This is a genomic window from Micromonospora citrea (genome assembly GCF_049629545.1).
Taxonomy (GTDB): Bacteria; Actinomycetota; Actinomycetes; order Mycobacteriales; family Micromonosporaceae; genus Micromonospora; species Micromonospora citrea_A.
In genome coordinates this window covers 324,694-553,684 of sequence record NZ_JBNADX010000001.1, presented here as the reverse complement: position 1 = coordinate 553,684, position 228,991 = coordinate 324,694, and the positions used below count along the sequence as shown (strand labels likewise).

Here is a 228,991-nt window from a genome sequence, read left to right as displayed (position 1 = left end):
GCGGCGCCGGGGCCGGGCACGCCGGAGCCGATCCGGGCCCGGCCGAGGCCGCGCACCACGGCGGCCGGTTCACCGTCGGGCAGTCGGCCGACCTTCTCGATGGTGGCGATCACACCGACGGAGCCGTACTCGCCGTCGATGCGGGGCACGGCGAGGAGCTTCTTGTCGCCGGTGGCGCGGGCCGCGTCGACCGCGGCCTGGGTGGTCGGGTCGAGGGTCACCGGAATGACCATGCCGGGCAGCAGGACGGCGTCGGTCAGCGGAAGTACCGGAAGAGTTGCCATCGAACACCTGCTATCGGGTTGAGTTGAGCGTGACAGGCTCAAGTCACAAAGCGTTCCCCTTGTTCCTCGGTGTGAGCCAGAGCACGTTCGCGGTTCGCCGCAGCGGTACGGGCAGATCGGGAGCGGCGTCACCGTCGGGGCCGTCGGTCCACCGTCAGCCGACATGCCGGCCTGCTCACCGGGCACCCCGGCCCACGGCATTGACCACGCGCGGTTTTCCCACGATTGCGCGACCCGCCAAATGAAAGGGACGCATATTGTTGCGGATTTGCCGTGGGATACGTCAAACTCTTAGCCACACCCCGCCCGACACAGGGAGTAATGGCGATGGCAAGGAAAGTAATCACCGTTCTGACCGACGACCTCGACGGGGGAAAGGCCGATCGGACCGTCGAGTTCAGTCTGGACGGCACGTCGTACACCATCGACCTCTCCGACGAGAACGCGGGGGTGCTCCGCAAGGCACTGGACCCGTACATCAGTGCTGGCCGGCGGATGGGGCGGGGCAACGTGGACGCCGGCCGCCCGGCGCGCCGCCCGGCGCGTGCCGGGGTCTCCGGAATGGACCGTGAGCAGAACCGGGCCATCCGCGAATGGGCCGCGAAGAACGGCTACGAGATTTCCGAGCGCGGGCGCATCCCCGTCAACGTCGTCGAGGCGTGGAAGAACCGCTGACGACCACCGGCGGGGTCACGATCCGCCGCGCCGGGGTCACGCTGGGAAATCAGCGACGACCCCGGCGCTTTTCGCGCTGTTCACAATTTCCACCCGGCCGGACACCGCCGTAGGAGAGTTACTTCCCGTCCCACGGTCGACGACCTGCCGCGTGACGTCACCACCTCCGGTCCGGCACCTCGACCGGCCCACCCGCCGGCAGCGCCCCGCTCGGGCACTGGCCCGGGTCTCCCGGCCGCCCGATGAGCCCACCCCCGCCCGTCGACGTGGTGGACGACCCCAGCCGGTTTCCGGCGCGCTGACGCGCGCCCCGCGGGCGTGCCGGTAGCGGCTCCCCCGGCGCGGACACGGTTGATCGCTGGGCCGGCAGGATCGGGACGCCACCGCGGTCGAGCCGTCGCCGCGACCTTGCCGCCGCTGGTCACCACGACCGGGTTGCCACCGAGCCGGGCCGGCACGCGCGCCGGTACGACGCGGACTCCCGACGGCCTCTCTCGCCGCCGCGGACTAGGCCGCGCGTCCGTCCGCCGGTCCATCGCGGTGCGGTCGGCGCAAGTCCGGCTCCGGCGGCGTCGGATCCGGTGCCAGGCCGGGTCGGACACCGGCCGGGCCGCAGTTGGCCGGCAGGTCGCTGCGATGCCAGGACGGCGGCGGCCCGGTGCCGAGCCGGAGGCCGAGTTGCCGAGCCGGGTGGCAGCGGGTCGGTCCGGGCATACGGCTGCGGGCCGCCCAGGTTGCCCCGGGCGGCCCGCAGCCGTCACGTACGTCGGGTCAGTTGACCTGGATGCGCACCACGTCGAAGGCGGGGGTCTGGTTGGCCCGCTCCATCATCGGCACCCGGTGCGAGCCGTCACCGGCCCAGACCGCGCACTGCGCGGTGCCGTTCTGCGGCAGGCCCGGGACCTGGATGACCACCTCGTCGGCCTCGTTGCCGCCCCGGCCGTCCTCGGTCGCCACGAAGAACGCCGGCACGGCCTCGGGGTTCGACGGAGCGGTGTTGGTGCTCTCCAACATCCGGCAGGCGGTGTGGAAGTGGCCGCGGGTGAGGCCCTGGCCGTTGAGGACCGAGCTCTCCAGGTAGTAGCCGCCCTGCCCGGCCGCGAGGAACCGGTCGCGGACCAGGTTCCGGGTCGACACGCGCAGGGTGAACGCCTGGTTGCGCTGCACCTGGTTCGGGAACTGGGTGATCAGCAGCGACGGGTTGTTGGCCGCCGCACCGACCTCGCCGAAGGCGGTGCTGACACAGCGGTTGCCGTTCTGGAAACCGTCGTGCGGCTGCAGGCGGCTGTTTCCGCAGTCCTTCGCCAGGACGCCGAGCGCGTTGCCGTTGTTGTTCCCGCCGTTGTTGTTCCCGCCGTTGTCGTTGCCGCCGTTCTGGCCGCCGTTGTCGTTACCGCCGTTCTGGCCGCCGTTGTCGTTGCCGCCGTTCTGACCGCCGTTGTTGGCACCGCCGTTCTGACCGCCGTTGCCGGCGACGACGGTGCACTGGGCGAGCTGGTCCAGGCCCTGCGGGCGCTGCGCCACCCGGCCGATCGCGGTGGCGATCCGGTTCAACGTCGCGCGGCGCTTGTCGGCCAACGGGCCGAGGATCGCGTTGTTGACGAAGGCCTGCCCGTTGCGGCTGCCCTCGGCCGCCAACCGCCGGTTCGCCTCGTCGATCTGCGTCTTCAGCAGGGCGAGGTTGCGGTCGACCTCGTTGCGGGCCCGATCGGGGATCTGCGGGAGCCGGCCGGTCACGTCGGGGCAGTTTACGGTGGAGGCGAGGGTGGTGACCGGCGCGTTGCCGGCCTTGACGGACTGGCACTCGGCGACCGACATCTGGCCGTCACCCCAGTGGTTGCGCACCCAGCGACCGTTCTGCCACGTCCGGGTCGTGCTGGCACGGCCGCCGGGCGAGGTGGCGCCGGGACTCGGCTGCACACAGTTCGAGGAGACCGTCCGCGTGTTGGCGCTCTGCCGACGTTCTCCCGCCGACGAGATCTGCGTCACGGCGGCGATCCCGCCGAAGACCGCGAGGGCGCCGACCGCCGCCAGCAGTCGCTTGCTCCGCGCGTTACCGGATGACCGGCGCGCCCGTGGGGACCTGCGCATCGAATTGCTCTCCTTCTCGATCCGGTACCTGACTCGTGATCCCGCCGGGCGACGGAATGCGGGGTGGGGTCACCCCGTCGGGATCACTGCGACGTTCCGGTCGCACGTCGATGGCCGACGATGCCCTTTCCGCACCGTCCGCCGCGTCGGGTGGCGCGGCTGGAAGATCCGTGTCCATTCCCGCTTGAGTACGGAACCCCGTGGGCGATGGTTCAACCGGGAGCGCAGAATTCGTCGACGGAGTTTCGACGACGGCCGTACCGGCACGGAAGGGAACCGAAGGCCATCGACCGCGTACGGTCAGCGACGGCGGCGGTGAGTCAGTCGACGCAGAGGTGCTCGAAGGCGAAGCCGCCCACCATCTCGTCGCGGCGGTCCCGCAGCGCCCGGATCTCCTGTCGCAGGACGGTCCGGTCGACCAGCGTCGGCTCGTCGGTCTCCAGCACGCGCAGCCGCTCCCCGACCGCGACGGTGGCGAGGTCCTCGGCCAGCCGGGCGGCGTCGACCCCGCACCAGAACCGGTGCTCCCGTACGGTCACCCGCTCGACCAGGCACCGGCCGGGGCGCACCTCCACCCAGCTCCAGCCCTCGGCCGACCCGTCGTGGAAGCGGACGTGCAGGCCGCGCACGATCGGGTCGGCCAGGCGCCGGGACACGTACGCCTCGACGGCGTCGGCCCGGGTCAGCGCGCCGAGGTCGTTGACGTGGCCGCTGCGGCCGTCCGGCAGCCGGCCGACGATGTCGCGGAACCCGACCGGCGGGTCGGCCCCGTCGGCGTCCGGCCCGTCGGCCGGCTCGCCACCGGCGTACTCGCGGGCGTCGAGGACGTACGTGACGATCCGCCGGCCGTGCTCGGCGGCGCGCAACGTCGGCGACTCGATCCGCAGCACGGGCAGACCGACCGTGGCGCAGACGGCGTCGCGCATCCGCTCGGCGCGCTGCCCGGGCGAACCGGCCGGCGCGGCCGGGCCGATGGAGACCGCCAGGCGCGGCAGACCGGTGTCGGCCGCGCAGACGACGTGGTCGAACTCCTCCCGGGTCGCCGCGCTCCACTGGTGCCCGGTGATCCCCTCCGGGCGTCGCGGCACCAGTTCCCCGAGACGTCGGCGGCCGTGCACGAGCTGACCGGCCCGGGTGAACGACCCGACGCCGTCGCCCGGCGCCGGCCGCAGCCGGGAACCGTCGTCGGTGGCGGTGGGCGTCATCGTCGGCAGGTCCTCCCGCTCGGTCGGTCGACCGCCGAGTCTAGGACGTCGACCGCTCTCGTCGGATCGCCGGTGCGGTCGGAGCGGTCCCGGGCGCCAGGGTGCGGGGGCCGATCGATTTCTCTAGGCTCACCGCGTGCTGCACTCAGGGGCCCCGACCCAACGGTTCACCAAGCGGAGTCTGGTCACGGTCTCCCACGCCATCGAGGAGGCCGCACTCGCCACCGCCGAGGACGGGCCGCTGGTGGTGATCGCCCTGTTCCAGCGGATGCCGTACTTCACCCGGGAGCTGGCCCGCTACCGGCGGATCGCCGCCGGCGCGGCGGTGACGGTCGTCGGCCTGGTCGGTGAGACCCCGCCGGAGCTGCCCGCGGGGGCGTACGGGGTGGCGCTCGACGACGCCGAGGAACTGGCCCGGGAGTGGAGCGTGGTGGCGCTCACGCCACGCTTCGGCGCCACCCTGGTGGCCCGGGACCGACGGGAGGTGGAGCCCGCCGCCACGCTGGAGGCCGGCCGGCTCTTCGACGGCCGGTGGGGCTTCCGCCGCGACGAGGCGCTGCACGAGGTGGTGCGGCTGCGTGACCGGCTGGCCGACCGGCTCCCGGCGACCGCGCTGGCCACCGTCGACCAGGTGCTCGACCGGGTCCGTCACCTGCCGGCCACACCCGGCGAGAGCCGCGCCGAGGCGGGGCTGCGGCTGATGGCCGCCCGCGCCGAGCGTGCCCGCCGGGCCGCGTCGGCGACCATCGGCGAGCCGTCGGAGGCGGGACTGGTCGACGAGCCGACGTTGCGCCGGTGGACCGGCCTGGCGGGGGTGACCGCCTCCGGCACCCTGCCGGTGGCGTTGGTGGGCGTCCGGGTCGCCGAACCGGCCGGCACGCCGGAACGCTTCGGTCGGCGCAGCACGGCCCGGGAGACGCAGGCGGTCGTCGGCGCGCTCACCGCCCCGCTGCGCCCGGTCGACCGGGCGGTTCGCCTCGCCCCCGACGAGTACCTGCTGATCCTGCCGGCGGTGACCGAGGAGGAGGCGCTCGCGGTCGCCGCCCGGGTGCACACCGAACTGGCCGGGCTGGCCCGCTCGTTCCCGTTCGTCGCGTACGCCGTGCACGCGGCGGTGACGGTGACCGATCGGCGGCCGCTGCCGGTCGCCGACGTCCGGCACGCGGTGCGGTGGGCGGCCCGGGAGGGGGTGCCGGTGGCGGCGGTGGCCCGCGAGCCGGTCACCGCGGGCAACGGCTGACGGATCCGGCCGGCACGGGAGCGCCACCTCCGGTCCCGGCCATCGGCGGACGATCTCGGAGACCGGACCGGCGACGCCCGGCCATCGACGAACCGGCGCGGTCCGCGCCGCAGGAGGGAGTACGGCGTGCGGGTCGTCTCGCTGGTGCCGTCGCTGACCGAGGCGGTCGCGGTGACCGTGCCGGAGGTGCTGGTCGGCGCGACCGACTGGTGCACCCACCCGGCGGGGCTGGACGTGGCCCGGGTGGGCGGCAGCAAGTACCCCGACCTGGACCGGGTGCTCGCCCTGCGGCCGGATCTGGTGCTGCTCAACGTGGAGGAGAACCGCCGCGAGGACGCCGACGCGCTGGCCGCGGCCGGTGTGCCGGTGCGGGTCACGTATCCGCGTACCGTGCCGCAGGCGTTGACCGAACTGGCCGACCTGCTGGCCGCGTTGGGCGTCGCCGGGGAGCCGGGCTGGCTCGCCGCGGCGCGCCGGGCCTGGACGACCCCACCCGCGCCGACCGCCGTACGCCGGGCGGTCGTGCCGGTGTGGCGCCGGCCCTGGGTGGTGCTCGGCGGCGACACCTTCGCCGGGGACGTGCTGCGCCGCCTCGGCGTGGTCAACCTGTACGGCGACGACCCCGAGCGGTACCCACGGCCGGATCTCGCGGCGCTGCGTGCCCGGGAACCGGAGCTGGTGGTGCTCCCCGACGAGCCGTACCGGTTCAGTGCCACCGACGGTCCGGAGGCGTTCGGCGGCACGCCCTGCGCGCTGGTCTCCGGCCGCCACCTGACCTGGTACGGCCCGTCGCTGGCCGAGGCGCCCGGACTGCTGGCCGCGCAGCTCGACACGTCGACCCGGTGACCAAGGACCCGTGGTCGGCGGGCCCTTCGCGCCTGTCCCCGCCGGCACGTCCGAGGTGGACTGCGGGTACGAGGAGAGGAGTGCGTCATGCAGAGCAACCGACTGATCGTGGTGGGGGTCGACGGATCCGAGGGCGGCCGGCGGGCGCTGGACTGGGCGGTCGACGAGGCGACGGCCCGCGGCGGCAGCGTCCAGGCGGTCGTCGCCTGGCGGTGGGACCGGATCGAGTTCGGCCCGGCGAACACGGTCACGCCCGTCGACGAGCGGCAGCGCGCGACCGAGGTCCTCGACGACGAGCTGCGGGGCCTGGCCGTCCGCAAGGGACCGGGCCCCACGGTGGCCGGCGAGGTCGTCGAGGGACCGCCGGCGGACGTGCTCACCGCCGCCGCCCGCACCGCCGACCTGCTGGTGCTGGGCAGCCACGGGCACAACCGACTGCGGCACACCGTGCTCGGCTCGGTCAGCGAGGAGTGCGTACGCAAGGCGTACTGCCCGGTGGTGGTCATCCCGGTGCCGGCGGCGGCGCCGCGGACGACGAACGAGCCGGCGCTGCGCGGCTGAGCCGTCCCGGACGTGGCGGTCGTTCCCCGCGTGGGACGGCCGCCATTCGCTGTCCAGGACCGTCCGCCCCTTCGGCGGGAAGCCGCCGGGTACAGGGAGGGGCCAGTCCGGGGCAGGGAGCGGGCCCCGTCCAGGGGGTGTGGACGGGGCCCGGGGAGGATGGCTCAGGCGACCGGGGTGACCTGCCCCGGCGGCAACTCGACCAGGATCGTGTCGTCCACGTCGTACCCGATCCGGTCGACGACCCGGACGACGCCGCTGACCTGGCCGGCGAGCCGGACGGCGAGGTCGGTGGCGCTGCGCCGGTCCAGCCGGCCGTCCAGGGTGACCTCGCCGCCGCGCACCTGCACGGTGACCAGCCCGTCGCGCACTGCCAGCACCCGGCGCAGCACCTCCTGCACCACGTCCTCACGGATCTCGGCGTCGGTGCGCAGGTGCACGCGGAGCAGGTCGCTGCGGGTGACGATGCCGACCAGCCGGCCGAGGTCGTCGAGGACCGGCAGCCGCTTGACCGCCTCCCGGTCCATCAGCCGGGCCGCGGCCGGCAGGGTGGACCCGGGGAACGTGGTGACGGCCGGCGCCGTCATCAGCTCCTTCGCCACCAGCGCGTCGGCCTTCTCCCGGGCGGTCCGCCGCCGCCGGCTCTCGAAGACCCGTCGCTCGTCGGGATTGCCGGCCCGCTCGACCTTGTGCAGCAGGTCGGCCTCGGACACCACCCCCAGCACCCGGCGGAAGCCGTCCACCACCGGCACGGCGCTGATCCCGCGCCGGATCAGCGTGTCGACGATCTGGCGGTACGGGGTCTCCTCACTGACCGTCGCGACGTCCCGGGTCATCACGTCGCCCACCTGCCACGTCCTCATCACGACCTCCTCGGATGGTCTGCACCACGACGCTACGACCGCGTTGACCAGGCATGTCAGGGGCGGTGGGCCGGGTTGCGCGGGGCCGAAGGTCCCGTCCCGCAGGCCCATTCCGGGGTCCAAGGTCCCGCCCTCGGACGGCCCGGTCGGCCCTGCTAGGCGAGGCGCCGCGGGGGTGAAATGAATGTGCCACCGGAAAGCGCGGTGCGAGGCAGAGAAGGGACGTGGACATCATGACCGCGACGATCGAGCGGAACACCACCGCCAGGACCATCGCTCCGGTGGCCGAGACCGAGACCACCCGCCAGCGCGCCGCCCGGTACGTCTGGGCCGGCACCCGGATCGCCCTCGGCTGGATCTTCCTCTGGGCGTTCCTCGACAAGGCCTTCGGCCTCGGTTACGCCACCGAAGCGAAGAACGCCTGGATCAACGGCGGCAGCCCGACCAAGGGGTTCCTGACCTTCGGCGCGGCCGGCCCGTTCAAGGGCATCTACAACGACATCGCCGGCGCCACCTGGGCCGACTGGCTCTTCATGATCGGTCTCGCGGGCATCGGTGTGGCCCTGGTCCTCGGCATCGGGATGCGGATCGCCGCTGCGGCCGGCGCGCTGCTGCTGGTCCTGATGTGGACCGCCGTCCTGCCCCCCGAGAACAACCCCTTCATGGACGACCACCTGATCTACGCCGCGGTGCTCGCCGGCCTCGCCCTGGTCGGCGCGGAGAACACCGTCGGCCTCGGTCGGGCCTGGGGCAACCTGCCGATCGTCCGGAAGTACGGCTGGCTCAAGTGACCCGACGGATCCCGGAAGGGGCGCCACCACCCGGTGGCGCCCCTTCCGGCGTCTGCGGGACCGCGACGGGCGGCCCCGCAGACGCCGTGTCCCGGGGTGTGGCCGGCATCGGCGGGACGCGATCGGGCAGGATCGACCTCGACCGGACGATCACGGCCGTGGCCGCGTCGCACGCGGGGCCACCGCCACTACGGCAGGAGAGCAACAGATGACCATGCCCCAGGCAGGCAAGCCCGAGGTCGGCCCGATCGAGGGCGCGCCCCCGGCCGAGCTCGTCATCGAGGACATCACCGTGGGCGAGGGCCCCGAGGCCCGGCCGGGTCAGCTGGCCGAGGTCCACTACGTCGGGGTCTCCCACTCCACCGGCCGGGAGTTCGACGCCTCCTGGAACCGGGGCGAGAGCTTCCAGTTCCCGCTCGGCGGCGGTCAGGTCATCGCCGGCTGGGACCAGGGCGTGGTCGGCATGAAGGTCGGCGGTCGCCGCCGGCTGACCATCCCGCCGCACCTGGGCTACGGCGCGCGCGGCGCCGGTGGTGTCATCAAGCCGAACGAGACCCTGGTCTTCGTCGTCGACCTGGTCGGCGTCCGCTGACCGGTCGCGGGGTCGCCGGTCCGGCCGGCGGCCCCGCACACGCCCGCCCCCCACCGGTCCGGCCGTCACCCCGTCCCGCCCCGCCGCCCGTCAACCGGCCCGGCGGCGGTCGGCCCCGCCGGTCAGGCGCAGGCGGCCAACTCGCTGCGCCGGCAGGGCCCGGCCGGCGTCGTCGTCACCACCGGGATCACCCGGTGCACGCCGGTGACGCGCAGCACCCGCGACACCACCGGATCAGGATCGGCCAGCACCAGTTCCCCGCCACGGGCGCGCACCCGCAGCCGCGCGGCGAGCAGCGCCCGGACGCCGGCCGCGGAGAGCAGCCGGACCCCGGAGAGGTCGACCCGCAGCACCGGCCGGGCCGGGGCGGCCCAGAGCGCCGCCCGCAACTCGCCGACCGAGGCGAGGTCGATCTCGCCGGTCACCCGTACCTCGACCGCGTCGTCACCCACGCCGAGCTGCACGTGGAGCCGGTCATCGCGCTGTCCCATACGGACGAACCTAGCCCCGCCCACCGACATTTCCGCCCTGCCACGGGTCGAATCCGGGTACACCCCGGGTGGTCCCCGAGACCGTCGGCGGGTCCTCCCTGAGGAGGAGACGCGCCACGACACGCCGCCCGGGCGGGCGGAACGCGGATCGGCAGGCGAGAATGACCCGATGGTCGTACCGCGCCAGCGCCAGCGCCCGCCCCGCCTGATCCGGCCCGTCCGCGAGCCGGCCACCGTCCCACCGCCGCTGGACGGGGCGTGGGCCGCCACCGACCGCCGGCTCGACCACGCCGAGGTGCTGCCCCTGCCGCCCGGCGCGCACGGTCCCGAGGACGTGCTCGTCGACCCCGACGGCCGGGTCGTCAGCGGCGACGAGGACGGCCGGCTCTGGTGGTGGCCCGCCGACGCGCCCGCCGGCACCACGCCCCAGCTGCTCGCCGAGACCGGGGGCCGGCCCCTCGGCATCGAGCTGGACCCGGTCGACGGCACCCTGGTGGTCTGCGACGCGTACCGGGGGCTGCTCCGGGTCACCCCCGACGGGGCCGTACGGGAGCTGACCGGCACCGCTCCCCCGGTGCACCTGGCCGACAACGCCACGGTGGCCCGCGACGGCACCATCTACTTCACCGACTCCTCCGACCGCTTCCCGCTGTCGCACTGGAAGCACGACCTGCTGGAGCACCGCCCCAACGGGCGGGTGCTGGCCCACGACCGGCACAGCGGACGCACCGAGGTGGTGGCCGAGGGGCTCTACTTCCCCAACGGCGTCGCGCTGACCCCGGACGAGTCGGCGCTGATGCTGGTCGAGACGAGCACCCACCGGCTGGTCCGGGTCTCCCTGCCCGACGGTGCGGTCACCGTGCTGGCCGACCTGCCCGCGTACCCGGACAACCTGACCGCCGTCGGCGACGGCACCTACTGGATCGCGCTGCCCAGCCCCCGGCTGCCCGTGGTCGAGCGGCTGCTGCCGCACCCGCGGCTGCGGCAGCTGGTGGCGCTGCTGCCCGACGCGGTACGACCGCAACCGCAGAAGTACGGACTGGTCGCCCTGGTCGACGGCGACGGGACGGTGCTGCGGACCCTGCACGGCCCGGGCGGGGCGTACTGGATGATCACCGGGGTCCGGCAGCACGGCGACCGGCTCTGGCTGGGCAGCCTGATCGGCGCCGGCATCGCCCGCGTCGACCTGGGCTGACCGCGCCGATCACGTCGACACCCGCGACCCTGACCGGACCGCACGACCGCGACCGGCCCGCCGTCCGGCGGGCCGGTCGTACCGGCCGTTCCTCCCCTGCGGTGTCAGCCGCCGCTGGCCGACGGCCCCGGCGCGGGCGACGAGCCGCCGGCCACCGCGCCCGGGTGCCCGTGGCCCATGACGGGCGCCGGCTTGAGCCCCGGCGGCACGGGCAGCGCGCTGCCCCGGGCGAACTCGTCCCAGCTGACGTTCCAGGCCGTCCAGCCGTTGCCGGGCTCCAACTGCACCTCGGTGCCCTTCACCGTGATCAGGTCACCGACCTGGGTGACGCCCATCAACCAGTCGGCGGCCGAGGACGAGATGTTGGCGCAGCCGTGCGAGACGTTGGTGTTGCCCTGGTCCCCCTCCGACCACGGCGCGGCGTGGATGAACTCGCCGCCCCAGGTGTAGCGCTGGGCGTCCTCGACGTCGACCACGTAGGGGTCGGCCGAGCCCCGGGTGTCGAAGGTCGTCTGCTGGTGCTTCTCCATGATCACCATCTTGCCGCTGGAACTCGGCGTACTCGGCTTGCCGAGGCTCACCGGGATCTTGCGGACCAGCTTGTGGTCCTGGAACACCGACATCTGCTTGGTGGCGTTGTCGATCTCGAGAGCCACCTGACGGCCGATCTTCGAGGTCGCCCTGCGGTCGTCGTCGCCGACGTACTCCTTGCCGATCGGCAGGCCCTCCAGCGCCGCGCGGACGCTGATCCTCGTACCCGGTTTCCAGAAGTCCGGGGCCCGGTAGTAGACCTGGCTGCCGTCCTCCAGCCACGACCAGGTGCCCGGCTGCGGCGGATCGACCTTCACGAACAATCGGCGCTGCACCGCCGCCCTGGCCTCTTTCGGAATCACCGGATCGAATGCGACCGTCACCGGCATCGCCGTGCCGTACGTCTGGTTGCCGGCAAAATACAGCGTGCTGGTGATTTCCTGCTTGTTCGATTTCGGCGCGGTGGTGAACGTCGTCCGTTTCACCGTGCTGCGCCCCGACGAACCGGTAGCGGTCACCTCGGCCGTGTAGGTCCGGCCGTTCTCCAGCGGGGCGCCCGGCACCCAGCTCGAACCGTCCTCCCGGGGCTCCCCCGAGATCTTCCTGCCCTTGTCGTCGGTGAGCGTGACGGCGGTGACCTTCCCCCCGGTCACGCTGGTACCGACCTCCGCGCTGACCGGCACGTCCCTCGTCCGGTCGACCGGGCTGACAGTGACCGCCAGATCCGCCGCCGCCCGTCCGGGCGCCGACCCGTCGGCCGGTCTCCGTTCGGCGGTGCACCCGCCGAGGATCAACGGTGTGGCTGCGATGGTCACCGCGAATAGCGTCAATCGCCGCCTCACGTCCATGTTCGGCCCCCCATTTCCGCTTCCCTTGGCCACATTCTGTACGGCGTTTCTCCCGGCGCGGCGCTCTTTCGCGGGAATTGCTCGCAAACGGGCGGGCATTTGGCCGTACGTGTGCTGGCAGGTCGTCGTAAGGGCGGCACGTCCCGGTTCGGCGTGGCTGGGACGGACCGTACCGGCCGTACCGGTCAGTCCCAGTCCTCGTCGCCGTGGTTGCGGTCCCACCGGCCACCGACGGGCGGGGTGTCCAGCCGGACGGCGGCGTCGACGTTGCCCGCGAAGTCGTTGTCCTCGACCCGGCAGGAGACGCAGCTGCCCCGATCGGTGATCCACAGCCCGTGGGTCTGGGTCCGCTCGTCGTGGCTGTCCCAGACCCGGTTGCCCCGGATCGTCGCCGAGTCGAACGGCGCGTTGATGGTGATCCCGGCCCGGACGGTGGCCGCCGCCGGCAGCTCGTACCGCTGTCCGGGCGGCGGGGTGTCGGCGCTCCAGGCGGTGAACGAGTCGGGGCGGACCGGGGCGAGGCTGAGCTCGGTCGCGTCGTTGGCGGCCACCACCGCCATCCGGTCACCGACCCGGACCACCTTGCCCCGGTGCCCGTCGTGCTGCCAGTTCGCCTGGCGGTCCACGACCAGCTTCTCGGTGTAGCGCACCGAGTCCCCGCCACCGGACTCGGCGCCCGAGCACTGCCGCCCGTTGGCGCGGATCCGGTTGTTGATCAGCATGGCGTCCCGGACCGGCCGGTCGATGCGGATGGCGTCGCCGCTGTTGCCGTAGAAGTCGTTGCTCTCGATGACGATCTCGCGGGCGTGCTCCTGATCCTGCTCCTCCCGGCCCAGACTGCGCTGGTGGTAGCCGTAGCGGCCGTTGCCGCTGATCCGGTTGCCCCGAATGGTGTACGGCCCGGGCGTGTTGCCGATGCTGACCCCGTCGCGGATGTTGCCGTCGATCACGCAGTCGGTGAGGATGCCGCCCCGCCCGGCCGTGCCGGTGGTCCCCTTGGCCGAGACGTGGAAACCGGCTTCCAGGTTGCCGGTCATGGTGCAGGCGGAGACGATCAGCCCGTTGGCGCCCCAGTCCGAGATGCCGAACCGGTTGCCCTGCGCGTGGCAGCCGATGATCCGGATGCCGCGCGGGCGCAGGCCGCCGCTCTGCTGCAACTCCAGGAAGATCCCGTTCGTGGAGTTGCCGACCGCCGAGCAGTTGATCACGTTGAGCCGCTCGACGCTGCCCCACCCGCCGATCCCGACGCCGATGCCCGCGCCACCCATCTCGGTGCCGTTGTCCAGCCGTCCGCAGCCGACGACCAGCACCCCGTCGATCAGCGTGTCCTGGAGGAAGTCGCAGCCCAGCCCGGTCGCGGCGGTGTGGTGGATGTAGAGGTTGCGGAACAGGCCCCGCACGACGTACTGCAACCCGAGCCCCTTGGCCAGGGGGTTGTACTCGGCCGACGACACCCCGGAGCCGTCGATCTCGAAGTCGGCGAAGGTGCAGTACGCCAGGTGGCGTTCGGGATCCGCGCCGTGCAACTGGGTGGTGTAGAAGGCCAGCGGAACCGGGTCGGCACGGTTGCCGGCATTGCTCAGCACGAACCGGGTCGCGCCGGGACCGGCGCCGATCAGGGAGACCCCGCTGCGCCAGACCGTCCCGGCGTCCCGGATCGAGTACACCCCGGGCGGGCAGTAGATCACCCGGGCCCGCCCGTCCGCCGAGTACGCGTCACCGAGCCGGTCGACCAGCGCGGCGAACGCGGGCTGGTCGTTGGTCTTCCCGTCGCCCGTCATCCCGTGTTCGCGCGCGTTGCACATCAGCGGCGCGCCGGCGACCGGGTGCAGCCGCACACCGCCGGGCACGTTCGGGTGCGCCATCGGCCCCTCCCCTCGATGACCGGGCTGGCATTCCCGGTCCGCGCGGGGAGAAACAGGTACGCCCGGAGCCCCGGCACCGAGGGTGGACGGTGCCGGGGCTCCGGGCGGCGGATTCAGACGTTGGCGACCAGCAGCGCCGGCTGCTCGACGCAGTCGGCGACGTGCCGCAGGAAGCCGCCGGCCACACCGCCGTCGCAGACCCGGTGGTCGAAGGTGAGGCTGAGCTGGGTCACCTTGCGCACCGCGAGCTGCCCGTCGACCACCCAGGGCTTGTCCACGATCCGGCCGACCCCGAGCAGCGCCGCCTCCGGGTGGTTGATGATCGGGGTGGAGCCGTCCACCCCGAACACCCCGTAGTTGTTCAGGGTGAAGGTGCCGCCGGTGAGCCGGGCCGGCGGCAGCGTGCCGGCCCGCGCGGCGGCGGTGGTCTCCGCCAGCGCGGCGGCCAACTCCCGGGTGGTGAGCCGCTGGGCGTCGCGCAGCACCGGCACCAGCAGGCCCCGGTCGGTCTGCGCGGCGATGCCCAGGTGCACCCCGGCCGACTGGACGATCCGCTGCCCCTCGGTGTCGACGTGCGCGTTGAGCTGCGGGTACTTCCGCAGTCCGCTGAGGCAGATCCGGGCCAGCAGGGCCAGCACGCTCACCGGGGCGTCCGGGGTGGCCGCGTTGATCGCCGCCCGGGTCTCCAACAGACCGGTGGCGTCCACGTCGACCCAGATGGTCACCTCGGGGATCTCCCGCCGGCTGCGGGAGAGCTTGTCGGCGATCACCTTGCGGATGCCGGTGAGCGGGATGACCACGTCACCCTCGCCGGCCGGGGCGAGGCCGACGTGGGCCTGTCCGGCGTCCGGCACGGCGGCGAGCCGGGCCGCCGGGGCCTCCGTCGCGGCCTCCACGTCGGCGCGACGGATCACTCCGCCGGGCCCCGTGCCGCGCAGCGTCGTCAGGTCCACGCCGCGCTCCTTCGCCAGCCGGCGCACGATCGGCGAGATGACCAGCGGGGCCGGCCCGCCGCCGGGCGCGGCGTCACCGGGGGCCGACGCGGTCGCAGCGCCCGGCGTCGTCCGGCCGGCGCCCTGCGCCGAGCCGACACCCGCGGGGGCGCCGGTCGAGGCGGGCGTGCGGTCGTCAGGTTCGGGGGCGACCGCCAGGCGGGGCCGGCGGCGGCGCCGGCCCGAGCTGCCGTGCCCGGTGCCGTACCCGATCAGCACGTTGCCGGAGCCGGCCCGCTCCTCCTCGCGGTAGGTGGCGTGCCCGGCGGGCTCCCCGTCGTCGGAGCCCGCGCCGTCCAGCGGCGCGACGGTGATCAGCGGCTGGCCGACCGGGCGGACCTCGCCCGCCGCGCCGTGCAGGGCGACGACCCGACCGGCGTACGGGCAGGGCACGTCGACCACGGCCTTGGCGGTCTCCACCTCCACCACGGTCTGGTCCACGGTGACCACGTCACCGACGGCCACCCGCCACTCGACGATCTCGGCCTCGCTCAGCCCCTCGCCCAGGTCCGGCAGGAGGAAGACCTGGGCCCGCTCCACCGTGGTCACGCCGCGCTCCCCTGCGGCAGCCAGCGGGCGTCCGGCTGGTCGTCCCACTGGAGGCGGGCCACCGTGTCGAGCACCCGGTCCACCGACGGCAGGTGGGTGTGCTCCAGCATCGGCGCCGGGTACGGGATGTCCAGCCCGGACACCCGCAGCACCGGGGCGTGCAGGGCGTGGAAGCAGCGCTCCTGCACCCGGACGGCGATCTCGGCGCCGACCCCGGCGAAGCCCTGCGCCTCCTGGATCACCACGCACCGGCCCGTCCTGCGCACCGAGGCGGCGACGGTGCCGTCGTCGAACGGCACGATGGTGCGCACGTCGACGACCTCCAGGTCCCAGCCCTCCTCGCGGGCGGCCTCGGCGGCCTCCATCGCCACCGGCACCGCCGGGCCGTACGCGACCAGGGTGGCGTCGGTGCCCGGCCGGCGTACGACGGCCGTGCCGAACGGCGCGGTACGCGCCGGCAGCTCCGCCTCGGCGCTGGAGAAGTAGAGCTTCTTCGGCTCCATGAACACGACCGGGTCCGGATCCTCGATCGCCTCGCGCAGCAGCGAGTACGCGTCCTCCACGGTGGCCGGGGTGACCACCTTCAGGCCCGGGGTGTGCGCGTAGTACGCCTCGGACGAGTCGCAGTGGTGCTCGACGCCGCCGATGCCACCGGCGTACGGCACCCGGATGACGATGGGCACGCTCAGCGACCCGCGGGTGCGGTTGCGCAGCTTCGCCACGTGCGAGGCGATCTGCTCGAACGCCGGGTACGCGAACGCGTCGAACTGCATCTCCACCACCGGACGCAGCCCGGACATGGCCAGGCCGACGGCGAAGCCGACGATGCCGGCCTCAGCGAGCGGAGTGTCGAAGCAACGCTTGTCGCCGAAGCGGGCCTGGAGCCCGTCGGTGATCCGGAAGACGCCGCCGAGCTGACCGACGTCCTCACCGAAGACGAGCACCCGCTCGTCGTCGAGCATCGCGTCGGCGAGCGCGGCGTTGAGCGCCTTCGCCATGGTCATGGTGGCCATCAGGCGTCCCCCTCCTCGTCCCTGGCGGCGGCCAGCTCGGCGCGGACCTGCTCGCGCTGCTCCACCAGCTGCGGGGTCGGCTCGGCGTACACGTGGTCGAAGAGGCTGAGCGGCTCGACCGTGGGCTGGGCGTTCATCCGCTCGCGCAGGTCGGCGGCGTACGCCTCGGCCTGCTCGGCGATCGCGGCCACGGCGGCGTCGTCGAGCACGCCCCGGGCCCGCAGGTAGGTCTCCAGCCGGGCGACCGGGTCGCGGTCGCGCCACGCCTCGACCTCGTCGGCGTCCCGGTAGCGGGTGGCGTCGTCGGCGTTGGTGTGCGGCTCCATCCGGTAGGTGTGCGCCTCGACCAGGAACGGGCCGTGCCCGGCACGGGCGTGCGCCACCGCGCGGGTGAGCACCGCGAGCACGGCGACGGGGTCGTTGCCGTCGACCTGCTCGCTGGGCACGCCGTAGCCGACGCCCTTGTACGCCAGGCTCGGCGCAGCGGTCTGCCGGGACAGCGGGACGCTGATCGCGTACTTGTTGTTCTGCACGAAGTACACGACCGGCGCCTTGAACACGGCGGCGAAGTTCACGCCCTCGTGGAAGTCGCCCTCGCTGGTGGCCCCGTCGCCGATGAAGGCCAGCGCCACCGTGTCGCGCCCCTGGTAGGACTCGCCGTAGGCCAGGCCGGCGGCGTGCACGCACTGGGTCGCCAGCGGGGTGCACTGCGGCGCGGTGTGCCGCTGCGCCGGGTCGTACCCGCAGTGCCAGTCGCCGCGCAGCAGGGTGAGCACCTCGACCGGGTCGATGCCCCGGGAGGTCAGCGCCATCGACTCGCGGTAGGTGGGGAAGACCCAGTCGTCGTCGCGCAGCGCGAGGACCGCGCCGACCTGACAGGCCTCCTGACCGCGGGAGGACGGGTAGACCGCGAGCCGGCCCTGCTTGGTCAGCGCGGTGGCCTGGACGTCGAAGCGACGCCCGACGACCATCCGGCGGTACATCTCGCGCAGCGCCTCGACGGGCGGCTCGGGACAGTCGGCGCGGGACGGCAGCGGGGTGCCGTCCGGATTCAGCAGCCGGACCGGCTCGGCCTGCGGCAGCAGGCCGGCGGACGGGTCCGGCGCGGCCGGGGTGGCCGGCCGGCGGGTGCGCGGGGATGCCCTGCGGACCGCCTGGGGTGTGGTCGTCACGGCGGGGACCTCCTGGACGTGTGGTGGCCTTATGCTCCTGCCGTTGGATGATTGACTCAAGACGCGCGGTGAACGTGGGATGAATGGCATGAACAGGGGGCTGATGTGAGCCAGGAGACCCCACCGACACCGGGCGGGCCGGGCGGAACGGGACGTTCGGCCGGCCCGCTGGACGAGGTCGACCGACGCATCCTGGACGAACTGGTCCGCGACGGCCGGCTGTCCATCCGTACGCTCGCCGAACGGGTGCACGTCTCGCGCACCAACGCGTACGCCCGGGTGGAACGGCTGCTGCGCGACGGGGTGATCACCGGCTTCGCCGCCCGGGTCGCCCCGGAGCCCGCCGGGCTGGGCACCTCGGCGTACATCGCGCTGACCATCCAGCAGAACACCTGGCGGGAGGTGTCGGCGGAGCTGGCCCGGGTGCGCTACGTGGAGCACGTCGCGCTGCTCAGCGGCGAGCACGACGTGCTCGCCCTGGTCCGCGCGCCGGACAACGCCACCCTGCGGGACGTGGTGCTGGACCGGGTGCAGGGCATCGCCGGGGTGCTGTCGACCCGCAGCTGGCTGGTCTTCGAGGAGTTCACCGGCGCACAGACCCCCTGGGACTAGCTAGCCACCAGCGGTTAGGCCCTGAGCCTGCCCGTGGTGCACATCGCTCACCCACTCCCAGCCTGGCTCGGCCGAGGGGCCGATCCGCGGGTCATCGGGCTCGCGGCCGTCACGCAAGGCGAGCACGTACGCCCGGTCGCGCTCGATCCGCTCGTGCACCTGACCGGCTCCGCCGACCGACCCGTGGCCGGGGACCACGACGTCGACGTCGGCCGCCACGCTCTCCAGCAGCCGCAACGCCGCGAGGTAGTCCTCGATCGGGTCGGCGGCGCCGTCCAGGTCGAGCATCGGGACCAGGACGTCGGAGAGCATGTCGCCGGCGACGAGAACCCCGCGCTCCTCGACGAGCAGCGCCGCGTGGCCCGGCGCATGCGCTTGATGCTCGACGATCCGGACTCCGGGGCCGTCCCAGGGAATCCGCGCCGTCCCGGCGGGCAGGGCGGTGATGAGGCCGTACAGGTCCAGCGGGACCTGCCCGGCGATTTCCGTCTCGGCCAGGTGTTCGGTGATGTGGGCCTTCGCGTCCGGGTCGGACAGCTGTTCCCGGACAGCGGCCGCGCAGCGGGCCGTGCCGTAACGGGGCGCTTCGCCGAGCTGTGCGTGCCAGAGCAGGTGATCCCAATCCGGATGCGTCGAGAAGCCCGCCACGACGGTCCGGCCCGATGCGGACAGGTCGTTCGCGAGGCAGGCCAGTTCGTGGTCCTGCAACCCGGGGTCGATGAGCAACACGCCGGCGCGGCCTTGCACGACGATGGTGTTGCTCTGGAGGAATTCGCTCTCGTGAACCAACACGCCGTCCGCGACCTGCCTCAGCACGAGCTCGCCTCCCGGACGGCGTAGTGGTGCATCGTGACGCCCTGCTTGAACGATCGCTGCTCGAGCAGGTCGAGCTCGATCGGCATGTCCCAGTCATCGAACAGCGGCCGGCCGAAGCCGAGGATCGCCGGGTGGGTGAAGAGCAGCAGTTCGTCGAGAAGCCCCGCCCGGAGCACCTGCGTGGCGAGCGCCGCGCCGCCCACACCGAGGGTGCCGTCGGTCTCAGCCTTGAGGGCGGCCAGTTGCTCGATCGCGTCGTCCCCGCCGATGATCCGGGTGCCGTGATCGGCGCTGTGGCGGGTGCGGGAGACGAGCACCTTGGGCGCGGAGGTCCAGATCTCGCCGTACTCACGCATGAAGTCCGGCAGCGACGCGTCCTCGCGCGCCCGTGGCCAGTACTCCTCCATCGTCTCGTAGATGACCCGGCCCTGGACCATGCCCGCGAGCGTTCGCGCCCGCGCGTTGAACTCCCGGTGCAGCTCCTCGTCGATGCGCAGCCACTCGCCGGCGCCGTCATCCCCGGGAACTTGCTCGATCCGCAGGTCGAGGGACACGTTCATCCAGTACAGGAAGCGGCCCATCATCCCCCTCCTCCCCTAGTGGTTGCGATTTGCAACCACTATATTGGGGGCCAAGTGCCTGTCAAGGAGGAGTCGTGGAACCACGGTCCGGGTGTCCGATCAACGCGGCCGTCGAGGTGCTCGGAGACCGCTGGACGCTGCTCGTGCTCCGCGACGTCATCTTCGGCGACCGCCGCTACTTCCGGGCGCTGCTCACCGGGTCGATCGAGGGCATCGCCTCGAACATCCTCGCCGACCGCCTCGTGCGGCTCGTCGAGGCGGGGATCCTCACCCGCGGCACCGCGGCGCGAGGGCAGCGCGCCCGCTACAGCCTCACCGAGGCCGGCATCCAGACCCTTCCGGTCCTCTACGCGCTCGGCAACTGGGGCCTCGACTGGCGCCCGGGCACCGAGGAGCTCCAGATCCGGCAGCGGATCATGCGTGACGCGGGCCCGGCGTTCATCGAGGAGCTCATGGACGAGCTCCGGGTGCGCCACCTCGACGCCCCGCCGAAGCCCCACGACGGCCCGGGCCCGCTCGAACGCCTGAACGCCGCCTACGCCGCCGAGCAGGAACGCCGCGACTAGGGCGCGTGTCGAAGTCCAGGTGGGGTCCGGCAAGGCGGAGATCGGTCCGAATACCGGTGTCGTATCCGGACCGATCTCCAACGCCGCCGGGCGTCACCTGGGCCCGCCACAGGCCGGCCAGGACTTCGACACACGCCCAAGGGCGCTCAGCGTTCCGACGGTGCCTCCAGCCCCTCCCGGTCGGCCAGCTCCAGCAGGGGCTGCAGGGAGAAGCGCCGCTCGTCCAGCCCGGCGTGCGGGTCGCCGCGCCCGGCGAACCGGGCCGGCATGCCGGCCACGTCGAAGTCCTCCGGGCGGGCGTCGTCCAGCTCCGACCAGTCCAACGGCGCGGACACCAACGCCGCCGGCGTCGGCCGGATCGAGTACGCCGAGGTCATCGTGTGGTCGCGGGCCATCTGGTTGTAGTCGACGAAGACCGGCCGGTCGCGCTGCTCCCGCCACCACGTGGTGGTGACCAGGTCGGGGCGGCGGCGCTGCATCTCCCGGCCGAGCGCCAGCACCGCCCGCCGGCACTCGCCGAAGCTCCAGCGGGGCTCGATGGAGAGGTAGACGTGCAGGCCCCGGCCGCCGGTGGTCTTCGGGTAGCCGACCAGACCCAGCTCGGCGAGGAAGGCCCGCACCTCGTGTGCCACCGGCACCACCTGCTCGAAGCCGACGCCCGGCATCGGATCCAGGTCGATCCGCAGCTGGTCGGGGTGCTCCACGTCGGCGGCGGTGACCGGCCAGGGGTGGAACCGCAGGGTGCCCAGGTTGGCCGCCCAGATCACCACGGCCAGCTCGCTCGGCGCGACCTCGTCGGCGGTGCGGCCGCTGGGGAAGGTGATGTGCGCGGTGCGCACCCAGTCGGGCGCGCCGGCGGGCAGGCGCTTCTGGTAGAAGGCGTCACCCCGGTTGTCCTGCCGGGTGCCGATCTTCGCCCCCTCGAACACCCCACGCGGCCAGCGTTCCAGCATGGTGGGGCGGTCCCGCAGGGCGCGCAGGATGCCGTCGCCGACGGCGAGGAAGTAGCGCACCACGTCCAACTTGGTCAGCCCACGCTGCGGGAAGTAGGGCTTGTCCGGGCTGGAGACCCGGACGACCCGCTCCCCGACCTGGATCTCCTCGGCCGCCGTCGTCGCCACGCCTCACACCGTAACGGCAGGTTCCGACACCGGGGCCCGGCTCACGGGGACTCGGCGGCGACCGGCAGTCGACGCGTCGCGACGGCCGGCGCAGGCGTGCGGGTGGGCCCGCCTCCGCCGGCCCGGACCTGCGCTCCTAGGCTGCCGGCATGGCGACGTACCTCGACGTGCACCCGGAGAACCCGCAGCCGCGGACGATCAGCCGGGCGGTCGACCTGCTGCGCTCCGACGGGTTGATCGCGTACCCGACGGACTCGTGCTTCGCCCTCGGCTGCCGGATGGGCAACCGGGACGGCATCGACCGGATCCGGGACATCCGCCAGCTCGACGGCCGGCACCACTTCACCCTGGTGTGTCGGGACTTCGCGCAGCTCGGCCAGCTCGTCCAGATCAACAACGCCCTGTTCCGGTCGCTGAAGGCGGCCACTCCGGGCAGCTACACGTTCATCCTGCCGGCGACGAAGGAGGTGCCGCGCCGCCTGCTGCACCCGAAGAAGAAGACGGTGGGCGTGCGCATCCCCGACCACCCGGTGGCGCAGGCGCTGCTGACCGAGCTGGGCGAGCCGCTGGTGTCGAGCACCCTGCTGCTGCCCGACGAGGCCGAGCCGATGACGCAGGGCTGGGAGATCAAGGAGCGGCTCGACCACGTGCTCGACGCGGTCATCGACTCCGGCGAGTGCGGCACCCTGCCCACCACCGTGGTCGACTTCTCCCAGGGCGAGGCGGAGATCGTCCGCCGGGGCGCCGGCGACCCGTCCCGCTTCGAGTAGGCCCTCGCGCGCCGGCCGACCGGATGACGTGATCCACTCCGGGCGGCGGGGTCAGACCGGCTCGTCGTCCGACGAGGGCAGCGGCAGCAGCAGGGCGGTGTTGCCGGTGCGCCGGTCGGAGTGCGCGGGTGGCGGCAGGTCGGCGCCCGGTGCCCGGCTGTACAGCCGGCCCGCACCGGGCGGCCCGGCACGGCGGGAGACCTGGCAGGTCACCTGGTGGATCGGCGCGGGCGCGGTACCGAACCGGCCCGGTCCCCAGCGCACCCAGATCGCGATGCGGCCGGCCGCCGCCTCCGCCGCCAGCTTCTCCCAGGTACGACGCCGATCGGTGTGGTCGACCTCGACGACCACGGGCGGCCCGTCCGGCCGGGCGCACGCCACGTCGAGCACCGACTGCTGACGGGACAGCGGTGGCGGTAGGGGCAGCACGCTCGTCGCCCGGCGGTAGACACGCCAGCCCTGGTCACCCGCCCAGGCGACCACGGAGTCGATGATCCGCGCCGTCACCGCGTCCGTGCCCAGGTCGACGAAGGCGAGCCGGGCGAGAGCCTGCCCGAGCGACGCCGCCAGCCGTTCGCCGTCCACAACGCCGTCCATGCGCGCAGGGTAGCGGCTCACCCGCCACGACCGGCGTCCTCCCGATCGACCGGCCCGCCGCCCCGGGCGGCGGGCCGGTCACGATTCGCCGTCAGGACCGGTCGGGAAGCTGACGGTTGTCGGGCGGGGCGAGGCGGTCGGCCGACGGGTCGGGAGCGGTGACCACGTCCGGCACGCCGGTGACCGGCGGCAGGGTGGCGGGGCCGGTGACGGGCAGCGTCAGCGTGCTGCGCCCGAGGTCCACCCGGACGGTGGCGTCCCGGTCGTCGATCTCGGTGAAGCCCGGGTCGCTCTGGGCAAGGACGAGACCGAGGACGTGGCCGGCCGGCAGCACCGCGTCGTACGCGTTGAGCGGCAGGGTGACCGTGTACCAACGGTCCGGGCGCAGCGGGCTGGTGAACCGCAGGGACCGGTGGTGCGCCGCGTCGAGCCAGCCGCGGGTGAGCACGCCGTGGTCGGTGACCGCGGTGATCTCGGCCGTGTCCCGGTAACAGGCGTCGTCGGCCTCGGTGGACTCCCCCCAGCACGACTCGGTGGTCAGCGTCCGGACCCCCTCGGAGTTGCGGTACTGGATCCGTTCCGCAATGCCGTAGTCGACGAGTCGCGCGCTCAGCGCGGTGGTCGGCCGGTCGACCCTGATCCGCAGGCGCACCGACGGCGTCCCGGAGATCCGCAGCGGCGCGGTCAGCGCGCCGGAGAGGAACACCAGCCGCCCGGCGCGGGCGGTCGTCGGTTCGGTGACCACCTGCGGCTCGGTCAGCGACTCGTCGGTGTACGCCCGCACCACTCCCGGACGGGCGCCAGGACCGCCGAGCGTTCCGGTCGTGCCGTCGCCGGCCCCCAGGGACACCGGAACGTTCCGGGTACCCGGCGCCGGCCAGTCGCGCTGCTCGGTCCACACCCCGGGGGCTGTCTCCAGGGTGGCCCGGGGCTCCCGCATGACGCCGTTGGGCAGGCCCTGCAACCAGTAGTCGAACCAGCGGTGCAGGGTGGCCACCCACTCGGCCCGGCGGACGTCGAACGGGTCCTCGTGCCCGGCCTGGTAGAGCCAGAGCATGCGCGGCACCTGCCGGTCGGCGAGCGCGTCCCACCAGCGGGCGAACTGGCCGGTGGTGACGTTCAGGTCGTTGACGCCGTGCGCGACCAGGACGCTGGCCCGGACCTGCCCGACCGAGCGGCGGTAGTCCCGCTCCGCCCAGTACGCGTTGTAGTCGCCGGTGTCCTCCGCGCTCTCCGCGCGCAGCCGGGCGAGCACCGCGGCGCACGCCTCGGCGGGCCTACCGTTGACCACCCGGTGCAGGTAGGCGGGATAGTCCGAGGCCCGCAGCAGGCCCCGGTACCGCTGGTAGTCGTACCAACTGGAGATCGCGGAGATCGGCACGATGGTCGCCAGGCCCCGCACGCCGGTGGCCGCCACGCCGTTGGCGACCGAGCCGTCCCACGACTTGCCGATCATGCCGACCCGGCCGGTGCTCCACGACGCGGTGACCGGCTCGCCGTCCAGCGTGAAGCCGCGGGCCCGGCCGTTCAGCCAGTCCACCACCGCCTTCGCCCCGGCCACCTCGGCCCGGCCGCCGACGTCCTCGCAGCCGGTGGCGCGCGCGGTGCCGCTGAGGTCGACCGCGGCGAAGGCGTACCCGCGGGGGACGAACCAGTTGTCGTAGAAGAGCGGTGCCTTGGCGATCACGCCGTTCGCGTCGTACGTCTTGCGTTCGCTCTCGTTGCCCCGGCCGCAGCAGTGGTAGTACGGCGAGGCGTCCATGATGACCGGCACCCGGACGCCGGCCTGCGCCGCCTCCCGGGGCCGGACCAGGTCGACCATGACCCGGTCCCGCGCGCCGTCGCCGTCGGCGTCGGTCGGCGTCTCGACCTGGACGCTCTCCCGGACGGCGTCGGCGTAGGAGTAGACCGGCACCGTGTGGTCGCCGACGATGTGCGGCGGGTCGGGCGCGGCGTGGGCGGGGGCGGTGGGGGCGGCCGTGACCAGCAGCGCCGTGAGGGTGGCGGCGGCCAGTGCCCGGCTCCGGGCAGGCGTCATCGTGGTCCTTCCGACGGGTACGGCAGGTCAGGCCATTCCACCCCATCGATGCGACCGCTGCCTAGACCCCGTGTCCAACCGGTCACTTTCGGCGACGTCGAAGGGTTGACCATCGACATCCGTCTTCGTAACGTTCGGCGGGACCGTCGACCCTCCCTCCACCGGCGAAGGGACCTCCGTGGCACGACGACGTACCCTCTCCCTGATCCTGGCCACGACGCTGCTCACCGGCGGCACCGTGGCCCTCTCCCCCACCGGCGCCGGCGCCTCCCCGCCGCGTCCCGAGGACGAGTACCGGCCGGTGCGCGGGCCCTCCGCCCCCGCCGAGTACCGCTATCTCCAGAAGACGGTGCGCGGCGAGGCGCTGCCCCGGCACGCCTACGACACGGCGGCGAAGGCCGGGGCCCGGCTGCCCGTGGTCGGCGGCCGCTGGACCTCGGTCGGGCCGACCAACATCGGCGGCCGGATCACCTCGCTCGCGCTGGACCCGCACCGTCCCGACACCGTCTACGCCGCCTCGGCCAGCGGCGGGGTCTGGGTGAGCCGCGACGCCGGCAACCGCTTCGAGCCGGCCTGGCCGGACGGCTGGACCCAGGCGATGGGCGCGGTGGCGACCGGCCCGGACGGCACCCTGTACGCCGGCACCGGCGAGGTCAATCCCGGTGGCGGCAGCATCACCTACGAGGGCACCGGCCTGTACGCCTCCCGCGACGGCGGCCGCACCTGGCGGTCGCTGGGCCTGCACGACTCGGGCGCGATCGGCGCGATCACCGTCGACCCGGCCGACCCGAAGCGGATCTTCGTGGCCGCCGCCGGTTCGCTCTACAACGGCGGCGGCGACCGGGGCGTCTACCGCTCCACCGACGGCGGGACGACCTGGCAGCGCATCCTCACCGGGGCCAACGAGTTCACCGGCGCGACCGAGGTGCTGATCGACCCGCGCGACGCCGACCGGCTCTACGCCGTGCTCTGGGACCACCGCCGCACCCCGGACCTTCGCACCTACGGCGGGGTCGGCTCAGGGATCTACCGCTCCACGGACGGCGGGGCGACCTGGGCGCGCCTGGCCGGTGGGCTGCCGGCGGCCGGGCCGGAGGTGGGCCGGATCGGCCTGGGCCAGTCCGCCTCGGACCCGGACCGGCTCTACGCGATCGTCAACTCCACCGCCGGCCCGTTCGCCGGCTTCTACGGCAGCGACGACGGCGGCGACGCCTGGACCCGGCTGCCGGACACCCGAGAGCTGACCACCTCGCAGTCCACCTTCGGCTGGTGGTTCGGCAAGGTCTGGGTCGACCCGGACGAGCCGCAACACGTGCACGTCGCGGGCGTGCCGCTGCTGACCACCAAGGACGGCGGGCGGACCTGGACGGCGGACAGCAGTTCCATCCACGTCGACCACCACGCGATGATCTGGGATCCGCGCCGTCCGCAGCGGGTCTACCTCGGCAACGACGGTGGGACGTACCGCTCGGACGCCGACGGTGACGGCGGCTGGGTGAAGGCCACCCACGAGCCGTACACCCAGTTCTACAGCGTGGCGATCACGCCGCAGGACGTCAGTCGGATCTCCGGCGGCACCCAGGACAACGGCTCGCTGCGCTCCTGGGGCGGCCCGGCCTTCAACGAGTACCTCGGCGGGGACGGCGAGGAGAACCTGATCAACCCGACCGACAAGGAGAACGTCTACGCCTGCTACCAGTACGGCAACTGCTTCTGGTCGGTCGACGGCGGCGAGACGATGACGTACTTCGGCAACAAGGTCACCGCGGCCCGGCGGAACTGGTTCACCCCGGTGGTCTTCGACCCGCGCGACCCGGCGGTGATGTACTACGGCGCGAACGTGCTCAACCGGTCGACCGACGGCGGCCGGACCTGGACGGCGATCAGCGGCGACCTGACCGGCGGACCGGGCCGCGACCCGATCTACACCAACTACGGCACCATCACCACGGTCGCCCCGGCCGGGGACGGCCGGACCGTCTACGTCGGCACCGACGACGGGCGGGTCTGGGTGACCCGCGACCTGGGCGGCTCGTGGGAGCTGCTGCTCTCCGGGCAGCCGTGGGTGACCCGCGTCGTGGTCGACCCGCGCCGGGCCGACCGGGTGTACGTGACGCTGTCGGCGTACCGGTCGGGCTCCCAGCGGCCGTACGTGCTCGGCTCACTGGACGGGGGCCGGCACTTCCACGACCTCAGCGGCACCCTGCCGAAGGCGCCGGTCAACGATCTGGCCATCGGCAAGGGGCTGACCCTCTACGTCGGCACCGACCAGGGCGTGTTCGTCAGCCCGACCGGCGGCGGGGTCTGGCTGCGCCAGGGCCGGGGCCTGCCGTTGGTCCCGGTCGACGACATCGAGTACGACGGCACCAACCACCGTCTCGTGGCGGGGACCTTCGGCCGGGGCATCTACGCCGTCCAGGTTTCCTGAGTGTCGCGGCTGCCGGGACCGGACGCGGCGAGCCGGCTGCGTCCGGTCCCGGCAGCGCGGGGGTCAGCGCCCTTCCTGCTGCAGCCGCTCTATGAGCATCTGCTTGCCCTGCTCACCGGCCTTGCGGTTGCTCTCCTGGATCTTGCGGAACCAGGTGGCCAGCTCGCTGTCACCGCGGGCGTCGGCGTCCGCGATGTACGTCTCCAGCTGCCAGATGTGCTGCAACGACATCTGCACGGCGTGGATCAGGTCGTAGTTCTTGTCCTTCACCGGGCTGGCCGGTTCCCTGACCATGGTGGCCACGGCACACCTCCCTGGGTCGGTCTCGGTGAGCCCAGCGGTTACCCGTCCCCGGCGGCTTCACGCCCCGCCGGGCCACGGCACCGGCGACGGGCGCGGCGGCGCAGCCCGCACGGTTACCCGGCGCGGCCCCCGGGTACGCATGGGCCCATGGCGGAACTGGCAGCCCTCTGGATCGTCCGGCACGGTGAGAGCACGGCCAACGTGGCGGCCTCCGCGGCCGAGCGGTCCGGCGCGGAGCTGATCGACCTCACCCACCGCGACGCCGACGTGCCGCTGTCGGCCACCGGCGAGGAGCAGGCCCGGGCCACCGCCCGCTGGCTGGCCGGCCTGCCCGAGCAGCAGCGCCCGGACGTGGCGGTGGTGTCGCCGTACCTGCGGGCGGTGCGGACCTCGGAGCTGGCGCTGGCCGGCACCGGCGTCCCGGCCAGCCGGGACGAGCGGCTGCGCGACCGGGAGCTGGGCATCCTCGACGGGCTGACCGGGCACGGGGTCGCCCGCCGGTTCCCCGACGAGGCCGCCCGCCGGCAGCGGCTCGGCAAGTTCTACTACCGGCCCCCGGGCGGCGAGTCGTGGACGGACGTGGCGCTGCGACTACGCGCGCTCCTCGGCGACCTGCGCCGCGACCACGAGGGACGGCGGGTGCTGCTCTTCGGCCACGACGCCCTGGTCTTCCTGCTCCGTTACCTGGTCGAGGGGCTGACCGAGGCGGAGCTGATGGGGCTGACCCGGGAGCACGTGATCGCCAACTGCTCGGTGACCGGCTGGTCGGCCGACGCCGACGGCCGGCTCACCCTCGACACCTTCAACGACATCCGGCACCTGCGCCAGCAGGGCGCCCGCCCCACCGAGGAGGACGAGGTCCATGCCGAGCCGGTCTGAGACGAGGGTGATCACCCCGGCGCTGCTGCGCGACTGGGCGCTGCCGGTCCCGACCGGCGGCAAGGAGCACCGTGGCACGGTGCTGGTCGTCGGCGGCTCCCGGTTCACCCCGGGCGCGGTGCTGCTGGCCGGGGTGGCCGCGCTGCGCGCCGGCGCCGGGGTGCTCCAGCTCGCCGCCGCCGAGTCCACCGCCGCCGCGCTGAGCATCCAGGTGCCGGAGGCGCTGGTGGTCGGCCTGCCGGAGACCCGGGACGGCGTCGTCGCCGGTGACCCCGGCGACCGGCTGGGCGATCTGGTCGGCCGCGCCGACGTCGTCGCGGTCGGCCCGGGTCTGCACGACATCGACGAGACCCGGGCGCTGCTGCACCTGGTCCTCGACGCGGCCGGCCCGCAGACGGCGCTGGTGCTGGACGCGTACGCGCTCGGTGCGCTCAGCCACGAACCGGACCTGCTGGTCGGCGCGGGCCGTCCGGTGGTGCTCACCCCCAACCTGACCGAGGCGCGGCACCTGCTGGGCCGTGAGCCCGGCGAGGACCTGGACGCCGAGGCCCGCGAGCTGGCCCGCCGCTACGACGCCGTCGTGTCGCTGTACGGCCACATCGCCACCGCGGACGGCGAGGGCTGGCGGGAGGAGAGCGGCGACGCCGGCCTCGGCACCTCCGGCAGCGGTGACGTCCGTTCGGGGCTGCTGGCCGGCCTGCTGTCCCGGGGGGCCGCCCCCGCCCAGGCCGCCTGCTGGGCCGCCTGGGCGCACGCGGTGAGCGGTCAGCGGCTGGTCCCCCGGTTCGGAAGGATCGGCTTCCTCGCCCGCGAGCTGCTGGACGAGATCCCGCACACGCTGGCCACCGTATGACGGCCGCCGACCAGCCGAACGGGTGTGTGTAACGCCACACGAGACTCCTACGCTGTTGGTTCGGAAGCGGGCACCCCGCCCCCTTCCCGCCGGCCGCTCCCCACCAGGGGGCGCACCCGGCTGGAAACAGCCCCTGGGAGTCTGTGTGAAGAACCTCCGTCGCAAGACACTGGCTGCCGCGTCCGCAGTGACCCTCGGTGTCGGCCTCGCCGTCACCGGTGGGCTGGCTCCGGCGGCGTCGGCCGCCGGTCCGGACACCACGTTCCTGGTCCTGGCCCCGCAGGGCGCCACGACCAGCAAGGCGGCGGCCCGCGTGGCCGCGGCCAAGGGCACCGTGGTGGCCGCGTACGACCAGATCGGCGTGCTCGTCGTCCGCTCGACCAACCCCGAGTTCGTCACCGACGTGGCGGGCGCGGGCGTCGAGTCGGTCGCGTCCACCGCCGGCCTGGGCACCGCCCTGGAGGAGGGCGAGACCCTGGAGGTCTCCGCGGCCGAGGCGGCGAACACCACCGCCGACCCGACCAAGGAGCCCCTCTTCGGTCAGCAGTGGGACATGCCGATGATCGACGTCCCGCAGGCCCACGCCGTCAACGCCGGCCGTGCCGACGTGGTGGTGGGCGTGCTGGACAGCGGCATCTCCAGCAGCCACCCCGACCTGGCGACCCAGATCGCCAAGGACAAGAGCACGTCCTGCATCGGCGGGGTCACCGACACCACCGAGGCGGCCTGGAACCCGACCACCTCCGACCACGGCACCCACGTGGCCGGCACCATCGCCGCCGCCGTCAACGGCGTCGGCGTGACCGGTGTCGCGCCGGGCGTCAAGGTCGCCGCGGTGAAGGTGGTCAACGACGACGGCTACATCTTCCCGGAGGCCGCGGTCTGCGGGTTCATGTGGGCCGCCGAGCACGGCATGGAGCTGACCAACAACAGCTACTACATCGACCCGTGGGAGCTGAACTGCCGCAACGACGCACGCCAGCGTCCGGTGTGGCAGGCGGTCCAGCGGGCCATCCGCTACTCGCAGAGCAAGGGCGTGCTGCACGTGGCGTCCGCGGGTAACTCGAACTACGACCTCGCGCACAAGATCACCGACGACGGCAGCCCGAACAACGGCACGCCGGAGGAGCGCGAGAACCTCACCAACGCCTGCCTCGACCTGCCGGCCGAGGCTCCGGGTGTGGTCACCGTCTCGGCGGTCGGCCCGACCGGGGCGAAGAGCTACTACTCCTCGTACGGCCAGGGCGTCATCGACGTGACGGCGCCGGGTGGCGACACCCGCTTCCGTACCCAGGGCGTCCGCTCCACCCTCACCGACGGCATCCTGTCGACCACCTTCAACACGGCGACGCGCACCAACGGCTGGGGCTACAAGCAGGGCACCTCGATGTCCGGCCCGCACGCCACCGGCGTCGCGGCGCTGGCGGCGTCGGCGAACCCGGGCATGAGCCCGGGTCAGCTGGCGGCGTTCCTGGAGCGCACCTCGGTGTCGCAGGCCTGCCCGGCCGGCGTCTACAACCCGGTGCCGCTGATCCCGACCGGCCCGAACGCCTACGACGCGACCTGCTCCGGCGGCGCGCGGAACGGCTTCTACGGCGCCGGCATGGTCAACGCGTACAACGCGGTGAAGTAGCAGCAACACGGCACCAGCGGTGGGACCCGGCGGACATCCGCCGGGTCCCTACCGTTTTCGCAGCTCACACCCGGGGTAGGAGATCCGGCGTCAGCCGAACCAAGGAGGTCCGCCGGTGTCCACCGATGCCATCGTCCTGCTCAAAGAGGACCACAAGGAGATGCGCCGCCTGTTCCGCGAGTTCCAGAAGGCCGAGGACGGCCCGGCCGAGGCGCGCGGCCGGCTGGTGCAGCAGATCCTGGAGGCGCTGACGGTGCACACCTACCTCGAGAACGAGGTGATGTACCCGGAGGTCCGCAAGCTGCTGCCGGACCTGGAGGACGACATCCTCGAGTCGTACGAGGAGCACCACGTCGCCGACCTGCTCTGCGCCGAGCTGGCCATCATGGACCCCTCCGACGAGCGCTTCGTCGCCAAGACCACGGTGCTGATCGAGAACGTCGAGCACCACGTCGAGGAGGAGGAGCAGGAGTGGTTCCCCAAGGTGCGCGAGGCGCTCGGTCGTAACCAGCTCCAGGAGATCGGCCAGCGGATGATCGACATGCGCGCGGACGCGCCGCGTACCCCGTCCGACCCGAAGGCGATCAAGAAGGCCGTCGACGCGGTCACCGCCTGAGCCGCCACGACGTGACACGGGGCCCGGCCGTCGGCCGGGCCCCGTCGCGTGTCACCGGGCGACCGGCGCGTCGGCGTCCGGCGCGGGCAGGATCCGGCGCAGCCGCCCCGGGGGTACGGCCCGCTGCCGCCACTCCCTCGGGTAGCCCACCGAGACCTCCTCGAAGCGCACCCCGTCGTGCCAACTGGTGCGGGGGATGTGCAGGTGCCCGTAGACGACCGCGACGGCATCGAAGCGCCGGTGCCAGTCGGCGGTGGCCTCGGTGCCGCACCACTGGGCGAAGATCGGGTAGCGCAGCACCCGGGTCGGATCCCGGACCAGCGGCCAGTGGTTGACCAGCACGGTCGGCAGGGCGGGGTCACGCCCGGCGAGCCGCCGGGCCGTCTCCGCCACCCGCGCCGCGCACCACTGCGCCCGGTCCGGGTACGGGTCGGGGTGCAGCATGAACTCGTCGGTGCAGACGATCCCGGTACGGTACGCCTCGGCCAGGGCCGCCACGCGGTCCAGCCCCTCGGGTCGCCAGCTGTAGTCGTAGAGCAGGAACAGCGGCGCGACGAGCACCGGCCCGCCGGCGCCCCGCCACACCGGGTACTCGTCCTCCGGGGTGAGCACGCCCAGGGCCCGGCACCGCTGCACCAGGTGCTCGTAGCGGGCCAGCCCGCGCAGCGTGACCGGGTCGCCCCGTGGGGTCCACAGCTCGTGGTTGCCGGGCGACCACACGACCTTCTCGAACCGCCCGGCGAGCAGGCCGAGGGCCCACTCGACGTCGGCGGCGGTGTCGGCGACGTCCCCGGCGACGATCAGCCAGTCCCGGGGCGAGGCGGGTCGCAGCGCCTCGACCAGCGCCCGGTTCTCCGGGTACCCGATGTGCAGGTCGCTGATGGCGACCAGGCTGCCGTCGCGCTCCTCCCCCAGCATCAGCCGATGGTACGCAGACCGCGACGCCACGTGGGGAACGCGAACCGCACTCCGCCGAGCCCGGTTCGGCCATCGTGCGGTGCTGCCCGGACCCGAGCCGGTCGGGGGTGAACCGCGCGGCCGCCGCCCGGACCCTGCCCTTCAGCGAGCCGGCGGCCACCTTCTCCTCGCCCTTCGTCATCGCTTCGAAGCCCTGCGCGGCGGCTCGTCCGTCGGCCCGGGTGTCGGCCATGTCGGCACCCGCGAAGAACTTCGTGTCGGTCGGCCCGGGCATCAGCGAGGTGACCGTGACCCCGGTGTCCTTCAGCTCGGCGGCCGGCGGCCCCATCGCGCCGGCCGGCGGCGAGGTGGATCCGGACGCCGCGACGGCGACCCGGTAGGATCGCCGGTGGGCCGTGACTGGCGCGTGGGGATGGAGCACCATCGGGAAGCGGCCCCGTCATGAGGACGCACGCCGAGCGCCTGGGCCTTCCGCACGTAACTGGAGGTCGCATGTCGCTGAACGCCGAATCCACCGCCTTCCGCAGCGCGCTCGAGGTGATCCGCGCCGTCGAGCCCCGGGTGGCCGACGCCATCGGCGCCGAGCTGGCCGACCAGCGCGAGTCGCTCAAGCTCATCGCCAGCGAGAACTACGCCTCTCCGGCCACCCTGCTGGCCATGGGCAACTGGTTCAGCGACAAGTACGCCGAGGGCACCGTCGGCCGCCGGTTCTACGCCGGCTGCCAGAACGTCGACACCGTCGAGGCGCTCGCCGCCGAGCACGCCAAGGAGCTGTTCGGCGCCGCCCACGCGTACGTGCAGCCGCACTCCGGCATCGACGCCAACCTCGTCGCGTTCTGGGCGATCCTGGCCGACCGGGTGGAGTCCCCCGCCCTGAAGAAGGCCCAGGTACGCCAGGTCAACGACCTCACCGAGGCGGACTGGTTCGCGCTGCGCCGGGAGCTGGGCAACCAGCGGATGCTGGGCATGTCGCTGGACGCCGGCGGCCACCTCACCCACGGCTTCCGGCCGAACATCTCCGGCAAGATGTTCGACCAGCGCAGCTACGGCACCGACCCGACCACCGGGCTGATCGACTACGACAAGGTGGCCGAGGCGGCCCGGGAGTTCAAGCCGCTGATCCTGGTGGCCGGCTACTCGGCGTACCCGAGGAAGGTCAACTTCCGGATCATGCGGGAGATCGCCGACTCGGTCGGCGCCACCTTCATGGTCGACATGGCGCACTTCGCCGGCCTGGTCGCCGGCAAGGTCTTCACCGGCGACTTCGACCCGGTGCCGCACGCGCACATCGTCACCACCACCACCCACAAGTCGCTGCGCGGTCCGCGCGGCGGCATGGTGCTCTGCGGGCCCGAGCTGGCCGACCAGGTCGACCGGGGCTGCCCGATGGTGCTCGGCGGCCCGCTGCCGCACGTGATGGCGGCCAAGGCGGTCGCCCTGGCCGAGGCCCGTCGCCCCGACTTCGCCGACTACGCCCAGCGGATCGTCGACAACGCCCAGGCCCTCGCGGAGGGACTGCTGCGCCGGGGCGCGAAGCTGGTCACCGGCGGCACCGACAACCACCTGGTGCTCATCGACGTCTCCGGCTACGGCCTGACCGGCCGGCAGGCCGAGCAGGCGCTGCTGGACTCGGGCATCGTCACCAACCGCAACGCCGTCCCGCAGGACCCGAACGGGGCCTGGTACACGTCCGGCATCCGGATCGGCACCCCGGCGCTGACCAGCCGCGGCCTGGGCACGGCGCAGATGGACGAGACCGCCGAGCTGATCCACACCGTGCTCAGCCAGACGAAGCCGGGCGAGTCGAAGGCGAAGTACGTCCTCGACCCGGCGCTGGCCGACAAGGTCAGCAACCAGGCCAGCCAGCTGCTCGCCGGCTTCCCCCTCTACCCTTCCGTCGACCTGGGCTGAGCCCACCGCACTCCCCCGACGCCCCGCCCGGCCCGGCCGAGCGGGGCGTCGCCCTGCCCGCCCCTGTGTCCCGAGAGGCGCGACCGGCGCCGGGCGGTGAGATCGACTCCATGTCGACGAAGTGGCGGTGTCGAGCGGGCAGGGATGCCGCCACATCGCCGACATGACCAGGCGGTGCCGGCCGGAGCGCCGGTGCCGGCCGGGCCGACCGCCGGCCGGCCGGGGTCGCGGACGGGAGACGGTCAGGTGGGGCGGGTCAGGGCGCGGTGGCGCAGGGCGCGCAGGCGGTGCAGGACGTCGGTGCCGCCCCGGCCGAAGTGGTCGTGCAGGGCGCGGTACTCGGCGTACAGGTCGTCGTAGGCGGCGGCGCGGGCCGGGTCCGGGTGGTACGTCTGCCGGTGCGGGGCGCCCATCGCCGCCGACGCCGACTCCACGTCCGGGTACGCCCCGGCGGCCGTCGCCGCGTGGATCGCCGCGCCGAGCGCCGCCGGGTGCGCCGCGTCCAGCACGTGCAGTGGGCGGCGCAGCACGTCGGCGTAGATGCGCAGCAGCAGCCGGTTGGCGGTGAGGCCACCCGCCGCGGTCAGCTCGTCCACCGCCAACCCTGCTGCGGTGAACGCCTCGACCACGGTGCGGGCCCCGAACGCGGTCGCCTCCAGCAGCGCCCGCCAGATCTCCTCCGGCCGGGTGGCCAGGGTCAGGCCGACCAGCACGCCGCTGAGCTCGTGGTCCATCAGCACCGACCGGTTGCCGCTGTGCCAGTCCAGCGCGAGCAGCCCGTGCCCGCCGACCGGCTGGTCGGCGGCGAGGGAGTCCAGCAGGTCGTGGACGCCGACGCCGAGCGCCGCCGCCCGCGAGACGTACCCGGCGGGCAGCGCCCGGTCGACGTACCAGGCGAAGATGTCGCCGACCCCGCTCTGGCCGGCCTCGTAGCCCCACCGGCCGGCGGTCACCCCGCCGTCGACGACCCCGCAGAGTCCGGGGACCTCGTGGCAGGCGTCCGCATTCATGATCAGGCAGGTGGAGGTGCCCAGCACGGCGAGCATCCGCCCCGGGGCCACCGACCGGGCCGCCGCCGCGGTGACGTGCGCGTCGATCGCGCCGACCGCCACCGGCGTGCCTTCCGGCAGCCCGGTCCAGCCGGCCGCCTCGGCGGTCAGCGTCCCGGCGCGGGCGCCGGCGGGCGCGAGCGGGCCGTCGACCTTCGGCAGCAGCCCGGGCAGGGCGGGGTGCAGCGCGGCGAGGAAGTCGGCGGACGGGTGGCGGCCGTCCTGCACGAGGCCCTTGAAGCCGGCGGCGGAGACGTTGCGGGTCCGGCGGCCGCACAGCCGCCAGACGAGCCAGTCCGCCGCCTCGATCCAGCAGTCGGTGGCGTGGAAGACCTCCGGGTCGGCCTCCAGCAGTTCGAGGGCCTTGGCGAGCTGCCACTCGGCGGAGACCCGGCCGCCGTAGCGGGCCAGCCAGGGCTCGCCGCGCTCCCGCGCCACCGTGTTGATCCGCTCGGCCTGGCGCTGCGCGGCGTGGTGCTTCCACAGCTTGGGCCAGGCGTGCGGTCGGTCGCGCAGGCCGGGCAGCGCGCAGAGCGGGGTGCCGTCGGCGCGGGTGGGCAGCACGGTGCAGGAGGTGGCGTCGACCCCGATGCCGACCACGTCCCGCGGGTCGACCCCGGCGGCGGCCAGCGCGGCGGGCACCGCGACGCGCAGCACGTCGAGGTGGTCGGCCGGGTCCTGCAACGCCCAGTCCGGGGGCAGCGGGACGCCGCCGGGCAGCCGGTCGGTGAGCACACCGTGCCGGTACGCGTGCACGGCGCTGCCGAGTTCCGCGCCGTCGTCGACGGCGACGACCACCGCCCGGCCGGAGAGCGTGCCGAAGTCCACCCCGACGGTGTACCGCCGTGTCACCGCCGCCCCTCCCGTCCCCGCCTCCGGCGCTCGCGGGACGGTGCGGTCACGCTAGCAACCGGCGGGGCTCAGGCGAGCTGCCGCTTGAGGTGGTACCGGTGCACCTCGGTGCTGCCCTGCACGTTGTTGACGTCCTCGGCGGCGGAGACCAGCTCCCAGCCCTCCCGGCCGGCCCGGTTGAGGTGCGCGATGGCGGTGTCGCCGTACGCCGTGATGTCGGTGCGCGACCCGTCGGGGCCGTACCAGACGAACGAGACGTGGAAATTGCGTCCCTGCCCCTGGTAGCGGCGGACCAGCAGGGCGTACTCCCAAGCGACCATGCGGCCATTATGACCGTCCGATGGGGACGGGAGTAGCACGGGGGGTGGCGGATCGGCGACGGTCCGCCATCACCGGGCGGGCGTCGGGGCGCGGTCGCGTTCGTCGGCGACGAGGGCGGCGAGCCGGTCCAGGCCGAGGTCGATCTGCTCGGGGGTGACCGCGCTGACGGACAGGCGCAGCGCGTCGACGGGCGTGCCGTCGTCGTAGAAGTGCGCCATCGGCGTCCAGAGCACCCCGTACCGTTCGGCGGAGCGGCGCAGCAGCGCGTCGTCGACCCGGAACGGCACGCTGAGCACCACGAAGAAGCCGCCGGCCGGGGCGTTCCAGGTCACCGGCGAGGGTGGCGGGAAGCGCCGCGCCAGGCCGGCGAGCAGGTGGCGCATGTTGCGGGAGTACGCCGCCCGCTCGCGGACGTTGGCGGTCACCAGCGAGCAGTCGTGTTCCAGCAGCGCGCCGCCGATCACCGCCTGGGCCAGCGCGGAGGTGTTCACCGTGACCATGCTCTTGATCTTGGCGAGCTGGTCGGCGAGGAGGCCGACGGCGCCGTCCGCACCGGCCACCCGCTGGTCGGCCACGACGTAACCGACCCGGGCGCCGGGGAGCACGGTCTTGGCGAAGGAGCCGAGGTAGACCACCCGGCGTCGGGTGTCCAGCGCCTTCAACGTCGGCAATCGGCCCTGGTCGCCGGCCGGGAAGAGGCCGTACGGGTTGTCCTCGATCAGCAGCAGCTCCTCCTCGGCGGCCAGGTCGAGCAGCCGCCGCCGGTCGTCGAGGCCGATGCTGGCGCCGGAGGGGTTGGCGAAGTCCGGCATCACGTAGCAGGCCCGGGGCCGCAGCCCCTCGTCCCTCGCCCGGCGGGCCTGCTCGCGCAGGTCGGCCAGGTCGACGCCGGCCGGCCCGCCGGCCACCGGGCGCACGGGCAGGTCGACCAGGCGGGCCGCGCCGGTCAGCCCGACGTACGTGGGGGCGACCGCGAGCAGCACGTCGTGCGGCCCGGCGCGCAGCGCCCGCAGCACCAGGAACATCGCCTCCTGGCAGCCGACGGTGACCACCACCGCCTCCGGGTCGACGTGCACGCCCTCGTCCACGGCCAGGTTGCGGGCGACGAGGTGGTGCACGATGCCCTTGGTGCGGCCGTACTGGAACAGGGTGCGCTGCGCCTGCGCCGGGCTCTGGCCCAGGTCCTCGACGAGGTGCCGGCGGAACCGCTCCAGCCACCGCCGGGGCGCGTCGTCGTCGAAGAACTCCTCGTACGGCCGGCCGGCGGCGAGCGACACCGCGTCCGGCCAGTGCTGCGCGACCTCGTTGAGGAAGTTCATCGAGTTCAGGGCGGGGTCGTCGACCGCCGGGTGCAGGTCGGCGACGGTCAGGTCCACCGGTGCGTGCACGGCTCAACCTCCGGTCAGGGTACGCAGCCGCCGGGCCTCGGTCGGGTCGGCGCAGCCGCTGAGGGTCAGGGCGTCGCGCAGCTCGGCGGCGAGCAGGGCCAGCGCGGTCGCGGCCCCGGCCCGGCCGCCGGCGGCGAGGGCCCAGAGCAGGGGTCGGCCGAGGAGCACCCCGGTCGCGCCGAGGGCGAGGGCGCGCAGCACGTCGCCGCCGCTACGCACGCCGCTGTCCAGCAGCACCTCGGCCCGGCCGTCGAGCGCGGCCACCACCTCGGGCAGCACGGTGGCGGTGGCCGGGGCGCCGTCGAGCTGCCGGCCGCCGTGGTTGGAGACGACCACCGCGTCCACGCCGGTCTGCGCCGCCCGCACCGCGTCGCGCGGGTCGAGGATCCCCTTGACCAGCAGCGGCAGCGGCGTGCGGGCGCGCAGCCATTCCAGGTCGGTCCAGCGCAGCGCCGGGGCGAAGACCGCGCCGGTGTGCGCGGCGATCGCGGAGACCCCCGGGGTGCCGGCGTGCGCCAGGTCGTCCCGGCCCCGGGGCAGGTTGGCGGCGGTGACGTGCGGCGGCAGCGCGAAGCCGTTGCGCACGTCGCGCAGCCGCCGGCCCAGCACCGGCACGTCGACGGTCACCATCAGCGCGGCGCAGCCGGCGGCGGTGGCGCGGTCGAGCAGGTCGGCGACGAGCCCGCGGTCGCGCAGCCAGTAGAGCTGGAACCAGAGCGGGCCGCCGGTCGCGGCGGCGACCTCCTCGATCGGGGTGCTGCTCAGCGTGCTGAGCACGTAGGGCACCCCGGCGGCTCCGGCGGCCGCGGCGAGCCCCGGCTCGCCGTCGGGGTGCAGCAGTTTCTGGTACGCCATCGGCGCGACCGCCACCGGCATGGCCTGCTCCCGCCCGAGCAGCGTCGCCCCGGTGCGCGGACTCTCCACGCCGGTGAGCACCCGGGGCAGCACGGCGACCCGGTCCAGTGCGGCCCGGTTGGCCCCGAGGGTGGTCTCGGCGCCGCTGCCACCGTCGACGAAGTCCCAGGTGTCCGGGGGCAGCACGGCCCGGGCCAGCTCGGCGAAGTCGGCGAGGCAGGCCGGCGGCGGGATGTCGGGTGGGTCAGCCATCGGCAGGTCCGCCGGCCGCCGTGGGCCCGGACCGCCCGACGCCGGTGCCGGCGGGGTCGGGCAGGGCGAAGCGCTCGCGCAGGAAGGCCGCCGCCTCGTCCTGTGCCCGCCGACCGGCGTCGAAGACGCCCGGCATGGCGAAGAAGCCGTGGATCATCCCGTCGTACCGGCTGGTCCGCGTCGGCACGCCGGCCTCGCGCAGCCGCTCGGCGTAACGCTCCCCCTCCTCGCGCAGCGGGTCGTACTCGGCGGTGACGACCAGGGCGGGCGGCAGGGCGGAGAGGTCGTCGGCGAGCAGCGGTGAGGCGAGCGGGTCCGTCTCGTCGGCCGGGTCGGGCAGGTAGTGGCCCCGGTACCAGGCGACGGAGTGCCGGTTGAACAGCATCGGGTCCTCGTCCGCCGCCGGCGTGCGGTCGGCCCGCTGGTCGGTGTTCGGGTAGACCAGCAGTTGGCCGGCGAGGCGGGGTCCGGCGGTGCGGGCCAGCAGGGTCACCGCCGCGGCGAGGTTGCCGCCCGCGCTGTCACCCCCGACGACCAGCCGCCCCGGGTCCGCCCCGAACTCGGCGGCGTGCGCGGCGATCCAGGCGGTGGCGGCGTGGCAGTCGTACACGGCAGCCGGAAAGGGGTGCTCGGGGGCGAGCCGGTAGCCGACCGTCACCACCTGGCAGGGCGTCGCGTTGGCCAACCGGCGGCAGATCCCGTCCGCGGTGTCGACGCTGCCGAGCGTCCACCCGCCGCCGAAGAAGTAGAGCAGGGTGGGCAGCGGGCCGTCGCCGGCCGGCCGGTGCACGCGGACCGGGATGTCCCCGCCGGGACCGGGGACGTGCGTGTCGCGTACCTCGTGCACCGGCTCGACGTCGCCGCCGCCTTCGCGGATCGCGGCGAGGTCGGCGGCGCGGGCCTCGGCGAGGGTACGGGTGTACAGCGGCGGGGTGCCGGCCGCCGCCCGCGCGGCCCGGTACGCCACCACCTGGGGGTCGAGGGGCATGTCGGCTCCTATCCGCCGGTCGAGACGAAGAGCTTGTCGATCCCGCGCAGGAAGAGGCTCCCGCTGTAGGTCGGGGTCCGGGTGACGGCCAGGTCGGGGAAGCGGGCGAAGAGCCGGGGCAACGCCACCGTCCCCTCCAGCCGGGACACCGCCGCGCCGAGGCAGAAGTGCAGGCCGACGCCGAAGGCGAGCGAGGGCGGACCGGACCGGCGCGGGTCGAAGCGGTCCGGCTCGGGGAACCGCACCGGGTCGCGGTTGGCGCCCGCGATGATCAGCAGCACGTTCTCCCCGTGGCGCACCGGTACGCCGCCGAGGTCGGTGTCGCGGGGCGCGGCCCGGGCCAGGAAGTGCACCGGGCTCTGCATCCGCAGCACCTCGTCGACGCAGCCGCGGGCCAGCGTGTCGTCGCCGGGCAGCGCCGCGACGGTGTCCGGGTGGGCCAGCAGCAGCGGCAGCCCGTTGCTGAACATGTAGACGGTGGTCACGAAGCTCGCGTTGAACAGCACGATCAGGTTGCTGATCAGCTCGTCCTCGGTCAGGTCGACCTCGCCGGAGTCGAGCGCCTCGACCAGCCCGCTGATCAGGTCCTCGCCCGGCCGGCGGCGGCGGTGGGCGATCAGGTCGCGGTAGAACACCCGCAGTTCCTCGGCGGCCCGGTTGGCCAGGGCGAGGCGTTCGGGGGTCTTGCCGGCCACGTCCATGTACTCGTCGATCCAGTCGACCCGCTGCCGGTACCAGGCCAGGTCCGCCTCGGGCAGGCCGATGAACTCCGCCATCACCAGCGCCGGGACCGGGTAGGCGAAGTCGGCCACGAAGTCCACCTCGGCGCCGTCGGCGCCGGACTCGGCGATCCGCTCCAGCATGGTGTCGACCACCCGGACGATCACCGGCTCCAGCGCGCCCAGCCGGCGCGGCGTGAAGGTCTTCGCGAACACCGCCCGCATCCGGGTGTGCTCCGGCGGGTCGGTGAACATCATCGACGACATGAAGGTGCGCAGGATCTCCTGCTCCTGCCAGCCCGGCGGGGACCCCTTGCGCCACTCGGGGTCGCGCAGCACCGCATCGACCAGGTCGTACCCGACGGCCACGGCGCCGACGGTGCTGTGCTCGGGCCGGGCCGGGATCGCGCTGACCGGCCCGTGCGTGTGCAGGGCCGCGTACCACGGATAGGGGTTCTGCCGGCCCTGTTCGCTGTAGAGGCCGGACAGGATCTCGTTGACGTCCACGGTGGTGCTTCCTCCCCAGGAATGGACGGTGGGGCGGCGGGTCACCCCGCCGCCCCCGGTGTCACAGGCCGAGCAGGCGGAGCGGCACGGCGTCCGCCATGGCCTTGTTCCCGGCGTCGTTCGGGTGGATGTGGTCACCCGAGTCGTACGCCGGCAGCAGCCGGCTCGGCTGGGCCGGATCGCGCAGCACGGCGTCGAAGTCGAGCAGGCCGTCGAACTCGGCGGCGCCCTCGCCCCGCAGCCAGGCGTTGACCGCCTGCCGGGTGGCGTCCTTCTCCGGCGTCCACACGCCCGGGTTGCCGTGCCCCTCGTACGGGGTGAGGGTGGCGGCGAGGCTGCGCAGGCCGCGTGCCTTGACCTGCTGGTTGACCTGCCGCAGCGAGGCGATGATGCTCTCGGCGGAGTCGCCGGACATCCAGATGTCGTTGATGCCGAGGTGGGTCACCACGGTCTTCACACCGGTCTGCGGGAAGACGTCCTCGTTGAGCCGGGCGAGGGCGTTCGGCCCCAGCTCCGGGTAACCGGGGAAGCCGCCCGCGCCGGGCTCGGGGCCCTCGTGGTTGAGCCGGTTGCCGGCCAGGCTCAGGTTGAGCACGCCGGGGGTGCGCACCTCCGGGCGGGCGTCGACCAGCCGGTCGGCGAGCAGGTCCGGCCAGCGCTTGTGGGCGTTGACGGTGCTGCCGTTGCCGTCGCCGATCGAGTCGCCGAGCACCACGACCGCGCCGGGGCTGTGCCGCCGCTGCACGTCGAGCCCGGACAGGAACATCCAGCAGCAGTTGGGCCGGATGGTGAAGCCGGCGCCGTCGGCGGCGGTGGTCAGGTCACTGGCCCCGATGAAGTTGGTGACCTTGGACTGGCCGTGGAAGGTGACCGGGCCGGTGAGCACCGGGAAGTGCAGGGTGACGACCAGTTCCTCCTGCTCGTCGACCGGGAAGTCCAGCGGGTCGCTGAGCAGCTCGGCGCCCTTGTTCATGGTGGCCGAGGTGGACCCGTTGAAGGTCAGCTCACGCAGTGTGGCGGCGTCGATGTCGGAGCGGTCGTCGGGCGTGCCGGTGTTCGGCCGGGCGACGGTGGCGTGACCGACCTTGACGGCCTGCTCGCCGTAGAGGTTGGTCAGCCGTACCCGCAGCCGGTCGCCGCCGACGGTGGTCCGTACGGTCATCCGGATGCTCTGGTCGTTCAGGCCGGTGTTGGTGAGGCCGACGGTGTTGCCGCGGGTGACGGCGGCGGCCCAGGTGCCCGCCCACTCGGCCCGCGCGTGGCGGGCGGTCTCGGCGTCCGATGGGCCGGCACTGGCCACCACCGCCGGGGTGCCCACGACCAGCAGCGCGGCCGTGGAAGCTATGACGTGCCATCGTTTCGGGGTCGACATTGAACCTCCATCTGTGGCAGCCCAGGGCCGGCTCCATGATCACCACGGCCCGGGCGATGGACGGAAACCTAGCCGCCGCTTCTGACAGGCGTCAATCGACCCGATCGACATGATCAAATGTCCACTGTGTGGACTCGATCGCCGTTCGGCTCTGTCCGCCGGCCCGGCCGCGTGCCTAGGCTCGACATCGGCGGCGGTGCGGTCGCCATCTCGCGCACCCCGTCGCGTACCGGGTTCTGACCTGCCCGTACGCCTCTCTCGGCCGGTCGCCGCGCGCGTCCCACACAGGCCGCCGGCGTCGACCGCCACGCATCGACTGGGGGCTGTGCGATGACCGATCGTCCGACGACCTACGTGCACGACGCGCTGGAGCTGTTCGCCGGTTTCGGCGAGCGGGAGGCACTGGTCGGCGACGGTCGCCGGCTCAGCTACGCCGAGGTCGCCGCCGAGGTGCGCGGCCTGGCCGGGGCGCTGGTCACGCACGGCGTACGGCCCGGCGCGGCGGTGCTGGTCATGCTCGGCAACGCCGTGGAGGGTCCGCTGCTCCAGCTCGCGTTGCACCTGCTCGGCTGCCGGACGATGTGGATCGCCCCGGTCACCTCGCGCCGGGAGATCGACGAGTTCGTCCGGCTGGCCCGCCCCGACGTCTTCGTGCACCACGCCCACGCCGCCGACGGTCTCGGCGCCCAGATCGCCGCCTCACTGCCCGGGGTGCCGGTGCTGCGGCTCGGCGTGGAGCTGACCCCGACCGCCGGCGGCACGCTCCCCGAGGCGGTGCCCACGCCGGAGTCGTTCCTGCAGACCAGCGGCACCACCGGCACCCCCAAGCTGGTGCACCACAAGGAGAGCTTCTACCGGCAGGTGCTCGCCCTGGCCGCCGACTTCCGCGCCGCCGGCTTCCCGCTGCTGCGCCACCTGTCGCACTCGCCGATGTGGCTGGCCAGCGGTCAGATCACCACGCTGTTCAACCTGTTCACCGGTGGGGTGCTCTTCCTGCGCCAGCAGTGGGACCCGGAGGCGTTCATCCGCACCGTCGACGCCGAACGGCTCACCTCCACCTTCGTCACCCCGCCGATGCTCTACGAGGTGCTCGACCACCCGGCGCTGCCCGGGGCGGACTTCTCCGCCATGTTCATGTTCAACGTGGGCGCCGGGCCGGCAGCTCCCGCCCGGCTGCGGCAGGCGATCGCCCGTTTCGGCCCGTGCCTGCGCATCGTGTACGGCCTCAGCGAGGCCGTGGTGATCTGTGCGCTGCCCGGCCTCACCGACGACCCGGAGCACCCGGAGCGGCTGCGCTCCTGCGGTCGGCCGTACGGCGACGTGACGGTGCAGATCCGCGACGCCGAGGGCCGGGTGCTGCCGGCCGGTGTCGACGGCGAGGTGTGGGTGCGCACCGACCTCAGCTTCCACGGCTACCACGGCCAGCCGGAGCTGACCGCCGAGACGCTGGTCGACGGCTGGGTACGCACCCGCGACATCGGCCACCTCGACGCCGACGGGTACCTCTACCTGGTGGACCGGTTGCAGGACCGGATCCTCACCCGGCAGCGCAGCTGGCCGATCTACTCCCGCCCGATCGAGGACGTCCTCGCCGCGCACCCCGAGGTGCGCGCCGCCGCCGTGATCGGCGTGCCCGACCCGGTGGCCGGCGAGCTGCCGTACGCGTACGTGGTCCGCTCCCCCAGCGCGTCGGTCACCGACGCCGAGCTGATCGCGCTGGTGACCGCCGAGCTGAGCGACACCTGGGCCCCCGGCGCGGTGGAGTTCGTCGACGCGCTCCCGCTCAACCGCTCGGCGAAGGTGGACAAGCGGGCCCTGCGCGCCCGGTACGCCGCCGGGCACCCGGCCACCGAGGAGGTCGCGGCGACCGGCGGGACGCCGTGACACCGCGCCGGGAACTGTACGTCCTGGTCTGTGCCGATCTGATCTCCAACCTGGGCAGCCGGATCTCGCTGGTCGCGATCCCCTGGCTGGTGCTGGAGACCACCGGCAGCCCGGCCCGGATGGGCGTGGTGGCGGCGGCGGAGGCGCTGCCGTACATGCTCTCCAGCGCGCTGGCCACCCCGTGGGCCGACCGGTTCGGGGTGCGCCGTACCTCGATCGTGGCGGACGCGGCCAGCGCGGCGGCCGTGGCGCTGGTGGCGTTGGCGCCCTGGCTCGGCTTCGGCGCCCTGGTGGCGCTGGTCGCCGTGGCCGGCGGGCTGCGCGGCATCGGCGACCGGGTCAAGCACGTCATGTTCCGTCCGGCCGCGCAGCGGGCCGGGGTGCCGCTGATCCGCCTGACCTCCGCCTACGACGGCCTGGTGCGCGGGGTGTCGCTCTTCGGGGCGGTGCTCGGCGGGCTGCTCATCGACTGGGTCGGGGTGACCCGGGCGATCTGGATCGACGCGGGCACCTTCGCGTTCTGCGCGCTGCTGATCGCCGTCGCGGTCCGCCCGAGCGCCCCGGCGGAGCCGGCGCCGCGGGAGAGCTACCTGCGGGCGCTGCGCGGTGGCTTCGCCTACCTGCGCACCGACCGGCCGCTGCTGGCCATGCTGCTGGTGATCTCGGCGTTGAACCTGTTCGCCAACGCCAGCGTCGCGGTCTACATCCCGCTCTGGGTGGCCGAGGTCTTCGGCGATCCGGCCGGGTTCGGCCTGGTGCTGGGGGTCTTCGCCGGTGGCGCGTTGCTCGGCAACCTGATCTTCACCGTCGCCGGGCCCCGGCTGCCGCGCCGGTTGACCTTCGCGGTGGGCGCGGCGCTCAGCGGCACCCCCCGGCTGCTCGCGCTGGCGCTCAGCGACGACCTGGTCGTGGTGCTCACCGTGACGTTCCTGTCCGGGGTGGGGATCGCGGCGGTCAACCCGCTGCTCGGCGCGGCGCTCTACGAGCGGGTGCCGGAGGCGTTGCAGACCCGGGTGATCGGCATCTCCGGCTCGCTGGCCTTCCTCGGCCTGCCGGTGGGCGCCCTGCTCGGCGGCTGGACGGCGGCCGCGCTCGGGCTGGTGCCGGCGCTGTGGGTGATGGCGGCGGCGTGCCTGGTGCTGACCGTGGTGCCGCTGCTGGCCGGCGGGCTGCGGGCGGGACGTACTCCGGAGCCGGCGATCTCCTCCTCGTAGCCGGTCGGGTCGGCGTCCCGCCGAAGACGCACCGGACCGCGAACCACTCCCCCGCCGCCTCGACGGGCACCGAACGGTCGTCGGTGGCCGGGCCGTTCACCGACGGGCCCCGCCCTCGGCGATCACCCGGGCGACGAGCAGGCCGGTCCGGGCGGGACCGGGCAGCCAGGTGTCGACGGCGTCGGCCTCGGCGCGCAACCGGCCGTCGTCGACCGGCACACCGCCGTCCCAGGGGGCCGGCCAGGTGGTGAAGCGTCGCACCTCGACCAGTCCACCGGCCACCAGACCGGCCAGGGCCTCGGCGAGCGCGGGGACCGCCTGCTCGACGGTGGACGCGGGATTCCCGCCGGCCCGCCAGGCGTCCGCGATCTCCGGCAGCGGCGCGTCCCCGTGGGACTCGTGCAGCACGAAGCACGCCACGTCGCTCAGGCCGGTCCGCTCACTCATCCGTCCATCTTCCCCACCCGGGGCCGATGAGGTCCGCGCGGGGCTCAGTGTCGCCGGCCCAGCGCGGCGCGCACCGCCTCCTCGGGGGTGTCCACGTGCCGTGGGCCGTCGACCGGCGTGCCCGAGGCGTCCGCCACCCGCCAGCCGCCGAGCACCACCACCGGCACCCCGCCGCGTCGCATCGCCAGCGCCACCTCGCTGAGCGTTCCCCAGGAGCCGCCGACGGCGATCACCGCGTCGGCGCTCCACACCAGCACCGCGTTGCGAGCCTGCCCGAGGTTGGTCAGCAGGGTCGCCGACGCCTCGGCGACCGGACCGGCGGCGCCGCCGTCGTCGGGGCGTACCGCGATCACCAGACCGCCGTGGGCCCGGGCCCCGGCGGCGACCGCGGCCATCACCCCGCCGCCGCCTCCGCAGAGGACGGTCGCGCCGCGCGCCGCCAGCAGCTCCCCCACCCGGCGGGCGTGGGTCAGGTCGGCCGGCGTCGCGGACGCCGGCCCGCAGACCGCCACCTGGACCACGGCCTCACCTCCGCCGCCGAGGTTATCGCCGACGCCGACCGGGTGGCGGATCCGCCACGTCCTGCCGCCGGACGTGGCGCTGCTCCCCGGCGTGGCCGGGGAGCAGCGTGGGTCGGGGATCAGAAGACGGAGACGCGGTACTTGCTCAGCGCCTCCTTGACCGGCTGGAAGAAGGTCTGGCCGCCGGTGCGGCAGTTGCCGCTGCCGCCGGAGGTGAGGCCGAGCGCGACGCTGCCGGCGTAGAGCGGGCCGCCGCTGTCGCCCGGCTCGGCGCAGACGTTGGTGGCGATCATGCCGCGCACGGTGCCCTCGGCGTAGCGGACGGTGGCGTTGAGGCCGGTCACCGTGCCGCTGTGGGTGCCGGTGGTGCTGCCGCGCCGGGTCACGGACTGGCCGACGTACGCGTCACCGGCGCTGGTGATGTCCTGGGAGCCGACGGAGCCGTCGATCGCCACCGAGGTGTTCGTGTAGCGGACGATGCCGTAGTCGTTGCCGGGGAAACTGCTGCCGGTCCGGTCGCCGAGCTTGGTGCTCTGCGCCGAGTTGGCGTACCAGGTGGCCACCACGTCGGTGCAGTGCCCGGCGGTGAGGAAGTAGTAGGTGCTGCCGCTGCGCACGTTGAAGCCGAGCGAGCAGCGGTACCCACCGCCGTAGATGGCGTCCCCGCCGGAGATCCGCGTGCTCAGCGTGCCGGTCAGGTCGGTGGTGCGCGCGGCGCCGCCGGAGGCGGCGACGGACGCCCGGATCCGGGCCCGGTCGGCGGCGGCCACCGTGGTGTCCATGCCGACGACGACCTGGTTGGTGACCGGGTCGACGTAGACGGCGGTGCCGGTGACGCCGAGGTCCACCCGGGACTGCGCGCGTTCCAGCGCGGCGGCGCTGCGGCCGACCAGGCGGGCCTGGCCGCCGGCCGCGCGGACGGTGGCGGCGGCGCGGGCGTCGGTGACCGCGACGACGGTACGCCCCGAGGAGTCGACCCAGGAGCCGGCGGTACGGTCGGCGCCGAGGGTGGCCGTGAGGGTGGCGGCGCGCTCGGCGGAGAGCGGTGCTCCGGCGGCGTGCGCCGGTGACACGGCGACGACGCCGGTGGTGAGGGCGACGGTGACGGCGGACATCACACCACGTCGAGTGAGTCTCACGCGTTCCTCCCGGGGAGTGCTGGCCGGCCGGGATGAGGCCGATCGATGAATGCTGATGCTCGCACCGGCGTCCCGCCCGGGTCGAGGTCTCCGACGTCCGTTTGTGCACCCTTGGTCGGACGGGGGCGGGACCGGTAACGTGCCGGCATGCCATCGACGCTGAGCGAAGCGACGGACCCCTTCTGCCTGCGCGCCGGGGAGAGCGCCGAGCTGCTGCGCGGCCACCCGTGGCGGCGGTTCGTGGTGCTGGGCGACAGCGTCGCGGAGGGGATGTGCGAGCCGGTCGACGGGTACAGCGACCTGCAGTGGGCGGACCGGATCGCCGCCGAGCTGCGCGGGGTCGCGCCCGGGCTGGCGTACCTCAACCTGGGCCGGCGCGGGCTGCGGGCGCACGAGGTGCGCGCGGCCCAACTGGACGCCGCGCTGGCCTTCGCCCCCGACCTGGCGCTGGTGGTGTGCGGCGGCAACGACGCGTTCCGCTCGTCGTTCGACGCGGCGGCGGTGGACGCCGAGGTGGCCGCGATCATCACGCCGTTGCGGCAGGCCGGCGCGGACGTGATCACGGTGGGCATGTTCGACGTCTCGCACAGCCCGGCGGTGCCGGCCGCCCGACGGCCCGGACTGAGTGAGCGGATGCGTCTTCTCTCATCGCACACGGCGGCGCTGGCGGCGCGGCTGGGCTGCCTGCACGTGCACCTCACCGACCACCCGGCGGTGACCGACCCGTCGCTGTACAGCAGCGACGGCCGGCACGGCAGCGCCCGCAGCGACGCCATCGCCGCGGCGGAGACGGTACGCCGCCTCGGCGCGCACCTCGCCGGGCGCCACTGACGCCTGGCACGGGCACCTGCCCGCAGACCGGGACTGGCATCATGGCCGCATGCCGAACGAGGTATGGATGTCGATGGTTCCGCTGGGTGGCGTCGTCCTCGGTGGCCTCCTCTCCTTCGGGGTCCAGCACCAGAGCCAGCGCTCGGCGCAGCGCGCCGAGGATCGACGCAGTGGCCTCGCCCTGGCGGAGAGCCGCCGCGCCGAGCGGCTCGCCCAGCTCGAACGGTTCGTCGAGGTGACGGCCGAGGCGGAGCGCTGCGCCTTCAACCGTCCGGCGACCTGGACGGAGACCGAGGACTGGACCGTCCGGACACAGGCCGTGATGAACCGGGTCTGGGTCGCGGAGCGCCTGATCCGGCTGACGTTCCCGCCCGAGGTGCACGACGCGGCGCGGGCCTACTTCCTCGACCTCAACCTTGTCGTCTGGGAAGGGCTGCCGGAGGGGCAGAGCGTCCGGGACCATCTCGAAGCCAACCGGCTGGCCTTTCTCGACGCCGCCAGGACGGCTGTCGGTTGAGTGGCGACCCAGGGCACAGCGAGCAGCGGCGTGTCCCCCGGGGAGAGCGAACCGGTCCTCGCCGGCAGGTGTCCCTGCTGCTGGTGACGGTGTCGAGTCTGCTCTCGGTCGCCCTGGCGGTCGTGGTCAACGTCGCAACCGGCGGGCAGTTGCCCGGGCGGTTCGCGGCGTACGGCTGGCTGGCCTGGCCCACGGTCGCCACCCTGACCCTCGCCGGGGTGGGCCTGGCCCTGTGGCAGCACCGCCTCGGCCAGGTCGACCCGCGTTCCGCGTCATCCGCCGTCCGGGCGGCGGAGACCCCTCTCCCACCGGGTCAACTTCCGGTCGCGCCGCGACTCGTCGGCCGGGAGGCCGAGATCGCCGCCGTCGAGGAGCTGGTCGTCGCGGGGGCTCAGGTCGTCACACTCTCGGCCTCGGCGGGCACGGGAAAGTCCGCCCTGGCCCTGTCCTACGCCCACCGGGTCCGCGGGCGCTTCCCCGACGGCCAGCTCTACCTCACCCTGGGCGGCGCCGGTCCCACTCCGCTGGCACCGCGGGAGGCGCTGATCCGATTGCTCAGGGCGGTCGGGCGCGACGAGGAGGAACGGCGGGGCACTCTCGAGGAGATGTCGTCACGCTTCCGGTCCGTGGTCGCCGACCAGCGGCTTCTCGTCCTGCTCGACGACGCCTCGGACGCGGCGCAGGTGCGAGCGCTGATCCCGGCGGGCGTGGGCTGCTTGACCCTGGTCACCAGTCGCCGGCTGATCGCCGACCTGCCGGGGGCCGCTGTGCTGACCCTCGACGCGCTGTCGACCGGGCAGGCACTGGAACTGCTCACGGTGACCGTCGGAGCGGACCGGGTCGCCGCGGATCCCTCGGGCGCCCGACGGCTGGTCGAGGTCTGTGCGGGGCTGCCGCTCGCGGTGCACATCGTCGCCTCCCGGCTGCGGGCGCGGCCGAGCTGGACCCTGTCCGCCCTTGCGGACCGGCTGCAGGACGAGAGTCGGCGGCTGGACGAGTTGAGACTGGGCGACACGGCGATCAGGTCCACCTTCCGGACGACGTACGACGAGTTGGACGACATCGACCGGCTGGTGTTCCGGCGAGCCGGCTCGCATCCGGGTGCGGTGTTCGGGGTGACGTCGGCGGCGCGTCGGTGCGGCCTCGACGAGCCTGTCGTGCTGAGCGCCCTGGACCGGCTGGTGGACGCCTTCCTGATCGAGGCGCCGACGCCACGCAGCTACCGACTGCACGACCTGCTGCGGTTGTTCGCAGTGGAGATGCTGCAGCGGCAGGAGACTCCCGGCGACCGTGTCGCGTGTCTGCTCCGGCAACTGGACTGGTTACGGGATCGGGCGGGGACGAGCGGCGGCATCGCGGACGAACGCGACACCGTCCTGGCCGTGCTGCGGACCGCGGTCGCCGAAGGACTCACCGACCAGGCGTGGGCGCTGGTCGAGGCGGTGCACCCGCTGCTGACCGCGGCGGACGACCACAGCTACCGGCTGCCGCTGTGGCGGTCGGCGGCGGAGGCCGCCGCGTCGTCGGGCGACGACCGGAGACGGGTACGCGCGTTGCGATGGGTCTCGCACTCCTACGGCCTGGCCGGTGAGGTGGAGCCCGAGCTGGCCACCGCGCGGGAGGCCCTCGCACTCGCCGAGCGGCTCGACGACCCCGGGGAGCTGGCGCAGACCGCTCGCCGGCTGGGTGAGGCGCTGCGGGCGTACGGCCGACCCGACGAGGCGGAGAGCGCGTTGCTTCGGGCGCTGCGCCTGTTCCGGCAGTCGCACGCGGTCGAGGAGGAGGTCGAGGTCCGCTCGGCGCTGGGCACCCTGTACAACACCGTCGGCCGTCCCCGGGACAGCATTCGGGTGCTGCAACCGGCGGTGGCGCTCCTTCCGGCGCCGAGCACGGCCCTGCACGGTTGGGTGCTCCTCGGGCTGGCCGCGGCGCACAAGCTCGGCGGCCACCGGGTGAAGGCGGCGGAGCTGACGAGACAGGCCTTCGACATCGCCGCGCATCTGGACGACGACTTCCTGCGTGGATACTGCTTCCACGAGCGGGGCTGGCTCGCGGCGGAGGACGAGCGCCATCCCGACGCCGAGCAGGACTTTCGGTCCATGCTGGACATCTTCGTCAGGATCCGGCACGGCGCCGGGGTGGGAGCCGCGAACCGTGCGCTCGGCACCGTGGCGGCCGCCCAGGGTCGTCCGGAGGACGCGGCCTCCGCGTTCGCGGCGGCCATCGCGCAGTACGAGCGGCTGGGCAACCGGGAGGCCGCGGACTCCGTACGACGGTCCCTGTCGGGCGGCGGGCGGGCGGGACCGGTCAGTCGGTGAGGAGCATGCCGGTCATCAGGACGCCGCGGGCCAGGTTGAGCACCCCCTCGCAGCCGGGGTAGCCGACCCGGGCCAGGGCTCCGGAGCCGGTGCGGCCGAACAGGTACGGGGCGATGCTGTACGGCACGTCGGCGGTGACCACCTCGCCGGTCTCGATCTGCACGAAGTCCATCGCCACCCGGTCGGCCGGCATGTACGCCTGCAGGATGTTGCCGCCCCGGGCGATCGCCGCGCGTACCCCGTCGGCCCAGGCGGCCGGGCTGAGTTCCGGGCCGATCAGCACGTCGTGGCCGGCGGAGCCGTCGGCCGGCTTGGCGACCAGGTGTGCCTGGTCGGCGAGGGCCCGGTCCAGTTCGGCCCCGGTGAGCGCCACGGTGTGCGGCACGTAGCGGCGGATCAGCGCCTGGTCGTCGGCGGGGAGCTGGTCGAGGTCCTCGTACAGCCAGGCGAAATTGATCTTGTTGCCGAGCAGCCAGGCGGCGGCGCTGACGAACATCGGCAGGGTGCCGGCCGCCAACGCGCCGGCCACCGCCTCCAGGCCGGCGCTCGGGGTGACCCGGTTGGGCACGAAGAGCCGGAACAGCGCGTCGACCGGCGCGCCGTCGACCACCAGCCGCTTCGCGTCGTCCAACCGGGCCGTGGCGACCGGGGCGATGACCAGGTCGATGCCGAATCCGGCGGCCTGCGCGACCAGGGGCGACAGGATGCGGATGAACGTCTCCGGGTCGTCCAGGCCCGGGTAGTCGGCGTCGAAGTCCATCAGCAGGGCCACCCGGGCCCCGTCGGCCAGCCCCAGCTCGTCGCGGATCGCCACGAACCGCTGGTCGAGCAGGGACGGCGCGGGCCGGGCCGGCACCCCGTCGAGCAGGCCCCGCTCCCGGTACAGCGCGGCGAAGCGCTGGATCACGGTGTCGGCGTCGAAGCCCCCGCCGAGGCTGCTGTCGATGTTGTACTCGACGATCTTCGGCTCACCACCGGAGAGCAGCACGTCCGGCCGGTACGCCGCCAGCAGCGCCTCGGACAACGGCTCGTCCTCGTCGAGCAGCCGGGTGTCGCCCTGCGGCACGCCGAGCAGCGCACGCAGCTCCCCCGCCGTACGGGCACGCCGCCGGCAGGCCTCCAGGATGAGCTGGGCGATCCGGTCGCAGACGTCGTTGAGCTCCCGGAACGAGTCGGCCGTCATCACCGTCGGCCGGGCCAGCCGCCACTGCTTGTTGTACGTCGCCCGGCCGTGGAAGATCCGCTCCCACTCCTGCGCGCCGGCGGCGACCATCGCCCGCCGGGTCTGCTCCGGCAGGCTCTGCCACGCCTGCCCGGCCGGCGGCCACGGGTAGTTCACGTCGGTCATGTTCCGTCCTTGGTGACGAGGTGGATGGCGGCGGTAAGGGCGGCCCGGCCGGGCTGCACGGCCCGGTCCAGCCCGGGGGCGAAGGGGAGCACCGCCCCGTCCGGGCGGGTGACCCGCCGGGGCGGGGCGGCCAGCGGCACCCGTTCCACGACGCTGGTGATGATCTCGGCGGCGATGCCGCAGGACCGGTTGGAGTCGTCGACCACCACCAGCCGGCCCGTCCTCGCCACCGACGCGCACAACCCGTCGAGGTCGAACGGGTAGAGCGTGCGCGGGTCGAAGACCTCCACCGACACCTGCCCGGCCAGCTCCTCGGCGACGGCGAGGGCGTCGTGCACCAGGTGCCCGACGGCGACCACCGTGACGTCGTCGCCGGGCCGGCGTACCACGCCCCGGCCGAGCGGCACCGGGGCGAGGGTGGCGAAGTCGACGTCCTCGCGCACGTCGAGCGCGCCGGCCGGGGCGAAGACCACCACCGGGTCGTCGTGCCGGATCGCCGACACCAGCAGCCCGTACGCGTCGGTCGGGGTGGCCGGCACCGCGGTGACGATCCCGACGTGCGCGAAGAGCGAGTACGGGTGGTCGGAGTGCTGCCCCGCCCAGCCGGTCCGGGAGCCGGAGCCGGGCACCAGGTAGGTGACCGGGGCGGCACACTGCCCACCGGTCATCAGTGGGAACTTGTGCGCGTGGTTGACGATCTGCTCGAAGACCAGGAAGAGCAGCGACGGGATCTGGAACTCCACCACCGGCCGCATCCCCGCCAGCGCCGCCCCGGTGGCGAAGCTGGTGAACGCCTGCTCCGACAGCGGGGTGTCGAGCACCCGGTCCGGGCCGAACCGGGTGAACAGTCCGGCGGTGACGTGCGAGGCGGCCACCCGGATGTCCTCGCCGAGCAGGAACACCCGCTCGTCGCGGGCGAGTTCGTCGGCGAGCGCCCGGGTGAGCGCCCTGCGGTACGACAGCCTGGGCATCAGGCACCTCCCGACCGGGCGGTCAGCCCGCTGGCGTACAGGTGGTCGAGTGCCCCGGCCGGGTCCGGTTCGGGGCCGGCCAGGGCGTACGCGACGGCCGCGTCGAGGGTGGCCTCCACCTCGGCGTCGACGGCGGCCCGCTCGGCGTCGGACAGCCGCCCGCCCTGGATCCGCACCGGGTCCCGGGACCGGCCGGCGGCCACCTCCTCGGCCGGGCGGTAGTCGAGGCGTACCACGTGTTCGAAGGTGTGGTGGGCGTCGAAGCGGTAGGTGCGGGCCTCGATCAGCTCCGGCCCGCCGCCGTCGCGCATCCGCCCGACGGCGGCGGCCGCGGCCGCGCGTACCTCCTGCGGGTCCTGGCCGTCGACGACGGCCGCCGGCATGCCGAACGCCTCGGCGCGGCCGGTGATGGTGCCGGCGACCGCGCCGTCGACGGGCATGGTGGTGGCGTAGCCGTTGTTCTCGCAGACGAACAGGACCGGCACCCGCCAGAGCGCGGCCAGGTTGAACGCCTCCAGCAGCATCCCCTCGTTGACCGCGCCGTCGCCGAAGAAGGTCGCCCCGACCACGTCCTCGCCGCGCCGCCGGTGCGCCCACACCGCTCCGGTGAGGATCGCGCCGGCGGCGCCGACGATGGCGTTGGCGCCGAGCACCCCGACCGAGAAGTCGGCGGCGTGCATCGACCCGCCCCGGCCCCGGTTGAGGCCGGTCTCCCGCCCGCACAGCTCGGCCATCATCCGGGCCGGGTCGGCACCCTTCGCGAGCACGTGCCCGTGCCCGCGATGGGTGCCGGTGACCAGGTCCGTCCCGCGCAGCGCGGCGCACACCCCGGCGGCGATCCCCTCCTGACCGAGGTACGGGTGGATGCCGCCGACGATCGTCCCGGCACGGACCAGGTCGATGGCCCGCTCCTCGAAGCGGCGGATCAGCCGTACCGTGCGGTAGAGCCGGACCGGGTCGGCGTCGGTCACGTGTCGCGCCCCTCCTTCACCGCGGCGAGGATGTCGTCCCACAGCTTCGCCCGGGCGGTCAGCGCCAGGTTGACCGTGTCGGCGCACTCCTGCCACTTGACGTCGTCGTCGCCGCAGAGGTCGGCGAGCATCTGCATCGCCATCGGGGTGTGCTGCTCGCCGTCGACCTCGATGTGCCGCTCCAGGTAGTCGACGAACGTGTGCAGCCGGTTGCTGCGCTCGTTGACGGCGACGACCTGGGTGAACATGTCGGGGATCAGGTCCTCCCGGCCGAACGCGAAGGCCGCGGCCTGACAGTGCACCGGGGTCATCTCGATGATCTTCCAGGTGGTGGCGGCGAACTCGGCCGACGGACCGGGCACACCCGCCTCGGTCAGCGCCTCGCCCACCGGCCGACCGGCCCGCAGCAGGTCGACCAGCCGGTCCACGGCGGTGGTGTCCGCCCCGGCCTCCCGCATGCCCCGCACGTAGAGCTCGAAGTGGCTGATGTAGCCCTCGCCGAGCTCGTCGCTCTCCTCCACCATCACGATGTCGTTGATCAGACGGCGGCTGCCGGTCGGGCCGGTCGGGATCCACGGCACGCTCACGCAGGTGAGCTGCCGCTGCAACGACTTCAGCAGGGACATGAAGTCCCAGACCGCGAAGACGTGGTGCTCCATGAAGGTCACCAGCGCCTCGTGGGTGTCCAGGTTGGCGTAGAGCGGGTGCTTGACGACCACGTCGCGGCGGTCGGTCACCGCCTGCTCCAGCCGCTCGATGCCCGGGTGCGTCCTACCCCAGTCGTACCGTGACATGTCAGCCTCCCTGCGGGGCGCGCTCGCGCCAGATGACCGGGCAGTAGTCGGGGTCGGCGTAGTCCGGCCGCCCGTCGTCGGTGCGGCGGACCAGCACGTCGTGGTTGTAGGACGCGTACGTGCCGTCCGACAGCGGGAACTCCCGCCAGGCGTTCGCGCCGTCCTGCAGGTGCAGCGAGACGGCCCGGCGGGGACGAGCGCTGACGTTGGCGCCGCTGCCGTGGTAGATGCGGCAGTGGTGGAAGCTCATGTGTCCCTTGGGGATCACCATCGGGATCTTGCGGATCTCCGCGCCGTTGTACGCCGCGTTCTCGGCCAGCATCTCCTCCAGCTGGTCGCGGTCGCGCTCGGCGAAGTGCCGCACCACGGTGTCGTCCGCGCCGATCTCGGACCAGCGGTGCGAGCCGTCGACCATGGTGATGGTGCCCATCTCCTCGCCGCAGTCGTGGAACGGGATGAACGCGGTGAGCATGTCCTCGGACGACGAGGACGCCCAGTAGTGCTTGTCGAAGTGCCACGGCACGATGTTCGAGGGCTCACCGGAGATCGGCGGCTTGTAGATCAGCGTCGACTGGAAGACGCGGATCTCGTCGGCGCGGGCCAGCCGGGCGGCGACCGCCCCGATCAGCGGCTTGCGCAGGATCGCGCCGATCGCGTCGTGCTCGTAGTGGACGTAGTCGTTGTGCCGCTGCACCGGCCCCTTCGACGGGTCCCAGTAGGCGAGCTTCGGCGGCCGTGCCGGCAGGGTGCGGTCGCGTTCGCCGTCGTAGTAGCGGTCGGTGGCCGCGGTGAGCGCGTCCACCTCCTCGTCGGTGAACAGCTTCTTCGACAGGTACCAGCCGTGTTCGGCGTAGAAGCGCACGTCCTCGTCGGAGGGGAGCAGCGCCTCCTCCTCGGCGGTCAGTGTCGGATGTGTGGTGGTCATGCCCCAACTCCTCGTGCCGTGCCGGCCCCGACGCCGGGGGTCGCCCCCGCCGCGGCCAGCTCCCGTTCCTTGGCTTCGTAGAGCGCCTTGATGTTGCCGCTGCCGAAGGTGCGCGCCCCGCGCCGCTCGATGAGTTCGAGGAAGAGGGTGCGCCGCACGTGCATCGACTCAGTGAAGATCTGCAACAGCTGGCCGCCGTGGTCGCGGTCGACCAGGATGCCCAGCTCGCAGAGGCGGTCCAGCGGCGCGTCGACCGTGCCGACGCGCCGCTCCAGGTCGTCGTAGTAGGTGGCCGGGGTCCCGGCGAAGCGCACCCCGCGCTCGGCCAGCGCGCCGACGGCGGTGACGATGTCGTCGGTGCGCAGCCCGAGGTGCTGCACCCCGGCGCCGTGGTGCTCGGTGAGGAACGCGTCGATCTGCCCGGGCCGCCGGGACGTGTCCGGTTCCAGCAGCACCAGGGTGACCCGCTCGGAGGCGCTCTGCACCACCGTCGAGTTCATCGCCTGCCCGGCGACCTCGATGTGCTCGGTGAAGATCTCCCGGAAGCCGAAGACCCGCTCGTAGTGGCCGACGATGGCGGCGAGCTGCCCGGGCGGCACGCAGACCGCCAGGTGGTCGACGTCGAGCAGCAGCTTCTGCCCGGCGCCGGCCGCCGGGGCCAGCTCCACCGCCCCGGGCAGGAACTCCGCCCGGTCACCGCGCCGCTCGACGAGACGGTGCAGCACGTCGCCGAAGCCACCGACCTCCGCGGTCACCACCTCGGCGTCCACGCCGGTCCAGGTGCGTGGCGCGGTCACCCCGGTCGCACCCCGGGCCACCAGCTGCGCGTACGCCCCGGCAGCGTCGTCGACCTCCAGGGCCACCACGGCGATCCCGTCGCCGTGCCGACGTACGTACTCGGTGGCGGGATGCTCGGCGGTCAGCCCGGTGGTGAGCACCATCCGGATGTCGCCCTGGGTCAGCAGCAGGGAGCGCTGCCCGTCGAGCCCGGTCTCCGGTCCCCCCTGTCCCCGCAGCTGGAAGCCGACGGCGGTGCCGAAGTAGAAGGCGGCCTGCCGGGCGTCCCCCACGTACAGTTCGATGTGATCGATTCCACGTATGTCCATCTGTCCAGCCCTTCCCCATGTCCCCCCGTGACCGCTGCCCGGGCGCGTGCCGCCCGGGGTGGAGCGTCGATCAGCTGTGCGGCCCGGCCGCCCGCGCGCCCGCCCCGGCGATGCGCCGCAGCAGCAGGCTGACGTTCTGGCCGCCGAAGCCGAACGAGTTGGTCAGTGCGAAGTCGGTCCCGCTCGGCCGGGCCCGCCCACGGACGTGGTCCGCCGGGCAGTCCGGGTCCGGGTCGTCGAGGTGGTACGTCGGGGGCAGCAGGCCCGCGCCGAGCGCCAGCGCGCAGGCCGCCGCCTCCACCACCCCGGAGGCGCCGAGCAGGTGCCCGGTGAGCGCCTTGGTGGAGCTGACCGGCACTCCACCGTCGCCGAAAACCTCGGCCAGCGCAGTCGTCTCGGCGACGTCTCCGAGCTTGGTGCCGGTGCCGTGGGCGTTGACGTAGCCGACGTCACCGGCGGTCACTCCCCCGGCGGCCAGCGCCCGCCGCATGCACTCGGCCGCTCCCGCGCCGTCGGGCCGGGGCGCGGTCGGGTGGTACGCGTCGGTCGTCGCCCCGTACCCGATGACCTCGGCGTAGCCGGTGACGCCGCGTGCGGCGGCGTGTTCGGCGCGCTCCAGCACCAGCAGCGCCGCCCCCTCGGCCAGGACGAACCCGTTGCGCCGGCGGTCGAACGGGCGGCTGGCCTCGGTCGGGTCGTCCCAGCCCCGGGCGAGGGCCCGGGCGTTGCCGAAGGTGTCGGCGAAGGTCGGGAACAGCGGCGCCTCGCTGGCCCCGCAGAGCACCACGTCGGCCTCGCCGGCGCGGATCAGCCGGACCGCGTCGGCGACGGACTGTGCGCCGGAGGCGCAGGCCGTGCCGACCGAGGAGCTGTAGCCGCGGATGCCGTGCGCGATGGCGATCCGCGCCGCCGGCATGTTCGGCAGGATCCCGGTCAGCAGGTACGGGCTGACCGCGGCCCGGCCCCGGGCGGTCCGGGCGATCACCTGCGACTCCAGGGTGGACATGCCGCCCACCCCGCCGACGATCACCCCGATGCGCTGCGGGTCGACGTCCCGGCCGACCTCGATGCCGGCGTCGGCGAGCGCGTCGACGGCGGTGAGCAGGGCCAGCACCACGATCCGGTCCAGCACCTTGCTCTCCGGGCCGGCGACGACCGTGCGCGGGTCGATCTCCGGCAGCAGGCCGGCGACCTCCAGCGACTCCCGGGCGGGGTGCCCCTCGGGCGGGCGGGTCAGCCCCGACTTGCCGCTGGTCAACGCGTCGAAGGTGGCCGCCGCTCCCCGCCCGACGGGGCTGAACAGCCCCATCCCGGTGATGACGGCGGTCATGACGGTGACTCGCTCAGGTAGCGCTCGCGCAGCGCCACCTTGCGGACCTTGCCGGTGACGGTGACCGGGATGTCGTCGGCGCGCACCGGCACCACCCGGCGCAGGGTCGCCCCGACGTCCGCGCCGAGCGCGGCGCGCACCGCCGGGGTGCGGTCGGTGTCCGGGTCCGCGCCGGCGGCCAGTTCGAGCAGCACGTCGGTGACCACCGCGTCGCCCTCGCGGACGATGACGACGGTGCAGTCGGTCACGTCGGGGCAGGCGGCGAGGATCCGCTCCTCCGACAGCGCGGTGAAGAACCACCGGCCGTCCCCGGCGTCGACCGAGTCGACCGCCCGGTCCAGGTGGTAGTAGCGGCCGTCGGCGTCGGCGTACACCAGGTCGCCGGTGAGGTACCAGCCGCGCAGCCGGGACCGGTACGTGGTGACCGAGTCGTTCCAGTAGCCACGGAACAGCGACGGCGAGTCGATGCCGAGCCACCCCACCTGTCCCGGGGGCAGCTCGTTGCCGTCCGGGTCGAGCACGGCGACCTTGGTGAACCGGTACGGGCGGCCCACGCAGCGGCCGTACCGGTCGGTGTCGACGGTGTGCGTGACGTGGAACATCGAGTGCCCCATCTCGCTGGAGCCGAGCCCGTCGATGAAGACCGAGCCGGGCACCCGGGTCACCCCGTCGCGGGTCATCACGTCGCGGGAGCCGACCGCGACCAGGCGGCGTACGTGCGGCTCGTGCGAGCAGTCGCCGGTGTTGAACCACAGCCGCACCGAGTCCAGGTCGTACCCGGACAGGTCGAAGCGGGCCAGCTCCGCCCAGGTGACGGAGAAGCCGAACACGCCGTCCGGGCGCCACCGCTGGATGGCGTCGAGCACCCGCTCCCCGCCCTGGTCGGACAGGAGGAACATCTCCGCCCGGTTGCCCAGCGCCTGGTTGACCATCAGCACGGTCGCGGTGTGCGGGGCGGGCAGCGCGTTGAGGATGCGGCTGGTGCCCTGCGCCTGCGGCATGGACAGCAGGTGCCGGGTGGCGGCGAAGAGGCTGGCGTGCGAGTGCAGCACCGCCTTGGGCACCCCGGTCGTACCCGAGGTGTGGGTGATGACGATCGGATCCTCGTCGTGGTGACGGTAGTGGGCGGGGGCGGCTGCCGGGTCGCCGGCGCCCGCCTCGGCGGGCTGGCCGAGCAGCGGCGCGCCCAGCTCGTGGCCGGCGAGCAGCTCGGTGTGCGCGGCGTCGGCGAGCACCCCGGCGGCCCGCAGCCGGCGGATGTACTCGGCGGCGATCTCCGGGCGCAGCTTGCCGTTCATCAGCGCCGGGATCGCGCCGAGACGGGCCAGGGCCAGGAAGCTGAGCACCATGTCGGCGGCGCCGGTGGCCCAGACCGCCACCGGGTCGCGGGGGCGCACCCCCCGCTCGTGCAGCCAGGCGGCCCGGGCGGCTACCCGCTCGTCGAGCTGGCCCAGGGTCAGCGGCCGCTCGGCCGGGTGCCCGTCGACGGCGCTGTCGAAGGTCAACCCCGGCCCCTGCGGGTCCGCCCCGTGCGCCAGTACCCGGGCGAGCACGTTGCCGGCGCCGATCCCGGTGTCGGCGGCGAGCGCCCCGCGCAGTCCCTTCGTCCTCATGGACTCGTTCCTCCCCCCAGCAGCACCGCGACCGCCCCGGTGGGGGTCCCGTCGGGTGCCTGTTCGATCAGGACCAGCAACGCCTCGTCGGCGTCGCCGTCGTGCAGCAGCAGTTCCGCCTCGGCGGTGGCGTCGGCCCTCGCGTCCCCCGTCGGGCTCAGGCACACCACCGGGCCGTCCAGTCCCCAGCGCGCCGCGACGTGCCCGGCGACGCTGTTCGGCACCGACTGGAAGAAGAACAGCGGCCCGATCCGGCCCCCGGCGGCGACCGTGGCCCGGACGTGCTCGGCGCTGGGCCGGTCCCCCGCCGCGCTGGCCAGCACCACCGCGCAGCGCACCTGCGGCGGGGCGGGGCGTTCGCCGTACCGACGGGTGAGGCAGCGTTCGGCGACCGCGGCCACCAGCGGGTGGAACGGCGAGTGCACGAACCCGGGCAGCGGCGGTGGATCACCGTCGCCGGGTTCGGGCCAGCGCGCCTCGGCCAACAGCCGGGCCGTCGCCGACCCCGCGCTCACGGCGCGCCCACCAGCAGGGCGGTGTTCGCGCCGCCGAAGGCCGCGTTGAGGCTGAGCGCGTACGGGTTGCCGACGGGCCGGGGCGCGTCGGTGACGACGTCCAGCGGGCAGGCCTCGTCGGGGCCGAGCCAGCCGGCGTTGACCGGCAGCTTGCCGTGCCGCAGGGCCAGCACGGTGACCACCAGTTCGAGCAGGCCGGAGGCTTCCAGCGCGTGCCCGTGCAGCGACTTGGTGGAGCTGACCGGGACCCGGTCGGCGAGGTCGCCGAGGGCGAGGCGCAGCGCGGCCGCCTCGGAGGCGTCGCTGTACCCGGTGCCGGTGGCGTTGGCGTTGACGTAGCCGAGCGCGTCGGCGGGCAGTCCCGCCCTGCCCAGCGCCGCCCCGACGGCCCGGGCAAGCCCGCGTCCGGCCGGGTCCGGCTGGCACGGGTGGTACGCGTCCCCGGCCCGTCCCCAGCCGTGCAGGGTCGCGACCGGCTCGGCGCCCCGGCGGCGGGCCGCCCCGGCGGACTCCAGCACCAGCGCGGCCACCCCGTCGCCGAGCAGCAGGCCCTTGCGTCCGGCACTGAACGGGCGTACGGCCCCGTCGGCGGCGAGCGCCCGGCCGGCGTCGAAGAGCGCGAACTGGTCCGGCTCGACCAGGTAGCCGGCGGCGACCACGACCCGTTCCCGGTCGCCCCGGCGGATCATGGCGGCGGCGTCGGCCACCGCCGTGCTCGCCGAGACGCAGGCGCTGGTGTACGTCCTGGTCGGGCCGCCGAGCCCGCACCGCCGGGCCAGGTGCGCGACGAGCGCGGGCACCTGCGGCCCGCCGGGCGCCGCGCCGTCGTCCGGCTCGGCGCTGCCACCGGGAGCCCCGGTCGGGCCGCCGGTGACGGCGATCCGGCCGACGGCCGTGGTCGGACCACCGGTCGCCCCGACCGGCCGGTCGTCGCGGAACGCGCCGGGTTGCGACAGTGGACCGCCGTGGGTGGCCAGCAGCAACGCCGACTCCGTCCGCTGGGCGGCGGTCAGGCCGGCGGACCGGCAGGCGGCGTCGATCGCGTCGGCCAGTTCGTCGGGCAGCGTCCCGACGTCGGGCAGGGTCGCCGCGACGGTCACCCGGCGGCCGGTGGTGTCGAATCGGCGTACCGGCCGGAACGCCGGTGCTCCGTGGAGCACACCGGCGAGCTGCGCGTCGGCGCCCCTGCCCAGGGCGCTGACCGCATGCATTCCGGAGATCGGTACGGGCTCCCGCTCACCCATCTGCGGGGCTGGTCAGCGAGGTGCGGAACACCGCCAGGGCGTCGTCGACGGTACGGATGCCGGCGAGCTGGTCGTCGGTGAGGTCCATCCGCCGGTCGTAGCGCTGCTCGACCAGGTGCACGAGCCAGGCGAGTTCCATCGAGCCGACCCGGTGCGGCACCTGGTCGACGGGTTTCGCGGTCAGTTCGGCGAGCATGCTCACCAGGTCAGCTCGCCCCAGGTCGGGCTGACCGGACATCAGCGGTTGTCGCTGGTCGACCCGGCGACCCGGGCGGCGACCATGGTGGTGAACTCGCCGACGGTCATCAGGGCGAGCTTCTCCGACTCGTCGTCGGCGAACTTCACGCCGTAGCGGTCCTCCACCCGGACGGCCAGGTCGGCCAGGGCCAGGGACTCCAGGTCGACGCCGGACGGACCGAGGGTGGTCGTGTCGTCGACCTCCTCGACGTCGTAGTTCATGTCCTCGAGCTGCTCGATGACGAAGGTGCGGACCTCGTCTCGCATGGCTTTAACCTCTTTTCGTGGGCGAGCTACCGGTGTCCGGTCAGGACACCGTGCACGTGTGGGTCGGCCGTACCGCCGGCGGTCGGCCGGAGGTGGCGCGGCGGCTGTTGCGGCGCGCGGGGTCCGCGCTGCTCGGCCGGGTGGAGCGGGAGGTCGTGGTCGGTCACGGGCCGGACGGTCGGCCGTGGGTGAGGGCCGGGGTCGACGTGCTGCCGGTGAGCGTCAGTCACGGCGACGGTGTGGTGGTGGTCGCCGCCCGTCGGGCCGGAGCGGTCGGGGTGGACGTCGAGCGGCGCCGCCGGCTGCCCGCGGTGGCGCTGGCCCGCCGCTGGTACGCGCCACCGGAGGTCACCTGGCTGCACGGACTGCCGGAGGTCGACCGGGCGGACGGCTTCCTGCTGTTGTGGACGGCCAAGGAGGCGGTCGGCAAGGCGCTCGGCCGAGGGCTGCGCGACGGCGGGTCGCGGCGGCTCATGCCGGTGCCCGAGCATCCCCGGTCGCTGCTGCGTCCGGTCCCCGGGCTGGTCGACGTCCGGGTCGGACACCCGGCGTGCCCGGAAGGGCTGGTGCTGGCCGTCGCGGTCGCCGCGCCGGCCGGCGAGGTGACGGTGCTCCTGCGGTAGCCCGGTGGTGCTCGGCTGCTCGCCCAGCGGGCCGGTCACGGCGCGGCCGCCCGCAGCACGGGCACGGCACGCACCAGCTTGCCGGTGGTGGTCCGGGGCAGTTGGTCGAGCAGGTGCAGGGTACGCGGACGCTTGTAGCCGGCGAGCCGTTCGGCGAGCAGCTTCTCCAGCACCTCCTCCGACAGCGGCCCGTCGGGCTGCACGTAGGCGGTGATGCCGTCGTCGTAGACGACCACGGCGGCGGCGACCCCGGGCAGCCCGGTGAGGGTGCTCTCGACCTCGGTGAGGTCCACCTTCAAACCACCGACGGAGACCTGCGAGTCGAGCCGGCCCTTGATGGTGACCAGGCCGGTGGCCGCATCGACGATCCCGGCGTCGCGGGTGTGCAGCCAACCGTCGGCCCACCGGGTGGGGTCGCTGAGCCCCACGTACGGCGAGGCGGGGCAGCTCACCTGTAGCTCGCCGCCGACCTCGCGCACCTCGATGCCGGGGGCCGGCATGATCGAGGGGCGGTGGCGGCCGTACAGGTCGGTGCCGATCACCCCGACCTCGGTCATCCCGTACATGTTGCCCAGCGGGACGCCGAAGCGGTCGGCGAACGCCTGGGCGGTCGCCGCCGGCACCAGTTCCCCACCGGTGGTCATCCGCTTGAGCTGCGGCAGCGGACCGTCGGCGCGGGTGGAGGCGAGCAGTCCGATGTGGAACGGCACACCGAGCACGGTCGCCGGGGTGTCCTGCGCGCGGATGGCGGCGAGGATGGCGTCACCGCCCAGCCGTTCCGGCGGGGCCAGCTCGACGCCGGCGTGCAGACCGTAGAGCAGGCCGCCGACCAGGCCCAGCACGTGCACCATGGACGGCAGCAGGATGATCCGTTCGCCGGGCAGGGCCACCCCGTCGATGCGGGTGTAGCGGTGCACCTCGGCGACCAGGTCCGCGGCGGTACGCCCGATCACCTTGGACGGCCCGGTGGAGCCGGAGCTGAGCTGGATCACCGCGTGCCCGCTGACGGCGGGGTGCGTCGAGTGGGCGGTGACACCCTCGGTGACGTCGACGAAGATGCGCAGCGCGCCGCCGCCGCTGCGGACCGGGGCGACGACCACCTGCGGGGTGAGTCGTTCCAGCGCCCGGTCGACCTCGTGGTCGGTGAGGCGGTGGTCGAGCAGGATCGCCTGCGCGCCGCTGCGCCAGGTGGCCAGCAGGTTCACCACGTACGCCAGCGAGGGCGGCAGCCGCAGCGCGGCGGCCCCACCGGGACGTAGTCCGGCGGCGGCCAGACGGGTCTGCGCATCGGCGACCAATCGGCGCAAGGTGCCCCGGTCGACTTCTTCCGGAAGTCGCAGACAAATGTCGGCCGCAGACCCGGCGAGCAATACGTCGTCGACCCAGGACTGGTCCTGTGCCGTAAGATTTTCCGTCGGACGATCCATGGTCACTGCCGCCCACCGCCCAGCGTCAAATAGGGCGTAATCCGCCCATCAGGTGCATCTTTCGGGGTGCTGTCGGAACCCTACGACAGCCTCGAGAATCATTGCTAGATGCAAATGGCTAGATCAAAAAAGGCGGCTGGCCGGATTGCCGACGCTCGATCGGACAGGCAGGATCGGGCGCGTACGGTGATGGCGCCGCCACTGTGGATGCATCATGCCCACATGCCCGGGCACGTCGGGTACACCCGACCAATACCCGACAGGACGGTCGATCGGCGACCCGGATCCGGGGTCGGTGGCCGAGCATCGCACCGTCCCGGTGCGAACACTCTCCGAAGTAGACGTTGATCACAACCGGGTTCTGCCCCGGTCGAGGTTCTGAGTTGAGCGCCCATGCCGTGCCGCGCAAGGTGTACCTGCACGACGGCGCGCACGTCGACCCGTTCCACAACGAGCCCAGGGACCCGGTCGGCCGGTGGATGGACCACTGGCTGTACGACATCGACAACGGCGTCATGGACGAACCCCAGGCCACCGTGGCCCGACCGGACGGCACCCGGGTGACCGAGGCGACGTGGCCCCCGCCGACGACCACGCCGACGTCGCTGCACCTCGGCCCGGCCGGCAACGGCGGCGCCGGCAGCCTGACCAGCGCCCCGGTCGCCGGCAACCAGCAGTTCACCAGCTCCGGCACCGTGGCGGAGACGACGATGGTGGCGAGCCCCGGCACCGCCCAGAGCTACCGGCTGGCGTACCTCGGCCCGGCGCTGCAATCGGCGCACCGGCTCTCCGGCGCCGCCCGGATCGAGGTGACGTTCACCCCGGCCACCGCCAGCACCCCGCTCACCGCGCTGCTGGTGCACTACACCGGCGGGTCGAGCACCCGGGTGGTGGCGCGCGGGTCTCTCGACGCCAAGAACCGCGACTCGCTCACCACCGCCACGCCCCTGACGCCGGGGCAGCAGCACACCGGCACCATCCTGCTGGAGCCCAAGGACTACGTCTTCCCGGCGGGCAGCCAGATCGGCCTGATCCTCACCGGCAACCTCAACGCGTTCGTCCACCCCGACGAGCAGGCGGGCCAGGTGACGGTGGCGCTCGGGGCCAGCCGCGCGGTCCTGCCGCTGACCGTCGCGCCGGCACCGGCCTGCACGGATCCGGCGTGGCAGCCCACGTCCATCTACAACACCGGCGACGTGGTGTCGCACGGTGGCCACCGCTGGCGGGCCCAGTGGTGGACGCAGAACCAGGAGCCGGGCACCACCGGGCAGTACGGCGTCTGGGTCGACCTCGGCCCCTGCTGAGCACACACCGCCGAAGGGCCCGCGCCGGACGACCGGCGCGGGCCCACCGGAAGCTGCTGCCGGCGGCCTGTCCTGATCACCGGCCGGTCGCCGGCCCGGCTGGCGGCGGGGGCACCTAGTGGGCCCCGCCGAGGTTGAGCACCACCACCCCGGCGACGACCAGGCCGACGCCGATCACCTTCGTGACGCTGAGCGGCTCGCCGAGGAACACCGCGCCGATCGCCACGATCGCCGCCGTGCCCAGCCCGGACCAGACCGCGTAGGCCACGCCGACCGGGATGTCGCGCACCGCCAGGGCGAGCATGCCGAAGGCGAACAGGTACGACCCGGCCAGGCCGAGGGTCGGCCAGAGCCGGGTGAACCCGTCGGTCGCCTTGAGCAGGCTGGTGCCGAGGACCTCGGCGGAGATCGCGAGCAGCAGGAAGACGTACGCCATGCCCGTCATCCTCGACGACGGCGCGCAGCCGGCCGTGAGCCGGCAGGCCGTCCCACCGGTGCCGACCCCTCGGTTCCGGTCGGCGACAGCGACAGCTCCCTAACCCGATGTAACCGTGCGACGCAGCACCGACACCGGGGTTGGCCCGCTTTGCTCTGCACCCACGGACGCACCAGTCACATCGAGTAGCGCGACAACGCGGTCGTGTCGACCGCTTCACTCGACCCGCCGCCTGGTCACGGTGGTGGTGCGTCGATGGGTGCAGAGCAAAGGACGCGCTACGGATGGGCGGGCCCCACCAGGCCGGTGACACACCGTAGCGGCCCTGGTTGACGGCCGACGGTGACCGGTAGTGACAGTCCTGCGTCGCCGGTCGCGACCGGGAAAGGGCCGGGCGGCGACCGGTCAGACCCGGGCCACCTCCGGGGTCTGCGCGTGGATGACGAAGCGCAACGACCGGGCGTCGCTGAAGCACTCCCGCATCGGTCGCACCAGGTCCCGGTGCTCGGGACTGCGTTCCCACGCCTCGAAGTCGGCCAGGGTCTCCCACTCGCTGGTGATCAACCACTGCTCCGGGTCGGCGGCCGAGCGGCACACCTGGTCCACCAGGTGCCCCGGCACGCCCTCGGCGACCAGGTGACGCACCGCCTCGTACGCGCGCAGGAAGTCCGCCGTGCGCTCCTCGGCGACACGTACCAGAAAGACGATCCGGGCCCGTTCCACACTCATTCCGCTGCTCCTCTCGGTGCCGGTGGCGCCCCGCGCAACACCAGCGCGCTGTTGAAACCGTCGAAACCCCGCGCGCAGACCAGCGCGAGCCGACTGCGCGGCTGCCGGGGCGTACGCAGGAAGTCCAGCTCGCAGCCCGGCGCCGGCTCACGGGGGCCGGCGGAGGCGGGCAGCGTGTCGTGCCGGAAGGCGAGCAGCGCCGTCGCCACGTCCAGCGCGGAGCCGCCCTGATGGGCGCGGCCGGTCAGCGGCTTGTGCGTGCTCACCGGCGGCGGCCGGTCACCGAAGACCGCGCGCAGCGCCTCGGCCTCGGCCCGGTCGTAGCGGGGCACCCCGAGGGCATCGGGCAGGACCACGTCCACCTCGTCCGCGCCGACACCGGAGCGGTCCAGGGCCAGCCGCATCGCCCGGGCGTACCGGCCCGGGTCGCCCGCGCCGTCCGGGCCGGTGTGCGCGGCGTCGTGGGTGGCCCCCCAGCCGGTCACCTCGCCGTAGACGCGGGCGCCCCGGGCCAGGGCGTGCCCCAGCTCCTCCACCACGAACACCGCCCCGCCCTCGGCGGGCACGTAGCCACCCGCCGTGCGGTCGAACGGCCGGTACGCGGCCTCCGGGTCGGAGACGTCGCTGAGCAGGCCGGAGCGGAGCTGACAGGCCAGCGCGTACGGGCTCAGCGGGCACTCGGTCGCGCCCGCGAGGACCACCGGCGTGCCCCGACGCACGGTGCGCACCGCGTGGGCGAGACTGTCCAGCCCGCCGGCGGACTCGGCGACCAGCACCGCACACGGCCCCTTGAACTGGTGGTGGATGGAGAGCTGCCCGACGCTGGCCGCATAGAACCAGGCGATCGACTGGTACGCCCCGACGGTGCGGCCGGCGCCTGCCCAGAGCCGTTGCAGCTCCCGCTGCCCGAACAGGTTGCCCCCCGACGAACTGGCCAGGGCGACCGCCCAGCCGTACGGGTCGGGAGCGCGCTCGGGCAGCCCGGCGTCGGCGAGGGCGAGCTTCGTGGCGGCGAAGCCGAGGTGGGTCCAGCGGTCGGTCTGCACGAGCTGCCGGGCGTCGGCGTACGCCGACGGGTCGAAGCCGGACACCTCGCCGGCCACCCGGGTCGGATAACCGGCGGGATCGAACAGGGTGATCGGCCCGGTGCGCCGGGTGCCCTCGACCACCGTGCGCCAGTGCGCGTCGACGCCGACGCCGCTGGGCGCCACCACGCCGATCCCGGTGACCACCGCCCGGACGCTCACGCGGGCACCGCCAGCCGGCGGAAGACCATCGCGGACTGGAACCCGCCGAAGCCGCTGCCCACCGACAGCGCCACGTCCACCGGGGTCTCCCGGGCCACGTTCGGCACGTAGTCCAGGTCGCACTCCGGGTCCCGGGTGGCCCAGTTGGCCGTCGGCGGCACCACCCCGTACTCGATGGCCAGCGCGCAGGCGGCCATCTCGATCGAGCCGATCGCGCCCAGCGAGTGCCCGACCATCGACTTGATCGAGCTGATCGGCACCGCGTACGCCGCCTCGCCGAGCGCCCGCTTGAACGCCGCCGTCTCGTGCCGGTCGTTCTGCCGGGTGCCGGAGCCGTGCGCGCTGATGTACGACACGTCCTGCGGGCACAGCCGCGACTGGCGCAACGCGTCGGTGATGGCCAACCCCATCTCCACCCCGTCCGGACGCAGCCCGGTCATGTGGAAGCCGTTGGCGCGGGTGGCGTAGCCGGACAGTTCACAGTAGACGTGCGCGCCCCGCCGGCGGGCGTGCTCCCACTCCTCCAGCACCAGCACCGCGGCGCCCTCGGCGAGGACGAAGCCGTGCCGGTCGGCGTCGAACGGGCGCGAGGCGTGCGCCGGGTCGTCGTTGTCCGGGCTGGTCGCCTTGATCGCGTCGAACGAGGCGACGGTGACCGGGGAGATCGGCGAGTCCGACGCGCCGGCCAGCACGACGTCGGCCTCGCCGTCGACGATGAGCTGGTGGGCGTAGCCGATGGCGTCGATGCCGGAGGTGCAGCCGGTGGAGATCACCTGGGCGGGCCCGTGCAGGCCGTGCCGCACGGCCACGTCGGCGGCGAGGCTGCTCGGCACGAGCGCCGGGTAGAGGTACGGCCCGCCGAGGGTGTGGTCGACCAGCCACCGCCGACCGGTGTCGCTGACCCGCACGTACTCCTGCTCCAGGGCCATGGTGCCGCCGACGGCGGTGCCGAGCACCACGCCGGTGACCTCCCGCTCGGCGTCGGTGAGTTCCAGGCCGCTGTCGGCCAGTGCCTCGGTGGAGCAGGCCAGCGCGAACTGCACGTACCGGTCGGCGCGCTGCCGCTCGGCCAGCGTGATGCCGGCGGCGTCGGGGTCGAAGTCGCACTCGGCGGCGATCTGGGAGCGGAACGGCGACGGGTCGAAGAAGCTGATCCGCCGGGTGGCCGTACGCCCCTCGGTCACGGTCTTCCAGAAGCGGTCCCGGGTGGCGCCGCCCGGCGCGACCACCCCGACGCCGGTGACGACCGTGCGGCGCCCGGTCACGACGCGCCCCGCTGTTCGACCAGTTCGGTGTCGACGTGGCCGAGTTCCGGGCGCGGGGCCAGCGGCCCGAGGTGGAAGACCACCTCGGCCGCCTCGTCGCCGGTGTTGCGCAGCCGGTGGCGCACGTTGCGCGGCACGAACAGCGCCTCCCCGGCGGCGAGCGGGACCGGCTCGTCGTCCAGGTCGACGGTGATGGCGCCCCGCGCCACGTACAGGAACTCCTCGCTGTAGGGGTGGTAGTGCTCGGCGATCCGCTCCCCGCAGGCGAGCGCCGCCACCCCCATGAAGCCGGAGGTGCTGCCGACGGTGCGCGGGCCGAGCAGGACCCGCAGCTCGCCGCCGCGCCGCCGGTCCGCGGCGACGTCCCGGGCGGCGACCGGCCCGGTGGTGATCTCGGTCATCGGGTTCCTCCCGCGTACGCCTGCTCGATCTTGTCCTTGATGACGGCGAGCTGGATCCTGCTGTTGGTGTTGATCCGCTCGGTCATGCCCGCGTCGTCCACCGGCGCGCCCGGTTTCATCGCGAAGTCCTGCACCCAGGTCATCCGGGTGCCGTCGGGCTCCTCGGTGTAGCTCCAGTGGATCCGCATGTACTCGAACGGCCCGGTCTCCACCCGGTGCGCCCGGACCTGTCGGGTCGCGGGGTCGGCCGTGCGTTCGCTGACCCAGCTCCAGGAGATCCCGTTCTCGTCGGGGTGCATGGTGAGCCGGAAGCGCACCGTGTCGCCGTCGCGGTGCAGGATCTCCACCACGGCGTACTCGGTGAACAGCTCCGTCCAGCCGGCCACGTCGTTGGTGATGTCCCAGACCAGGGGCAGCGGGGCGGCGATGACGATGCTGTTCTCGGTGTGCCCGGCGCTGCTCCCGGTCTGCCCGGCCGCCGGCCGGGCGCCCCGGGCGACCAGGTCGGCCACGGCGGGGATGCTGAGCTGCCCGGCCTGTTCGGGGATCTGCACCCGCCACCGGTCGGCGACCACGGCGGAGAGTTCCAGCAGGGCCAGGGAGTCCATGCCCAGCTCCTCCAGCGAGGCGGCGGGCGCGCGGGCGGCCGCGTCGGCGTCCAGGCCGCAGTGCGCCACCAGGATGTCGGTGATCTCGGTGGTGAGTGGCTGGCCGTGCGTGACGGTCATCGTTCCTCCTCGGTCGCGGTCAGGACGGACGGACGGCCGGCGCCGTGGGTGGCGGCGACCGGACGGGTGGACGGCGCGGGCCCGGGCGGCTCCGGCGCGACGGCGCCGCGCAGCGGCGGCACGGCCGGGCGCAGCGGCGGCGCGACGGACGGTCGCGGCCCGGCCGGCGCGGTCGCCCCGGACACCGGCGGGACGGCGAACGCCCGTGGTGCGCCGGCGCGCTCCGGCGGCGGTACGGCGGCCGACGCCGGCACGTCGACGGACTCCGGGCCCGACCCGGCGGCCGGCCCTGGCACGGCCACGTCGGCGGACCCCGGGCCCAGCACGACCACGTCGGCGGCCGGTCCCGCAACGGTCGCGTCGGCGGGCTCGGGGCGCGGCGCGGGCGGACGGTCGACGCCGAGCAGCCGGTCGACCAGGGCGGTGGTGTGCCGGCCGGCCCGGAAGTCCGGATCCTCGAGGACCCGCTGGACGAAGGGGATGGTGGTGCGCACCCCCGCTCCGGCGACGTCGAACTCGGCCAGCGCGCGGTCCAGCCGGCGCAGCGCCAGGTCCCGGTCGGGCGCCCAGACCGCGACCTTGGCCAGCAGCGAGTCGTAGTGCGGCCCGACCAGGTAGCCGGGGTGGCCGTGGGTGTCGACCCGGGTGAACGGGCCGCCGGGCGGGACGAAGCGCTCCAGCCGGCCCGGGGTCGGCGCGAAGTCGCGGTACGGGTCCTCGACGTTGACCCGGCACTCGACGGCCACCCCGTGCGGGCGCACGTCCTCCTGCCGGATCCGCAGCGGCAGCCCGGCGGCGACGTGCAACTGCTCGTGAACCAGGTCGATCCCGGTGATCATCTCGGTGACCGGGTGCTCGACCTGGATCCGGCAGTTGATCTCCAGGAAGTGGAACCGCTCCTCGGCGTCGACCAGGAACTCGACCGTGCCCACCCCGGCGAAGCCGACCTCCAGCGCGCCGCGCAGCGCGATCCGCGCGATCGCGTCCAGGGTCGCGGCGGACAACGCCGGGGCCGGGGCCTCCTCCACCAGCTTCTGGTGCCGCCGCTGCACCGAACAGTCCCGGGTGCCCAGGTGCACGCCGTTGCCGTGCTGGTCGCAGAGGATCTGCACCTCGACGTGACGGGCCTCGGTCAGGTAACGCTCGACGTACACCCGGTCGTCGCCGAAGGCGGCCTGCGCGGCGGCCCGGGTGCGCGCGTACGCCCGGGACAGTTCGGCCGCGCACCGGACCACGGTCATCCCCCGTCCCCCGCCCCCGGCGGCGGCCTTCACGATCACCGGGTAGCCCACCTCGGCGGCGATCTCGGCGGCGTGGGCGGCGCTCGGCACCGGGCTGACGCTGCCCGGTGGCAGCGGCAACCCGGCCCGGCTCATCAACGCCCGCGCCGAGGACTTGTCGGCCAGGGCGGCCATCACCTGCGGCGGCGGCCCGATGAAGGTCAGCCCGTTGTCGGCGCAGATCTCGGCGAAGTCGGCGTCCTCGGAGAGGAAGCCGTAGCCGGGGTGCACCGCGTCCGCGCCGACCAGCCGGGCGGCCTCGACGATCGCGGCGGCGTTGAGGTAGCTGCGGCGGCTCGACGCCGGCCCGATCAGCACGGCCTGGTCGGCCAGGCGCACGGCCGTCGAGTCGGCGTCCGCGGTGGAGTAGACGACCGCCGTACGGATGCCCAGCTCACGACAGGCGCGCAGCACCCGCACCGCGATCTCGCCCCGGTTGGCGACCAGCACTGTGGAGAACATCCGCACCGCCTCAGGCCGGGTCGAGCGCGACCAGTGGCTGGTCGTACTCCACCGGTCGGCCGTCGTCGACGAGGATCTCGACCACCCGGCCGGCCCGCTCGGCGGTCACCTCGTTCATCAGCTTCATCGCCTCCACGATCCCCACGACCTGACCCGGCCGGACCGCATCGCCGACGCGGACGAAGGGCGCGGCGCCCGGCTCGGGGGCCCGGTAGAACGTGCCGACGATCGGGGAGCGCACCTCGATGCGGCCGGGCGCAGCCGTCGTCGAGGCGGCGGGCGGCGCCACGCCCGGCGCCGGTGTCTCCGGGGCCCGGACCGGCTCCGCCGTGGCGGCGGCCCCGTGCCACTCGACCTCCAGCACGGTGTCCCCGCTGCGCAGCCGCACCCGCCGCAGCGGGCCGGCGACCTCGGCGACGAGTTGCCGGGCGTGCCGGCGCAACCCGGCCAGCACGGCGTCCACGTCCTGGGCCACCGCCGCGCCGTCGGCGTCGCCGGAGACGGTGCCGGCCGGGACGGTGCCGGCGCTCACCGGGCACCCGCCCGTACGCCGGTGCGGGCGGCGCCGAAGCGCCGGAAACGCTGCCGTCGACGGCGCACCAGGGTCGCCCTCGGCACGTCCAGCAGCGGCAGCAGGTGAGCCAGCACCGCCTCGCGCAGCAGCCGCGCGGCCGTCTCCGGATCGTGGTGCGCGCCCGGCGCCGGCTCGGCGACGACGTCGTCGACGACGCCGAGGCGGCACAGGTCCGGCGCGGTCAGCCGCAGCGCCCGGGCCGCCTGCGGGGCGGCGCCCCGGTCGGGCCACAGGATCGCGGCGCACCCCTCCGGGCTGATCACCGAGTAGACGGCGTGCTGGAGCATCAGCACCCGGTCGGCGACCGCCAGGGCCAGCGCGCCGCCGCTGCCCCCCTCGCCGGTGATCACCGCGACGACCGGGGTGGGCAGCACGCTGAGGGAGAGGATGTTCTCCGCGATGGCGGCCGCCTGGCCCTGCTCCTCGGCGTCCACGCCCGGGTCGGCGCCGGGGGTGTCCACCAGGGTCACCACCGGCAGCCCGAGGCGGGCGGCGAGCCGCATCAGCCGCAGCGCCTTGCGGTGCCCGGCCGGGCTGGCCATACCGAAGTTGCGCGCGACCAGCTCGCCGGTGGTGTGCCCCTTCTGGTGGCCGATCACCATGACGTGCCGGCCGTCGAGCCGGGCCAACCCGCCGACCACGGCCGGGCAGTCCCCGCCGAGCCGGTCACCGTGCAGCTGGACGAACCCGTCGAAGGCGGTGTCCAGATAGTCCAACGTGGTCGGTCGGCCGGGATGCCGGGCCAGCCGGACCGTCTCCCAGGCGTCGCGGCCGTCCACCACCGGGGCCGGGCGGGCCGGGCCGTCGGCCGGGCGGGCCGGCGCGGGCGGCGGCTCCTGCCCGGGTACGCCGGGCGGCGCCCCCGGCCGACGCCCGGCGCCGGCGGCGGCCAGCAGCGCCACCAGCCGCCCGCGCAGCGCGTGCCGGGGCACCACCATGTCGACCTGGCCGTGGCGCAGCAGGAACTCGGCGGTCTGGAACCCGTCGGGCAGTTCCCGACCGGTGACCTGCCGGATCACCCGGGGTCCGGCGAAACCCATCCGCGCCCCGCTCTCGGCGAGCACCACGTCGGTGTTGGTGGCGAACGACGCGGCCACGCCGCCGTAGGTGGGGTCGGTGAGCACGCTGACGGTGAGCAGGCCCGCCTCCCGCAGACCGGCGACGGCCTGGCTGACGGTGGCCATCTGCATCAGCGACAGCGCGCCCTCCTGCATCCGCGCCCCGCCGGAGGCGGTGACCAGCACCAGCGGCAGCCGTTCCTCCAGCGCCCGTTCGGCGGCGCGGGTGATCAGCTCGCCGACCGCCGAGCCGAGGCTGCCGCCGAGGAACCGGAAGTCCATCACGGCCAGCGCGCAACGGTGCCGGCCGATGGTGGCGGTGCCGCAGAGCACCGCCTCGGCCAGCCCGGTGCCGGCACGGGCGGCGCTGAGCCGGTGCGGGTACGGCAGCACGTCGACGAAGCCGATCGGGTCCACCTCGGCCGCCCGCTCCGGCAGCGGGGTGAACGACCCCGGGTCGACCAGCTGGGCCACCCGCTCGGGTGCGTCGAGGCGGGCGTGTTCGCCGCACTCGGGACACACGTCGAGGTTGCGGCGCAGCCGCTTGCGGTACAGCAGCGTGGCGCAGCCGCCGCATCGGGACCACAGCTGCCCCTCGCGGGGGGCGGTGGCGGTCACGACCGCCGCCCGACGGCGGTGGCGTCGAACCGGTAGAAGCAGCGGGCCATGGCGTCGCGCGGCTCCCGCCACGTCGGCAGGTACGGCGAGACGTAGGGCCGCAGCCGCTCGCTGACCCGGACGAACTCGGGATGGCCCCGGGCGGCCTCGACCGCTGCCTGCGCCGGCGTGTCCGTCTCCAGCAGGTGCACGTACAGGTCGTGCAACCGGTAGAGCGACCGGTGCCGTACCCCGACCAGCCGGGGCAGCTCGGTCGCGTCGGACTCCGCGAAGATCTCGGCGACGCGCGCCTCGGCGGTCGGGACCACCTTCGCGACGATCAGCGAACGGTCCATGGATGGGCCTCCCCCCACGGCCTCCGGCACGGTGTGGACCGTGCCGGCCGGGCCGGACGACTGGCGACACGATGCGCCGGACCCCGTCACCGGGGCGTCAACGATCACCCACCAAAGGCGGCCACTGGTGACGGTGCGTTGACGCAACCTGTGTATGAACTGTGCGAAGATCCACTCCCCCGTCATCCCCTCTGACCAGTTCAGAGCGGCATTCACGGAACCGGCCGACCAGCTCCTGACGAAGAACGACATTGACCGAGAGTGACCACGATTGATAATCTTCGTCACGGTCAGCCCGGTGGCCGCGGCGCGACGCCGCGCCGCGGCGTAGCAAACCCGACAGTGGGGTCATGGGCAGCCACGCCGGGACACAGAATCGGGACCAGGGTTCCACAGGGGGTGCCGCCGTGGCCGCTGATCCGTCCATGCCGACCACCGGGCCACGCCCCGGCGCACCGATCTCGCTGCACCTGCTCGGCGGCTTCCAGCTGCAGCACGGCGACCTGCCGATCGTGGTGCCCCGCGGCCTGCAACGGGTGATCGCGCTGATCGGCCTGCGCCCCGGCGCCACCCGCAGCCACCTGGCCGGCCTGCTCTGGCCCGACGCGCCGGAGGAACGCGCCCTGTCGTCGCTGCGCACCGCCCTGTGGCGACTCCGCCAGGACCCCTGCTGTCCCCTGGTGACCAGCGGCGACACGGTACGCCTCGACCCGGCGGTCCGGGTCGACGTGGACGCCCTGGTCGGCACCGCCGCCCGGGTCCGCGACGGCGACGACCCGTGCACCGCCGCGGCCCTCGCCGCCGGCCGGCACGACCTGCTGCCCGGCTGGTACGACGACTGGGTGCTCGCCGACCGGGAGCGCCTGCGCCAACTGCGCCTGCACATGCTGGAGGACCTGGCCGACCAGCACCTGGCCGCCGGACGGCACGGCGAGGCCCTCGAAGCCGCCCTGGAGGCGATGGCCGCCGAGCCGCTGCGGGAGACCCCGCACCGCCTGGTGGTGCGCATCCACCTCGCCGAGGGCAACGCCTTCGAGGCCGTGCACGCCTTCTACGTCTACCGCGACCTGCTCCTGCGGGAACTGCGACTGGAGCCGTCCACGGCGATGACCGCCCTGCTGAAGGACACCCTCGCACCCATCCGCGAGGCCACCCGGGAACGCGTCGGTGGCCGTACCCCGACCGCCCGCCTCGCCCCCCGCACCCCCTGACCCACCCCGCCCCGGCCGGCCACCGACGGTCCACGATGCCCGGACCGGTGTGGTCCGACCGCACCCGGCGGCGCGCCGCCGGCCGCCGGGTCGGGGCGTCACCGGCGCGCGAGCAGGCGTGACGGTCAGGTGACACGCGGTGGGCAGGGTGGGGCGCACAGCAGTTGCATGGCGTCCGAACTCCGGCGGAGCGCCATCGGCGAGAGGGGTCCCCATGAGTCGTCTACTGATCGTCAGCAGGATCATCCCCGGCTCGGAGGGGCGGGTGGCGCAGATCTTCGCCGAGTCCGACGCCACCGAGCTGCCCGCCCTGACCGGCGTCCGGCACCGGTCCCTGTACTGCCTGCACGACCTGTGCGTCCACCTGATGGAGACCGAGGACGTGGATCCGGACGCGCTGGCCGAGGCCCGCAACCATCCGCTCTACCTCCAGGTCAACGAGCGCCTCTCCGCGCACACCTCGCCGTACCTGCCGACCTGGCGGTCGCCGCGCGACGCGATCGCCGGCTGCTTCTACCGCTGGGACGCCGCCGACGTGCCGTCGCCGCGGCCGGCCGGATGACCGGGACGGCCGCCATGGCATCCGGAACACCGCACGTCCTGATCATCGGGGCCGGGACCGGCGGGCTCTGCCTCGCCCAGGGCCTGCGCCGCGCCGGCATCAGCGTCGCCGTCTACGAGCGCTACCGCACCCGTGGCGAAGGGCTGCTCGGCTACCGCATCGGCATCGGACCGACCGGCAGCAAGGCGCTGCGCGAGTGCCTGCCGCCGGAACTGTTCGACGTCTACCTCGCCACCTGCGCCCGCTCCCCCCGCTACTTCAACGTCATCACCCAGCGACTGCGCCACACCGCCTCGTTCACCCTCCGACCGGACACCGACCCGGTCGAGACCGAACGGTCGGTGGCCCGGATGACCCTGCGCCAGGTCCTGCTCACCGGCATGGAGGACGTGGTCCACTTCGACAAGACCTTCACCCGGTACGAACAACGCGACGACGGCACCGTCACGGCGCACTTCGCCGACGGCAGCACCGCCACCGGAGACCTGCTGGTCGCCGCCGACGGCACGCACTCCGCGGTCCGCCACCAGTACCTGCCGCACGCGGTCGTGCGCGACGCCGGCACCATCAACATCGCCACCCGCGTCCCGCTGACCGCGCACACCCGCCAACTGTTGCCCGAACGCGTCGAGAAGGGCATCTCACTCATCTTCGGCGCCGGCGGAATCATGGGCGTGCTGCACGTCATGGAGTTCAAGTGGGACCGCGACGGCGAGATAAAACCGGACGTCGCCGAGGCCGACGCCGCGCTGCTGCGCAACTGGCCCGGACGCCGGCACGACAACACCCGCGACAACATCAACTTCATCATCTGGAGCACCGCCCGCCGGTTCCCGCCGGACGTGATGCAGCGCCGTGGCGAGGACCTCGTCCAGGTCGCCCGCAACCTCACCCGACACTGGCACCCGAACCTGCGGGAACTGCTCGCCCGCAGCGACCCGGGCAGCGCCCTGCCGATCCGGGTGGCCACCAGCGAACCGGTCCCGGCGTGGAAGGCCAGCACCGTCACGCTGCTCGGCGACGCCATCCACACCATGACCCCCGGTCGCGGGGTGGGCGCGAACACCGCCCTGCGCGACGCCGCCCTGCTCTGCCGGCAACTCCGCCAGGCAGCCGCCGGCGACAAGACGCTGCTGCAGGCGGTCGCCGACTACGAGGCCGCCATGGTGCCGTACGGCTTCGCCCGGGTCGCCGACTCGCTCAACCGCAGCGGCACCAGCGGCGACGACCGGATGTACAAGCCCGTCGTCGGCCGACTCGCCCTGCTCGGCGCGCGCGGCTACTTCGGTGTCACCAGCCGGGTGCCCCGCCTGGCCCGCAAGTTCGTCAACGACTTCTACACCTACCGGGGCGAAGAGGACTGAGACGCCCGGCCGGGTCGTGACGACGGCACCTCGTCGCGGCCCGGCCGGGTCGGTCACGTCGACCGTCGACCCGTACCGTGGGTCATCCCCCCACCACCGCCCGACACCGCCCGTCCCACCTGCGACGTCGGTGCCGGTCCTCCCTGTCGCCCGACGTGCGCGTGTGCGAAGCTGCGGCGAGTTTTCTTCGCCACTTCCACCGAACGTATACGCAAGAGGGAGGTTCGCCGTGCCGTCGAGTTTCGGGCAATGGCTGATCGTGATCCTGGCCCTGGCGCTGGGCGGGGCGGCCGGCTGGCTGGCCCGTGGCCGGCAGCCGGGTGCTGCCGCGCCGAGCGCACCCATCGTGGAGGGTGACCCGGTCGTCGGCCTCACCGAGGTCGAGAAGGCCGAGGCCGCCACCGCCACCCTCGACACGCCACGGCCCGAGGCCACCGTGGACCACTCCCCCGCGCCCGCCGCGGTCATCGACGAGCCGACCAGTCACGATCCCGCCGTCGCGCCGGCCGCCGCCACCCTGGCCACCGCCGAGCCGGTGAGCACCGAGGTGGCGCCGGCCGACGACAGGTCTGCCGTGGAGGAGCCGGCCGTGCCGGCGGACGACGCCCCGGGCGCCGTGACCGGCGACGACGCGCCGCAGGCCACGCCGACGCGGGACGAGCCGGTCCGGGCGGACGCCGAGCCCACCACGCCGCTCACCGCCGACACGACCTCGGCCGACGTGCCGGACTCCCCGGTGACGGCCGAGGCCGACGCCCCGGCCGTGGACGTCACGCCCACCGTTCCGGCGCCGCGCGCCGCCGCCGACGACGCCAAGCCGGTCGCGGCCGGTGACGTCGCCACCCCGGCGACCACCACCACGCGGCCGGTGGCGAGCACGCCGGAACCGGTCGCCGCCGCCGAGCCGATCGCCGACACCGAGCCGGCCGTCGCTCCCGTCGCCGCCGAGCCGGCCGTCGCCGTACCGGCCGTCGCCCCCGAGCCGGCCGTTGCCGCCGGGACGGCGGCGGTGGACGACGAGGCGGCAGCGGCGGACGACTTCCGCCGGATCCAGGGTGTCGGGCCGAAGATGGCCGCCGCGTTGCAGGCCGCCGGCATCCGCACCTACCGCCAGCTCGCCGAGCTGGACGAGGCCGCGCTGCGGGACACCATCCGCGCCGCCGGACTGCGGGCCGCGGCGAGCCTGGCCACCTGGCCGCAGCAGGCGAAGGTGCTGGCCGGCGCCGGCGCCGAGGCCGACGCGGTGCTGCCCGTCCCGACCGGGGCCGGCGAGCAGGGCTGAGCCACACCGGTGGGCGTGCCGACCCGGCACGCCCACCGGCTCCGTCCCACGGCCGGGGCGGGTGGGCCGGCACAGGGCGTAGAGCACCGGAACGGACACGAGGACACCGGCGTCTCGCTACCGTCGGTGAGGGGCCGGGACGGCGGCCCGCCGCACCGACGATCCCGGTCCCGCAGGAGCAGCCCGTGGCGCAACCCCCGCCGGAGCAGGCCGCCGGAGCGGCCCGCCCGCCGGTGCGCGACCCGGAGTCCCCCCGCCGGGTCACCCTCCAGGAACTCTTCTTCGACCTGGTCTACGTCGTCGCGCTCGCGCTGATCTCCCGGGGCCTGGTCACCGAGGTGAGCTGGCAGCGCGCCGGCCAGTCGCTGATCCTGCTGATGGCGATCTGGTGGACCTGGGCGATCACCACCCTGGTCACCGACATGTACGACCCGCAGCGCCGCGAGATCAAGCTGCTGATCGCGGCGGTCATGTTCGGGGCGCTGCTGATGACCACCGCCATCCCGCAGGCCTTCGCCGACCGGGGTCTGGTCTTCGCCGGCACCTACGTGGCGATCCACCTGGGCCGGGGCCTGTTCCTCATGCCGGCCGTACGCGGGCATCCGCAGTCCCAACGACGGGCGGTCCGGGTCTTCGTCTGGTTCGCCGTCTCGGCGGTCCCGTGGATCGTCGGCGCGCACGTCGGCGGGCATGCCCGGGAGGCGCTCTGGGCCCTGGCACTGGCCATCGACTACGGCGGCTTCCGGCTGGCGTACCCGATACCGGGGCTGGGGGCGGTCCCCGAGGGGCAGCGCAACGTCACCGCCGAGCACCTCTCCGAGCGCTACCAGCAGTTCTTCATCATCGCCCTGGGCGACGCCATCCTGGTCGCCGGCACCATGTTCAGCCTCCAGCACTCGGAGGCGGAGAACCTGGCCGCGTTCACCGTCGCCTTCGTCAGCACGCTGCTGCTCTGGCGGATCTACGTGCACAAGTCCGGCGAACTGCTGCCGCAGGCGATCCAGAGTTCCCGTACCCCGAACAAGTTCCTGCGGACCGCCCCCTACACCCACCTGATGATGGTGGCCGGGGTGGTCACCACCGCCGCCGGCTTCGACCTCGTGCTGCACGAGCCGTCCGGGCGTACCCCGCCTGCCTGGGCCGCGATCATCCTGGGCGGCCCGGCACTGTTCCTGGTGGGCCGCTGCTGCTTCGAGTACGAGGTGTTCAGCCGGGTGTCGCTGTCCCGCCCCGGCGGGCTGCTGGCCCTGCTCACCATCGCGCCGGCGGTGCTCTTCCTGCCGCCGCTGTTCGCCGCTGCCGGGGCGATGGCGGTGCTGGCCGGGGTGGCGGTCGCCGACCACCTGCGCAGTCGGGGCCGCCCGCCGGAGGACCCGTCACCACCGCACTGACCCGGTGGCCCGTACGCCTCCGCCCCGGGGGACCGCCGGCTGTGCCGCCCTGTCCGGAACGGACGCCGTTTATCCGTTCGCCGTCTCTGGGTACACAGGCGTCACCCTCGAACCACCACGACCCGGGAGGCCCCCATGCGCGGAACGTCGATATTCGGAGTGCTCGTCGTCATCTGGCTGCTCATCGGCGCCATCGCCGCCGGCCAGCGCGGCTACTACGGCAACGACGACACCAACTGCGCGGAGGCCGGCACCATCCTGGTGACCATCGTGGCCGGGCCGCTGAACTACATCGGCGCCAACCCCAAGGTCGACTGCAAACTTCCCGAGCCGTCCGAGTAGGCGTCCCCCGCACCCTTCCGGCCCGCGCCCACACCCCCGGGGCGCGGGCCGTTCCGTGTCCGCGAACGACCACGGCCGTCACCACCCCTAGAGCGGCCTAGGAGGCTGGGTCACCGGGTGGCGGCCGGCTTCCGGGGCCGGCCGGCTCCCGCGCACGGCAGGGGCGCCGTATGCACAACAGGGGCGCGGCGCGCACGACAAGGGCGCGCCCACCTCGGACCCTGGTCCGGCGGTGGGCGCGCCCCGGTGACAGCGAGGCCGTCAGCGGAAGCAGTGCGGGATCGGCACCGCGCTGCCCTCGCAGTTGGTCGGGGCGTTGCCGACGATGTCGGTCTCGTCGTCGACGCGGACCCCGGCCCGCGCGGCGAACACCCCGCCCGGCTTCAGCGTGGCGGCGTTCTCGAAGATGCTGCTCTTGAAGATCGTCAACTTGCCCAGGGTGGCGTAGATGCCGCCGCCCTTGGAGAGGTTGCCGACCGCGTGGTTGCGGTTGACGTCGGTGGTGCGTACCAGCACGTTCGACTTCTCCGCGTAGATGCCGCCGCCGTGGCCCCGGGCGGTGTTGCCGGCGACGACGCTGTCGTCGAGCGGAAGCAGGCCCTGGACGGTGGAGATCCCCCCGCCGTTGACCGTCGCGGTGTTGTCCCGGATCTTCATGCCCCGCAGGAAGATCACCGCGTCGCTGTTGGCGATGCCGCCGCCGGTCTGGGCGGTGTTGCCGATGATCGCAGTGTCGGCCACCTTCGTCCGGGCCGAGAAGCTCGCGATGCCACCGCCCTGCGCCGCGTTGTTGTGCACGAACGTGGCGCCGTCGACGTCCGCCGCCCCGCGGTAGTTGCCGAGGCCGCCGCCGTACCCGACGGCGCTGTTGTCGCGGAACTGCGACTTGCGCAGGGTGAGCACGCCACCGTTGAGCAGGCCCCCGCCCTTGCCCGCGGCGCCGGCGGCCCGGTTGCCGATGAAGGTGCTCTCGTCGACGACCAGGTTGCCGTCGTTGAAGACGCCGCCGCCGCCGTTCTCGGCCGAGTGTGAGGTGCTGTGGACGACGGTCACCCGGGTCAGCACGGCGGCCGCGCCGTGCACGACGTGGACGCTGCCACCCTCACCGGTCGACCTGCCGTTGCGCAGGGTGACGTCGCTGAGGAACAGCTCCCCGCCGTCGCGGACGGTGAAGAACCGGAACGCCTCGGCGTTGCCGCCCCGCTCGATGATGGCGCCGGCCCCCCGGATGGTGATCGGCTGGTAGACGATCGGCAGCCCGGTCGCGTCGTCGCGCGGGTCGCGCGGGGGCGCCTCGGCGTCGCCGGGCTGCTCGGCGGCGTCGTTGGCCTCCCGGGCGTCCCGGACACCGCCGTCCCAGTCGTCGTTCTGCAGGAACGCGTGCCCGAGCGTGTACGTGCACTTCGGCGCGAGCTGGAGCACCGCCCCGCCCTCCGCGTTGGCGCGGACCAGCGCCGCGATCAACTTGGTCGCCTCACAGGGCACGAAGATCGGCTTGCGGTCGTCGTGCCGGCCACCGGGCGGCGCGGGCTTGCCGCGCTCGTGGCCCTGCTCGCGACCGGTGTCGGGACGTTCCCACCGGCCGCCGTCGTCCTTGCTGACGACGCTGATCGGGGCGCCCAGGTTGGCGAAGGAGAGACCACGGTCGGCGGCCATCGCGGCGGCGCCGGTCAGCCCCGCCGCTCCCGCCACCAGACTTCCCGCCACCAGGCCGCCCGCCAGAAACCACCCGGGCCGGCGCCCGGGGCGTGCTGCGCGCCGGCCTCCTCGGTACGTGGACATGGCGCTTCCTACCTCTCGTGCGTGCGATACACGGCCGCACCGAATCGGGCGCGGGGTAGTTGAGATCCCCTCAGCTACCGAAGGCCACCATACGACCGCAGATCGGGCAGAGTTCGTGAAAGCGAATAAAGCTGAGGTTCGCGTTGAATGGCTCACAGTGGTTTGAATCCGGCGTACCGTCGGGAGGAACCGCAGGACCGGCCTCAACCGCCGACGTGGATGCCCGGGCGCCGGGACGGATCCGGTTCGGACTTGCGGATGATCTCCCGGACCACCGGCGGCGTGTCGCCCCGGCCGAGGATCAGGTACCGCAGCAGGTGGGCGATCGGGTTCCCCTCCGACCACTCGAAGTGCGCGTGCGGGCGTACCCCGGTGGCGTCGCGCAGGGCGAGCAGGATCGCGGCGATGGCGTTGGGCACCGCCGGGCTGCTCGCCCGCAGCACCCGGTGCCCGCCGACCTCCACCCCCCGTACCCGCAGCACCTGGCTGAACTGCGACGGATCCACCACGTCGATCTCCAGGAACAGCACGTCCGCGGCGCCGGGCACCGGGTTGAGGCCGCGCTGTGCCCGCTCCTTGACCCGGTACTCCTTCAGCGCGCCGCTGTCGCGCTTGTTGGCGATCAGGTGCAGCCGGCCGTCGTGGGCCAACGACTCGCCGACGAACCGCCGGGCGGCCTCGTCGAACTCGATCCGCTCGGCCCGCAGCTCGGTGGTGCGCGACACCCGCGAAACCAGCGAGACGGCGACGATGCCGGCGATGAACATGGCCGAGATGGCGATCCCGTCGGGCTTCTCGATCACGTTCTCCACCAGCGCGTAGAGCAGCACGGCGGTGAACATGCCGAACCCGACGCCGGCGCTCCGGTGCCGGGCACGCACCGCCGCGATGGTCACCGCCATCGCGCCGGAGACCATCATCGCCAGGATCCCGGTGGCGTACGCGCCGGCCTGGGCGTTCACGTCCGCCCGGAAGGCCACCGTGAGCACCACGCTGATCAGCGTGTAGACCAGCACCACCGGACGCACCGCCCGCCCCCACTCCGGGGCCATGCCGTACGACGGCAGATAGCGGGGCACGATGTTGATCAGGCCGGCCATCGCCGACGCGCCGGCGAACCAGAGGATCAGCACGCTGCTGACGTCGTACACCGTGCCGAACGCCTCACCGAGGTGCTCGTGGGCGAGCCAGGCCAACGCCCGCCCGTCGGCGGCGCCGCCGGGGCGGAACTCCTGCGCCGGGATCACCACGGTGGTCACGAACGTGGTGGCGACCAGGTAGACCGACATGATGAGGGCGGCGGTGGTGAGCAGCTTGCGGGTGTTGCGGATCCGCGCCTCCAGCCGCTCCTGCTTGGCCGCGCCCTCCCCCTCGACCAGGGGCATCATGCTGACGCCGGTCTCGAAGCCGGAGAGCCCCAGCACCAGCAGCGGGAAGGCCAGCACCGCCGGGCCGACCAGGTCGCCGACGCCGGTGCCGCCCGCGGTCAGCGCGGCGGTCCAGTTCGCCAGCAGCGACGGGTCGGCGACCACCTCGGCCAGACCCGCCGCCACGATCACCGCGTTCAGCCCGAGGAAGACCGCGACCAGCGGGATCGCCACGCGCACCGCCTCGCTGAAGCCCAGCAGGAACACCCCGCCGAGCACGAGCAGCAGCACCACCGTCACCACCACCGCCGCGACGTCGCCGTGCGGGACGGCGTCCGGCAGGTACGGGTTCTCCAGCAGGTGGACCGTGGCGTCGGCGGCCGACAGGGTGATCGTGACGATCCACGAGGTGGCGACGAAACCGAGCAGCACCAGGACGAAGACCTTGCCCCGCCAGAACGGCAGCAGCCGCTCCAGCATCGCCACCGAACCCTGCCCGTGCGGACTCTCCCGGGCCACCCGCCGGTACATCGGCAGCATGCCGAACAGGGTCAACGCCACGATGAGCAGGGTGGCCAGCGGGGAGAGCGCCCCCGCCGCCAGCGCCGCGATGCCGGGCAGGTACGACAGCGTGGAGAAGTAGTCGACCCCGGTCAGGCACATCACCTGCCACCAGGGGTGACGCTTCTGGGTGCCCTCCTCGGTCTCCGGGCCGACCGGTTGGACCTGGTGGGCGAAGAGCCAGCGACGCAGCGGGCCGGCGGGAGGCGCCGGGCGTACGTGGCTGTCCACGCACTCGGGCACCACGGACGGCCCCGGACGGGTGCGCTCCCCCTGGCCGGGCCGGCGGGCCTCGCGTACCGCGCGGCCGGGGGCGGGCGGCGTCGACGGGCCGCGCCGTCGGTGACCGCGCCGCCCGGCCGTGCCGTCCCGCCCGTCCGCCATGCCCCTCCCACTCTCGCGACCCTGCACCGACCGTAGGGGTCCGTCCGGCTACATCCGGGCGGAACGGGGCAGAGCCCGGGCCGATCCGGGGGTCACTGCCGGTAGGGCGGCGGCTCGCGCAGGACCCGCAGCAACGCCTCGGGGTCGCCGACGGTCACGGTGGCCGCCGGATGCCGCAGCCACGGCCCCGGCGCCAGGGCCCGGACGCCGTCGACGAAGCGGACACAGACCCCCGCCGCGGTGCTGCTGCCGAAGGTGACCCCGCCGTCGGACAGCGACAGGTGCGGCCCGACCGCGCGCCACCAGCGGTACGGCCCGCCGAGTTCCGCGCCGGCGACGTTGGCGCGCGGGGTGCGCAGCCGCCACGGCCCGAAGCGGATCTCCACCGCCTCGTCGTCGACGAGCACCCAGGAGGTCTCCGGCCGGACGCCGAGCAGCGCCAGCGGGACCCGGAAGGCCGGGTCGAACCGGAACGCCGAGCGGTGCGCGGGCATGCCCCGGCGTACCCGGTGCGCGGCGGCCGACACTCACCGCAGGGCGCGGAGCCAGACCTCGGTGTGCGCGGCGAGGTACCCGGTGACCCCCTGCCAGTACGGCCCGTCCTCGGTGAAGATCCGGGCCCAGGGCTGCACGCCGTCGCGCGCCCCGTCGCGCAGCAGCGCGTACATCGCCCCGGCGCGGCGCGCCAGCGTGGCGGCGAGCGCCGGACGGTCCGCCTCGGCCAGGCCGTACCCCTCGACCACCAGGGCGCGCAGCCGCCGGGCCGACTCCTCGACCGGGCGGCCCGGCCGCATCCCCGCCATGCTCTGCCCGGCGTAGGCGAGTTCCCACCGGCGGGTGCCGGGGCCGGCGCCGTCGAAGTCGATGAGCACCCAGCCCCGGGCGGCCCGGACCAGGTTCCACGGCGCGGCGTCGTGGTGGCAGATCAACTCCGCGCCGTCCGGCGCGATGGCGGGCCGCCAGCCCGCCGGCTCCGGGGGCACGAAGCCGGCCGTCGCGTCGTGCAGGTCGCGCAGCATCCGGCCGATCGAGGTCAGCTCCGCCAGGGTGTACGTCCCGGTGTGGTCGCCGCACTCCCCCGGCACGTACTCCAGCACCTGGCGGCCCTGCTCGTCGCGACCGAGCGGCCGGGGCGCGCCGGCGAAGCCGACGTCGCGCAGGTGCGCCAGGAGCGCGTCGACGGCGTCGGTCCACGGACCGGCCGGCCGGCGCACGGTGTCGCCGACCCGGACCACCCCGGTGGTGACGTTGCCGGGCAGCGGCTGCTCGATCATCCCGCCATCCTGCCCGGGACGGACGCGTCCCCGCGCCCCGGTTTCCCGGAGCGCGGGGACCCCCCGTCCCGGCTACTGCAGGAACGCCCCCAGCGGCGAGAGCAGCAGCCGGCCGAGCGCGGCGGCGTTGTCGTCCAACCGCGCGCGCTCGCAGTCGCGGGCGTTCGGGTCGTGCCGGCAGCGCCAGATCTTCTGCGCGTTGCGCCAGGCCACGTCCCGGGTGTACTCCACCAGTTCGCCCTGGTACCAGTCGTCGATGTCGCCGTTGAGCATGTCCAGCAGGAGCTGCCAGCGCTCCAGGTAGCCCCGGCGCAGCGTCGGGATCTTGTCGGCGAAGATGTCGTTGATCTTCAGGTAGTCGCGGTGCTGGTCGCTGCCGTCGACCGGTTCCGACTCCAGGTGGCTGAAGGTGGTCACCAGCGCGAACGGCAGGTCGAAGTTGATGTGGGCGTTCACCCCCGCCGCCGCCGAGGGCAGCGGCCGGGCGTCCGGGCCGCGCATCCGCTTGAACAGGCAGGACCACGCCTTCGGCGTGGTCGGGCTGGACTCCGTCCACATGCGCAACGCGTCGAAGTAGCGCGCGGCGAACTCCACGTCGAGCCGGGAGAGGAAGACCGGGTCGGCGAAGAAGTCGTCGTACAGCCCCTCCAGCACGCTGGAGGTGATGGTCAGGTACAGCTCGTTGAAGTCGGCCAGCGGGCAGCTGCGCTCCAGCGGGGGCAGCCGGACCAGCAGGTCCTGGAGTTTGGTGAGGTGGTCCACCACCGCCGGCACGTCCTCCGGATGGTCGGCGAGCAGGCCGACGATGTCCGCGTGGACCGGGCCCCAGACCGGTTCCGTCATGTCTCCTCCACTGTGGTCAGGGGCATCCCCGTGCCGTCGTCTCCGGTGCAGAGCCTGCCAGCGGGCGACGTCGCCGGGATCAGTAGAACGACGTATTCGCGCCGGACGGGCGTACGTCAGTCGCCCCGGCTGCGCAGGAAGATCGCGCTGGCCTGCACCCGGGTACGGACCTGGAGCTTGTCGAAGATGTGCGAGACGTGCACCCCGATGGTCCGTTCGCTGATGAACAGCCGCTGCCCGATCTCCTTGTTGGTCAACCCCTCGGCGACCGCGGCCAGCACCTCACGCTCCCGGGCGGTGAGCACCGCCAGCTCGTCGCCGGCCGGCTCGCCCCGGGCGGCGGACCGGCCGGCCGGCTGCGCCCGCTCCTCCAACTCCACCCTGGCGCGACCGGCGAGGGTCCTGATCTCGCTGGTCAGCGGCACCGCGCCGAGCCCCTGCGCCATCTCGTACGCCCGGCGCAGCAGCTTCGGGGCGGTGGCGCTGCGACTGCGCCGCGCCAGCAGCGCCTCGGCCTGGCGCAGCCGCGAGTACGCCGCCGGGTACGGGTGGTTGCGCCGGTCCCACTCGGCCGCCGAGCGGGCCCACGCGTCCGGGTCGCCGCGACCGTCGAGCCGGCTCAGCTCCGCCGTGCACAGGGCGAGGAACCCGTCGGCGACGTAGCGGACCGGGCGGGCCGCCGTCACGCTCTTCGTCGTCACCCGGTCGACGGCGTCGCGCAGCCGGCGCAGGGCGGTCTCGTCGACCGGCACGCTACGGCTGGCGTGCGCCTCCGCCTCCGCCCGCAGCCCGTGCCAGGCCAGCGTGGCCAGCAGCACCACGTCGTCGGAGCGGCTCTCGGTCAGACCGCGCTGCACCGCCTGCCGGGCGACGTCGTGCCGCCCCTGCCACATGGCCAGCCCGGCGCGCAGGATCAGCATCGGCAGCACGTGCCGGGGCGCGCCACCGCCGGCGAGCATGGTCGCCACCGCCTCCAGGTCGCGGTCGGAGGCCTCGACGTCGCCGTACCCGACGGAGAGCCGGCAGCGGGCCAGCAGCAGCTCCACCGCGTCCGCGCCGGACGGGCGGTGCCGCAGCGCCGCCGCGACCACCTTCTCCGCCTCGGCCCACTGTCCCACCCGGAACAGCCCGTTGGTGGCGATGGCGAGCAGCCGTGTCTCGTAGGTGCGCCCCAACCCCAGCTCGGCGACCCGCTCGGCGCCCCGCCGGGCCACCACCACCCCCTCCTCGAGGATGTTCAACGGCCCGGTCAGCAGCTCCGCCAGGTGCAGGTACGCGCACGCGACGTCCTCGGGCCGGCCGGCCCGCTCGGCGATCTCCAGCGCCCGCCGCACCACCGCCAACCCGGCGTCCGGGTCCTCCAGGAACGCCTCGCTGAAGCCGAGCGCCGAGCTGGCGAGCACCACCTCGGTGGTGCTGCCCTCGACCTTCGCCGCGAGTTCCAGCGCCTCCCGCGCACGCCGACCGGCGTCGGCGTACCGGCCCAGGTGCAGCAGCAGCTCGGCCAGGTGCGCCGCGGCGGTGGCCCGTTCCCGGGCGGTGCAGTCGGCGGCCGCCAGGACCCGCTGGTACTCCGCCTCGGCGGGGGCGGAACGGCCGGCGGCGGCCAGGTAGCGGGCCCGCCGGATGCGCACCGCGCAGGACGGCTCGGTCCCCTCCGCCCCGGCCAGCTCCGCCAGCAGGGACAACGCCCGGGCGTGCTCGCCGCACTGGTGGGCGGTCTCGGCGGCGTGCTCCAGCAGCGCCGCCCGGTCCACGTCGCCCGGGGCGGGGCCGGCCGGCCCGCTCGCCGGGGTGGACGCCAGCTGCAACGCCACCGACCAGTGCCGGTGCGCCTCGGCGAAGCCGTGCAGCCGCTCGGCCTCGCGGGCGGCGGCCATCGCGGCCGGCAGGGCCCGCCCGGGCTCACCGGCCAGCCGCCAGTGGTACGCCAGCCGGGCCTGGTGCAGCTCGGCCGGGGCCCGGGTGAGCGCCTCCGCGTACCGCCGGTGCAGGGCGGAGCGCTCCGCCGGGAGCAGCTCGTCCTCCAGCACCTCGGCGACGAGCCGGTGGCGCAGCCGGTAGCCGTCGTCGGCGGAGACGATCAGGCGGTGCGCCACGGCGGCGCGGGCCGCCTCGATCAGCTCATGCTCGGGCAGGGCCAGCACCTCGGCCAGCAGCCAGTGCTCGACCGGCTCCACCCCGGCGGCGACCGCGTGCACCACCGCGTGCGCGTGCTGGGGCAACGCGTCGACCCGGGTCAGGAAGATCTCCCGCAGCGTGTCGGAGAGCCCGTCGCGGCCGTCCCGCAGGTCGCGGGCCAGCTCCTCGACGACGAACGGGTTGCCGCCGCTGCGTTGCCAGACCTGCTCGGCGGCGTCCGGGGTCAGCGGGGCGCCGACGATCGCGGCGGCGAGCCGGTCGGTGTCCGCGCGGTCCAGCGGAGCCAGGTCGAGCACCCGCACCGACCGCAGGCGGCGCAGCTCGGTGAGCACCCGACGCAGCGGGTGGGCGCCCTGCAACGACTCGGCCCGCACCGCGGCGAGCACGGAGAGCTGGAGGTCGCCCAGCCCGGCGAGGAGGTAGAGCAGCAGCTGCCGGGTGCTCCGGTCGACCCACTGGAGGTCGTCGAGGACCAGCACCAGGGGGCGACCCTCGGCGATCAGGCTCAGCCCGCGGGAGACCCGTTCGAGCAGCGTCCCGCCGTCCGGCGTCGCCGGCTCCTCGGCGAACATCCCCAGCAGGCCGCGGACCGCCGACGAGGTGCGGGCCTGGGTGGCGCTCAGGTCGGCGTCGAAGCGGCGCAGCGCCTGCAGCACCGGGTGCAGTGGCGAGGCGTCGCCGATGTCCAGGCAGGAACCGGTCAGCACGACGGCTCCCGCGTCGCGCAGCCGCGCCCCGACCTCGTGCAGGAGGCGGGACTTGCCCACCCCGCTCTCGCCGCTGACGAAGACCGCAGCCGTCTGCCCCGGGCCCAGCTGGTCGAGGAGCGCGGAGCGCAGCATGGTCAGTTGGTCGGCACGGCCGACGAGCGGTGCGGTGTCCACATCGCTGGCCATGCTCGCAGCCTAGTCACAGGTCCCCGGACCGTTCTACGGGCTTAATCCCGCTGTGGTACCTCTCGCGTCGACATTGCGACTAAAGGTTGCGGCCGGCCGACATACGTCGTTCTGCAGATCCCCCGTCGGCCCGGTGGTGACAGTCTCCGGAGGTCGTCAGGCACCGCGGCTGGGGGGAAGGGTGGGTGCGATGCCACTGTCCACGATCGTCACCGGGCGGGAGGACGTCACCGTGCCGGCCTGGCCGGTGCCGGAGGAGCGGCGCACGGTCACCGTGCTCTTCGCCGACATCGTCGGCTCCACGGCGCTGACCGAGCGACTGGACCCGGAGGACGTACGGGCCCTGCAACGGGCGTACTTCGACACCGTCGCCGGGGTGCTGCGGCGGTGGCACGGCGTGGTGGAGAAGTACGTCGGCGACGCGGTGATGGCGCTGTTCGGCGCCCGCCGCTCCGACGGGCTCGACGCGTACCGGGCGGTGCGGGCCGGGCTGGAGATCCAGCGGGCGCTGGACCGGCGGCCGATGCCGGGGGGCGTCCGGCTGCGGGTACGGGTCGGGATCGCCACCGGCGAGGCGATGGTCGACCTGGCCGCCGCCCGCGACGGCGGCCACTTCGCCGCCAGCGGCGCGGTGACCACCACCGCCGCCCGGTTGCAGGAGTACGCCACGGCGGGCGGCGTGGTCGTCTGCGCGGCCACCCACCGGGCCACCGCCGGGCTGGTCGACCAGCACGCGCTCGCCCCGGCGGCACTGGCCGGCAAGGCGCTGCCGGTGGACGTCTGGCGGGTCACCGCGGCGACCCGGCCCCGACCGGTCCGCCACGAGGGGCCGCTGGTGGGCCGGCGACGCGAGCTGGCCACCGCCCAGGACCAGCTCGTACGCGCCGCCCGGGAACGCCGACCCCGCTGGGTCTCGCTGGTCGGTCCGGACGGCATCGGGCGCAGCCGACTGCTGCACGAGCTGCGCCGCACGGTGCGGCAGGTGGACGGGACGCCGGTGCGCTGGGGCGTGACGCACTGCCCGCCGTACCCGCAGGGGGCGCTGGCCCCGCTCGCCGACCTGGTCCGCGACCTCGCCGGGGTGGCCGGGACGGACCCGGCCCCGACGGTCCGCCGGCGGCTGGCCGCCCTGGTCGACGGCCTGGTGCCGCCCGGGCGGGCGGCGTCGACCGTCGACGCGCTGGCGGCGCTGCTGGCCCGGCCGGACGAGGCGGTCAGCGCGACCCGGGGCGCGGCCGCCTGCCGGCAGGTGCTGCTGGCGTCGGCCGCCCGGCAGCCGCTGGTGGTCGCCGTCGACGACCTCGACCGCGCCGCCCCCGAGCTGGGGCGGTTCCTGCACACCCTGTTCGCGGCGGCGACCCTGCGGGGCCTGCCGCTGGCGGTGCTGGCCACCCACCGGCCGCACTGGGCCGACCTGCTGCCCGGACCCGCCGACCGGCGCTGCCGGGTGGCGCTGTCGCCGCTCGGCACGGTCGACAGCGGACGGCTGCTGCGGCGGATGCTGACCCGCTCCGGCCGGCCGGCCGCGCTGGCCGCCCGGCTGCTGCCCCTGGTCGCCGGCGTCCCCGGCTACGCCGCCGCCTACGTGGCCGACGCCGGCCGAGCCGGGGACGTCCGGCCGCCCGGCTCGGCGGGCCCGACCGCACGCCCACGGGCCACCTCCGCCACGGCGGAGCCGGCGCTGCCCGAGGCGGTACGACGGGTGGCCGGCGCCCGGCTGGACCGTCTCGACGGCGCGGGCCGGGCGGTGCTGATGGCCGCCGCGACGCTCGGCGGGGAGTTCACCCCGACCGCGGTCGACCGGTTGCTCGGCTGGCCGGGCGGCCGGGCGGCGGTGGTGCTCCACCGGCTGGCCGGTGAGGGACTGCTGCGACGCGCTCCGGGCGGCCGGTACGCGATCGTGGACCCGGCCCTGCGCCGGGCCGCGTACGACCGGCTGCCGCGCGCGGTGCGGGCCGAGTTCTCCCGGCGGGCCCGGGCGGGCGTCGCACCGACCGGCGCCGCCCACGGCGACCGGTCGCCGGCCACCGGGGCGACTCCGGGCTCCCCGGCCGACCCCGACCGTCGGCCCGAGGACCCGGTACGCCGGCCGGCCGCGCCTGCCGCAGCCCCGACGGGCACCCGTCGGCCGGGCGGCACCGCCGGGTACGCGAGTGCCGTCCCGCGCGCCGGTGGCGCACTCCCCTCGGTGTCCACGATGGTCGACCAGGGTGCCGCCGGACCCGACGAACTGTCCGGCTCGGCCGCACGGCCACGCTGGTCGCCCGCGTCCGTGCCGGCCGCCGTCACCCTCGGACCGTCAGCGGGCACCGTCAGCCTCCCGCCGTCACCGGCCGCCCCGGGCGCCGGCGTCATGCCGCCGGCATCCGTCGTCACCGGCGGGTCGGCCGGGTGGACCGGCGTCCGGCCGTGGTCGACCGGGCCCGGGGCGACGGTCCGGGGCGGGATCGGGGATCGGGCGTGGCGCGGTCGGGTGGGCGGGGACGACCACCCGCCGGGCCCGGGCGTCGCGGGCGGCGGTCGGCGGCACCGACAACCCGACGCGGGCGGGGCCCCGGCGCGCAGCCGCCCGGGCGTCCACCGTGCACTGACCGTCGTTCGCACGGACGACCCCACGCCGTCGCTCGTCGTCGGATCGGCGGGGGCCCGCGCGGCGTGACGCGTCGACCCGGCCCCGACGGTCAGCCGGCGGGCAGGGCGGCGAGGAACAGCTCCACCCGTTCCCAGGTCAGCGTCGTGGCGTCGGCGTCGTGGTCCGGCACGTCGGGGTCGGTGAAGAGGTGGCCGGGGCCCGGGTAGCGGAAGATGCGCAGCCGCGCGCCGGCGGCGGTCATCGCCCGTTCCCAGTCGTCGATCTCGGCCTGCGGCTCGTACTCGTCGGGATCGGCCAGGTGCAGCTGCACCGGCAGCCCCGGGCGGACCACCGCCGGGTCGGCCCCGGTGCCGTGCAGGAGCAGCAGCCCGGCGGCGGCGGGCCGTTCGGCCAGCAGCGCGCCGGCCACGCCCGCGCCCATCGAGTAGCCGGCGAGCACCGTTTCCGGCGGCAGCGGGGCGAGCGCCGCCCGGGCGCGCCGCAGCACCTCGTCCTGGCCCACCTTCTCCAGCAGGGCGAAGCCCTCCTCGACGGTGCTGGCGGCGGGCACGCCGTACAGGTCGGGGGTGACCACCCGGTGCCCGGCGGCGCGCAGCCGCTCGGCGTCGGCCAGCACGGCGGGCCGCAGCCCGAAGACGGAGTGCAGAAGCGCGATGTGGGCCATCACCCCATCCTGCCCCGTCCGGCCGGTGGTGTCCGGCCACCACGGCGTGGACGGTTCAGACCAGCGCCTCCAGCCGGGGCACCAGGTCGGCCGGGGCGGGCATCGCGGCCATCTCCCCGGCCACCTCGCGGGCGGCCGAGGCCAGCGTCTCGTCGGTGACCAGCCGGGTCAGCATCGCGGCGGTGATGGCGCCCACCGGCGCGGCGAGCCCCGCGCCCCGGGCCGCCACCAGCTCGGCGTTGTGCCGGCGGTCGCCCGGCCCGACGGTCGCCAGCTGCGGGGCCCCGGCGGCAAGGGCGGCGTAGACGCTGCCGGCGCCGCCGTGGTGGACCAGCGCCGCGCCGGCCGCCAGCGCCGCGCCCAGCGGGATCCACCCGACGGTACGCACGTTGCGCGGCAGGCTCGCCCGGGCCAGCCGGGGCTCGGGGCGCACGAGCACGATGTCGGCGTCGACCCGTTGCGCCGCGGCGACCACCGCCCGCATCGGCCCGGCCGCGCCCGGCCCGGCCACGGTGCTGCGGCTGACCAGGATCCGGGGCCGCCCGCCCGGTTCGCGCAGCCAGTCGGGCAGCTCCCCCGCGCCGCCGTGCGCGGCGTACCGCATCGGCCAGCCCTGCTGGGCGAGCACGCTCGGCGGGGCGACGGCGATCGCGGCGGCCGGTGGCGGCACGGCACTCAGCCCGTGCCGGGCCAACGCCCCGCCGAGCCGCTCGGTGGTCGCCCGGACCAGCTCGCGACCGTCGAACAGGGAGTTCTCCTGACGGACCGCCGGGACGCCGACCCGGGCGGCGGCGAGCGCGCCCGCCACCGCGAGTGGCTCGTGGACGACCAGGTCGGGCCGCCACTGCCGGGCCAGCGCGACCAGCCCGTCGGCCAACTGGTCGTTGACCCGCCCGAAGAGCCGGGCGGCGCCCCGGGTGCCGGCGGTGCCGGCCAGCTCGGCCCGGGCGAGCAGCGGGTGACGCAGCAGCAGGGACAGGGCGATCGGCCCGAAGGCGAAGCGCGGCGCGACGTCGCGCACCGGCAGGCCCGCGTCCGGCCCGGGAAGTCCGTCGGCGGCGCTGGCCACGAGCACGTCGTGGCCGGCGTCGCGCAGCGCCACGGCGAGCGGGACCATCGGCAGGACGTGGCCCGTCATCGGTGCGGAGACCACCAGTACGCGCATCCGCCCGATCGTAGGCCGGGCCGGGCCGGCCGTGGGGGCGGCGCCGGTCAGCCCGGCGGGCCGGTCGGGTCGGCGGCGGGCCGATCGGGTCGGCGGCGGGCCGATCGGGTCGGCGGCGGGCCGATCGGGTCGGCGGCGGGCCGGTCGGGTCGGCGGCGGGCCGGTCGGGTCAGCCGGGCAGGTCGGTGGCGGAGTCCGGGGCGAGCGTGCGGCTGCGACCGCGGAACTCGGCGACCACCTCGTCGCCGCGCCGGACGGTGACGTCGTAGATGCCGCTGCGGCCGTACCGGGTGCGCTCGGTGGCGTACGCGGTGAGCAGGTCACCCTCGCGGACCGGACGCAGGAAGCTGATCTCGCCCCCGGCGGCGACGGTCACCGGGCCGTGGCTGTTGCAGGCCAGCGCGAACGCCGTGTCGGCGAGCAGGAAGACGTAGCCGCCGTGACCGATGGCGTGCCCGTTGAGCATGGCCGCCGTCACCCGCATCCGGGCCACCGCCGCCCCGTCGCCGGCGCGGACCAGCTCGATGCCGAGACTGCGGGACGCGACGTCCGCGTCGAACATGTCGTGCGCGGCGGTCCGCGGCGACGCCGCCGCGCCGTTCTCCGCCACCATCAACCCACCCGCCGCCGCTCGACGGGTTGCCGCTCCGGTCGCCGGCTGCGGTCCTGCACGGCGTTCCTCCTGCCAGTCGTCGTCGACGACCGGGACCCGCGCCGGCCGCCCCGCGTACCGTACGCCGCCGGCACGCGGGTCACCACGGCGGCGGGTCACCGACCGGTGTCACCGACCGGCGCGGCACAATGACGGACCGTCGGACCATGTCGGAAGGGAACGCCGATGACCCGCAGCGCAGTCGAACCGGAACCGGCCGGACGCGAAGCGGACCGGTCGACGCCGGCCGCCCGGCCGGTGGTGCGCCCGGCCAGCCGGCGGGACGACCTGGTCACCGTGGTGCTGGGCGCCTGCCTGATCGCCGGTGCGATGTCCGACGGCTGGGCGCACGCCAACATCGTCGACACCATCGAGGGCTTCTTCACCCCGTGGCACGGCCTGCTGTACGCCGGTTTCACCGGCACCGCCGGCTGGGTGCTCTGGCTGGCGTACCAGCGGCGGGACGTGGCGCCGCGCTGGTGGCGGGACGGCTGGCCGGCCGGCTACCGGGTCGGCGCGGTGGGCATCGCGGTGTTCGGCCTCGGCGGCCTGGGCGACATGGTCTGGCACGAGACCCTCGGTGTGGAGGTCGGCCTGGACGCCGCGTTCAGCCCGAGCCACATGCTCATCGACGCGGGCGCGGTGCTGCTGCTGACCAGCCCGCTGCGTTCCTGGTGGGCCAGTGGCGAGGGCGGCGCGAGGGCGGTGACCGGCATGCTGTCGTTGACGCTGGGGGCGATGGCCCCGACGATCCTGCTCACCCACTCCTCGGCCTTTCTCACCGCCGCGCCGACGCAGGCCATCGGCGCGTACGGCAACCAGGGTCCGGCGATCCTGGGCGTCGACGCCTACCTGGTGACCACCGTGCTGCTGGTGGCGCCGTTCCTGCTGGTCCACCGGCGGCGGGCCACCTTCGGCGCGGGAACCGCCCTGGTCGCCGGGGTCGCCCTGTTCGACCTGGTGATGTTCGAGTTCCCGGCGCCGCAGACCGTCGCCGCGCTCACCGCGCTGCTCGGCGCCCTGCTGGCCGACGTGGCGCTGCTGCGGCTGGACGCGGTCCGGGGCCGGGCCGCCGCGCTGCGCCTGCCGGTCGCCGGTGCGCTCTACGCCGGACTGGTCTGGGCGGGCCACCTGCTGGGGCTGGCCCTCACCGACGGCCTGCGCTGGACCCCGGAGGTGGCCGGTGGCCTGGTCACCCTCACCGCGATCGTCGGCGCCGTACTGGGCGGCCTGGCGGCCCGGCCCTCGCCCGCCGACCGGACCGCCTGAGCACCTCAGGCCCGCCCCGGCCTCCGCCCGGCCGTGATCCCCCACAGCCGCCCGACCGAGCTAGTTGATCGAGAAGTTCGCGTCAGGATCCGGCGGCCGTGACGCCTCCGCAAACTTCTTTGTCACCGCCGAAGAGCGCGGGGCGCGGGGCGCGGGGTGGGTGGTGGGCGGGGATAGGGTGGGTGGGGCCGCCGTCGCGGCGGTGGCGGGGAGGACCGCGTCGGGTACGCCGACGGTCCCTGCCCGTGGCCCGCGAACTGGTGGGGAGGTCGGGTGTCGGAGCCGCGCCGCGTCGACCCCGACGTCGACCTGCGGGTGCCCGCCGACCGCGCTGAACTCGGCGCGCACCCGGCTGCGGTGCTCGGCGCCATCGCCGCGGGCGGGGTGCTCGGCGCGCTGGCCCGGGCCGGCCTCCAGGCGGCCCTGCCGCACTCCCCCACCGGGTTCCCCTGGGCGACCTTCGCGGTCAACGTGACCGGCTGCCTGCTGATCGGGGCGCTGATGGCGGTGCTCGACCGGCGTCGGCTCGCCCCGCTGACCCGCCCGTTCCTCGGCGTCGGCGTGCTGGGCGGGTTCACCACCTTCTCCGCCTACGTGGTCGACGTCCACACGGCGTTCTCCGCCGGGGCCCCGGTGACCGCGCTGGCGTACCTGGCGGCGACCCTGGTGGCCGGGTTGCTCGCCGTCGTCGCCGGGGACGCGCTGGCCGCGCGGATGCTGACCTACGCCGGAGGTGGGCGGTGACGGTGCTGCTCGTCGCCCTCGGGGCCGCGCTCGGCGCACCGCTGCGCTACCTCGTCGACCGGGCCGTGCAGGCCCGGCACGGCTCGACCTTCCCCCGGGGCACGCTGACCGTCAACGTCGTCGGGTCGCTGCTGCTGGGCGCGGTCGTCGCGATCCCGGCCGGGCCGGCCGTCACCACGCTGCTCGGCACCGGCTTCTGCGGCGCGTTCACCACCTGGTCCACCTTCGGCTACGAGACGGTGCGGCTGGCCCGGGCCGGCGACCGGCGTCGCGCCCTGGCCAACGCCCTGCTCAGCGTGGTCGGCGGGCTCGGCGCCGCCGCGCTCGGGTACGCGGTGGCCCGGTCGGCGGCCGGCTGACCGTCCGCCCCTGCAGGCCCGGCCCGGCCGGTCGGACGGTCGGACGGACCAGCGTGCGGGCCACCGAGCCGGAGCAGGCGTATGGTGGGCGCACGCGGTCGTCGTCAGGGACACCCGCACACCCGACCGATCCGGGGACTGACCGACCCGCCACGGCCGCCCGGACATGGTTCCGGCCGACGAGGCGGCCGACCGGCACGACACGGGGATCGAGGTGGCGCGATGGAGTGGTTGCTCGCACCGGCGACCCCGGCGGCGGCGAGCGCGCTGCGCACCGAGCTGACCGGGTTCCTGCGCCGGCACGCCCAGGAACGCGAGGAGGTCGAGGACGCCGGCCTGGTCGTCTCCGAACTGGTCGGCAACGCGGTCGAGCACGCCGGCGGTCCGGTCTGGGTGGGTCTGGACTGGTCCGCCGCGCAGCCCTCGCTGGTGGTGCACGACCTCGGGCCCTCCTTCGACCTCGCCGGACTGCCGCCGCCGGAGGTCGGCAGCATCCGGGGCCGTGGCCTGTGGCTGGTCCGCCAGCTCGCCGCGGACCTGGACGTGGTGGCGAAACGGGGCACCGGCAAGCGGGTGCGCACCGTGCTCCCGGTCACCCGCCGGGTCGAGCCGACCTACGACCCGCCCCGCCGCGAGGTCAACCCGCTGCCCACCCTCGACGAGGCGGGCCCGGGCGGCTTCGGCAAGGAGCCGTTCCTGCGCGCCCTCGTCGTCGAGCTGGCCCGGACCGCGGAGAACCGGCAGGGCCCGGCCGCGGCCGAGGAGATGGTGGCCCAGGTGGGCGCGACCGTCGGCGGGCAGATGGAGGACGAGTACCGCCGGGCCCGGGAGCTGGCCGGCCGGCTCACCACCGAGCAGCTCGCCGAGTCGTACCTGCGGCTCAAGTCCGCGATCGACGGCGGCTTCTACGTCATCTCGGTCGACACCGACCGGATCGTGCTGGGCAACCGGCGGTGCCCGTTCGGTGACACGGTGCGCCGTGCGCCCGCGCTGTGCCGGATGACCTCCAGCGTGTTCGGCGGCATCGCCGCGCGCAATCACGGGGAGGCCGTGGTGCTGCTCGACGAGCGGATCGCCGTCGGTGACCCGGAGTGCCGGGTCACCGTGCTGCTCGGTGAGGCCGCCCGGAACAACCCGGGCGGCCACCACTACCGACAGGATTCCTGAGCTTCGCCGGTCAGCCGCGCAGCCCCACCACCGGGCCGAGGACGAAGACCGACGGCGGCCGGACGTCCTCCCGGGCGGCCAGCTCGCCCACCTCGTCCAGCCGGGACGCCCAGGCCCGCTGCTGCGGGTGTCCGGCGTCGCGTACCACCAGCACGGGGGTGTCCGGGGCGCGACCGTGCTCCATCAGCACCGCCGCGATCTTGGAGATGGTGTCGACCGCCATCAACAGCACCAGGGTGCCCCGGGCACGGCCCAGCGACACCCAGTCCACCAGCGAGTCGGGGTGCCCCGGTGGCAGGTGCCCGGAGACGACGGTGAGGTCGTGGGCGACGCCCCGGTGGGTGACCGGCACCCCCGCCAGGGCGGGCGCGGCGAGCGCGCTGCTGACCCCGGGCACCAGCACGGTCTCGATCCCGGCCGCCGCACACGCCTGGACCTCCTCGTGGCCCCGGCCGAAGACGTACGGGTCGCCGCCCTTGAGCCGGACCACCCGCCGGCCGGCGCGGGCGTGCGTGACCAGGGCGTCGTTGATCGCGTCCTGCGCCATCGACGGCCCGCGCGGCACCTTCGCGGCGTCGACGACCAGCACGTCGGGGCGGAGCCCGGCGAGCAGCCCCTGCGGGGCGAGCCGGTCGGCCACCACCACGTCCGCGCTGTCCAGCAGTGCCCTGCCGCGTACGGTGATCAGGTCGTCGGCGCCGGGCCCGCCGCCGACCACGGCGACCTGCCCGGGGCGCAGGCCCGGCCCGTGGTGGTGGTGACCGTGGTGGTGGCCGCCGCCGTCGTGGTGGTGGTGGCCGCCGACCGGGTCGTCGGGGTGGTCGTGCGGGGTCTGCGGCCGGCCCACCTTGTCGGCGAAGCCCGGCATCAGCACCCGGTACGCGCAGGTGTCGCAGTTCATCCGGATGTCCCCGCCCAGCGCCTCGGCGTGGCGTTCCAGGACCAGGTCGGCCAGCGCGTCGCAGTCGCCGATCAGGTCGGCGACCCGCACGTCGAGGTCGGGGTGCGCGGCGGCGAAGGCCCTCGACTGCGCGACGATCCGGTCCGGCAGCACCCCGGCGAAGAGGAAGTACGGGGCGACGACGACGCGCCGGGCGCCGAGGCGGCGCAGCCGCTGGAGCACCGCAGGCACGGACGGCTCGGCCAGGGAGATGAAGCCCGGCTCGACACCGGCGTACCCACGCCCCTCCCAGAGCAGCCGGGCCACCTTGGCCACCTCGGCGTTGGCGTCCGGGTCGGTGGAGCCACGCCCGATCAGCGCGACCCAGGTGCCGCCCCGGTCCGCGCCGGCCAGGGCGGCGTCGATCCGCTCCTCCAGCGCGGTGTGCAGCAACGGGTGCGGGCCGAGCGGTCGGCCGTACCGGTAGGTCAGGCCCGGGTGGCGCTCCTGCTCGCGGGCCATCGCGGCGGGGATGTCGCCCTTGCCGTGCCCGGCGGCGGTGAGCACCAGCGGCAGCGCGACCAGGCTGCGGTGTCCCCGGTCGACGAGCGCGGTCACCGCGTCGGTGAGCGGTGGGCGGGACAGCTCGATGAAGCCGCCCTCGACGTCGCCGACCCGGTCGGCGGCCCGGCGGCGGACCCGGTCGACGAGCGCGGCGAACTGGTCGACCCCGGCCGCGCTGCGCGTGCCGTGCCCGACGATGACCAGCGCGGTCATGGCGTCTCCTCCTGGTAGAGCAGGGCGTTGAGGGCGGCGGCGGCGACCGCCGAGCCGCCCTTCTCGCCGACGTTGGACACGGCGGGCAGGCCGCCGGCCCGCAGCGCCGCCTTGGACTCGGCGGCGCCGACGAAGCCGACCGGCAGTCCCACCACGAGGGCGGGCACCGCGTCCAGGGTGATCAGTTCCTCCAGCGCGGTCGGCGCGCAGCCGACCACCCAGACCGCGCCCGGGCCCACCCGGTCCAGGGCGATGCGGACGGCGGCGGCCGAGCGGGTCAGCCCGGTGGCGGCGGCCCGCTCTGCGGTGGCCGGCTCGGCGACCGGGCAGACGATGTCCCGTCCGGCGCGGGTGATGCCGGCGGCGACCATCCACACGTCGGTGACGATCGGCGCTCCGGCGCGCAGCGCGGCCAGGCCGCCGGCCAGCGCCGCCTCGTCGCAGACCAGCTCGGTGACGTACGCCAGGTCGGCGCTGGCGTGCACCACCCGTTCGGTGACCGCCCGGGTCAGCGGCGGCAGGTGGGTCAGGTCGACCCGGGAGCGCAGGATCCGGTACGACTCCGCCTCGATCGGGTGCACGACGCGGGTCACGAGCCGGCCTCCGCGCCCGCGTCGACGCCACGGCCGTAGCGCCGGTCGTGCCCGCGCAGCTTCCACAGCGCCACCGCGCCACCCCAGGCCAACGCGAAGAGCGCCACCACCACGTAGCCGAGCTGCTCGAAGTGGTCGCCGAGCGCGGCGTAACCGGACAGCACGGTCACGCCGAGGTGCTCGGCCAGCAGGCCGGACAGGTAGACGCTGGCGACCAGGGCGCCGACGACGACGGTCATGCCGGTGGTGGCGAGGTTGTACCAGAGCCGTCGCGCCGGCTGCCGGTACGCCCACGAGTAGGCGCGGGCCATCAGCAGGCTGTCCGCGGTGTCCATGGCCGACATCCCGGCGGCGAAGAGCAGCGGCAGGGTGAGCAGGGCCAGCACCGGCAGGCCGCCGGCCGCGGCGGTGCTCGCCGACAACGACAGCAGGGTGACCTCGCTGGCCGTCTCCAGGCCGAGTCCGAAGAGGAAGCCGACCGGGGCCATGTGCCAGGAGGAGCGCACCAACGACCGGGCGCGGGAGCCGAGGATCCGGTGCACCAGACCCCGGTTGAGCAGCATCAGGTCCAGCTCGGACTCGTCGAGCGCGCCGGCCCGCAACCGACGCCACAGCTTCACCAGCCCGGCCAGCACGGCCGCGTTGAGCCCGGCGACCAGCAGCAGGAAGGCGGTGGCGGTGGCCGCCGCCACCACCGCGCCGACCTCGCGGACACCGGCCAGACCCCGCTCGGTCATGCTCGCCGAGGCGAGCCCGATCACCAGGGCGAGCAGCAGCACCACCGCGCTGTGCCCGAGGGCGAAGAAGAACCCGACACCGACCGCGCGCCGGCCGCGCAGCAGCATCAGCCGGGTGGTGTCGTCGATGGCGGCGATGTGGTCGGCGTCGAAGGCGTGCCGCACGCCGAGCGCGTACGCCAGCGCGCCGGCCCCGGCCAGCCCGCCGGCCGCCGCCGGCTGGTCGTTCCAGTACAGGTAGAGGGTCCAGCCCGCGACGTGCAGGGCGGCGACGGCGAGCACCACGCCGCCGAGGCGGACCCGCTCGGCACGGCTCCACCGGCCCACCGGTGGGGCGGCGGTCGGGATCGGGGTCATCGCTCTCCTCGGGGTTCGGCGGTGGCGCGGATGGCGTCCACCGGGCAGATCTCCAGGCACTCCAGGCAGCCGGTGCACCGGTCGGCGCGGACGGTCAGCCCGAGCGGGACGGGACGGATAGCGTGCGTCGGGCAGGTGAGCAGGCAGGCGCCGCAGCCCTGGCAGGCCTCGATGCGCACGGGCGCGGGCAGGTCCGGCGCGACGACGGCGGTCGGCGGCGTCGACGCGGCCGGCGCGGTCACCGTTGCCACCGGTAGCCGCGCGGGGTGACCATCCGGCCGGCGAGCACCCGGGTCTGCGAGCTGCCGACCACCACCACGCTGTACATGTCGACCACGGCGGGGTCGAGCGTGGAGACGGTGGCCAGGTGGACCTGTTCGCCGGCGCGGCTGGCGTTGCGCACCACGCCGACCGGGGTCTGCGGCGGGCGGTGCGCGGCGAAGGTCTTCAGCACCGCCCCGAGCTGCCAGTCCCGGGCCCGGCTGCGCGGGTTGTACAGCAGCGCGACCAGGTCCGCCTCGGCGGCGGCGGCCACCCGCCGCTCGATGACCTCCCACGGGGTGTGCAGGTCGGACAGGCTCAGGTACACGTGGTCGTGGCCGATCGGCGCGCCGAGCAGGGCGGCGGCGGCGAGGCCGGCGGTCACCCCGGGCACCCCGACCACGTCGACGCGCGCGTCGGCGTACTCCAGGGCGGGGCTGGCCATCGCGTACACCCCGGCGTCGCCGGAGCCGACCAGCGCCACCGCCTGCCCGGCGGTGGCCTCGGCGACGGCGGCGCGGGCCCGTTCCTCCTCCGCGCCGAGACCGCTGACGAGCTCCCGGGTGCCCGGACGCAGCAGGTCGCGGACCTGGTCGACGTACTGGTCGAGGCCGACGACCACGGCGGCCCGGCGCAGCTCGGCGACCGCGCGCGGGGTGCGCAGGTCGGGCGCGCCCGGGCCGAGACCGACGACCGCCAGCCGGCCGCGCGGGGCGTGCCGGGCGACCGCGACGGTCGCCATCGCCGAGGCGGTCTTCGGCACCAGCAGGGTGCCGCCGCCGGCCAGCGCCGCGGCCTCGGCGACGCTGGGGGTGCCGACCACGGCGCGGACCACCTCGCTGGGGTGCGGCACGTCGACCGCCGCCAGCTCCGCCGCCGGTCGGGTCTCCAGGGGTACGCCGAGCGCGCGGGCGGTCGCCAGGATGCCCTCCTCGTCGGCCTTGAGGTCCACGCTGGCCAGGCAGCGCAGGCTGGCCGGGGCGAGGCCGGCGTCGGCCAGCACCCGGTGCAGCAGGTCGGACACCTCGGCGGCGGGGACGCCCCGACTGGAGCCGATCCCGGCGACCAGCGAGGGTGGTCGCAGCACGGCGGTCCGGTCGTCCAGCGGCACGATCCGGTCGGTGACCAGCAACCGCCAGCCGCCGGTGGTCCCGCCGTCCCGGTCGGTGGTGGCGGTCTGGACCAGGACGTTCGGTGGCAGGGCGGGCAGCGGCCAGGTGGCGTCGGCGAGCAGCCGGACCGGTTCGCCGTCGAGGATCGCCCGGGACACCGCCGCGACCGCCCCCTCGACCGGCCAGCCCAGGGTGTCCAGCCCGGGCAGGCCGACGGCGTCGGTGGCGGTGGTGACCACCGGGCGGGCGTCGAGCAGCGCGGCCACCTCGCCGGCGAGGGTGTTGGCGCCGCCCGCGTGCCCGCCGAGCAGGGCGACGGCGTGCCGTGCCGCCTCGTCCACGACCACCACCGCCGGGTCGGTGCGCTTGTCGTCGAGCAGCGGCGCGAGGATCCGCACGACCGCCCCGGTGGCCAGGAACGCCACCACCGCGCTGCACTCCGTCCACGCGGTGCGCAGCGCGTCGGCCACGCCGGCGGACTCGACGAGCCGGGCGTGCGGCCAGGCGTCGGCGAGGATCCGGGCGTGCCGGCGGCCGGCGGCGGTGGCCGCCACGAGTCCGACGGTCACCGGGCCGGTCGGCGCGGTGGCCGTCACGGATCCGACGGTCACCGGGCCGCTCGCGGCGGTGTCGACAGGGTGGTCCACGGGCGCTCCTGGTCCGAGTGGGTGGCGGTCCGGCCGGGTCACGGGCGCTCCCCGGTGAGCACGACCACCGGGTTGGTGGCGGCGAGCCGCAGGGATCCGCCGGGCAGGTCGGCCAGGCGGGCGGCGGAGAGTTGGCTGCCGTCGACGGCGTAGCCGGCGTCGCGCAGCAGGTGGACGGCGGGCGCGACCCGGTCCAGCGCGGCGAGGGTGAGCACCACCCGCCCGGGGCGGCGGGCGGCCACCGCGGCGAGCACGTCGGTGCCGCCTCCGCCGACGAAGACGGCGTCGGGGTCGGGCAGGTCGCGCAGGGCCGCCGGGGCGTGGCCGGTCACCACCCGTACCTGCACCCCGTGCCGGGCGGCGTTCGCCGCGACCGGCGCGTCCGGGTCCCGCTCCACGGCGATGACGGCCGCGCCGAGCAGGGCGCACTCGATGCCGACGGAGCCGCTGCCCGCGCCGACGTCCCAGACGAGCCGGCCGAGGCGGGGACGCAGCCGGGCCACCGCGAGGGCGCGTACCTCCGCCTTGGTGATCATGGAGTCGCGATGGTGGTACGCGGACTCGGGCAGCGCCCAGCCGCCGGGCGGTGCGGCGGCCGGCTGGTTGTCCGTCCGCATCGGCCCGACACCGGGCGGGGCGGACGGGGCGGGGGCGGGTGTCGGGGCGAGGCTGAGCAGCACGTGCGGGTCGGCCCAGGCCCGGGTGGCGGCCTGCTCCGGGGTGGTCCAGGTGACCCGTTCGGCGTCGGTGCCGAGGTGTTCGGCGACCACGAGGCGGCGGGGCCAGCCGGCCAGCCCGGCCCCGATCTCGGCGGCCCCGGCGCCGGGAGCGGTGAGCACCGCGACGGCGGGCAGCGCCCGGCAGGCGTTGAGGGCGGGCCCCGGGTCACGGCCGTGCGCGGTGAGCACGGCCGCGCCGTCCCAGTCGAGCCCGGCGCGGGCGAACGCGGCGGCGACGCTGGAGACCGCCGGCAGCACCCGCACCGGCAGCCCGGCGGCCCGCAACCGGCGGACGATGCCGAAGAGCCCGGGGTCGCCGCTGGCCAGCACGACCGCCGGCGCTCCGGCCGCGACGGCGGCGGCGAGCCGGGCCAGCGCGGGGGCGAGCGGCCCGAGCACGACGGTGGGGCAGCCCGGCGGCGCCGGCAGGGCGGCCAGGTGGCGGGCCGCTCCGACGACGAGGCGCGCCCGGGCCAGCGCGTCGTGCGCGTCGGGGTGCGGCGGCCGGCCGGCGGCGTCGATCCCGACCACGGTGACCGCCGGGCTCACCGCCCCGGTCTGCCGGCGGTCCGCCTGCGCGCTCGCGGAGGCGTCCGGGAGGCCGGCGGGTGCGGCGACGGCGCGGCGGTCGGCGGCCGGGCCCGTGCCGTCGCCGGAGCCGGTCGGGGCGGTCACCCGGACCACCGCCCCGAGGAGGCGACCACCTGGGATCCGGTGAAGTCCACCATGGCCACGTCGACGGCGACGCCGTGCCCGGCGAAGCGGCGCAGCACCTGACGTACCCGGCGGCAGAGCAGGTCACCGGCGGGGCCGAGCAGGCCGGCGGCCTCCCACAGCTCGTACGCGTGCCGCCCGGTGTTGGCCGCCGCGACCGCCGCCACCAGGTCGGCGTCACCGCCGGCCTCGGCGGTGACCGCGCCGAGCAGCGACAGGTCCACCTTCGAGCGGGTGTAGTGGGTCATCAGGATCCCGGCGGCGAGTTTGGCGAGCTTGCCGGCCATGCCGACGAAGACCACACCGGTCATCGCGTCACCGACGGCGGCGGTGACCGCCGCGCCGGTGAAGTCGCCGACCTCGACGAAGCAGACCTCGGGCAGCTCCGGCAGGAGTTCCCGGGCGGCCCGCTCGGTACGCCCACCGGTGCACAGCACCACCGTCCGCTCACCCTGCGCGGCCATCACGTGCACCGCCTGCACCACGCTGGCCCGCCAGGAGGCGGTGGAGAAGGGCCGGACGATCCCGGTGGTGCCGAGGATGGAGATGCCACCGAGGATGCCGAGCCGCCGGTTGGTGGTCTTGCGGGCCATCACCTCCCCGCCCGGCACGCTGATCACCACCCGGACGCCCACCTCGGTCAGGTCCACCACTTCGGCGACCGCCTCGCCGATCATGCGGCGCGGGGTGTCGTTGATCGCCGGACCGCCGACGGCCAGGCCGAGCCCCGGCCTGGTGACCGTGCCGACGCCGGGCCCTGCGTCGAGCTGGAGACCGGGACGGTCGTGCCAGCCGACGGTGGCGGTGAGGTGCGCGCCGTGGGTGACGTCCGGGTCGTCCCCGGCGTCCTTGACCACCACCGCCTCGGCGTGCGCGTCGGGCAGCGGACTGAAGTCGCAGCGGTGCACGGTGAAGCGCACCCGCCGGCCGGCCGGCAGCCCGATCTCCACCTCCCGCTGCGGGGCGCCGGTGAGCAGCGCGGTCACCGCCGCCTTCGCCGCCGCCGTCGCGCAGGCGCCGGTGGTCCAGCCGGTGCGCAGCGCGGTCGGCCGGACCTTCGCGGTACGCGGCAGGTCCGGCTCGCGCAGCGGCGGCTCGGCGTACGTCATCGCGGCAGCCCGCCCGCCCCGGGTGACGCCGGACGGTCGGCGGCGCCCACCGGCGGGGCCACCGCCCGGGAGCGGCGCAGCTCGGCGCGGGCGGCCGGCTCGGCCCGGCGAAAGGTGTGGAAGTGCCCGGGGTGGTAGAGGTGCGAACGGGTGCCGGTGGCGGCGAGGGCCGGACCGACCAGGAAGAGGGTGTGCTTCCAGAGCTTGTGCTCCTTGACCGTGGCCTCCAGCTCGCCGAGGGTGCAGCGGACCACCAGCTCGTCCGGCCAGGTCGCCTGGTACGCCACCACCACCGGGGTGTGCGCGGGGTAGCCGCCGGCGAGCAGCTCGGCCTGGGCCTGCCCGGAGCGGGCCGCGGAGAGGAAGAGCGCCATGGTCGTGCCGTGCCGGGCGAACTCGCGGACCCGCTCCCCCGGCGGCATCGGCGTCTTGCCGCCCTCGAGCCGGGTGAGGATGACCGACTGGGCCACCTCGGGGATGGTCAGCTCCCGGCCGACGATCGCGGCGACGGCGGTGAACGAGGAGACCCCCGGCACGATCTCCACGGCCAGGTCGAGGGCGCGGCAGAGGTCGAGCTGCTCCTGCACCGCGCCCCACAGCGCCGGGTCGCCGGAGTGGATCCGGGCCACGGTCAGCCCCTCGGCGGCGGCCCGCCGGTACAGCGGCAGCACCCCCTCGATGGGCAGTTGGGAGGAGTCGACGATCTCGGCGTCGGGGCGGGCGTGGGCGAGGACGTCCGCGTGCACCAGGCTGGCCGCCCAGATCACCACGTCGGCCTCGGCGATCACCCGCGCGGCGCGCAGGGTGAGCAGGTCGGCGGCGCCGGGGCCGGCCCCGACGAACCACACCTTCGCGTTGGTCACAGCTTTCCTCCCCGCCGGTCCCGGCGGGCCGGGACCAGCAGCGTCGACAGGTAGGGCAGGTCGTCGTCGGCCCGGTCGACCGGACCGATCCGCTCGTCGGGCAGGCCCAGGCCCCGGCCCAGCACCGCGTCGGGGAGCCGGCCGTGCCGGCGCAGCGCGTCGACCAGCTCGGCGTGGCGTCGCCAGCCCTTGTAGACCACGACGGTGCCGGGGCCGGCGAGGGCGTCGTCGACGAGCGCGAGCCCGGCGGTGGCCGGCAGCAGGGTGAGCGGCTCCCGGCCCTCGCAGAGCGGCACGCCGCTGCGGGCGGCGAGGTCCTGCATGGCGGTGATCCCGGGGACGGTGCGCACCTCGACCGCCGGGCGCAGGGCGCGCACGCTCTGCGCCAGGTAGCCGAAGGTGGAGTAGACGTTCGGGTCGCCGATGGTGGCGAAGGCGATCGTGCGGGCCCCCTCGTCGAGGGCGGCGACCACGGCCGCCGCCGCCGCGTCCCACGCGGCCTCCCGGCGGGTGGTCACCCCGCCCCGGTCGTCGAGGGCGAACGGCAGCCGGCGCAGCCGGTCGGCCGGGACGTGCGCCCGCACCGTGGCCTCGGCACGGCCCCGGGGCGCGTCCGCGTCCGAGGCGAGCCGGTCCAGCACCGGTACGACCACCAGGTCGGCCTCGCGCAGCACCCGTACCGCCCGGAGGGTGAGCAGGTCCGCGTCACCCGGCCCGACGCCGACCCCGGTCAACGTGCCGGCCCCGGCACCGCCCCGGCCGGGACCCGGCGCACCCTCGTCCCGGCCGCCGTAGGACGCGCTCGGGCCCCGGCTGTCGGCGGGCCGGTCCCCCGTCGGGTGGTCGGCGTGGGCGGTCACCGGCTCGCCGCCTCGACCAGGCGGCGGGCGGCCGACGGGCGGCCGGCCCAGTGGGTGTGCAGGTAGGAGGCGTGCACCCGGCCGGCGACGAAGCCGTGCGGGCTGTCGTCCCAGCGCCACGCCGGCCGGTCGCCGTACCCGGGGTCGGTGGTGGTGCGGTGGAACTCGTGTCCGCGTACCGGCTCGCCGGCGGGGTGGACCGGGGAGTCGGTGGCGGCGACGGCGTCGCGGTAGCCCAGGGTGAGCCGGCCGGTCATCCGGGCGGTGTGCGGCAGCCGCCCGCACATCGGCACGCCGTCGAGGGCCTGGCCGAGGTAGAGCAGCCCGGCGCACTCGGCGACGAGCGGCCCGTCGAAGTCGGCGAGGTCGGCGCGCAGCGCGGTGTTGGCCGCGAGGGCCTCGGCGTGCACCTCGGGGAAGCCGCCGCCGATGACCACGGCCCGGGTGCCGGCCGGCAGGGCGGGGTCGCGCAGCGGGTCGAAGGTGACCACGGTGGCCCCGGCCGCGGCGAGCAGTTCGGGTGTCTCGGCGTACGAGAAGGTGAAGGCCGGCCCACCGGCGACCGCGACCACCGGACGGCCGGCGCCGGCCGGGCCGCCGACGGCGACGCCCGGGTCCCAGGCGTCGACGGTCAGCGGTGGGGCCGAGCGGGCCAGGTCGAGCACGTCGTCGAGGTCGACGGTGGACTCGACCAGGCCGGCCAGCGCCTCGACGACGGCCAGGGACTGCGGGGCCCGCTCGGCGACCGGCACCAGCCCGAGGTGGCGGGCGGGCGCGGCGACCTCGACGGCGCGGGTGACCGCCCCGAGCACCGGTACGCCCACCTCGGCGAGGGCGTCGCGCAGCAGCGCCTCGTGCCGGGGGGAGCCGACCCGGTTGAGGATCACGCCACCGACGCGCACGTCGGGGTCGAAGGCGCGCATGCCGAGCACCAGGGCGGCGGCGGAGCGGCCCTGCGCGGTGGTGTCGAGGACCAGCACGACCGGCGCGTCGATCAGCCGGGCGACGTGGGCGGTGGAGGCGTACGCGGCCCGGCCGACCGCGCCGTCGTGCAGGCCCATCACGCCCTCGACGACGGCGATGTCGGCGGGGGTGGGGACGCGGGCGCCGTGCCGCAGCAGCGGCGCGATCCGCTCCTCGCCGACCAGCCACGGGTCGAGGTTGCGGCCGGGCCGGCCGGCGGCGAGCGCGTGGTAGCCGGGGTCGATGTAGTCGGGGCCGACCTTGTGCGGGCTGACGGTCAGGCCCCGGCGGCGCAGCGCGGCGAGCAGCCCGGTGGCCACCGTGGTCTTGCCGTGTCCGCTGGCCGGGGCGGCGACCACCAGCCGGGGCAGCGCCCACTCGTCGGTCACCACTCGATGCCCTTCTGGCCCTTCTGGCCGGCGTCCATCGGGTGCTTCACCTTGGTCAGCTCGGCGACCAGGTCGGCCGCCTCGACCAGGCGCGGGTCGGCGTCCCGGCCGGTGATCACCACGTGCTGGAAGCCGGGCCGCTCGGCGAGGGTCCGCACCACCTCGTCGACGTCCACCCAGCCCCACGTCATCGGATAGGTGAACTCGTCGAGCACGTACAGGCCGTAGCGTTGCGCGGCGAGGTCCCGCTGGATCTGCCGCCAGCCCTCCAGGGCGTCGGCGGCGTGGTCGGCCTCGCCGCCGCGCTGGATCCACGACCAGCCCTCGCCCATCTTGTGCCAGGCGACCGGCGCGCCCTGGCCGGTGCGCTCGTGCACCTCGCCGAGGGCCCGGAACGCGGCCTCCTCGCCCACCCGCCAGCGGGCGCTCTTGACGAACTGGAACACCCCGATCGGCAGCCCGGCGGTCCAGGCCCGCAGCGCCAGCCCGAACGCGGCGGTCGACTTGCCCTTCATGGTTCCGGTGTGGACGACGACCAGCGGGCGGTTGCGCCGCTGCCGGGTCGTCAACCCGTCGGCCGGTACGTGGGACGGCTTGCCCTGCGGCATCAGGCGACACTCCTCGTGATCGTGGCGGACGGCGGACGGCTCCGGGCCGCCCGCGACGGGGACACCGGCAGCGCCCGGGGACGCGACGGCGCGGCGGGGTGGGTGGCGAGGTTGGCGAGCGGGTCGGCGGCCACCGCGTCGAGCGGGTGGTGGTCCGCGTCGAGCTGGGTGGCGAGGCGGCGGGCCAGGCCGAGGCGGACCGGCCCGGACTCGCAGTCGACGACGACGCAGGGCGCGCCGGTGGCGGCCAGCACGGCCGCCGCGCGGGCGGCCCGGTCCAGCGGGCGTGCCCCGGCGGTGGCCCGGCCGTCGGTGACCACCAGCACCAGGGGGCGGCGGCGCGGGTCGCGCAGCCGCTCCACCCGCAGCAGCTCGGCGGCGGCGAGCAGCCCTTCGGCGAGCGGGGTGCGCCCGCCGGTGGGCAGCTCGGCCAGTCGTGCCGAGGCGGCCAGCACGGAGGAGGTGGCCGGCAGCAGGACCTGCGCGCCGGTGGCCCGGAACGCGACCACCGCGACCTTGTCGCGGCGCTGGTAGGCGTCGGTGAGCAGGGCGAGCACCGCGCCCTTGACGGCGGCCATCCGCTGCCGGGCCCCCATCGACCCGCTGGCGTCGACCACGAAGAGCACCAGGTTGCCCTCGCGTCCCTCCCGGACCGCCTCGCGCAGGTCGTCGGGGCGCAGCACGAGCGGCCCGTCGAGCCGGCCCCGGCCGGCCTGGCGCGGGGCGGCGGCTCGCAGCGTCGCCGGCAGGTGCAGCGCGCCGGCGCGGCCGGCGGGCACCCGCGCCCCGGTGGTCCGGCCCCGCCCGGTCCGCGCCCGCGACCGCCGCCCGGGCACGCCGTCGCCGACCCCGGGCGCGGTGAACAGCCGCGCCTTCAACCCTTGCTCGGGTACGGCGACCGGCTGGGCCCGGCGCGCGTCCGCCCCGGCGCTCGGCCCGCCGTCGTCACCGGCGCGGTGCCCGGCGGCGTCGGCGCGCTCCGGTCCACCGGCCCGGTCGTCGCGCGGGTCGCCGTCACCGCCCGGCCCGCCGTCACCGCCCGGCCCGCCGTCACCGCCCGGCCCGCCGTCGCCGCCCGGCCCGCCGTCACCGCCCGGCCCGCCGTCGCCGCCCGGCCCGCCGTCGCCGCCCGGCCCGCCGGGACCGCATGGGCCACCGGGCCCACCCGGGCCGCCCGGACCGCCGGGTGCCGGACCGCCGCCCGGGCCGTCGTCGTCCGGGTCGTCGGGGTGTTCCTCGCGGGCCCGCTCCAGCGCCTCGTCGAGCCGCTTGTCGTCCAGGCCGGGGGTGTCGAACGGGTCCCGGCGACGCCGGTGCGGCAGGGCCAGCCGGGCGGCCACCCGGACGTCCTCGGCCGTCACCCGCTCCCGGCCCTGCCAGGCGGCGTGCGCGACGGCGGTACGGGCGGTCACGATGTCGGCGCGCATGCCGTCGACGTCGAACGCGGCACACACCTCGGCGATCTGCCGCAGCGCCGTGTCGGGCAGCAGCACGTGCGCCAGCCGCGCCCGGGCGGCGGCCACCCGGCGGGCGACCTGCGCGTCGGCGTCGGCCCAGCCGGCGGCGAAGCCGGCCGGGTCCGCGTCGGCGGCGAGCCGCCGGCGGACCACCTCGACCCGTACGGCGGGGTCGCGGCTGGCGGCCACCTCGACGGTGAGCCCGAACCGGTCGAGCAGCTGCGGGCGCAGCTCCCCCTCCTCCGGGTTCATCGTGCCGACCAGCAGGAACCGGGCGGCGTGGCTGACCGAGACGCCTTCCCGCTCGACGTGGCAGCGGCCCATCGCGGCGGCGTCGAGCAGCAGGTCGACCAGGTGGTCGTGGAGCAGGTTGACCTCGTCGACGTAGAGCACGCCGCGATGGGCGGCGGCGAGCAGTCCCGGCTCGAAGGCGCGTACCCCCTCGGCGAGGGCCTTCTCCAGGTCGAGCGAGCCGACCACCCGGTCCTCGGCGGCGCCGACCGGCAGCTCGACCAGGCGGGCCGGTCGGCGCTCGGCCGGCGACCCGGCCGGGTGCGGCCCGTCGGGGCAGCCGGGGTCCGCAGCGGCCGGGTCGCAGCCGAAGCGGCAGCCGGCCACCCGGTCCACCGGGGGCAGCAGCGCCGCGAGGGCCCGTACGGCGGTGGACTTGGCGGTGCCCTTCTCGCCCCGGACGAGCACCCCGCCGATGGCCGGGCTGACCGCGTTGAGCAGCAGGGCCAGGCGCATGTCGTCCATGCCGAGCACCGCCGAGAACGGGTATGCGCTCACTGTGCCTCCTCCAGGTCGCCCTCGCTGGTCAGGTACGTCTCGCGGAGCCGGTCGAGCGTCGCCGGCTCGGGCCTGGCCCACAGCCCCCGGTCGGCGGCCTCCAGCAGGCGTTCGGTGATGCCGCGCAGCGCCCACGGGTTGGACCGCTCCAGGAAGGCGCGGGTCTCGGCGTCGAAGACGTACGCGTCGGCCAGGTGCTCGTACATCCAGTCGTCGACCACCCCGGCGGTGGCGTCGTAGCCGAACAGGTAGTCCACGGTGGCGGCCAGCTCGAACGCGCCCTTGTAGCCGTGCCGGCGCATCGCGGCGATCCACCTCGGATTGACCACCCGGGCCCGGAACACCCGCCGGGTCTCCTCGCCGAGCGTGCGGGTACGCACGTCGTGCGGCACCGCCGAGTCCCCGACGTACGCGGCCGGGGCGGCGCCGGTGAGGTGGCGGACCATCGCCACCATCCCGCCGTGGTACTGGAAGTAGTCGTCGGAGTCGACGATGTCGTGCTCGCGGGTGTCCTGGTTCTTCACCGCGACGGCGATCCGGGCGAAGGAGCGTTCCATGTCGGCGCGGGCCTCCCGCCCGTCCAGCCCCCGGCCGTACGCGTAGCCGCCCCAGACCGCGTACACCTCGGCCAGGTCGGCGTCGGTGCGCCAGTTGCGGGCGTCGATCAGCGGCAGCAGTCCGGCCCCGTACGCCCCGGGCTTGGAGCCGAAGATCCGGGCGGTGGCCCGGCGCTCGTCGCCGTGCCCGGCCACGTCGGCGGCGACGTGCGCCCGGACGTAGTTCTCCTCGGCCGGCTCGTCGAGGGCGGCGACCTGCCGCACCGCGTCGTCGATGAGGGTGACCACGTGCGGGAAGGCGTCGCGGAAGAAGCCGGAGATGCGGACGGTGACGTCGACGCGGGGGCGACCCAGCTCGACCAGGGGCACCACCTCGACGCCGGTGACCCGGCGGGAGCGCTCGTCCCAGACCGGCCGGCAGCCGAGCAGGGCGAGGATCTCGGCGATGTCGTCGCCCTGGGTCCGCATCGCGCTGGTGCCCCAGACGGTCAGCCCCACCGAGCGCGGGTACGCCCCGGTGTCGGCGAGGTGCCGGGCGAGCAGCGAGTCGGCCAGCGCCACCCCGACGTCCCAGGCGTTGCGGCTGGGGATCGCCTTCGGGTCGACGGAGTAGAAGTTCCGGCCGGTCGGCAGCACGTTGACCAGACCCCGGGTCGGGGAGCCGGACGGGCCGGGCGGCACGAACCGGCCGTCCAGCGCGCCGAGCACCCGGTCGATCTCGTCGGTGGTGCGCGCCAGCCGGGGCACCACCTCGCGGGCGGCGAAGCGCAGCACCTCGGCGGCGTCGGGGACGGGCCGGCCGACGACCTCCTCGACCACGGCGTCGACCTTGCCGGCGTCCCAGTCGAGGGTCTCCATGCCGACGACGAGGCGGCGGGCCAGCCCTTCGATCAGGTCGATCGCGTCGGCGGCGGTGGCCGAGGGGCCGTCCACGGCGTCGGTCAGCGTCTGCGGCACGGTCACCCGCTGCCCCGGCGCGGCGAGCAGCGTCTGCTCGTCGAGGCCGTGGCCGGCGGCGATCGCCTGGCGCAGGCCGGGCAGGGCGCGGGTGCCGCCCCAGACCTGCGGGGCGCGCAGCACCGCGAGCACGAGGTTGACCCGGGCCTCGCCGGTGGGCGCCTCGGCCAGCACGTGCAGACCGTCGCGGATCTGCACGTCCTTGACCTCGCAGAGGTAGCCGTCGAGGTGCAGCACGAAGTCGTCGAAGTCGTCGGCCGCCGGCATGTCCTGCTGGTGCAGGTCGTGGTGCAGTTCGGCGGCGCGGACGAGCTGCCAGATCTGCTGCCGCACGGTGGGCACCTTGGCCGGGTCGAGGGCCTGCACGGTGGCGTACTCGTCCAGCAGCTGTTCGAGTTTCGCCAGGTCCCCGTACGTCTCGGCGCGGGCCATCGGCGGCACGAGGTGGTCCACGACGACGGCGTGGGCGCGACGCTTGGCCTGGGTGCCCTCGCCGGGGTCGTTGACGATGAACGGGTAGACCAGCGGCAGGTCGCCCAGGACGGCGTCGGGGGCGCAGTCGGCGGCGAGCCCGAGGCCCTTGCCGGGCAGCCACTCCAGGGTGCCGTGCTTGCCGAGGTGCACCACCGCGTCCGCGCCGAAGCCGCCGTCGGCCACCGGCGCGGCCAGCCACCGGTACGCGGCCAGGTAGTGGTGACTCGGCGGCAGGTCCGGGTCGTGGTAGATGGCGATCGGGTTCTCCCCGAAGCCCCGTGGCGGCTGGATCAGCAGGGTGACGTTGCCGAAGCGCAGCCCGGCCAGCACCACGTCGCCGCCGTCGGTGTACAGCTCGCCGGGCGGTTCGCCCCAGTGCTGGCGCATCCGCTCGCGCAGCCCGGCGGGCACCTGCGCGAACCAGCGCCGGTAGGTCTCCTGCGGCACCCGGGCCTCGGCGGCGGCGAGCTGCTCGGGGGTGAGCCACTCGACGTCGTGCCCGCCGGCGGCGATCAGCGCGTGGATCAGCGCGTCGCCGTCGGTGGGCGCCGGCGCGTCACCGAGGTGGTAGCCGGCGGCGGCGAGGGCGGCGAGCAGCCGCACCGCCGAGGCGGGGGTGTCCAGGCCGACGGCGTTGCCGACCCGGGAGTGCTTCGTCGGGTAGGAGCTGAGCACGACGGCGAGGCGTTTCTCGGCGTTCGGCACGTGGCGCAGCCGGGCCTGGCGTACGGCGATGCCGGCCACCCGGGCGGCCCGTTCGGCGTCGGCGGCGTAGACCGACAGCCCGTCGGCGTCGATCCGCTTGAACGAGAACGGCACGGTGACGATCCGGCCGTCGAACTCGGGGATGGCCACCTGCATGGCGGCGTCCAACGGGGAGAGTCCGGCGTCGCTGTCGGCCCACTGCTCGCGGGTGCTGGTCAGGCAGAGCGCCTGCACGATCGGCACGTCGAGGGCGGCGAGCGCCCCGACGTCCCAGGCGTCGTCGTCGCCCCCGCCGGAGGCGTCGGCGGCGACCGCCCCACCGGCGGCGAGCACGGTCACCACCAGGGCGTCGCAGCGGGCGAAGAGCTCCAGCGGCCCGTCGCCGGGGGCGAGTCCGCGCAGCGAGCCGCAGAAGATCGGCAGCGGGTCGGCGCCGGCCGCGTCGACCGCGTCGGCGAGCGCGTCGACGAAGCCGGTGTTGCCGGCCAGGGCGTGCGCCCGGTAGAAGACGATGCCGACGGTGGGCCGGCCCGGGTGGGCCGGCCGGTCGCCGTGGATCCCGTACGCCGGGGTGGGCGCGGGCGGGGCGAAGCCCTCGCCGGTGAGCAGGACCGTGTCGGAGAGGAACCGGGCCAGCTGGGCCAGGTTGTCCGGGCCCCCTTCGACCAGGTAGGACAGCGCCTCGGCGGCCACTCCGGCGGGCACCGTGGAGGCCGCCATCAGCGCGGCGTCGGGCACCGCCTCGCCGCCGAGCACCACGGTGGGCACGCCGGAGGCGAGCACCGCGGCGAGCCCGTCGGGCCACGCCTGCCGGCCGCCGAGCAGCCGTACGACGGCCAGGTCGACCCCGTCGAGCAGGGCCGGCACGGCGTCGACGTCGACCCGGGCGGGGTTGGCCAGCCGGTAGTCGGCGGCGCCGGCGCGGGCGGCGAGCAGGTCGGTGTCGGCGGTGGAGAGCAGCAGGATGCGCACGGACGGCTCCGGAGAGTGACACCCGGACCGGCGCGGGGGCGGTCGGGCGGGGCGGGGGGCGGGCGCGGTTCAGCGGGTACGACGAGCGGCCGACCGCTTCACCGGCGGTCAGCCGGTGGGCGCGGACGGCGCGGTGCGGGACTCAGCGGTGAACGGCGGAACGGTCGGCGCGTGGGCCGGGAGCGGCCCCGGCACGGCCGGGCAGGGGCGCGGCGGCGCGCCCGGCACGGGTACGACGGGTGTCGTCGACGGTGGAGACGCTGCGCGTCATCGGGTCCTCCTCGGGTGTCCACGCCCTGGGGTCACTCCCGACGGCCGAAGTATCCTGGCTCCCGGATCGACGCTCTCCCCCGGCCTTCCAACCGCAGACGCACGGCCGTGACTCACGAGGGGGGATCGCTCCCCGGTGACAGTGGCGGGACCGCGCCGGAATCGCACCGGCTTCCTTCACTGCCGTCAGGCCGCGAATGCTGCCACACCCGTCGCCGCCGGGTCAACGCCGCCCCACCACCGGTCGACGTCGACGGCGGTCGATCGCTTCGGTGCCCGCTCCGCAGTGGACACCGGCGCGCGATCGATGCGTCCGCATCCCGCGCCCGGGCCACCCCGACGCCGCGCGGCCCGTCGTCGGGGCCGGCCGGCGGGGCCGGGCGACCGACCCGGCGCGACGGCGTATCGGCCGGTCAGCGACGTCCACGGGGCAGCGGGGCGTCGGCGGTGCGCCTACCATCGGCCGGGATCGACCACCATGGTCGAGCGGAGGAGGGCCGGGCCATCAGCGGCACGACGTTCCAGCACCTGACCGGGCGGGTCTGGCTGCTGCCCGGAGACCCGGACCCGCTCGCCGTCCAGGCCGGCGTGGCGCTGATCACCGACGAGCGGGGCGGCGTGCTGGTCGACGCCGGCCAGAGCCCGGCCCACGCCCGGGAGATCCGCGCCGCGCTGGCCGCGACGGGGCTGCCCGCGCCGCGCTGGCTGGTCTACACCCACCACCACTGGGACCACGTCTGGGGCGCCTGCGCCTGGCCGGGTGTGGAGATCGTCGGCCACGTCGCCGGGGAGTCGCTGCTGCGCGCCGAGGCGGCCCGGCCGTGGAGCCACCGCTACCTGCGCGAGCAGGTCCGCGCCGAGCCCCGGCTCGGGCCCAGCTTCCGGGCCCGGGCCCTGGCCATGGAGACCTTCGACGGCTTCGCGGTGCTGCCGCCGACCCGCACCTTCACCGACGAGCTGGAACTGCCCACCGGCGTACGACTGCGGCACGTCGGGGGCCGGCACGCCCCGGACTCCACGGCGGTGCTGGTGCCGGACTCCGGGGTGATGCTGCTCGGCGACTGCTGGTACCCGCCGCCGGCGCACCTGCGCGGGCCGGACGACGGCCCCGACCTGGCGCTGGTCCGAGGGCTGCTCGACGACGCCTACGGCTGGTACGTCTCCAGCCACTCGGAGCCGATGACCCTGGCCGAGGCGCGCGCCGCGCTGGCCTGAGCCGGGTCAGCGCATCCGCCGCTCCGGGTGGGCCCGGTTCCAGGCGCGCATCCGCTCCGGGTAGCCGGTCCGTGCCGCCTCGTAGAGCGGCACCGCGTGCCGGTGGGCCAGCTTCGCCGCCGTCCGCGGCGAGCCGGTCCGGCGACGGATCCACTCGCCGTCGTGGGCGATCGCCACCACCGTGGTGTCGGTGGCGGTGGTCTCCGGTTCGAGGTAGAACTCCACGCCGTGCCGGCTGGTCACGAACGCCTCCAGCGCCGCGAGGTCCTCCCGGGTGGCCTCCCGGTCGAGCCTGGTCGGGGTCCCCTCGGCGGCCCGGGACCGTCGGCTGAACCAGCCCATCTCCCGCTCCTTCCCTCTCGGCCTGCCCTCCAGTGGAGCACCCGAACCTGGCAGGAGGCTGCGAGGCCGCTGACGACGACCTGACCGGGGTCAGCCGAGCGCGGTCATCTCCTCGTCGCTCAGGCGCAGCGCCCCGGCGGCGATGTTCTGCGCCAGGTGCTCCGGGTCGCCGGTGCCGGGAATGGCCAGCACGTGCGGCCCCCGGTGCAGGGTCCAGGCGAGGCGCACCTGGTGCGGGGTGACCCCGTGCGCGCGGGCGACGGCGTGCACGGCGGCGGCGTGCACGGCCACCGCGCCGGACTCCCGCCGTGTGCCGGCCAGCGCGAAGAACGGCACGTACGCCACCCCTCGTGCCCCGCACTCGCGCAGCAGCGGGTCCTGCTCGCCCCGGTTGTCGACGGCGTAGGCGTTCTGCACGCAGACCACCGGGGCGATCGACTGGGCCTCGTCCAGGTGGTCGAGCCGCACGTTGGACAGGCCCAGGTGCCGGATCAGCCCGGCCTCGCGCAGGTCGGCGAGGGCGCCGAAGGCCTCGGCGACGGAGTCCCGTCCCGGCCGCCGGACGATGCGCAGGTTCACCACGTCCAGGTGGTCGCGGCCGAGTCGGCGCAGGTTCTCCTCCACCTGGGCGCGCAGCCCCGCCGGCGAGGTGTCCTCGTGCAGGCCGTGCGCCGGGTCGTACCCGAAGCCGACCTTGGTGGTGATCACCAGGTGCTCCGGGTACGGCGCGAGGGCGGCGCGGATCAGCTCGGTGGCGTACCGGGCGGGGCCGTCGCCGACGTTGAGGGTGCCGCCGGGCGAGACGTAGAACGCCGCCGTGTCGATGTGGTTCACACCCAGCTCGACGGCGCGGCGCAGCACGCCGATCGCGCGCGTCGGGTCGGGGTCGGGGGTGGTCCGCATGGAGCCGAAGCCCATCCGGTGCACGGTCTTCTCGCCCAGGGTCCAGCTGCCCGCGGCAGCCGCGGTGATCTCGTCGACTGGCATCCGGCGACCCTAGCCAGCCCCGGTGGGGCCGCGCAGTCGGCCGCGCGCCCGATACCGGCGACGGCCGCCCACTGTTAGGTTCTATGTGCTGGATCGGTGCGCCGGCGGGCGGGTCGCCGGCACCAGGGCCAGCGTCGGGATCAGCAGCAGCGGCACCACCAGCAGCGCGCGCAGCGTCCCGACCCGGTCGCCGAGCAGGCCGAGCAGCGGCGGGCCGGCCAGGAACGCCGTGTAGCCGATCGCCGCGACCACGCTGACCCGGTGCGGCGCACGGTCCTCGTCGTCGGCGGCGGCGCTCATCCCGACCGGGAAGCCGAGCGAGGCGCCGAGCCCCCAGAGCGCCACCCCGACGATCGCCACCGGCCCGTTGCCGGCGAGCACCGCCAGGCCCGCGCCGGCGGCGGCCAGCAGGATCGTGCCGAGCAGCACGGGCACCCGCCCCCACCGGTCGATGGCGACGGTGCCCGCGGTGCGGCCCAGGGTCATGCCGGCGACGAAGACGGCGAAGACGGCCGCGCCGGCCGCCTCGCTGACGCCGTACCCGTCGATGAAGGCGACGGCGACCCAGTCGTTGGCGGTGCCCTCGGTGAACGCCATGACCATGACCAGCGCGCCGACGAGCAGGGTGCGCGGCTCCCGCCACGCGGCGAGCAGCCCGCCGCGCCGGGCCTTCGCGCCGGCCTGGCCGGGTTCGGGGCGCTGCGCGGGCAGGAACGCCCGTGCGCCGAGCAGGGTGCCGCCGAGCACCACCGCGGCCAGCAGGCCCAGGTGCGCGGCGATCGGCACGCCGAGCCGCGCGGCGCCCGCGCCGAGCCCGGCGCCGGCGACCGAGCCGAGGCTCCAGGCGGCGTGGAACCGGGGCATGATCGTGCGTCGGAGCCGCCGCTCCACCGCCGCGCCCTCGACGTTCATCGCCACGTCGCAGGTGCCCGAGCCGTAGCCGAGCGCGAAGAGGCCGACCGCCACCCCGGGCAGCGAGCCGGCGACCCCGGCGGCCAGCCCGACCACGACCAGGCCGAGGGAGACCAGCACCGTGGCGAACACCACCGCCCGGGCTGCGCCGAGGCGTTGGGCGACCAGCCCGGCGGTCGGCAGCGCGAGCATCGCGCCGACCGACATGGCGACCAGCAGCAGGCCGAGCCGCCCCGGGCTGAGGTCGAGGGACTCGCGGACGGCGGGGACCCGGGCGAACCAGGACGCGACGGCGAGACCGTTGAGGGCGAAGACCACCGCCACGCCGGTACGGGCGGCGAGCACCGCCGGGGGTACGGCGGGCGCGGGCGGTGCGGTGACCGGGTCGGCTGACCTCACGGGGTTCCTCTCGTCGGTGTCGTGCCCGACGATCGCACACCTGGAAGCGCTACCAGCACAAGCCGCCCCGCCCCTTACCCGCTCGCCGCCCGGCAGGGCATGATCGGAGGCGGGAGAGCGCTCCCATCACCGTCTCCGACGAGGTGGAGGACCACATGCCGTCGCCGCACCGCCCGGCCACCCTCGACGACGTGGCCCGGCTGGCGGACGTGTCCCGCTCGACCGCGTCCCGGGTGGTCGCGGGCACCGGGTTCGCCTCGCCGGCCGCCCGGGAACGGGTCCGCGCCTCCGTCGACCACCTCGGGTACGTGCCGAACCCGGCGGCCCGGGCGCTGGTCCGCGGCGCCGGCGTACGGCTGGTCGTGGCGGTCTCCGGCGCCACCCGGGACGTCCTGGACGACCCGTACGTCGACCGGGTCGTCGGCGCCGCCGCGGCGGCCTGCGCGCCGTACCCGGCCGGCGTGGTGCTGCACTGGCTGCCGCTGCACGACCCGGCCGCCCTGCGGCGCGTCGCGGAGGACCGGGGCGTGGCCGCAGTGGTGCTGGTGAACACCACCGAGCCGCTGCTCGACGCGGTCCCGGCCCGGCTGCGGGGCCGGGTCGCCTCGATCGGCATCGGCTCCGCGACGGTGCCCAGCTTCGACGTGGACAACGCGGGCGGGGCCAGCCAGATCGTCCACCACCTGTACGCCTCCGGCCGCCGCCGGATCGCGATGGTGACCGGCCCCCGGTGGCTGTCCTGCGCCGGCCGCTCCGTCGGGGCGTACCGGCGGATCATGCGGGCGGCCGGGTTGCCGGTCCGCCTGGTCACCGGTGACTTCACCGCCGGCCGGGGGCGGGCGGCCGCCGGTGAGCTGCTGGCCCGGTGGCCCGACACCGACGCCGTCTTCGCGGTCAGCGACCTGACCGCGCTGGGCGTGATCGCCGGGCTCCGGGAGTCCGGCGTGCGGGTGCCCGGCGACGTCGCGGTCGCCGGCTTCGACGACATCCCGCACGCCGCGCTGAGCACGCCCGGCCTGACCACGGCGAGCCACCCGGTCGGCCCGATCGCCGCCGCCGCGGCCACCGCGGTGCTGGACGGCCGGCCCGTCCCGCCGGTCACCTCGTTCCCGTCGACGCTCGTCCGCCGCACCAGCGCCTGATGAGGCTCGATCGCGCCGGCCCGCTGTGTCGGTAACCCCCGAATCCGCCGGCGGCGCCGGGTCAGAGCGCGGGCAGCCCGAGCGCCTCGTCCACCCGGGCCAGCACCGCCGCGTCGTCGTCGGTGCGTACCCCGCGCAGCAGGTCGATGGCGGTGGCCCGGACCTGGCCGACGATCACGGCCAGCGGCAGGGTCTGACCGGGGGTGAAGAGCCGACCGACGGCCCGTACCGCCGCCAGGGCGGCGGCGTCGGCGCGCTCGGCGTGCCGGTCGGCGTCGGCGTCCGCGCCGTCGAGGTCGGCGGCGAGCGCCGCGCCGGCCTCGCGGACCGCCTCGGCGAGGACGCGCAGCGCCGCCACCAGCTCGGCCGGCACCGCACCGGGCAACCGGTTGAAGGTCACCCCGGCCCGGGCGAGGACCCGCACGTTGCGCACCGCGTAGTCGATCTGGCCGACGGAGGCGTCCACGGTGCGCAGCCGGCCGATGTGCCGGCGACGGCGGACGTGCAGCCGCAGCGCCTCCCCGGCGGCGAGGACGGCGGTGCGCAACCGCTCCACCCCCGTGTCGAGCCGGCGGGCCCGGTCCAGGGCGGCCAGGGCCGCCGCCTCGTCCCGGTCGGCGAGTGCGGCGGCGACCTCCTCCAGCACCTCGGCCATCCCGTCGAAGGTGCGCCGGAACTCGGCCACCAGCGGGGCGAGCGGCCGCCGGACGTCGACGAGCTGGCTGGCCACCAGCGCCACCGCGCCGCCGATCAGCGCGTCGACGAAGCGGAACGGCACGAGCGACTCGGTCGGCGGGGAGACCACCACCAGGTACAGCGCCGACACGGCGGCCTGGACCACGGAGACGCTACTCGCGCCGATCGCCACGGCCAGGGCGATGGTCAGCAGGATGACCGTGAAGACGGTCCAGGTGGTGCGGGGCCCGAGCGCCTGCACCACCAGGTCCGCGACGAGCACGCCGGCGGCCACCCCGAGCACCACCTCGACGGCGCGGCGCATCCGCTGCCCGCGCGCCTGACCGAGGACGATCAGCGCGGCGGCCGGGGCGAAGAACGGCTGCGGGTGCCCGACCAGCCGGGTGGCGAGCATCCAGGCCACGGTCGCCGCCAGGGTCGCCTCGACGACCGGCAGCCAGCCCTGCCGCAGCCGTACGGCGGCCTCCCGCGTCCAGCCCCACCGGAGCATCGCCGCCTCCTCCCACCGGGTCGGGCCCACCGTAGCCCGGCCGGCGGGTCAGGCCCGCCAGACCCCGGCGGCCTGCTCGGCGTACGCCCGGAAGTCGCGCGGCGGGCGGCCGAGGATCCGCTCGACGCCGTCGGCCGGGCGGGCGTTGCGGCCGTCGAGGAGTTCGGTGAACAGGTACGTCAGCAGCGCCACCACGTCGGCCGGGACGCCCGCGGCGGCGAGGTCGGCCCGGTACGCCTCGATGTCGACGGGCAGCAGGCGTACCGGCCGGCCGGCGGCCGCGGCGATCTCGGCGACCGCCTCGGCGAAGGTCAACGGCCGGGGGCCGGTCAGCTCGTACGTCGCGCCGGCGTGCGCGTCGCTGGTGAGGGCGGCCACGGCGGCGTCGGCGATGTCGTCGACGTCGACGAACGGCTCCGGCACCTCACCGACCGGCAACGCCACCACCCCGGCGCGCACCGGCTCCACCAGGTACCCCTCGCTGAAGTTCTGCGCGAACCAACTGGCCCGCAGCACGGTGGTGGGGATGCCGCTCGCGGCGACGGCCCGCTCGGCCCGGACCGCCTCCGGCTCGCCGCGCCCGGAGAGCAGCACCAGCCGCCGCACGCCCTCTCCCGCCGCGAGCCGGGCGAACGCGCCGACCGTCTCCACCGCCCCGGGGGCGGCCAGGTCCGGCTGGTACGCCAGGTAGACCGCACCGACGCCGCGCAGCACCGGCGGCCAGGTGTCCGGGTCGGTCCAGTCGAAGGGCGGCGTGCCGGCCCGGGAGCCGACCCGGTGCGGTACGCCGCGCGCGGCCAGGCGCGTCGCGACCCGCCGTCCGGTCTTGCCGGTGCCGCCGAGGACGAGTGTCGTCAGGTGTGCTGTCATGCGGCCAGTCAACCCGCCGGCGATGAGACGCTGAATGGCTCAGGCCCGCAGAGACATTCGCGAGCGTCTACCATCTCCCGGGTGGATCTGCTGACCGGTCTCCTCGACGGCCCCCGGGCCCGGGGCGCGTTCCTGCTCCGGTCGCTGCTGGACCCGCCGTTCGCGCTGCGTATCGAGGACCGCGCGCCGCTGACCGTGGTGGCCCTGGTACGCGGGACCGCCTGGGTGGTGCCGGACGGCAGCACGGCGCAGCTGCTGCACCCCGGGGACGTCGCGGTGCTGCGCGGTCCCGACGCGTACACCATCGCCGACGATCCGGCCACGCCGCCGCAGGTGGTCGTCCAGCCCGGGCAGCGCTGCACCGACCTGCGCGGCGAGTCGCTGGCCACGGCGTGGGGGCTGGGGGTACGTACCTGGGGCACCGGCACGCCGGGCGACACCGTGCTGCTGACCGGCACGTACCAGCTCCCGGGTGAGATCAACCGGCGGCTGCTCGGCGCGCTGCCGCCACTGCTGGTGGTCCGCGCGCAGCAGTGGCACAGCCCGCTGGTCGGCCTGCTCGCCGAGGAGGTGACCCGCGACGCTCCCGGCCAGGAGGCGGTCCTGGACCGGCTGCTCGACCTGCTGCTGATCGCGGTGCTGCGCAGCTGGTTCGACCGGCCCGGCGGGGGTCCGTCCTGGTACGCGGCCAACGCCGACCCGGTGGTCGGGCCGGCGTTGCGGCTGTTGCGCGCCGAGCCCGCCCGGGCATGGACGGTGGCCTCCCTCGCCGCCGAGGTGGGCGTCTCCCGGGCCGCGCTGGCCCGCCGCTTCACCGAACTGGTCGGTGAGCCACCGATGACCTTCCTGACCGACTGGCGGTTGAGCCTCGCCGCCGACCTGCTGCGGGAGCCGGACGCCACCCTCGCCGCGGTGGCCCGCCAGGTCGGCTACGGCAGCCCGTTCGCGTTGAGCACCGCCTTCCGCCGGGTACGCGGCGTCAGCCCCCGCGAGCACCGCACCCGCATCCCCTAACCCTCCCCACACCCCGGCACCCACCCACCCCCTGGCTCTGCCCCTCCCGACCGCCCGGCTCCCCGAGCACGCCCGCTCCCGAGCCGCCCCCGCGCTGCAATTTCAGAGAAAGAGTGGCTATCCGAGCCGGAATAGCCACTCTTTCTCTGAAAGAGGCCGCACGCGACGGCGGCGGTGGCGCTCGTGCGGGGGGTGGCGGGAGGGGTTGGGTCAGGTGCCGGTGAAGGCGCGGAGCAGGGTGCGCACGGCCGCTCGCAGGTCGGCGCGGCTCTGCGGGGTGCCGGGTGGTGGGGCGCTGAGCGCGCCGGCGCCGACCAGGCGGTCGAAGAGCAGCCCGTCGACGAAGGCGACGAACTGGTCGCCCTGCCGGCGCGGGTCCGCCGCCCCGGCGCCGGCCAGCAGCGCCCGGGCCTGCTCGCGCAGGGCGGTGCCGTGCTCCAGGACGGACCGCAGCTCGGGGCGGTGGACGGCTTCCAGCAGGCAGGCGTACCGGGCGAGGGTGCGGTCGCGGTCGGTGGTGAGCCAGCGGTCGAGCACCTCGGCGGCGCCGGCGGCGAGCCGGTCGAGGTCGGCGGCGGTCAGCCGGGGCGGCGGGCCCGGTGGCGGCGGGCCGGTGGGCAGCGCCCGCGCGGTCAGGTCGGCCCGGTCCAGCTCGGCCAGGCGCCGTACCACCGCCTCGATGAGCGCCTGACGGGTGCGCAGGTACGCCGAGGTGGTGCCGAGCGGCACGCCGGCCCGGGCGTCCACCCCCCGGTGCGTGAGCGCCCGCATCCCGCCCTCGGCGAGCAGGGTGATCGCCGCGTCGGCCAGCGCCGCGACGCGACGGCTGAGAGGGCTGCCGCTGGTGCCGCCACCGGCCGCGTCCCGAGCGTTCATGCTGCACTCCCTCCCGCTGTTTCTACAGCTGTAGTATGACCTTCTACAGCTGTAGAAGGGTGGTCGGGATGGACGGACACGCGGTGGTTGTCGGCGCTGGCATCGGCGGCCTGGCCGCCGCACTCGCCCTGCACCGGTCGGGCTGGCGGGTCACCGTGCTGGAACGCGCGCCCGAGCTGGGCGAGGTGGGCGCCGGGCTGACCCTGATGGAGAACGCGCTGCGCGGGCTGGACGCGCTCGGCGTCGGGCCGGCGGTCCGCGCGCACGGCCGCGTCGACGGCTCGGGCGGGCTGCGTACCCGCACCGGACGCTGGCTGTCCCGGGTCGAGGCCGCCCGGATGACCGGGCAGCTCGGCACCACCATGGTCGGCATCCACCGCGCCGACCTGCACGGCATCCTGCGCGACGCCGTGCCGTCGGCCGCGCTGCACACCGACGCCGAGGTGCGGGACGTGACGACCGGCCCGCACGGCGCCCGGGTGCGCCACCGCCGGCAGGGGGAGCCGGTCACGCTCACCGCCGACCTGGTCGTCGGCGCGGACGGCCTGCGCTCGACGGTACGGTCCCAGCTCTGGCCGGACGCCCCTGCGCCGGTGTACGCCGGGGCGACGGCCTGGCGGGCGGCGATCGCGTGGGCCGACCCGCTGCCGACCGCGGTGAGCTGGGGCTCGGGTGCGGAGTTCGGCATGGTGCCGCTCGGCCGGGACCGCGTCTACTGGTACGGCGCGGTCACCGCCCCGCCCGGCGGGCGGGCCCCGGACGAGCTGGCCGCCGCGCGGGAGCGCTTCGGCGACTGGCACGACCCGATCCCCGCGCTGCTCGCCGCCACCGCGCCGGAGCAGGTGCTGCGCCACGACCTGTACCACCTGGCCACCCCGCTGCCGTCCTACGTGCACGGCCGGGTGGCGCTGCTCGGCGACGCGGCGCACGCGATGACCCCGTACCTCGGGCAGGGGGCCGCCCAGGCGATCGAGGACGCGGTGACCCTCGGCGCGGCCTGCGCCGGCGGGCCGGCCCACCTGGACGCCGCCCTCGCCCGGTACGACCGGCAACGCCGCCCGCGCACCCAGGCGCTCGCCCGCGCCTCGGCCCGCGTCGGCCGGTACGGGCAGCAGCTGCGCCACCCGGTCGCGGTCGCGCTCCGCGACACCCTGGTCCGGCTGACCCCGTCGGCGATGGCGCTGCGCCAGGCCGCCCGGTACGCCGACTGGCACCCGCCGCGCCGCTGACCGCGACAGGTCCACCCGTCCGCGAAAACGCGCCCGGGGCCTACGGGAGAATTGTACGCCGACCCAACCCCTCAGATTATCGACCACGCGCGCTTTTCCGGCTCCACCGAAAGGGAGATCACGCCGGTAAGATCGGCGACAGCGATGTGACCGATCATTGACTGCGCGCGGTGACGCCGATCACACACACTGCTGGCATGAATACGGGACTCACACGCGGCAGGGCATTCCGCGTCGCGGTGTGTCTCGCGCTGGCGGCCACCCTCGCCGGTTGCATGCAACTGCACGTCGGGCTCACCGTCAACGCCGACGACACGGTCGACGGCCAACTCCTCCTGATCGCCGAGAAAAAGTGGCTGACCAGCAGGGACAGGATAGTGTGGCCGACCACCAGGAACAGGACCGTCCAGGTCGGCTTCGCCGAGCTACGGAAGAACATGCCCTCCCTGCCGCCCGGCGAGGAGAGCGTCTACGAGAACGCGACCCACTACGGTTCTCTGATCAATTATCGGCGCACCCCGCTGGCGGATTTCCGCAGCGACAGCCTGAATCTGGTGCGCGACGGCGATCTCCTCCGGTTCCACCTCTCGCTCGATCCGCGGAAATACGGCGGAAAGGTGGCCGAGGAGGATCCGCGCAACCAGGCCCTGTTCCTCCAGTCGGCGTCGTTCGAGATTTCCGTGACCTTTCCCGGTCGGGTGATCGATTCCAACGGCGCGGTGACCGGTCGGTCGGTCACCTGGAAGGTCGGGCCGAGCCGCGACAAGCCGACCGAACTGCGGGCCGTCGCCGAGGCGCCGCTCCCGGCCACACCGGCCGCCACCGGGCCGGGCGGCACGGCCCGCGACGCCGACGACGACTCCGTCGGGTGGCTCGTGGTCGGCATCGGCGCGGTCGTGCTGCTGCTGGCCGGCGCGGGCGTCGTCGTGCTGCTGCGGCGCCGCCGGGGCGGTGCCGTCCCGACCCCGTCGGCCCCGACGGACACTGCCGCCGCCTCGGCGGCGGAGCACCCGGTCTGACCGGCTCCGGTCCGACCACCCACCACCGTCACCCGGACGTCCGCCCGCCGGCCGTCGCACCTCCCCACCACCCCACCCGCTCCACCGCACCGTCCGAAGGGAGATCGCCGTGAACGATCTCTTCACCTGGGCCGCTCTCGGCAGCCTCACCGGCGCCAGCGCCGCCACCCTGCTGACCGCCAACGTCGTCGGCGGGCTGATCGGCCCCAACGGAGACAAGGCCCGCAAGTGGATCGCGCTGGGCGTCGCCCTCGCGCTCTCCTACGCCACCGCGGCGTTCGCCACCGACGCCGGCGCCGAGAAGTGGATCATCGCGTTCTTCAACGGGCTGGTCATCTTCTCCGCCGCCCTCGGCGCCAACCAGCTGCCGCCGGGCAACCGACAGGCGACGCAGGCGTCGCCCACCCAGCTCGCGCAGGGCCGCGAGCCCCGATTCATCCGCTCGTGGGTCTGAGAGAGGTGAGTCCCATGATCTTCGGATTCGTCAGCGCCGCCGTCCACGTCGTCCTCGGCGCCCTGCTCGGCGGCCTCGCCGGCGGGGTCCTCGGCAGTGTGATCGGCGGAGTCGTCGGGCTCCTCGTCGGCGCCCCGTTCGGCTGGGCGGTCGCCTCGGCCGGGGTGTACGGCCCGGACGCCCGCGGCGTCGCGCTCTTCGTCGTCGACCACACCTGGAGCCTGCCGAACACCGCCGCCGGCGCGCTCTTCCTCGCGGCGCACCTGGTCTTCGGCCACCGGCTGGACCGGACCGTCTCGCAGCACAGCTGCCGGGTCAACGTCGTCGAGGGCGTCTCCCCGCGGTACGCCACCACGATCGGCACGGTCTGCGCCGGCTCCAGCCCCGGCATCCAGCGCCACGAGGACGTGCACATCCTCCAGGGCCGGCTGCTCGGCCCGCTCTACCTGCCGCTGGTGGCGCTGAACTACGTCCTGTTCACCATCGCCCCGGTCTGGCTGCTCTGGCACGACCACACCAACGCGCCGATCAACCGCTTCACCCGGTACTTCGAGATCGGCGTCTACCCGCACGTCTGGAACGAGGCCATCGCGTACCGGATCCAGGGGACGCCGCCGCGATGACCGACGACGGGCGTGGACCGATCGAGGCGGCCACCGCCGACCTGGCGGCGTGGCTGGCCGGGGCGGCCGGCGTGGCCGTCCCGGTCGGCCCGCCCACCGACGGCGGAGCCGCCGACGGGCTGACCGTGTGGCCGCTGGAGCTGCGGCCCGCCCGGCAGACCCACGGCACCGGCGGCCGCCAGGCGTACCGGTTCCACGTCCGGCACCTGCTCGCGGCGGCCGGGCCGGCGGCACTGCCCCGGCTGGACCGGGTGCTCGCCGCCGCCGTCACCGCAGGCGAGCCGGAGGTGGTGCTGGAGGCCGGCGACCCGGGGCTGTGGCGCGCGTTCGGGGTGCCGCCCCGGCCGGCGCTGCTGATCGACGTGCCGGCGCAGGTGGCCCGGCCGACGCCCGTCGCCCCGCCGGTGCTGCGTCCGCTGCGGCTGCGGCAGGTGGCGATGCGCCACCTGGACGGCCGGCTGGTCGGCCCGCAGGAACAGCCGCTGGCCGCCATGCGGGTCGAACTGGCCGGCACTCCGCACGCGACGCACACCGACGCCGCCGGCCGGTTCCGGCTCGACGGCGTGCCGCACGACCCGGAGCAGCCCGGCCGGCCGGTCCGTCTGCGCCTGGTCGGGCGCGGTCACACCCTCACCGCCGAGGTGGACCCGGCCGACACCGACCTCGTCATCGTCTGCGCACCGCCGGCCCGCTGACCCGAGCAGCACCAGGAGGAACGATGCCCCACTACTTCTCGCCCGGCATCTACGTCGAGGAGGTGCCGGGCGGCGCCCACCCGATCGGGCCGATCGGCACCAGCACCGCCGCGTTCGTCGGGGTCGCACCGGACCGCGCCGCGCACGTGGACCGGGCGATGCCGGTCAACAGCTGGTCGGAGTTCCTGCGGCTCTACGCCTCCGGCGAGCGTCCGGAGAGCACGCCGCTGGCCCGCGCGGTCTTCGGCTTCCTGGACAACGGCGGCACCCGCTGCTGGGTGGTCAACGTCGGCGAGGGCGGCCAGCTCACCGGCTCCGGCCAGCGGCGTACCGGCCTGCAACTGCTGGAGGCGGTCGACGAGGTCGCCATCCTCGCCGCGCCCGGCTTCCACGACCCGCTCTCGCACGAGGCGCTGCTCTCCACCGCCGAGCGGCTGCGCACCATGGTCGCCATCTGCGATCCGCCACCCGGCGTCGACGACGTCTCCGCGCTGACCCGGGTCGCCACCGCCCGCGACGGCAAACCCGCCGGCAGCGCCGGCAAGCCGGACGACGACCAGACGCCGCAGGCGTACCGGCCCCGGCAGTCGGACTTCGGCGCGTTCTACTTCCCCTGGCTGCGGGTACGCGACCCGATCAGCGGCGAGCTGGTGGCCACCCCGCCGAGCGGGCACATGGCCGGCATCTGGGCCCGCACCGACGCCCTGCGCGGGGTGCACAAGGCCCCCGCCAACGAGCCGGTACGCGGCGCGGTCGACCTGGACTACCTCGTCACCCGCCCCGAGCACGACGTGCTCAACCCGAAGGGCGTCAACGTGATCCGCTACTTCGCCGGCGAGGGCATCCGGGTGTGGGGCGCCCGTACGCTCGCCGCCGAGGCCAGCGAGTGGCGGTACCTCAACGTCCGGCGGCTCTCCATCTCCATCGAGCAGGCGATCGCCAACGGCACCCGGTGGATGGTGTTCGAGCCGAACGACTTCTCGCTGTGGCGCTCGATCCGCCGGGACATCGGCGCGTTCCTCACCCGGGTGTGGCGCGACGGCGCGCTGCTGGGCCGTACGCCGGAGGAGGCGTTCTTCGTCAAGTGCGACGAGGAGACCAACCCCGCCGACGTCCGCGACGCCGGGATGGTGGTGGCGCACATCGGCATCGCGGTGGTCAAGCCCGCCGAGTTCGTGGTGTTCAAGCTGAGCCAGTGGGCCGGCGGCGCCGAGACCGAGACGATCGGAGGCTGAGATGACCACCCCTGCCACACCGCAGCCGGGCGCACCGGTCGACCCGTACCGGGCCTACAACTTCAAGCTGCTCGTCAACGGCGTCACCAACGGCCACTTCACCGAGGTCAGCGGGCTGGAGGTGACGATCGGCCGGCGGGCCTACCGGGAGGCCGGCAACGACCGGATCCGGGCGATCCCCGGCCAGGTGGACTACGCCCCGGTGACCCTGCACTTCGGCCTGACCTCGTCGCGCGAGCTGTGGGACTGGGTGCAGACCGCCGCCCGGGGCGCGGTGAGCCGGCGCAACGTCTCGGTGGTGCTGCTGGACGCCGCCGGCACCACCGAGGTGCTGCGCTGGAACATGATCAACGCGTGGCCGATGCGGTGGCGCGGCGCCCACCTGCACACCCTCTCGCAGGAGATCGCCATCGAGGCGTTGACCCTGGCGTACGAGGGTCTGGAGCTGGAGGCGGGCAGTGCCGCCGCGCCCCGCACCGCGTAGCTGGCTCGCCCGCCGGCTGCGGGACGCCGCCGACGCGGCCGAGCGCTGGGCCGCCGGGTCCGGTCCGGACGTCGACCCGCCGGTCGACGTCCCGCCGCGCCGCCCCGGCCAGCCTCCGGAGCACTGGCTGCGGCTGGTCGCGGAGCACGCCCCGGGCCTGCTGCGCGACCTCGACCTGCCGCCCGACGCCGCCGGCCGGTCCGCCGGTCCGGCTCCCTCCGGGGTACGCGGACAGCCCACCGCCACGGGTTACGCGCCCGAGCCGCACCCGACCGCCGGTCGGACGACCCCCGCCGCCCACCGGCCCGGTACCGGCCTCGCCGCTACGGCCGCACCACGACGGCACGGCCACCGCCCCGACCGGTCCGGTACGCCCGGCGACGCCCCTGTCGCCGCCCCGCGCGCCGGCCTCGACCCGGCCGGCAGGTCCACGGTGGAGGGTGGTCGGGCACTCCGGCGGTTCGTCGCGTCCGGCCGCACCACCGCCTCCGGCGACGGCGAGGACCGAGGAGACCTGGCATCCGAGGTCTGGCCCGGCCCACCGGCCGGGTCGTGGCCGCCCGGGTCCGCGTCGTCGACCGGATCGGGTGGCGTCGGCCAGGCGCCGGCAGGGATCCCCGCCCGCCTCCGCCCGGCGGTGCCCCCACCGGGCTGGCTGCCGCCCGTCGCCGCCAGCGCGCCCGGCCGCCCGGCTCGGCCCGGCACCGGACGGGACGCCGGGGCGGCGTCGCGTGCGCTCCCGCTGCTGCGCGCCCGCCCCGGCCCGGTGGACACCGTCGCGCCCGGGCTGCCGGGTGGACCGCACGACGCGACGCCGGCACACCCGCTCGGGTCCCGGCCCGAAGGTCCGGACACTGTCCCTTCCGGAGGACGCCGGGGCAGCCAAGCACCGCACGGCTCGGCGGGTGGGGCCGACGGCTCCGCCGCCCCGCTCCCCGGCGACGTCTCCCTCGGCGGTGTCCGGTTCGCCGAACGGCCCGCCCCGGGCCATCCCGACGGCGCCGGGACCGGGCACCCCGGGTTCTCCCCCGCCGCCCCTTTCGGAACCGGGTACGTCCCGTCCCCGGCCCTCGGACACGCCCCGGGCCGGGCCACCGATGCCGAGCGGTTCCCACCGCCGACGGGTCCCGGGCGGCCCCCGTTCCCGGGCAGCGACCCCGGGCGGGCGGCCAGGAACGGACGGGAGTCGCAAAGGGACGACCCCACCAGCGGCGAAGCGCTCCTCCCCCGCGCCACCGGCCCCGACGGCGTCCCGCCCGTCCCCGACGGCCTCCACGTCGGCGCGGCCCGCACCGCCTGGCGGCCGGAGGGCGATCCGCTCCCGGCCGGCACGGTGCCGCCCGCCGGCCGGTCCGGCCCGGCTCGCCCACCCCACGGAAGCCAGCACGCCGACGACGCCCCGGACGGATGGCGGGCGCACCCCGGGGACCCGTGGCCGGCGCTGCCGGACGAGCCGCCCGGGCCGGGGCGGGGCGCGGTGGTCGTATCCCCGGCGGGGACGACCACGACGGCCCGGTGGTGTGGCGACGACCCGTGGCCGGCGCTGCCGGACGACCGGGACCGGCGGCCGGCGGCGGACGTCGACGCGCGCGGCGCGCGGTGGCGTCGGCTCGACCGGGAACAGCGGGGCGCCTGATGGAGCGGGTGGCCTTCCTGGAGGACTCCTCGGGGCTGCGGGTCGACTGCCTGCTGAACCCGGAGACCGTCCAGGTGACCCGGCTGGCCGGGGTACGCCCGCGTGGCGTCGCCGACGCCCAACTCACCGGCGCCGGCCTGGCCGACGATCCGCTGGTCTTCACCGGCGGCGGCCGCACCGAACTGGTGCTGGACCTGCTCTTCGACACCGACCTGGTGGAAGGGCCGACCCGCCCGGAGGACGTCCGCGCCCTCACCCGTCCGCTGTGGATGCTCGCGGAGAACTCGGCCACCGAGCACGGCTGGCTGCGCCCGCCGCTGGTCCGGCTGGTCTGGGGCAAGACCTGGAACGTGCCCGGGGTGATCGTGGCGATCGCGGAACGCTTCGACGCGTTCGGCCTCACCGGCTCGCCCCGCCGGTCCTGGCTGCGGCTGAAGCTGGTCCGGGTGGCGGAGTCCGCCGACGAGGCGCGGGAGGGCTTCGCCGACGAACTGGCCGCGGCGAGCACCCCCACCGCGGCGCCCGGCTCGGCGGTGGTCGCCACCGGGGACGGCTCGGCGACGCCGGGCCACTCCGGGGTCCGCTTCGACCTGCTCGCCCACGACGCGCTCGGCTCGCCGCTGCGCTGGCGGCTGCTCGCCGAGCACAACCGGATCACCGACCCGCTCGCCGTGCCGGCCGGCACCGCGCTGGCCGTGCCGCCGCTCGCCGCCGCGCCCCCGGCCGACGGCCCGACGCCGGGAGGTGGTCAGCCGTGAGCCCGTGGCCGACGGTGCTGCTCGACGGCGTGCCGCTGGACGCCGCCGCCCGCCGGCTGCGCGAGGTGCGGGTCGCCGCCCGGCTGGACCAGCCCACCCAGTGCGAGGTCACGTACGCCGCGCATGCCGGCCCGGACGCCCTCGACCTCGGCGGCGGCGCGGTGGTGCCCACCGGGGCGGCGCTGGCGGTCCGGCTCGACGACCGTCCGCTCTTCACCGGCGAGGTCACCTGCGTCGAGGTCGAGTACGCCCCGGACGGCGCCGCCCTGCTGCGGCTGCGCGGGTACGACCGGCTGCACCGGCTGCGCAAGCGGCAGCAGTTACGGGTGTTCGAGTCGGTGACCGCCGCCGACCTGGCCCGCGACCTCTGCGCCGAGGTCGGCCTCGACGTCGACGCCGAGACCGACGGGCCACGCCTGGACCGGCTGCTGCAGCACCGGCACAGCGACCTCGACCTGCTGCTGGAGGTCGCCGGCCGGGCCGGGCTGCGCCTGGCCGCCGCGCCCGACCTGCTGCGCCTGGTCACCCTGGACGGGCACGGCGAGCCGGTGCCGCTGACCCTCGGCCGCGGCCTGCACTCGGTGCGGGTCGCGGCCAACCTGGACCGGGCCGCCGGCGGCAGCGCGGCGCTGGGCTGGCACCCGCAGCGGGCCGAGCCGATCAGCCAGCGCGTCGACACCGCCCGCACCGGCCGGCGCGTCCCCCTGGACCCGGACCCGGCCGACGTCGGCGCGGACGGGGTGCGCACCGCCGTCGACCAGCCCGGCCGCAGCGACGACGAACTGGCCGCCCTGGCCCAGGCCGGCCTGGACGCCCGGGTGGCCGCGCTGGTCACCGCCGAGGGGGTCGCCGAGGGTGACCCGGCGCTGCTGCCCGGCCGCCGGATCGCCCTGGCCGGGGTCGCCGAGGACCTGGCCGGGGTGTACGTGCTGACCGAGGTGGTGCACACCGTCGACGGCGACGGCCACCTGACCCGCTTCACCACCGCTCCGCCGCCCGCCCCGGCCCCCGCGTCGACACCCGGCGCGGTGGTGACCCTCGGCGCCGTCACCGACGTCGACGACCCCGACCGGCTCGGCCGGGTCCGCCTCACCCTGCCCGGGTACGGGGACCTGGACGCCGGCTGGCTCGCCGTGCTCTGCCCCGGCGCGGGACGGGACAAGGGGATCGTCGCGCTGCCCGACCCGGGCGACACGGTGCTGGTGGCGCTGCCCGGTGGCGAGCCGGCCTCCGGCATCGTGCTCGGCTCGCTCTTCGGCGCCGTCGAGCCGTACGACGCCGGGATCACCGAGGGGCGGTCCCGGCGCTGGTCGGTACGGACCGCCGGCGGACAGAGCATCGTGGTCGACGACGCGGCGCGCTCCCTGCGACTGGCCACCGAGGCCGGCAGCTTCCTGGAGCTGACCCCGGAGCTGACCACCCTGCACGCCGCCACCGACCTGGTGCTCTCCGCCCCCGGGCGGGCGATGGTCGTACGGGCACGCAGCGTCGACTTCCTGCACGCCGACGCCGCTGAGGACCCGGACACCGCCCGGGACCGGGCCGGCGCGCTCGCCCGCGACGCCTCGGGAGGTGGCTGATGCGCTGGCTGCATCTGCAATCCGTGATCACCTGCGACCACGACGGACGGGTGACCAACCGGGCCTCGCAGCACTGGGTGACCGTCACCGGCGTGCCGGTGCTGGTCGACGACGACCCGGAGGGGCGCAGCATCGTGGCCTGCCCCAACTACGGGCCGACGGTCAAACCGTGCGCGAAGACCCTGCCGGTACGGGTCGGCTACAGCGACTGGCTGCGCGTCGACGGGCGCCGGATCGTGCTGTCGCACCTGGACGGGCTCACCGACGGCACCCCGCCGGGCCTGGTCCACCACACCGTCCGCGATGCGCGGCAGACCCTGGTGGAGGCGGACCGATGAGGGCGTTCCGGTTCGTCGGGGCCGGCTTCGACGCCGGCCGCACCGGTGGCCTGGCGTTGACCGCGGCCGGCGGGCTCGCCATGACCGAGGGCGACGAGACGGTACGCCAGGCGTTGTACCTGCTGCTGTCCACCACGCCCGGCGAGCGGCTGATGCGTCCGGGGTACGGGTCCCGGCTGCACCGGCTGGTCTTCGCGCCGAACGACGACACCACCGCCGGGCTGGCCATCCACTACGTCCGGCAGGCGATCCGGCGGTGGGAGCCCCGGGTCGAGGTGCTCGACGTCGACGCCGGGCCGGACCCGGACGAGGAGTGGCGGCTGGTGATCCGGCTGGACTACCGGGTGCGGGCCAGCCTCTCCCCCGGCCAGCTCGTCCTCTCCGTCGACCTGCACCCCGACACCGCCGACGATCCGCCGGCCGGCCCGCCCGGCACCGCGCCCGCCGAGAGGGAGCCGTCATGACGCTGCCCGTGCCGCACCTGGACGATCGCACCTTCCTCGACCTTGTCACCGAGGCCAGGGAGCGGATCCGACAGTCCTGCCCGGCCTGGACCGACCTCTCCGCGCACGATCCGGGCATCGCCCTGGTCGAGGCGTTCGCGCACCTGACCGAGGTGATGATCTACCGGCTGAACCAGCTGCCGGAGAAGGCGTACGTGCAGTTCCTCAACCTGCTCGGGGTGAGCCGGCACGCGCCCAGCGCGGCCTGGGCGGACGTGCGGTTCAGCCGGACCGGCGCCGACGGCGGCGCGGTGCGGATCCCGGCCGGCACCCGGGTGGCCGCGGCCCGGGGCGCCGACCCGAGACCGGTCGTCTTCGTCACCACCGAGCCGGCGGTGCTGCCCGCCGGGCAGGCCGAGGTGATCGTCCGGATGCACCACTGCGAGCCGGTGGAGGCGGAGCTGCTCGGCACCGGCACCGGGCAGCCGGGGCAGGTGCTGCGGGCGGCGCGGGCGCCGCTGGCCCGTACCGCCGAGCCGTTGGACCTGCTGCTCGGGGTGGAGGTGCCGACCGGGTCGGTGGAGCTCGGCGCGGCGGCCCGCGAGCACGACGGGCGCAGCTACGAGATCTGGCGGCCGGTGGACAGCTTCGCCGGGGTCGGCGCCCAGGCCAAGGTCTACCTGGTGGACCGCTGCTCCGGGGTGGTCACCTTCGCTCCCGCGCTGGACCTGCGCCCGGCGGCCGACGCCCCCGGGCCGGTCGGCGGGGACCTGGTCACCGTGGCGGCGGTGCCGCCGGCCGGGGCGCAGGTCCGGCTCTGGTACCGGGCCGGTGGCGGACGTGCCGGCAACGTCGCCGCCGGCACGCTGACCGGCCTGCGCGACCCGCTGCCCGGGTTACGCGTGACGAACCCGGAGCCGGCCGGCGGTGGGCGGGACGTGGAGACGCTGGACTCGGCGCTGGTCCGGGGCCCGTACGAGTTCTTCGCCCAGCAGCGGGCGGTGACCGCGCGGGACTTCGAGATCCTGGCCGTCTCCGCCGGCCCGGTGGCGCGGGCGCGGGCCTTCACCCGGGCCGCCGTCTACAGCTTCGCCCGGCCCGGGGAGGTCGAGGTGGTGCTGGTGCCGTACGTGCCGGAGCAGGCCCGCCCGGGTGGACGGCTGCCGGTGTCGGTGCTGCGCGCGCACGAGGTCGAGGAGGCCCGTCGCCGGGTCGAGGCGGACCTGGACCGTCGGCGGGCCCTCGGCACCACCTGCCGGGCCGGCTGGGCGCGCTACAAGGCGGTCTCCGTGCGGGCCCGGGTCGTGGTGCGCCGGGAGGAGGACGTCGAGGCGGTGCGCCGGCGCATCCACGACCGGCTGCACCAGACGCTGAGCCCGCTGCCGACGTCGGTCAACCCGGCCGGCTGGGCGTTCGGCGAGCCGCTGCGCGCCTCGAACGTGTACCGGCTGCTGGAGCACGCCGAGCCGGGCGTGCGCTACGTCGAGTCGGTCCGGTTCGTGGTGGACGAGGCGCCCGACGCGGCGGTCCGCGCGCTGGCCGTCGACCAGTACCAGGCGCGGACCTGGTACGCCGGGCGGGGCGAGGTGCTGTTCCGCTCCACCGACGCCGGGGCGGGCTGGGAGCCGGCCGGCCGGTTCCCGGGCGAGACCGTGGTCCGGGTGGCCCCGGCCCCCGCCCCGGTACGCCCCGGCGTCGTGCCCCGCCCCGGCTCGGTGGCGTGCGTGACGCTGGCCGACGGCGGCGGCTCCCGGGTGCACCTGAGCACCGACCTCGGCGAGACCTGGTCGCTGCTGACCGACCTCGGCTCCCGGATCGGCGACGTCGCCTGGATCGACCGGGACGGCGCCGGGGCGCTGCTGCTCGCCACCGACACCGGCCTGTACGAGGTGTCCCTGCTGCCCGGCTCGGTGCCGTTGCAGATCCTGGTCGACCCCGCCGACGCCGACCGCGGGTTCTACGCCGTCCGGTCGTTCGTCTCCGAGCGGGGCGCGCCGGGCGTGGCGGTCGCCGCGCAGGCCGGATTCGGGGTGTACCTCTCCACCGCCGCCGGCCGCCCCGGCACCTTCGCCCACGTCGGCCTGGCCAACGTGGACAACCGGGTGCTCGCCGTGCAGTACGACGGGCCGGCCACCCTGCTCTGGGCCGGCGCTGGCGAACCGGACCCGAAGAAGCCCGGGCAGGGCTGCCACCGCACCCGGCTGTTCGAGTCCGACGTGCAGTGGCAGCAGGTGCAGGCCGGCTGGATCGGCGGCACCTGCCGGGACGTCGCCTTCGTCGGCGCCCTGGCGGTGGCCGCCACGCAGTCCGGTGGGGTGCTCCGGCTGGACACCCTCGCCCCGCAGCCGCAGTGGCAGCCGGTGATGGTCAACTGCGGACTGCCGCTGCGGGACCGGTCCCGCTTCGTGCCGGTGGACGCGATCGCCGCCACCGTCGGCCCGCAACGGCTGATCCTGGCCGGCGGCGAGCGCGGGGTGTACCGCAGCGGCGACGCCGTCGACTGGACGGCCGGCGCCAACCAGGCCACCGCCGACGTGGTGACCGTTCCCGACACCTGGCTGCTCTGCTCCGGCGAGCACGACATCGAGGTGGTGCGGCAGGATGCGCCGAGCGGCGATTGAGCGGCTGCTGCCCGCGGCGTACCAGCGGGCCGCCGTCGACGGCAGCGTGCTGGCCGCGCTGCTGGAGGTGATGGAGGCGCTGCACGCCCCCGACGAGGCGGTGCTCGCCGACGTCGACGCGCTCTTCGCCGCGTACCGGACGCCCGACGGGTTGGTGGCGTACCTGACCCGGTGGGTGGCGATGGACCACGTGCTCGCCCCGCCCCGCCCGGACGCGCCGCTGCCGCTGCCGGTGGGGCGGCTGCGGGACCTGGTGGCGCACGGCGCGCACCTGGCCCGCTGGCGCGGCACCCCGTACGGGATGCGCACCGCGCTGGAGTTGGCCACCGGCGTGACCGGGTTCGTGCTGGACGAGCCGGCCGACCGGCCGTTCCACCTGGTCGTCCGGGTGCCGCCGGCCGCCGCCGGCCTGCTCGCCGCGGTCACCCGGATCGTCGAGGCGGAGAAGCCGGCCGCGGTGACCGTCGAGGTGCTGCCGCTCGGCGACGTACCCGCCGACCCACCCTCGGGCGGGCCGTCCGCCCCGCCGGCCGTGCCCGACGAGCCGGCCGTACCCACCGCGCCGGCCGTGCCCACCGGGCCGGCTGTCGGCCGGGCCGCCGTCCCCCGTCACGTACCGCCCGCACCGTCCGCAGAGGAGCCGTCATGACCACCGAATGGGCCGTCGTCGCCGCCGCCGAGCAGTTCAACCTCGACGCCGGCAACCGCGGCGAACTGACCTTCACCGTCACCAACCCGGGCGCCGCCCCGGACACCGTGGTCTTCGACATCGCCCCGGGCGAGGGCAGCCAGCGGTCCTGGTTCACCGTCGCCGAGCCGCAGCGGGTGGTGCCCGGGCAGGGGTCGGTCTCCTTCCTGGTCCGCCTCGCCGTGCCGCCGGGCACCGCGCCCCGCCGGTACGACATGACCGGCTTCGCGTACTCGGCCAACACCGCGCCGGAGGAGAGTTCCCGCCCCAGCAACCGGGTGACGTACGAGGTCCGGGCCGTCGCCCCGCCCCGGCGGGCGCCCTGGCCGTGGATCGCCGCGGCGGTGGCGCTGGTGGTGCTGGTCGGCGCGGTGGTCGGCTGGTTGGTGACCCGCCCGGAGGACGTCCCTGCGCCGCCGCCCGGCGAGCCGCGGGTGATCACGCTGGAGGCGGAGAGCCTGGTGCCGACGGCGACCGTGCAGTCGCCCACCGGCACCGCGGTACGGGTGGTGACGCAGGCGAACTGCTGCGGCGTGACCTGGTCGGAGAACCAGCAGCTCTTCTTCCTGGGGCTGGCCCAGGGCGATCAGGTGACGATGACCGTCGACCTGCCGGTCTCGGCTGCCTGGCGGTTCTCCGCCGCGCGCACCACCTCGTTCGACTACGCCAACACCATCTGGCAGATCGACGGGGCGCAGGTCGGTGGGACGTTCCTCGGCTTCAGCCGCACCGTGGTCGCCGGTGACCTGGCCGACGTCGGCACCATCCGGCTCGACGAGGGCCGGCACACCCTCACCCTGATCGCGGTGGGCAAGACGCAGGGCTTCGACCGCTACTTCGCCGGCGTCGACCGGATCCGGTTCACCGAGGTCCGTGCGGCGGCGGCCCCGCGATGAGCCGCCGCCGGGTGCTGCTCCTGGCGGGGCTGGCCGTCCTGCTGGTGGCGCTCTTCGCGGTGGCGGCCGGCACCGGGCGCGGCGACCGGGGTGACCCGGCCGACACCGGGGCGGTGCGGTGGCTGGGCCGGCTGGCCGGTGGTGGCGCGGTGGTGGACCCGGCGACGGTACGGGCCGAGTGCGACCGGGAGGGTGACACGCTGCGCGTCGTCGGCGGCTGCGTGCTGCGGGTGGCCGACCCGGGCGGGCTGCGGACGCTGGTGCTGCGCGGCCCCGGCCGCTTCACCGTCACCGCCCCCGCCCCCGGCGACGCCGACCTCACCGTGCGCGACGAGGTGGAACCGGGCGACGACGGGCAGGCGGAGGCCAGGATCGCCGTCGACGACGCGACGGAGATCGCCGTGAACTGCCCGGGAGGTGCGGCGTGCGTGGTCACCATCGCCACCTCCTGACCCGCCCGGCCGGGCCGGACGCGGCCGGACGCCCCACGGCGGCTCTCGCGCCGACGACCGGCCCACGCCGAGACGGCAGGCCGGTGCCGACCCGCGGACCGAGGGCGGGTGGTCCCGGCGCCGCGTCCGCCCGGCCCGCCGGCCGCCGGTCACCCTCGTCGGGGTACGCCGCGCCGCCCCGCCCGTCCGAGGAGGAGATCCGTCATGGGTGAGCTGCGCAAACCGTTCCTGTTGCTGGCGTTGCTGGCGATCGCGCTGGTGGTCGGGGTGGAGCTGGGCGCGTCGCTGCTCACCGGCGGCGGGGACGCCGGCGGGGCGCTGCGGACCAGTGCCGGCGACCTGGGCGTGGACGTCGGTGAGGTGGGCCGGGTCAGCGAGCCGTCCGGGCGGGGCACCGGCCACCTGGCGCTGATCGACGTGGTGGCCCTCTGGACGACCGGGCTGTTCTGCCTGAGCCTGGTGCTGCCGGACCGGATCCAGGGCCGGATACAGGGCGTCGCGACGCTGGTCTTCGCGATCCTGCTGATCCTGGCCGCGCTGGTGCTGCTGGTGACGGCCTTCGTGGAGCTGACCGTGATGGTCTCGCTCTTCCTGGCCCCGCCCTTCGGGACGCTGGCCTACCTGGCGCTGTGGGGGTTCTTCCCGGTCGGGGAGGCCAGCCTGCTGCTGGGCCTGGTGCTGCTGCTCAAGCTGGTCTGGGCGGGGCTGCTGCTCGCCGCCCAGCCGCGTTTCCTGCAGAACAAGGGCCTGGTCCTGCTGGCGCTGACCACTCTGCTCTGCACCGTGCTGCTGGAGTTCCTGCACCGGCTGGCGCCGGTCGTGGTGACGAGCATCCTCGACGACGTGGGTGCGGTGGTCTTCGCCGTGGTCGCCCTGGTGTGGGCCGTGGTCCTCCTGGTCGGCTCGATCCCCGCGATCGTCAAGGCCGTCCGTGTCACCGCCGCCCTTCCCACCCGCTGACCACCCACCCCACCCCGCCCGCCCGCTCCCGCGGTCCCGGCCCCGATGCCGGCGCTGACGCCGACGCAGGAACCTGGAAGTAGTGGTCTCGGAGCGCGACCGATGCCACTACTTCCACGATCGAGCATGATCTTGGTTGGCCCGCAGGCGGGCAGGGGCGCAGGCGGGCGGGGCGCGGCCGAAGGCCGGGCGGGGCGAGGCGGGCTGAGGCGGCGGGGCGGGGGCGGGGCGGGGGTGAAGCGAGCGGGGACGAGGCGAGGCGACGGCAGCGCTCGCGGTCACGGGACGTGGGTGAGGTAGCTGTCGATCGTGGCGGCGAGGATGTCGGGGCCGGGGCGGGACCAGAGGCCGGCGTGGAAGACCTCCACCTCGACGGGACCGGTGTAGCCGGCCGCGTCGACCGCCTCGCGCAGCCGGCGCAGCTCGACGGTGCCCTCCCCGGGCAGGCCCCGGCCGAGCAGCACCCCCTCGGGCAGCGGGGTGACCCAGTCCGCCACCTGGAAGGCGGCGATCCGGGCCCCGGCCCGGGCGATCTGGTCGTAGACGGTGTCGTCCCACCAGACGTGGTACGTGTCGACCACCACCCCGACCACCTCCGGGTCGAAACGCTCGGCGATGTCGAGGGCCTGGCCGAGGGTGGCCACGACGCAGCGGTCGGCGCAGAACATCGGGTGCAGTGGCTCGATGGCCAGCCGTACGCCGGCCGCGGCGGCCGCCGGGGCGAGGTCGGCGATGGCGTCGGCGACCGCCCGCCGTGCGCCGTCGACGTCCCGGCTGCCCGGCGCCAGCCCGCCGGAGACCAGCACGAGTTCGGTGGTGCCGAGTGTGGCGGCCTCCTCGATGGCCCGGCGGTTCTCGTCGCGCCACCCGGGGGTGGTGAAGAAGCCGCCGCGACACAGCGAGGTGACGGTCAGTCCGGCGGCGCGGACCAGCCGGGCGGCGCGGTCGAGGCCGTACTCGGCGACCGGCTCCCGCCACAGCCCGATGCCGGGCACGCCGGCCGCGACACAGCCGGCGACGACCTCGTCCAGCGGCCAGCGCTTGGCGGTGGCCTGGTTGAACGAGAAGCGTTCCAGCCCGGCGGCCGGCACCAGCCGGGTGGTCGGGGCGGGGGCGCTCACTGCGCCACCCCCGCCACGGTGAAGTACGCCCGGGCCCGGGCGGCGGCCAGGTCGGCGTCCGGCAGCAGGCCGGCGGCGTCGGCGAGGACCAGCAGCCGGGCCAGGTGCGCCGGCGAGCGGCCCGCCTGCTGCCCGGCGAGCATGGTGAAGTGGTCCTGGTGGCCGGCCAGCCAGGCGAGGAAGACGATGCCGGTCTTGTAGTGCCAGGTGGGCGTGGCGAACAGGTGCCGGGCCAGCGGCAGGGTCGGGGCGAACACCTCGTCGTAGGTGACGAGGTCGCCGGCGTCCAGGGCGGCGAGCGCGGTGGCGGCGGCCGGGGCGATGGCGGCGAAGACGCCGAGCAGCGCGTCGGAGTGCCCCTGCGCGTCCCCGCGGATCAGTTCCGGGTAGTGGAAGTCGTCGCCGGTGTAGAGGCGTACCCCCTCGGGCAGCCGCCGCCGCAGGTCCACCTCGCGCTCGGCGTCGAGCAGGGACACCTTGATCCCGTCGACCCGCCGCTGGTGGTCCTTGATCAGGTGCAGCACCGTCTCGGTGGCCTCGTCCAGGTCGGTCGAGCCCCAGTAGCCGGCCAGGGCCGGGTCGAACATGTCACCGAGCCAGTGCAGGACGACGGGCTGGTCGGCGGCGGTGAGCAGCCGGTCGTACACCCGCAGGTAGTCGTCGGCGTCGGTGGCGGTGGCGGCGAGTTGCCGGCTGCACATCAGCACCGGCCGGGCCCCGGCGGCGGTCACCGCGGCGAGCTGTTCGGTGTACGCGTCCGCGATCAGGGTCAGCGAGGTCGGGCCGGGTGGGAGCTGGTCGGTGGCGACCCCGGCGACGATGCGCCCGCCGACGGCGCGGGCCTCGGCGGCGCTGCGCCGGATCAGCTCCCGGCAGGCGGCGTGGTCCAGGCCCATGCCGCGCTGGGCGGTGTCCATCGCCTCGGCGACGCCGAGCCCGTACGACCAGAGATGGTGCCGGAAGGCCAGGGTGCGGTCCCAGTCGACGGCGGCCGGGGCGCCCGGCACGTTCTCCGCCCCGGGGTCGGCGACGACGTGCGCCGCCGCGTACGCCGTCCGGCTGGTCGACGGCCCGGCGGGGCGCGGGAAGCCCCGCCCTCCGCGCAGCCGGTACGCCTCGCCGCCGGGCAGGTGGACGGTGGCGCTCACCGGGTCAGCTCCGGCACCTCGACGCGGCGCCCCTCGCGGGCCGAGCGCAGCCCCAGCTCGGCGAGCTGCACGCCGCGCGCCCCGGCGAGGAAGTCCCAGCCGAAGGGAGCACCGGCGACGACGTGTCGCAGGAACGCCTCCCACTGCACCTTGAAGCCGTTGTCGAACTCCTCGTTGTCGGGCACCTCGGTCCACTGGGCCCGGAAGTCCTCGGTGGCGGGCAGGTCCGGGTTCCAGACCGGCTTGGGGGTGACGGCGCGGTGCTGCACCCGGCAGCGGCGCAGCCCGGCGACGGCGCTGCCCTCGGTGCCGTCGACGTGGAACTCGACCAGTTCGTCGCGGTGCACCCGGGTGCACCAGGACGAGTTGAGCGCGGCGACGATCCCGCCGTCGAGTTCGAAGATGCCGTACGCGGCGTCGTCGGCGGTGGCCGGGTAACTGCGGCCGGCCTCGTCGACCCGCTCGGGCACGTGGGTGGCGGCGAGGCAGGTGACCGCCTGCACCGGGGCGAAGAGCTCCTCCAGCACGTACTGCCAGTGCGGGAACATGTCCATGACGATGCCGCCGCCGTCCTCGAGCCGGTAGTTCCAGGAGGGACGCTGGGCGGGCTGCCAGTCGCCCTCGAAGACCCAGTAGCCGAACTCGCCGCGTACGGAGAGAATCCGGCCGAAGAAGCCGCCGTCGATGAGCCGCTTGAGCTTGCGCAGGCCGGGGAGGAAGAGCTTGTCCTGCACGACGCCGGTGCGGATGCCGGCCGCGTCGGCGGCCCGCACCAGTTCCATCGCGGCGTCGCTGGACTCGGCGAGGGGCTTCTCGGTGTAGATGTGCTTGCCGGCGTCGATCGCCTGCCGGATGGCCTTCTCCCGCTGCTGGGTGACCTGCGCGTCGAAGTAGATCTCCGCGTCGTCGCGGGCGAGCGCGGCGGCGAGGTCGGTGGTCCAGTCGGTGAGCCCGTGCCGCTCGGCCACCGCGCGCAGCCGGCCCTCGTCGCGGCCGACGAGGATCGGCTCCGGCCAGATCCGGGTGCCGTCGGGCAGTGCCAGGCCGCCCTGTTCACGGATGGCCAGCAGCGACCGGACCAGGTGCTGGCGGTATCCCATCCGACCGGTGACGCCGTTGACGATGATGCCGATCGACCTTCGGGACATGGTCGTCCTTCCCTGAATGACAACGCAGGTAAGCGCTTTCCTGGCAGCGTAGGCGGCAACGACCGGAGCGGGCAAGGGCTTTCCCGATGATCTTGCGGTAGCCTGTCCGCGACCGCATGGCACGCGGACCGGGCAGGCACTGGGGGGTGACTCGTTGGCGACGCTGGCCGACGTGGCCCGCCGTGCGGGCGTCTCCCCCGCCACCGCGTCCCGGGTGATCAACGGCAGCAGCAAACCCGTCGCCGACGAACTGCGCGAGCGGGTGCTGCGCGCCGTCGCCGAGCTGCGGTACGTCCCCAACGCGCACGCCCAACTGCTGGCCCGGCCGCAGCGCAGCGTCGTCGGCGTGGTGGTGCACGACGTCTCCGACCCGTACTTCGCCGAGGTGACCCGGGGCCTGCAACGGGTGGCCACCGACCGCGGCCGCCTGGTCATCATCTGCAACAGCTACCGCGACCCCGAACGCGAGCTGGAGTACGTCGAGATGCTCCGCGGCCAGCAGGTCGCCGCGATCGTGCTGGCCGGCTCGGGTTACCACGACCCCGACTTCACCGCCCGGCTCACCGAGAAGCTGGCCGCGTACGAGGCCACCGGCGGCCGGGTGGCGGTGATCGGCCGCCACGAACACCCGGGCGACGCGGTGATGCCCGCCAACGACGTCGGTGGCCGGCTGCTCGGCGAGGAACTGCTCCGCCTGGGCCACCGGAAGATCGGCGTGATCGCCGGTCCCCGGGTGCTCACCACGATCACCGACCGGTTGCGCGGGCTGCGGGCCGCCCTGGCCGGCGGCGGCGTCACCCTCGACGACGACCACGTCCGGTACGCCGACTTCGACCGGGACGGCGGCGCCCGCGCCGCGGCCGAGCTGCTCGACACCGTCGAAGGGCTGACCGCGCTGGTCGCCCTCAACGACTCGATGGCCGTGGGCGCCCTGGCCCTGCTGCGCCAGCGCGGCGTCCGGGTGCCCGAGCAGGTGTCGGTGGCCGGCTTCGACGACATGCCCGTCGCCGCCGACGTCACCCCGACGCTGACCACCGTCCGGCTGCCCCTGGTCGAGCTGGGCGCCCGGGCGATGACGCTCGCCCTGGACCCGGCCGCCGACCGGTCCCGGGTCGAGGTCCTCCCCGCCGAGTTGGTCCGCCGGGAGAGCCTGGGCCCCGCCCCGCGCTGAGCCTCAGATCAGCGCCGCCAGCCGGGGGATCTGCCGCGGGTCGGACAGCGCCGACCCGACCGCCACCACCTTGACGCCCGCCGCGAGGAAGTCCCCCGCGTTGTCCGCGTCGATCCCGCCGGTGGCCACGAAGCGCAGCTCCGGCAGCGGCCCGGCCACCGCTGTGAACCACTGCGGCCCGAGGCTCACCGCCGGGAACGCCTTGAGCCAGACCAGCCCGTGGTCGAGGGCCCGCTGCGCCTCGGTCGGGGTGGCGACCCCCGGCAGGTGCGGGATGCCGTAGGTGACCGCCGCGTCGGCGACCGCCAGGTCGAGCCCGGGCGCGACGGTGAAGGCCGCCCCGGCGCTGGCGGCCTGGCGTACCTGGGCCGGAGTGCGGACCGTCCCGGCCCCGACCAGCTTGCCCCGCTCCCGCCCGGCCTGCACCGCGGCCCGCAGGGCCAGCACCGCGTCGGCGGTGCGGATCGGCACCTCCACCACGTCGATGCCCAGCTCCCACGCCTGCTCGGCGAGGCGGACGGTCTCCGCCGGCGGCAGGTCGCGCAGGATCACCATCACCCGCGCGTCGGCGAAGATCGGCGTGAAGTCGTGCGACGTCATCCGTCGTTCCTTCCCTGGTCGGTGGTGGTCGGGACGAGCCCCACCGCCACGGGGTCCAGCGCGGCCCACGCGGCGTCCGGCAGGGCGAGCAGGCGGTCGATCAGGTCCCGATCGGGCGGCGGCGCGGTGTCGCCGGCCACGGTGAGGGTGGGCGCGGCGCAGAGGTGGCCGAGCCGCAGGCAGTCGCGCGGGGCGAGGCCGCGCAGCAGCCCGGAGAGGAAACCGGCGGCGAAGGCGTCGCCCGCGCCGACCGGTTCGCGTACCGGCACCGGCAGCGCCGGCACGAAGACGGCCGCGCCGGCGCGGGGCAGCGCGGTCGCGCCGACCGCCGCGTCCTTGACCACCACCAGCTCCGGGCCGGGCAGCAGGGCCCGCACCGCGACCGGATCCGGGGTGTCCCAGAGCGTCCGCGCCTCGTCGAGGCCGACCAGGACCACGTCGGCGTGGTCGGCGAACCGGCGCAGCACCGGCGCGGCGGTGGGAGCGGGCCAGAGCCGGGCCCGGTGGTTGACGTCGAAGCTGACCCGGGTGCCGGGCAGCGGTCGCTCGACCAGCGCCCGCTGCATCAGCGCCGCGCAGGACGGCGAGAGCGCGGCGGTCACCCCGGACAGGTGCAGCAGCCGGAGGCCGGCCAGCCGGCGGTCGTCCAGCGCCTGCGGCCCGAGCCGGGACGCGGCGGAGCCGGCCCGGTAGTAGTGCACGGCCGTGCCCCCGGGGGCCGGGTCCTTGAGGTAGACGCCGGTGGGCGCGGCCGGGTCGACCTCGACCAGCGCGGTGTCCACCCCGGCGGCGGAAACCTGGCGCACCACCCGACGCCCGAACGGGTCGTCGCCGACCCGGCTCACCCAGCTCACCCGGTGGCCGAGCGCGGCCAGCCCCACCGCCACGTTGGACTCGGCGCCGCCGACGGAGACCCCGAGCCGGACGGCCCGCTCCAGCGGCGTCGCCGGGTCGGGGCTGAGCACCACCATCGTCTCGCCGACGGTGGCCACCTCCGGGCCGGCGGCGTCGACCGGCCCCGACGACGCCCCGTGGCCGTCGTCGGCCGGCCCGACGCCGCCCGGCCCGGAGCCTGCGGGAAGCTCGCCGGTCACGGCGCCACCTCGGGGCACGACCGCGCGGCCCGCAGACCCGGCCTACTGCTCGCGCTCACGCGGCGGCCCCGCCGTCGAGCAGGGCGGCGATCCGCGGCCGGTCGAGCGTCCCGTCGGCGACCAGCACCGCGTGCCGGCCGTGCCGGTCACCGCCGGCCGGCACCACCGCCGGCCGGTCGAAGGCGAAGGCCACGCAGACCCCCGGGTACATCGCGGTCCGCACGAACCACCGGTCGCCGGGGCCGAGGCCCGTGAAGACCAGGGTGTACGCCCCGCCGCCCGGCCCGGCGCCGGTCAACGCGATCCACGCCTCGGCGCTGCCGTTGACCGACTCCTCCCCGTCCGCGGAGGCGCTGAAGGCCCGCGGCTCGCCCTCGGCGACGGCCCGCCAGAAGAAGCCGCCGTAGCCGGCCCCGCCGGGGCGGCCGTTGGTGGCGGGGCTGCCCAGGTGCACGTCGTGCCCGGCGGGGGCGGTGAGGGTGTAGTCGACGTCGAGGCGCCACACGTCCGCCGCCACCGGCGCCGCGCCGAGCCGACGACGTTCGGTGAGCAGCACCACGCCGTCGCGGTCGCGCCACTGCAGTTCGTGCTCCAGCCGGTCCGGCCCCCGGTCGACCCAGCCGGTGTGGGCGATCTCGCCGTGGTCGTCCCGCCAGGTGTAGCCGGTGTCCCGGACGTACGTCCGGCCGCCCCAGAGGTTGGTGCCGTCGACGTCCTGCACGGCCAGGGACGCCCCGAGGTGCCAGACGTGGTCGGCCGGCAGGGTGTCGGTGACCGGCGTGCCGGCGAGCGTACGGACCGGGTGCAGGTACGGCCGGGGGCCGTGTCTGCGGTCCAGGTCGGGGTGAAGCACGTAGCGGGCCACCTCGACGTCGCCCACCCGCAACCGGGGCTCGTCGCTCACGACGCCTCCGTCCGGGCGACCGGCCGGCGGGCGGCTACGGCGTGCAGGGCGGCCAGGGCGTACCCGGCGAGGATCGGCGCGGCCACCGGGGTGACCAGCACGCCGAGCAGCCCGGCGACGGCGCACACCCCGCTCGTGGCGGCCCAGGTGCCCGGCTGCCGGGCGGCGGCGCGCGCCGCCGCCCGGGCCGCGTCCCGCCAGCCCCGCCCGCCGGCCCGCCCGACCTCGACCACGACCATCCCGGCGTACCCGGCCAGGGCGGCGGTGACCACGACGGTGAGGGCCAGCGCGGGCGGACCCCCGGGGACCCGCCCGGCGGCGAGCGCGGCCAGGTCGGCGCCGAGCGCGGCGGCGGCCGCCAGCGCGACGACGCTGACCGCCAGGCCGGCCGGCAGCGCCCGGCCGAACCGGGACAGCGTGGTGCGCAGGGCCGGCCAACCGCCCAGCGTCACCCGGTCGTGCACCGCGGCGCTGGCGACGGCCACCGCCGGGGCCAGGGTGAGCAGCGGCAGCGCGGCCAGCACCACGGCGAAGCCGAGCAGCGCCAGGTCGGTGGCGTCGCGCAGGGTGTCCCGCCAGTCGCGGCGGGGCCGCTCGTCGCTCATCCCTTGAGCCCGCTGGTGTTGATGCCCTCCACCAGCATCCGCTGGAAGGCGAGGAAGAACAGGAAGACCGGCAGCAGCGACAGCACCGACATGGCGAACATCGGCCCGACCGCGCTCTGGCTGGTGGAGTCGATGAACAGGGTCAGCGCCACCGGCACCGTGTAGTCCTCCAGGTTGGACAGGAAGACCAACTGCCGGAAGAAGTCGTTCCAGGTCCAGATGAACGAGAAGATGGCGGTGGTGACCAGCGCCGGACGGCTCAACGGCAGGATCACGTGCCGGAAGATGCCGAACGGGCTGGCCCCGTCGATCTTGGCGGCCTCGTCCAGCTCGCGCGGGATGCCCCGCATGAACTGCACCATGAGGAAGACGAAGAACGCCTCGGTGGCCAGGAACTGCGGGATCAGCAGCGGCAGGTACGGCCACTCCGCGCCGACCAGCCCCAGGCTACGGAAGAGGATGTACTGCGGGACGATCAGCACGTGCCCGGGCAGCAGCAGGGTGCCGATCATGACGGCGAACCACATCCCGCGCAGCCGGAACCGCAGCCGGGCGAAGGCGTACGCGGCCAGCAGGCAGGAGACCGCGTTGCCGACCACGGTGAGCAGGCTGACCATCGCGCTGTTGAGGAAGAACTTGCCGAAGCTGAAGTCGAAGTTGTTCCACCCGTCGGTGTAGTTGCCCGGGGTGAACGCCTCCGGCAGCAGGCCGATGTTGTTGACGATCTCCTCCTGGGACTTCACCGACGTCCCGAGCATCCACAACAGCGGGTAGAGCACGACCGCGACGATCGCGATCAGGACGACCAGGCGCAGCGCCTGCCGTCCGCTCGGCTTGCGGGCGCCCACCCGGGCCCCCGTCGAGGTCACCGCCACCATCACCGCTCCCCGTCGGAGTAGTGCACCCAGAACCGCCCGGTGCTGAAGAAGATCGTGGTGATCAGCCCGATCGCGATCAGGAAGACCCAGGCCATCGCCGAGGCGTAGCCCATCTCCAGGTCGGTGAAGCCGGAGATGTACAGCTTCAGCGTGTACATCAGGGTCGAGTCGACCGGGCCGCCGGTGCCGTTGCTGAGCACGAAGGCCGCGGTGAAGCCCTGGAACCCGTTGATCGTCTCGAGCACCAGGTTGAAGAAGATCACCGGCGAGAGCATCGGCAGCGTGACGTGCCAGAACTGGCGGAACCGGTTCGCCCCGTCCACCGACGCGGCCTCGTACAGTTCGGACGGGACCTGCTTGAGCCCGGCCAGGAAGATCACCATGGGGGCGCCGAACTGCCAGATCGCCAGCAGCATCAGGGTCTCCAGGGCCCAGTCCGGGTCGTTGACCCAGGGCAGCCCCTCGATGCCGAAGATCGCCAGGAACGAGTTGAACGCGCCGTCGCGGTTGAACATGTTGACCCAGACGATGGCCAGCGCGACGCTGCCGCCGAGCAGCGACGGCAGGTAGAACAGGCTGCGGAACAGCCCCACCCCGCGCCAGGCCTTGTTGAGCAGCAGCGCGACGCCGAGCGCGGCGGCGAGCTTCAGCGGCACGGCCACCAGCGCGAAGGTGAGGGTGACCTGGACGGCGTGCCAGTACGACGGGTCCTGGGTGAACATCCGCTCGTAGTTGGCCAGCCCCACCCACTGCACCTCGGACAGCGGGGTGAGGATGTCGTAGTCGGTGAAGCTCAGGTAGAGCGAGAGCAGCATGGGGATCGCCGTGACGCCCATCAGTCCGATGAGCCAGGGCGAGAGGAAGACGTAACCCGCCAGACCTTCGCCGTGCCGGTCCCGGCCGGCCCCACGCCGGGTGGCGTGGGGCCGGGGGGAACCGGTGCGGGTGGTCCGGCCGGGGGCCGTGGTGAGGGCCACGGGGCCGGCTCCTTTCCGTCGACCGCTAGGTCAGACGATCGCGGACTTGCAGGCCGCGACGTACTGCGCCGCCGCCTCGGCCGGGGTGATCCGGCCGTACTGGACGTTCTCGGCGGCCTTGACCAGTTCCGACTTGACCTTGCTGTGGCCCTTGATCGGCACCTGCGCAGCCGGGCCGAACTTCTGCGCCAGCTCGGTCTCGACCTGGATGGACTGCTTCATCGCCGGGTCGGTCGCCGTCTCGCTGACCTTGGCGCGCAGGTCGAGGTTGGAGGGCAGACCGCGGTCGGTGCCGAGCAGCGCGACCGCCTCCGGGTCGTTGGCCAGGAAGTTGATCACGTCGACCGCGACGTCCCGGTTCTTGCTGCCCTTGAACACCGACCAGTACATCGCGGCCCGGGCCCACTGCCCGCTCGGGTCACCCGGGTACGCCACGACGCCCAGTTCGTCCTTGGTGTTCTTCTTCAGGTCGGGCATCTGGTTGACCCAGACCCAGGACGTGGCGGCCTTGCCGGTGACCACGAGCTGCTTGGTGACGTCGCTGGCGTTGCCCTCGTGGATCACGTCCGGGGTCGGGGTGGCGCCCCGCTCGCGGGCCCCCTTCCACAGCTCGAACCACTTGGTCACGTCCGCCTCGTCGAAGCCGAGGTCCTTGCCCTTGTACAGGTCCTTGCCCTGCTGGCGCAGCCACACCCAGAACGCCTTGTAGTCGGCGCTCGGGTCCTGGGTGCCGGGGACCTTGGTCTTCTTCGCCACCTGCTCGGCCCAGGCGATGTGCTCCTCCCAGCTCATGCCGGTGGTCGGCTCGGGCAGCCCGTTCTTGGTCAGCAGGGTCTTGTTGTAGACCAGGCCCTGGGTGTTCTCCCCGGAGGCCACCCCGGCGAGCTTGCCGTCGACGACGCCGTACTCCAGCAGGCTCTTGGGGAACTTCGACACGTCGAGCTTGCCGGAGTCCTTGTAGCTGTTGAGGTCCAGCACCGTGCTGCGCTCGGCGTACTCGGACAGGTAGTTGTCGTCGATCTGGAAGATGTCCGGCGGGTTGCCGCCGGCGGTCAGCGTGGCCAGCTTGTCGAAGTAGCCCTGGTTGGCCTGCCAGGTCTTCTCGAAGGTGACGTTCGGGTTCTTCTTGGTGTAGAGGGCCAGCGCGTCCTCGGTGAGCTTGGCCCGGTTCTCGCCGCCCCACCAGAAGATGGAGAGCTTGACCTTGCCGTCACCGGCGTCGGTGTCGTCGCCGCCGCAGGCCGCGGCGCCGAACATCAACGGCGCGGCCACCACGGCGGCGACCAGGCCACGCAGGAATCGACGGCGGGGTGCGAGGGTACGGTGGGTGGGTTCGGCCGGCGTGCCGGCGGTGGGGGACGTTGCGGGGTGCATCTGCGCTCACTCCTCGGCGTTAGGAGGCGACGACGCCACCGGTGGTCCTGGCCGGGCCGCCCGGGTCCGCAAGGCGATGCGGGCCCGGGCCTTCCGGAGTGCCTCCGGGGCGGGTTCGACCGGAGTCCGCTACGGGTCCGGTCGAGTCGCGGATGACCAGTTCGGTCTGGAGCATTACCTGTGCGGTGGTGCGACGGTCGCCGACGGCCGCTGTCCGACCCCCGCCACGCGGGCGGGGCTCGGAGTCGTGTTGCAGCAGCATGTCGACGGCCGTCCGGCCGGCGGCCGCGGTCGGTGTGGCCACCGTCGTCAACTTGGGGCGGGTGAGCCGGCTCAGCGCGATGTCGTCGACCCCGACGACGCTGACGTCCTGCGGGACCCGCAGGCCGAGCTGGTCCAGCCCTTCGATCAGCCCGATCGCCATCAGGTCGTTGTAGGCGAGCACGGCGGTGACGCCGCTGCGGCGTACCTGCTCGGCCTGCGCGCCGCCACCGGTCTCGGTGGGCGGGTTGGGGCCGAGCAGGGTCAGCTCGGCGCCGCCGGCGCGGGCGGCGGCCCCGGCCGCCCGTCGGATCTCGCGGTTGGTCCAGGACCCGCGTGGGCCGCCGAGCAGGGCGATGCGCCGGTGACCGAGGCCGAGCAGGTGCTCGATCGCGGACCGGGCGCCCTGGCCGACGTCCATCATCACGCAGGGCAGCCCGGCGACCTGGCGGTTTATCACCACCACCGGGACCTCTCTGCTGACCTGCTCGATGAGACTGTTGCTCATCCGGGGGCTGCACAGCAGCACCCCGTCCACCTGCTTGGCCAGGGCGTGGACCAGTTCCTCCTCGGCGGCCGGGTCCTCGTTGGTGTCGGCCACGAAGACGTGGTAGTCGCGGTGCCGGGCCTGCCCCTCGGCCGCCTTGATCAGCGGCGGGAAGAAGGGGTTGGCGATGTCGGCGATGATCAGGCCGATGTTGTGCGTACGCCCGGTGATCAGCGCCCGGGCGGCGCGGTTCGGCCGGTAGCCCAGTTCCTCGGCGCTGGCCAGCACCCGTACCCGGGTCTCGGGGTTGACCAGGTGCGGCGCCGAGAAGGTGCGGGACACCGTGGAGATGTGCACGCCGGAGGCCCGCGCGACGTCGCGGATGGTGGCTGGCACGGGCGGCCCCCCTCGTCAGGTGTTGTGGCTGCGGTCACATGGGTGCCGCCAATTAATGCAAACGGTTGCTCCAGTGTCAACGGCCGATTGTTACGGCTCGGTTGCGACCGCGCTCCCATGGGGGCATCAACACCCCATTAATGCGGACGAATGCCACGGGATTGGCATCCATCGTTGACGCCGTCTTCGTCGACGTGGTTTCTTCGCTGCAAACCTTTGCAGCACGAGCGGGAGGTCCACCGCATGTCACCACCACCCGGGCGGCGGCGTCGCCACGCCCTCGTCGGCACCGGGGCCCGGGCCGAGATGTTCGTCCGCGCCCTGGTCACCGAGCACGCCGAGCACGCGGAGCTGGTCGCCTTCGCCGACGTGAACTCCGCCCGGATGGACGCCCACAACCGGTGGCTGGTCGAGCTGGGCCACCCGGCCGTGCCGACGTACCGGGCCGGGGACTTCGTCGCCATGCTCGAGAAGGAACGCGTCGACGTGGTCCTGGTGACCACCGTCGACGCCACCCACGACGAGTACATCGTCGCCGCGCTGCGCGCCGGCTGCGACGTGATCACCGAGAAGCCGATGACCGTCGACGCCCCGCGCTGCCGGCGCATCCTGGACGCGGTCGCCGAGACCGGACGGCAGGTCACCGTCGCCTTCAACTACCGCTACAACCCGCTGCACGAGCAGCTGCGCCGGTTGCTCGCCGACGGGGCGGTCGGCGAGATCGGGTCGGTGCACTTCGAGTGGCTGCTCGACGTCCGGCACGGCGCCGACTACTTCCGCCGCTGGCACCGGGACAAGGCGTCCTCCGGCGGACTGATGGTGCACAAGGCCAGCCACCACTTCGACCTGGTCAACTGGTGGCTCGACGCCGAACCGGTCGAGGTGTACGCCGCCGGCCGGCTCTTCTTCTACGGCGACGAGGGCCGCCGGCACGGGTACGCCCGCGACTACGACCGGGCGCACGAGGCCCCCGCCGCGGCCGACGACCCGTTCGCGCTGCGACTGGCCGAGCACCCCCGGCTGCGCGAGCTCTACCTCGACGCGGAGGCCGAGGACGGCTACCAGCGGGACCGCAACGTGTTCGCCCCCGGCGTCACCATCGAGGACGACATGGCGGTGCTGGCCCGCTACAGCAGCGGCGCGACGATGACCTACCACCTCACCGCGTACGCCCCCTGGGAGGGCTACCGGGTGATGGTCAACGGCAGCCGGGGCCGGCTGGAGCTGGAGGTCGTCGAGAGCGACTTCGTCAGCCCGGCGGCGGCCGGCGCGCTCAAGGGCGCGGCCCTGCACGGCGACGAGGCCGCCGCCGAGTCCGGTGGGGCCACCCTCACCCTGCGCCCGTTCTGGGAGCCGCCCACCGTCATCCCGGTCGAGGGTCACACCCGGCAGGGCCACGGCGGGGCGGACGCCCGGATGACCCGGGTGCTCTTCGGCGGCGCGGCCGACCCGCTGCACCGGGCCGCCACCGCCCGCGACGGCGCGCTCGCCCTGCTCACCGGCCTGGCGGCCAACCGATGCATGGAGACCGGCGACCCGGTCCGGGTCGCCGACCTGCTCCCCCTGCCCTGACCCTGCGAGGAGTCCCCGTGCCAACCCCTGACCTGCTCCTCCCCGCGGACCCGGGCGTCCGCGGGCTCGCCCGGGAGCTGTACGCCCTGGCCGCGCCGCAGCCGATCATCTCGCCGCACGGGCACGTGGACCCGGCGATCCTCGCCGAGGACCGCCCGTTCCCCGATCCGGCCCGGCTGCTCATCGTGCCCGACCACTACCTCACCCGGATGCTGCTCAGCCAGGGGGTGCCCCCGGCGCGGCTCGGGGTGCCGACGGTGGACGGCAGCCCGGTGGAGACCGACGGGCGGACCATCTGGCGGCTCTTCGCCGCGCACTGGCACCTGTTCCGCGGCACCCCGTCCCGGCTCTGGCTGGAACGGACCTTCGCCGACGTGTTCGGGGTGACCACTCCTCTCTCCCCCGCCACCGCCGACGCCGTCTACGACGAGCTGGCCGCCCGGCTCGCCGAGCCGGAGTTCCGGCCCCGGGCGCTGTTCGAGCGGTTCGGCATCGAGGTGCTGGCCACCACCGAGTCGCCGCTGGACGACCTCGGCCAGCACGCCAAGCTCGCCGCCGACGGCTGGGGCGGGCCCGGTGGCCGGGTGGTCACCACCTTCCGGCCCGACAACGTGGTCGACATGGAGTTCGACGGCTGGCGGGCCAACGTCGAGCGGCTCGGTGAGATCGCCGGCGAGGACACCGGCACGTACGCCGGCTACCTGGCCGCGCTGCGGGCCCGACGGGCGGCCTTCATCGCCGCCGGCGCCACCTCCTCCGACCACGGCCACCCCACGGCCCGCACCCTGGCGCTCTCCCCCGCCGAGGCCACCGCGCTGTACGACAAGGGCCTGCGCGGCGAGGCCGACGCGGCGGACGCCGAGGCGTTCCGGGCGCACATGCTGGTGGAGTTCGCCCGGATGTCGCTGGACGACGGCCTGGTCCTGCAACTGCACCCGGGGGCGGCGCGCAACCACAACCGCTGGCTGTACGCCACCCACGGCCGGGACGTCGGCGGCGACGTCCCGCAGGCCACCGAGTACGTCGACGCCCTCGCCCCGCTGCTCGACGCCCACGGCAACGACCCCCGACTGCGGGTGGTCGTCTACACCCTGGACGAGTACACGTTCAGCCGGGAGCTGGCCCCGCTCGCCGGCGGGTACGCCGCGCTCTACCTCGGCGCGCCCTGGTGGTTCCTGGACTCTCCCGAGGTGCTGCGGCGCTTCCGGGAGGCGGTCACCGAGTCGGCCGGCTTCTACAACACCGCCGGGTTCGTCGACGACACCCGCGCGTTCTGCTCCATCCCGGTACGCCACGACGTGGCCCGCCGCATCGACGCCGGTTTCCTCGCCCGGCTGGTCGCCGAGCACCGGCTGGCCGAGGACGAGGCCGCCGAGACCATCGTCGACCTGGCGTACCGGCTGCCGAAGAAGGTCTTCAAGTTCGGGGAGTTGTCATGAGTGTCAGGATCACCGGCGTCGACGTGCACGACGTGCGCTTCCCCACCGCGGCGGCCGGCGACGGCTCCGACGCGATCAACCGGGGCGACTACTCGGCCACCTACGTCGAGCTGCGCACCGATGCCGGCCCGACCGGCGCCGGGTTCACCTTCACCAACGGCCGGGGCAACGAGATCACCTGCGCCGCGGTGCGCGCCCTGGCCCACCACGTGCGGGGGCGCACCGTCGCCGAGATCGAGGCCGATCCGGTGACGTTCTGGCGCTCGCTCGTCGCCGACGTGCAGCTGCGCTGGCTGGGCCCGGAGAAGGGCGTCATCCACATGGCCACCGGCGCGCTGGTCAACGCGGTCTGGGACCTGCGCGCCAAGCTCGCCGGCAAGCCGATGTGGCGTTACCTGGCCGAGCTGCCCACCGACGAGCTGGTCGCCAACGTCGACTTCCACCACATCACCGACGCGCTGACCCCGGACGAGGCCGCCGCCATCCTCGACAAGGGTCGCGACGGGCTGGCCGACCGGCTCGCCGAGCTGGAGCGCGACGGGCTGCCGTCGTACACCACCTCGGTCGGCTGGCTGGGCTACCCGGACGACAAGGTCCGGGCGCTGACCCGCGAGGCGTACGCCCAGGGGTGGCGGGCGATGAAGATGAAGGTCGGCGGGCCGCCGGAGGACGACCTGCGGCGGGCCCGGATCATCCGGGCCGAGATCGGCCCGGACGCGCTGCTGATGATGGACGCCAACCAGGTCTGGGACGTGGACGAGGCGATCACCAACATGACGGCGCTGGCCGAGGTGGACCCGTACTGGATCGAGGAGCCGACGCACGCCGACGACGTGCTCGGCCACGCCCGCATCGCCCGCGCGGTGACCGAGCTGACCGGCGGGCGGTGCCGGGTCGCCACCGGCGAGGTCGCCGCCAACCGGGTGATCTTCAAGCAGCTGCTGCAGGCCGAGGCGATCGGCGTGATGCAGGTCGACGCCTGCCGGGTCGGCGGGGTCAACGAGGTCCTCGCCGAGCTGCTGATGGCGGCGAAGTTCGGGGTGCCGGTCTGCCCGCACGCCGGCGGGGTCGGCCTCTGCGAGTACGTGCAGCACCTGACCGCGTTCGACTTCCTGCGGGTCGGCACCAGCCTGGACGGGCGGATGGTGGAGTACGTCGACCACCTGCACGAGCACTTCGTCGACCCGGTGCGCACCCGCGGCGGCCGGTACGTGCTGCCCACCGCCCCCGGCTACAGCACCAGCATGAAGCCGGAGTCGATCGCCGAGTTCCGCTTCCCGGACGGCCCGGCGTGGCGGTGAGCGTGGGCACGGAGCGGCTCGGCCTGGCCACCCTGCGCCGGGTGCCCGCCGAGAGCCGGCCGCTGCTGCGTCCGGGCACGGTGCCGGCCGGTGTCGTGCACCTGGGGCTGGGCGCGTTCCACCGCGCCCACCAGGCGGTCTACACCGAGGCGGCGATCGGCGCGGCCGGCGGGGACTGGGGCATCGTCGGGGTCGCGCCGCGCAGCACCGCGCTGGTCGAGGCCCTGACGGCGCAGGACGCCCTGTTCAGCGTCACCACGCTCTCCGCCGAGGGCGCGGCCACCCGGGTGGTCGGGGCCCTGGCCGGGGTACGCCACGCCGCCGGCGACCCGGGGGCGATCGTGCGCCTGCTCGCCGACCCGGCGATCCGGGTGGTGACGCTGACCGTGACGGAGAAGGCGTACCAGCTCGACCCGGTCAGTGGCGTGCTGCGGGCCGACCCGGAGCTGACAGTCGACCTGACCAGCGACCGGCCACCGGTGACGGTGCCCGGCCTGCTGGTGCGCGGGCTGCTCGCCCGGGCCGCCGCCGACGCCGGGCCGATCGCGCTGGTGAGCTGCGACAACCTGCCGGCCAACGGCCATCGGCTGCGCGGGCTGGTGCGGCAGTCGCTGGCCCTGGCCGGCACGCCGGACGCGACGCTGGAGCGGATCGCCGCGCAGGTGAGCTTCCCCTCGACGATGGTGGACCGGATCGTCCCGGCCAGCACCGGGGAGACCCTGGCCACCGCCCAGGCGGCGCTCGGGGTGAGCGACCTGGCGGCGGTGGCGGCCGAGCCGTACACCCAGTGGGTGGTCGAGGACGTCTTCCCCGGCGGCCGGCCGGCCTGGGAGCGGGCCGGCGCGGTGCTCACCGACGACGCCGGCCCGTGGGAGCGGCTCAAGCTGCGCGGTCTCAACGGGGTGCACTCGGCGGTGGCCTACCTGGGCGCGCTGGCCGGTTGCGAGACGATCGCGGACGCGCTGGCGCTGCCCGGCCTGACCGGGGTGCTGCGCCGTTTCGTCGCCGAGGACGTGGCCGCCAGCTTCACCCCGCCGGACGGGGTCCGGGTGACCGACTACGGCGAGCAGGTGCTGGCCCGCTTCGCCAACCCGGCGATCCGGCACCGGACCCTGCAGGTGGCGATGGACGGCTCGCAGAAGCTGCCGCAGCGGGTGCTGCACACCGTCGCGGACCTGCGCGCCCAGGGCCGGCCGGCGCACTGGGGGGCCCTGGTGGTGGCGGCCTGGCTGCGTTTCGTGGGCGGGCAGGCCGACAATGGCCGGCAACTGCCGCTGGACGACCCGCTCGCCGACCGGATCCGGGCCGCGCTGGCCGCCGCCCCGGACACTCCGGCCGGCACGGTCGACGCGCTCTTCGCCCTCCGGGAGGTGTTCCCGGCCGCGCTGGCCGAGGATGACGAGGTGCGCGACGAGGTGACCGGCTGGCTGACCGCCCTGCGTGGACACGGCGTGGCGGCGGCCCTGGCGGGTGCGGCGTGAGCGCGAGGAGTGAGCCGGGCCCGCGAGCCCCGCAGTCGCGAAACCGAGGTCACACCGTGAGCGCGAGGAGTGAGCCGGGCCTGCGAGCCCGGCAGCCGCGAACCGAGGTTGCGCCGTGAGCGCGGTGCCGCCCGCCGCCGCCGGGGGGCTGGCCGCGTACGGCGCGCCGGCCGGTCGGGCCGGCAGGCACCGGGCCCCGGCGGCACCGGCGCGGGTGGCGGTCGTCGGGGCGAACGGGCACGGCCGCTGGCACCGCCGGGTCCTCGCCCCGCTGCACGAGGCCGGCCGGGTACGGCTGGTGGCGCTGGTCGACGTACGCCCGATCGAGGAGGAGCCGGCCGCGCCGGTGCCGCCGGACGTCACGGTGCACACCGATCACCGGGAGATGCTCGCCGCCGCCCGGCCCGACGTGGTGATCGTCTGCACCCCGCCCCACACCCACCTGCCGATCGCCCTGGACGTCCTCGCGGCCGGCGCGGACCTGCTGCTGGAGAAGCCGCCGGTGCTCTCCACCGCCGAGCACCGGACGCTGGCCCGGGCGCTGGCCGACACCGGCCGGGTCTGTCAGGTGGGCTTCCAGGCGCTCGGCTCGGCCGCCCTGGCCGAGTTGACCGGCGCGGTGCGGCAGGGTCGACTCGGCACGGTCACCGGCATCGCCACCGTCGCGGCCTGGCAGCGCTCGGACGGCTACTACGCCCGCTCCCCCTGGGCGGGGCGGCGCACGCTGGACGGACGGCCGGTGCTGGACGGTGCGCTGGCCAATCCGCTGGCGCACGCCGTGATGCAGTGCCTGGCGGTGGCGGAGGCGGTGGCCGGCGCGCCCGTGCGCCCGGCGGCCGTCGAGTTGGAGCGGTACCGGGTCCGCCCGATCGAGGTGGACGACACGGCGACCCTGCGGGTGGTCCCGCGCGGCGGGCCGCCGATCGTGGCCGCGGTGACCCTGGCGGGCGAGGACTTCGTCGCCGGTGAGGTGATCGTGACCGGCACGGCGGGCCGGGCGGTGCTGGAGTACCCGACCGACCGGCTGCTGCTGCCCGGCGACGACGCGCCCCGGGAGGTGCCCGGGCGCCGTGGCCTGCTGGAGAACCTGGTGGCGCACCGGGCCGACCCGGTCGGTGTGCCGCTGATCGCGCCGCTGGCGCGTACCGCGCCGTTCACCGCGGTGTTGGAGGTGGTCCAGGCGGCGCCCGAGCCGACCCTGCTCGGCGGCGAGCTGGTGACCGTCGCCGGGGAGGGGCCGCAGCGGGTGGTGACGGTACGCGGGGTGAACGCCGCCCTGCGCCGGGCCGCCGAGCAGGGGGCGCTGTTGTCGGAACTGGCGGTGCCGTGGGCGGTGCCGCCGGTACGCAGGGAACTCCCGGACGAGGAGGACGGCTGACCCGAGGGCCCGGGGCAGGGTGCCACGGAAAACGCACTGCAAATGCCGGACGCTCCGACCGCCGGCAAATAGGGCGCAACAGCCGCAATCTCGACCGTGATCGGCCGAGTGAATGTCGCTTGTCATGATTCAATGCAAAATAGCTGCATATTGATTTTATTGACTGTCTTGTGCGGCTTTCCTTACCGTCAGTCGTATCGGCATCTCGTACTCGTCACGGGATCCGCCGCACCGACAGGACACTTCGGAGAGCTCACATGCGTCCACCACTTCTCGGGGCGACCCTGCTCGCCCTCTCCCTGCTCCTCACGCCGGGCGCGGCGGTCGCCGCGCCCGGCGCCACCACGTCCGCCGACGCCGCCGATGTCCCCCGGGCCGTCGAGGCGCTGGCCCGCCAGACACTGCCGGCCGGCGACGGCTGGGCCGCCGACGGGGTCGGCACCACCGGCGGCGCGGCGGCCGGGGCCGACCAGGTGCACCGGGTCCGCACCCGCGCCGAACTGGTCCGCGCCCTGGGCGGCGACAACGCCACCAACCGGGCCAACGCCACCCCGAAGGTGATCGTCGTCGACGGGGTCGTCGACGGCTTCGAGGCCGACGACGGCGCCCTGCGCAGCTGCGTCGACCTGGCCGACCCCGCGTACTCGCTGGAGGCCTACCTGGCCGCCTACGACCCGGCGGTGTGGGGCCGGGTGAAGCCGGCCGGCACGCTGGAGGACGCGCGGGTGCGCTCGGTGCGGAACCAGACCGCGCAGACGCAGATCAACGTCGGCCCGAACACCACCATCGTCGGGCTGCGCGGCGCGACGCTGACCGGGCTGACCCTGATGATCGACGGGGCCAGCAACGTCATCGTGCGGAACCTGACCTTCGACGACGCCCGGGACTGCTTCCCGGCCTGGTCCCCCACCGACGGCGACGCCGGCAACTGGAACTCCCAGTACGACCAGATCTCGGTGCGCCGCAGCGAGCACGTGTGGATCGACCACAACACCTTCACCGACGGCGACAACCCGGACAGCGCCCAGCCGACGTACTTCGGCCGGCCGTACCAGGTGCACGACGGGTCGCTGGACGTCACCCACACCGCCAGCCTGGTCACCGCCTCCTGGAACCGGTTCACCGGGCGGGACAAGCTGATGCTGATCGGCTCGTCCAACACGGTGGGCCCGGACGTCGGCCGGCTGAAGGTGACGCTGCACCACAACCTCTTCGACCGGGTGCTGCAGCGGCTGCCCCGGGTCCGCTTCGGCCAGGTCGACGTCTACAACAACTGGTACCGGCTCGCCGGCGCCGACTTCGAGTACGCCATCGGCGTCGGGGTGCAGTCCGCGGTGCACGCCGAGAACAACTACTTCTCCCTGGGCGCCGGCATCACCGCCGACGACCTGCTGTACGACTGGGGCGGCACCGCGATCACCACCCGCGGCAACTGGGTCCGCGCCGACGGTGACCGGCCGCGCCCGGTCGACCTGGTCGCCGCGTACAACGCCGGCCACGACCCGGACCTGGGCGGCGACGCCGGCTGGACGCCGACCCTGCGTGCCGGTCGGGTGCTGCCCGCGCCGGTGGTCCCGTTCGCGGTGGGGGCGCTCGCCGGGGCGGACCGGCTGCCGCTGTAGGCCCACGGGGCGGGCCGCGTCGTCCCACGTGGCCCGCCCCACAGGACGTGGGCCGGCGCGTCCGAGACCATGGGTTCTTCGTCAACGTCGGCGCCCCGGAGAGCGCGGGCGACGTCGCGCCGATCCCCTACCCGCACACCGGCCCCGCTGCCCGGGTGGACCCCGTCCACCCGGGCAGCCACGCACCCGCCGATCCGCGCCCACCCGGACGCGCCTACCCCCCGGGGACGGGGACGTGGGCCACGGCACCCGGGCAGGCCACTGCCGGGTCGGCGTTCGAAGCCACCCCGCAGCGGGGACAATGGGGGCCGCGGGGCGACCAGACCCGGGCGACGAGGGGCGGGAGGTGGCCGCGTGGGGACGGACCGATCGGCGTACGACGCCGCGGCGCAGGTCTTCCCGGGCGACGACCCGACCAGCGTGGCGCACCGGGGCACCGACTGGGCGGCCACCCCGCTCGGCCCCGTGCCGTCCTGGCCGGCCGAGCTGCGGGCGGCCGTGCGTACGGTGCTCCCCTCCAGCATCCCGATGCTGCTGTGGTGGGGGCCCGAGCTGGTGCAGATCTTCAACGACGCGTACACGCCGATCATGGGCGACAAGTACCCGGCCGGCATCGGGCAGCCCGCCGCCGAGTGCTGGCCGGACGTGTGGGACGCGATGGGGCCGCTGGCCGAGGGCGTCCTCGCCGGCCGGGGCGCCGCGCACGGCGAGAACACCATGCTCTTCATGTACCGGCACGGGTACTGGGAGGAGACGTACTGGACGTTCTCCTACAGCCCGATCTGCGACGACCGGGGCGGGGTGGCGGGGATCTTCGTGGCCACCACCGACGTGACCCGGCGGGTGGTCGGCGACCGGCGGCTGGCCCTCCTGCGCGACCTGGGCGAACTCTCCATCGCCGAGGCGGACACCGCCCGGGACGCCGTCCGCGCCGCCGCCGCGGTGCTCGCCTGCGGCCACGCCGACCTGCCACTGGGCCGGGTCTACCTGCGCGACCGCTTCGACGGGCCCGACGCCGACGCGGCGCAGCAGGACACCCTGACCCTGGCCGCCTCCTTCGGCCCGGCCCCGCCCGGCCGGCTGGCCACCGCCGAACAGCTCCCCGAGGTGGCGCAGGTGCTGCGCACCGGACGCCCGGCCCGGATCACCGGCCTCGGCGAGCTGCTGCCCGAGTCCCGCCGGCCCGACCTGTACCCCGGCACGGCCCCGGTGGTCGAGGCGGTGGCGCTGCCGCTGCTGGCCACCGGACGCAGCCGGCCGGTCGGGGTGCTGGTGCTCGGGGTCAGCCCGTTCCTCGCCCTCGACGAGCCGTACCGGCACTTCATGGACCTGATCGCCAGCCGGGTGTCGACCGCGTTGACCGACGTGCTGGCGTACGAGGCGCAGCGCCGCCGGGCCTCGGCCCTGGCCGAGCTGGACCGGGCCAAGACCGAGTTCTTCACCGACGTCAGCCACGAGCTGCGCACCCCGCTGACCCTGATCGCCGCGCCCGTGCAGGAGAGCCTGGCCGACGAGCGGGAGCCCCTGCCACCGACGCAGCGCGAGCGGCTGGAACTGGTGCACCGCAACGTCGGGCGGCTGCGCAAGCTGGTCAACGACATGCTCGACATCGCCCGCGTCGAGAGCGGGCGGGCCGGCCCACGGCGGGTGCCCACCGACCTCGCCGCGCTCACCACCGGCATCGCCGAGCAGTTCGACCACGCCATGCGCCACGCCGGGCTGACCTACACCCTCGACGTCGCGCCGCTGCCGCGCACCGCGTACGTCGACCGCGACATGTGGGAGAAGGTGGTGGTCAACCTCCTCTCCAACGCGCTCAAGTACACCCCGGCGGGCCGGGTCGAGGTGCGCCTGCGCGGCGACGACACCCACGCCACCCTCACCGTCGGCGACACCGGCGTCGGCGTGCCCGCCGCGGAACTGCCGCTGGTGTTCCGGCGCTTCCACCGGGTGCACGGCGCCGGGCACACCGAGGGCACCGGGATCGGACTGGCCCTGGTCCGCGAACTGGTGCACCTGCACGGCGGCGACATCGACGTCGACTCCGTCGAGGGTGCGGGCTCCACGTTCACCGTCCGGCTGCCGTACGGGTCGGCGGCAGCGGCGGCGCAGCCGCCGGACAGCGGCGGGTCCGCGTACCCCCGGGAGGCCCTGACCTGGACCGCCGCGACGGGTGCCGGGCGCGCGGCGCCGGCCACGGGGCCCACGCCGGCCCGCCCCGCCGCGGCCCTGTCGGTGCTGGTGGTGGAGGACAACGCCGAGCTGCGCGCGTTCCTGGCCGGGCTGCTCGCGCCGCACTACCGGGTGACGACCGCGGTGGACGGCCGCGACGCGCTGGAGCAGGCCCGCGCGAGGCCACCGGACCTGGTGCTCACCGACCTGATGATGCCCCGGCTGGACGGCGTCGGGCTGCTGCGTGAGCTGCGCGCCGACCGGCGCACCGCCACCCTGCCGGTGATCGTGCTCTCCGCCCGCGCCGGCGAGGGGGCGGCCGTCGAGGGGCTGCGCGCCGGCGCCGACGACTACCTGGCCAAGCCGTTCTCCTCGGAGGAGCTGCTGGCCCGGGTCCGCGCCCACCTGGAGCTGTCCCGACTGCGCAACCACGAGGCGACCTGGCGGGCCGCGCTGATCGACTCGTTGCAGGACGCGTTCGTGGTCGTCGCGCCGGACAGCACGATCGTCGAGGCCAACGAGGCGTTCGGCCGGCTGGTCGGGATCGCCCGGCTGGAGCTGCCGCTGCGTCCGCCGTTCGCCTGGTGGCCGGAGGACCGGCTGGAGCCGGAGCAGCGGGCCCGGATCACCGGGGCGCTGGCCGCGGCGGCGCGCGACGGCCGGGGCCGGGTGACGCTGCCGGCGTGGCACGCCGACGGCCGTCGGATCTGGGTGGAGGCCGTCTACAACTGCGTCCGCGAGCCGCGCACCGCACGCCTGCTCTACGTGGCCACCCTGCGCGACGTGACGACCGAGGTGGGGGCGGCGGTCCGCAACGCCACACTGGCCACGCTGGCCTCCCGGCTGGCCGGGGCCACCGACATCGGCGAGGTGCTCGACGCGGGCCTGCGGGAACTCTGCGGCCTGCTCCACGGCGCGCGCGGAATCGCGGTGGCGCTCGACGGCGCCGGCGCGCCGGTGGTGGTCGGCGCGGGCGTCGAGTTCACCGAACCGGCCCGGCGGATCCTCGCCGAGCTGCGACCGGACGGCGAGCCCCAGGTGACCCGCGACGACGCGGGCCGGGTGACCGGGATCGGCGCCCGGATCGAGCCGGGCGGCGCCGAGGGCGGCATCTGGGTCGAGCTGGACCCGCCGCGCCCGCTCCCGGCGCTGGACCTGCCGCTGGTACGGCAGCTCGGCGGCGCGCTGGCCCAGGCGCTGGTCCGGGCCCGCGCCTACCAGACGCAGCGCACGGTGGCCCTGGCCATGCAGCGGGCGCTGCTCGGCCCGGTCGACCTGCCGGCCGGGTTCGCCGTGCGCTACGAGCCGGCGGTGCGCCCCCTGGAGGTCGGCGGCGACTGGTACGACGCGGTCCCGCTCCCCGGCGACCTGGTCGGCGTGGTGGTCGGGGACTGCGTGGGTCGGGGGCTGTCCGCGGCCGCCGTGATGGGGCAGCTGCGCAACGCCTGCCGGGCGCTGCTGTTGCAGGCCAAGAGCCCGGCGGAGGTGCTCGCCGCGCTGGACGACTTCGCCCGGCTCGTCCCCGGCGGGGGCAACACCACCGTCTTCTGCGCCATCGTCGACCGGGCGCTCGGGGTGCTGCGGTACTCGTCGGCCGGGCACCCGCCCGCGGTCCTCACCCACCCGGACGCCACCTCCGAGCTGCTGGACCGGGCCGGTTCGGTGCCGCTGGCGAGCGTGGCGGTCAGCGGGCGTCCCGAGGCCGAGGTACGGCTGCGCCCCGGCTCCACCCTGCTGCTCTACACCGACGGCCTGGTGGAACGGCGGCGGGAGCTGATCGACGCGGGCATCGCCCGGGCGGTCGCCATCCTCACCGACGGCCGCCAACTGCCCGAGAGCGAGCTGGCCGACCGGCTGGTGCGCGACCTGCTGCCCGACGTCCGCGACGACGACGTCGCGGTGCTCGTCTACCGGCACCGGAAGCCGGCGGTCTTCCACGCCGCCCTCGCCGCCGACCCGGCGCAGCTGCACCCCACCCGGGAGGCGCTGCGGGCCTGGCTGGTCGGGCTCGGGGTGGGCGAGTCGGACGTCGAGGCGGCGCTGATCGCCGCCGGTGAGGCGTGCGCCAATGCCATCGAGCACGGCTACCGGTTCGCCCCCGACGCCACGGTGACGGTCCGGGGGCACCTGCGCGCCGACCGGCTGGAGATCGAGGTCGCCGACACCGGCGGATGGCGGGAGGCCAGCTCGGAAGGGACGGAGCGGGGCCGGGGGCGGTTGATCATGGCGAGGTTGATGGACGAGGCCGAGATCGACGGCACCCCGCAGGGGACGGTCGTACGGCTGGTCAAACGGCTGTCGGGCACCGCGTGACGGGTTCTCCGAACTGCGCCTTATGCCCGGTGTCGGCGGGTTAGCCTCGGCGCGACCGGTACGTGAGTTCCACTCGCCTGCGGGCGAGGGCCGGGCGGGGGTGTGACGGATGCGCGGTCCGCTGTGGCGCGGGTGGCTCTGGACCCCGCGGATCTGGTTGCAGATGGCGTTCCGGAGATCCGCCACCTGGGTGCAGGGCCGGACCCAGGAGGAGCAGCGGATGCAGGCCGCCCGGCCGGCGGCACCCGCCCGGCAGTGGCCCGTCAGGTGGCTGTGGTCGATCCTCGCCACCATCGCGGTGGTGCTCACGATCTGGTGGCTCGCCATGATCGTCCTGCCGCTGGTGGAGGCGACGGGCCTCGCGAGCCCGCCGGCGGGGCTGCTGGGCGGGCGCTGCGGCGAGTCGGCCGACTGGTGCGGCCCGGTGGTGAACCTCTTCGACAGGCTCGCCTGGATCGCGGTGGCTTTCGTCGTCTTCTACCTGTTCACCCAGCACCACGTGCGCCGCTGGTACGACAAGATGGCCCGGCGCACCCCGGAGAAGCTCGTCACCACGTCCCATGACGAACTCGCCGGCATCGTCGGCCGGGACGAGATGTGCGAGGTGCTGATCGAACGCATCCGCGACCCTCACGTCCGTTGCCCGATCGTGCTCATCGGCGGGGTGGGAGCCGGCAAGAGCGCCGTCCTCGTGAAGCTGACCCACGAGCTGTCGACCCGGGGCGTGGTGCCTATCCCACTGCGCCTGCACGACGTGTCCGATCCCGACAAGCTCGACTTCGAGGGGCTGGCCAAACAGCGCTTTCAGGAGGTGATCGACGCCCGCCTCTACAGCGACGCGCAGGCCGGCCGGCTCTGGCGCCAACTGCGGTGGAGCAACCAGATCGCGGTGCTCGCCGACGGGCTCGAGGAGTTGGGCGGCGACAACAAGCAGGGGCAGCGGGACAGTGTGCTCCGCGAGGCCTTCACGAAGGCCGCCCGGGACGGTCTGCCGCTGGTCGTGGCCGCCCGTCCGTACGAGCCGCTGCGGAGCATGCCCGCGGTGGTCCTGGGACTGGAGCCACTGAGCGAGGGGACGGCGCTGGCCTACGGCCTGACCGACGAGGCCCGGCGCGCGCGGTCCTCGTACACCACCGTCGGCAGCCTGATCGTCGCCGCCGACGTCACCGAATCGCCGCTCTACCTCAAGGTCATCCGGGACCTCAACAAGATCAACGGGCTGCCCCAGCAACTGCACGTCAACCCCGAGCCCGGCGCGATCACCCGACCGCCCGACCGCGCCACCGTCCGCTGGAACCTCCTCGAGGCGTGGCGTACCGCGCTGGTCGACGGCTACCTCTGCGAGGACTTCGTCCGGACCGCGGAGGATCGGGCGCACGCGCTGGTCGTCGCCGGCGCATTCGCCTGCGTCGGCTTTCTGCACGACAAGCCGACCGTGTCGTACGACGACCTGACCGATCGCGGCCGATGGACGGACCCGCGCAACACGCACCACTGCATCCTGAGGAAGCTGCGCGGGGATCTCGGCGGCAAGCTCGATCCCACGAGCCGTGACGACCTGGCCGCTGCAGCCACCGAGGCGAGTGAGCTGGGAGTGGTGCAACTGGCCCCCGACGGTCTCCGGTTCCATCACGCGGTCATCCAGGCGTACCTGGGCGTGGAGTTCCTCGCCGACCCCGGGGTGTGGAAGGAGCTGATGCCGAAGCTGATCCGCCCGGAGCCGAGTCACGAGTTCCTGATCGCGTTGACCCTGCTCTCCCGCCGCCTCGCCCTCACCGCGAAACCTCAGAGCCTGGCGGCGCACGTCCGCGCCGTCCTCGCCCGACCACCCCGCCCCTCGCCGATCGTCCGGCTGGTGTCCGCGCTGCAGGAACATGCCCGCGGCGGGGGCAACCCCTGCTGGCGTCTGGAGATGTACGAGACGGCACTCGAGATCGACGTGAGTGCTCTCTCGCCCGCCCACGACCACCTCGTGGCGGACATCGAAGCGCACTGGGACGACTTCCAGGAGCAGGAAGCCCCGGACCGTCCGCTGGACGAGGCGAAGCTGGCCCTGGTCCGGGTATGGGGAAACGTCGCGCGGCTGGTCGCCTACGAACGGGGCACCCTGTCGTCGCCGGTGCCCGGCCCCTTCCGGCCGCCACCGTACGACAGCCTCTTCCGGGTGGCCAGCCGGGAGGGGTCCTACCGGGTCCGACTCGCGGCCGCGCGCGAAATCGGGCTCGGTGGCCGGGCGGCGGCGCTCTCCCTGACCAGCCTCGGTGGCCTGGGCCCGCGTCTCCTCACGGCCGATGTCGACGAGCAGGCCCGCCACGAGCAGCAGCTGCGCGGATGGATCGCGCCGCTGCTGCACCTCTCGGCGGTCCGCGACGTCGACGGGGCCGAGAGCGCCGTCGAGGCCACCCGGGCGGCTCTGCGTGCCTGGACGGCCGCCCTCGCCGCGCGAGCCGCGGGAGACGACCGCGGTCTTGGCCTCACCTCGGAGATCGCGCTGGCGCAGGGATTCCGCCTGGCGGCGAACGTCCGACAACTGCCGATCGGCCGGAGCGACAGCGACCGCAGCTTCCTCGTCGAGATGACGGAGGATGCGCTGCGCCACTCCCGCTTCTGGTACAGCCACCTGGCGCTGATCCAGGCCCTGACCCTGCTGTCCCTGCCGATGGACCCCGGCGACCCCTTGCCGTCGCGCGGGCACGGCGCCAACCCCGTCGGCCTCGTCCAGCGCTGGCTGCACATCGCGGGCAGCGGGGTGACGGGCCGCGAACGCTGCGTCGCCCACCCGTTCCTGCTGGAGGTGGGCCGACTCTGCGTCAACGCGCTGATCACTAGGCGGCCCGAGCGGTACTGCTGGATCGACGAGGGAGAGACCGCCAGCCGGGTGGGCTCCTGCAGCACCTCGGTGGACGTCCGCCGGATCCAGCGGTTGTGGGTCCCGGATTCGATGGGGTGGAGCGTCCTGGACCGGCGGGCGGAGCGGCTGCTCGCCGACGTCATGCTGCTGATGAACCTCGCCGACCGGGGCAAGGATCTGACGCAGCAGGAGGAACGGCTGAGCCGGGCCGACCGGTGCGACCTCCCACCCTGCCTCACCCACGACCGCTCCGCGATGGAGCCCGACCGTAGCCTGCACTCGGCCGAACTGTGCGTGCCCGGTGGCACCTGCCTGGACGACTGCCCCTTCCGACTCTGCCCCCTGCCGGCGAAGGGTGAGCCACTGCGGTACAAGATGGATCAGAACTTCTGCGGTCGCCAGGCCGACCTGGCATCGTTCCACCTGCGGTTGACGCGGGCGCCGTGGCAGGGCGTGGCCCGCCCCGGCCTCCGGGAGTTCTGGCGCCAGCTGTCGGAACGGGAGCTGCCGAAGTGGCGGCGCTGGTGACGGTCGCCCATCCGACGGCCGCAACCATCGGCCAGTGAAGATCGGCTATAAGTAGGTGATGGAGTTCCCGCCGTACCTCGCGACCATGCCGATGCACGCGATCACCGAGATCCACGGTGAGCGCGGCCTGCTGGAGCGGTTCCGGCTGGAGATCCGGGCCTTCGACCCGGCGGCGCGCGACCGGCTCACCGAGGCCCTCGACCTCGCCGCCGCGCTGCACCGCGACGACCGGCGGGTACGTGAGCCGTACCTGAACCACCTGCTGCGGGTGGCGATCCGGATGATGCACCACTACCAGGTGCGCGACGTCGACGTCATCGTCGCCGGCCTGCTGCACGACGCGGTGGAGGACCACCCCGACGAGCTGGCCGGTCCGGGCGCGGCCGACCCGACGACGGCGGCGCTGGCCGCGCTCGCCGACCGGTTCGGCCCGCGCGTCGCCCGCCTGGTCGGCGCGGTCACCAATCCGGAGTACGACCCCGACCGCGACCGGCACGTCCAGTACCGGGAGCACGTGGCGGCCAGCCTGGACCGGGAGCCGTGGGCCCGGGTCATCAAGATCTCCGACTTCACCGACAACGGGGTGGGCGTGGTCTACACCATCGGCCCGAAGGTGGCCCGGTCGGCGGCGAAGTACCGCCCGCTGGTGCCGGTGTTCCGGGACCTGATCTCCCGGCCGGACACGCCGCTGTCCGCACCGGTGAAGCGGCACATCTTCGCCCAGCTCGACCTGGCCGAGGAGCGGTTCAGCGCGATCCTCGACACGCCGAACTAGTTGCGGCGCAGCGCCCGGGTGGTGCCGGCGGCGATGGTGGTGACCAGGACGAGCCCGCAGGCGATCAACCCGTACGCCACCCACACCGTCTCCCCCGCCGGTTCGAACGCCGACTCCTGGCGCAGGTCCACCAGCGGCAGCAGCAGGTCGACCGTGTAGACGGGCGCACGGAACCGCACCGGGCTCGCCGGGTTCAGCGGGATCGGCGGCACGGCCGTGAAGACGGCGGTGCCGACGGCCACCAGCGCCACCAGCCAGAGTGCGGCCAGCGTGGGCCGGTAGCCGTAGCCGACGGTGGCGTCCTGCACCAACCCCCACACGCGCAGTCCCCGGGACTGCCCGGCACGGCGGTGCCGCTGCCCCCGCAGCAGCACCGTTCGCGCGTCGTCCTCCTCGCCGCGCCGCCGGTACGTCGCGGCCAACTGCTCGTACGCCTGCGGCGCGTAGCCGCCCGCGTCCCGGCCGACCCAGTCGAGCCGCCGGCGGACGTCGGCCGGCGAGTCGATCGCCTCGTAGACCAGGCCGTTGAGCCGGACCACCGCCGGCCAGCTCCCTGGGTCGTCGCGCAGCACGCCGAGGCGGGCGTGCCGCAGGTCCAGCTGTCCCTCGACCGGCCCGTCGGTGGCCAGGACCAGTTCGTCGGTCTGGAGCTGGCGGCAGTTCAGCGCGCCGCGCAGGCGGGCGTGCTCGAAGCAGACCTGCCGGCCGACCCGGGCGAAGGCGACGGTGATCCGCCCGTCGGCGGTGAAGCCGTCGCAGCAGCTGAGGGTGCCACCGGCCACGAGGCCCACGGCGGCCAGCGCCCGCCCGTCGGGCTCGGTGAGGGTCGCCCCGTGCAGCCGGACCGAGCCGCGGATGTCGGCGTGGTTCAGGCGCACCTCCCCGGTGCAGCGCAGTCCGTCGCCGCGGATGTCGTGACCGACCGTGAGGAGCCGGGCGTCGAGCGCCGGCGTGCCGGACAGCTGCGCCCGGTCCAGCACGAGCGCGCCGTCGATGCGGGCGGCGGCCAGCCGTACGCCGTCGACGCAGCGGGCGTCGGACAGGCGCAGGTTGCCCTCCACGACGGCCTTGTCGGCCCAGATCCCGGCCAGCCGCGAGCCGGCCAGGTCGATCTCGCGGGTCCGCGCGCCGACGAACTCGAAGCGGTCGGTGAAGTCGCAGCGGCTCAGCCGCACCGGGTAGGGGATCTCCGCGTAGGACAGATCCAGCGTGCCGGTGACCTCGGCGCCGACCAGAGTCAGGGCGGCGAGCTGCCCCGACTCGGCGGGCACCGCGCCGAGCAGCAGGGCCCGGATGACGGCCGCCCGCACCGTACGATCCTCGGCGTCGGTGAGGTCGACCAATGCCCGGCGCGGGAACGCCGTCCAGAGTGCCATCTCCGGGGCGGTCAGCTTCAGCTCCACCCCGCCATGGTGGCCGTCGGCAGCAAGCCCGGGACGCGGTGGCGTCAGCTGGTGACGGTAGCCCGGCGGCGCAGCTCGGCAGCCGCTCAGACGCGGTGCACGACGACGCGCGCCGGTTGACGGCCATGCCGAACAGGCGATCCGGGACGCTTGCGAGCCCTCCGTCGTCGCACCCCGGCCGGGAGGCGGGCTCGGCCCTCGACCCGGCGTCGCCCAGCGACGACCAGACGCGATCATGACCGCTTACCTACGGATGGCACGATGTCCGGCATGGACTGGATGCCGTTGCTGAGCACGGGAGCAGGCGCCCTCATCGCACTCTCCGGCAGCCTCCTGGTCGACCTGCGCCGGGAGCGGGACACCCGCTCCCGCGACCGCGACCTGGACCGCTGGCGCACCTGCGTGGACTTCGCCCTCGCCCTGGACGCGGCGCACACCGCGCTGCGCTCCGTCCCCGCCGGCGACCGGCAGGCGGCCGGCGTGGCGATGACCGAGGCCGGGGCGTACCAGGCGCGCGAGCGGCTGCTGATGTCCGGCACACCGCACCTGGTGGTGGCCGGCGAGGCCGCCTTCCACCGGCTGGTGGCGATGCGCAAGCTGATCGGCGCGGGCTCCGACCTGCGGTCACCCGCCGGGCACGAGTCGTACCACGAGTTCGCCGAGACGCTGTGGACGTTCCGGATGGCGGTCCGCAAGCACTTCGGGCACCGGGCGATCCAGCCCGGGGCGCTGGAGCGCAGGGACTGGTCGGAGCGGCACGAGTGCGCGTACTGCGCGGCGACGACCGACTGATCCGTCCCGTGCTCAGAGGTAGGCGAAGCGGACTGGCTCCCGCAGCACCGCCGCGGCGGAGTCGACGTCGGCGAGCCGGGCGGCGAGGGTCGCGGCCGCCAGACGAGGTGGGAGTGCGGCGCTGAACTTCAGCCCGGCGAGCGCCTTCTCTGTGACGTCCGGCAGGCAGATCCGCTGATCGGCGTCGGCTGTCGCGACCCGCCACATCTCGCGGTCCAGGTCGTGACGCAGCCGGATGCTGGCGTCGTCGTACCGCTGCGTCGGGTCGACCAGTTCGCTCAGCGTGGCGATCAGGGTGGCGTTGGTCCGGTAACCGGCCCACGTCCACCAGCGCACCTCGCCTTCCCGGTCGCGCACCACGACGGTGCCGCCCGGATGCACGGTGGTCGTGGCCTCGTCCCGTAGCACGGCCAGCCGGGTGGTGGCACGGGCCGTGAGTGCGACCTCGGGCTCGGCACCGAGCAGCACGGCACGCATGGCGCGGACCATCCGGTACGACAGCCCCTGCGGCGACGCACCGGTCATCCACAGCGCCTTACCGCCGCCGTCCGCCGGTTCGACGAAGCACCGGCGGCGCTTCCAGTCGGTGTACGTGACCCGCCAGCTCCGTCCGCCCAGCAGGAGCAGTCGGGGACCGTCGACCTTGGCGGTGAGCAGGGCGGGATCGGTGCGGCCGATCTCGGTCCGCCCCGACAGCACGGTGAACTGCGGCGGTGCGGTGAAGACCGCGAGCATGTCCATGAAGTGCCGGCGTCCGAACCGCCGCTCGGCCTCAGGGCCGATGAACAACATGCCGGCGTCCGAGTCGAGGTATCCGTGCTCGACCAGGTGCCGGACGACGACCTCGCCACTGCGGTCGAAGGGCGACAGCCCGTTCCACTCCTCGGTCCACAACCGGTCGCCGACGCGGTGTCGCTGCAACGACAGGGCGAGCACCTGCTGCGCCACGATGTGTCGAGGCTCGGGCGGAGCCGTGACGGCCTCCACCCACCCCTGCTGCCACAGGTGCAGCAGGGCCGCCGCGTGGAGCAGACCGTCTCCGCCCAGTGCGAGGAAGAGACAGTTGCGGGTGGTGCCGGGCCGCCGGCCGGTCCGGCCGATGCGCTGCAGGAATGCGGCTACGCTGCGGGGCGCGTCGACCTGGATGACCCGGTCCAGGTCGCCGACGTCGATACCGAGTTCGAGGGTGCTCGTCGCCACGATGACGCAGTCACGTTCCTGGGCGAACGCCTCCTCGGATCTACGTCGTTCCTCCGCCGACAGTGAGGCGTGCGACAGGTACGTGGTGACGCCCAGGGCGCGCAGCTTCTGCCCGAGCTCCTCCACCAGCGCTCGCGAGTCGCAGAAGACCAGCCGCTTCTCGCCCCGGTGCAGGGCCGCGATGACCTTGGCCGCGTTGTGGACGGACCCGACGTAGTCCAGTTCCACCGCGCCGGCCGGTGGAGATGCCGTGGTCGCGACGGCGGGCGCCACCACCCGTGCGGGCCGGGCGGCGTGACCCGAGCCCTGCAGCCACCGCAGCAGCTCGTCCGGATTCCCGACGGTCGCGGAGAGCCCCACCCGCTGAATCGGCCGGCCCGCCACCCGGCTGAGCCGTTCCAGCACGGCCAGCAGGTGCCAGCCACGGTCGTCGCCGGCGAAGGCATGCACCTCGTCCACCACGACGGCCCGGACGTGACCGAGAAACTCCTGCTCGTCGACGGCGGTGCTGACCAGCATCGACTCCAGGGACTCCGGCGTCGTCAACAGCACGTCGGGGCGGTCGCGGAGGATGGCCCGACGCCGGCCCATGGTCACGTCGCCGTGCCACAGGGCCGCCCGCCGGCCCAGCCAGCCCGTGTACGACTCCAGGCGCGGCAGCAGGTTGTTGAGCAGCGCCTTCAACGGGCAGATGTAGAGCACCGACGTCCCCGACCAGTTCTGCCCCGCCATCCGGGACAGCAGCGGAAACATCGCCGCCTCCGTCTTACCGCCGGCGGTCGGTGCGAGCAGCAGGGCGTCGTCGCCGTCCAGCAACGGTTGAACGGCGGCCTCCTGGAGGGGCCGCAGGCCGGGCCACTGCAGTGAGTTGACGACATGGTGCAGCACCACCGGGTGCAGCAGGTCGGCGCCGTTCGTCATCAGCCGGCCGTCAGGTCGAGGTTGATGTCGTCGGCCCTGCTCGCGTTGCGCTCGACGTCGGTCATCTCGGTGGCGGACAGCGTGAACGCGTAGTGCGTACGGGGGTCGAAGTCGGCGAACTGGTCGACCCGGTCGAGCACCTCCCCCACCAGCTTCTTGAGGAAGAGCCGGGGGGCCACCCCGACCCTGCCGCCCAGCCCTCCGGCGACCGCCCGGGCCAGTTGGCCCAGGTAGGCGTCGTCGACCAGGGACCGCACCCGCACGGGCGCGGCCGAGCCGTCGGCGTAGAGGTCACGGACCCGGGCGCCGAGTTCGACCAGGGAGTCGACGGTGAAGCCCGCGAGCCGGATCTGCACCGCCCGCGGATTGTCGAAGCGGGCGTCGGTGGTGAAGTCGACGGCGAGCCGCTGGGCCAAAGGAGCCAGCCGTTGCACACCCTGCGGCCCGTCGTAGAACGCCGGAGTGCCGGTGATCACGAGGTAGAGGCCGGGGAAACGTCCGGCGTGCACCTCGTCGATGAGCTGGCGCAGCGCGTTGAGCGCCTTGTCGCGGGCGTCCGAGCGGACCCGCTGCAATGTCTCCACCTCGTCGAGCACCAGCAGCAGCCCCGGGTGTCCGCTGTCCCGGAGCACGGCGAGCAGCCCTTGCAGGAAGCTCAGCGCGGCGAAGTGGTCCAGGTCGCCGCGTACCCCGGCGACGCGTCGGGCGGAAGCCGCGACGTGCGGCTGCCCACCGAGCCAAGCGAGCACCGCATCGGCGGTGGCCTGGTCACCGGCGAGGGACGCAGACCGGTAACCCCGCAGCGCGGCCGCGAAGGCCGGCGCGCTGCGGCTGACCACGGCGAGCCGCTGGTCGAGCAGCACCCGGACGGCGCGGTCGAGCGCGTCGGCGTCGTCGGCGGCAACCTCCCCGGCGGCGAGGACGTCCTCCTCGAGCGCGTAGAACCAGCCGTCGACCACCGGTCGCAGGGCGCTCGGCGGGAAGGTCGCGGTGGTCAGCCGCTCGGTGAGGCGCCGGTAGACGGTCTCCAGCCTGTGCAGCGGTGTCTCGTTCTCGGAGACCTGCACCTCGGCCGTGGCGAAGTTGGCGCGCTTCGCCCGTTCGGCAATCCACCGGGTGAAAAAGGTCTTGCCGGATCCGTACTCACCACGGACGGCCTTGAAGACCGAGCCGCCGGCGGCGACCGTGTCCAGGTCCTCCCCCACGGCGGCGACGAACCGGTCCAGCCCGACGGCGAGAAGGTCCAGCCCGGCGGAGGGGACGGCGCCCCGGCGCAGGGCGTCGATCACCTCCCGCCGCCGCGCGGGGCTGACCGCGGTCACGAGACACCGTCCGACAGTCCGAACTGCGTCCGCAGCAGCGGTACGTCCAGCCGGACGGTGCGCCCGTCGTCGATCAGCGACAGCACAGGGTAATTGTCGACGTTGAAGATCCGCTGCAGGGTGATGACGAAGCCGCCGGCTCGGGCGGGCAACTCCCCGGCTCGCTGCGCCAGCACCGTAGCGGAGAGCACGCCCTTCGCCTCCAGCAGCGCCCGCATCGCCGCTTCGATCTTCTTCTGGTCGACCTTGCGTGGAGTCAGGCCGTGCTGTGCCTGGAAGAGCTCGGTGGCCAGGAGCGCGGCGACCAGATCGCCGTCGCCGGTCGCCGGCTCTGCCGCGGGCGCGGGCATCTGCTCCGGTACGTCGAACAGGGCATCTCCCGTGACGACCGGTGGCTTGCGGCGGGGCTTGGGCGTGGACGGGGACGTCTTGGCAGGCGCGACGGCCGGCGCGGCCGGCGTAGGCACCCCGGCCTCCCACCACTCGGGCCGCTGCTCCTCCACCGGCACCCAACCGGTAGGAACGTCGGTGACGTTGGGCAGCAGGTAGGCCAGCAGCGGGACGGTCACCTCCCCCAGCGAAGCGCCTCCGTGGTACCCGGCCCTGGTCGGGCGGTACCGCCTCAGCGGGTCCCAGAGTGCGATGATCCGCTTGCCCTCGGCCACCACGCGGGGACCACTCAGCTCCACCTCGCCGGGGCCGGCGGGGCCAGGGCCGGTGCGGTGCCGCGCCGACGCGGCGTCCGGTGCCTTGACCTGCTCACCACCGCGTTCGAGCACGTGACCGTGGTCGCTGGTGATGATCACGGCTCGACCGGAGGAGCCGGCGAGGTCCAACAGGCTTCGCAGGAAGCCGAGGTCTTTGATCTGCCAGCCGGCCTCGTCTCCCTCACGGCCGTGGGACAACGACTCGTCCACCGTGTTGATCACCACCGCGACCAGCTGCGCCGGGTCGGCCATCGCCGTGCGCAGCCCCTCGGAGAACGCCTCTCCCGCCCCACCACGCGCCGGACCCTTGTGGAAGATCCTGGCCCCCTGGCCCCACCGACCCTCGTCGAACATCCGCTTCTCGTTCGCCTGGTCGCCGCCGCGCAGCGCCCCGGCGAAGAGGGAGGTCCGCGACACGGCGGTGAGGGTCGGCAGGGCGGCGACGACACCTCGACGCCGTCCGGTCCCCCGCCCGCCCAGCGGGTCGTACTCGATCCACTGCTGCGAGAGCTCGTCAGCCAGCTCGACGGCGACCGCCGCGCTCATCCCGTCGAGGACCACCAGCAACACCGACCGTTGGGCACGGATCAGCGGGTCGACCACCGCGGGAAGCACATTCTCGATGGTCAGCAGACCACCGTCGTTCCCCGGCCCCGCCGTCGCCCAGGCCGCGAGCCGCTCCGCGAAGGCGCCGTCCAGTTTCCGACGCCGCTGCTGCCCGCGTTCGTGGATCTCACGAAACGCCTGCTGCAGCCCGGGGTGGACGTCGTCGCCGGCCCACACGTGGTGCAGCGCCAGGTCGACCCAACCCCACTCGGCGATCTGCCGCTGGACGCCGTCGGCGACGCTGGCAGGCGGGGAGACCTCGACGCCGAGCCACCGCACCAGCCGCTGCGCCATCCGGATCCGGTGGATCCGGCCCGCCTCCGACTCGGCCAGCAGGTGCCCGGACAGGCTGTCGACCGCCGCGTCCAGCGCCGGGTCCGCCACCCCGGCCAGCAGGGCGCGGGCGGCGTCATCGACACGCCGGGTGAATCCGGTACGCAGAACGGCACTGTGCCCGGCGCTGCCTACCGCGCCGAACTGCAGGAGCAGTTCCTCCGCCCGGTGCAGGACGGCCTGACCCTGCCGGTGGGCAGACGACTCACGGGCGGTCACCATTCCTGCTACCACCTGGACGGCGGCGTCGGCGAAGCCGCGTACGGCGGCGTCGTCATCGAGGTGACCGAAGTACTGGTCGATGCGACCCTGCACGCGGACCGCGTCGGGCGTGCTCGTTGTCCAGACCGCATCGCACACCAGACCCAGCGGCAACGCGTCGGCCCCGTGCCCGGCGGTGACGAGCGCGATGAGCGCCCGCGCCGGTCGGCCGAACTGCTCCACGAGCCACCGTCGCAGGCCGTCCTGCTCCACCGGCCGAAGCAGGCCGAAAGCTTCCACCGCGCCGGGTTCGGCGCTCCACCGCAGCAGCGCTGACACGTCGAGGTCGTCGGCGCTCTCGCCTCGGCGCTCCAGACCCAGCCGGACGGCGGCGAGGTGCCGCAGCGCGACGTCGCGGGTGAGCACCCGGGTGCTGAGCTTCGGCCAGCCCGCCGGCGGCATTGCGTCGAGCAAGGCCTCACCGGCCCACGACTCGCGTTCCAGAGCGCTGTCCGGCACCTGGGCACCGAAGGCGTCGACGACCAGGTCCCACGGCTCGACGGTGATGACCTGCTGCCGGAAGATCCGGCTACGGACTCCCTGTCCCAGTCGGGATTCCGGGATGTCGGTGAGCAGCACGAGCACTTCGTCGTCGCGGTCGACGACGAGGTGCTCCCACACGGCGAGCGGGGAGACGCACGGCACCACCCGGGCCTTGCGCGCGTCGGGCAGCAGGACCATCGGGTCATGCGGCCAGGTCGGTTCGGCACGGAACACCATCACCGGATACGGGTCACCGTTGCGGTGGCGGTCGAGCTGCTGCGTCACCTTCTGCCGCAGCGCCACCGGGTTGATCCGCAGCGCCTGCGAGGGCGCGACTGCCTGAGTCACGACACGATTCTCCAGGTCACCTCGATCGTCGCGCCCTCGTGGTCAGCCGCAATCTGTCGCACCTTTTCGAGAACACCTTCCACCGCTCCCGTTGGTACCTTTTCGCTTCCGCCACGGTCCGCCGGCGGCGGGGGAAGCGGCGGCAAAGGCGGACGCGGCGGGGTGATCTGCGTGGCATCACGAAGCAACTTCGTGGCGTCGGCCTGTGCCTTCCGGAGGGCCGGGGCCAGCGGCGCGGTCAGCTCGTCCGCCTGGGCCACCCCGCGCAGTTCACCGAGGATGGCCTCGGCCTGGCCCCGGTGCGGCGCGGAGAGGCCCGCGATGATCTCGAAGGTGTCCCAGGGGGCGGCGGCCAGCGCAGCGGAAACCTGCGCGGCGCTGCTGAGGCTCCTGCCGGTGCGGTCGGCGGGGCCGGCAAGCTCCGCCCGTGCGAGCCGCTCCACTGCGTCCTTGGCCGAACCCGCGGCTACCAGTGCTTCGAGCAGATCCGCCGCAGCACGGGCGGTGGCGAGACGTCCGGTGTCCCGGGCCAGGCCCAGCCAGGATTCGCGCTCTTCGAGCCGCCTGACCAACGTGTGGGCGGCGTCCCGGTGCCGGCTGGCCGCGTTCGTCAGGTCCCGCCTGAACATCGCCACCAACCGACCGCGGCGCAGCGCGAGCGAGTGGAATCCGAAGATCGCGGCGGCCCGCGTCCGGGCCGCCTCCCAGGCCTTCTCGTCGGGCAGGCTCTCCTCGCGGAGGGTCAGTTCGTTGGTGATCTTTCCGAGATCGGGGCTGACCGGGCTGCCGTGCAGGAAGAAGCCACGGTCGGTCTGCTCGGCGAAGGTCGCCACGACCAGCTGCGCCACGACCGGGTCGAGACCTCGGGCCTTCGGCTCGTCCATCCAGCGGAGCAGGTCGGCCACCCGCAGCTCACCGCTGATGCCCTCGGTGGCTGCCTTGTGCTGGAAGTGCTGCGCCCACTCGCCGTCGAGGAGGAATGCGGCCTCGTGCATCGTGCCGAGCTTCAGCGGATTGACGATACGGCGCATGGTCTGCCGATGTGCCCGTTCCACCTCGACGCGCCCCTCGGGAGACTCCACCGCCTCACGGACGTGCTCGAGCACGACCTTGACGTCCTGCAGCCGTACCGGTTCACCCTTGCGGTCGGGGTCGAAGTCGGGGTGGGCGGGGAACTGCTCGCTGAGCATCTGGTCGCCGAGGCTGCGCAGTGCGTCGTTGAAGGTCGCCCCCATCGGCAGCTTGGGTCCCAGCGTGCGGGTGAGCGACTGGAGGTGGTCGTCGAACCCGAGTTGCACGTCGCCCGGCTGTTTCTGCGCCAGCCCGTACGCCTGCCGCAGCACCGCCTGGATCTTTTGCGTGAGTGCGCTGCGCTGGTTGGTCAGCGCGGCTTGCGCCCGCCGCCGGTCGTCCGGGTTGAGGTGCCCGGCGTGGCTGTCGAATCGCTGCCCTTCCAGCAGCTTGTCGATGATGGCCAGCTTGCCGAGCTCGTTGCGCCGCTCGACGGTCAACGCGGCCGGGATCCAGCACAGCGTCCGCGCGTTGGTCCGGGTCAGCAGTTCCTGGACGCGCTGCCGGTCGTCGGCGGGTCCGTGGCTGCCGTCGTCGAACGGGTAGTCGATAATCAACCGCCACCCGTCGGGGTCGTTCGGGGGAAACGCCTCGTCGCGGATGTCGTTGGGGTCGCGGACATTGCCGTAGACCAGCTCGATGACCCGCCGGCTGCCCCGCCAGGTCAGCCCCGCCTCGGCGAAGAACGAATCGGTCCACGGCACACCGAGCTGCTGCCAGAGCAGGCGTTGGACGAGGTGCTTCCGGGTGCCCTCGTTGTCGTACTGCTTGGCGGTGGCCAGGACGCTGTCCACGTCCACACCCACCAGCTCGACCGCCACCACGGGGTCGTCGCCCTCACCGATGCGGATCTCGGTGAACCGCGCGGCCCAGTCCCGCAGCTTGCGGGACACCTGGTCTACCTCCCGGCCGGGGATCGGGCTGGTGATGCTGCCGTGGTTGAGGGCGGAGAGGCTACGGGCGGTGAGGTTGCGCAGTGCGGGCACGTTGGGCGCCAGTGCACCGAGGAGCAGGGTCTTGAGCAGACGGTCGTCGCCGGTGAACGCACGGACCCGCCCGGCGACCTCCGCGGGCATCGTCCCGCCCCGGCGGACGGCGTCCAGGTCGTCCTCGGTGAGGCCGTACTGGTCGAGCAGGTAGGGGCGCAGCTTCAGGTCGTACAGCTTCTGGGCCATCTCGAACTCGGCCTTGAGCTTCTCGGTGAACGGCTGGTCGCCGCCGCTGCTGATGACGTCGTACAGGTCGCCGAGCGGGACGAGCTGGCCCAGCCGGAGCGTCTCACGGCGGTCGACAAGCAGCTGGCGCATCAACTTCAGCGCGGTACGGGACCGCTGGAGAGCGCTGGAGACGTGCACGAGAGTGGAGAGGAACGCCGGGCTGAACGGGTACGTCGACCGGAAGGCGTCGATGTCGGCGCCCCGCCCGGAGTCGGTGCCGAGCAGGGTGTCGAAGACCTCCCGGCGTACCTTGGTGGTGGCGTCGAAGGCCTTGCGGATCGCCTCGGCGGCCGTGGCGTCTCGGGGTTTGAGCAGCCGGCGGCGCGCGATCTCCGGAAGGTTCCGGTCCTCCAGGCTGATGACGTCGAACCGGCCGCTGGCCAGGTTGAGGGTGTCCTGGTAGCTCAGCTCGTTCGCCCCGACGACCTCCTCGCCGACGAGTTCCCGCAGGTCACGCTGGCGAGCGATGAAGCTGATCACCGGGATGGGCCGGCGGGTGTCGCCGCCCTCGACGAAGTTGGTGATCTTCTGGATCTCGCGGGAGACGAACTGCTGGTCACCGATGGAGTTGGCCAGCCAGAGGATCAGCTCGTCGAGGAAGAGGATCAGACCGTCGTAGCCGAGCTCCTTCGCGTGCCGGCTGATCTCGGTGAGGCCCGGGTCGAGCGAGATGAAGGCCTCGGCGTCCTCCCGGGCGTTGCTGAAGAAGCCGACGTTCCAGCTGGTCAGCAGGTCGTTGACCAGCTTACGGCGCAACTGGTCGCCGTAGCCCTCGCCGAACGCCTGATCGAGCCGCTCCGGCGTCCAGAACGCCTCGGTGTCGCCCCACTCGTCCTCGACGTCCCCGCCCGGCAGGCCGGCGATGAACTGCTCGTCGCCGATCTTCTCCCGTAGCGACGCGGCCTGGGTCAGCAGTGCGTCGGTGCGGTGCACCGCCGGGATGGGTGCCTCGGGGTGCAGCTGGCGCACCCGGTCGACGTATCCGCCGAGCACCCGCTGCTCCAGGGAGCGGGCGTCCAGCAGGTGGTACGGGATGAGCAGGAATCTCCGGCCGTCCAGCCACACGCTGTGCTTGGCGACAAGGGGTGCCAGTTCGTCCCTGCCACGGGCCGCCTGCTCACCGCGCAGCAGCGCGTGCAGTACCGCCATGAAGTGCGACTTGCCGGAACCGAAGGAGCCGTGCAGGTACGCGGCCTTGGAGGCGTGCCCCTCGACCGCGGAGCGGATCAGCCCGAGCGCCTCGTCGAAGTTCGCCAGCAACCGGTCCGTGACGACATAGTCGCGCAGGGTGGCGTCGGCGTCGGCGACGCTGTCGGCGAGCTTGAGCACGAAGTCGCTGGTGCTCGTGCGCTCCGGGATGTCGATGACGTCCCGGAGCAGCGGCGCGGGGATGGGCGAAGACATGCCGCTTACCGTACCGATCAGCGGTCGGCACCGACGTCCGCCGGGGGGCGCGTCACGGCCGACCGTGCGGGCCGCCACGGCCGCCGGGTCATCGCCGGGCGGCGGGAATTTGCCGACCGACCGCACGCCGGAACTGGTCGACCGTGCCGCCACGGACGTCGAGGCTGGTACGCGCGGCCCGGTAGAACCCGTCCCGCGTATGGTCGGCCCGGCTGACCAGCGCGGCGAGTTCGTCCGGTGGGTCCGGCAAGGCCCGCGCCGCCAACTCCAGCTCCCGGACCGCGTCACGCCATGTTGAGGCCGCGCGCACCGTGGCCTCGTCGCCGAGCAGCAGAACCGATTCCCAGGCCAGGCTGTGCCGCTCGGCGGCTTCTGCGAGCCGTGCCAGCCCTTCCTCCGGGCGCAACGCAGGCGTCCGGGCACCCGGCCGGTGCGCGCTGAGCATCCCCATCGCCAGCAGGTGAATCTCCTTCACCGCACGGGTGAAGTCCGCGTACGCGTCCAACCGCCGCTCGTCCCAGCGGACCGTCTGGTTGCGTCGCCACCGGCCCCGCTCGGTCACCGTCGTGACGATCATGGTGCCGGCCGTGCCGATCAGTGCCGGCAGCTGCGCCACCAGGTTTTCGGTCACGTTCAACACCGGCTCCTCACCACGATCGTCGGCAGATGCCGTGCCAACGGCACCTGGGACGATAGCGACGCCGGTCACCTGCAATGCCGTCCCAGGTAGTCACTGATCCGACACGACCCGGTCTGTCTCGGGTGTTTGCTCCACCGTCTGCGGCGTGGCAGGCTCCGCCCATGCCGTCACCAGCCGCCCGGGTGTCTCGTCCCCGCAGGTCGGCGACGACTGCGAGCGGGCTTCTGAATACATCGCTGCCACGGCCGGTACGACAATGCGGGTGATGCGCCGCAGGCGTCGCGTCGACCAGCGAGAATGCCGGGCGGTCATCGAATCGGTGACAACTCTCTGCGGCATGGCGAACTTCGCCTGGAGACTGGAACGGGGGGCCACCGTGCAGGGATTCGTGGCGCTGTCGGAGCAGTTGGAGGCCGCACGTCGGGAAGGACGGGCCTTTGCCCTCCCCGACACCGCACGATCCTGGTTCGATTTGCGCTACGCCGACCCCGATGCGGCCTACGCCCTGGCGATCGTCCTGCTGTGGGCTTTCGGAGCCAGCCGCGGTGACGACCCGCGATCCGAGCCGGACGATTACGTGAGCATCGCCGTGTGGCATCTGCAGATGCTGCTACCACCGTCCACGCACGCGGTCCTGCCCGACATCGCCGACGCCTACCTGCGCCATCGGGCGTCGCTTCGCGCGCAGGTCGGGCTGTGATGGTGACCGGCGCGGCCGCTATGCGCCGCGCCGGTTGAGCGCTCGTTCGAGATGCATCAGCAGGAGGAACGGCCGGGCGCGCCGGGCCGCCTTGCGCCAGGTGATGGCCCGTAGGCCGTACTTGAGAACGACGGTGGAGGGGATGGTCGCGCCGAGCAGGTCCCAGACGACCTCCTGCGCCGCCTGGCCCGCCACATTCGGACGCGCGAACTCGGCCACCGTCTCGCGATATCGTCGGGCCAGTTCCCGAGCCGCAGCCTCGGGAGTGAGCACCGGATCGTAACCACGCGACACGGCGAGCAGCGACTCGTCCAACAGCGCCCGGAAGTCGGCGTTGTAGCGGCGTGACTCGACGATCTGCGCGACCGTCAGTTGGTCCAGGGAGCCGAGCCGAAGCTGCGCGAGGACGTCGCGCACCACCGCTGCGTCGAAACGTTCCCCCCGTGGCCGCACCGCGCTGCTGGCCAGTTGGGTACGCACCGCCGGGTTGGAGAGCAGGCCGTCCTGCTCCAGCTCCGAGGAGAGCACCAGTGACGCCATGTGGTTCCGTAGGCTGACGATCTCGGCCGCCCCCTGCCGCAGCGTCACTCGACCGGCCTCGACACTGCGGTACGCCTCCTCTCGGATCCCCCTCATCACCTCGTCCATCCGGGTCAGGCTCTCCCGCAGCTGGCCCTGAACGATGACGAGATCAGCTCTCCGTCCGCGTCCGGCGCCGCGTCCTACGCGAACCCGGCCGGCGTCGTCGAGCTCGTACTCGTGCCCCCAGAGCTTGAGCAGGCCGGCCTCGTGCAGTTCGTCGACCCGCCGGTTGATCTCCGTGGCCCGCTGGCGGTGCGACGCGGCGATCTCGAAGGACGCCCTGAGCACGATCTGGTCGGAGAAGAAGACGACCGACTGGAGGACCTTGTCGAGGGTGTGGGCATCGATCAGCCCGCTGTCCAGCAAGGTGAGAGAGCGTGTCATGTCACCCCGGAAGGTAGGTGAGGTAGTCGACCTCGTACAGGTGGGCGCTCCACGAGTGGTAGCAGAGCCGACTGCCGGTGAGACCGAGATCGAGGGCGGCGTTGGAGGCGAGCTGGCCGAAGCTGAGCAGTTCCGGGACCAGGCCGACCCACACGTCGACGCTACGCGCGGTCAGGAAGAGGACGAGATCGTCATCGACGATGCGAAGGGCGCCGCCGACCGGAGACACCGGGAAGCGACCGCCGAGATCCTCGTCGGGCCGCCAGACGGAGAAGACCGCCGATCGGCTGTGCTCATCCTGACGGAGCACCTCCACCGCCCGTGCGAACTGGTCGACTGGTGAGTTGTCCCCGCCGTCCCAGCGCCGCAGCCGCTGGTAGAGCAGAGACGTCTCTCTCTGGTCACCGAAGATCCGGTCCCGGTAGTCCTTGATCAGCTCGGGATACTGGTACCCCTCGGGTGGCGTGAGATCCGCCGGGTTGCGCACCCAGACGGTCAGTCCCGGAATGTCGAACGAGACTCCGTGCCGGCTCGCCACCCTGGTCTGCAATTGCCCGGCGAACAGTGCGATGACGTCGTGCCAGCCGGACGCGACCGTGGACACCTCGATCTCCACGCTCAGCCTCCCATCGCCGCTGTACCGGCCCGTCGTTGCAGGTACTTGTTGGACTGGTAGAAGGACTCCACGCTGCCCTTCTCCCACCACCCGTCGAGTTCGGGCAGAACGATCAGATCTCGCCGGTGAAAGGGCACCACGGCGGAGTCGAGCTCACCGCCCAGCGCTCCGGCGGAATTGATCCCTTCGCGCCTCAGCTGCACCAGTTCAGCGCCGGCGAACCAGGTGCCGAGACGCACGAGCGTGCGGCGTACCGCGACGTCTTGGAGATGCTGGGCGGGGTCGGTCTGGTGGCGATAGTCGAGCCCCGACCGGACGTCGGACGGTTGCCGGTCGAAGACGTCACGCGCGGTGGTGACCAGATGCCGGAGCAGCTTCGGGTCGTCGCTGAGCCGCCGGTGATAGGCATCCTCGTACAGGCAGAGCGCCGCCTCCCAGGGGTGGGTGGCGGGACCGACCCGCCAGACGAGCCGCCAGTTGCCCGGCCCGAACTCCGCGTCCCAGCCCGACAGTCGGTGCTGTCGCCGACTGCCCAGGTGGCCCGGTCGGGTGATGTCGGGCCAGGGCTCCCCGGAATCCCAGGAAACTGACGCCACCGCCTCACCCACGCCGACCGGCTCCATTCGCCGCAAGCTTGCCGAAGCTCGGCATACCGACGTCGAGCAGCGCTGCGACGTCGATGAGACGGGGATCGGTGACGTCGGGGGTGCGCGAGACGACACACACATCCGTCGCCAGGAGGGGTACGTCGTGGTCGAGCCCGTTGGCACGCAACGTGTCACCTGAGGTGACCAGAAGAACACCCGCGCCGGCCGGGTCAGACCTGATCACACCCTCCGTCGAGCCGTGCAGTGTCACGACCCGGACATCCCGCAGCTGGGAGGTGCTCCGGGTCCACGCCTCGGTGATCGCCGGATACTCGGTGTAGATGGTGCTGACCTCCCGACCGCTGACCGTGCAGTACGTCACGAACGACGTCCGGACCTCCGGCAGAGCCCACATGAACAGCGGCCGGCCGTGGCGGAGCGACCATTCCACGCCGACGTCGTACCCGCAGATGCCGATGTCGGCAAAACCCGACGCCACCAACTGCGGTACGTCGAACCCACGGCACAGAACGAGCGAATCTCCGGCGGCCGAATGCCACAGGGCTCGGGAATGCTGCCGTGCGAGACCGGGAAACAGGTCGGCGAGGAGGCCCGCTACCGGCGCGTGCAGCCGGCTCGACGGACCTGGCGCGGCGATTCTCACGGTGCCGTCCGGTCTCCGGGCGCCTTCCCGAATCTCCGCAACTTCTCGTCGATCTGTTCGACGGGGACGACGGCGTCGACGAGGGCTCGTAACGCGAACTCGGTCGGCTCCTCCGAGAAGATCACCACCTTTCCCAGGCCGTGCGCATAGCCCACCTCGATGCAGACGCTGACGCCGGCGTATCCATTACTGGCTATGACATAGATCGCGTCGGACCGCTCCACCTTGGCGAGGAAATCGTGGGTCAGCCGGATCTTGTCCGATTCGCCGACCACCCGCTGTTCCTCGTTGTAGTCGAAGCGAGGCGTGTGGACGGTCAGGCCCGTGGCACGCAGCGCCTTCTCCGCACGCTGAGCCACGTCGTAGAACTTCGAGCTGCTGCACACCGTCACCGCACCGATCATGCGCCCTCCACCATCTTTATCAGGGTCACTCACTCCACCGGCACCAGATGCCGTGGGCGTTCCAGATACCGCACACCCAGGCGCTCGAGCAGGATCCGCTCCCAGATCATCGAGGGCGCCTCGGACTCGCGAGGGGTGGGCAGACCACGGCGGTCGGCGAGTACCGGATAGTCGAGGTGGAAGGGCCGCACCGCCAGCCGAAGCGGGAGCGCGGTGTTGACTGCCTGCAACTCGCCGAACAGTTGCTCCAGTTGCTCGGTCGTCCAGTCGTTGGCACCCACGGCGGGAAAGACGTCGAACCCGAGCTCCATGGCGGTTTCGAGCCCGCGCCGGATCGCCGGCCAGGACGTGGTGCCCGGCGGGGCGTGCAGGGTCGTGTGCACCTTCACCCGCCGCAACGACCCGCGCTCGTCCGGGGTCAGCGTCAGTCGGCTCTGCTCCAGCGCGTACGGCAGTGTCGACAGATTCGACTCCACCTTGAGAACCGCGACATCAAGAAGATCACGCCGGAGCATCTGGCGGTAAATGCCGAGCACGAGTGCCGGTGCCAGGAAGGGCTCGCCGCCGCTGATCCGCAGCAGGCTCAGCCTTCGCCCGGCGTTGCCCGCCGCCTGCCGCAGCTTGACGAACTCGTCCACCACGTCCGCAGCCGCAGCGAGGAAGGCATCCTGACCGGAGAGGTGACGAAAGTCGACGTAGCAGTAGGCACACCGGAAATTGCAGGCGGCTACGTGGGTGATGGCAGCCAGATTGTGCTCGCTCCAGTGGCCGCCGATCTCGGCTGCCACCGTGACCGGGCTGTCCGACAGATTGGCCACGTGCCGGAGGCCGGCGAACTCGGGTAGTGAAGTCGGAAGCCGCATCCGCTCGCGTTTGACCGGCGTGAAGAGCCGGAACTGCCGATTCTGCACTCCGCCGAGTGCGGTCCGCGTCAGGTCGGTGAACGCGAAGGCGTCAGCTCCGACGTTCACGATTCGGTACGACCTGGCCAACAGCGGTGGGTCGGCCGCGACAGGCGCCGCTTCCGCCATGCCGACCTCCGCGGAACTCGAACTCGGCGACGTACGACGCCCAGGCTGGTCGATGAAGGAATGCTCTCCCGAACGCCCGACGAGGGTCAAGTCACCGGCGTCGTGCGGTGTGGCCATGTCCGCCTTCCTCGTCGAACAGCGGTGCGAGCTGCCTGAGCAGGGCCGCTGTGCTCACGTTGCGCGGCAGATCGAGTTTGAGATCGATGTCCGGTCCTTTGACGGTCAGCAGGACGGACTGACGCTCGTCGCGGAGTCGCCAGTTCCTGATCGCGGTGGCCAGCGCACCCAAGTGCGGTTGCAACGTCGCCAGGGTGGCGAGATTCGCCAGCACGCCGACGCCTTCGATGGCGAGCGTGACGGTGGAGACATCCCGAACACCCTCGTACGGCAGTGCGAGTTCGTCGATCACGTCCGGTGGAAGCAGCAGCTTGACACTGGTCATTTCTCGCCTCTCGTCAACGATGCGATCCGGTCCTGAACAGCCCGGTCCAACGGACGCAGGGTCGTCGAGGCGACTGCGCCGCAGAAATACCCCTGCACGTGGTGGATGCCGAGGTCGTAGATCTGCCGCAGGCTCACCGGCGCCTCGTCGTCGTAGCCCTCGACGATGACCTCGCGCGGTTGAGGAGCGTGCCCCTGGTCGCTGGCGTACCGGGCCACCCGCGCCACCAGCGCCAGCTCCTCCACTGCCAAGGGGTGGTGCAGCACGGCCCGGTCGACCTTGATCTGAGTGAGCCGTAGCTCCGCCATGCGGGCCAGCGACGCGTGCCCCACGCCGAAGTCGTCCACCGCGAAGTTGATGCGCAACTCCCGGGAGAGCTCGGTGAGCCGGCGATGGAAGTACACCAGGGGTTCCTGCGGCCATCGCTCGCCCGGCCCCGGCGTGATCGGGTCCTGCTCGGAGATCTCGAGCGTCAGTGTCCGCGGATTGACCTCCGCCTCGACGAGCGCCTTGTGCACCTGATGCAGGTACGAGTCGCTGAGCAGCGAACGGACCGCGACGTTGACCGACAGCGGCTTGATGCCCTGCCATTCGGCGGCGGCGTCGGCCTCGGCGTACGAGTGGATCGCCTTGGACACGAGCAACGCGTCACGTTCGATGATGAAGCGGTCGCCCCAGTCGTACGCCATGCGCAGCGCCGCCAGCGGCGCGCGGAGTTCCCGGTCGTTGCGGCGGGCCAGGGCCTCGAAGCTCTGGATGCTCACCCCGGAGGCACGTAGGTCCAGTTGCACCACGGGCTGGAACACCATGATCATCGACTCGACGAGCTTCTGGTAGAGGCTGTACGCGTACTCGTACAGCGTCGTCGGCAAACGCCCGAAGGCGGTGCGCAGCGCGGTGAGCACCGCCATCTCCGCCTGCACCGGATCTGTGAACGGATCGGAGTCCCAGACCGCGCGCAGCATCACCGCCAACGGCTCCCCCATGTCGAGCTGGGCCAAGCCCGGGTCGACCATCGCGAGGGCGAGCGTCCGCTCGTCGGCGTAGGAGAGGGGGACGCAGAGCATCCGGCGTCGGGCACCGTGGGAGACCACGTGCCCGGGCATGGAGGTGCGGTGCTGCAGCGCCTCCACTGCTGCGGCTTCGAGCATCGGCCGCAGCGTCTCCTTGTCGAACCGGATCGTCGCGTTCAGCACGGCGAACTCGGTGCCGGTGAACTCGACGACCGCCACGGAGTCCGCGTCGAGGGCGTAGCGGATGAGTTCGACCCGATCGGCGTGGCCACCCTGCTCGACGTGGTGCGGTCGCCGGTTCTCCATCCGGAACATCCGGCCGAGCAGTTGCGTGATCGAGTTGCTCTGGTCCTCCAGCGGATTCTTACAGGGGCGGGTGGTGCCGGGGTTCGCCGGCGCGTTGAGCGCCTGTCGCTCGTGGCGGGACAGCGGCGGTTGTGTCAGCACGGTGCTGGGCCCGTACGTGCGCACCCACTGCACCGGCGGCGGATCGATGCCCTGGTCGGCCACGAAGGCGGCCATCTGCGCGAAGGACACCCGGCGGGCCTCGTCGGCCGCCTCCCCCCGCAGCGCCCGCAGCACATGGTGGGTCAGCATCCCGTGCCCGTGCTCGGTGCTCTCCCGCGCCACCTGGCCCCTGGGACAGGCCAGTAGGGCGCTGTGCCGGTCGACCTGGGTGCGATACGTCTGCATCGCCGCGGCGTGCCGCCGGTCGGCGTCGGCGTAGATGCCCGCCTGACAGCAGTCGAGCACCAGGAACGAGGTACCCGCGAACGCCTCGAAGACGTCGCGCTGGAGGAACGACATCCGCAGCCCGTTGTCGGGCTCACGAGGCAGGCGCTCAGGGTCGAGATCGGCGGTGACCAGGTAGGCGTCGAGTTGGTCGTTCCACTCCGGTACGAGCGTGTGACCGGCGAAATAGACCAGCAGCACGTCCGAGGGTCCGGACGTGAGGACGACCTCCCGCAGAAATGCCTTGATGTCCCGCGAAGTGGCCTCGGCACCGGGGAACACCGTGACGTTGCCGTCGTCGAAGGTGCCGTAGTCCTCGTCGAGGAGCACCGCCCGGAGGGCCTGCGCATCACTTTCCGCGTAACGCAGGTCCGGTAGTTGCCGGTCGTAGCCGCACTGGTTGACTCCGATAAGGACGGCCTGTCGCTTGCTCGGCGCCATCGCACCCCCGGAGGCGATCGGTCGGGTCGTCACCACACGAATCCACGTCAACGCTCTAAGTGACAATAGTGGCTGACCGGCAACCGTCGACCTGAGCAACGAGTCAGATATCCGTCACGCTGCGGGTTCGGGCGCTCGCCCCCACGCCCTACCGCGAGACACCGTTGCGGTACACCACCTTGAAACCGAGGTTCTGAGCCAGCGGCGCCCAGCGCGCCGACTTCATCAACTGCTCGACGCTGTTGACCCTGCCACCGTTGACGAGCCGGTTGAGGATGACCGTCTCGATCGCGGCGGACTCGATCCAGTCGATGTCCTTGGTGAACCCGCAGATCATCGACGCCTTGGTCTCCCTGAGGAACTCCGCCAGGGTGGCCTCGGGAGCCCGCAGCACCGAACAGCTGCCGAAATACAGCCGCTTGCCCTCACACCGGCCGGACGCCCAGCTCGCGATCTCGGCCAGCCCGACCTTGTTCGACTCGGACAGCTTGAGCTGGGTCGGTGCGCCGTGCAGTGCGAAGAAGCCGACCTCATAACTGGCGTACTTCCTCGACAGCCATCGCTCGAGGAAGTACCGCAACTCCTGCGGCGTGGCGGTGTCCCGATGGATGAAGCGGATCGCTCCGAGCCGTTCGAGCAGCTCCAGTGTCGGTAGCACAGATCCTCGCTCAGCGAGATCGTCGTGCCACTCACCCTCCACACAGAACACACCACCCGGCTTGGCCACGTCGCCGCCCCTCCCCCTGTCGAAGCACCGACCCTAACGAGGCAGATCGACACACGGCCATCCCTCCACAGGTCAACTTCAGGACACCCCAGGAGCCGCCTCCGCCACCAAGCCGTCGACCGTCCACATCAGCTGGTCATCGGCGCAGAGCAGCAGCACGTCGCTGCCGGCGCAGATATCCCGCCAGGCCGGATCGCCGCAGCGGGACACCAGCAGCACCGTCGTCACCGGAATCTGGCGTACGGCCAAGCGGTGCCGGTATTCCAGCACCTGGCCGAGGCCGAGCCGCAGCTGCTCCACCTCGTTGCCGTCGACCACGCTCTTCACCTCGGCGACGAACTGCCGTCCGACTGCGTCCCGCCAGGCCAGGTCGACGTCGATGCCCGCGAGCCCTGCCCCGACCGACATCCCCGACCGGGCCAGGTGGTCGATCAGCAGCAGGCAGAGCCGGTCGTGCTCGTCCACGCCGGCGCGGTACCGGTCCGCGTCGAACGAACGCTGCGTTGGCAGGTCTTCAGCGACTCTGGAGCCGACATACGGCCGGTCGAAGCCGACGTCACCGTCGACCTCTCCCGCGAATTCGTCGCCGAAGAGGAACTCTGACGCCAGCCATGCCCGTCCCACGACCTCCGGCCGGTAACGGCCCTCGAAGGAGTAGGGGCCGGCGGCCACCCAGCAGCTCAGCAACCGTAGACCGGCGATGACCGGTGGCTGCCGCAACAGCCAGAGAGCGGTGTCCAGGTCCGGGCAGCGGAGGAGGAACTTCTCCTCGGCGAGCGTCTTCGTGCCGTCCTCCAGCACCTCGACGCCACGCCGCTCCCACTCCTCGAGATCGACCGCGCCGGCATCCATGGCGAGGCCAATGGGTGCCGCGTGCACCCGCAACCACACCGCCTCACCTGACTCGTACAGACCGAGGATCTCCAGCACGCCGACCGTCAGCCGCAGCACCGAAGGAGCGGCGTCGTCCAGGTGGGAGAGGATCCAGTACCTGCCCGCGGTGTCGGCCGCCTTGGGCACCACCGTCCGCGCCACCCAGCCAGCCAGCGCCCATGCCCGACGTCCTGACTCGTCCAGTCCGCTCGCCCAGTCCTCCTCGAAGCCGACCGGCGGCGGGTCCAGCGGCGCGGGAGCATGGTCGGCGAAGACCCAGGCGGCCAGGTCGGCGGGTGCGACGAGCTGCCAGAGCCGGGAGCGGCGCGACGCCAGCATCTCCGTCACCTCGTCCACGTCGGCCAGGGTCCACCAGCTCGTGCCGGGCTGCGCCTCCGTCAGATCGGACAACACGACCACCTCCACGACTCGTCGCAATCAGCGCGCACGGCGGTGACGCCGCACGTAGGTGAAGCCCTCAGGAAGGTCCCGGTCCACCAGTTCCGAGGCACGAACGGCATCCCGGTGGGCGTCGATCTGTTCAGCAGACGCCTGCGCCCCGGGCGGGAGGCGCCGCACGAAGCCCGTTACCCAGTGACCTCGACGGTGCGGGTGCCATTCGCGGGTGATGTCTCGCTGGGGCGTCACGGACTGAATCTGCGGGACGTACCGCAGCAGCAGGGTGTGGACATGGCCGGGTCTGGGCGGATACCAGGGGCGACCGTCGTGGTCGACACTGCCTTCTACTCGGTGCAGACGGCTGGCCCGGAGGAGCTGTTCCACGGCTGGACGTATCCGATCGGCGCGATGCGGCGGCAGACCGAGTTCCAGGCAGTTCCGCACCAAGGCGTCCTCGGCGAGGATGGCTTCGCCGTCCACGCTGAGGTAGCCCAGCTTGCGCAACGTCCGCATCACCCAGCTCGCATCGGAGAGGTCCGGAACATCCCGGTCCTGCTCAGCGCCCGGGGCGGTCTCGCGGGTGACGACCTGACGGTCGTATCGGTGCCGGAACTCCAGATCGTCTACCCGCTCGGGCTGCGGCAACAGAGCAGTACGGGCCGTGATGTGGGCGCTGCCGCACGGCCACCTGAAGGTGACCACTGTTCCTGGCAGGAGACCCTTCGGCCACTGGATGCCGCCGATCTCCCACTGCCCACCGCGCCGACGCAAGACCACTTCTTGTACGGCAGCGGTCGGGGCCGGCCCTCGCTCCCGATGTTCGATCCGAAGCCGTAGTCGTCGGTCCTCCGTCAGTGAAGGCCCACCATCGGGAAGCACGCACCAACCACCCTGCAGATGCATCCGGTACAGGGCCGTCTGCCACACCAGATCTTGGTTTCTCGACTGGTCCGGCAGCCACCAGGCGTGGTCATCTTCCTCCGTCGGCGCCGTCAGTCGGGGGCCGACCGCTCGGCCGAAGTTCTGAGAGATCCGGTCAGCTTCGGCTTGCACTGCCGAGCGCGGTGCGGAGCCTCGACCGGCCTGCGACGCGAGGTCGGCAAGGCTCGCGGCAGCCGCCGCTCCGCGGTGACGCTCCAGGCAGGAGTCGGTGGAGACCAAGATTCGCTTCCGATGCCTGATCACCTCCGCCAGCAGGAGCCGCGTGTGCCCCGCGACCGGGAACCCGAGCGCCTCGGGCACGAGCCCCGCACGCAGGACGTGGCGAACTACCTTGGCAGCCCTGTCGTCCCGACAGACGACCTGGACATATGACGTGCCGGTGACAAGATCGAGCGCCGTACGGCAGATGGCCTGGACGCCGCAATCCTGCACATCGACCGCCCGGTCGGTGCCGGTTCGGAGTTCGCCTTCCTCGGTCAGCCAGGCGTACCCGAAGATTCCGGTGCTCTGGTCGAAGTCGACGGCCGCTACTGCGACAAGGTGAGCGGAGTCCCGGGGGACCTGCCGCCGTACCGCTTCGCAGACAAACGCTTCGGACCGATCGTCGGTGTCGCTGTGGGAGGCGTCCACCGTGTCGACGACGCGCGCCCCGTCGGTCGGCACCTGCTCGGGCAGCTCGGCCTCATGGGTGCTCTGCGGTGGCGGAGTCGGTCGGGGTTCCTCGGCAGAACGTTCCTGGGACTCGGGCTCCCGGGGCGCGCCTGTGGCATTCTCGGACAGGTCCACTGGCTGAAGGCGTGAGCGCACAACTCGGGCGACAGACGACGCGCAGCCGGCATGGCCTTCCTCGGGGAACCGATTCGGGCAACTCTGCCGATGCTCTTCGATCGCCCGGTCGACGCACCGTGCCAGAGCAGGGTCGGCCTGCCGCACGGCCATCGTCGCCTCGGCTGCGGCCTCGGCGCGCGCCTTCGGCACTGTGCGGGCCCGGTGGAGCTGGCTCGCTCGAGCCAGCAGATCCGCCACCATGAGCTGGGCTTCCAGGCAGCGGGCGCTGCCCCGGGCATACGCCTCGCCGGCTCGGCGCAAGCGCGGCACCACGCCCTTGCCCCGTCCGGCGGACAGGTCGGCCTCCAGTGACCGGCGGGCGCGCGCAAGTTCCGTCACGATCTCCTCGGTGCATGCCGCCCATTGCTCCGCGACCGCTGGGTGCGCCATCGACTGGTCACATTCCCACCGGTTGACCTCCGCCACGGCTTCGCGCGTGAAGTCGGCCCGGTCCAGCGCTCTGAGGCGCTTCACCTCGGCAGGCAGCTCGGAAGGTTGCTTGTCGTGCGTCTGCAGCCACGCCCACACATCGGACGTCGGAGGTTCGAGCGCACCCACCCGCACACCTCGACGACGCAGCGCCTTCGTGAACGCCTTGTCGAAGGCGTGCGGCGCGACCTGCCGGATGACCCGCGCCTCCACCGGTTCCTCGACTGGACCACCTGGTGCCGGTTGACTCCGGGCATGACAGGCGGCTCGGAACGTGGCGACCGCTTCTTCGCCGCGGAGCGCGAGCTCCTCCCGGGTCGCGATCAGCTCCCCGGCGGCACCGCCGCTCTGCGGGGCGATCCGGGCCTCCACGTCGACAAGCAGCTCCGCGTACCTGATCGCGGCAATGGACGGAGGCTCACCGGCACGTCGGCGGTGAAGCTTTCGCTCGGGTGGGGACAGCTGCTTGCCCTCGGCAACGGACCGGTGCATGGCGGCGAGCCAGACCATGTCTCGGGGCAGCGGGCTGGCGGCGCTCCACTGCGCCTCCGGAGGTGTCCGAGCGGGTTCCCGAGGCGCCGGCGTCCGAGTCGTGCTCGCCTGCGGGCCTGCCCGCCGTCCGTAACAGCCGCCGCAGAGCAACTGCGACCAGTCGCCCGAGATCGTCACGACGGAGCTGGACATGTTGGTGCGCCCGCAGGTCACACAGCGGAACGTCAGCGGCTTGTTGAGGGTGTACCGCTGCAGCTTGCCCAGCGTGGCGTGCACTTTCCTGATCTGGTACCCGGAGGGGGGTCGTGATGCCATCCTGCCTTCCTCGGCAACGAGACTTCTCACGTACGGGTGTCCCTGGCCCGCGCTCCCAAGCAGAACGGGTCAGAGACCCAGAAACCGGTAGTTCAGTTGTCAGGCTGACCGCAGTGGAGGGTGTGCGTGGGCCTCACTCCGCCGCCTCCAGCAGCTCACTCCTTCTCGTCGTCCCCGCGCCGACGGAGCGTTCGCTCGGCGATCCGGCTGGAGAGCTTGCCCGTCGCCCACTTGGCCCGGCCGAGGGTCTCGTTGCCGAGGCGCATGGCGACGCCCACGCTGTCTGCTCCTGTCTCGAGCGCCTTGTCCCTCACCTCCTTGGCCGCGTCCGCCCATCGTCTCGCCTCCGATGACTGGCGAGCGCCTTCGATCCCGAGCCGCCCGTGGAAGTCGACGACGGCGATCGAGACATGGTTGCTCGACTGCACCACGGCCGGGGAGTCCATCGGATTCAGCAGCACCTTCGTGTTGGCCCTGCCGGCAGCCGCATCCATGCGGGCCATCAGGCGCTCGGTGCATCGTGTGATGAGTTCCAGCCGGTTCTGCCGGGCAGCCTTCAGCCCGAGACGGTGCCCGTCCAACTCCCCGGGTGACTCGTCCAGCACCCGGTCGAGTTCGAGCACGGCGATCGCGTCCTGCAGTTGGAAGCAGCGCGCCAGGACAGCGAGCCACTCCTGTGTCTTCGCCTCTGCTTCCCTGGCCGCCTTGGCGAGATCACCGATCGCGGACTTGCGCTCCAGCTTCTCCGCGAGCGCGTCGAGTTGGCGCAACGCGTACGCCTGGGTTTCCGCGATCGTCGTCGGCGCGCCCTGCACCTTCGACCACGTGACCTCGTCGACCCGGCCCCGCTGCTCCCGGATGGTCATGGCCTCCTCGATGACGAAGCCGACGCCGATCATGCGGGCCAGCACCGCGTCCTTCTGGGCCCGCAGCACATCGTCGACCTTCTCGTCGATCGTGGCGAGATAGTCGGTGATCTCCTTCATGCTCTGTTGCATGGCAAGCTGCGCCATGATCCCCGCAGCGCCGGCCAGAACCGCCGGGTTGCCCGCGATCGCCGCCGGCCCCTTCGAGATCTGGAGCCATGACTGGATCGAGCCCGGCTGCCCCACCATCGCATGGCTGACGCCGGGCGTCTTGCTCGGCATCAGGCCAAATTTCTGGACAGCCTCCGCGGACTCCTTGGTCAGCTGCACCCACCGACCTGAGTGGGCGGCGATCTCGGAACCCACCTGCGCGGCGGTAGACCCGGCTTTGAGGACGGAGCCGAGCCGTGGCAGCCCGAGGTCCTTCGACGGCAGTCCCTCGGAGACGAGGAAGCGTTCGACAGCCGCCGGATCCCCGATGACCGCCAGCCCGTCGCCGTCACTGATCAGCTGAATCTCGTTACCCATTGTCGGCTCCTGACGTGCGGGCGGGGTGGGCGGCGACGCCTCTGCTCTGTTCACTGCTTCGCTCTACGGCCACGGGTGGCCTTCGGCGGGCGCCACGAGGTCAGTGCCTCGTCGGTGAGGTGCAGCCGGTTGGCGGTCTCGGCGAGGAAGCCGTCGTAGATCTCCGCCGGCGACGAACCCCACTCGGGGTCGAACTCGCCGTGCCACTGGCGTACCCAGGGAAGGATCTCGCGCAGCCCCGCGACCAGCGGCAACAGCCGGTCGGCGGCCCAGCCGTCCTCCTGCTCGCGGGCGACGATCAGGGTGGCGAGGGCCTGGGCCTGCTCGCGGTGGTCCCAGCCGGCCCAGCCGACCAGCAGCGACGGGTCACCGTCGCGGCTGGCACCCGGGTACGACACGAACCGCTCCTTGGGTACGTCGAGCTTGCCCCGGTGCTTCCAGTAGCTGCCCTTGAGGAAGTCCGCCGACGTGTACTTCGGCGGCACCGGGATCTGCTTGCGGAACTCCCGCTTCGCCGCCTCGTCGGGCAGCGCGTCCTCCTGCCGTTGCAGGTCCCACACCTGCTCCCAGTCGGCCCGCTTACTCAGGCCGGAGTCCTTGTAGCGCAGCGCGGCCAGGTGCGGCACGTGCTCGTCCGCGACGAGGTCGGCGATCACCTTGCCGAGATCCTGACCAGGCGCGTAGATCTGGGCGACGGCGAGCACCTCGTCGTCGCGGCGCAGTTCGTCGGCGAGCTGGGCGGTGGTCAGCGGGCGCGGCTGCTCCAGTCCGTCGACGTGGTGGTACCACAGCTCCCGCGCCTCACACCGGTCCAGCAGCCAGTCCCGCAGCGCCTTGCGCTGCATGGCGTCCCAGCCCTCGGTGGCCCAGCGCCGCTTGCACTCGGGCCGCTCGATCAGCCCGATGTTGCGGTTGGACTCGATGAGAGCGATCCGCCGCTGGACGACCGCCTTGTACTCGTCCGACCAGTGCGCCGGCAGCTCGGTGATCGGCGTCGAGCCGTGCCGGGCGAACCACTGCGTCTCCAGGCCCTCGTCGCGCATCTTGCGGGCGAGCACGATCTCGAAGGCCCGCTCCCCCAGCGCCAGCATCGGCGGCCGGACGCTCTCCGGCGCGGTCAGGTCGTCATCGAGGAGGCCGTAGAGCGAGTAGACCTGCCAGTCCAACTCCTCCTGCAGGCAGATCATCATCCCCCGGACGACGTGCCACTCGTAGGCGGCGGCACTCAGCCGGTCACGGGTGGGCACCCCGGAGGCCGCGACCGCCGCCGGGGTCACCGTGGCAAGCCGCTGCGCCGCGCCGTCGATCTGCCGGCTCAGTTCGAGGGGGTACGACGACGGCAGCGGAAACTCCTGCAGCTTGGTACCGGTGAACTCGTAGAACCGTTCCCAATCGTCGCTTGTGAAACCGCCACCCTCGCCACGGATGCCCTTGTCGTGACTGACCTGCTTGAGCCAGAAGCAGGCGATCGAACTGTTGAGCACCCCGAGCAACCGCAGGTGATCGTCCTCCGATGCTCCCCCTGGAAGTTTGATGACGGGCGAGGCTCGGTTGAAGATGTTGCCGCCGCGGTCCATGACGAAGTGATTGTGTGTCGCAACGAAGGCAAAGGCTATAGAGAGGGGGGTGGCGTAGGCGCTAGCAGTGTGCTGCATGTAATCCCACCAACGGAGGCCGGCATCAGCCATATTGCCTTGGAAGGTTCGGCGCTCCTCCAGCAACCGTTTCCAAGGCCAAAGCTCGGACGCAAGGCCATCCCCAGCCAGCCCTCGGTGGTGCGGATACCAGATCTGCTCCTCAGCCCTTGAATTCCAATCTCGCCTGCTGTCGCCCGTCATCAGCGGACGCAGGGCGGCAGGGTCGGCGATCGTCCTAAGCTTGCGATTTGCTGGACGCATGAACGCCTCATCTGCCCCTACCCGGACAGCCCGTCCGATGGGCGCTTCAATCTGCCTGGTCAGTACCTTGCCAGTAGCACGTTGGATCGCCTCCGTCAGGACAGCGGCTCCGCCGCCTCCCAGACTCCACGGGTGACGTTCGAGGCGGGGGCGGTCAAGGTCATCAACGCTTACCCAATCGCTCTCCGATCCCGGCCGGTTTACCTGATCAACAATCGCCCGCCATACGTAGCCCAGCCTTGGATCCGCCGGGACGCTTGGCTCACCTCGGATACCCATGACGGCCCGCACCGCCGCAGATCGATTTCGCTTACGATGGCGACCCACCAGGATGACCGTGGGCGTCCCGTGGCCTGGGATGTACGCACCTGAGGTGTCAAGCACGTGCGTCAGGTCAACTTCGTGCGCGAAAAGGGTCTCAATGAGCTTCTTACCGAACTCCCGCTTTGCGAATGAGTTGGCGGTGATCTGGCCGACGTAGCCGGCCCCTCGGCCGTCCTCGTTGGCCGGCTTTGCCAGTTGGAAGAACCGCTGCGCGAACGGCACCGAAAGTGCGTAGGTGCCGGCGCAGGTACTGTAAATCTCGCGGTAAAGCTCGTTTAGGGCCTTGTCCTTCACCGTGATGTAGGGCGGGTTGCCGACGATGACGTGGTACTGGCCGTCCCCTAGAATGCTGCGGTGTTCGTGCACATCCTCAGTGCTGTATTGGAGATCGGACACCTCGTCGTGGAACAGCAGGAGTTGGCGATCCTTGATCAACGAATCACCGACAGCGAGATGCATGGGAAGGACGTATTCAGCTGAATCGACCAACGTCTTGACGCCGCACGCGCGGAGGGCGGCGGCCAGGAGGCGGAAGCGCGCGATCGATACGGCGAAGGGGTTGATGTCGACGCCGTGTACGGCGTCGAGGGCGAGGCGTACCCGCTCGTGGGGGTCGCGGTTGGGGGCGTGCTGCTCCCACTCCTTCAGCAGGCGATGGAACGCGCCGAGGACGAAGTGGCCCGAGCCGCAGGTCGGGTCGATCATCTTGACCACGTCGTGGCCGAACTCTTCGATCGCCGGGGTCAGCGTGAGGTCGAGGATGAACTCTTCGACGAACTCCGGTGTCTGGAGCAGGGCGTAGGTCTTGCGGGCCGCCTCGGAGAGGTCCTGGTAGAGGTCGCCGAGGAAACGGGTGTCCCAATCCGGGTCGGTGAAGTCGTGGACCAGGCCGCCGGCCTCGCCACGCCGCCGCCAGAAGGCGATCAGGTTTTTGGCCTCGTCGTGTGACAGCGGGATCTGGTAGAGCGGGTTGTGCCGCTTGTCGAACAGCGACCTGCCGGCCTGGGTGCTGGCGATGGCGTCGAAGCCCTGGTGCAGCCAGTCACGCAGCGTCTTGTCAGGCTGGTCGCGGAAGAACTGCGCCTCGGCCTCCTCGGCGAGCACCAGGCGGTCCCCCGGGCCGGCCAGGTAGGGGTCGGGCAGCAGCCCGTTGTCCTCGCAGAAGCGCACGAAGACGGTGCCGAGCACCCAGGCGACGGCTACCTGCGTTACGCGCTCATCGCGCCAGGCCGCCCAGGTGGCGGCGGTACGCCCGACCTTGAAGGCGTGGTCGTACTCGCCACGCAGCTTGAGGCGCACCTCCTCGACCGATTCGGCCTGCTCCCGCAGGTCCTTTTCCAGGTTCTTGACCTGCTTCTGCAGGTCGGGCAAGAGCAGCTTCCGGTCGATCACGCGACGACTCTAGCCGTCCCGTGGACGGGACGGGGGTACCCGTAAGTACCGATCCCGCGACCAGTCCGCTACCTACGGCTCCCGCATCCAGAGCTTCGGATCGGTGACAAAGACGCCCTTGCCCTGCTGTCGTCGGATGACGCGCAGCGCCTCAAGGCGAACGTAGGCCAGTTGCACGGTCCCATAGCTGACGCCGTAGTCCGTGCGTGTCTGAGCAACCGACGGCAGTCGGTCGCCGGGCTTGAGCTTCCCCGATCTCACGTCGTTGATCACGTCGTCGGCGATGCGGAGATATTCGGCTGATTCGGGCATGACACTCCTCGCGTGGCAACCCGAATTCGACCACACCTGAGATCGGTTGAACAATGCCTTTGACTTCCCTGTGTTCCCTAGTTAAGTTGCTCCTGAGCCGCTTCTCGCGTGGCAACGAGTACGGCTCATCCCCCTGGTCGGGGCGGGTGCGCGTGCCCGTCCCGACCCACCGGACCGCTCCGCTGTCGTACCGCTGATCTCAGGCTGCGGCGGTGGGGCCGGCGGGTCGCGCGCGGCCGGCGTGCGTGCGACCCGCCTTCCAGGCGGCGCACGGCACATCGACGCTCAGGAGAGGACCGACGTGGCCCAGGTGTATCGATCCGGCCGGCTCTACGGGACCGGCCGCCCGGCCCGGATCACCCCGCACGAGGTGCGCACCCGCACGTTCGCGCCGCGCCGGCGCGGCGTCGACTCCGACGAGGTACGCCAGTTCCAGGCCCAGGTCGCCGACGAGCTGGCCGACCTGCACCGGCAGGTACGCCCAGCTCGCCCAGGAGAACGACCGGCTCAAGCGGGCGCTGCGTGACTGGCAGACGCGGCGCGCCCACGATTGCCGCCTGCCGAACGCGGGGCACTGGTGAACGAACGTCCCTCCCCCGGCGACCTGCTGATCGTCGACGGCGCGGCGTCGGTGCAGTTCGCCGGGGACCGGGCGCTGCGGCTCCGCGTGGTGTCGGTCGGCGCGGACGAGCCGTACCCGGGCTGGCTCTGGCTGACCGGGTACGTGCTGGACCAGCGGGACCGGGCGGTCGCCAAGCGCGAGATCTACGTCCAGCTCGCCGGCCTCCGGGTCACCTCCGCCGCCGGTCCGGCTGCCCTGGCACGGTGGCGACACCGATGGCGCGTCGGTCCCGACTCATCAGCCGGTGCGCCTCGGTGAGCGTCGGCACGACCGTGTCGTAGAGGTAGGGGACGGTGGTGAGCCCCGCCCAGCGGTGCCTGCCCCAGGCCGACGGGTGGGTGAAGTCGGCGACGAGCGTGTCGACGCCGGCGATCCGCACCTGTTCCAGTCGCGGGCCGAGCTGCCGACGGTGGGTCATCAGCGTGGCCAGCGCCGAGTGGACTGCGGCGCCCTGGACGATGCACAGGGTCGGCTCGAGGAGCTTGATGGTCGCCGCCATGTGCGGGGAACAGTTGCGGCTCATCGTCGCGTTGCCCCGCGACCTCGTCGTGCCCGGGTCGGTCGCGGAGCAGAGCCGCATGTTCGCCATCGCGAAGGCGTCGAAAAGGTGCACGGCCTTCCGCAGGCCGTGCACCGGCAGGTGCTCACCCTCTCGATCGGCGCCGGGCCTGCGTCCGACAGCGGTCCGAAGAGCGCTCGTGACACCCTGCATGTGCGGGTTCCGGCCGGTGAACGGCAGACCGGCGGAGTGCATCACCTCCGCGTGGCGCTCCTCGAGCGTCACACCCTCCCGCGACCGTCCGGTCTCCATCGCGATGACCAGGATGCGCATCGGTCGGCCGTCGACCAGCAGGTCGTAGTGGTGCCCCACATGCGAGAGCTGCCCGGCGGCGAACGCCGCCCGAGCACCCGATGCGGTACGGCGGCTCGGCAGCACGCTCTGCCGACAACTGCCGAGCTTGCGACAGATGCACTGGCCCGACGGCGCGAGGACGTTCTGCGCCATGTACTGGCGCAACCTCTGGATGCGCCGGGTGGTGGCGACCGTGTCGCTGGCGAAGGTCATGCTCCGACCAGCGCCTTCCGGAGGAGAGCGGTCTCCTGGGCGCTCGGTGGCCCCGCCGCGCCAGGATGCCACTCGACGATCAGCCGCTGTCCCGTCGGCAGCCGGTAACCGCGTACCGCCCGGCCGGGCACCGCCGACCCGTAGCGGGACCCGCCGGCACCCAACCTGTCGGTGAGCGGCAGCCCGAGTGCCTGCGCCAGGTCGTGCCAGGGACGGCCGAACGCGAACACCTCCTCGACGGGTAGCTCCGCGATCGGCTGCCACACGAATTCGTCGATGATCTCGGGCAGTGGCCGCAGCGGGGCCGTGATGGATTTCGAGTGCCACGGATAGCACTCGAAGATCAGCAGGTCGCGGTGGTCCGCGTCAGCGTCCTGCAGCCAGTTGCGGGTGAACCGCAGCCGAGCCCGGTAATAGCGGTTGGAACGCATCACGTCGGTCCACGGTGTCCGGTCGTAAGGGCAGGTCGTCGCCCATCTGCTGTACGACCCGAACTGCTTGATCTCCTCGGCGAAGATGCCGTCGCGCGCCTGGAACTGTGGACGGAACTCGCCGGGATTGAGTCCGAGCACCACCATGCGTGGCGTGTGGACCAGGCCGAGAAGGTCACCGTGGTACGGCTCGGGAAAGCCGTCCCGAGTCACCTGACCGGGGCCGACGCCCTGGTAGGAGTCGAACCATGCCCCCAGCGGCGGGGGCAGCGGGTCGGCACCATCCAGCCATGCCGCGACGTGGTCGTCCCAGAAGGCCGCGACACGCTGCCGCTCACTGGTCGTCATGACGCCAGAATCTAGCCTCGGGACCGTGGCGAGGTCAGCCCGCGAGACGGACGATTCTCGCGTGAGCACCGATCTGCACGAGCTGGCGAAGTTGTTGCGGGCCCGCGACGACCTGGACGCCAGGATCGCGAGGCTGACCGGGCGCTCGGCCCGGCAGGGCGACATCGGCGAGTTCGTCGCCGCGCGGGTCTTCGACATCGCACTCGCCGCCACCGCCAACCAGGCCGGCCACGACGGGACCTTCCGATCCGGTCCGCATGCCGGCCGGACCGTCAACGTGAAGACCTACGGAGACGCCTACGCCGGCATCGACATCAGCCCACATCCCTGCGAGTTCTATTTGGTCCTGAGCGGGCCACGACGACTCCCCGGCGCCGTCATCCATCACCAGTGGCGGATCTCCGCGGTGTATCTCTTCGATTCCCGCCGCCTGCTCGACACCCTGCACGCCCGAGGCGTCAAGATCGGCATCGCCACGAGTATCCGTCAGGCCGACCTCGACGCGGCACGGATCTTCCCCGACACCAATCCGACACCACCACTACGCCTGACGCCCGAGCAACAGGCGCTGCTGTCCCTGTTCGGCACGAGTTGAACGGCGGGCGGCGCGGGAGTGCCGGGCGGGGCCGGGACAGTGGCCGTGATCGGAGACGTCAACCCCAGAAGATGCCGGTGGGATCCCGGGCGATCTCGTCGAGCAGATCGCCGACGTCGACGGTGGGAGGGACAAGGTCGTAGCGGCGGAATCGGAGATTACGGTCCCGGTAGTAGAGCGTCCAGGTGCCGCTGGCCTTCGTGTACCTCAATCGCGCGACCGGCAGGTTCGTCCAGTCCGGGCCGACTTGCGGGCTCCACGGTGGTCGGCGCTCGACGACCGTGAGGTGCCGGGGAGCTTCCTCACACTCCACCCGCACCTGGTCACGCACCCGCTCCGGCACGCGCTGGTCGCACCAGCTCCGTACCTGCGCCACGTCCTGCTCGGGAAGTCCGGTCACCGCCATGCGCTCCAGTCTCGCCGACACACCGCACCGGATCAGACGCGCGTCCCCGCCCGGCGCGTCGCGAGGATGGCCAGGGTTTCCCGGCGGACGTCGTCACCCTCGTGGACCAGGCGGCGGTGGGCGAAGCGGACCACCAGGATCCCGATGCTCGCCAGCAGGGCGTCCCTACGCAGGTCGATCTCCCGCTGGCGTGGGTCGCCGTGCGTGGTGGCGCCGTCGAGTTCGACGTTGACCCGCTCCCGCTCGGCGAACATGTCGAGGTACATGGTGCGCCGCCCGACGCACACCCGCACCTGGCGGCGGAACGTCGGCATTCCCGGGCCGGTGAAGACGTGCTCGTGGCCCCAGATCTCCAGCGGACTGCGGCAGCCCTCGGCGAGCCTCGTCAGCAGCGTCCGGAAGGTCGCTCGGTCGTTGAGCTTCGGCGCGCCTTCCAGAGCCGACCTCAACCGCTCAGGTGTGGTCAGCCGATCGTTGACCGCCCGAATGACCGGTGCCCGCCGCTCGGCCGGCGGCAGCAGCGGCCACGAATCGACGACGGCCTGCTCGAGGCGGGTGACGGCCAGTCCCTGCCGGACCACCACCTGCGGTGGCTCGAGGACGAGCCCTTGACGTCGATGCACCGTCACTCCGGGTCGGCTGCGCAGACCGGCGCCGGCCGGGGCGCTCAGGTGCAACAGGTCACCGGCACGCTGCCTGCGCAGCCCCCACACCACGAGTGCGCTGAGGTGGCTGAGCGCGCCGCGCCCGTCGGCCCAGGCGAGAGCAGCGCGGCGACCCAGGGCAGGGTCGAGTCTGCTGAGGGCGGGAGCGCCAGAGCCGACCCCCTGTCGACCGCCGAGCAGGTGCGCCGCCACGAACACCTCGGGCAGCACCCGCACCAGGCCGCCGCTACCGCACGCCCGCTCGAGCGTCCACTCCGGCACCACCTGCCGGGCCACCGCACGGGTCACCAGCCCGCCGCCACGCTCCACCAGCTCCTGGAGAACCCCGTTCACGCCTCCGACCGTGTCGCCCCACCCACTCCTCCCGCAACCGCCACCGCACCCATCTGTGGACACCGCGGCTTCTGTGGACAACCCTCGCCCCACCCACGCGATGTGCTGATCGGATCGTTGGCTGGCAGCTCGGCGACGCGGAGCGCGGCGTGTCGAGCGGCTCTGACGACAAGGATCAAGATGCAGCGGGGGTGCTACGCGGAGGTGGGTCAAGCATGCACCGTGCTGCGGTGGGCGTTCACCACCCAGGCGTCCGGCAGCCCGATCCACTCGTTGTCACCGACGCGCACCACCGTCCCGTCCAGCTTCGGCAGCAGCCCCGGGTCCTCCATCGGGCAGAGCAGCCACACGCCACCCTGCCCGCCGCGCGCCGCGTCGACCAGCTCGTCGAGCAGGGACATCGCCCGGTAGCGGCCCAGCACCGCCGCGTCGTGCAGCAGCACCGGCCCGGCGTCGGCCGACAGCTCGGTGCGCAACTCCGGGGCGGCGAGCTGCCAGGCCCGCTCGACGTACTCGCCCAGCTTGATCGCGGGGCGGGTGTTCGGCTCGGCGTTGTCCGCGCCGAGCACCGTCTCCCAGGTCGGCTTCGGGTGGGCGTCGACCAGGGCGTGCAGGTGGTGCAGGAAGCGGGCGGCCACGTTGACCGGCCGGGCGTCGAAGCGCCGGACCAGTTCGTCGCGGGCCAGGGCGTAGCGGTTGAGGCGTACCGTCAGGGCCCGGAAGCCGCCGGCGGACCGGGCGCCGGTCAGCCGCTCCTCGGCCCGCATCGCCTCGGCCAGCTCGGGCGACTCGGCCGCCCAGTGGCTCGGCACGTTCGTCGCCGACGGACGCCGCTGGATGATCGACATGGAGGACGAGCCGGCGCGGGGCGGTGGCGGGACGTACCGGTCGCGTTCCCAACGCAGGTCGAAGCCGGCCTCGGTGAGCAGCCGGTCCAGCTTCGGATGCGGCGGCAGTGGTGCCAGTTCGGGGAACCGGGCGGTCACCCGCTGCTGGACGTGGTCCGGGGTCAGGCCCCGCCGCCCCTCCGCCGTGGTCGCCGGCGGCACCACACCCGCCTGGGCCAGGCGCAGCGCGCGGACCGGATCGAGGTCGCGCGGGTACAGCTCCAGCCGGGCGGTCGCGGCGGCCCGCTCGGAGGCCACCGCCGCGAGCAGCACCCGCCGCCGCTCGTCGATCGCGTCGGCCGCGCCGCCGGGCGCGTTCACCGCCGCGAGGGTACGCAGCACCGTCGCCGCGCTGGGCAGCACCTCGCTGGCGGCGAGCTTGTCGGCGGCCTTGCCGAGCGCGTCGGCGTAGTCCAGCAGCGCAGGGGCGGCCGGGGTGTCCGGCGCGTCGTCGTCGCCGGCCTCCAACGCCACCAGCAGGCGGTCGCCCCTCGGGTCGGGTCTGCCGTCGACGTCGGGCCGGCTGTGCCGGCGCAGCAGCAGCCGCGGCTCGTCCGCGAGCGCGTCGGTCTCCACGGCGGCCCGCACCGCGGCCAGCGCCACCGCCCGGCGCAGCTCGTCGCCCGTGCGCACCGAACCTCGGCTGCCCAGCAGCGCCGCCGCCAGCTCACCGACGCCCATCACCCGGCCGCCGTCGCGCAACAGCTCGATGATCTGGGTACGCACACTGCCCAGCACCGGGATGTCCTGCCAGCGTCTGCGCTGCTTGCCGAGGATCTGCGCCACCCGGCCCGGCGTCACCCCGACGGTGGCGGCGACCTGCGGCTGCTGCGGCCACGGCGGCAGCGCCGGCAGGGCCCCCGTGTCGTCGGGGAGGCGCAGGAGCAGCCGGGTCGCCTCCACCTCGGCGGCGTTGCGGCCGTTCTTCGCCGGCACGAGCAGCGTGGCGATCGCGTCGAGCCCGACGTTTACCAGATCGGGGCCGCCGTCCCCGGCGGTGGTCTCGGCGGCCGCCTCGGCTGCGGCGGCCTTGCGGGCGGCGGGCGAGGTGGGGATGGTCTCCCGCTCACCCAGCCGGGTGCGCCACTCCTTGACCCGGCGCTGCAACTCCTGCCGGGTCTTCGCGCCGAGGCCGGGCAGGTGGGCCAACTTGTTGGCGACGGCGAGCAACTCGCCGACGGTGCTGGCGTCGAGCCGGTGCGCGGCAGACACCGCGCGGGGGGTCAGCCCGGCCGCCTCCAGGGCGGTCGCCCGGGTGGCCTTGCCGGCCGCCTCCTCGCGGGCCGCGTCGGCGACCTCGACGTCCGGCTCGTCGGCCTCGGCGTCCGGGTGGTCGGTGCCCACCGGGGTGCTGGCGTCGGAGCGGCGGAACACCTGCTGCCAGGCGTCGCGCAGGTCCTTCAGGGAGGCGAACCGGCGGCGGTGGTCACGGTGCAGGGCCTGGTGGAAGAAGTCCACCAGCTCGTCACGGATCGCCGGGTCGAACGCCTCCACGGCCAGCACCGGCGGGCCCTCGGTCAGCTGCGGCTCGGTGCCCCCGTCACCCCAGACGGGCAGCTCACCCGAGGCCATCTCGTGCAGGGTGACCGCGAGGGCGTACCACTCGGCGTGCTTGTCGTAGACCTGCCGGCTGGCGGTGCCGAGGAACGGGTCGAGATAGCGGGGCGTGCCGGCGGTGAGTTCCTTGACCGAGACCCCGGCCAGGGAGAAGTCGAACAGCACCAGCTGCCGGGTGCGGTTGGGGCGGACCCGGACGGCGATGTTGTCCGGCTTGATGTCCCGGTGGTAGACACCCTCGCCCTCCAGGTAGTCGAGCGCGCCGAAGAGGTAGTCGCTGTACGTCTCCAGCTCGTCGACCGTCAGCCGGCCGTCGTCGCGCAGCTTGCGGGCCAGGGTCAGCTCGCCGGCGTGCTCCAGGACGATGACCGTACGGTTGGTGATCTGCAGCGGCTCCGGGCGGGCCAGCCGGATCACCCGGGAGTCGGTCAGCGGGCGGAGCACCCGTGCCTCGTGGGCGAGCCGGGCGCCCTTCTCGTCGGAGAGGCCGACCTTGAGCACCTCGTCCTTGCCGGTGCGCTCGTTGTGGGCAAGGAACGCGCGGCAGGTCGAGCCGGTGCCGAGCCGCTTGCGCACAGTCCACTCGGCGACCTGGTCGCCGGCGCGGGCCTCCAGCGGGTCGACCGGTTCCGGTTCCGGCTCCTCCGGGTGCACCGAGGCCGGCGGCGGCGCCGTCAGCTCGTTCTCGACCTCTTCCAGCATCTCGACGAACTCGCTGACCGTGGTGAGCCGCTGCGTCGGCACCGGCGCCGTGGCTTCCTTGATCAGTGCGTCGGCGAACTCGGAGATGCCGTCCGCCACCGACGAAGCCCGCAGGCCGTTGTCGCGGGCGATCCGGGCCAGCAACTCCTGCCGCTTCCCCGCCGGCGGCTGGCCGGTGAGGACCAGGTACGCCAACGCGCCCAGCCCGAAGACGTCCATCGCCACCGGGTCCGGCCGGGGTGCGGTCAGCTCCGGCGCGAGGTACGCCTCGGCGGACAACTCGATGTGCGAGGCCGCGTGGGAGGAGAGAGTGACCGGGTCACCGCTGCTCCCGCCGGCCGAGTCGGCGGCACGGGTGGCGGCCTGCCAGTCGCTGATCTGCAACTGCGGGACCAGCCACGCCTCCTCGTCGGTGCCGCCGCGCCGCTTCGGCCCCGGGCTGACCAGAACACTGCGCGCCGAGAGCGCGCGGTGGTGCAGGCGGCGGCGGTGCGCGTACGCGACCGCCTCGGCCAGCTGGCGGATCATGGCCAGCCGGCTCAGGGCGTCGAGGCGGTTACCGTACTGGGCCATGTAGTGGTCGAGGCGGATCGCACGGGGGTCGTGGCGGAAGATGAGCGCCGGACCGGCCTCGTGCGACTCCATCGAGTCGACCCGCACGATGCCCGGGTGGTTGATGCCGTGCAACGCGCGCATCTCGCGCTTGGCGGCCCGCTCGATGCTCGCCCGCTCGTCCTGCACGGCATTGCGCTCGACCAGGTAGATCCGGATCCGGCGGTGCTCCCGCTCCAGGTCCCGGTGCCGGGCGTGGTGGTCCTGCCACGTCGGGCCGAGGTCGAAGGGGCGGGTCTCCAGCTCCCACGAACCGACCTGGTAGTGCTTGCGGCTGCGGGCGATACCGACCGCGTCGAGCAGATCGGGCAGCGCCGACGACAGTTCCTTGGTGACCCGGTGCCGCTCGTCCTGGGGCGGACGGTGCAGCAGCGAGGTGATGGTGGGAAGCGTGCCCGCCTGATGCCCCGGGGCCGGCTCGGGCCCGTAGAGGCCGTGCAGGTGGTGGTCGGACAGCCCGACGTGCAGGCCCGGCTTGGACAGGAACACCGCCGCCTGCACGAACGGGATCCTGACCGGCGGCCCCTTACGCTGGCTCGCGGCGACCTGGAGCAGGGCCTTCAGCTTCTTGGCCTTAAGGTCCGCCAGGTGCAACGGGTTGTCGAAGGTGCGCGTGCCGCTCGGGCTGGACTGGATCCAGTTCGAGCCGCTCGAGACCAGCCGCCCGGTCAGACTCTTGACCTCGATCAGGTACAGCCCGCCCGGGGCCGCCACCAGCAGGTCGACCTCGTACGGGTGGCCGGTCTGGGCGGTGAAGGTGAAGTTCGACCAGGCCCGGTAGGGCTCGGTGTCCGGCAGCAACGCCTGGACGTGCGCCAGCGCCTCCCGCTCGTGCGTGAACTGCGACGGCGTGATCGTCGTCCACCGGCCCTCCTGCATGCCGACGATCCTAGGCCCCGCCTGCGCGCCGATGCCGACCCCGCCGGTTGCGGACAGTCAGGGCGGTTCCCGCTGGTGACGGCGGGCCGGAGCTGCTGGTCGCGGCGGTACCGGTACGACGGCCTACCGCGTGCTCTCCACCGTGTAGTGGATGGTCTGCGCGACGATCCACCCGTCCTCGATGATGTAGGAGTCGGCGCCGTCACGGACCCGCGCGCCGTCGGCCTCGGCGGTCCACTCCAGGAACGCGACGCGGTCCTCGAGCAGACGGGTCAGGTAGGTGAACCGGGCGCCGGGCAGTTCCTCGCCCAGCCAGCGCGCCAGCAGCGTCACCCCTTCGTGCCCCCGGAACACACCCCGACGGTCCAGGACGACGCAGGACGGCGAGACGTTGCGGGCGATGTCCTCCGCGAAGCGCCCCTCGGCGGACAGCCGCAGGTGCTCGTCGAAGACCTCGGCGGCCGAGCGCGCGCGCAGGTCCACCGCCATGTCCGCTCCTCTCGCCATCGGCGCACTCCAGGCCATCCGACCTCTACGAACAATAGTTGCCGGACGCCCGGGGAACGGGCACTACCAGGTGAGCAGGACGGTGAGCACCCTCAGCTCAGGGCTGCCTGCTCCGGCCGGCTCTGCCGCGCCCGCAGGTACCGCCCCAGCCCTTGCCCGTCCTCGCTGGCCAGGAACGCCCCGTGCGCGTTGAGCAGCGTCTCGTCGGCGTGCGTCAGGCAGCCCCACACCGTGTCGCCCCACGAGTCGGCGAGCTTCACCTCGGCCGGCTCGGCGCAGGGCTCGCCGCGCGGACCACCGATCTGGCACCGGGCGGGTGCGCCACCCCGGCGGCTGACGGCCTCGGCGGCCTCCCTGATCAGCGAGAACCGCGCCTCGCTGCCGGTCCGCTCGACCCGGGCCTGCTCCGGCACCGCCCGGCGCTGACCGAAGAGCACCACGTTGCCGTCCGGGTCGACGACGCGGCACTCACCGCCCGGGGCGTGCTCGGGATAGCCGACCCGCTCCACCTGACATCCGGCCTCGGTCAACTGCGCGACGGTCGCCTCGAGGTCGTCGACGTACAGGTAGACCAGCAGGGGCAACTCGACCGTGACCAAACGCGGCGTGACCGCGGCCAGCAGCAGGGTCAGCTCACCGCACTGCAGGTACGACCACCGCGAGTCGCCGTCGCCGCCGGTGCGGACCTCGGTGTAGCCGAAGTGCTCGTAGAAGCGTCGCGCCGGGTCGGCGTCCGCGACGTACAGCACCGGCACCTGCGCCTGCACTCGACTCTGCACCGCGCCACTCTATCCATGGACGATCGACGAATCACGTGTTCGGGATCAGGTTTTCTCGTCGATCCCGCCGGCGGCTGGCGAGAATCGCCAAGACCTCGCGGCGTACCGCCTCGGGTTCGTGCACCAGGCGGCGGTGGGCGAAGCGCACGACGAGCACACCGACGGTGGCCAGCAGCGCGTCGCGACGCAGGTCGACCTCCCGCTGCCGGGGATCGCCGTGGGTCGTCGCGCCGTCGAGTTCGAAGTCGACGCGTTCCCGCTCGGCGTAGACGTCGAGGTACATGACGCGACGGCCGACGACGACGCGAGCCTGGCGCCGGAACACCGGCATCCCCGGGCCGGTGAAGACGTGGTCGTGGCCCCACACCTCCAGCGGGCTGCGGCAACCGGCGTCGAGCCGGGCGAGCAGGGCACGCAGCTGCGCGCGGTCGGCCAGCCGGGGGGCGGTGGCGAGCGCGGCCCGGATCCGTTCGGGTGTGGTCAGCCGGTCGTTGACCGCCCTGATCACCGGCGCGGCGCGGTCGACGGGCGGGAGCAGCGGCCAGGCGTCGACCAGCGCCCGCTCCAGCCGTACCACCGGCACTCCGCCCCGGACCACCACGTCGGGCGGGCCCATCGTGAGCCCGTGCCGGTGGTGCACGGCCAGCAGCGGGCGGGGACGCAGCCCTGACCCGCGCGGCGTGTCGAGGTGCGTCGGCTCGTCAGCCAACTGCCGGCGCAGACCCCAGACGTCCAGCGCGGTGACACTGCTCAGCGCCACCCGCCCGTCGGCGTGGGCCAGGGCGACCCGCCGCCTCGTGTGGAGGTCGAGGTGTCGGAAGACGGGTTCGCGGGTGTCCGTCCCGGCCCGGCGGGTCTTGGGATGGCGGGGTTCGTCCGGCGGCCCGTCGCCGATCGCCGGTTCGTGGAGCGGGCTCCGCGGCGCGGGCGGGACGAGCGGCGTGCTGCTCAGCAGGGCGGCGTCGACGTAGACGCCGGGCAGGGCCGGGCGGAGGGCGCCGGTGAGGCAGCTGTGCCGCAGGACCCAGCCGGGTACGACCTGGGTGGCCGTCCGACGGGTCACCACCCCGCCGCCCCGCTCGACAAGGGATCGCAGCGCCGGATGCACACCCGCGAGGATGGACCACGACACGCCATCGTCCGCTCTCGACGCCGCCGCCTTGTGGACACCCACCCCGCCTGTGCACAACCCCCGCATCCGCCCCGACTCTGCTATGGCCGCTCATGATCGGGTAGCAATTCGGGACACGTTCACCGGCGTGTCGTGTTCGAAATTGCTACCCGATCATGAGGGCGGGGCGGGGCGGTCAGCGGGGGGCGAGGCGCTGCCGCAGGTACGCCTGCTCGGCGGGGTTGGCGGTACGGCTCAGGGCGGCGAGGTAGGCCGCACCCGCCTCGTCGGTACGGCCGAGGCGGCGCAGCAGGTCGGCGCGGACGGCGTGGAAGACGTGGTAGTGCGTCAACGGCAGGGCGTCGACGAGGGCGAGCGCCACGGCGGGACCGTGCACCTCGGCCACGGCGACGGCCCGGTTCAGCGCCACGACCGGGCCGGGGGCGAGCGCGTGCAGGTGGTCGTACAGTGCCAGGACCTGGCCCCAGTCGGTGTCGGCGGCCGTCGCGGCGTCGCTGTGCACCGCGTTGATCGCGGCCTGGATCTGGTACGGGCCGGGACGCCCGCGCCGCAGGCAGCGGCGCACGAGCGCCTGGCCCTCGGCGATCAGGGCACGGTCCCATCGGGTGCGGTCCTGCGCGGCCAACGGCACGAACCCGTCGGGGACGACCCGGGCGGGGCGGCGGGCCTCGGTGAGCAGCATCAACGCGAGCAGGCCCGACGCCTCCGGCTCGTCGGGCATCAGCTCGACCAGCAGCCGGCCGAGACGCAGGGCCTCGGCACACAGGTCCGCGCGGACCGGGTGCGGCCCGCCAGTGGCGGTGTGTCCCTCGTTGAAGACGAGGTAGACGACGGCGAGCACGGCGCGTACCCGGTCGGGCAGGTCGGCGTCGTACGGCACCCGGTACGGGATACCGGCGTGGCGGATCTTGGCCTTGGCGCGGACCAGCCGCTGCGCCATGGTCGGCTCGGGGACGAGGAAGGCGCGGGCTATCTCGGCGGTGCTGAGCCCGCCGAGCAGGCGCAGGGTGAGCGCGACCCGGGCGGCCGGGGCGAGGGCCGGGTGGCAGCAGGTGAAGATCAGGCGGAGCCGGTCGTCGCGCACGGGTCCCTCCTCGGCGGGTGGTTGCGGGGCGTGCAGCAGGGCGGCCTCGGCGTGCCGGTCGGCCCGGGACGCTTCCCGGCGCAGCCGGTCGATGGCCCGGTTGCGGGCGGTGGTGATGATCCAGCCGGCCGGGGCCGGGGGTGGCCCGTCGGCCGGCCAGCGCCGGACGGCCTCGGTGAACGCGTCCTGGACGGCCTCCTCGGCGAGGTCGATGTCGCCGAGGAGGCGGACCAGGACGGCTACCGCGCGGCCGTACTCCGCGCGGAACACCCGCTCGACGGGGTCGGTCACCCGTCGCCCTGGAAGGGGCGGACCTCGATGGGCAGGGTGGTGGCGCGGGCGTAGCGGCGACCCCAGTGCAGGGCGGCGTCCAGGTCGGGGGCCCGCAGGATGGTGAAGCCGCCCAGGTGCTCCTTGCCCTCGACGAACGGTCCGTCGGTGACGAGCACCTGGTCGCCCTCGGCGCGCAGCACGGTGGCGGTCTCCGGGCCGTGCAGGCCCTGCCCGAAGACCCAGCAGCCGGCGGCCTCCAGTTCGTCGCGGATCGCGCCCAGCTCGCGCATCACCCCGGCCAGGAACTCCGGGTCGGGCGTGCCGCCCTCGGGCTGGTAGATGCTCAACAGGTACTGCTTCACGTCACGCCTCCTGGTGGATGTGGGTCAGCTTCCACCTTCCACACGAACGGCGGCCCGGCGGATCGACACTCCGGCGCCGGGAACGTCCGGACGGACGACGGACGACGGACAACGGACGACGGACGGCGGCGCAGGTGTGCCCGGCGGTGGCGCGGGTAACCGCCCGCCGTGCGGGTCGTGGTGGTGGGTGCGGGGTTCTCCGGACTCGCGGCCGCGTCCGCGCTGGTCGGGGCCGGCGCGCAGGTGGTGGTGCTGGAGGCCCGGGACCGGGTGGGCGGCCGGGTGCTCACCCGCCGGCTGGCCGACGGCACCGCGCTGGACCTGGGGGCGCAGTGGATCGGCCCGACCCAGGACCGGATGGCGGCGCTGGTGGCCGAGCACGGTCTGGTCACCTTCCCGTCGGCGTCCGTCGGCGCGGCCACGGTGCTCTGGGACGGCCGGCGACGGGACGCGGCGCCGGAGTCGGCGCACCGGCTGGTCGCCCTGCTGGACGCCGATGCCGCCGAGGTGGATCCGGCGGAGCCGTGGCGGGCCGCGCGGGCGGCCGAGTGGGACCGTACGACGCTCGGTGGCTGGCTGGCCGACGTGGCGCCGGACCCGGTGTCGGCCCGGTACGTCGGACGCCTGCTCGCCGGTGGCCTGCTCGCCGCCGACCCGGCGGAGGTGTCGCTGTTGCAGCTGCTGTTCTACCTGCGCAGCGGGGGCGGCAGCGGGCTGCTGCTGGCGATGGCGGGCGGGGCACAGCAGGACCGGATCGTCGGCGGTCCGGCGGCGCTGGCGGAGCGGATGGCCGGCGCGCTGCCGGCGGGAAGCGTCGTCACGGGCACGCCGGTGCGCGCGATCGGTCAGGACGGTGGCGGTGTGGTCGCGTACACCGACGGGAGTGCGCACCGCGCGGACGCGGCGGTGGTCGCGGTGGCCCCGGCGCTGGCCGGCCGGATCGGGTACGACCCGCCGCTGCCCGCGCTGCGCGACGGGCTGACCCAGCGGATGCCGATGGGTTCGGCGTTGAAGGCGCACGCGGTCTACCCGGAGCCGTTCTGGCGGGCCGACGGCCGCTCCGGGGTGGCGACCGCCGCCGAGGGGCCGGTGACGGAGACGGTGGACAACGGCGTGCCGGGCTCGTCGCGCGGGGTGCTGACCGCGTTCGCGTACGGCGGTGCGGCCCGCGAGCTGCGGCGGATGTCCCCGCAGCGGCGGCGGGAGGCGCTGCTGGACGCGCTGGTGGCGCTCGTCGGCCCGGCCGCCGCGCGACCGGACGACCTCGTCGAGTACGACTGGTCGGCCGACGAGTGGACCCGGGGCTGCTTCTGCGGCGCGTTGACCCCCGGCTCGTGGACCGGGTACGGCCCGGAGTTGCGTCGCCCGACCGGCCGGGTGTTCTGGGCAGGTACCGAGACGGCGACGCGGTGGGCCGGCTACCTGGAGGGCGCGGTGCTGGCCGGTGAGCGGTCGGCGGCCGAGGTGCTGGCCGCACACGGCTGGCCCACATAGACAATCTTGATTACGCCTATTGAAAACTATCTACGTCTCGTGCCCTAATACTGACAGTTCCTTTCGCCACTCCCCGCCGCCCGCGCGGCAACCCCCAGGGAGGAAAGATGAACCGTCTGCGCGCGAGCGCGGCGGCCCTGCTGGCGACCGTCATGGTGCTCGCCGGCGCCGCCGCCCTCCGCCCCACCTCCGCCGACGCCGCCCCGGCCGGGCTGCCCGGCCTGGACGTCTCCAGCTACCAGGGCAACGTCAACTGGTCGGCCGCCTGGAGCAACGGCGCCCGCTTCGCGTACGTCAAGGCGACCGAGGGCACCGGCTACACCAATCCGTACTTCGCCCAGCAGTACAACGGCTCCTACACCGTCGGGATGATCCGGGGCGCGTACCACCTCGCCCTGCCCGACCGGTCCAGTGGCGCCACTCAGGCCAACTGGTTCGTCGACCACGGCGGCGGCTGGTCCCGGGACGGCCGGACGCTGCCCGGCGCGCTCGACATCGAGTACAACCCGTACGGCGCGACCTGCTACGGGCTGAGCCAGAGCGGCATGCGCAGCTGGATCACCTCCTTCGTGAACCAGTACCGCGCCCGCACCGGCCGCTGGGCGACGATCTACACGACCACGGACTGGTGGAGCACCTGCACCGGCAACTACAGCGGGTTCGCCGCCACCAACCCGCTCTGGATCGCCCGGTACGCCGGCGCCGTCGGCACGCTGCCGGCGGGCTGGCCGACGTACTCCTTCTGGCAGTGGTCGTCCTCGGGCGTCCTGCCCGGTGACCAGAACGTCTGGAACGGCTCGCTCGACCGGCTCAAGGTGCTCGCCTGCGACGGACCCTGCTGACCTCGGACAATGAGGAGGACGAGAATGTCCGCACCCGTCTCCCGCCGCACCGCGCTGCGCGGCGCGGTCCTGCTCGGCGCCGCCGCCGGCGTCTCGGCCCTGGGCCAGCTCGGTGGCGACCGGGGCGTGCGCGCCGCCGCCACCCGCGTCGACCAGCCGACCATCGCCAACTGCGCCACCTGGGGCGCCCGGCCGCCGGCCTCCCGGGTCAGCGTGGTGCAGAACCGCCCCAACAAGATCATCGTGCATCACACGGCGTTCCCGAACTCGACCGACTACAGCCTGGCCCACGCGTACGCGAACTCCCGCGACATCCAGGACCTGCACATGGACACCAACGGCTGGCTCGACTCCGGGCAGCACTTCACCAACAGCCGCGGCGGCCACCTCACCGAGGGCCGGCACGGCAGCCTGTACGCGCTGCTGCACGGGCAGACCATGGTGCAGGGGGCGCACTGCGTGGGGCAGAACAGCCAGGCGATCGGCATCGAGAACGAGGGCATCTACCTGGACGCGCAGCCGCCACAGGCGCTCTGGGACAGCCTGGTCCGGTTCTGCGCCTTCACCTGCCAGCAATACGCCATCCCGGCCAGCGAGATCTACGGCCACAAGGACTTCAACGCCACCCAGTGCCCGGGGCTGCTGCACGGCCGGCTCCCCGAACTGCGCGCCGCCGTCGCCGCGCGCCTCGGCTAAGTCGTTGCTTATATAAGTCGGTCTTGATAGAAAGAGCTGTGCACGCCTTCGACGTCCTCGGCGACCCGGTACGCCGCCGCATCCTGGAGCTGCTGGCCGAGGGTGAGCGGAGCGCCGGTGGAGTCTGCGCGGTGATCCAGGAGGAGTTCGGCATCTCTCAACCGGCCGTCTCGCAGCACCTGCGGGTGCTGCGGGACAACGGCTTCACCACGGTGCGCCCGCAGGGCACCCGCCGCCTCTACGCCGTGGACCCGCGACCGCTGCGGGAGGTCGACGAGTGGCTGGCCGGCTTCCGTGGGTTCTGGGGCCCGAAGCTCGACGCCCTGGGCACCGAACTGGCCCGCGGCCGGCGCGAACGGCGTGTGCGTCCACCGACGAGCACACCCGAGGAGCACCCATGACCGACGTCACCCACCAGATCAACGCCGTACGACGCAGCATCGGCAACCGGACGCTGGAGGCCGGCGAGGCCCGCGTGCTGACCATCAGCCAGACGTACGACGCGCCGCTGGACGACGTCTGGGACGCCTGCACCAGCGCCGAACGGATCCCCCGCTGGTTCCTGCCCATCTCCGGCGAGCTGCGGTTGCACGGCCGCTACCAGTTCGAGGGCAACGCCGGCGGCGTGATCCAGCGCTGCGACCCGCCCAAGAGCTTCTCGGCCACCTGGGAGTACGGCGACGAGGTGAGCTGGATCGAGGTGCGGCTGACCCCCGAGGGCGGCGGACGCACCCGGTTCGAGCTGGAGCACGTCGCGCACGTCGACGACGAGCGCTGGCTGCAGTTCGGCCCGGGCGCGGTGGGCATCGGCTGGGACTCCGGCCTGCTCGGCCTCGCCTCCCACCTGGCCGCCGACGGCAGCGGGATCACCCCCGACCAGGCCGCCGCCTGGATGGCCTCCGAGGAGGGGCGGCAGTTCTTCACGCTCTCCGGCGAGCGCTGGTGCGAGGCCGACATCGCCGGCGGCACCGACCCGGAGGCCGCGCGGGCGGCCGCCGCCCGCACCATCGCCGCCTACACCGGCGCGCCGGCCTGATCGTCACGCGACGGCGCCGGGCCGTGCCCCCACGGGGCCCGATCGGGGGTACGCCGGGCCGCGCGAAGGGCGTGGCCCGGCGTCGCCCCTGCCGTCCGCTCCGGCGCGGGCGCGCGAAATCGGAGCGCGGACTGTCGGTGGGCTGGCGGATCCTCGCCACCGGGCACCCGCAGCGCGCCAAGGCGCTCGGCCGTCAGGTGCGCGGCTTCGACGAGACCGTCTGGCAGGCCCGCCGCTACGACATCGTGGTCGCCGGCAGCGTCGCCAAGTTCGGCCAGCACGACGACCTGCGGGCGTACCTGCTGGGCAGCGGCGACCGGGTGCTGGTCGAGGCGAGCCCGGTCGACCGGGTGTGGGGCGTCGGCCTGGCCGCCGACGACCCGCGCGCCGAGGACCCGACCCGCTGGCGCGGGCTCAACCTGCTCGGGTTCGCGCTGATGCGGGCGCGGGAGACGCTGCGGGCGGCGTGACGCGAGCGGGGTGGTGCACCGGGCGGTAACGTGCGGCGACATGACCGGCGTACCGTTCTCGTACTGCTCCTTCTGCGGCGCCGCCTATCCGGCGGACGTCACCTGGCCCCGGGTCTGCGCGGCCTGCGGGGAGACGGTCTGGCGCAACCCGCTGCCGGTCGCGGTGGCGCTGCTGCCGGTGCGCACCGATGTCGGGCTCGGCCTGGTGGTGGTCCGCCGCGACATCGAGCCGGCGCGCGGGCTGCTCGCCCTGCCCGGCGGCTTCATCGAGTACGGCGAGGAGTGGTCGCAGGCGCTGGTGCGGGAGTTGTGGGAGGAGACCGGCCTGGTCGACGACGCCGGTCGGGCGCGGCTGTTCGCCGTGCACGGCGCCCCGGCCGGCGGCACCATCATGATCTTCGGTGAACTGCCGGAACGGCCGGCGGCGAGCCTGCCCCCGTCGGCCCCCACCGAGGAGGCCACCGAGTGGCTGGTCCTCACCGAGCCGGTCGAGCTGGCCTTCTCCACCCACACCCGCGCGATGGCCGACTTCTTCGCCCGCCACCGCTGACCCGCCGGGCAGCGCGGCGCTCGGGCATGATGTCGGCGGTACGGCACGCCGAGCCGTACCGCCGACGTCATGGTCTCCGGGCCGCGCCTCACGGGCGCAGCCGGCGCGGGGTGCCCGGCGCGGCGGGTGTGCTCCGCCGCGCCGGGCACCGGGTCAGCTCGCCGAGCAGGTCGGCGTGGCGGACGGGCCGACGCCGGTGCCCTGGAAGCCGAAGGTGGTGCTGGTGCCGGCGGCGACGCTGCCGTTGTAGCTGACGTTGCGGAACGTCACCGCGCCGCTGGTGCCGCTGGGCTGCGCGCTCCAGGTGTTCGTGATCGCCGCGCCGGCGGGCAGGGTGAGCCCGACGGTCCAGCCGTTGAGCGACGACGACCCCGCGGTGACCGTCACGTTCGCCACGAAACCGCCGTTCCAGGAGTCGAGCCGGACGCTGGCGACGCAGGCGGCGTTGCCCGGCGGCGGGGTGGTCGGCGGGGTCGTGGTGGGCGGCGTGGTGGTGGGCGGCGTGGTGGTGGGCGGCGTCGTGGTCGGCGGGGTGGTCGTCCCGCCGCTGTTGAGCGCGGTCAGCACGGCGTTGTAGGCGGCCTTCTTGTTGCCACCGCCGTCGAAGAGCAGCGGGCTCTCCCCGGAGCGCCACGAGTCGGAGTCGCGGATGCCCCAGACGGTGATGCCCTTGCACCGCGCGACCGCGAGGCAGTCGTTGACGACGTTGCGGTACGCGTCGGACGGCGCGTTGCGGATGTCCAGCTCGGTGATGTGCACGTCGACGCCGAGGGCGGCGAAGCTGGACAGCGTGGTGCGGTAGTTGCTCGGGTAGTTCGACCCGCCGGTGAAGTGCGACTGCAGGCCGACGCAGTCGATCGGGACCCCGCGGCTCTTGAAGTCCTGCACCATCCGGTAGACGGCCTGGGTCTTGGCGTCGTTCCAGTTGTCGATGTTGTAGTCGTTGTAGCAGAGCTGTGCGTTCGGATCCGCCGCGTCCGCGGCCCGGAACGCCGCCTCGATCCAGTCGTTGCCGGTGCGCTGCAGGTTCGAGTCGCGACGTGCGCCGGTGCCGCCGTCCGCGAACGCCTCGTTCACCACGTCCCACCAGGCGACCTGGCCACGGAAATGGGTGGCGACCTGGGTCACGTGGTTCAGCATCGCGCTGCGCAACGCGCTGCCGGACATGTTCTGCATCCAGCCGGGCTGCTGCGAGTGCCATGCCAGCGTGTGCCCGCGGACCTTCATGCCCTGGCCACGGGCGTGCGAGACGATCCGGTCGGCGTTGCCGTACGTGAACACGCCCTGCTGCGGTTCGGTCGCGTCGATCTTCATCTCGTTCTCGGCCGTGACCTGGTTGAACTCGCGGTTCAGGAGGGTCGTGTACGCCGAGTCGCTCAGCTTGTTCGCCGCGACGGCGGTGCCGAAGTACCGGCCGGTCTGGGCCGCGGAGGCGCCCAGGGTCGTGGCGGCGCTGGCGTTGGGGGCCAGGGCGACCGTCGTGCCGACGGCGGCGACCCCGGCGACGGCGGCGATGAGGGCGGCGCGCAGCCGGGCCCGGGTCGTCGGACGCCCGCTGGAGCGGGCGGGGACATGGTTCATGGCAGATCGCCTTTCGACAGGTGTGGTGGGGGGACCGTCGCCTCGACCGCGCCCGACGCGGTGGCCGTCGCCGACGCGCCCGCCCGGAGGCCACGTCGGGAACCGCTGTGCTGCGGTGCCACCGCGAGGGTCGAAGCGTTCCCGCCGCCACGGTATCGAAATGCTTTCGATAGTTCAACGAAAGTCGATGGACTCCCCTCCTCCGACCGGCCACCGCGCGACCCCGGCGGGACCTCCGCGCCCGTCGGGGACGGCAGCGCCGGCAGGATCGACCGCCCAGTGTCGAAACTTTCGAGGCTCGGTCGGGCGAGGATCAGGCGTCGGCCGGGTGGGCGCCGCCGAATCCTGTGGCGTGCGCGACGTAGCCGCTGGCCTGGAGCTGGAACAGCTCCCGGTAGAGGCCGTCGACAGCCATCAACTCGTCGTGGGTGCCGCGCTGCACGAGCCGGCCGTGCTCCATCACGAAGATCTGGTCGGCGTGCCGGACGTTGGCCAGCCGGTGGGTGATCAGCACGACCGCGCGCTCCGGCCGGCGGCGCAGGTGCGCGAAGAGCGCGTGCTCGGCGCGGGCGTCGAGGGCGGCGGACGGCTCGTCGCAGATCAGCAGCCGGGCGTCGCGGTAGAGGCTGCGGGCGGCGACGAGACGCTGCCACTGCCCGCCGGAGAGGTCCTGACCGTTCTTGAACTCCCGGTCCAGCAGGGTGTCGTACCCGAACGGCAGGTCGGCGATCATGTCGTGCGCGGCGGCGGCCCGCGCGGCCTCCTCCACGCTCGGGCCGCCCTGGCCGGGTTGGCGGTCGTACCGGCCGATGCGGATGTTCTGCCCGGCGGTGAAGGGGAACTTCCACCAGTCCTGGGTCATCACGGCCACCTGGGCGGCGGTCTGCTCCGGGTCCAGTTCGGCGGTGTCCACCCCGTCCCAGCGGATCGTCCCGCCGGTGGGCCGGTAGAGGCCGGCGATCAGCTTGGCCAGGGTGGTCTTGCCGGAGCCGTTCTCACCGACCAGGGCGACCACCTCGCCGCGCCGCAGGGTGAGGCTGACCTCGTCCACGGCCGGAGCGTCGGTGTTCGGGTAGCGCAGGGTGACCCGGTCCAGCTCGATGGTGTCGAACCCGCTCGTGGGCCGGTCCGCGCCGGTGGCGACCCGCTCACGCGCCCGGTCCAGGAAGTCGCGGTAGTCCTGGTAGTAGAGCGCGTCCTCGTAGAGGTTGTTGGTGGCGAAGACGGCGACACCGAGGCTGGAGCGCGCGGACTGCAGGGCGAGCAGGGCGGTCGCCGCGGCGGCCAGGGCCACCACCCCGGTGAGCAGCAGGCCGCCGAGGAGCGCGTACACGGCGAAGGCGGCGACGCCGCCGACGGACATGCCGAGCGCGCGGGTGGTGCTCTGCGCGCGGGCCAGCCGCAGCAGGGCGCGCGTCTCGACGGTCATCATCCGGCGGTACTGGGCGAGCAGGAAGCCGCGCATCTGGTAGGCCCGGACCTCGGCCGCGGTGTGCCGGTTGGCCATCAGGTGGGCCAGCATCCACATCCGGCGGCGGCGGGTGATCCGGGCCAGCATGTGCAGGTACTGCCGGCGGGCCATCTTCACGGCGGTGACCGCCTCGGGCACCGCCGCGAGCAGCAGGCAGGGTAGCAGCACCGGCTGGATCACGGTCACCGCCACGGCGGTGGCGAGCACGCCGACCACCCCGGTGAGCAGGTTGACGGTGTGGTCGACGATGGACGCCGCCTCGGCCATCCCCCGGTCCCGGACCCGGTCCATCTCCTCGGCGAATCCGGCGTCGTCGAAGGCGGCCAGCTCGACCGCCGTGGTGGCCTCGAAGAGTCGCAGCTCCACCGCGTAGTTGATCTGCGGGATGAGCCGGGCCTGCGCCCACCCGGCGGCGACGGTGAGGGCGCCCTTGGCGGTCACCGCCGAGGCGGCCAGGGCCAGCGACGGCAGCGCGGCGCGGACCCGGTCCGGGGTGGGCCCGGCGGCGAACAACTCCCGCAGCACCCCGGTGGTGGCCAGCAGCCCGAGCGTGGTCATCACCCCGGCGGCCAGGTTGAGGCCGATCGCCGCGCAGGTGTCCCGACGGCTGGTCGACCAGGCCAGCGTGACCGCCTCGCGGACCAGGTACGGCAGGCGCCGGGCGACCGCCCGGAAGCTGGTGTGGGCGAACCGGGTGGCATGGTGCATCCAGTGGCCGTCCTCCAGCTCCGGCAGGTCGAGCCCGTCCTCGTCACCGGACGGGGAATCCGTGCCGGCCGCGGGGCGGGAGCCGGTCACCGTCGCCATGGGGTCCTCCCGGGGTCGAGGAGCGGGGCAGGGGCGAGCCTACTGTCGGCGATCGTCCGATGTCAGTGCGTGACCGGCGTGTCGTACACGTGTCGCAACGGCGTGTCGGCGACCACCCTGCGGGACGGGTCCGACGCGTCGCGTCGCGCGGGTCCCCCACGGGTGGCAGGCTGGACGGCGAGCCGGCGGCCGGCGCGAGGCCCGCCGCCGGGCGAACGTCGTGAAGGAGAAGATCGACCCGATGGCAGCGAGTGTGACCACCACCGACGAATGGCAGGCGCTGCGCAAGCACGCCGAGACGATGCGCGGCACCCACCTGCGGGAACTGTTCGCCGCGGACCGGCGCCGGGGTGAGCGGCTCACCGGCGAGGTCGCCGACCTGCACGTCGACTACAGCAAGAACCTGGTCACGGACGAGACGCTGACGCTGCTCACCGCGCTGGCCGAGCGGGTCCGGCTGACCGACCGGATCGCCGCGATGTTCGCCGGTGAGCACATCAACTCCACCGAGGACCGAGCGGTGCTGCACACCGCGCTGCGGCTGCCCCGCGACGCCTCGCTCACCGTGGACGGCCAGGACGTGGTCGCCGACGTGCACCGGGTGCTGGACCGGATGGCCGCCTTCGCCGAGCGGGTCCGCTCCGGGCAGTGGCGCGGGCACACCGGCGAGCGGATCACCACCGTGGTCAACATCGGCATCGGCGGCTCCGACCTCGGGCCGGTGATGGCGTACGAGGCGCTGAAGGCGTACCGGGACGGCGGGATCAGCTGCCGGTTCGTCTCCAACATCGACCCGACCGACATCCACGACAAGACCCACGACCTGGACCCGGCGACCACCCTGTTCGTGGTCGTCTCGAAGACCTTCTCCACCCAGGAGACCCTCGCCAACGCGAACCAGGCGAAGACCTGGCTGCTCTCCGGGCTCGACGCCGACGACGACGCGGCGATCGCGCGGCACTTCGTGGCGGTCAGCACCAACGCCCGACGGGTCGCCGACTTCGGCATCGACCCGGAGAACATGTTCGGCTTCTGGGACTGGGTGGGCGGCCGGTACTCGCTGCCGTCGGCGGTGGGGTTGTCGGTGATGCTGGCGATCGGCCCGGACCGGTTCCGTGAGCTGCTGGCCGGGTACCACGCCGTGGACGAGCACTTCCGGACCACGCCGGTGGAGCGCAACGTGCCGGCCCTGATGGGCCTGCTCAACGTCTGGTACACGAACTTCCTCGACGCGCAGACCCACGCCGTGCTGCCCTACTCGCAGTACCTGCACCGGTTCCCGGCGTACCTGCAGCAGTTGACGATGGAGAGCAACGGCAAGTCGGTGACGCTGGACGGCACCGCCGTCGACCACGCCACCGGGGAGATCTTCTGGGGCGAGCCGGGCACCAACGGCCAGCACGCCTTCTACCAGCTCATCCACCAGGGCACCGTGCTGATCCCGGCGGACTTCATCGCGTTCAGCCGGCCCAACCACGACCTGGGCGACATGCACGACCTGTTCATGTCGAACTTCTTCGCGCAGACCGCGGCGCTGGCGTTCGGCCGGACGAAGGAGCAGGTCGAGGCGGAGGGCACCGCGCCGGAGGTGGTGGCGCACCGGGTGATGCCGGGTAACCACCCCACCACCTCGATCATCGCGCCGAAGCTCACCCCGTCAACGCTGGGCCAGTTGATCGCCCTCTACGAGCACATCGTGTTCACCTCCGGCGCGATCTGGGACATCAACCCGTTCGACCAGTGGGGTGTCGAGCTGGGCAAGGTGATGGCCAACCAGCTCGCGCCGAAGCTGACCGGTGACGCGCCGGACCTGTCCGACGTGGACTCCTCCACGGCGGCGCTGATCCGTCGCTACCGCGCGGAGCGCGGCCGGGCCTGAGGCGTACGCGGGGACGGCGGTCGGGTCACCACGACCCGGCCGCCGTTCTTTCGGTACGAAAACTGGTCCAACCAGTTGACGGGTTGATGTGTCTGCCGTCACACTGCTGCCGTGACCTTCGTCCCCGTCCCCCGCAGCTCCGTCTCCGACCACGTCTTCGCGCAGCTGCGCGACGCCATCGTCAGCGGGCGCTACCGCCCCGACGACCCGCTGCCCGGCGAGCGGGAGCTGGCCGCCGCGTTCGCCGTCAACCGGCACGCCGTCCGGGAGGCGCTGCGCCGGCTCCAGCAGCTCGGCCTGCTGCGGGTCAGCCAGGGCGGCGCGACCCGGGTGCTCGACTGGCGGGCGCACGCCGGTCTTGACCTGGCGCTCTCGCTCGCCCAGTCCGGCGACGTGCTCCCGGTGGACAACCTGGTACGGGACATGATGGAGATGCGGGCCTGCATCGGCGTCGACGCCGCCCGGCTCTGCGCCGAGCGCGCCACCGCCGAGGTACGGCAGACCGTCGTCCGGGCCGTGGCGGAGTTCACCGCGCTCGTGCCCGACCTGCACCGGATGGGCGAGGCCAACATCGCGCTCTGGCGGCACGTCGTCGACGGCTCCGGCAACACCGCGTACCTGCTGGCCTTCAACAGCCTGGTGGCCGGGGCGGTCGCGGTCGGCGAGGTGCCGCCAGAGCGACGCGCCGCCGAGCTGCTGGACGTCACCGGGCACCGCCGCCTCGGCGCGGCGATCGCCGAGGGGCGGGGAGCCGACGCCGCCGCCGAGGCGCACACCTTGCTCACCGCCGACCTCACCACCCCCACCACCGGACCAGAGAGGCAATGCCGAGCATGATCCCCGCCGTGCTCTACGCCGTACCGGCGTTCCTGCTGCTCATCGTCGTCGAGGCGCTGTCGTACCGGTTCGCCCCGGACGACGACGAACGCGGCTACGAGCTACGTGACACCACGACCAGCCTGTCCATGGGCGCCGGCAGCCAGGTGATCGGATTCCCGTGGAAGCTGCTCACCGTCGGGCTCTACGCGGCGGCCTGGACCGTCGCGCCGGTGCAGCTCTCCCCCACCAGCGTCTGGACCTGGGTGCTGCTCTTCTTCGCCGACGACCTGGCCTACTACTGGTTCCACCGGGTCCACCACGAGGTGCGCTTCTTCTGGGCCGGCCACGTGGTGCACCACTCCAGCCAGTTCTTCAACCTCTCCACCGCGCTGCGGCAGAGCTGGACGCCGATGACCTCGCTGCCGTTCTGGCTCGGCCTGGCGCTGCTCGGCATCCCGCCGTGGATGATCTTCCTGCAGCAGTCGATCAGCCTGCTCTACCAGTTCTTCCTGCACACCGAACGGATCGACCGGCTCCCCCGGCCGATCGAGTTCATCTTCAACACCCCGTCGCACCACCGGGTCCACCACGGCGCCAACGCCGAGTACCTGGACCGCAACTACGGCGGCATCCTGATCATCTGGGACCGGCTCTTCGGCAGCTTCGAGCCGGAACGCGCCGCCGTTCGGTACGGGTTGACCAAGAACATCACCACGTACAACCCGCTGCGGGTGGCCACCCACGAGTACGCCGCGATCCTGGCCGACCTGCGCTCGGCCACCTGCTGGCGGCACCGGCTGGGCTACCTGTTCGGCCGGCCCGGCTGGCAGCCGGCCTCGCCCTCGCCGCAGCCGGCGGTCAGCCGATGAGGCGGCTCTGGCCCGGGCTGTTCGGGCTGGTCGTGGCCGTCGAGCTGACCGGCGTCGCGCTCGACGTGCCGGCGTTGCAGTGGGCGGCGAAGCCGCTGCTCGCGCCGCTGCTGCTGATCCTGTTGCTGGGCGTACGCCGCAGGTGGGACCTGGTCGCGACCGGGCTGGTGTTCGCGACGGCCGGCGACGTGGCGCTGCTGCTGCCCGGCACCACCGCGTTCCTGGTCGGGATGGGCTGCTTCCTCGGCACCCAACTGAGCTTCCTCACCGCGTTCCTGCGTCGCCGGCGGGCGCCGCTGGCGGTCTTCGCCGGCTACCTGGCGCTCTGGGCGGCGGCCAACGCCCTGCTCTGGGGGCGACTGGGCGATCTGCGGCTGCCGGTGCTCGGCTACAGCCTGGCGCTGTGCCTGATGGCCGCCGCCGCGGCCGGGGTGTCCCGGCGGGCGGCGGTCGGCGGGGCGCTCTTCCTCGTCTCCGACCTGCTGATCGGGGTCGGCGCGGCCGGGGCCGAACTGCCCGGGCGAGGGCTGCTGGTGATGATCACGTACGTCGCCGCGCTCTACCTCATCACCACGGCCTGGGCCCGCCGCGACGAGCCCGAGCGCCGTGCCACGTCAACGACCAGAACCCTGGCCGGAGCGGAGCCCGCGATCGACGCCTGATCGGCCGCACGGTTTGCGGCGTGTCGCGGTGTCCTCGCAGGCGGGCACCACGAAACACCGCAAAACGTGAGACCGGAGGGGCAA

Annotated in this window: 200 protein-coding genes, 3 pseudogenes and 2 riboswitches (1 of these 205 cut by a window edge); of the genes and pseudogenes, 81 read left to right on the top strand and 122 right to left on the bottom strand. The window is 73.9% G+C overall.

Going from position 1 to position 228,991, the window contains the following annotated elements; all coding sequences use genetic code 11:
- Positions 1-284: the start of an endopeptidase La gene (gene lon / locus ACPFP2_RS02390; RefSeq protein WP_424085566.1), read on the bottom strand. 2,053 nt of this gene lie to the left of the window's left edge; only the first 284 of its 2,337 coding nucleotides appear in the window; its start codon is at positions 282-284; the stop codon falls past the left edge of the window.
- 327 nt (positions 285-611) lie between these two features.
- Between lon and ACPFP2_RS02385 the strand changes: the two genes are divergently transcribed.
- Positions 612-959, top strand: coding sequence for a histone-like nucleoid-structuring protein Lsr2 (locus ACPFP2_RS02385; protein WP_424085564.1), 348 nt, complete (start codon positions 612-614; stop codon positions 957-959).
- 771 nt (positions 960-1,730) lie between these two features.
- Here the strand turns inward: ACPFP2_RS02385 and ACPFP2_RS02380 are convergent.
- Both ACPFP2_RS02380 and ACPFP2_RS02375 read right to left on the bottom strand, forming a co-directional pair.
- On the bottom strand, positions 1,731-3,050 hold the full coding sequence (locus tag ACPFP2_RS02380; protein WP_424085562.1) for a hypothetical protein: 1,320 nt from the start codon (positions 3,048-3,050) through the stop codon (positions 1,731-1,733).
- A gap of 320 nt (positions 3,051-3,370) precedes the next feature.
- Positions 3,371-4,255, bottom strand: a complete 885-nt coding sequence (locus tag ACPFP2_RS02375; protein WP_424085560.1) for a hypothetical protein — start codon at positions 4,253-4,255, stop codon at positions 3,371-3,373.
- Positions 4,256-4,391: 136 nt separating this feature from the next.
- Here ACPFP2_RS02375 and ACPFP2_RS02370 point away from each other — a divergent pair, with 136 nt between their 5' ends.
- The 3 genes from ACPFP2_RS02370 (at position 4,392) to ACPFP2_RS02360 (ending at position 6,902) form a co-directional block, all read left to right on the top strand.
- Positions 4,392-5,495, top strand: a complete 1,104-nt coding sequence (locus tag ACPFP2_RS02370; RefSeq protein WP_424085558.1) for a DICT sensory domain-containing protein — start codon at positions 4,392-4,394, stop codon at positions 5,493-5,495.
- A gap of 126 nt (positions 5,496-5,621) precedes the next feature.
- Complete coding sequence (locus tag ACPFP2_RS02365; RefSeq protein WP_424085557.1) at positions 5,622-6,341, top strand: helical backbone metal receptor; 720 nt, start codon at positions 5,622-5,624, stop codon at positions 6,339-6,341.
- Positions 6,342-6,428: 87 nt separating this feature from the next.
- Positions 6,429-6,902 (top strand): universal stress protein, encoded by a 474-nt coding sequence (locus ACPFP2_RS02360; RefSeq protein ID WP_424085555.1) that lies wholly within the window; start codon positions 6,429-6,431, stop codon positions 6,900-6,902.
- Between the two features lie 164 nt (positions 6,903-7,066).
- On the opposite strand, the gene ACPFP2_RS02355 is transcribed toward ACPFP2_RS02360, so the two are convergent.
- Positions 7,067-7,765 (bottom strand): CBS domain-containing protein, encoded by a 699-nt coding sequence (locus ACPFP2_RS02355; protein ID WP_424085553.1) that lies wholly within the window; start codon positions 7,763-7,765, stop codon positions 7,067-7,069.
- Positions 7,766-7,989: 224 nt separating this feature from the next.
- Here ACPFP2_RS02355 and ACPFP2_RS02350 point away from each other — a divergent pair, with 224 nt between their 5' ends.
- Both ACPFP2_RS02350 and ACPFP2_RS02345 read left to right on the top strand, forming a co-directional pair.
- The gene (locus ACPFP2_RS02350) at positions 7,990-8,556 is read left to right on the top strand and encodes a hypothetical protein (RefSeq protein WP_424085551.1); all 567 of its coding nucleotides are present in this window, start codon (positions 7,990-7,992) and stop codon (positions 8,554-8,556) included.
- Positions 8,557-8,770: 214 nt separating this feature from the next.
- A complete protein-coding gene (locus ACPFP2_RS02345; protein WP_091293694.1) occupies positions 8,771-9,148 on the top strand; it encodes an FKBP-type peptidyl-prolyl cis-trans isomerase in 378 nt (125 codons plus the stop codon).
- Between the two features lie 122 nt (positions 9,149-9,270).
- Here the strand turns inward: ACPFP2_RS02345 and ACPFP2_RS02340 are convergent, their stop codons facing one another.
- On the bottom strand, positions 9,271-9,639 hold the full coding sequence (locus tag ACPFP2_RS02340; protein ID WP_424085549.1) for an STAS domain-containing protein: 369 nt from the start codon (positions 9,637-9,639) through the stop codon (positions 9,271-9,273).
- A gap of 169 nt (positions 9,640-9,808) precedes the next feature.
- Between ACPFP2_RS02340 and ACPFP2_RS02335 the strand changes: the two genes are divergently transcribed.
- A complete protein-coding gene (locus ACPFP2_RS02335) occupies positions 9,809-10,834 on the top strand; it encodes an SMP-30/gluconolactonase/LRE family protein (RefSeq protein WP_424085547.1) in 1,026 nt (341 codons plus the stop codon).
- A gap of 104 nt (positions 10,835-10,938) precedes the next feature.
- On the opposite strand, the gene ACPFP2_RS02330 is transcribed toward ACPFP2_RS02335, so the two are convergent.
- The 5 genes from ACPFP2_RS02330 to pdhA form a co-directional block, all read right to left on the bottom strand.
- Positions 10,939-12,213, bottom strand: coding sequence for an Ig-like domain-containing protein (locus ACPFP2_RS02330; protein ID WP_424085545.1), 1,275 nt, complete (start codon positions 12,211-12,213; stop codon positions 10,939-10,941).
- Between the two features lie 185 nt (positions 12,214-12,398).
- Positions 12,399-14,078, bottom strand: a complete 1,680-nt coding sequence (locus ACPFP2_RS02325) for a right-handed parallel beta-helix repeat-containing protein (RefSeq protein ID WP_424085543.1) — start codon at positions 14,076-14,078, stop codon at positions 12,399-12,401.
- A gap of 113 nt (positions 14,079-14,191) precedes the next feature.
- On the bottom strand, positions 14,192-15,619 hold the full coding sequence (locus tag ACPFP2_RS02320) for a dihydrolipoamide acetyltransferase family protein (protein WP_424085541.1): 1,428 nt from the start codon (positions 15,617-15,619) through the stop codon (positions 14,192-14,194).
- A complete protein-coding gene (locus ACPFP2_RS02315; RefSeq protein ID WP_424085539.1) occupies positions 15,616-16,632 on the bottom strand; it encodes an alpha-ketoacid dehydrogenase subunit beta in 1,017 nt (338 codons plus the stop codon). The genes ACPFP2_RS02320 and ACPFP2_RS02315 overlap by 4 nt, the downstream gene beginning before the upstream one ends.
- On the bottom strand, positions 16,632-17,837 hold the full coding sequence (gene pdhA / locus ACPFP2_RS02310; protein WP_424085699.1) for a pyruvate dehydrogenase (acetyl-transferring) E1 component subunit alpha: 1,206 nt from the start codon (positions 17,835-17,837) through the stop codon (positions 16,632-16,634). Before pdhA ends, ACPFP2_RS02315 begins: the two co-directional genes overlap by 1 nt.
- A 72-nt stretch (positions 17,838-17,909) precedes the next feature.
- On the opposite strand from pdhA, the gene ACPFP2_RS02305 reads away from it, so the two are divergent.
- Complete coding sequence (locus ACPFP2_RS02305; protein WP_424085538.1) at positions 17,910-18,416, top strand: Lrp/AsnC family transcriptional regulator; 507 nt, start codon at positions 17,910-17,912, stop codon at positions 18,414-18,416.
- On the opposite strand, the gene ACPFP2_RS02300 is transcribed toward ACPFP2_RS02305, so the two are convergent.
- Entirely contained in the window at positions 18,417-19,232 is an 816-nt protein-coding gene (locus ACPFP2_RS02300) for an MBL fold metallo-hydrolase (protein ID WP_424085536.1), read from the bottom strand.
- Complete coding sequence (locus ACPFP2_RS02295) at positions 19,226-19,813, bottom strand: dihydrofolate reductase family protein (protein WP_424085534.1); 588 nt, start codon at positions 19,811-19,813, stop codon at positions 19,226-19,228. The genes ACPFP2_RS02300 and ACPFP2_RS02295 overlap by 7 nt, the downstream gene beginning before the upstream one ends.
- Before the next feature lie 74 nt (positions 19,814-19,887).
- Here ACPFP2_RS02295 and ACPFP2_RS02290 point away from each other — a divergent pair, with 74 nt between their 5' ends.
- Entirely contained in the window at positions 19,888-20,379 is a 492-nt protein-coding gene (locus tag ACPFP2_RS02290; RefSeq protein ID WP_424085532.1) for a winged helix-turn-helix transcriptional regulator, read from the top strand.
- A 146-nt stretch (positions 20,380-20,525) separates the two neighbouring features.
- On the opposite strand, the gene ACPFP2_RS02285 is transcribed toward ACPFP2_RS02290, so the two are convergent.
- Positions 20,526-21,500 carry a DNA polymerase domain-containing protein gene (locus tag ACPFP2_RS02285; RefSeq protein ID WP_424085530.1) on the bottom strand — a complete coding sequence of 325 codons (975 nt, stop codon included), beginning with the start codon at positions 21,498-21,500 and terminating at the stop codon, positions 20,526-20,528.
- A 149-nt stretch (positions 21,501-21,649) separates the two neighbouring features.
- Between ACPFP2_RS02285 and ACPFP2_RS02280 the strand changes: the two genes are divergently transcribed.
- Complete coding sequence (locus tag ACPFP2_RS02280; protein ID WP_424085528.1) at positions 21,650-22,270, top strand: L-threonylcarbamoyladenylate synthase; 621 nt, start codon at positions 21,650-21,652, stop codon at positions 22,268-22,270.
- Between the two features lie 51 nt (positions 22,271-22,321).
- Here the strand turns inward: ACPFP2_RS02280 and ACPFP2_RS02275 are convergent, their stop codons facing one another.
- Positions 22,322-22,867 carry a hypothetical protein gene (locus ACPFP2_RS02275; protein ID WP_424085526.1) on the bottom strand — a complete coding sequence of 182 codons (546 nt, stop codon included), beginning with the start codon at positions 22,865-22,867 and terminating at the stop codon, positions 22,322-22,324.
- 91 nt (positions 22,868-22,958) lie between these two features.
- Positions 22,959-24,905 carry a Xaa-Pro dipeptidyl-peptidase gene (locus ACPFP2_RS02270; RefSeq protein ID WP_424085524.1) on the bottom strand — a complete coding sequence of 649 codons (1,947 nt, stop codon included), beginning with the start codon at positions 24,903-24,905 and terminating at the stop codon, positions 22,959-22,961.
- A 178-nt stretch (positions 24,906-25,083) separates the two neighbouring features.
- Here ACPFP2_RS02270 and ACPFP2_RS02265 point away from each other — a divergent pair, with 178 nt between their 5' ends.
- Complete coding sequence (locus ACPFP2_RS02265) at positions 25,084-27,333, top strand: VPS10 domain-containing protein (protein WP_424085522.1); 2,250 nt, start codon at positions 25,084-25,086, stop codon at positions 27,331-27,333.
- Positions 27,334-27,396: 63 nt separating this feature from the next.
- Here ACPFP2_RS02265 and ACPFP2_RS02260 read toward each other — a convergent pair whose 3' ends face one another.
- Positions 27,397-27,627, bottom strand: a complete 231-nt coding sequence (locus ACPFP2_RS02260; protein ID WP_363878012.1) for a hypothetical protein — start codon at positions 27,625-27,627, stop codon at positions 27,397-27,399.
- Between the two features lie 156 nt (positions 27,628-27,783).
- Here ACPFP2_RS02260 and ACPFP2_RS02255 point away from each other — a divergent pair, with 156 nt between their 5' ends.
- The 4 genes from ACPFP2_RS02255 to ACPFP2_RS02240 all read left to right on the top strand — a co-directional run bounded on the left by ACPFP2_RS02255 (position 27,784) and on the right by ACPFP2_RS02240 (position 31,617).
- Entirely contained in the window at positions 27,784-28,515 is a 732-nt protein-coding gene (locus tag ACPFP2_RS02255; protein ID WP_424085517.1) for a histidine phosphatase family protein, read from the top strand.
- Positions 28,499-29,368, top strand: coding sequence for an NAD(P)H-hydrate dehydratase (locus ACPFP2_RS02250; RefSeq protein ID WP_424085515.1), 870 nt, complete (start codon positions 28,499-28,501; stop codon positions 29,366-29,368). Before ACPFP2_RS02255 ends, ACPFP2_RS02250 begins: the two co-directional genes overlap by 17 nt.
- A 145-nt stretch (positions 29,369-29,513) precedes the next feature.
- Positions 29,514-31,001 carry a S8 family peptidase gene (locus tag ACPFP2_RS02245; RefSeq protein WP_424085513.1) on the top strand — a complete coding sequence of 496 codons (1,488 nt, stop codon included), beginning with the start codon at positions 29,514-29,516 and terminating at the stop codon, positions 30,999-31,001.
- 115 nt (positions 31,002-31,116) lie between these two features.
- Positions 31,117-31,617 carry a hemerythrin domain-containing protein gene (locus tag ACPFP2_RS02240; RefSeq protein WP_424085511.1) on the top strand — a complete coding sequence of 167 codons (501 nt, stop codon included), beginning with the start codon at positions 31,117-31,119 and terminating at the stop codon, positions 31,615-31,617.
- Between the two features lie 51 nt (positions 31,618-31,668).
- Here ACPFP2_RS02240 and ACPFP2_RS02235 read toward each other — a convergent pair whose 3' ends face one another.
- Positions 31,669-32,535 (bottom strand): metallophosphoesterase family protein, encoded by an 867-nt coding sequence (locus ACPFP2_RS02235; protein ID WP_424085509.1) that lies wholly within the window; start codon positions 32,533-32,535, stop codon positions 31,669-31,671.
- Positions 32,536-32,642: 107 nt separating this feature from the next.
- On the opposite strand from ACPFP2_RS02235, the gene ACPFP2_RS02230 reads away from it, so the two are divergent.
- On the top strand, positions 32,643-32,915 hold the full coding sequence (locus ACPFP2_RS02230) for a hypothetical protein (protein ID WP_424085507.1): 273 nt from the start codon (positions 32,643-32,645) through the stop codon (positions 32,913-32,915).
- A gap of 5 nt (positions 32,916-32,920) precedes the next feature.
- A riboswitch (ZMP/ZTP riboswitch) is annotated at positions 32,921-33,010 on the top strand.
- Between the two features lie 17 nt (positions 33,011-33,027).
- A complete protein-coding gene (locus ACPFP2_RS02225) occupies positions 33,028-34,446 on the top strand; it encodes a glycine hydroxymethyltransferase (protein WP_424085506.1) in 1,419 nt (472 codons plus the stop codon).
- Between the two features lie 242 nt (positions 34,447-34,688).
- Here ACPFP2_RS02225 and araB read toward each other — a convergent pair whose 3' ends face one another.
- The 7 genes from araB to ACPFP2_RS02190 all read right to left on the bottom strand — a co-directional run bounded on the left by araB (position 34,689) and on the right by ACPFP2_RS02190 (position 42,722).
- Complete coding sequence (gene araB, locus ACPFP2_RS02220) at positions 34,689-36,347, bottom strand: ribulokinase (protein ID WP_424085505.1); 1,659 nt, start codon at positions 36,345-36,347, stop codon at positions 34,689-34,691.
- 68 nt (positions 36,348-36,415) lie between these two features.
- On the bottom strand, positions 36,416-36,667 hold the full coding sequence (locus ACPFP2_RS02215; protein WP_424085503.1) for a hypothetical protein: 252 nt from the start codon (positions 36,665-36,667) through the stop codon (positions 36,416-36,418).
- A gap of 69 nt (positions 36,668-36,736) precedes the next feature.
- Complete coding sequence (locus ACPFP2_RS02210; RefSeq protein ID WP_424085501.1) at positions 36,737-38,056, bottom strand: PLP-dependent aminotransferase family protein; 1,320 nt, start codon at positions 38,054-38,056, stop codon at positions 36,737-36,739.
- Between the two features lie 3 nt (positions 38,057-38,059).
- The gene (locus ACPFP2_RS02205; protein ID WP_424085499.1) at positions 38,060-39,163 is read right to left on the bottom strand and encodes an alpha-hydroxy acid oxidase; all 1,104 of its coding nucleotides are present in this window, start codon (positions 39,161-39,163) and stop codon (positions 38,060-38,062) included.
- Positions 39,156-40,151, bottom strand: coding sequence for an alpha/beta hydrolase (locus ACPFP2_RS02200; protein ID WP_424085497.1), 996 nt, complete (start codon positions 40,149-40,151; stop codon positions 39,156-39,158). The genes ACPFP2_RS02205 and ACPFP2_RS02200 overlap by 8 nt, the downstream gene beginning before the upstream one ends.
- 8 nt (positions 40,152-40,159) lie before the next feature.
- Positions 40,160-41,377 carry a cytochrome P450 gene (locus ACPFP2_RS02195; protein ID WP_424085495.1) on the bottom strand — a complete coding sequence of 406 codons (1,218 nt, stop codon included), beginning with the start codon at positions 41,375-41,377 and terminating at the stop codon, positions 40,160-40,162.
- Between the two features lie 61 nt (positions 41,378-41,438).
- The gene (locus ACPFP2_RS02190) at positions 41,439-42,722 is read right to left on the bottom strand and encodes an SGNH/GDSL hydrolase family protein (RefSeq protein WP_424085697.1); all 1,284 of its coding nucleotides are present in this window, start codon (positions 42,720-42,722) and stop codon (positions 41,439-41,441) included.
- A 357-nt stretch (positions 42,723-43,079) separates the two neighbouring features.
- On the opposite strand from ACPFP2_RS02190, the gene ACPFP2_RS02185 reads away from it, so the two are divergent.
- Together ACPFP2_RS02185 and ACPFP2_RS02180 are read left to right on the top strand one after the other, a co-directional pair.
- A complete protein-coding gene (locus ACPFP2_RS02185) occupies positions 43,080-44,633 on the top strand; it encodes a class I adenylate-forming enzyme family protein (RefSeq protein ID WP_424085493.1) in 1,554 nt (517 codons plus the stop codon).
- Positions 44,630-45,847, top strand: a complete 1,218-nt coding sequence (locus ACPFP2_RS02180) for an MFS transporter (RefSeq protein ID WP_424085491.1) — start codon at positions 44,630-44,632, stop codon at positions 45,845-45,847. Before ACPFP2_RS02185 ends, ACPFP2_RS02180 begins: the two co-directional genes overlap by 4 nt.
- 96 nt (positions 45,848-45,943) lie before the next feature.
- Here ACPFP2_RS02180 and ACPFP2_RS02175 read toward each other — a convergent pair whose 3' ends face one another.
- The 3 genes from ACPFP2_RS02175 to ACPFP2_RS02165 form a co-directional block, all read right to left on the bottom strand.
- Positions 45,944-46,294: a hypothetical protein gene (locus ACPFP2_RS02175; RefSeq protein WP_424085489.1), complete on the bottom strand. Its 351-nt coding sequence runs from the start codon at positions 46,292-46,294 to the stop codon at positions 45,944-45,946.
- Between the two features lie 44 nt (positions 46,295-46,338).
- Entirely contained in the window at positions 46,339-46,815 is a 477-nt protein-coding gene (locus ACPFP2_RS02170; RefSeq protein WP_424085487.1) for a dethiobiotin synthetase, read from the bottom strand.
- Positions 46,816-46,934: 119 nt separating this feature from the next.
- Positions 46,935-47,930, bottom strand: a complete 996-nt coding sequence (locus ACPFP2_RS02165; protein ID WP_424085485.1) for a S1 family peptidase — start codon at positions 47,928-47,930, stop codon at positions 46,935-46,937.
- Between the two features lie 171 nt (positions 47,931-48,101).
- Between ACPFP2_RS02165 and ACPFP2_RS02160 the strand changes: the two genes are divergently transcribed.
- From ACPFP2_RS02160 to ACPFP2_RS02150, 3 genes are all read left to right on the top strand, one after another.
- Positions 48,102-48,785 carry an SGNH/GDSL hydrolase family protein gene (locus tag ACPFP2_RS02160; protein WP_424085483.1) on the top strand — a complete coding sequence of 228 codons (684 nt, stop codon included), beginning with the start codon at positions 48,102-48,104 and terminating at the stop codon, positions 48,783-48,785.
- Positions 48,786-48,834: 49 nt separating this feature from the next.
- Positions 48,835-49,302 carry a hypothetical protein gene (locus ACPFP2_RS02155; RefSeq protein WP_424085481.1) on the top strand — a complete coding sequence of 156 codons (468 nt, stop codon included), beginning with the start codon at positions 48,835-48,837 and terminating at the stop codon, positions 49,300-49,302.
- A 68-nt stretch (positions 49,303-49,370) separates the two neighbouring features.
- Entirely contained in the window at positions 49,371-51,620 is a 2,250-nt protein-coding gene (locus ACPFP2_RS02150) for an ATP-binding protein (RefSeq protein ID WP_424085479.1), read from the top strand.
- On the opposite strand, the gene ACPFP2_RS02145 is transcribed toward ACPFP2_RS02150, so the two are convergent.
- The 12 genes from ACPFP2_RS02145 to ACPFP2_RS02090 form a co-directional block, all read right to left on the bottom strand.
- Positions 51,610-52,968 carry a hypothetical protein gene (locus tag ACPFP2_RS02145; protein ID WP_424085477.1) on the bottom strand — a complete coding sequence of 453 codons (1,359 nt, stop codon included), beginning with the start codon at positions 52,966-52,968 and terminating at the stop codon, positions 51,610-51,612. The two genes, ACPFP2_RS02150 and ACPFP2_RS02145, sit on opposite strands and share 11 nt — an antisense overlap.
- Positions 52,965-53,939, bottom strand: a complete 975-nt coding sequence (locus tag ACPFP2_RS02140) for an alpha-ketoacid dehydrogenase subunit beta (protein ID WP_424085475.1) — start codon at positions 53,937-53,939, stop codon at positions 52,965-52,967. The genes ACPFP2_RS02145 and ACPFP2_RS02140 overlap by 4 nt, the downstream gene beginning before the upstream one ends.
- Positions 53,939-54,910 (bottom strand): thiamine pyrophosphate-dependent dehydrogenase E1 component subunit alpha, encoded by a 972-nt coding sequence (locus tag ACPFP2_RS02135; RefSeq protein WP_424085473.1) that lies wholly within the window; start codon positions 54,908-54,910, stop codon positions 53,939-53,941. Before ACPFP2_RS02135 ends, ACPFP2_RS02140 begins: the two co-directional genes overlap by 1 nt.
- The gene (locus tag ACPFP2_RS02130; RefSeq protein WP_424085472.1) at positions 54,907-55,704 is read right to left on the bottom strand and encodes a DUF3050 domain-containing protein; all 798 of its coding nucleotides are present in this window, start codon (positions 55,702-55,704) and stop codon (positions 54,907-54,909) included. Before ACPFP2_RS02130 ends, ACPFP2_RS02135 begins: the two co-directional genes overlap by 4 nt.
- Position 55,705: 1 nt before the next feature.
- Positions 55,706-56,629 carry a phytanoyl-CoA dioxygenase family protein gene (locus tag ACPFP2_RS02125; protein WP_424085470.1) on the bottom strand — a complete coding sequence of 308 codons (924 nt, stop codon included), beginning with the start codon at positions 56,627-56,629 and terminating at the stop codon, positions 55,706-55,708.
- Positions 56,626-57,735, bottom strand: coding sequence for a 4-hydroxyphenylpyruvate dioxygenase (hppD, locus tag ACPFP2_RS02120; protein WP_424085468.1), 1,110 nt, complete (start codon positions 57,733-57,735; stop codon positions 56,626-56,628). Before hppD ends, ACPFP2_RS02125 begins: the two co-directional genes overlap by 4 nt.
- Positions 57,736-57,805: 70 nt before the next feature.
- The gene (locus ACPFP2_RS02115) at positions 57,806-59,065 is read right to left on the bottom strand and encodes a beta-ketoacyl-[acyl-carrier-protein] synthase family protein (protein ID WP_424085466.1); all 1,260 of its coding nucleotides are present in this window, start codon (positions 59,063-59,065) and stop codon (positions 57,806-57,808) included.
- Positions 59,062-60,678: a class I adenylate-forming enzyme family protein gene (locus ACPFP2_RS02110; RefSeq protein WP_424085464.1), complete on the bottom strand. Its 1,617-nt coding sequence runs from the start codon at positions 60,676-60,678 to the stop codon at positions 59,062-59,064. Before ACPFP2_RS02110 ends, ACPFP2_RS02115 begins: the two co-directional genes overlap by 4 nt.
- Positions 60,675-61,193, bottom strand: a complete 519-nt coding sequence (locus ACPFP2_RS02105; RefSeq protein WP_424085462.1) for a beta-ketoacyl synthase chain length factor — start codon at positions 61,191-61,193, stop codon at positions 60,675-60,677. The genes ACPFP2_RS02110 and ACPFP2_RS02105 overlap by 4 nt, the downstream gene beginning before the upstream one ends.
- Positions 61,190-62,437, bottom strand: coding sequence for a beta-ketoacyl-[acyl-carrier-protein] synthase family protein (locus ACPFP2_RS02100; RefSeq protein ID WP_424085460.1), 1,248 nt, complete (start codon positions 62,435-62,437; stop codon positions 61,190-61,192). The genes ACPFP2_RS02105 and ACPFP2_RS02100 overlap by 4 nt, the downstream gene beginning before the upstream one ends.
- Positions 62,430-62,675 carry a hypothetical protein gene (locus ACPFP2_RS02095; RefSeq protein ID WP_088974802.1) on the bottom strand — a complete coding sequence of 82 codons (246 nt, stop codon included), beginning with the start codon at positions 62,673-62,675 and terminating at the stop codon, positions 62,430-62,432. Before ACPFP2_RS02095 ends, ACPFP2_RS02100 begins: the two co-directional genes overlap by 8 nt.
- Positions 62,675-62,941 carry an acyl carrier protein gene (locus tag ACPFP2_RS02090; RefSeq protein ID WP_424085457.1) on the bottom strand — a complete coding sequence of 89 codons (267 nt, stop codon included), beginning with the start codon at positions 62,939-62,941 and terminating at the stop codon, positions 62,675-62,677. Before ACPFP2_RS02090 ends, ACPFP2_RS02095 begins: the two co-directional genes overlap by 1 nt.
- Positions 62,942-62,958: 17 nt before the next feature.
- Here ACPFP2_RS02090 and ACPFP2_RS02085 point away from each other — a divergent pair, with 17 nt between their 5' ends.
- Positions 62,959-63,564 carry a 4'-phosphopantetheinyl transferase family protein gene (locus ACPFP2_RS02085; RefSeq protein ID WP_424085455.1) on the top strand — a complete coding sequence of 202 codons (606 nt, stop codon included), beginning with the start codon at positions 62,959-62,961 and terminating at the stop codon, positions 63,562-63,564.
- Positions 63,565-63,599: 35 nt separating this feature from the next.
- Here ACPFP2_RS02085 and ACPFP2_RS02080 read toward each other — a convergent pair whose 3' ends face one another.
- On the bottom strand, positions 63,600-64,991 hold the full coding sequence (locus ACPFP2_RS02080; protein ID WP_424085453.1) for a class I adenylate-forming enzyme family protein: 1,392 nt from the start codon (positions 64,989-64,991) through the stop codon (positions 63,600-63,602).
- A gap of 383 nt (positions 64,992-65,374) precedes the next feature.
- Between ACPFP2_RS02080 and ACPFP2_RS02075 the strand changes: the two genes are divergently transcribed.
- On the top strand, positions 65,375-66,295 hold the full coding sequence (locus ACPFP2_RS02075; RefSeq protein ID WP_424085451.1) for a CocE/NonD family hydrolase C-terminal non-catalytic domain-containing protein: 921 nt from the start codon (positions 65,375-65,377) through the stop codon (positions 66,293-66,295).
- Between the two features lie 115 nt (positions 66,296-66,410).
- On the opposite strand, the gene ACPFP2_RS02070 is transcribed toward ACPFP2_RS02075, so the two are convergent.
- From ACPFP2_RS02070 to ACPFP2_RS02025, 10 genes and pseudogenes are all read right to left on the bottom strand, one after another.
- The gene (locus tag ACPFP2_RS02070; protein ID WP_424085449.1) at positions 66,411-66,731 is read right to left on the bottom strand and encodes a DMT family transporter; all 321 of its coding nucleotides are present in this window, start codon (positions 66,729-66,731) and stop codon (positions 66,411-66,413) included.
- Between the two features lie 405 nt (positions 66,732-67,136).
- Positions 67,137-67,460: an antibiotic biosynthesis monooxygenase family protein gene (locus tag ACPFP2_RS02065; RefSeq protein WP_424085447.1), complete on the bottom strand. Its 324-nt coding sequence runs from the start codon at positions 67,458-67,460 to the stop codon at positions 67,137-67,139.
- A complete protein-coding gene (locus tag ACPFP2_RS02060) occupies positions 67,457-68,707 on the bottom strand; it encodes a beta-ketoacyl synthase N-terminal-like domain-containing protein (protein WP_424085445.1) in 1,251 nt (416 codons plus the stop codon). Before ACPFP2_RS02060 ends, ACPFP2_RS02065 begins: the two co-directional genes overlap by 4 nt.
- The gene (locus tag ACPFP2_RS02055) at positions 68,704-69,972 is read right to left on the bottom strand and encodes a beta-ketoacyl-[acyl-carrier-protein] synthase family protein (RefSeq protein WP_424085443.1); all 1,269 of its coding nucleotides are present in this window, start codon (positions 69,970-69,972) and stop codon (positions 68,704-68,706) included. The genes ACPFP2_RS02060 and ACPFP2_RS02055 overlap by 4 nt, the downstream gene beginning before the upstream one ends.
- Positions 69,969-70,373: a cupin domain-containing protein gene (locus ACPFP2_RS02050; protein ID WP_424085441.1), complete on the bottom strand. Its 405-nt coding sequence runs from the start codon at positions 70,371-70,373 to the stop codon at positions 69,969-69,971. The genes ACPFP2_RS02055 and ACPFP2_RS02050 overlap by 4 nt, the downstream gene beginning before the upstream one ends.
- A complete protein-coding gene (locus ACPFP2_RS02045; RefSeq protein WP_424085440.1) occupies positions 70,370-71,101 on the bottom strand; it encodes an SRPBCC family protein in 732 nt (243 codons plus the stop codon). The genes ACPFP2_RS02050 and ACPFP2_RS02045 overlap by 4 nt, the downstream gene beginning before the upstream one ends.
- 374 nt (positions 71,102-71,475) lie before the next feature.
- Positions 71,476-72,843: pseudogene (locus ACPFP2_RS02040) on the bottom strand (acetyl-CoA carboxylase biotin carboxylase subunit); the annotation flags it as partial.
- 10 nt (positions 72,844-72,853) lie between these two features.
- Entirely contained in the window at positions 72,854-73,318 is a 465-nt protein-coding gene (accB, locus tag ACPFP2_RS02035; RefSeq protein ID WP_424085695.1) for an acetyl-CoA carboxylase biotin carboxyl carrier protein, read from the bottom strand.
- Between the two features lie 53 nt (positions 73,319-73,371).
- A complete protein-coding gene (locus tag ACPFP2_RS02030; RefSeq protein ID WP_424085438.1) occupies positions 73,372-75,093 on the bottom strand; it encodes an acetyl-CoA carboxylase carboxyltransferase subunit alpha in 1,722 nt (573 codons plus the stop codon).
- Positions 75,090-75,428, bottom strand: coding sequence for a TcmI family type II polyketide cyclase (locus ACPFP2_RS02025; RefSeq protein ID WP_424085436.1), 339 nt, complete (start codon positions 75,426-75,428; stop codon positions 75,090-75,092). The genes ACPFP2_RS02030 and ACPFP2_RS02025 overlap by 4 nt, the downstream gene beginning before the upstream one ends.
- A 407-nt stretch (positions 75,429-75,835) precedes the next feature.
- Between ACPFP2_RS02025 and ACPFP2_RS02020 the strand changes: the two genes are divergently transcribed.
- From ACPFP2_RS02020 to ACPFP2_RS01995, 6 genes are all read left to right on the top strand, one after another.
- Entirely contained in the window at positions 75,836-76,639 is an 804-nt protein-coding gene (locus ACPFP2_RS02020; protein ID WP_424085434.1) for an AfsR/SARP family transcriptional regulator, read from the top strand.
- A gap of 214 nt (positions 76,640-76,853) precedes the next feature.
- The gene (locus tag ACPFP2_RS02015; RefSeq protein WP_088974816.1) at positions 76,854-77,201 is read left to right on the top strand and encodes a TcmI family type II polyketide cyclase; all 348 of its coding nucleotides are present in this window, start codon (positions 76,854-76,856) and stop codon (positions 77,199-77,201) included.
- A gap of 14 nt (positions 77,202-77,215) precedes the next feature.
- Positions 77,216-78,565 (top strand): FAD-dependent oxidoreductase, encoded by a 1,350-nt coding sequence (locus ACPFP2_RS02010; RefSeq protein WP_424085432.1) that lies wholly within the window; start codon positions 77,216-77,218, stop codon positions 78,563-78,565.
- Positions 78,566-78,794: 229 nt separating this feature from the next.
- Positions 78,795-79,847 carry a hypothetical protein gene (locus ACPFP2_RS02005; protein WP_424085430.1) on the top strand — a complete coding sequence of 351 codons (1,053 nt, stop codon included), beginning with the start codon at positions 78,795-78,797 and terminating at the stop codon, positions 79,845-79,847.
- 185 nt (positions 79,848-80,032) lie between these two features.
- A complete protein-coding gene (locus ACPFP2_RS02000) occupies positions 80,033-81,238 on the top strand; it encodes a low temperature requirement protein A (protein ID WP_424085428.1) in 1,206 nt (401 codons plus the stop codon).
- A gap of 135 nt (positions 81,239-81,373) precedes the next feature.
- Positions 81,374-81,580: a hypothetical protein gene (locus tag ACPFP2_RS01995; RefSeq protein WP_091293397.1), complete on the top strand. Its 207-nt coding sequence runs from the start codon at positions 81,374-81,376 to the stop codon at positions 81,578-81,580.
- A gap of 261 nt (positions 81,581-81,841) precedes the next feature.
- On the opposite strand, the gene ACPFP2_RS01990 is transcribed toward ACPFP2_RS01995, so the two are convergent.
- From ACPFP2_RS01990 to ACPFP2_RS01965, 6 genes are all read right to left on the bottom strand, one after another.
- Positions 81,842-83,362, bottom strand: a complete 1,521-nt coding sequence (locus tag ACPFP2_RS01990) for a hypothetical protein (protein ID WP_424085426.1) — start codon at positions 83,360-83,362, stop codon at positions 81,842-81,844.
- Between the two features lie 203 nt (positions 83,363-83,565).
- Complete coding sequence (locus tag ACPFP2_RS01985; RefSeq protein WP_424085424.1) at positions 83,566-85,674, bottom strand: amino acid transporter; 2,109 nt, start codon at positions 85,672-85,674, stop codon at positions 83,566-83,568.
- Positions 85,675-85,766: 92 nt separating this feature from the next.
- Positions 85,767-86,201 carry a hypothetical protein gene (locus tag ACPFP2_RS01980; RefSeq protein ID WP_424085422.1) on the bottom strand — a complete coding sequence of 145 codons (435 nt, stop codon included), beginning with the start codon at positions 86,199-86,201 and terminating at the stop codon, positions 85,767-85,769.
- Positions 86,202-86,948 (bottom strand): phosphotransferase, encoded by a 747-nt coding sequence (locus tag ACPFP2_RS01975; protein WP_424085420.1) that lies wholly within the window; start codon positions 86,946-86,948, stop codon positions 86,202-86,204. It abuts the gene before it with no gap.
- Between the two features lie 72 nt (positions 86,949-87,020).
- Positions 87,021-87,791 carry a DUF5995 family protein gene (locus ACPFP2_RS01970; protein WP_424085418.1) on the bottom strand — a complete coding sequence of 257 codons (771 nt, stop codon included), beginning with the start codon at positions 87,789-87,791 and terminating at the stop codon, positions 87,021-87,023.
- A 116-nt stretch (positions 87,792-87,907) separates the two neighbouring features.
- Positions 87,908-90,829 carry a helix-turn-helix transcriptional regulator gene (locus ACPFP2_RS01965; RefSeq protein WP_424085416.1) on the bottom strand — a complete coding sequence of 974 codons (2,922 nt, stop codon included), beginning with the start codon at positions 90,827-90,829 and terminating at the stop codon, positions 87,908-87,910.
- A gap of 190 nt (positions 90,830-91,019) precedes the next feature.
- Between ACPFP2_RS01965 and ACPFP2_RS01960 the strand changes: the two genes are divergently transcribed.
- A complete protein-coding gene (locus tag ACPFP2_RS01960; protein WP_424085414.1) occupies positions 91,020-93,488 on the top strand; it encodes an adenylate/guanylate cyclase domain-containing protein in 2,469 nt (822 codons plus the stop codon).
- 22 nt (positions 93,489-93,510) lie between these two features.
- Here ACPFP2_RS01960 and ACPFP2_RS01955 read toward each other — a convergent pair whose 3' ends face one another.
- The 3 genes from ACPFP2_RS01955 to paaI all read right to left on the bottom strand — a co-directional run bounded on the left by ACPFP2_RS01955 (position 93,511) and on the right by paaI (position 95,864).
- Positions 93,511-94,086 (bottom strand): dienelactone hydrolase family protein, encoded by a 576-nt coding sequence (locus ACPFP2_RS01955; protein WP_424085413.1) that lies wholly within the window; start codon positions 94,084-94,086, stop codon positions 93,511-93,513.
- Positions 94,087-94,141: 55 nt separating this feature from the next.
- Positions 94,142-95,251, bottom strand: coding sequence for a nucleotide disphospho-sugar-binding domain-containing protein (locus tag ACPFP2_RS01950; protein WP_424085412.1), 1,110 nt, complete (start codon positions 95,249-95,251; stop codon positions 94,142-94,144).
- Positions 95,252-95,420: 169 nt separating this feature from the next.
- Complete coding sequence (gene paaI, locus ACPFP2_RS01945) at positions 95,421-95,864, bottom strand: hydroxyphenylacetyl-CoA thioesterase PaaI (RefSeq protein WP_424085411.1); 444 nt, start codon at positions 95,862-95,864, stop codon at positions 95,421-95,423.
- Positions 95,865-96,089: 225 nt separating this feature from the next.
- Here paaI and ACPFP2_RS01940 point away from each other — a divergent pair, with 225 nt between their 5' ends.
- The 4 genes from ACPFP2_RS01940 (at position 96,090) to ACPFP2_RS01925 (ending at position 99,442) form a co-directional block, all read left to right on the top strand.
- A complete protein-coding gene (locus ACPFP2_RS01940; protein WP_424085409.1) occupies positions 96,090-97,172 on the top strand; it encodes a hypothetical protein in 1,083 nt (360 codons plus the stop codon).
- A 273-nt stretch (positions 97,173-97,445) separates the two neighbouring features.
- The gene (locus ACPFP2_RS01935) at positions 97,446-97,916 is read left to right on the top strand and encodes a FluC/FEX family fluoride channel (RefSeq protein ID WP_424085407.1); all 471 of its coding nucleotides are present in this window, start codon (positions 97,446-97,448) and stop codon (positions 97,914-97,916) included.
- Positions 97,913-98,275 carry a fluoride efflux transporter CrcB gene (crcB, locus tag ACPFP2_RS01930; RefSeq protein WP_424085405.1) on the top strand — a complete coding sequence of 121 codons (363 nt, stop codon included), beginning with the start codon at positions 97,913-97,915 and terminating at the stop codon, positions 98,273-98,275. Before ACPFP2_RS01935 ends, crcB begins: the two co-directional genes overlap by 4 nt.
- A gap of 222 nt (positions 98,276-98,497) precedes the next feature.
- Positions 98,498-99,442, top strand: coding sequence for an ATP-binding protein (locus ACPFP2_RS01925; protein WP_424085403.1), 945 nt, complete (start codon positions 98,498-98,500; stop codon positions 99,440-99,442).
- Between the two features lie 10 nt (positions 99,443-99,452).
- On the opposite strand, the gene cobA is transcribed toward ACPFP2_RS01925, so the two are convergent.
- The 14 genes and pseudogenes from cobA to ACPFP2_RS01855 all read right to left on the bottom strand — a co-directional run bounded on the left by cobA (position 99,453) and on the right by ACPFP2_RS01855 (position 117,213).
- Entirely contained in the window at positions 99,453-101,099 is a 1,647-nt protein-coding gene (gene cobA, locus ACPFP2_RS01920; protein WP_424085402.1) for a uroporphyrinogen-III C-methyltransferase, read from the bottom strand.
- Entirely contained in the window at positions 101,096-101,692 is a 597-nt protein-coding gene (locus ACPFP2_RS01915) for a precorrin-8X methylmutase (RefSeq protein ID WP_424085400.1), read from the bottom strand. The genes cobA and ACPFP2_RS01915 overlap by 4 nt, the downstream gene beginning before the upstream one ends.
- Positions 101,689-102,786, bottom strand: coding sequence for a HoxN/HupN/NixA family nickel/cobalt transporter (locus tag ACPFP2_RS01910; RefSeq protein WP_424085398.1), 1,098 nt, complete (start codon positions 102,784-102,786; stop codon positions 101,689-101,691). The genes ACPFP2_RS01915 and ACPFP2_RS01910 overlap by 4 nt, the downstream gene beginning before the upstream one ends.
- Entirely contained in the window at positions 102,783-102,977 is a 195-nt protein-coding gene (locus ACPFP2_RS01905; protein ID WP_424085693.1) for a DUF362 domain-containing protein, read from the bottom strand. The genes ACPFP2_RS01910 and ACPFP2_RS01905 overlap by 4 nt, the downstream gene beginning before the upstream one ends.
- A gap of 47 nt (positions 102,978-103,024) precedes the next feature.
- Complete coding sequence (gene cobJ, locus ACPFP2_RS01900) at positions 103,025-104,755, bottom strand: precorrin-3B C(17)-methyltransferase (RefSeq protein ID WP_424085691.1); 1,731 nt, start codon at positions 104,753-104,755, stop codon at positions 103,025-103,027.
- Between the two features lie 89 nt (positions 104,756-104,844).
- Entirely contained in the window at positions 104,845-106,209 is a 1,365-nt protein-coding gene (gene cbiE / locus ACPFP2_RS01895; RefSeq protein ID WP_424085396.1) for a precorrin-6y C5,15-methyltransferase (decarboxylating) subunit CbiE, read from the bottom strand.
- Positions 106,197-107,348, bottom strand: a complete 1,152-nt coding sequence (locus tag ACPFP2_RS01890) for a cobalt-precorrin-5B (C(1))-methyltransferase (RefSeq protein WP_424085394.1) — start codon at positions 107,346-107,348, stop codon at positions 106,197-106,199. Before ACPFP2_RS01890 ends, cbiE begins: the two co-directional genes overlap by 13 nt.
- Positions 107,345-108,211, bottom strand: a complete 867-nt coding sequence (gene cobM, locus ACPFP2_RS01885; RefSeq protein WP_424085392.1) for a precorrin-4 C(11)-methyltransferase — start codon at positions 108,209-108,211, stop codon at positions 107,345-107,347. Before cobM ends, ACPFP2_RS01890 begins: the two co-directional genes overlap by 4 nt.
- A complete protein-coding gene (cobI, locus tag ACPFP2_RS01880; protein ID WP_424085689.1) occupies positions 108,208-108,945 on the bottom strand; it encodes a precorrin-2 C(20)-methyltransferase in 738 nt (245 codons plus the stop codon). The genes cobM and cobI overlap by 4 nt, the downstream gene beginning before the upstream one ends.
- 122 nt (positions 108,946-109,067) lie before the next feature.
- A complete protein-coding gene (locus tag ACPFP2_RS01875; RefSeq protein ID WP_424085390.1) occupies positions 109,068-110,426 on the bottom strand; it encodes a cobyrinate a,c-diamide synthase in 1,359 nt (452 codons plus the stop codon).
- A complete protein-coding gene (gene cobO / locus ACPFP2_RS01870; protein WP_424085388.1) occupies positions 110,420-111,031 on the bottom strand; it encodes a cob(I)yrinic acid a,c-diamide adenosyltransferase in 612 nt (203 codons plus the stop codon). Before cobO ends, ACPFP2_RS01875 begins: the two co-directional genes overlap by 7 nt.
- A 131-nt stretch (positions 111,032-111,162) precedes the next feature.
- Positions 111,163-113,244, bottom strand: a pseudogene (locus ACPFP2_RS01865) (VWA domain-containing protein); the annotation flags it as partial.
- A gap of 29 nt (positions 113,245-113,273) precedes the next feature.
- Positions 113,274-116,942: a cobaltochelatase subunit CobN gene (gene cobN / locus ACPFP2_RS01860; protein WP_424085386.1), complete on the bottom strand. Its 3,669-nt coding sequence runs from the start codon at positions 116,940-116,942 to the stop codon at positions 113,274-113,276.
- Positions 116,943-117,084: 142 nt separating this feature from the next.
- Positions 117,085-117,213, bottom strand: a complete 129-nt coding sequence (locus tag ACPFP2_RS01855; RefSeq protein WP_363877753.1) for a hypothetical protein — start codon at positions 117,211-117,213, stop codon at positions 117,085-117,087.
- Between the two features lie 47 nt (positions 117,214-117,260).
- Positions 117,261-117,390, bottom strand: a riboswitch (cobalamin riboswitch).
- Between the two features lie 269 nt (positions 117,391-117,659).
- On the opposite strand from ACPFP2_RS01855, the gene ACPFP2_RS01850 reads away from it, so the two are divergent.
- Positions 117,660-118,427 carry an MBL fold metallo-hydrolase gene (locus ACPFP2_RS01850; RefSeq protein WP_424085384.1) on the top strand — a complete coding sequence of 256 codons (768 nt, stop codon included), beginning with the start codon at positions 117,660-117,662 and terminating at the stop codon, positions 118,425-118,427.
- A 6-nt stretch (positions 118,428-118,433) separates the two neighbouring features.
- Here the strand turns inward: ACPFP2_RS01850 and ACPFP2_RS01845 are convergent, their stop codons facing one another.
- From ACPFP2_RS01845 to ACPFP2_RS01835, 3 genes are all read right to left on the bottom strand, one after another.
- The gene (locus tag ACPFP2_RS01845) at positions 118,434-118,769 is read right to left on the bottom strand and encodes a hypothetical protein (protein ID WP_424085382.1); all 336 of its coding nucleotides are present in this window, start codon (positions 118,767-118,769) and stop codon (positions 118,434-118,436) included.
- Positions 118,770-118,859: 90 nt separating this feature from the next.
- Positions 118,860-119,756 carry an aldo/keto reductase gene (locus ACPFP2_RS01840; RefSeq protein ID WP_424085380.1) on the bottom strand — a complete coding sequence of 299 codons (897 nt, stop codon included), beginning with the start codon at positions 119,754-119,756 and terminating at the stop codon, positions 118,860-118,862.
- 81 nt (positions 119,757-119,837) lie between these two features.
- Entirely contained in the window at positions 119,838-121,067 is a 1,230-nt protein-coding gene (locus tag ACPFP2_RS01835) for an MFS transporter (protein WP_424085379.1), read from the bottom strand.
- 155 nt (positions 121,068-121,222) lie between these two features.
- Between ACPFP2_RS01835 and ACPFP2_RS01830 the strand changes: the two genes are divergently transcribed.
- Entirely contained in the window at positions 121,223-122,209 is a 987-nt protein-coding gene (locus ACPFP2_RS01830; protein ID WP_424085376.1) for a LacI family DNA-binding transcriptional regulator, read from the top strand.
- Between the two features lie 61 nt (positions 122,210-122,270).
- On the opposite strand, the gene ACPFP2_RS01825 is transcribed toward ACPFP2_RS01830, so the two are convergent.
- On the bottom strand, positions 122,271-123,395 hold the full coding sequence (locus tag ACPFP2_RS01825) for an FUSC family protein (RefSeq protein WP_424085374.1): 1,125 nt from the start codon (positions 123,393-123,395) through the stop codon (positions 122,271-122,273).
- 48 nt (positions 123,396-123,443) lie between these two features.
- Positions 123,444-124,265: an NmrA family transcriptional regulator gene (locus ACPFP2_RS01820; protein ID WP_424085373.1), complete on the bottom strand. Its 822-nt coding sequence runs from the start codon at positions 124,263-124,265 to the stop codon at positions 123,444-123,446.
- An 81-nt stretch (positions 124,266-124,346) separates the two neighbouring features.
- On the opposite strand from ACPFP2_RS01820, the gene ACPFP2_RS01815 reads away from it, so the two are divergent.
- Positions 124,347-125,279 carry an AraC family transcriptional regulator gene (locus ACPFP2_RS01815; RefSeq protein ID WP_424085371.1) on the top strand — a complete coding sequence of 311 codons (933 nt, stop codon included), beginning with the start codon at positions 124,347-124,349 and terminating at the stop codon, positions 125,277-125,279.
- Between the two features lie 210 nt (positions 125,280-125,489).
- On the opposite strand, the gene ACPFP2_RS01810 is transcribed toward ACPFP2_RS01815, so the two are convergent.
- Positions 125,490-126,155 (bottom strand): TetR/AcrR family transcriptional regulator, encoded by a 666-nt coding sequence (locus ACPFP2_RS01810; RefSeq protein WP_424085369.1) that lies wholly within the window; start codon positions 126,153-126,155, stop codon positions 125,490-125,492.
- A gap of 68 nt (positions 126,156-126,223) precedes the next feature.
- Here ACPFP2_RS01810 and ACPFP2_RS01805 point away from each other — a divergent pair, with 68 nt between their 5' ends.
- The 17 genes from ACPFP2_RS01805 (at position 126,224) to ACPFP2_RS01725 (ending at position 142,266) form a co-directional block, all read left to right on the top strand.
- Positions 126,224-127,384: an FAD-dependent oxidoreductase gene (locus tag ACPFP2_RS01805; RefSeq protein WP_424085366.1), complete on the top strand. Its 1,161-nt coding sequence runs from the start codon at positions 126,224-126,226 to the stop codon at positions 127,382-127,384.
- A 170-nt stretch (positions 127,385-127,554) separates the two neighbouring features.
- The gene (locus ACPFP2_RS01800) at positions 127,555-128,403 is read left to right on the top strand and encodes an LppM family (lipo)protein (protein ID WP_424085364.1); all 849 of its coding nucleotides are present in this window, start codon (positions 127,555-127,557) and stop codon (positions 128,401-128,403) included.
- A 109-nt stretch (positions 128,404-128,512) separates the two neighbouring features.
- Positions 128,513-128,857 carry a hypothetical protein gene (locus ACPFP2_RS01795; protein WP_424085362.1) on the top strand — a complete coding sequence of 115 codons (345 nt, stop codon included), beginning with the start codon at positions 128,513-128,515 and terminating at the stop codon, positions 128,855-128,857.
- A gap of 14 nt (positions 128,858-128,871) precedes the next feature.
- Positions 128,872-129,480, top strand: coding sequence for a glycine zipper family protein (locus tag ACPFP2_RS01790; protein WP_424085360.1), 609 nt, complete (start codon positions 128,872-128,874; stop codon positions 129,478-129,480).
- Positions 129,477-130,175 (top strand): carboxypeptidase regulatory-like domain-containing protein, encoded by a 699-nt coding sequence (locus tag ACPFP2_RS01785; RefSeq protein ID WP_424085358.1) that lies wholly within the window; start codon positions 129,477-129,479, stop codon positions 130,173-130,175. Before ACPFP2_RS01790 ends, ACPFP2_RS01785 begins: the two co-directional genes overlap by 4 nt.
- Before the next feature lie 23 nt (positions 130,176-130,198).
- Positions 130,199-131,410 carry a phage tail sheath family protein gene (locus ACPFP2_RS01780; RefSeq protein WP_424085356.1) on the top strand — a complete coding sequence of 404 codons (1,212 nt, stop codon included), beginning with the start codon at positions 130,199-130,201 and terminating at the stop codon, positions 131,408-131,410.
- A 1-nt stretch (position 131,411) separates the two neighbouring features.
- Entirely contained in the window at positions 131,412-131,894 is a 483-nt protein-coding gene (locus ACPFP2_RS01775; RefSeq protein ID WP_424085354.1) for a phage tail protein, read from the top strand.
- Entirely contained in the window at positions 131,869-133,530 is a 1,662-nt protein-coding gene (locus ACPFP2_RS01770; RefSeq protein ID WP_424085352.1) for a hypothetical protein, read from the top strand. Before ACPFP2_RS01775 ends, ACPFP2_RS01770 begins: the two co-directional genes overlap by 26 nt.
- Entirely contained in the window at positions 133,530-134,288 is a 759-nt protein-coding gene (locus ACPFP2_RS01765) for a hypothetical protein (RefSeq protein ID WP_424085350.1), read from the top strand. Before ACPFP2_RS01770 ends, ACPFP2_RS01765 begins: the two co-directional genes overlap by 1 nt.
- Positions 134,285-135,868, top strand: a complete 1,584-nt coding sequence (locus tag ACPFP2_RS01760) for a phage baseplate assembly protein V (protein WP_424085348.1) — start codon at positions 134,285-134,287, stop codon at positions 135,866-135,868. Before ACPFP2_RS01765 ends, ACPFP2_RS01760 begins: the two co-directional genes overlap by 4 nt.
- Positions 135,868-136,206 carry a hypothetical protein gene (locus ACPFP2_RS01755; protein ID WP_424085347.1) on the top strand — a complete coding sequence of 113 codons (339 nt, stop codon included), beginning with the start codon at positions 135,868-135,870 and terminating at the stop codon, positions 136,204-136,206. The genes ACPFP2_RS01760 and ACPFP2_RS01755 overlap by 1 nt, the downstream gene beginning before the upstream one ends.
- Positions 136,203-136,670, top strand: coding sequence for a GPW/gp25 family protein (locus tag ACPFP2_RS01750; RefSeq protein ID WP_424085345.1), 468 nt, complete (start codon positions 136,203-136,205; stop codon positions 136,668-136,670). Before ACPFP2_RS01755 ends, ACPFP2_RS01750 begins: the two co-directional genes overlap by 4 nt.
- The gene (locus tag ACPFP2_RS01745) at positions 136,667-139,270 is read left to right on the top strand and encodes a putative baseplate assembly protein (protein WP_424085343.1); all 2,604 of its coding nucleotides are present in this window, start codon (positions 136,667-136,669) and stop codon (positions 139,268-139,270) included. The genes ACPFP2_RS01750 and ACPFP2_RS01745 overlap by 4 nt, the downstream gene beginning before the upstream one ends.
- The gene (locus ACPFP2_RS01740; RefSeq protein WP_424085341.1) at positions 139,251-139,919 is read left to right on the top strand and encodes a phage tail protein; all 669 of its coding nucleotides are present in this window, start codon (positions 139,251-139,253) and stop codon (positions 139,917-139,919) included. The genes ACPFP2_RS01745 and ACPFP2_RS01740 overlap by 20 nt, the downstream gene beginning before the upstream one ends.
- Entirely contained in the window at positions 139,916-140,854 is a 939-nt protein-coding gene (locus ACPFP2_RS01735; protein ID WP_424085339.1) for a hypothetical protein, read from the top strand. The genes ACPFP2_RS01740 and ACPFP2_RS01735 overlap by 4 nt, the downstream gene beginning before the upstream one ends.
- Positions 140,851-141,306 (top strand): hypothetical protein, encoded by a 456-nt coding sequence (locus ACPFP2_RS01730; protein ID WP_424085338.1) that lies wholly within the window; start codon positions 140,851-140,853, stop codon positions 141,304-141,306. The genes ACPFP2_RS01735 and ACPFP2_RS01730 overlap by 4 nt, the downstream gene beginning before the upstream one ends.
- 204 nt (positions 141,307-141,510) lie before the next feature.
- On the top strand, positions 141,511-142,266 hold the full coding sequence (locus tag ACPFP2_RS01725; protein WP_424085336.1) for a hypothetical protein: 756 nt from the start codon (positions 141,511-141,513) through the stop codon (positions 142,264-142,266).
- A gap of 278 nt (positions 142,267-142,544) precedes the next feature.
- Here the strand turns inward: ACPFP2_RS01725 and ACPFP2_RS01720 are convergent, their stop codons facing one another.
- From ACPFP2_RS01720 to ACPFP2_RS01710, 3 genes are read right to left on the bottom strand one after another with little or no spacing between them, the layout of a single operon-like run.
- Positions 142,545-143,387 carry a sugar phosphate isomerase/epimerase family protein gene (locus ACPFP2_RS01720; protein ID WP_424085334.1) on the bottom strand — a complete coding sequence of 281 codons (843 nt, stop codon included), beginning with the start codon at positions 143,385-143,387 and terminating at the stop codon, positions 142,545-142,547.
- Positions 143,384-144,535 (bottom strand): dihydrodipicolinate synthase family protein, encoded by a 1,152-nt coding sequence (locus tag ACPFP2_RS01715; protein WP_424085332.1) that lies wholly within the window; start codon positions 144,533-144,535, stop codon positions 143,384-143,386. The genes ACPFP2_RS01720 and ACPFP2_RS01715 overlap by 4 nt, the downstream gene beginning before the upstream one ends.
- Positions 144,532-145,683, bottom strand: a complete 1,152-nt coding sequence (locus tag ACPFP2_RS01710; protein ID WP_424085330.1) for a Gfo/Idh/MocA family protein — start codon at positions 145,681-145,683, stop codon at positions 144,532-144,534. Before ACPFP2_RS01710 ends, ACPFP2_RS01715 begins: the two co-directional genes overlap by 4 nt.
- Positions 145,684-145,837: 154 nt before the next feature.
- Here ACPFP2_RS01710 and ACPFP2_RS01705 point away from each other — a divergent pair, with 154 nt between their 5' ends.
- Complete coding sequence (locus tag ACPFP2_RS01705) at positions 145,838-146,854, top strand: LacI family DNA-binding transcriptional regulator (RefSeq protein WP_424085328.1); 1,017 nt, start codon at positions 145,838-145,840, stop codon at positions 146,852-146,854.
- Positions 146,855-146,857: 3 nt separating this feature from the next.
- On the opposite strand, the gene ACPFP2_RS01700 is transcribed toward ACPFP2_RS01705, so the two are convergent.
- The 8 genes from ACPFP2_RS01700 to ACPFP2_RS01665 are packed head-to-tail and all read right to left on the bottom strand — an operon-like array spanning position 146,858 to position 154,430.
- A complete protein-coding gene (locus ACPFP2_RS01700; RefSeq protein WP_424085326.1) occupies positions 146,858-147,454 on the bottom strand; it encodes a bifunctional 4-hydroxy-2-oxoglutarate aldolase/2-dehydro-3-deoxy-phosphogluconate aldolase in 597 nt (198 codons plus the stop codon).
- Positions 147,451-148,548, bottom strand: a complete 1,098-nt coding sequence (locus ACPFP2_RS01695; protein ID WP_424085325.1) for a sugar kinase — start codon at positions 148,546-148,548, stop codon at positions 147,451-147,453. The genes ACPFP2_RS01700 and ACPFP2_RS01695 overlap by 4 nt, the downstream gene beginning before the upstream one ends.
- A gap of 55 nt (positions 148,549-148,603) precedes the next feature.
- Positions 148,604-149,452, bottom strand: a complete 849-nt coding sequence (locus ACPFP2_RS01690; protein ID WP_424085323.1) for a PmoA family protein — start codon at positions 149,450-149,452, stop codon at positions 148,604-148,606.
- Complete coding sequence (locus ACPFP2_RS01685; RefSeq protein ID WP_424085322.1) at positions 149,449-150,057, bottom strand: hypothetical protein; 609 nt, start codon at positions 150,055-150,057, stop codon at positions 149,449-149,451. Before ACPFP2_RS01685 ends, ACPFP2_RS01690 begins: the two co-directional genes overlap by 4 nt.
- Positions 150,054-150,935, bottom strand: a complete 882-nt coding sequence (locus tag ACPFP2_RS01680) for a carbohydrate ABC transporter permease (RefSeq protein WP_424085320.1) — start codon at positions 150,933-150,935, stop codon at positions 150,054-150,056. The genes ACPFP2_RS01685 and ACPFP2_RS01680 overlap by 4 nt, the downstream gene beginning before the upstream one ends.
- Entirely contained in the window at positions 150,935-151,912 is a 978-nt protein-coding gene (locus tag ACPFP2_RS01675; protein WP_424085318.1) for a carbohydrate ABC transporter permease, read from the bottom strand. Before ACPFP2_RS01675 ends, ACPFP2_RS01680 begins: the two co-directional genes overlap by 1 nt.
- Before the next feature lie 30 nt (positions 151,913-151,942).
- Positions 151,943-153,286, bottom strand: a complete 1,344-nt coding sequence (locus ACPFP2_RS01670; protein ID WP_424085316.1) for an ABC transporter substrate-binding protein — start codon at positions 153,284-153,286, stop codon at positions 151,943-151,945.
- 19 nt (positions 153,287-153,305) lie between these two features.
- Positions 153,306-154,430 carry a LacI family DNA-binding transcriptional regulator gene (locus ACPFP2_RS01665; protein ID WP_424085313.1) on the bottom strand — a complete coding sequence of 375 codons (1,125 nt, stop codon included), beginning with the start codon at positions 154,428-154,430 and terminating at the stop codon, positions 153,306-153,308.
- 243 nt (positions 154,431-154,673) lie between these two features.
- Here ACPFP2_RS01665 and ACPFP2_RS01660 point away from each other — a divergent pair, with 243 nt between their 5' ends.
- The 9 genes from ACPFP2_RS01660 to ACPFP2_RS01620 all read left to right on the top strand — a co-directional run bounded on the left by ACPFP2_RS01660 (position 154,674) and on the right by ACPFP2_RS01620 (position 171,862).
- Complete coding sequence (locus ACPFP2_RS01660) at positions 154,674-156,002, top strand: Gfo/Idh/MocA family protein (protein WP_424085311.1); 1,329 nt, start codon at positions 154,674-154,676, stop codon at positions 156,000-156,002.
- Between the two features lie 17 nt (positions 156,003-156,019).
- Positions 156,020-157,441 carry a glucuronate isomerase gene (uxaC, locus tag ACPFP2_RS01655; protein WP_424085309.1) on the top strand — a complete coding sequence of 474 codons (1,422 nt, stop codon included), beginning with the start codon at positions 156,020-156,022 and terminating at the stop codon, positions 157,439-157,441.
- Positions 157,438-158,742 (top strand): enolase C-terminal domain-like protein, encoded by a 1,305-nt coding sequence (locus ACPFP2_RS01650; protein ID WP_424085307.1) that lies wholly within the window; start codon positions 157,438-157,440, stop codon positions 158,740-158,742. Before uxaC ends, ACPFP2_RS01650 begins: the two co-directional genes overlap by 4 nt.
- A complete protein-coding gene (locus ACPFP2_RS01645; RefSeq protein WP_424085305.1) occupies positions 158,733-160,223 on the top strand; it encodes a mannitol dehydrogenase family protein in 1,491 nt (496 codons plus the stop codon). The genes ACPFP2_RS01650 and ACPFP2_RS01645 overlap by 10 nt, the downstream gene beginning before the upstream one ends.
- A 214-nt stretch (positions 160,224-160,437) precedes the next feature.
- On the top strand, positions 160,438-161,601 hold the full coding sequence (locus ACPFP2_RS01640) for a Gfo/Idh/MocA family protein (RefSeq protein WP_424085687.1): 1,164 nt from the start codon (positions 160,438-160,440) through the stop codon (positions 161,599-161,601).
- A 257-nt stretch (positions 161,602-161,858) separates the two neighbouring features.
- Positions 161,859-163,223 (top strand): pectate lyase family protein, encoded by a 1,365-nt coding sequence (locus ACPFP2_RS01635; RefSeq protein WP_424085303.1) that lies wholly within the window; start codon positions 161,859-161,861, stop codon positions 163,221-163,223.
- Positions 163,224-163,577: 354 nt separating this feature from the next.
- Complete coding sequence (locus ACPFP2_RS01630; RefSeq protein ID WP_424085302.1) at positions 163,578-167,708, top strand: SpoIIE family protein phosphatase; 4,131 nt, start codon at positions 163,578-163,580, stop codon at positions 167,706-167,708.
- Positions 167,709-167,817: 109 nt separating this feature from the next.
- Positions 167,818-171,087, top strand: coding sequence for a hypothetical protein (locus tag ACPFP2_RS01625; protein ID WP_424085300.1), 3,270 nt, complete (start codon positions 167,818-167,820; stop codon positions 171,085-171,087).
- Positions 171,088-171,145: 58 nt separating this feature from the next.
- On the top strand, positions 171,146-171,862 hold the full coding sequence (locus ACPFP2_RS01620) for an HD domain-containing protein (protein ID WP_424085298.1): 717 nt from the start codon (positions 171,146-171,148) through the stop codon (positions 171,860-171,862).
- Here the strand turns inward: ACPFP2_RS01620 and ACPFP2_RS01615 are convergent.
- Positions 171,859-173,265, bottom strand: a complete 1,407-nt coding sequence (locus ACPFP2_RS01615; RefSeq protein ID WP_424085296.1) for a hypothetical protein — start codon at positions 173,263-173,265, stop codon at positions 171,859-171,861. The genes ACPFP2_RS01620 and ACPFP2_RS01615 overlap by 4 nt on opposite strands.
- 270 nt (positions 173,266-173,535) lie before the next feature.
- Between ACPFP2_RS01615 and ACPFP2_RS01610 the strand changes: the two genes are divergently transcribed.
- Positions 173,536-174,057: a hypothetical protein gene (locus tag ACPFP2_RS01610; protein ID WP_424085294.1), complete on the top strand. Its 522-nt coding sequence runs from the start codon at positions 173,536-173,538 to the stop codon at positions 174,055-174,057.
- 12 nt (positions 174,058-174,069) lie between these two features.
- Here the strand turns inward: ACPFP2_RS01610 and ACPFP2_RS01605 are convergent, their stop codons facing one another.
- The 5 genes from ACPFP2_RS01605 to ACPFP2_RS01585 form a co-directional block, all read right to left on the bottom strand.
- The gene (locus tag ACPFP2_RS01605) at positions 174,070-176,178 is read right to left on the bottom strand and encodes a DEAD/DEAH box helicase (protein ID WP_424085292.1); all 2,109 of its coding nucleotides are present in this window, start codon (positions 176,176-176,178) and stop codon (positions 174,070-174,072) included.
- Positions 176,178-177,500 (bottom strand): BREX system ATP-binding protein BrxD, encoded by a 1,323-nt coding sequence (gene brxD / locus ACPFP2_RS01600; protein WP_424085289.1) that lies wholly within the window; start codon positions 177,498-177,500, stop codon positions 176,178-176,180. Before brxD ends, ACPFP2_RS01605 begins: the two co-directional genes overlap by 1 nt.
- Positions 177,497-180,238, bottom strand: coding sequence for a BREX-2 system phosphatase PglZ (pglZ, locus tag ACPFP2_RS01595; protein ID WP_424085287.1), 2,742 nt, complete (start codon positions 180,236-180,238; stop codon positions 177,497-177,499). Before pglZ ends, brxD begins: the two co-directional genes overlap by 4 nt.
- A complete protein-coding gene (gene pglY, locus ACPFP2_RS01590; RefSeq protein ID WP_424085286.1) occupies positions 180,235-183,930 on the bottom strand; it encodes a BREX-2 system ATPase PglY in 3,696 nt (1,231 codons plus the stop codon). The genes pglZ and pglY overlap by 4 nt, the downstream gene beginning before the upstream one ends.
- Positions 183,931-184,018: 88 nt before the next feature.
- Positions 184,019-184,561, bottom strand: coding sequence for a hypothetical protein (locus tag ACPFP2_RS01585; RefSeq protein WP_424085685.1), 543 nt, complete (start codon positions 184,559-184,561; stop codon positions 184,019-184,021).
- A 154-nt stretch (positions 184,562-184,715) separates the two neighbouring features.
- Here ACPFP2_RS01585 and ACPFP2_RS01580 point away from each other — a divergent pair, with 154 nt between their 5' ends.
- Positions 184,716-185,270 carry a hypothetical protein gene (locus ACPFP2_RS01580; protein ID WP_424085284.1) on the top strand — a complete coding sequence of 185 codons (555 nt, stop codon included), beginning with the start codon at positions 184,716-184,718 and terminating at the stop codon, positions 185,268-185,270.
- An 18-nt stretch (positions 185,271-185,288) separates the two neighbouring features.
- Here the strand turns inward: ACPFP2_RS01580 and ACPFP2_RS01575 are convergent, their stop codons facing one another.
- From ACPFP2_RS01575 to ACPFP2_RS01510, 14 genes are all read right to left on the bottom strand, one after another.
- Complete coding sequence (locus ACPFP2_RS01575; protein ID WP_424085282.1) at positions 185,289-186,236, bottom strand: hypothetical protein; 948 nt, start codon at positions 186,234-186,236, stop codon at positions 185,289-185,291.
- 1 nt (position 186,237) lies between these two features.
- A complete protein-coding gene (locus ACPFP2_RS01570) occupies positions 186,238-186,852 on the bottom strand; it encodes a thymidylate synthase (RefSeq protein WP_424085280.1) in 615 nt (204 codons plus the stop codon).
- A gap of 2 nt (positions 186,853-186,854) precedes the next feature.
- Positions 186,855-187,460, bottom strand: a complete 606-nt coding sequence (locus ACPFP2_RS01565) for a hypothetical protein (protein WP_424085278.1) — start codon at positions 187,458-187,460, stop codon at positions 186,855-186,857.
- Positions 187,453-188,103: a hypothetical protein gene (locus tag ACPFP2_RS01560; RefSeq protein WP_424085276.1), complete on the bottom strand. Its 651-nt coding sequence runs from the start codon at positions 188,101-188,103 to the stop codon at positions 187,453-187,455. The genes ACPFP2_RS01565 and ACPFP2_RS01560 overlap by 8 nt, the downstream gene beginning before the upstream one ends.
- On the bottom strand, positions 188,100-188,507 hold the full coding sequence (locus tag ACPFP2_RS01555) for a hypothetical protein (protein ID WP_424085274.1): 408 nt from the start codon (positions 188,505-188,507) through the stop codon (positions 188,100-188,102). Before ACPFP2_RS01555 ends, ACPFP2_RS01560 begins: the two co-directional genes overlap by 4 nt.
- Positions 188,508-188,536: 29 nt before the next feature.
- Positions 188,537-189,655 (bottom strand): hypothetical protein, encoded by a 1,119-nt coding sequence (locus ACPFP2_RS01550; protein ID WP_424085272.1) that lies wholly within the window; start codon positions 189,653-189,655, stop codon positions 188,537-188,539.
- Positions 189,630-189,980 carry a hypothetical protein gene (locus ACPFP2_RS01545; RefSeq protein ID WP_424085270.1) on the bottom strand — a complete coding sequence of 117 codons (351 nt, stop codon included), beginning with the start codon at positions 189,978-189,980 and terminating at the stop codon, positions 189,630-189,632. Before ACPFP2_RS01545 ends, ACPFP2_RS01550 begins: the two co-directional genes overlap by 26 nt.
- Positions 189,977-192,199 (bottom strand): EAL domain-containing protein, encoded by a 2,223-nt coding sequence (locus ACPFP2_RS01540; protein ID WP_424085268.1) that lies wholly within the window; start codon positions 192,197-192,199, stop codon positions 189,977-189,979. Before ACPFP2_RS01540 ends, ACPFP2_RS01545 begins: the two co-directional genes overlap by 4 nt.
- Before the next feature lie 115 nt (positions 192,200-192,314).
- Positions 192,315-192,893, bottom strand: coding sequence for a DUF6642 family protein (locus tag ACPFP2_RS01535; RefSeq protein WP_424085266.1), 579 nt, complete (start codon positions 192,891-192,893; stop codon positions 192,315-192,317).
- A gap of 78 nt (positions 192,894-192,971) precedes the next feature.
- Positions 192,972-194,177: a hypothetical protein gene (locus ACPFP2_RS01530; protein ID WP_424085264.1), complete on the bottom strand. Its 1,206-nt coding sequence runs from the start codon at positions 194,175-194,177 to the stop codon at positions 192,972-192,974.
- 27 nt (positions 194,178-194,204) lie between these two features.
- The gene (locus tag ACPFP2_RS01525) at positions 194,205-197,171 is read right to left on the bottom strand and encodes a hypothetical protein (protein ID WP_424085262.1); all 2,967 of its coding nucleotides are present in this window, start codon (positions 197,169-197,171) and stop codon (positions 194,205-194,207) included.
- 155 nt (positions 197,172-197,326) lie between these two features.
- Complete coding sequence (locus ACPFP2_RS01520) at positions 197,327-198,565, bottom strand: hypothetical protein (RefSeq protein ID WP_424085260.1); 1,239 nt, start codon at positions 198,563-198,565, stop codon at positions 197,327-197,329.
- A gap of 50 nt (positions 198,566-198,615) precedes the next feature.
- The gene (gene pglX, locus ACPFP2_RS01515; protein WP_424085258.1) at positions 198,616-202,179 is read right to left on the bottom strand and encodes a BREX-2 system adenine-specific DNA-methyltransferase PglX; all 3,564 of its coding nucleotides are present in this window, start codon (positions 202,177-202,179) and stop codon (positions 198,616-198,618) included.
- A gap of 72 nt (positions 202,180-202,251) precedes the next feature.
- Positions 202,252-202,491 carry a winged helix-turn-helix domain-containing protein gene (locus tag ACPFP2_RS01510; protein ID WP_424085256.1) on the bottom strand — a complete coding sequence of 80 codons (240 nt, stop codon included), beginning with the start codon at positions 202,489-202,491 and terminating at the stop codon, positions 202,252-202,254.
- Positions 202,492-202,792: 301 nt separating this feature from the next.
- Between ACPFP2_RS01510 and ACPFP2_RS01505 the strand changes: the two genes are divergently transcribed.
- Both ACPFP2_RS01505 and ACPFP2_RS01500 read left to right on the top strand, forming a co-directional pair.
- Entirely contained in the window at positions 202,793-203,017 is a 225-nt protein-coding gene (locus ACPFP2_RS01505; RefSeq protein WP_424085254.1) for a DivIVA domain-containing protein, read from the top strand.
- Between the two features lie 51 nt (positions 203,018-203,068).
- Positions 203,069-203,371: a hypothetical protein gene (locus ACPFP2_RS01500; RefSeq protein WP_424085252.1), complete on the top strand. Its 303-nt coding sequence runs from the start codon at positions 203,069-203,071 to the stop codon at positions 203,369-203,371.
- Here the strand turns inward: ACPFP2_RS01500 and ACPFP2_RS01495 are convergent.
- Both ACPFP2_RS01495 and brig1 read right to left on the bottom strand, forming a co-directional pair.
- The gene (locus tag ACPFP2_RS01495) at positions 203,283-204,179 is read right to left on the bottom strand and encodes a hypothetical protein (protein WP_424085250.1); all 897 of its coding nucleotides are present in this window, start codon (positions 204,177-204,179) and stop codon (positions 203,283-203,285) included. The two genes, ACPFP2_RS01500 and ACPFP2_RS01495, sit on opposite strands and share 89 nt — an antisense overlap.
- Positions 204,176-204,958, bottom strand: a complete 783-nt coding sequence (brig1, locus tag ACPFP2_RS01490; RefSeq protein ID WP_424085248.1) for an anti-phage DNA glycosylase Brig1 — start codon at positions 204,956-204,958, stop codon at positions 204,176-204,178. The genes ACPFP2_RS01495 and brig1 overlap by 4 nt, the downstream gene beginning before the upstream one ends.
- A gap of 61 nt (positions 204,959-205,019) precedes the next feature.
- Here brig1 and ACPFP2_RS01485 point away from each other — a divergent pair, with 61 nt between their 5' ends.
- Positions 205,020-205,553 (top strand): DUF6998 domain-containing protein, encoded by a 534-nt coding sequence (locus ACPFP2_RS01485; RefSeq protein WP_424085246.1) that lies wholly within the window; start codon positions 205,020-205,022, stop codon positions 205,551-205,553.
- Positions 205,554-205,611: 58 nt separating this feature from the next.
- Here ACPFP2_RS01485 and ACPFP2_RS01480 read toward each other — a convergent pair whose 3' ends face one another.
- The 8 genes from ACPFP2_RS01480 to ACPFP2_RS01445 all read right to left on the bottom strand — a co-directional run bounded on the left by ACPFP2_RS01480 (position 205,612) and on the right by ACPFP2_RS01445 (position 215,731).
- On the bottom strand, positions 205,612-205,959 hold the full coding sequence (locus ACPFP2_RS01480; protein ID WP_424085244.1) for a DUF3024 domain-containing protein: 348 nt from the start codon (positions 205,957-205,959) through the stop codon (positions 205,612-205,614).
- A 32-nt stretch (positions 205,960-205,991) separates the two neighbouring features.
- The gene (locus ACPFP2_RS01475) at positions 205,992-206,957 is read right to left on the bottom strand and encodes a DUF559 domain-containing protein (protein ID WP_424085242.1); all 966 of its coding nucleotides are present in this window, start codon (positions 206,955-206,957) and stop codon (positions 205,992-205,994) included.
- 209 nt (positions 206,958-207,166) lie between these two features.
- A complete protein-coding gene (gene pglW, locus ACPFP2_RS01470; RefSeq protein ID WP_424085241.1) occupies positions 207,167-211,594 on the bottom strand; it encodes a BREX system serine/threonine kinase PglW in 4,428 nt (1,475 codons plus the stop codon).
- A 123-nt stretch (positions 211,595-211,717) separates the two neighbouring features.
- On the bottom strand, positions 211,718-212,101 hold the full coding sequence (locus ACPFP2_RS01465) for a nuclear transport factor 2 family protein (RefSeq protein ID WP_424085239.1): 384 nt from the start codon (positions 212,099-212,101) through the stop codon (positions 211,718-211,720).
- A 92-nt stretch (positions 212,102-212,193) separates the two neighbouring features.
- Positions 212,194-212,880: a VOC family protein gene (locus ACPFP2_RS01460; protein ID WP_424085237.1), complete on the bottom strand. Its 687-nt coding sequence runs from the start codon at positions 212,878-212,880 to the stop codon at positions 212,194-212,196.
- A gap of 31 nt (positions 212,881-212,911) precedes the next feature.
- A complete protein-coding gene (locus tag ACPFP2_RS01455; RefSeq protein WP_424085236.1) occupies positions 212,912-214,012 on the bottom strand; it encodes an endonuclease domain-containing protein in 1,101 nt (366 codons plus the stop codon).
- Between the two features lie 175 nt (positions 214,013-214,187).
- Positions 214,188-215,387 (bottom strand): RNA polymerase sigma factor, encoded by a 1,200-nt coding sequence (locus ACPFP2_RS01450; protein WP_424085234.1) that lies wholly within the window; start codon positions 215,385-215,387, stop codon positions 214,188-214,190.
- Positions 215,384-215,731 (bottom strand): YciI family protein, encoded by a 348-nt coding sequence (locus ACPFP2_RS01445; protein ID WP_424085233.1) that lies wholly within the window; start codon positions 215,729-215,731, stop codon positions 215,384-215,386. The genes ACPFP2_RS01450 and ACPFP2_RS01445 overlap by 4 nt, the downstream gene beginning before the upstream one ends.
- A 168-nt stretch (positions 215,732-215,899) precedes the next feature.
- On the opposite strand from ACPFP2_RS01445, the gene ACPFP2_RS01440 reads away from it, so the two are divergent.
- The 7 genes and pseudogenes from ACPFP2_RS01440 to ACPFP2_RS01410 all read left to right on the top strand — a co-directional run bounded on the left by ACPFP2_RS01440 (position 215,900) and on the right by ACPFP2_RS01410 (position 220,819).
- The gene (locus ACPFP2_RS01440; RefSeq protein WP_424085231.1) at positions 215,900-217,225 is read left to right on the top strand and encodes a flavin monoamine oxidase family protein; all 1,326 of its coding nucleotides are present in this window, start codon (positions 215,900-215,902) and stop codon (positions 217,223-217,225) included.
- 107 nt (positions 217,226-217,332) lie between these two features.
- Positions 217,333-218,067 (top strand): lysozyme, encoded by a 735-nt coding sequence (locus ACPFP2_RS01435; protein ID WP_424085229.1) that lies wholly within the window; start codon positions 217,333-217,335, stop codon positions 218,065-218,067.
- A 24-nt stretch (positions 218,068-218,091) separates the two neighbouring features.
- Positions 218,092-218,763: a peptidoglycan recognition protein family protein gene (locus tag ACPFP2_RS01430; RefSeq protein WP_424085227.1), complete on the top strand. Its 672-nt coding sequence runs from the start codon at positions 218,092-218,094 to the stop codon at positions 218,761-218,763.
- 38 nt (positions 218,764-218,801) lie between these two features.
- Positions 218,802-219,164, top strand: a complete 363-nt coding sequence (locus tag ACPFP2_RS01425; protein ID WP_424085683.1) for an ArsR/SmtB family transcription factor — start codon at positions 218,802-218,804, stop codon at positions 219,162-219,164.
- Entirely contained in the window at positions 219,161-219,799 is a 639-nt protein-coding gene (locus ACPFP2_RS01420) for an SRPBCC family protein (protein ID WP_424085225.1), read from the top strand. Before ACPFP2_RS01425 ends, ACPFP2_RS01420 begins: the two co-directional genes overlap by 4 nt.
- Positions 219,800-219,945: 146 nt before the next feature.
- A pseudogene (locus ACPFP2_RS01415) lies at positions 219,946-220,269 on the top strand (NADAR family protein); the annotation flags it as partial.
- A 40-nt stretch (positions 220,270-220,309) separates the two neighbouring features.
- Positions 220,310-220,819, top strand: coding sequence for an NUDIX domain-containing protein (locus ACPFP2_RS01410; protein WP_424085223.1), 510 nt, complete (start codon positions 220,310-220,312; stop codon positions 220,817-220,819).
- Positions 220,820-220,972: 153 nt separating this feature from the next.
- Here ACPFP2_RS01410 and ACPFP2_RS01405 read toward each other — a convergent pair whose 3' ends face one another.
- Together ACPFP2_RS01405 and ACPFP2_RS01400 are read right to left on the bottom strand one after the other, a co-directional pair.
- Positions 220,973-222,400, bottom strand: a complete 1,428-nt coding sequence (locus ACPFP2_RS01405; protein WP_424085221.1) for an endo-1,4-beta-xylanase — start codon at positions 222,398-222,400, stop codon at positions 220,973-220,975.
- 313 nt (positions 222,401-222,713) lie between these two features.
- Positions 222,714-224,678 (bottom strand): ABC transporter ATP-binding protein, encoded by a 1,965-nt coding sequence (locus ACPFP2_RS01400; RefSeq protein ID WP_424085219.1) that lies wholly within the window; start codon positions 224,676-224,678, stop codon positions 222,714-222,716.
- A 241-nt stretch (positions 224,679-224,919) separates the two neighbouring features.
- Here ACPFP2_RS01400 and pgi point away from each other — a divergent pair, with 241 nt between their 5' ends.
- From pgi to ACPFP2_RS01380, 4 genes are all read left to right on the top strand, one after another.
- Positions 224,920-226,557, top strand: coding sequence for a glucose-6-phosphate isomerase (gene pgi / locus ACPFP2_RS01395; RefSeq protein ID WP_424085217.1), 1,638 nt, complete (start codon positions 224,920-224,922; stop codon positions 226,555-226,557).
- A gap of 111 nt (positions 226,558-226,668) precedes the next feature.
- Positions 226,669-227,394 (top strand): FadR/GntR family transcriptional regulator, encoded by a 726-nt coding sequence (locus tag ACPFP2_RS01390; protein WP_424085215.1) that lies wholly within the window; start codon positions 226,669-226,671, stop codon positions 227,392-227,394.
- On the top strand, positions 227,382-228,245 hold the full coding sequence (locus tag ACPFP2_RS01385) for a sterol desaturase family protein (RefSeq protein WP_424085213.1): 864 nt from the start codon (positions 227,382-227,384) through the stop codon (positions 228,243-228,245). Before ACPFP2_RS01390 ends, ACPFP2_RS01385 begins: the two co-directional genes overlap by 13 nt.
- Positions 228,242-228,907 carry a lysoplasmalogenase family protein gene (locus ACPFP2_RS01380; RefSeq protein WP_424085211.1) on the top strand — a complete coding sequence of 222 codons (666 nt, stop codon included), beginning with the start codon at positions 228,242-228,244 and terminating at the stop codon, positions 228,905-228,907. The genes ACPFP2_RS01385 and ACPFP2_RS01380 overlap by 4 nt, the downstream gene beginning before the upstream one ends.
- The last annotated feature ends 84 nt before the right edge of the window (positions 228,908-228,991 follow it).

Coding starts and splice junctions, on each gene's coding strand:
- ACPFP2_RS02385 (WP_424085564.1), top strand. CDS start 612: ATGGCAAGGAAAGTAATCACCGTTCTGACCGACGACCTCGACGGGGGA.
- ACPFP2_RS02380 (WP_424085562.1), bottom strand. CDS start 3,050: ATGCGCAGGTCCCCACGGGCGCGCCGGTCATCCGGTAACGCGCGGAGC.
- ACPFP2_RS02375 (WP_424085560.1), bottom strand. CDS start 4,255: ATGACGCCCACCGCCACCGACGACGGTTCCCGGCTGCGGCCGGCGCCG.
- ACPFP2_RS02360 (WP_424085555.1), top strand. CDS start 6,429: ATGCAGAGCAACCGACTGATCGTGGTGGGGGTCGACGGATCCGAGGGC.
- ACPFP2_RS02355 (WP_424085553.1), bottom strand. CDS start 7,765: ATGAGGACGTGGCAGGTGGGCGACGTGATGACCCGGGACGTCGCGACG.
- ACPFP2_RS02345 (WP_091293694.1), top strand. CDS start 8,771: ATGCCCCAGGCAGGCAAGCCCGAGGTCGGCCCGATCGAGGGCGCGCCC.
- ACPFP2_RS02340 (WP_424085549.1), bottom strand. CDS start 9,639: ATGGGACAGCGCGATGACCGGCTCCACGTGCAGCTCGGCGTGGGTGAC.
- ACPFP2_RS02335 (WP_424085547.1), top strand. CDS start 9,809: ATGGTCGTACCGCGCCAGCGCCAGCGCCCGCCCCGCCTGATCCGGCCC.
- ACPFP2_RS02330 (WP_424085545.1), bottom strand. CDS start 12,213: ATGGACGTGAGGCGGCGATTGACGCTATTCGCGGTGACCATCGCAGCC.
- ACPFP2_RS02325 (WP_424085543.1), bottom strand. CDS start 14,078: ATGGCGCACCCGAACGTGCCCGGCGGTGTGCGGCTGCACCCGGTCGCC.
- ACPFP2_RS02315 (WP_424085539.1), bottom strand. CDS start 16,632: ATGGCCACCATGACCATGGCGAAGGCGCTCAACGCCGCGCTCGCCGAC.
- ACPFP2_RS02295 (WP_424085534.1), bottom strand. CDS start 19,813: ATGGGCCGCTTCCTGTACTGGATGAACGTGTCCCTCGACCTGCGGATC.
- ACPFP2_RS02280 (WP_424085528.1), top strand. CDS start 21,650: ATGGCGACGTACCTCGACGTGCACCCGGAGAACCCGCAGCCGCGGACG.
- ACPFP2_RS02275 (WP_424085526.1), bottom strand. CDS start 22,867: ATGGACGGCGTTGTGGACGGCGAACGGCTGGCGGCGTCGCTCGGGCAG.
- ACPFP2_RS02270 (WP_424085524.1), bottom strand. CDS start 24,905: ATGACGCCTGCCCGGAGCCGGGCACTGGCCGCCGCCACCCTCACGGCG.
- ACPFP2_RS02260 (WP_363878012.1), bottom strand. CDS start 27,627: ATGGTCAGGGAACCGGCCAGCCCGGTGAAGGACAAGAACTACGACCTG.
- ACPFP2_RS02255 (WP_424085517.1), top strand. CDS start 27,784: ATGGCGGAACTGGCAGCCCTCTGGATCGTCCGGCACGGTGAGAGCACG.
- ACPFP2_RS02250 (WP_424085515.1), top strand. CDS start 28,499: ATGCCGAGCCGGTCTGAGACGAGGGTGATCACCCCGGCGCTGCTGCGC.
- ACPFP2_RS02235 (WP_424085509.1), bottom strand. CDS start 32,535: ATGCTGGGGGAGGAGCGCGACGGCAGCCTGGTCGCCATCAGCGACCTG.
- ACPFP2_RS02225 (WP_424085506.1), top strand. CDS start 33,028: ATGTCGCTGAACGCCGAATCCACCGCCTTCCGCAGCGCGCTCGAGGTG.
- ACPFP2_RS02215 (WP_424085503.1), bottom strand. CDS start 36,667: ATGGTCGCTTGGGAGTACGCCCTGCTGGTCCGCCGCTACCAGGGGCAG.
- ACPFP2_RS02205 (WP_424085499.1), bottom strand. CDS start 39,163: ATGGCTGACCCACCCGACATCCCGCCGCCGGCCTGCCTCGCCGACTTC.
- ACPFP2_RS02200 (WP_424085497.1), bottom strand. CDS start 40,151: ATGCCCCTCGACCCCCAGGTGGTGGCGTACCGGGCCGCGCGGGCGGCG.
- ACPFP2_RS02185 (WP_424085493.1), top strand. CDS start 43,080: ATGACCGATCGTCCGACGACCTACGTGCACGACGCGCTGGAGCTGTTC.
- ACPFP2_RS02175 (WP_424085489.1), bottom strand. CDS start 46,294: ATGAGTGAGCGGACCGGCCTGAGCGACGTGGCGTGCTTCGTGCTGCAC.
- ACPFP2_RS02165 (WP_424085485.1), bottom strand. CDS start 47,930: ATGTCCGCCGTCACCGTCGCCCTCACCACCGGCGTCGTCGCCGTGTCA.
- ACPFP2_RS02160 (WP_424085483.1), top strand. CDS start 48,102: ATGCCATCGACGCTGAGCGAAGCGACGGACCCCTTCTGCCTGCGCGCC.
- ACPFP2_RS02155 (WP_424085481.1), top strand. CDS start 48,835: ATGCCGAACGAGGTATGGATGTCGATGGTTCCGCTGGGTGGCGTCGTC.
- ACPFP2_RS02145 (WP_424085477.1), bottom strand. CDS start 52,968: ATGACCGACGTGAACTACCCGTGGCCGCCGGCCGGGCAGGCGTGGCAG.
- ACPFP2_RS02140 (WP_424085475.1), bottom strand. CDS start 53,939: ATGCCCAGGCTGTCGTACCGCAGGGCGCTCACCCGGGCGCTCGCCGAC.
- ACPFP2_RS02130 (WP_424085472.1), bottom strand. CDS start 55,704: ATGTCACGGTACGACTGGGGTAGGACGCACCCGGGCATCGAGCGGCTG.
- ACPFP2_RS02125 (WP_424085470.1), bottom strand. CDS start 56,629: ATGACCACCACACATCCGACACTGACCGCCGAGGAGGAGGCGCTGCTC.
- hppD (WP_424085468.1), bottom strand. CDS start 57,735: ATGGACATACGTGGAATCGATCACATCGAACTGTACGTGGGGGACGCC.
- ACPFP2_RS02115 (WP_424085466.1), bottom strand. CDS start 59,065: ATGACCGCCGTCATCACCGGGATGGGGCTGTTCAGCCCCGTCGGGCGG.
- ACPFP2_RS02110 (WP_424085464.1), bottom strand. CDS start 60,678: ATGAGGACGAAGGGACTGCGCGGGGCGCTCGCCGCCGACACCGGGATC.
- ACPFP2_RS02100 (WP_424085460.1), bottom strand. CDS start 62,437: ATGGGTGAGCGGGAGCCCGTACCGATCTCCGGAATGCATGCGGTCAGC.
- ACPFP2_RS02095 (WP_088974802.1), bottom strand. CDS start 62,675: ATGTCCGGTCAGCCCGACCTGGGGCGAGCTGACCTGGTGAGCATGCTC.
- ACPFP2_RS02090 (WP_424085457.1), bottom strand. CDS start 62,941: ATGCGAGACGAGGTCCGCACCTTCGTCATCGAGCAGCTCGAGGACATG.
- ACPFP2_RS02080 (WP_424085453.1), bottom strand. CDS start 64,991: ATGGATCGTCCGACGGAAAATCTTACGGCACAGGACCAGTCCTGGGTC.
- ACPFP2_RS02070 (WP_424085449.1), bottom strand. CDS start 66,731: ATGGCGTACGTCTTCCTGCTGCTCGCGATCTCCGCCGAGGTCCTCGGC.
- ACPFP2_RS02065 (WP_424085447.1), bottom strand. CDS start 67,460: ATGAGTGTGGAACGGGCCCGGATCGTCTTTCTGGTACGTGTCGCCGAG.
- ACPFP2_RS02050 (WP_424085441.1), bottom strand. CDS start 70,373: ATGACCGAGATCACCACCGGGCCGGTCGCCGCCCGGGACGTCGCCGCG.
- ACPFP2_RS02045 (WP_424085440.1), bottom strand. CDS start 71,101: ATGACCGTCACGCACGGCCAGCCACTCACCACCGAGATCACCGACATC.
- ACPFP2_RS02025 (WP_424085436.1), bottom strand. CDS start 75,428: ATGGACCGTTCGCTGATCGTCGCGAAGGTGGTCCCGACCGCCGAGGCG.
- ACPFP2_RS02015 (WP_088974816.1), top strand. CDS start 76,854: ATGAGTCGTCTACTGATCGTCAGCAGGATCATCCCCGGCTCGGAGGGG.
- ACPFP2_RS02010 (WP_424085432.1), top strand. CDS start 77,216: ATGGCATCCGGAACACCGCACGTCCTGATCATCGGGGCCGGGACCGGC.
- ACPFP2_RS01995 (WP_091293397.1), top strand. CDS start 81,374: ATGCGCGGAACGTCGATATTCGGAGTGCTCGTCGTCATCTGGCTGCTC.
- ACPFP2_RS01990 (WP_424085426.1), bottom strand. CDS start 83,362: ATGTCCACGTACCGAGGAGGCCGGCGCGCAGCACGCCCCGGGCGCCGG.
- ACPFP2_RS01985 (WP_424085424.1), bottom strand. CDS start 85,674: ATGGCGGACGGGCGGGACGGCACGGCCGGGCGGCGCGGTCACCGACGG.
- ACPFP2_RS01975 (WP_424085420.1), bottom strand. CDS start 86,948: ATGATCGAGCAGCCGCTGCCCGGCAACGTCACCACCGGGGTGGTCCGG.
- ACPFP2_RS01970 (WP_424085418.1), bottom strand. CDS start 87,791: ATGACGGAACCGGTCTGGGGCCCGGTCCACGCGGACATCGTCGGCCTG.
- ACPFP2_RS01965 (WP_424085416.1), bottom strand. CDS start 90,829: ATGGCCAGCGATGTGGACACCGCACCGCTCGTCGGCCGTGCCGACCAA.
- ACPFP2_RS01960 (WP_424085414.1), top strand. CDS start 91,020: ATGCCACTGTCCACGATCGTCACCGGGCGGGAGGACGTCACCGTGCCG.
- ACPFP2_RS01955 (WP_424085413.1), bottom strand. CDS start 94,086: ATGGCCCACATCGCGCTTCTGCACTCCGTCTTCGGGCTGCGGCCCGCC.
- ACPFP2_RS01950 (WP_424085412.1), bottom strand. CDS start 95,251: ATGCGCGTACTGGTGGTCTCCGCACCGATGACGGGCCACGTCCTGCCG.
- paaI (WP_424085411.1), bottom strand. CDS start 95,864: ATGGTGGCGGAGAACGGCGCGGCGGCGTCGCCGCGGACCGCCGCGCAC.
- ACPFP2_RS01940 (WP_424085409.1), top strand. CDS start 96,090: ATGACCCGCAGCGCAGTCGAACCGGAACCGGCCGGACGCGAAGCGGAC.
- ACPFP2_RS01925 (WP_424085403.1), top strand. CDS start 98,498: ATGGAGTGGTTGCTCGCACCGGCGACCCCGGCGGCGGCGAGCGCGCTG.
- cobA (WP_424085402.1), bottom strand. CDS start 101,099: ATGACCGCGCTGGTCATCGTCGGGCACGGCACGCGCAGCGCGGCCGGG.
- ACPFP2_RS01910 (WP_424085398.1), bottom strand. CDS start 102,786: ATGACCCCGATCCCGACCGCCGCCCCACCGGTGGGCCGGTGGAGCCGT.
- ACPFP2_RS01890 (WP_424085394.1), bottom strand. CDS start 107,348: ATGACGTACGCCGAGCCGCCGCTGCGCGAGCCGGACCTGCCGCGTACC.
- cobO (WP_424085388.1), bottom strand. CDS start 111,031: ATGCCGCAGGGCAAGCCGTCCCACGTACCGGCCGACGGGTTGACGACC.
- ACPFP2_RS01855 (WP_363877753.1), bottom strand. CDS start 117,213: ATGACGCGCAGCGTCTCCACCGTCGACGACACCCGTCGTACCCGTGCC.
- ACPFP2_RS01845 (WP_424085382.1), bottom strand. CDS start 118,769: ATGGGCTGGTTCAGCCGACGGTCCCGGGCCGCCGAGGGGACCCCGACC.
- ACPFP2_RS01840 (WP_424085380.1), bottom strand. CDS start 119,756: ATGCCAGTCGACGAGATCACCGCGGCTGCCGCGGGCAGCTGGACCCTG.
- ACPFP2_RS01830 (WP_424085376.1), top strand. CDS start 121,223: ATGCCGTCGCCGCACCGCCCGGCCACCCTCGACGACGTGGCCCGGCTG.
- ACPFP2_RS01825 (WP_424085374.1), bottom strand. CDS start 123,395: ATGCTCCGGTGGGGCTGGACGCGGGAGGCCGCCGTACGGCTGCGGCAG.
- ACPFP2_RS01820 (WP_424085373.1), bottom strand. CDS start 124,265: ATGACAGCACACCTGACGACACTCGTCCTCGGCGGCACCGGCAAGACC.
- ACPFP2_RS01810 (WP_424085369.1), bottom strand. CDS start 126,155: ATGAACGCTCGGGACGCGGCCGGTGGCGGCACCAGCGGCAGCCCTCTC.
- ACPFP2_RS01805 (WP_424085366.1), top strand. CDS start 126,224: ATGGACGGACACGCGGTGGTTGTCGGCGCTGGCATCGGCGGCCTGGCC.
- ACPFP2_RS01790 (WP_424085360.1), top strand. CDS start 128,872: ATGATCTTCGGATTCGTCAGCGCCGCCGTCCACGTCGTCCTCGGCGCC.
- ACPFP2_RS01785 (WP_424085358.1), top strand. CDS start 129,477: ATGACCGACGACGGGCGTGGACCGATCGAGGCGGCCACCGCCGACCTG.
- ACPFP2_RS01780 (WP_424085356.1), top strand. CDS start 130,199: ATGCCCCACTACTTCTCGCCCGGCATCTACGTCGAGGAGGTGCCGGGC.
- ACPFP2_RS01775 (WP_424085354.1), top strand. CDS start 131,412: ATGACCACCCCTGCCACACCGCAGCCGGGCGCACCGGTCGACCCGTAC.
- ACPFP2_RS01765 (WP_424085350.1), top strand. CDS start 133,530: ATGGAGCGGGTGGCCTTCCTGGAGGACTCCTCGGGGCTGCGGGTCGAC.
- ACPFP2_RS01755 (WP_424085347.1), top strand. CDS start 135,868: ATGCGCTGGCTGCATCTGCAATCCGTGATCACCTGCGACCACGACGGA.
- ACPFP2_RS01750 (WP_424085345.1), top strand. CDS start 136,203: ATGAGGGCGTTCCGGTTCGTCGGGGCCGGCTTCGACGCCGGCCGCACC.
- ACPFP2_RS01745 (WP_424085343.1), top strand. CDS start 136,667: ATGACGCTGCCCGTGCCGCACCTGGACGATCGCACCTTCCTCGACCTT.
- ACPFP2_RS01740 (WP_424085341.1), top strand. CDS start 139,251: ATGCGCCGAGCGGCGATTGAGCGGCTGCTGCCCGCGGCGTACCAGCGG.
- ACPFP2_RS01735 (WP_424085339.1), top strand. CDS start 139,916: ATGACCACCGAATGGGCCGTCGTCGCCGCCGCCGAGCAGTTCAACCTC.
- ACPFP2_RS01730 (WP_424085338.1), top strand. CDS start 140,851: ATGAGCCGCCGCCGGGTGCTGCTCCTGGCGGGGCTGGCCGTCCTGCTG.
- ACPFP2_RS01725 (WP_424085336.1), top strand. CDS start 141,511: ATGGGTGAGCTGCGCAAACCGTTCCTGTTGCTGGCGTTGCTGGCGATC.
- ACPFP2_RS01710 (WP_424085330.1), bottom strand. CDS start 145,683: ATGTCCCGAAGGTCGATCGGCATCATCGTCAACGGCGTCACCGGTCGG.
- ACPFP2_RS01700 (WP_424085326.1), bottom strand. CDS start 147,454: ATGACGTCGCACGACTTCACGCCGATCTTCGCCGACGCGCGGGTGATG.
- ACPFP2_RS01685 (WP_424085322.1), bottom strand. CDS start 150,057: ATGAGCGACGAGCGGCCCCGCCGCGACTGGCGGGACACCCTGCGCGAC.
- ACPFP2_RS01680 (WP_424085320.1), bottom strand. CDS start 150,935: ATGGTGGCGGTGACCTCGACGGGGGCCCGGGTGGGCGCCCGCAAGCCG.
- ACPFP2_RS01670 (WP_424085316.1), bottom strand. CDS start 153,286: ATGCACCCCGCAACGTCCCCCACCGCCGGCACGCCGGCCGAACCCACC.
- ACPFP2_RS01660 (WP_424085311.1), top strand. CDS start 154,674: ATGTCACCACCACCCGGGCGGCGGCGTCGCCACGCCCTCGTCGGCACC.
- ACPFP2_RS01650 (WP_424085307.1), top strand. CDS start 157,438: ATGAGTGTCAGGATCACCGGCGTCGACGTGCACGACGTGCGCTTCCCC.
- ACPFP2_RS01635 (WP_424085303.1), top strand. CDS start 161,859: ATGCGTCCACCACTTCTCGGGGCGACCCTGCTCGCCCTCTCCCTGCTC.
- ACPFP2_RS01625 (WP_424085300.1), top strand. CDS start 167,818: ATGCGCGGTCCGCTGTGGCGCGGGTGGCTCTGGACCCCGCGGATCTGG.
- ACPFP2_RS01620 (WP_424085298.1), top strand. CDS start 171,146: ATGGAGTTCCCGCCGTACCTCGCGACCATGCCGATGCACGCGATCACC.
- ACPFP2_RS01610 (WP_424085294.1), top strand. CDS start 173,536: ATGGACTGGATGCCGTTGCTGAGCACGGGAGCAGGCGCCCTCATCGCA.
- ACPFP2_RS01605 (WP_424085292.1), bottom strand. CDS start 176,178: ATGACGAACGGCGCCGACCTGCTGCACCCGGTGGTGCTGCACCATGTC.
- pglY (WP_424085286.1), bottom strand. CDS start 183,930: ATGTCTTCGCCCATCCCCGCGCCGCTGCTCCGGGACGTCATCGACATC.
- ACPFP2_RS01575 (WP_424085282.1), bottom strand. CDS start 186,236: ATGACACGCTCTCTCACCTTGCTGGACAGCGGGCTGATCGATGCCCAC.
- ACPFP2_RS01555 (WP_424085274.1), bottom strand. CDS start 188,507: ATGATCGGTGCGGTGACGGTGTGCAGCAGCTCGAAGTTCTACGACGTG.
- ACPFP2_RS01550 (WP_424085272.1), bottom strand. CDS start 189,655: ATGGCCACACCGCACGACGCCGGTGACTTGACCCTCGTCGGGCGTTCG.
- ACPFP2_RS01545 (WP_424085270.1), bottom strand. CDS start 189,980: ATGACCAGTGTCAAGCTGCTGCTTCCACCGGACGTGATCGACGAACTC.
- ACPFP2_RS01525 (WP_424085262.1), bottom strand. CDS start 197,171: ATGGCATCACGACCCCCCTCCGGGTACCAGATCAGGAAAGTGCACGCC.
- ACPFP2_RS01520 (WP_424085260.1), bottom strand. CDS start 198,565: ATGGGTAACGAGATTCAGCTGATCAGTGACGGCGACGGGCTGGCGGTC.
- ACPFP2_RS01510 (WP_424085256.1), bottom strand. CDS start 202,491: ATGCCCGAATCAGCCGAATATCTCCGCATCGCCGACGACGTGATCAAC.
- ACPFP2_RS01495 (WP_424085250.1), bottom strand. CDS start 204,179: ATGACCTTCGCCAGCGACACGGTCGCCACCACCCGGCGCATCCAGAGG.
- brig1 (WP_424085248.1), bottom strand. CDS start 204,958: ATGACGACCAGTGAGCGGCAGCGTGTCGCGGCCTTCTGGGACGACCAC.
- ACPFP2_RS01480 (WP_424085244.1), bottom strand. CDS start 205,959: ATGGCGGTGACCGGACTTCCCGAGCAGGACGTGGCGCAGGTACGGAGC.
- pglW (WP_424085241.1), bottom strand. CDS start 211,594: ATGCAGGAGGGCCGGTGGACGACGATCACGCCGTCGCAGTTCACGCAC.
- ACPFP2_RS01465 (WP_424085239.1), bottom strand. CDS start 212,101: ATGGCGAGAGGAGCGGACATGGCGGTGGACCTGCGCGCGCGCTCGGCC.
- ACPFP2_RS01435 (WP_424085229.1), top strand. CDS start 217,333: ATGAACCGTCTGCGCGCGAGCGCGGCGGCCCTGCTGGCGACCGTCATG.
- ACPFP2_RS01430 (WP_424085227.1), top strand. CDS start 218,092: ATGTCCGCACCCGTCTCCCGCCGCACCGCGCTGCGCGGCGCGGTCCTG.
- ACPFP2_RS01420 (WP_424085225.1), top strand. CDS start 219,161: ATGACCGACGTCACCCACCAGATCAACGCCGTACGACGCAGCATCGGC.
- ACPFP2_RS01410 (WP_424085223.1), top strand. CDS start 220,310: ATGACCGGCGTACCGTTCTCGTACTGCTCCTTCTGCGGCGCCGCCTAT.
- ACPFP2_RS01405 (WP_424085221.1), bottom strand. CDS start 222,400: ATGAACCATGTCCCCGCCCGCTCCAGCGGGCGTCCGACGACCCGGGCC.
- ACPFP2_RS01400 (WP_424085219.1), bottom strand. CDS start 224,678: ATGGCGACGGTGACCGGCTCCCGCCCCGCGGCCGGCACGGATTCCCCG.
- pgi (WP_424085217.1), top strand. CDS start 224,920: ATGGCAGCGAGTGTGACCACCACCGACGAATGGCAGGCGCTGCGCAAG.
- ACPFP2_RS01385 (WP_424085213.1), top strand. CDS start 227,382: ATGCCGAGCATGATCCCCGCCGTGCTCTACGCCGTACCGGCGTTCCTG.
- ACPFP2_RS01380 (WP_424085211.1), top strand. CDS start 228,242: ATGAGGCGGCTCTGGCCCGGGCTGTTCGGGCTGGTCGTGGCCGTCGAG.